Source organism: Latilactobacillus parasakei, from assembly GCF_049674265.1.
Classification (GTDB): domain Bacteria; phylum Bacillota; class Bacilli; order Lactobacillales; family Lactobacillaceae; genus Latilactobacillus; species Latilactobacillus sakei.
In genome coordinates this window covers 804,964-1,035,649 of the sequence record NZ_CP186861.1, presented here as the reverse complement: position 1 = coordinate 1,035,649, position 230,686 = coordinate 804,964, and the positions used below count along the sequence as shown (strand labels likewise).

Genomic DNA, 230,686 nt, shown 5'->3' with positions numbered 1-230,686 from the left:
TAGCGAACTCAGATGAAAACAACCAAAAGGAAGTTCAAGTATTGAACACCTTATTGGCCAAACAAGTGGATGGTTTAATCTACATGGGTCACAGTATCTCAGATGCAATCCGCGCTGAATTCGCCCGTTCTAAGACACCAATCGTGTTAGCTGGTTCAATCGACCCAGACGAACAAGTTGGGAGTGTTAATATTGACTACGTTGCAGCCGTTAAGGACGCAACTTTGAAGTTAATTAAGAACGGTAACGAAAAAGTGGCCTTCATCTGTGGTAACTTAGATTTCCCAATCAACAGCAAATATCGTTTACGTGGCTATAAAGATGCCTTGAACGAAGCTGGTATTCCTTATGACGAAAGCTTAATTTTCGAAACAGAATACAGTTACAGTGCTGGTGAAGCCTTATTCGGTAAGGTTCAAGCAACTGGCGCAACTGCTGCCGTTGTCAGTGATGATGAATTAGCCGTAGGTGTTTTAAACGCTGCTGTTGATGCAGGTGTTAATATCCCAACTGACTTTGAAATTGTGACAAGCAATAACACGAAGTTAACGGAAATGGTTCGTCCTAAGATGACATCAATCTCACAACCTTTATATGATATGGGTGCTGTTGGGATGCGTCTCTTAACGAAGATGATGAATAAAGAAGAAATCGATGATAAGACAATCCTATTGCCATATAGCATTGTTGATCGTCAATCAACTAAATAAAACAAAAATAAGCGGTGATTACAGATTATGTAATCACCGCTTATTTTTTACTCTGATTGATTAGTTTTTGTTTCACCGTACGTAATCGTACCGTAGCCGTTATTGTAACCCATATAATGATTCCAGAAGGTTTCGTAATTGCTGCTTGTGCCACCAATTCCGAATTCGTATTGCGTTGCTTCTGGTGTCCAATTATTGTAAAGCGAAGTGACCTTACCACTGTCAACGGTTCGCGTATTACCATTAATGGAAACAATACCTGGTAGTTGACCAGTTGCTTTAACAACTTTGCTACTTGTAACGGTACTTGGTTTTTCATGATCTTCTTCAAGTTTCATGATACTTGGATCATTTTGATAGACGCTATTGGCTAACTTAGCCCAATAGTTTTGATTAATCGTGCTAGAGCTATCGGTTAAGTTACGACCAGTACTGTCATAACCCATCCAAGAAGCAAGGGTTATCCCTGGTGTGCTACCGATAAACCAAACATCACGGTTATCATTATTAGTCCCGGTTTTACCAACCAGATTATTAGTGTTGAAATAGAGTTGATCGCTCAATTGTGTTGCGGTCCCATCTGTATCCGTTAAAACACCTGATAACATTTGGTTCATGATGTAACTTGTGGCTTTCGAGAAGACACGGGTTTTCTTAGTGTGATGTTTATAAATAATATTACCAGCAGGATCAGTAATCTTATCAATCACGTAAGCATCAACGTGTTGGCCTTCATCGGCAAATGTTGTAAAGGCACTTGCTTGGGCAAGTACGCTAATCCCATCCTTGGTCCCCCCTAAAGCAAGTCCTAATTGACTATACTCATCATCAGAAAGATGAATGCCCATCTTATCCATATAGGTTGCAGGGTTGGTTGTTTTCCGTAACTGGTTGTATAAGTTAACGGTTGGAATATTAAGGGATTGGGCTAAAGCCTTATCCGCAGGGATGAATTTGTTCTGAATGGTGTTACCGTAATCGGTTGGCGCATACGTTTTGAAGTTGGTCTTAAAGTCAGCCAACATCGTTTTAGAACCAATCAGTTTTTGATCAATCGCTGGGCCGTAAACTAAGAGTGGTTTAATCGTTGAACCTGGTGATCGTTTAGTTAACATGTAGTTTGTTTGTTTGAGGGAGAAGTCGCGACCCCCAACAAATGAAATCACTTTACCAGTCTGATTATCGAGTAGGACACTCCCGTTTTGAACAGGTGTGTCGCCGACTGATTGAAGACCAGTAATTGGATCTGTCGTCGCATCTTGATAGGTCGGTCCAAAAGAACTGCCTTCTTGTTTGACGATTTCTTGCATTGAATCATAGATATCTTTGTCAATCGTACTATGGATTTGATAACCCTTAGTACTTAGGAGTTCAGTTGCTTTTGTTTCATATTGTTTATAAAGCGTTGGACTACTATTAAGTTTCTTGGTCGAAACGTTAGCTTCATTAGCGAGTTGTTTCGTCATGATGTCAGTTGCTTGTGATTCCAAAAGGTTATAAACGTAACCATAACGCTTAGAAGTTGATTCAGGTTCTGCTTTGGCTTGGAATTCACTCGTTAAATCGACTTTCTTAGCAGCTTTGTATTCTGCTTTTGTAATACGGTTATCACGATACATCCGGAATAAAACGGTATTCTTACGATCCAGTCCGTATTTCAAGTATTCAGGATCTTTCAAGGTACCATCTTGATCATACGGCGTATAGACAGAAGGGCTCTGTGGAAGGCCAGCAATATAAGCGGCTTCGGCTAAAGATAAGTTCTTAGCATCTTTACCGAATAATCCTTGAGCGGCTTCTTGTACACCAGCAACGTTTTGGCCTTTATTATTTCGACCGAGGGTTGCAATATTGAGGTAGTCTTGTAAGATTTCCTTTTTCGTGAAGTATTTATCGACACGTAAAGCAAGTAAGACTTCAGTCGCTTTCCGTTTGAAGGTTACTTGAGACGTTAAGACCTGCATCTTAATCAACTGTTGCGTTAAAGTCGAACCACCGGTTTGAGAACCAAAGCCGGTTAAATCGGAGATGACAGCTCGTAAGAGGGCCTTTGGAACGACCCCTTGATGTTTATAGAAATCTTCATCTTCGGTTGCGACAATCGCATCGGTTAAATAAGGCGACATCTCATTGATGCTGACGGGTGTCCGCGAGAGGTCAGTCTTAATTGCGCCGAATTTTGTGTTCTTGGCAAAGTAAAGACCGGCCGCTTGATCAGTATTATCAAGTTGTTGTTTCAGTACTTGATAGCTTGGGACCGGTTCATCCTTCATCAATGCGGCAAAGTAGCCGGCACCAATCCCAAGTCCTAAGGCAAACATAATCAAACCGATTGAAATGCCGTAGAGGATTAAACTTTTAAGTGCTTCTAAAAAGACATTGAGCTTAAAAGTGAGGGGTTTGGCACTAAATTGATCGACAAATGTTCGATTTTGGTCTTTGTCTTGATGTTTAAACCAATTATTAAGCCAAGGCATTGAATGTGATAATTTCGTTTTAATCTTGGAAAATAGCGTATTGACTTTGCGACGCCCTTTAGAGATGAGGGCTGATGCGTGCTTTTGCCGTTGGCTGGAACGCTGCTTTGAATCTTTCAAATAATAACGCCACCTTTTTTCTCATACTGTCCAATATTATATAATAGTTTTTCTGAATATTATACCTGTATTTAAATTTGTAAGGTAAATGAAAAATATGAAATCGCCAGACCAATCTATAATTGATAGCTAATTAGCGCGGTAGTGGAAACGCTAACTGGTAGGTATACCAATATTTAGACACAGAATTAAATTTAAAATGCTTGCAAATGAAAGGGGCCTGCTTTATAATTGGACTATACCAATGGTTCTTTGAATTCTAAATTATGAGGAGACTATCACGATGAAAATTATTAAAGTAAAAGATCAAGTAGAAGGCGGCCAAAAAGGCTTTGAAATCTTCAAAGAAGGTTTAGCAAACGATGCGAAAGTGTTCGGTTTAGCAACTGGTAGTTCACCAATTAAATTCTATGAAACAGTTGTTGCCAGTGACTTAGACTTCACAAACTGTACATCAGTTAACTTGGATGAATATGTTGGCTTATCAGCTGATAACAGCCAAAGTTACCACTACTTCATGAAAGAAAACTTATTTAATAAGAAACCATTTGCAAAATCATACTTACCAAACGGTTTAGCAAGTGATATTCCTGCTGAATTAAAACGTTATGACCAAGTAATTGCTGATAACCCAGTAGACATCCAAATTCTTGGTATCGGTCAAAATGGTCACATCGGTTTTAACGAACCAGGTGCTGCCTTTGACAGCAACACACAAGAAGTGCAATTAACAGAATCAACCATCAAAGCAAACGCTCGTTTCTTCGAAAACGAAGCAGACGTGCCAACAAAAGCAATTTCAATGGGTATTGGCTCAATCTTAAAAGCTAAGAAGATCGTCTTGTTCGCATACGGCGAATCAAAAGCTGAAGCCATCAAAGGCACAGTAGAAGGCCCACAAACAACAGACGTCCCAGCAAGTGCTTTACAACTACACGACGACGTAACAATCATCGTGGACGAAGCAGCAGCAAGCTTGTTAAGTAAATAAGAGTGCGACAGCAGGCGGTTATGCTCTGAGGATTAGTGGTATATCGTGAATGAGCGGCAAAGCCGATCGTTTGCGATATGTAACTAACCGGAAGAGTATGCCTGATGGAGCACGTTTCCAAAAAAATAAGCCCCCACATCGCGATTTGGATGTGAGGGCTTATTTTAATTGTATTATTTCAACGTTGCCATCACTTTTGCCATTGCGGCTTGTTGATAGGCCATCGCTGCTTTTTTAGCAACTGCTTGTTGTTGCGTTGCAGTCATTGCTGGATTAGCTTGCATAGCTGCCATCACAGCTTGCTTGCCGGCGTTAGTGGCACCTGCTTTAAGTTGTGCTTGTTGACTCTTCAAAGTTTTAGCGAGTTGTTTAGCTTGCGCATCACTTAAAACGAGCCAGCCTTTAGCAACTTTGAAGGTATTGTGGCGACTCACGAATTCATGGTCGTTACCAGAAATACCAAACCAGAATTTAGCCGTATCATTTTTATAAACACGGTATTTGGTAGTGGTTACTAGGGCAGCCTTATCAGCATTCTTTTGAACATTGTTGGTTGTCTTTTCAGTTTGGGTTGCTTTAGGTTTACTTTGGTGGACGTCAGTCCGATAGAGGTAAACTTTTTCAGTCCCATTACCAAGTGGGTGATAGAGCAACATTGACATGCCCTTATCCGCACTTGAAACAAGGGTTTGCGTCTTAGTTTCGGTCACAGTTTTCATGCCATAATGATTGTGATCATTTTGAACGATGAAAAAGAGTGATGCGATAAACGTAAGACCGAAAATGGTCATTAAAATTGGGCGCCACATTTTTTGACCGAAGATTGAAGCAAAGAATAACGCAAGTGTACTAATAATGAGTGTAATGACGATCATGCTTTGGCACCTCCGTTAATAGTTGATTTCTTAGAGGAGAGGAAGAATGTGATAATGAACCCAATCACACAGAAAATCACGGCGACGATAAAGGCGGCGTGGTAGCCTGAAAGGGTTGCATTAATCATTTTATCGCGGAAGGCCAATGGCAAGGTTTTAACCATGTGCGTGCTTGGCATATTATTTTTGGTAACACTTGAAAGCACACTGATTAAGATGGCTGTCCCGATTGAGCTAGCAACTTGCCGGAAAGTATTATTAACAGCTGTCCCATGACTGATTAAGTTCATTGGTAAAGCATTCATCCCAGAAGTTGTAACGGGCATCATGACCATTGAAATCCCAAACATCCGAACGGCATATAAAACGACGATGTAGATGATTGGTGTCTTAGCAGTTAAGAAGATAAATGGTGCAGTAGCAGCCATTAATAAGAACATCCCGGTCATGGCCAAACGTTTTGCGCCGTACTTATCAAAAATACGACCCGTAATTGGCATCATAATCCCCATCATGAGGGAACCAGCTAATAAGGTTAAGCCAGAATGGAAGGCAGATTCGCCACGAATATTTTGAATATATAATGGTAAGACCATTTCGGCACCGACCATCGCCATGTTTGTCACACCACTTAAAATAGCGGCAATTGTGAAAATAGGTGATTTGAAAACGCGTAGTTCCAAGAATGGATTTTCCATTGTGAGTTGACGCCAAACAAAGAGGGCAATTACGATGACGCCGACTGCCAAGGTAGCGAGGACAAGCGTGTCGCCCCAACCTTTATCTCCAACTTCAGAGAAGCCATAGAGTAAACTACCAAAGCCGACGGTTGATAAAATAATAGAAGGAATATCGATTTTAGGTTTCGAAAGTTGGATAACGCTCTTCATTTGGAAGCTCGCTAGCACTAAGACGAGTAGGACGATTGGAATAATCATTCCGAATAAGACCCGCCAGTTGTATGAATCAATAATCCAACCTGAAAGAGTAGGTCCTAAGGCAGGTGCAAGACCGATAACGATCCCGGCCATCCCCATGGCTGTGCCCCGGTTTTCAGGTGGGAAAATCGTGAGCATAATGGTTTGCAAGATGGGCATTGAAATCCCAACGCCGGCGGCTTGAATCAGACGGCCAATTAATAAAGTTGCAAATGAGCTCGTTGGTGCGATGTAACAAATAATGGTCCCAAGTAAAAAGACAGTCATTGCTGACATGTAGAGGACTTTTGAGTTGAATCGGTTAATTAACCAAGCACTAATGGGGATCATGATCCCGTTGACTAGTAAGAAACCGGTTGTGAGCCATTGAACGGCTGAAGTGGACACGTCAAATGCTTTCATTAATGTGGGGAAAGCAGTTGATAAAATCGTCTGGTTTAAGACAGTACAGAAAGTACCAATCAATAAGACCAAGACTAAGACTGTCCGGTTGTATGGTTTCCCATGAATATCTAATGGTCTAGAGTCTGACAAGATAAAAATCTCCTTTACGTTTTGTTGATGCGATTTATTAGTCTAGTCCCATTTTTTATCTTTGTCAAGTAAGTTGACAAAGGTGTCATTCGACTTGACAAGTTTTATAGATAATCTATAATGAAATTTATTAATAGGAACGGAGTGGGGACTTGCAAAAAGACCTTTTTTTAAAGTTGATAGATACGGATCGATTAATTTTTGGGATTAGTGAAGTTTGTAAGATGGCAGGGGTGACGCCGCGTCAACTCCGCTACTGGGAACAAAAGGGCTATATCAAGGCCCGCGAAGCAGATGGTAATAAGGCCCGCGAGTATGATGCCCATACAATGATTAAGGCTATTTTCATCAAGCATTTCTTAGATGAAGGCTACACGTTGAGCGTGGCAGTCCAAAAAATCCAAAAACACATGACAAACATGAAAGTTGTCCGCTCAATTATTCGGGAACATTTCGAAGGTATCGAAGAACTGGATGGTGAAATGGCCGTGAACCTCGGGTATTTCGATGATACAAAACAACAAATTTTATATGCGATTGTCAAAGAAGGCCATTCAACCTTTAAATTAGTGGATGCCCCTACAAAAGAATAAGAAGCAAAAGTGATTGTTAGGACGTGGTTATTTAGCCCCTAACGATCACTTTTTTTATTCACAGTTGCAGGGTGCTTAACTTAAAACGACTTATTGTGTCGGGGACTTTGTTTATAATGAGCTTATCAATTTAAGCATAGGAGCTGATTGCTGATGGAAAAACGACAATATTTGCAGTTTATTAATGAAGGATACGGCTTTGAATTTTATTTGAACCTAGTCGGTTTTGTCGCGGATTTTAATGGCAGTTATCCAACTGAACGGGAATTTAAAACAATCCTTGAAGAAAATGGTGTGGCTTATACGGCGATTAGACGGCATAAACTCAAACAAATGTATCCTGAGATGGTTGCGAAGCAACATCAGGGACATGAAGACGCTAAGCAATATCAATTTGATTTGGATCATCAGGAATTAGGTGTTCAGCGAGTGTATTATGCTTATAGCCAACCTGAATTGGTTGATGAACAGGGAGCAACATGTCTGACGCTGACAACGCCAACTTTTGTCACTCGGCAACCACGGTATCGCCTTTTCGATAACAGCGGTCAGTATTATCTTTTTGATGTGCCCCAAGATCAATTTGAGCAACAGTTAAATGTACTGCCTACAGAGGTGCTCGATTTTGAACAACCGCATGTTACTGGGATTTTAATGTTGATCGAGCAGGTCAAACAATTGGGGTATACGGTAGTGGGCTATCATCTAAGTCACATAGAATCTTATCCGGTCGTTGAACCGGCGCTCCTCACGGCGCTCATCAACCATCAGCAAGAGATGCATCAAATCACTTTTGAGCCAATCAACGACTTGTTGAACATTAAAACGGATTATCATAGTTTGCTGTGTTACGACGATCAGTTGAAAATACCAGTTTTCAATAAGGAATCGAGTCAACTATTTGAGCGGGATGACGAACTGTATTTCAAAATTCGGGATGCAACGGGGCAAGTCGTCTTTGACCGTTTAACGTTGGATATCCTCGGCACGATTTTATTTTGTGTGGGTCAACAGTTACCACTCGAACAGATTCAAGCCGCTTTTTTAACGAATTCAAAAGCGTCATTTAAAGCAGGGGAGGATTTCTTTATGTATGATCGATTGGCCTGCTCGGCTGAAGTGCCAATTGAAACCCTAACCGATATTAAAAAGGTAGCCCTCTGCTCAGTGGATACAACGCAAACGATTAGTGAATATTGGCGGTGGTCGCCGCGGGATTTAATGCGTTATGGTAAGGCTATTATGCCGGAGGACTTTGGCCAACCAGCCCCGGCGGCAGCTATGATGCAGGCATTTAATCAACAATTGACTAGGGCGTTGGGTCGGGTTTCGAAGCAATCAGCTTTGCGGGTTCGAAAAGTCGTGCGCCAATTTTTAGTACTAGAAGATGTTGTTAATGTTGATTTAGCACTTGAAGACAGTCAATCGGAAGTGGCGTTGAGCGCGGCACAAAAGATTTATGCTACTCAAATGAAGACGGTGGCAGAAACACGCTATGATTTGTTAGTTGATGGTCAATGTATCTTGCAAGAAGTTCCATTAGATGAATTATTACCGACTATTATGGAATTTGCTACTGAATAACAGCATAAAAAAAGAGACGACCAATGTTGGTCGTCTCTTTTTAGTTTATTTAAGTTAGTTTTAACGTGTTAAACGATAAATTGCGTCTGCATAGATAGCAATAGCGTTCATGATATCTTCGATATGCATGTATTCATTTGCTTGATGCATAACATTTTCGCGTTCTTCTGGTAAAGCACCGAAAGCAACACCACGTTCTAAGATCCGACCGTATGTGCCACCACCGATAACTTGTTCGTGACCTTTAAGACCTGTTTGATCTTCAAAGACTTGTAATAAAGTTGCCACTAATTCGTCATCACCAGGAACATAGTGAGGGCCTTGTGCATGGCCTTCGATTGTCACGTCGGCAACATCACTAAGTGTCTTAGCAAGGCCTTCGCGTGTGCTTTCATCAGTTACACCTTTAGGGTAGCGAACGTTCAAGAGAACAGATGCAACACCGTCTTGTGTGTAGTTGAAGACAGCAGGACAAGCTGTTAAATCACCCATCACATCGTCTGTATGGTTGATGTTTAAGAGGTGACCACGTGAGTCTTCGTGCATTAAACGCGCGATTGTACCGATGTAGTTGCCGCCTTTAGCATCTAATGCAAAGTCAGCTAAGAATGTTGCCAAGTGAGTTGCAGCATTTACACCAGCTTTAGGTTCTTGGGCATGTGAGCCTTTACCGATTAAGTCGATTACTGTTTGGTCACCATCAGTTGTGATTGTACCTTGTAGTTTATGTTCAGCTACATAAGCATCAAACTTAGCTTGGAAATCAGCTGGCATTGTACCAGTTAAGATTGCCTTAGCAGTTTGAGGAACCATGTTAGCACGTAAACCAGACTTGAAGCTTACCAATGTCATTTCGCCATCAGCGCCATCAACCGGTTTGAAAGTGATCATGTATGACACAATCCCTTTTTCACCATTGATGATTGGGAAGTTAGCATCTGGTGAGATAGCAAAATCAGGTTTTGGTTCAACTTCTAGGTAACGGTTGATACCAACCCATTCACTTTCTTCGTCAGTCCCGAAAATGAAGTGAACTTTTTTGTTCAATTTAATATCGTTGTCTTTTAATAATTTAAGTGCATAGTATGCTGCAATTGATGGGCCTTTGTCATCTGAAGAACCACGGGCATAAATCTTGCCGTCTTTGATAACTGGTTCAAAAGGATTTGTTTCCCAACCGTCACCGGCAGGAACCACGTCAACGTGACCTAAGATACCAAAAATTTCGTCACCACTACCAAATTCAATCCGGCCAGCAACGTTTTCGATGTTTTTAGTTGTAAAACCGTCACGATCAGCAATTGCTAACATTTGTAGCAAAGCATCACGAGGGCCAGGGCCAAGCGGTGCATCGTCTTCTTTATGTTCAACGTCACGCGCGCTATTAATCTTGAGTAAACTTGTTAAGTCGGTAAGCATTTGATCCTTATACTTTGCCGCTTCTTGTTGCCAATTCAATGTCATTGCAGTCCCAGCTTTCTTTGTTAAATTTTAACCAAGGTGCGGTTAATCTAAAATTAGGATAACCTCATTCTAGCATATTTGCTCACAATTAAAAAGCGCTTCCTACTAAAAAAGAACGGCCGTTGACAATTACTTTTAACGGTCGTTCTTTTATTAATGTATCTATTATGTGAAACTAATCTCAAATGTGAATTAGTTCGATTTTCTCATAATACGTAAGGCGTTTAAAATGGCAATCAGGGTTACGCCAACGTCTGCAAAAACGGCTTCCCACATGGTTGCAATGCCAAATGCGCCTAGTAATAAGAAGATTGCTTTAACGATGAGCGCAAAAGCAATGTTTTGCCAGACGATTTTGCGGGTGAAACGGGCAATATCGATGGCAGTTGCTAACTTAGTGGGTTCATCGGACATCAAAACGATATCGGCCGCTTCAATTGCAGCGTCGGAACCTAAACCACCCATCGCAACACCGACATCGGCCCGAGCAAGAACGGGGGTATCATTAATCCCGTCACCAACGAAGGCCACTTTGCCGTTTTGCGCACGGTCATCAGTCAGGCTGGCTAAAGTAGCCACCTTGTCTTGGGGGAGTAGTTCGCTTTGATAACGATCAATTCCCAATGATTGGCTGACTTGTTTAGCGATTGCGTCGTTATCACCAGTTAGCATCATCGTTTGGCGGATGCCGACTTTTTTCAGTTGTGCAATCGCTGTGGCAGCATCTTTTTTAAGCTGATCTGAAATAACGAGGTAACCAAGATAATCAGTGCCATAAGCAATGTGCACCGCAGTACCAACTTCAGTAGGGGTGAGTGGTATTAAGCCTTGTTCCTTGAGCCAGCTAGCTTTACCCACTTTTAGGGGTTGGTCGTCCAGGGTTGCACTGACACCGTGACCAGCAACTTCCGTGACCGCACTTAGTGTTTGATTGAGTGGTGCTTGATTAGCAGCAATGATAGATTGTGCAATCGGATGTGTTGAGTGTTGTTCTGCTAAAGCGGCTAGTGCGAGTAAACGTTCTGGTTGATGATCGACAGCGTGAATTGCTGTAACGGTAAAACTGCCTTGGGTTAACGTCCCGGTTTTATCGAAAACAACCGTCCGCACATCGTTTAAAGCTTCGAGGTAATTGCTCCCTTTGACCAGAATGCCATTTTTAGAAGCAGTCCCAATGCCGGCAAAAAAGCCGAGCGGAATTGAAATCACTAACGCACATGGACAAGAAATTACTAAGAAGATGAGTGCCCGGTAGAGCCAATCTGAGAAGGGGTGTGCTAAAAAGAGTGGTGGCACAACTGCTAATAATACGGCAAAGCCTACCACGATTGGGGTATAGACTTTCGCGAAGCGGGTGATGAAGTTTTCAGTCGGCGCTTTTTGGCTGCTGGCATTTTCAACCAGGTCTAAAATCTTAGCGACCGTCGAGTCAGCGTAAGGTTTTGTGACTTGAAGGGTCAAAAGACCGGATTGATTAATGCTGCCACTCAAGAGGGTGTCGCCAACGTTAAATGAACGAGGCACCGATTCACCGGTGACCGCAGCGGTATCGACAAAACTATTACCCGCAATGACGGTCCCATCTAGGGGTACTTTTTCACCAGGTTTAATTAAAATGGTTGCCCCAACTGGCACGGCTTCAGGCGCGACTTGTTGGAGGCCTTGACTAGTTTGGAGATTGGCAAAAGTCGGTTTAATCGCAACTAAACTGGCAATTGAATCCCGTGAGCGATTGATCGCTAAACTTTGGAAATATTCACCGACTTGGTAGAACAGCATTACGCCAACTGCTTCGGCATATTCGCCAATCCCAAAGGCCCCAATGGTGGCAACGGTCATTAGAAAGTTTTCGTCGAACCATTGGCCGTGAAGGATATTTCGGACGGCTGTCCAGATAATATCGTAACCGATGAGGACAAAAGCAACTAGCAATAGGCCGATTAATAATGGTTGACTAAGTGGTAAGACGTAGCTCCCTAATAATAAGAGTCCACTGATGATAATTCGAATCAAGTTTAGATTAAATTTGAATTTCTTAGGGGGCGTTTGACCGTCAGTTGGTAATGATTTTTGAATGGTGACATCTGGTTCAATTGTCGTTAACAATTGTTGGAGCTCCAATTCAAATGCGGTGGCGGCCTGATCACCGGTTAATTCATAACTCAGTTTTTGCGTCGCAAAGTTAACTGCGCAATCTTGGACTTGCGGCAATTTTTGAACGTTTGTTTCGATTTTGGTAGCGCAGGCGGCACAATCGATACCTGCTAATTGAATTTGTGTCATTGATGAGTCCTCCTTATTGGTTAATGAACCGTCAATTCGGATCTAAATCGTTATATTTACGAATTAGATATACATATGAGCATATATTCATATGTTACCTATAAGATAACACCGTCACCTATAAAATGCAACCCGGTTAGTTTATAGTAATTCAGACCAAAAAGAGGCTACAGCAAAAATTAATTTGCTGCAGCCTCTTTTAATAATTAGTGTTCGTTAACGTGCGCGATGACTTGTGAGAAGATGTTAATCACATGGTTGTCGGCAAGTGAGTAGTAAACTTCTTTGCCTTCTTTGCGACTCTTAACGAGCTTTGCTTGTTTGAGTACCCGTAGTTGATGCGAGATAGAAGATTGTGACATCTCTAAAACGCTGACGATATCGTAAACCCGTAATTCTGATTGGAAGAGAGCGTATAGAATTTTAGCGCGGGTCTTATCGCCGAGAATTTTAAAAAGTGTTGAGATATGATCGAGCGTGTCTTCTTTCGGAAGTGTTTTTTGCACGGAGCGAATCAGTTGATCGTGGTCGATTGTCATAATAGCCTGCCTTGTTAGAATTTAGTGTTAAAAAAGGAATGTTTTAATAGTAGGTTTGTGGGGCGGAGTTGTTTGGGCAATTGCCGGTAATAAACTAAAGCAACGGTTGGTAAGTCGGTATTAGTGTCCAATTGAATCAGTGCTTGGCGACTTTTGAACCAACCAGATGTTGTTTGGAGCCAAACTTGATTGCCGACATAGCGAACGGCTAATATTTTGTGTCGACTATTAGCTAGCAGCTGACCGGTTGTCTGGGTCGGATGTAAGGGACTGTTCCAAGTCGCAACAGTCATCGGATTGGGTTTGATCTGCGCTGTTTTGCCTACCAATAAGGAAGCTGCTTGTGCGGTTTGGCCAACATTAATCGCGTCGCTTAATACAAACCGGTTAGTGCCAATCCGATAATAGGTCTGATCGGCAACCGTGACGGTTTGGGTTACGTTGTAGCGATGACCAGCCTTAGCAGGTGCTTTAGTGGGCACTTGTTCGTAGGGATTTTCAACGGTCGGTAAGTCGTGAACGCTGTTGACCTGACCAGTCGTTTCTAAGGATTCAATCTGGGATTGATCTTGAGCGGCTTGGTAATGACGACCTAACGCGGGATAATTAGTGACCACACCATCCACGTCAAGGTTAACGAGCCAGTTCCAAGTGGCCTGATTTTCGGCCATTTCATTCCAGACGTAAACTTTTTGGTGGAGGTAATGCAATTGTTTGATAATTGTCGGCGTCACTAATTCGGAAGAAATGTTAATCCCATCCGCATATTTGAAGCTTTCAAATGAAATCCGCTTAAGACTGCCCACGATAAAAATGCGGGGAATCTCGGGCATTAGTTTTTGCATATTGATTAAGCTCGGTAACGAGAAGGAATGGACCATGATCCGCTTTTGCAAGTGATATTTCTGAATGAGCGCGACTAATTTGGCTTCCATATCCTGCGGGTTACCCTTTTTGGTTTTCTTGGTTTCAATTAAGAATTTTGCATTGGGGTTATTCTGATAGTGTTGAAATAATTGTTCGACGCTGTGGACCGGCTCGCCATTACTCATCTTAAGTGTACTTAATTTGGCAAACGTATTTTGAGAAACGATGGTGTCGACACCGGTGACACGCTTTAGATTACGGTCGTGCGAGATGACTAAGACGCCATCTTGGGACTCATGTAAATCGAGTTCGACGTAGTTGGCCCCTTGTGAAAAGGCCATATCAATACTCTGGAATGTTTCTTCCGGGGCATTAATGGGATCACCGCGATGACCAACAACTGTAAAGCCAGATAATAAGAGAAAGTAAAAGCAGCAAAAGAGCACGATGCCCAGTTGTGATTTGGACTTTAACAAAGTTAACGGCCTCCTAATTAAATTTAAAACTACTAATTAAGATACCATTATTTTTCTAAAAAACCTATCATCGAACAAGAACCAGTTTATAAATTAATCGAATTATTACTAAATAATAATTGACAACGCTTACATTGAGCGGTATATTATGTCTGTAAGGTACTTATGCAATTACCTTTTTATCAATTCTCTTTCTCTCTTATGCCAACCACTGTCTACGGATAGTGGTTTTTTTGCGTACATATTGGTAAAATGAACGTAACTGAAATCGGATAAGAATAGGGAGTTACACTATGGCAGAGAAACAACAAGTGTTTGATATTATTGAAGAAATTACACGCTTAGACGGTTCGACGTACTATGAGTTAGGCAATATTTTTATGAATGGTCGGGCAGAACTTGCTGCCAATCACGGGTTAATTAAGGGTGTGCGGATTTTGCAATTAAACATTCCCCATTCTAATGCCGTTCAAACTTACGAAGACTATATTAATGAGACTTATACGATGCCCGCTGTTGATTTTACAGAATGGGAAGAATGGGCGAAAACACCGGGGCCTGTCGAAGAGGCTTTTAAAGAAGTCTTAAAAGCAAATCATATTGGCTAGGTGGTTGATAAAATGATTTATTTTACAGCGGATACCCATTTCTATCATAAAGAATTACTCGGGATGAATGACTTTGCGCCACGACCGTTTGCGGATGTGGCCACCATGAATGAAACGATTGTGACTAATTGGAACCAGCGTGTTCAATCGGAGGATCAGGTTTACCTATTAGGAGACGTTGCATTAGTCCCGAATAAACCGAGTGCTTTTGCGCATGTTAATGCTTTGCTCGGCGCATTGAATGGTCAGATTATTCTGGTGAAGGGCAATCATGACAACCGCGCCTTCTTTAAATATTTGAAGAAGCACGATCCAGGGACAGAGGCACACCCGCATTACCAATTTGTCGATGTCGGGGCGCTAATTAAGATTAATCATCGGCAGTATTTCTTAACCCATTATCCGCTGTTACTCGGTAAAGTTAGCCAAACGGTTAACTTGCATGGCCACATTCACCACAATATGTTGCCAATTGCTGAGAATATCAACGTGGGGATTGACGCACCAGAACGTGAATTATTGAAAGCACCGCTACCATTTGGGACGCCTTTATCAGTAGCGGAGATTGAGGCAATCTTGACGGCAAAACAAAAGGCGTTAACGCAATTAAAATAAGAGGATGACAAAATGGAAACTATTCACATCTTACACACGAACGACTTACACTCGCATTTTGAAAATTGGCCTCGAATGCGCCGCTTCTTGTTAGCCCACCAAGCGGCCTATCGGCAAAAAGGTGAAACGGTCTTAACGTTTGATATCGGGGATGCAATGGATCGCAGTCACCCCTTAACTGAAGCAACAGATGGTCAGATTAATACGGCACTATTGAATCAAATTGGTTATGATGGTGTGACAATTGGTAATAATGAAGGCATTGGCAATAGTCATGCACAGTTGGAACATCTATACGATCATGCGAATTTCCCCGTATTGTTAGCAAATCTCTATGAACAATCCACAAACACCCTCGCTAAATTTGCGCAACCGTACCGCATTATCACAACTGATCAAGGGACGCGGATTGCGGTTGTCGGATTAACGGCGCCATTCTTTTTGACATATCGACCTAATGGTTGGGATCCTGTCACAATTAGTGAAGAAATGCCACAATTACTGGCGCAAATTGAGGGACAGTACGATGTCTTAGTATTACTATCACATCTGGGCTTAACCACAGATCAATGGTTGGCAGAACACTATCCTGAAATCGACGTTATCTGCGGCGCTCACACGCATCATCTTCTAAAAGACGGCTTGATGGTGAATCAAACGCTATTGACAGCTGCTGAAAAGTACGGTCATTATATTGGCGATATCACGTTAACGCTCGATGAGAACCATCATCCGGTTGACCGGAAGGCCCGTACTGTCTTGACGGCCGATTTACCAGAAGAAGCGGCGAATGAAGCTGAAATTGCGGGTTATTTAGCGCAAGGACATGCCCAATTGGCTGCTCAAGTGGTGGCTGACTTGCCAGAAGTACTGCCGATTGCTACCATTGGAGAGTCACCGATGATGACGGCCGGGTTAAAAGCGATTGAAGCGGCAACGCAAACAGAAGCCGCTGTTTTGAACACCGGCCTATTTTTAGGCGGGCTCGAAGCAGGTTTGGTCACCAAAGATGACCTGCAGAGTCAATTACCGCATCCGATGCATTTGATTAAAGTCACTTTAAAGGGCTACGATTTATGGCGGTTGGTTTTAGAAATGGAGAAAAATAGGTTATTCTTACGTAAGTTCCCGATTAAAGGGATGAGTTTCCGTGGTAAAATCTTTGGAGACATCGTTTATGATGGGATTACAGTGGATATGACATTGCGCCGCGTCTTTTGGCATGGCCAGGAGATTGATCCTGAAGCTAGCTATACGTTGACGACAGTTGATCATTACCTCTTTATTCCGTTTTTCCCAACCATTGAAATTGTCGGGGAGACTGAAATTATGTTCCCTGATTTTCTGAGAAATGCAGTTGCTACCTATTTAACACAAAAATATCCCGTTTAAGGGAAGAGGAGGTTCGCCGTGGCGGATACAAAAACAAAACCGAAGATTGCCAAGAAGGTAACTCGGGCGCTTGAAAAAGAGATGATTGCAGCGGCTAAACAACCGGAAGTACCACAGCACGTCGTTGTTAAGAGTGAAACCATGATTGATATCGATAAGTGTGCCTATGAAGTGGTCGCCAATTATCGCGATGGTTTTGATGCTGAAAAGCTAAACGAACGCTATAACGAGGTTCTTGCGAAGTACGATTATATTGTGGCGGACTGGGGTTTTGAACAACTACGCCTTAAGGGATTCTACAAATCAACTAATCGACGGGCCAATAAGGATCAATTAATTGATACACTCCAAGACTACCTATATGAATATTGTAATTTTGGTTGTGCCTATTTTGTCTTAGAACGACAAGGTAAACCACAGATTCGCAATGAAAATCGCCGTAGTAATCGCCGGCGAGGACCACAGAAACAACGCCGGCAAAAGCAAGGCTTCACGGAACGTAAAGTAACACCTAATCAAAAAGTGACTAAAGAACAGCCGCAAAAAGCGGTCACGGAGAATAAAAAATCCGTTAATAAGCGCCACTTTAAGATTCGACCATTAGAGAGTAATTCCCCAAAGGAAACTGGAAAGTGAGTAACTAAATGACAAAAACAAACTACGCAGGCTATTTAATCGATTTAGACGGGACAGTTTATCGCGGTAGCGAACAGATGCCAGAAGCACGTGATTTTATTGAACGGCTCCAAGCTAAGAACATCCCTTTTATGTTTTTAACGAATAACACCACTAAATCACCCGCAGCGGTGATCAAAAATTTAGCAGATAACCATGATATTCATGCAACCGAAGACCAAGTTTACACCCCATCATTGGCAACGGCGCGTTATTTGTTAAACCTAAATGGCGGTCAAGCAAATGGCAAGACAGTGTATGTCATCGGCGAAATTGGTTTGAAACAAGCTTTATTAGATGCTGGTTTTAGAACTAACGAATATGATCCAGACTACGTGGTGGTTGGCTTAGACTACGATGTCACTTACCACAAATTTGAATTGGCAACGCTCGCGATTAAACGCGGCGCTCTTTTTATTGGGACGAATGCCGATACCAATTTACCTAATGAACGTGGCTTAGTGCCTGGTGCAGGTTCAGTGATTGCCTTAGTTGAACGCGCAACACAACAATCAGCGCTTTATATCGGTAAACCAGAAAAAATCATTATGGAAATGGCACTCGAACAATTTGGGTTAACCAAGGACCAAGTGGTAATGGTCGGCGATAACTATAATACAGACATCAAAGCGGGCTTAAATGCTGAAATGGCAACCTTATTAGTTTATACGGGCGTTTCAACACCGGCTGATTTGGCAAAAGTCACGGCGCAACCAACGCATATTATTAATAGTTTAGCCGAATGGGAAGTTTAAGCGGCGTTAAAAAAACGGGTAACTGGCTAGTTTTTTATCTCAGTATCGTTAGTGGAAGCATTCTAGCGGCGATTGCCATCGGTTGGTTGAGTTATGACTTGGTAAGCCGGCAGCTTCATTTAGCGGCGCAAATGCAGATGAGCCAAGCGACGTTAATGCACGAGTTTAACCGCTTGATGCGTTATTTGGTTTTGCCGGGGGGACAATCGCTAGTGTTGCCACATTTCAAGATGTCAGCAAATGGCTTGGCGCATTTTAAGGAAGTTAAACACCTCTTCTTATTAACGGCGGTCATTTTCCTGGTGACGATTGTGCCGGCACTGAGAGGCTGGCGGCGTGATTTTAAGTCGGGGAGGCAATGGCGCTATATTCGCCCGATGCAAGTCGCGCTGGTTATGCCGATTGTAATTGGGTTGATTGCCAGTGTTAGCTTTGATCGCTTTTTCGTGTTATTTCATGAATTACTATTTCGCAACCTCGACTGGCAGTTTGACCCGCTGTTAGATCCCATTATTCTAGTGTTACCCGAGCAGTATTTTATGCTGTGCTTTATCTGCTTTTTTGTCATCCTCGAAGGTCTTTTTCTGATTATTTTGTGGCGGGCAAAGAAGTCATTGAAAATTTGTTAAGAAGCTCTAATGATGCTTGTTTTAGGATTAATATTCGGTATGCTAGAAAAGTGAGTACCGACAAATGAAAATATAGGAGTATCAACATGACGCAGTTAATTGATTTTGTGTTACATATCGACGCGCATCTGGTCAATATTGTCAATCAGTTTGGCAATTGGACGTATGTGATTTTGTTTGCGATTATTTTTGTAGAAACCGGGGCAGTCATCTTACCGTTTCTACCGGGGGATTCATTATTATTTGCCGCAGCTGCTTTAGCGGCTCGAACAGATAATGATTTGAATATCTGGGTATTTGCCGCATTATTCTTAGTTGCCGCAATTGCGGGCGATTCTTTAAACGAACAAATTGGTAAAAGAGTCGGGATGGCTGCAACTAAGAGCCGTTTCTTCGGGAAGTTTATCAATACTGAAAAGATTGAAGAGGCCCAGGTCTTCTTTAACAAGTACGGTGGCAAGACGATTACCATTGGCCGTTTCATGCCAATTATTAGAACCTTCGTCCCATTTGTCGCCGGTGGTAGTCAAATGTCATTTGGCAAGTTCTTCCGGTATGATGTTATCGGGAGTGTCTTGTGGGTAGTCCTTTGTTGTGGGGCCGGCTACTTCTTCGGAAACATCGCAGTCGTGAAGGAACATTTCTCATTGGTCGTTTTAGGCATTATTGCCGTTTCATTAATTCCAATGGTCATCACCGCGGTTAAGAGTCAATTAAAGAGCCGAAAAGCTAAATCATAATAAAAAAAGCGCACTGCCTGATTCTCGTTTGAGATCAGACGGTGCGCTTTTAAATTACATAATAGAAGTACTGTGAAGTGGTTGGCGCTTTTCAGGGTAGAGTTTGGTTAAAAGTTCGGTCACGGCAACTGGTGCTTCACCAAAGCCACTCGCAATTAACTTCACCTTACCAGGATAGGTAGCAATATCACCAATCGCATAGACGTTTGGTAAGTTGGTTGCCATTTGTTGGTTAACGCTGACTTGGTGATGATTGAGTGTTAAGCCCCAATCACGGAGAATCCGTGTATCGGAGATAAAACCGTAGTTGACGAGTAATTTATCGACAACTAGTTGTTCTTGATCGGTTGATTTCATTTTATTGAGTGAAAGGGCGAGTTGATGATCAACCTCTGTGAGACCGTCAATTAAAAATGGGGTCTTAATTTGAATAGAAGAGTTCATCAAAGCATCGACACTGCTTTCCAGACCCCGGAACTGATCACGACGGTGGATGATATAGACTTGTTTGGCGACTTTTTCGAGCATGAGGGCCCAATCAATCGCAGAATCGCCACCACCAGCAACGGCTACGGTTTGATCTTTAAACTGTGCCATTTCTTTAGCGAAGTAGTGGATATAGTTATTTTCCCATTCAGGTTGATAATCAACGGCTAGTTTTCGGGGCGTAAAGGCACCATTCCCGACGGCAATAAGCACACCGCGCGTGTGCGTTGTTCCTTTAGATGTTTCTAGGATGTAAGTACCGTCTTCTTGGGGTAATATCGCCTTAACAGATGTTTCTAGTTGGGTTGTCGGTTCAAAGACGGCTAATTGTTCAGCCAAGTTAGCGGTGAGCTGAGCACCAGTAATGCCTTTGAAACCGGCCACATCGAAGATTTCTTTTTCAGGATAGAGCGTTGCGACTTGGCCGCCTAGTTCGGGGAGGCTCTCGATGATTTGCACATCGGCTTTACGCATGCCTGCGTAGTAAGCAGCAAACATGCCAACGGGACCGCCACCGATTACGGTAATATCAAAAAGATGGTTAGGATCAAGCATAGGATAACTTCCTTCTATAGTAGACTTCTGAAATAGTATACTAGAAAAAAATTAGGAAAGCATGTTAAAAAGAAATAATAATAGTAATTTCTAGATTAATTCGCTATTATATACTGTGAATTAAAAACATTTAGGAGGTCTATCATGACATTTCCACAATTAGATTTAGAAAACTTTGCAGGACCAACAGCAACTTTTGATACCAACCATGGTGAATTCACTGTTGCGCTATTCCCAGAACAAGCGCCTAAGACGGTTGAAAACTTCATCGGCTTAGCTGAAAAAGATTACTATGACGGTATCGTCTTCCACCGAGTAATTAACGACTTCATGATTCAAGGTGGCGATCCTACAGGTACAGGTATGGGTGGCGAAAGTTTATGGGGCCAAGCCTTTGGCGATGAATTTAGCCAAGAACTTTTCAACTTGAACGGTGCGCTATCAATGGCTAATGCTGGACCTAATACAAATGGTAGCCAATTCTTTATCGTGACTAATGAACACATCAACCCAAGCATGATGTCTCAAATGCCAGGTGCTGGCTATCCTGAAGAAGTGATCGCAGCTTACGAAAAGGGTGGCACACCTTGGTTAGATCACAAACATACTGTCTTTGGACAAGTTTTAAGTGGCATGGACGTTGTTAATGAAATTAATGCTGTTGAAACAGGGATGCAAGACAAACCTGTTGATCCAGTGGTTATCAACCACATTTCAATCAAAAACTAAAAATGATACCCAGTTGATTTGTAAACTGGGTATTTTTTATTGGATTTTAATAAAGATAGGGTAGGTTGTTTCAGATGGCTTGCCTTTTACCAAGGACAAGGATTAGAATAGATAGGATAATTAAAGTTGGAGGACAATATGGTTTATCGAATTGGACAAAAAGTGACAGGCACCGTAACAGGGATTCAACCGTATGGTGTCTTTGTGGCATTAGATGAATCAGTTCAAGGCTTGATTCATATCTCGGAGTGCGGTCATGGTTTTGTGAAGGCACTAGACGAGCAATTTACAGTAGGACAGCAATTAGATGTATTAGTGTTAGATGTTGATGAATACACGCATAAGATTAGTTTGTCATTACGTGCACTTCATAAGGCACAGGATCTACTACCGCAACGAGCAAAGAAACATTATTGGACTAACCGTCGGATTCAAACGGGTTTTGCACCGATTGCGGAGCGATTACCGGGATGGACTAAAGCAGCAATTGAAGAATTAAACCAAAGGGGTAAATAGATGAGTGCTAAAGTAGCAGGAACAATCATGTACAAGACAAAGCAAGGTCAATATGATTTTTTAGTACAAAAACAAGCTGATACTGACTATAAAATGTTATCTACACATAAAGATTCAGATCAAACACCATTAGCTGCAGTTTTAAATGCCATTAAAGCGACGATTAAAATTGATGTTAATGAGCTAAGATTGATTAATTTAGCCAATATTAACCTTGAAGGTGAGAATGTTTCGTTTTTTGTCTTCCAATGGAGTGAACATCCGGCCGAATTCTATGACGAACAATTGCAAATAATTGCGAAATCGGGTTATCGGTTCGCAAACCCTAGTGAAATCACGGAATTGCTTGATAAATTGGAAGTAACAGGCGTTCCGCACCTAAATTAATTCGGACAATCACTGCATATCTATTCAAAAATGTCCGTTTTTATAACTTTTTACATTTTTATTCAAAAAAATGTAAATAAATGCTTGACGATATATCGGAATGTTGGTATAGTAGTCTATGTTGTCAGCGAGGCAATTGATAATCATCAAAAACAACGTCATCGAATTTAAAAGTTTTGAATATTTATTCAAAAAATATTTAAAAAAAGTTCTTGACAAGTTAGTACGAAAGATGATATATTAATTAAGCTGTTTCAACGCAGTAGATCTTTGAAAACTGAACAAAGTTTTGATAAACCAAATGTGTAGGGTCGCCCTTCGGGGCACAACATATTTGCGAAGTCAATTTCGCTAGCAAATAAATTAAGTAACAAAACAAGAGCTACAAACTTTTAATCGAGAGTTTGATCCTGGCTCAGGACGAACGCTGGCGGCGTGCCTAATACATGCAAGTCGAACGCACTCTCGTTTAGATTGAAGGAGCTTGCTCCTGATTGATAAACATTTGAGTGAGTGGCGGACGGGTGAGTAACACGTGGGTAACCTGCCCTAAAGTGGGGGATAACATTTGGAAACAGATGCTAATACCGCATAAAACCTAACACCGCATGGTGTAGGGTTGAAAGATGGTTTCGGCTATCACTTTAGGATGGACCCGCGGTGCATTAGTTAGTTGGTGAGGTAAAGGCTCACCAAGACCGTGATGCATAGCCGACCTGAGAGGGTAATCGGCCACACTGGGACTGAGACACGGCCCAGACTCCTACGGGAGGCAGCAGTAGGGAATCTTCCACAATGGACGAAAGTCTGATGGAGCAACGCCGCGTGAGTGAAGAAGGTTTTCGGATCGTAAAACTCTGTTGTTGGAGAAGAATGTATCTGATAGTAACTGATCAGGTAGTGACGGTATCCAACCAGAAAGCCACGGCTAACTACGTGCCAGCAGCCGCGGTAATACGTAGGTGGCAAGCGTTGTCCGGATTTATTGGGCGTAAAGCGAGCGCAGGCGGTTTCTTAAGTCTGATGTGAAAGCCTTCGGCTCAACCGAAGAAGTGCATCGGAAACTGGGAAACTTGAGTGCAGAAGAGGACAGTGGAACTCCATGTGTAGCGGTGAAATGCGTAGATATATGGAAGAACACCAGTGGCGAAGGCGGCTGTCTGGTCTGTAACTGACGCTGAGGCTCGAAAGCATGGGTAGCAAACAGGATTAGATACCCTGGTAGTCCATGCCGTAAACGATGAGTGCTAGGTGTTGGAGGGTTTCCGCCCTTCAGTGCCGCAGCTAACGCATTAAGCACTCCGCCTGGGGAGTACGACCGCAAGGTTGAAACTCAAAGGAATTGACGGGGGCCCGCACAAGCGGTGGAGCATGTGGTTTAATTCGAAGCAACGCGAAGAACCTTACCAGGTCTTGACATCCTTTGACCACTCTAGAGATAGAGCTTTCCCTTCGGGGACAAAGTGACAGGTGGTGCATGGTTGTCGTCAGCTCGTGTCGTGAGATGTTGGGTTAAGTCCCGCAACGAGCGCAACCCTTATTACTAGTTGCCAGCATTAAGTTGGGCACTCTAGTGAGACTGCCGGTGACAAACCGGAGGAAGGTGGGGACGACGTCAAATCATCATGCCCCTTATGACCTGGGCTACACACGTGCTACAATGGATGGTACAACGAGTTGCGAGACCGCGAGGTTTAGCTAATCTCTTAAAACCATTCTCAGTTCGGATTGTAGGCTGCAACTCGCCTACATGAAGCCGGAATCGCTAGTAATCGCGGATCAGCATGCCGCGGTGAATACGTTCCCGGGCCTTGTACACACCGCCCGTCACACCATGAGAGTTTGTAACACCCAAAGCCGGTGAGGTAACCCTTCGGGGAGCCAGCCGTCTAAGGTGGGACAGATGATTAGGGTGAAGTCGTAACAAGGTAGCCGTAGGAGAACCTGCGGCTGGATCACCTCCTTTCTAAGGAATAATACGGAAAACCTTGTACATTTGCGAAATCAAAACTTTGTTTAGTTTTGAGAGGTCTACTCTCATCATTAAGGACGTTTTTGGGCCTATAGCTCAGCTGGTTAGAGCGCACGCCTGATAAGCGTGAGGTCGATGGTTCGAGTCCATTTAGGCCCATTGTACCAATTTAATAGTTTCATTATGGGGGATTAGCTCAGCTGGGAGAGCGCCTGCTTTGCACGCAGGAGGTCATCGGTTCGATCCCGTTATCCTCCATTGATGACAATAGTCATCGTAACTTTGTTCTTTGAAAACTGGATAATAAGTAATATATTAGTTTTAAAAGCCGAGAAAAACATTGCGTTTTAAAGAGTTTTTTAATAATAGAAATATGAATTAGTTCATATCGCTAAACTCAAATAATAACCCTTTACCGTAGGTAAAGATAGGTTAAGTTATAAAGGGCGCATGGTGGATGCCTTGGCACTAGGAGCCGATGAAGGACGGTACTAACACCGATATGCTTCGGGGAGCTGTAAGTAAGCTTTGATCCGGAGATTTCCGAATGGGGGAACCCAATACTTTTAATCGAGTATTATCATTAAGTGAATACATAGCTTAATGAAGGTAGACGAGGGGAACTGAAACATCTAAGTACCTTCAGGAAGAGAAAGAAAAATCGATTCCCTAAGTAGCGGCGAGCGAACGGGGAAGAGCCCAAACCAAGAAGCTTGCTTCTTGGGGTTGTAGGACAGAACTTTGGAGTTACCAAGTTAAGTTGTAATCGAATCAGCTGGGAAGCTGAGTCAAAGAGTGTGATAACCACGTAGATTAAACAACTTAACCTCCGTTCTGGATCCTGAGTACGGCGGAACACGTGAAATTCCGTCGGAATCCGGGAGGACCATCTCCCAAGGCTAAATACTCCCTAGTGACCGATAGTGAACCAGTACCGTGAGGGAAAGGTGAAAAGCACCCCGGAAGGGGAGTGAAATAGATCCTGAAACCATGTGCCTACAATTAGTCAAAGCTCGTTAATGAGTGATGGCGTGCCTTTTGTAGAATGAACCGGCGAGTTACGTTTATATGCGAGGTTAAAGTGAAAAGCTGGAGCCGTAGCGAAAGCGAGTCTGAAATGGGCGAGTGAGTATATAGATGTAGACCCGAAACCAAGTGACCTACCCATGTCCAGGTTGAAGGTGTGGTAAAACACACTGGAGGACCGAACCCACGTCAGTTGAAAATGGCGGGGATGAGGTGTGGGTAGCGGTGAAATTCCAATCGAACTTGGAGATAGCTGGTTCTCTCCGAAATAGCTTTAGGGCTAGCCTCGGAATATTGGATCATGGAGGTAGAGCACTGTTTGGACTAGGGGCCCGTCATGGGTTACTGAATTCAGATAAACTCCGAATACCATTGATTTAGTTCCGGGAGTCAGACTGCGAGTGATAAGATCCGTAGTCGAAAGGGAAACAGCCCAGATCACCAGTTAAGGTCCCAAAATTTATGTTAAGTGGAAAAGGATGTGGCGGTGCACAGACAACTAGGATGTTGGCTCAGAAGCAGCCACCATTTAAAGAGTGCGTAATAGCTCACTAGTCGAGTGCCGCTGCGCCGAAAATGTACCGGGGCTAAACATAATACCGAAACTGTGGGTGGACACGTAAGTGTCCGCGGTAGGAGAGCGTTCTAAGGGCGATGAAGCTAGATCGTAAGGACTAGTGGAGCGCTTAGAAGTGAGAATGCCGGCATGAGTAGCGAAAGATCAGTGAGAATCTGATCCACCGTATGACTAAGGTTTCCTGGGGAAGGCTCGTCCTCCCAGGGTTAGTCGGGACCTAAGGCGAGGCCGAGAGGCGTAGTCGATGGATAACAGGTTGATATTCCTGTACTAGTTTATTTTGTTTGAATGATGGAGGGACGCAGGAAGCTAAGGAATGCACACGACTGGAAATGTGTGTCCAAGCAACAAGTCTTGAGTTGAGTGAAATGCTTGATTCTTTAAGGACAAGTTGTGATGGGGAGCGAAATTAAGTAGCGAAGTTCCTGATGTTACACTGCCAAGAAAAGCTTCTAGTGAGAAATAAACTACCCGTACCGTAAACCGACACAGGTGGTCGAGGAGAATATCCTAAGGTGAGCGAGTGAACTCTCGTTAAGGAACTCGGCAAAATGACCCCGTAACTTCGGGAGAAGGGGTGCTGACCGTCAGGTCAGCCGCAGTGAATAGGCCCAAACAACTGTTTATCAAAAACACAGGTCTCTGCAAAATCGTAAGATGACGTATAGGGGCTGACGCCTGCCCGGTGCTGGAAGGTTAAGAGGATGAGTTAGCGCAAGCGAAGCCCAGAATTGAAGCCCCAGTAAACGGCGGCCGTAACTATAACGGTCCTAAGGTAGCGAAATTCCTTGTCGGGTAAGTTCCGACCCGCACGAAAGGCGTAATGATTTGGGCACTGTCTCAACGAGAGACTCGGTGAAATTATAATACCCGTGAAGATGCGGGTTACCCGCGACAGGACGGAAAGACCCCATGGAGCTTTACTGTAGCTTGATATTGAGTGTTTGTACAGTTTGTACAGGATAGGTAGGAGCCGTAGAAATCGGAACGCTAGTTTCGATTGAGGCGTTGGTGGGATACTACCCTAACTGTATGACCACTCTAACCCGCGCCACTTAGCGTGGCGGGAGACAGTGTCAGGTGGGCAGTTTGACTGGGGCGGTCGCCTCCTAAAGTGTAACGGAGGCGCTCAAAGGTTCTCTCAGAATGGTTGGAAATCATTCGTAGAGTGTAAAGGTATAAGAGAGCTTGACTGTGAGATTGACAAATCGAGCAGGGACGAAAGTCGGACTTAGTGATCCGGTGGTTCCGTATGGAAGGGCCATCGCTCAACGGATAAAAGCTACCCTGGGGATAACAGGCTTATCTCCCCCAAGAGTCCACATCGACGGGGAGGTTTGGCACCTCGATGTCGGCTCATCGCATCCTGGGGCTGTAGTCGGTCCCAAGGGTTGGGCTGTTCGCCCATTAAAGCGGTACGCGAGCTGGGTTCAGAACGTCGTGAGACAGTTCGGTCCCTATCCGTCGCGGGCGCAGGAAATTTGAGAGGAGCTGTCCTTAGTACGAGAGGACCGGGATGGACATACCTCTGGTGTACCAGTTGTGCCGCCAGGCGCATCGCTGGGTAGCTATGTATGGCAGGGATAAACGCTGAAAGCATCTAAGTGTGAAGCCCCCCTCGAGATGAGATTTCCCATTCCTTTATGGAAGTAAGACCCCTGAAAGATGATCAGGTAGATAGGCTAGGAGTGGAAGTACAGCGATGTATGGAGCGGACTAGTACTAATCGGTCGAGGACTTAACCAAAGGTGCAATGTTTGGCTTTTGAAATGAAAATATTACTTATTATGCAGTTTTGAGAGAACGAAGTTCTTCTCAGTGCGAAAGCACAAAATAGTGTGGTGGCGATAGCAAGAAGGATACACCTGTTCCCATGTCGAACACAGTAGTTAAGCTTCTTAGCGCCGATAGTAGTTGGTGGGAAACTACCTGCGAGGATAGGACGTTGCCACGCTATATTTAATGGAGGTTTAGCTCAGTTGGGAGAGCGTCTGCCTTACAAGCAGAGGGTCACAGGTTCGAGCCCTGTAACCTCCATTGAGTCGTTAGCTCAGTTGGTAGAGCATCTGACTTTTAATCAGAGGGTCGACAGTTCGAGCCTGTCACGACTCATCGGCCAAGTTACACGCCAAAATGCGGGTGTGGCGGAATTGGCAGACGCGCTAGATTTAGGTTCTAGTGTCTATATAGACGTGGGGGTTCAAGTCCCTTCACCCGCATTCAATTGAATATTCAATGAAAGTTATCTTATTATGCCGACTTAGCTCAGTTGGTAGAGCATCTGATTTGTAATCAGAGGGTCGGGCGTTCGAATCGTCTAGTCGGCATTAAGATGCGGAAGTAGTTCAGTGGTAGAACATCACCTTGCCATGGTGGGGGTCGCGGGTTCGAATCCCGTCTTCCGCTTTCATTATGATTAAGCCGGGGTGGCGGAACTGGCAGACGCACGGGACTTAAAATCCCGCGGTAGGTGACTACCGTACCGGTTCGATTCCGGTCCTCGGCATCATAATGAAAAATGCACCCATAGCGCAACTGGATAGAGTGTCTGACTACGAATCAGAAGGTTGTAGGTTCGACTCCTACTGGGTGCATATAACGGGAAATAGCTCAGCTTGGTAGAGCACCTGGTTTGGGACCAGGGGGTCGCAGGTTCGAATCCTGTTTTCCCGATTGTAACGTAAGTTACATGTTATAAATTTAAGTTTTTTGGCGGTGTAGCTCAGCTGGCTAGAGCGTCCGGTTCATACCCGGGAGGTCGGGGGTTCGATCCCCTTCGCCGCTATTTTCAAAAAACTTGGACCTTTAGCTCAGTTGGTTAGAGCAGACGGCTCATAACCGCCCGGTCGTAGGTTCGAGTCCTACAAGGTCCATCGTTTGGTGAGATTTTGTAGGTGGTTATAATATTTTTATATTATCGCGGGATGGAGCAGTCTGGTAGCTCGTCGGGCTCATAACCCGAAGGTCGTAGGTTCAAACCCTACTCCCGCAATTGGTCGCATGGTCTAGCTGGTTAGGACGCCTGCCTGTCACGCAGGAGATCACGGGTTCGAGTCCCGTTGTGACCGTTTAAATGGCTCAGTAGCTCAGTTGGTAGAGCAATGGATTGAAGCTCCATGTGTCGGCAGTTCGATTCTGTCCTGCGCCATATCATGAATATGCGGGTGTAGTTTAGTGGTAAAACCACAGCCTTCCAAGCTGTTGTCGCGAGTCCGATTCTCGTCACCCGCTTTTCATGGGCCTATAGCTCAGCTGGTTAGAGCGCACGCCTGATAAGCGTGAGGTCGATGGTTCGAGTCCATTTAGGCCCATTATCTAAATATTTGGAGAAGTACTCAAGTGGCTGAAGAGGCGCCCCTGCTAAGGGTGTAGGTCGGGAAACTGGCGCGAGGGTTCAAATCCCTCCTTCTCCGTTTTGTATGGCCCGTTGGTCAAGTGGTTAAGACACCGCCCTTTCACGGCGGTATCATGGGTTCAAATCCCGTACGGGTCATTGTAACATTGTTACATTTATAGTTTTTATGGAGAATTACCCAAGTCTGGCTGAAGGGAACGGTCTTGAAAACCGTCAGGTGGGTTCTGCCCACGCGAGAGTTCGAATCTCTCATTCTCCTTTATATTATCGCGGGATGGAGCAGTCTGGTAGCTCGTCGGGCTCATAACCCGAAGGTCGTAGGTTCAAACCCTACTCCCGCAATTTGGTCGCATGGTCTAGCTGGTTAGGACGCCTGCCTGTCACGCAGGAGATCACGGGTTCGAGTCCCGTTGTGACCGTTTCAAAATGGCTCAGTAGCTCAGTTGGTAGAGCAATGGATTGAAGCTCCATGTGTCGGCAGTTCGATTCTGTCCTGCGCCATTTTTGGAGGAGTAGCGAAGTGGCTAAACGCGGCGGACTGTAAATCCGCTCCTTCGGGTTCGGTGGTTCGAATCCACTCTCCTCCATATTTATAGGGATATAGTTTAAAGGTAGAACTACGGTCTCCAAAACCGTCAGTGTGGGTTCAATTCCTACTATCCCTGTTTATATTATATGTTGCATAAACATTGCGACTATGGTATAATTATTCATGTTAATAATGGCGGTATTGGTGAAGTGGTTAACACATCGGTTTGTGGATCCGACACACGTGGGTTCGATTCCCACATACCGCCTTTTATTATTGGGCTATGGCCAAGCGGTAAGGCAACAGGTTTTGATCCTGTCATGCGTTGGTTCGAATCCAGCTAGCCCAATTTCAAGGACAGGATTTGTTCTTTTATGGCGGTATAGCCAAGTGGTAAGGCAGAGGTCTGCAAAACCTTTATCACCGGTTCAAATCCGGTTACCGCCTTTGCGTTTAGGCGCTAACCTTAAACGTTCTGTAAGATGCCGGTGTGGCGGAATTGGCAGACGCGCGGGATTCAAAATCCCGTTTCCTCACGGAAGTATCGGTTCGACCCCGATCACCGGTATAATGGATTATTATACAGAATTATAGATAATGAGAAAGCCTTAGAAATAAGGCTTTTTTGTTGCTTAGAATTATAGAGAAACATACAGAATTATAGAGTGTTGTCCTTTTGTTGTCCTTTTTTTAAACAGAACAGGTGGTTTTTTACGGTATTATATAAAAAGGACAACAACAAATGCCTTTCTAGCATGTGTTTATAAGCTGTTTTAAGGGTTTTACGGGGTCTAACCAATACCAGACAATAATTTCTTGGTACGACTGATTTCATCACGTTCTAAGCGTTCCAGTATATGAGTGTACACGTTTAGTGTTGTTGAAACTGAACTATGACCAGCACGCTTAGAAACATATTGTATGTTGACCTCGTTAGCAAGCAGGTAAGAAATATGGGTGTGACGTAGTCCGTGGAAGTTCATGTCACTATTAATACCAATGTCTTTAAATATTTTGCGCAGCTCTTTATTAACAGCATTGCTTGTTGGTGGGGTAGTGCTATTATTTTTAGCAAACAAAAGTTCTTGCTTTCGTAGCTCATGCGTTAACACACGTTTCTTTAAAATTTGAAGATAGTGATCATCGATATCAATCTTTCTAATTGATTGAGGATTCTTAGTTGGAGCAAAACCGCCATCTCTATAATTGTATGTTTTATTAATGTTGATGATACCTGTTTTTAAATCAACGTCTTCAATTGTTAGCCCGGCTATTTCAGAAAGACGTGCTCCTGTATAACAAGCGAATTGAATCATAGCCCGAGAAACATTAAGTTCATTATTAGTTGAGTTTAAATATTTAATTAACTTAAAGAAATCAGCTTCTTGTAAATACTTAAGAGCATCTGGTTTACCTTTGGCGCCAGATAGAGTGGGACGTAAAGCAAAGTCACGATCAATATAACTTTCTTCAACTGCATATTTAACAGCTGCATGCATGTGGACATGGACTTTCTCTGTTGATGATTTTGCATGATTAGTACCATACCAGTTAATGAATTCTTGATAAGACGTCCGATCAATATTCTTTAAGCTAGTGCGTTGCCAGTATTTTGAGATAACAGAATAACTATTCAGCCATTTATCAGCGGTAACAGGCCTTAAGGATGGTTTTTTAAAGAGTTCAAACCATTTCATCCAAAAATCTACAAATGGTAAATCGGCGTTCTTAACAGCACCGTTCTTATTAAACTTATCTTTCTGTGCCTGTAACCAACTAGTAGCATCTCTTTTCTTAATGAATGTTTTACTACCACCGTATTTTGAATTGCCATCTTCATCACGGTAATAAAATTTAGCGCGATATTTCCTTCCTTTTTCAATTTCGACGACTGGCATCTTATAATTCCTCCTTTTTGGCGTAAAAAAATAGCATGAAATAAACATGCTAATTTGTTACACTATTATTAGCATATGTTATCTGTAATGTATGTGAGTTAGCGTATCCCATAACTTTTCGACGAGTGGGGATGCGCTTTTTTATTTGAACAGTGATTCCAATAAATCGTATTTTAACTTGTATTTGTCTTCTTTGCTTGTATAGATTAAGTTTGAAAATAAGTAGAAGATGAAAAAACTTAGAATTATACCTACGACAAGGAGAGAGAGTTTCTCTTTAATATCATTATTTGTCCCTGATATTAAAAATGTCAACACAATTGGTATCAGTGTAAAATACTCTTTAGCTGTTTCTTTGATCAGTGGGTTAATGTCCTCATTGATTTTTATTGATTTGATTCTTAATTTTAGTATTAATTGTTGTCCAGATGAAAGTTGACTTATCTTTTCATAAATATTTTCGTATGCTTTATATCCGATATTTTTCCCATTATATTTAATTATTGTAACGTTATATTTTGATATGAATGGTTTTAAAGTAACGGAGTGAATTAGAGTATTTAAATTTTCAGTATTTAAAATAAAATCATTACTTAATAACAGCGAAATTAGATAATCTATTTCATAATTCTTTGCTAAAGTGTTTCTAGTTATATAGGCTATAATTTTTTGAAACATGATCAGATGCCTAGAACTTGTTTCTTCTTAGCATCAAATTCATCTTGTGTTAGAACACCTTCATCGACTAAGACCTTTAACCCGCGTAGTTGTTCAATTAGGTCTGGTTCTGATTTAGTTGCTGTTTGTGCAACTGGTTGTTGATTGACTTGTGTTAATGCAGCAGTTGCCTTTTTAACAGCTTCAACCATTTTTGGAGCCGTATCTTTATTAACTTGATCAATTTTCGTTGTGATTGCACCGTTAACGATAGAAATCTTACCAAACATAAGTCCCTTAGAATAAGAAACACCGTTGATCATTGTTAATGGGATTTCAGTTGACTTAATACCAAAAACAAGACCTTTATCAACAAACAAAACTCGGGTGTTAGTGCAGACCATTAAAACGGTGTTACCATCAACAAAACCGCTTGTTGCGTATTGAATTACTTCATCATCAGAAAGCATATCAGGCAAAGCCTTAATTTCTTTCTTTGTCCCAAAAATATCTGTTACTCCTGCATCTGTTAATTGTTGTTGAATTGTTTCTAAGTCCATATTAAAACACTCCTCAAAATAGTATAAATTACACTGTCGGGTGTCACTCTTTTGGGTGGCGCTTTTTTATTTGCTCCTAATTGCGTTAATTAAGCCGCCAATTATTGCAAAGGGGAGACCGATTATCCAAATTGCTGCTGCTATTAGATATTTTACATAAGCACCAAAGAGCCAGCTGATTAGAAATAGAATGAATAGAATTGCTAATAACATACTTATCATAGTAAATATCTCCTAAATTACTGATTTTTATCTAGCAATTTGTTTATATAGTTGAAAGCTTTTTCTTGATTTTTTGGTGATAATTTTATCATTAGAATTAAAGTGTTAGTTATGGTATCGCTAATCTTGAAATCTGGTGCCAAAATATCAGGCGATATATTTAGACCCTTACAAATTTTGATAACGTTATCTACCCGTGCATTTCCAACACCCTTTTCAAGTATTGTACGGACTGTTGTGTATGGTACTCCTATTTGCTCAGAAAAAACTTTAATATTGGGGTACTTGCTTTCTATTAAAGTCTTAAGAAATTCTTCTCTGTTCATTGGATTCCCTCCTGATAGATAAATACTAACATACGGTTTTCCGCATGTAAATATAATTACAGAAAATAATACGGATTTTCGTATTGACAAAATACGGACTACCGTATAATATGTGTTTTGTAAGCAGTGCTTATTATTTTTTAACATAAAGTACGGAATACCGTACATCGGAGGGATAAATATGCTAACAAATTTAGAAAAAGTAAGAAAAGAAAAAGAAGTCACCTTAAATCAAATTGGCAGACTTTTGGGTGTTCGGTACCAGACTGTATCAGAAAAAATTAAAGGTAGTACAACATTTGGATTTGATGAAGCGTTACTCGTGAAAGATACCTTTTTTCCAGAATATGATCTAATTTATTTATTTTCTACTAACCCAGATTCAGTTAATAACTAAAGGAGGTTTCAGGGATGAAAAAATTAATCAGAGTTTTGTGGGCTATACAAAAAGAACTCCATACAATCGCGAGTTGTATGGAGCCAACCAATAGGTTTATTGGATTTGATAAAAGTGGAAAAGCAATATATTCTAATCGCGATTAAGCTTGTTAAGAATATTTTCGTAACTTTTTTCGTAAACGTCGAATATTGATAATTTACTTGATGGATTAACTCGATTGTTAATGATGTCTTCGATTTGTTCCACTTGCGTGTTTTCACTTAGCGCTGCCAAGTAAACTTTTGTCAATTCAATGCTTAAGTCGTGTGCTCTAGTTTCGTTATTCATAAAATTCACCACCTTTCGAGCTAATTATAGCAGATGAGATGGGGTGTGAAAGGAGGTGATTGGGGTGAAGATAGAAATAACAAATTTGGATGAGCTAAAAGATGAGTTAAAAAAAGCCGCTCAGTTATGTGAGGAACTGAGTGGCAGTTTGAAAAATATTAAACAGTTTGAGTTGAAGCTTAAAACCCGAGTTGATTAACAAAATATTCATTTGCAGCAGCTTGTTGCATTTCTTCCCAACTATCGAAATTCGTTGATTTCTTTACAAATTCATTTAGTTTATCTAAAGGATAGTCTTGAAATTCTTCCTGAGACTTTATGTTCAAAGTATCAAAGAAATCGGACATGGAATTTATAGATGTGTTGTCATGCATAAACTGATCCGTAAATAACTCATCGAAAGAAACTGAGGAGTTATTTAGGGACTCAGCTTTCTTTAGCTGGTCATCCAACATTTTCTGAATATCATCAAAACCATTTGACATTATTATCACCACCTTTTGAGCTAATTATAGCAGATGTGATGGGGATGAAAGGAAGTTTTAGGAATGAAAAAATTAATCAGAGTTTTGTGGGCTATACAAAAAGAACTCCATAGTATTTCAGAGTGTATGAAGATTGGAACTAAATATGAATCTAAAGAAATGCCTACTACGGTTTATAAAAACGATGGTATTGCAAAGGTAATTAGTCCAGTCATTGATGAAAGCATGAGGTCAAAGGAGCTTGTATGCATTAAGGTGCGCCATTGTGATAGAGGATTTATAGAAGAAATCCCGTTAGAAAAAATGGAGCAATTTATTATTGATAATTTAGATGATGACTCAGAAATAACTATTCAAAGAATTGATTAGAGGGGTAAGTGTAATGGAACAAATATATAGACCTGAATTGGTCGGCAAGACATGGACTATTCAGGATTTAAGAAAAGAACTTGGCGGGATTGATTACGCTTTTGTTAAAGATCATGTGCTTGACCCTAATCGTGTTGAACTTGATGTGATGAATGGTGGGTTTATTCAATGGTCATCTGGTAAGGGCTCACCATGGCGGATTCAAGCAAATCCGATGGCGGTGTGGATTGAAAAAAATTGGTCAAAAATCATGACTGGTGGCTGGTAGAGAGGAGATTTTATAAATGAAAAAATTTTATTTAGCAGTTAGCTCTTTTGGGCTTGGGTTGTTATTTCCAGATGATATGAAGTTTAGCATCGTTATTTTCTTATTGGGGATGGTAGTAGCAAGTATTTATTTTGAAAGAGATATATTTTTTGGCTTCAAGAAGGAGGTTAAACCAGATGAGCAATCAGATGATTGAACAGATGACGTTGCCACTAAGTAACGATTTACAAACCATCGAATTAGAAATTAACCAGTACCAGCAAAGTGCGGGACATGCTGTTTTTCAAATTGGACGCCGCTTGAATTGGGTTAAGGAACACGATTTAACGCATGGTGAGTTTAGCAGCTGGTTACAAACAATGAAGTTTGATCATGACATGGCTAACAGATTTATGCGGGTTGCTCGTGAATTGAATGAGTCTGAGGCTTATCAGCAATTAGGCTATTCAGCGCTTTATCAGATTGCTAGTTTACCGGAATCAGAACGGGACAAACCACATCAGATTGATGGTGCAACTAAAACACCCGATGAAATGACGGTTGCGGAACTTAAGATGTTACGCCAGAAACTGAAACGGTCTGAGGAGCACGCCGAACAGTTGCAAGACCAGATAGACCATCAAGAGCCTGTGTATCCAGAAGATTATGGAGAGCTACAAGAGATTGCTACCAGCGCTAGACAACGCGAAAAGAATCTACAAGAAGTAATCGAAAATATGCGGGATGAGATGGCCGCGCTTGAAGCTGATTCCAATGAGTATCAGGACTTACAGAAACAGATTAATAAATTAACGGCTACCGCTAATAAAGAGGAAGCCAAGTTAATTGCAATGAAGGATTTTGCTCAGCTTGATAGTGGGATTGACCAACTGCTGGACCAACTAGCACCGTTACTTTATAGCACGGACTTTTCACAGTTTGAGGCCAATGATCCAGCTGTGAGTCATATTAGGCGTTTGGTTAGTCGGGTTCATGATTGGACGGCCGAGATGGAAAGTCTGATGCCGCAATTAGAGGATGAATATATTAAAGGGAATGTAATCAATGTCAACTGAAATTATCATACCGAGTGAAACGTTACCGCCAGCTAAGCGACAATCGTTGTTTATGGAACAAGTCCAACAGCAAATGGAACTACAAGATAACAGGATTAGGGTTCTGGAAGATGAGCAACCGTTATATCCGTTCCAGAATAAACTGTTGAATAAGAAAAGGCGGTCTAAAGTAATTGAGATTTTAGGCGGTAAAAAAGCGACTGCTTATCGAACTAAGCCAGTCGCTCGGAAAGTTTTTAAATTAATTGCTGAGGAATATAAGCAGCGGTTTAAAGTGGATATTTTTGCTGAGACGAATAGGAAGGATTACCACAAGGCGATTGCTTTCTATGATCAGTGGATGCCGAATTTTGACTTTAGCGATGAAATCAGACGATTAAATAAAGGAGTTAAATAATGAGTAAATTTGAAATGATGCATCCCCAAGAACTTAAGTTTTACGTTAATGGTCTCTATGCTGAACAGATTGCTTACAACATGCGTAAACGTATTTTTAGCCGATTTAATTTGCAACCTGATATTGAGATTGGCGGATTTAGCGATGATGATAAACGCCCCATTAAAGTGCGATTATTTGCAACATCACAATTGTTAATTGATATTTCAGAGTTTATTAAAAAAAGTTTTGATTTTGGTATTTCAGAATAAAAAGAAAAAAGCCTTACCGATTGGCAAGACTTTCCACAGAAATAAAGAAATATAATTCTCCGCAAATGAATTATACTTCTTTCTCTGTGGATAAGTCAATGAGCCAGTTTGAAGGCTTTTAATATGCTCCAAGCCTACGATTCTTAGTCCTTGCTAGTAAGGCGTTAAGCGGGCTTGTATCAGGTATTAACTTAGCAACCATAGATTAGAGGTAAGAAGATATGCGCAGTTATACACGAGAGAAAAAGATTTGGTGTGGGGATAAGTATTTAGAAGTCGATGTAATCCCTAGAACGTTCAACGCGGATCAATATACGAAAAGAGGGACTCGTTCAAAACGTAAGCGAGTATCTGAACCCAAGCAAAAGAATCTTAATCAAAAGAATGCTAGACGCTATTTGGTACAACTCATTAACGCCAATTTTGAAAATGGGGACTATTTCTTAACACTCACTTATCAGGAGCCAATGAAACCCAATTCAATTGATGCAGCTCTTAAAGAAGTCAGTAATTATATTCGTCGTGTAAAACGTGTGTATAAGAAATTCGGCCATGAGTTGCAATACATTCTTGTAACTGAGGGTGGGGATGAGTCGGCAAGAATTAATCATCATATTGTGTTAAGGCGTGTTGATGAAGTTTCACGGGATGATATTGAAGAACTGTGGGCTAAAGGTCGTGGTCGTAATAAACAACAGATAGGGTATGCAAACTGTAATACGATTCGTGCCAACAATAATGGCGTGACGGGGATTGCTAATTATTTGAGTAAAGATCCAAAAGGCAGAAAGCGCTGGTCGTCATCGAAAAACTTAATCAGACCCATTTCACGGACTAATGATCATAAGTATTCACAACGCCGCTTGGAAAAATTGGCAAAGCTACCAGACCAAGGACAAGCGTATTTTGAACAGGTATACAAAGGCTACCAGATTACTGAGATTGAGATTAACTATTTCGAAATGACTGGCTGGCATGCTTATTTAAAAATGTGGAGGTTATAACATGAATGAACGTTTATTAACAGATTACGGATTTGACCGCGTGGGCATTACACAATTTAAGTTTATCCAGAGAGTTGGGGCTTTAGATAGAGCGCCCATTTTCCTGTTGATTCTCGCTGATGTTAAATCTGAGGATATTGAAGTGTCGTTTAGAACTAAGAATGATATTCAACCCAAGTTCAAGAAGAAAGCGGGTGTTTATGTCATCCCATTTGAACAAGAAGCTAACCGGATTTTAAGACAATTAAGCACTGCTATTGGTGAATGGCAAGTTACTAGCAAGCTAAATACCTATTGTGAAAATTACGTTTTGAGTTAGGGATGAAGGTAAATGCTTATCAGGCTTTATAAGAGTGATTGTTTTGATTACGTTTTAACGGAATCAACCAAACACGATGGTGTCTATCAAGTCACCTGTTTTGATGCGCAAGGGCCATTATCTGATCATGAGTTTAAATTTTTGGCCAATGCTGAAAAGTATATTCGTCGTGTTTATAATGCAAAACCTTGTGTTAAAGAAGAATTGAGATTTATAAATTAGGAGGAATTTAGATGTTATTAAAAGAATTCAGTAAGGCTATTGGTAGTGCTTTAAGAACGGTAGCTAACGGTTTTTCAAAGATTAGCGAGGAAATTAAACAGCGACCAGAATATGAACCGAGCGAGGGACTCCAATCGGGGTTAGCTGGTTATCTTAAATATCTGGCGAGACATCAGGCTTACTTGAATCGTCATAAAGGTGAGACCACTTGTCATCGCTGGCATAAGGATAATAAAAAATGGAGATGAGTCGGTGGATAACTTAATTAAGATTTTAAAAGCGCAACGAGTATTTGTTACCAATTCACATCAACTTGCCAATGCATTAAGTGTTAAGGATGAAGATGCGGCTCATTTACTCGCGACAGAACTTTATACGCTTAAGCGGGATGAGTTTACCGATTTTGTTGGATTGGTTGTCGAGCGTGATAAGAATGCATTATGGCGGATTACATTTACTAAGCGTGATATTGTTCGGCATTATTTTGGAGATAAAAAGAATCAGGCTAAGGTAACCGATGCATCCCAGACATCGTATATCGATTTTGCTAAGGGAATGAATTTTGTTAGGGATAACGAGATTGATAAAGTCATTGAAGTTATCCCCAAGATGTTCACAAACTCAAACACGCAAGAATTTGTGGCATGGGTTTTAGAGTTTGGTGCAGCGGAAACGATGACTGTATTAAACATGTCACGACGCAAATTCAATGTAAAACTGAGAGGCGTAGAACGTTATTGCAGGAAGAAGCGCCAGAGGTTTGTTGGTGTTGCTAAGAGTCGAGAGGAGCAAGAGATGATAGAAAAGAAGAAAGTATTATTCGAGATTATTAAGTTAATGGAAGGGGATGCCTACAGTGATATTGCAATGTCTCAGGCTATTGCGAATTTACATAGGCAAGGTAATCCAACAATTGAACAACTACTGGGGACTAAGGGAATTAATTCACCGTTGAAACTTATTAACCAGTTCGGGCAACCTAATGTATTAAGACAGAGCTATATTTTCATCAACGAAGCCTATAAGCAATACAACAAAATTAGCAAAAAGTTGGTTGAGGCATGAGAGTTCATAGATGTTATCAGATAGGTTGCCGTGAGCTAGTACCGCTTAATCACCGGTACTGTGACCAGCATTACAAACAGCATCATCAGGATTATATAGCCAAGAAATCTAACCTAAGTGAGAACGAACAATTAAGACGTTCACGGGATTCAAAGCGGTACGACCAGCAAGGACGTAATCCGGAACGTACCGCATTCTATCACAGCTCACGGTGGATTAAAGTTGCTGATTTCGTTCGTTCAAGGGATATGTATTCAGACCAAGTGACAGGGAAAGTGGTTGATGATGGCGCATCTATTGTTGATCATATTGTGCCAATGCGTTTGTGTGCATTACCTGAGGATAAGTTAGACACTAGCAACTTATGGTTACTCTCACGACGGACACATAACATTAAGACTAAGCTAGAGCAGTCAATGGATGATAACAAACTAAAACACTTAGACCGCGAGTGGTGGACTAAGGTGCTAAGGGAGCGATTATAATGCGAATTATCAAACAAGATTTGTTGAGCGAAGAATATCTGCAAGACTCTATTGGTGACGAGATAACAGAATTAATCAATGAGAAGTTAATCGAAAACGTAATAGAAAGCGCAGAACGGAGAATGAATTTTGAAAAAACGTTGGTGAATCAAATTTTATCCCCGCCCCACCAAGGCCGTAAGAAGACCGTATAGCAATGAAGGCGTGCTGTGAATAAATTGCAGAAATAAAAACTTTTTTTATAGGGGGGATAGAATGGCAGGCAGAAAGCCAAAATTAACAACAGATAAAAATGACAGGAAAGACCAACGCAATCGAACTGCTGAGTTGATTGAAAATCAAAGTGGTTTTAGGCAGTTGCAAAAATCCCCACCTAAGTACCTAGAAGGTAAAGCCGCTTGGATGTATAAAACAATTTATAGTGAGTTGGAGCACAGTGGACAACTTGAAGTGATTAAGCAGCTAGATTTAAATTTAGTATCTGTTTTTTGCATTAACTATGAATTGCTGAGGACGGCCTATGATGACGTTAGGGAGAATGGACAAACAAAAATGGCTTTTAAAACCGTTGTTAATCCTGTAACTGGGGATGTTATTGCACATGATTTTACAGGATTTAAGCAGAATCCTAATGTGAAAATAATTGATATGGCGACAAAAAATATTAAAGCCTTATCAATTGAATTGGGGTTTAGCCCGACAAGTCGCGCTACCCTGATGAAAGTTATTAAACCCGATAAAGAAGGGGCATCTATGGAAGAAATAGCAAAGATGTTTGGAGGAAAACAAAGTGAAGGTTAGCGATTTTAGTATTCGTAAATACATTTATTTGAAAGATAGGTATAAAGATGCGGGAACCAAGTATTGTTTTGATATACTAACTGAAAAAATCATAGCAGGTAAGTTGATTAAGTTAGCTTGTTTGCGTCACTTAAATGATTTAATTCGCTCAGAAAAAAATACTGATGATTTCCCATTTTTTTATTCAGTAGATATTGCACAAGGAATCATTAATTTTGCTGAGGTTGTCCCAGATGTGACTACCAATAAGCCTCTTACTTTAGCCTCGTTTCAGAAGTTTATTTATGTAATGGAGATGGCTTGGCGCAAACGTGGAACCAACGGAATGCGCTTTAAGCGTAGTTATATATCAATGTCACGGACAAACAGTAAGACTCAAATTGCTAGTACGTTAGCAGATTATAATTTCTTATTAGGGACACCAGCTTATTCTAGAGAAATTGTAATTAGTTCCAATACAACTTCTCAAATTGAGCAATTATATAATTATGTTTCGTTAACGTTAGATTATCTTTTAAACTCGCGCTATTTCGGTGCTTGGAAAAATGAGGTTATTATTAATAGTGAACGGGCATATATGCCTAAAACAAAAACACGTTTATTCAAACTATCGGCCGATAGTAAACGTGGTGGGGATAGTAGTCATCCGACGTTGGCAATTTTTGACGAATACCATTTACAGACAACAACGGATTTTGTGGATTCATTGAGTTCTGGGAATGTTCAGAACTCGGATGCAACTCTAATTATCATTTCAACAGCGGGTAATAATCCTAATGTACCAATGTTCAAAGATTATAAGGCATACACAAAAATGATAGTTAATGATGATGATCGTAAGTTAGATGATGTTTTATTTCTTTGTTGGGAACAAGATAATGATGATGAAGTATGGGAACCAGATACTTGGATAAAATCTAATCCATTATTAGAAGTTGAAGCAATTCACGATAAATTAATGGATGGATTACTATCAGAGCGAGATAGCCAGGCATCACAAGGTAGCTTATCTAAATTTTTAACTAAGAATATGAATCGGTGGCAAAATTCTAAAGATGGCGCCTATCTTGATTTAAGTATTATCCAGAAATCAATTATCAAGCACGGTGATTTTAATATTGATCATCGGGATGTTTATATTGGATTTGACGCAAGTTTAGCATCGGATGATAATGCCATAGCGTTTGCGTTTCCGTATATGGATGGAGAGCGACAGAAGTGGCATTTATACCAGCACTCATTTATTCCTACCAAAGTTGCTGGTGGTATTCAAGCTAAGGTGGAACAAGATGGACTAGACTACGTTTCTTTTGAAGAACAAGGTTGGTGTGACATCACTAAAGATAGATTTGGGATGATTAATCAAGATGAAGTCTATGAATGGTTGCTAACTTTTGTTGAAAAACATGATTTAAACGTTAAAGCGATGCTCTATGATGCATGGGGTACTGGCCGCTTTATTAGGCGACTAGATGAAAATAGAGAAAATTGGTTATTGATTCCTGTTAGACAAGGGACACACAGTCTTTCAGAACCAACTAAATTCTTACGGGATATGTTTACGGCTGAAAATGTGACTATGTTTGATGATGGATTGATGCAAGCAGCATTTACAAATGCTGTTTTGAAATCTGATAATAATGGGATTCAAGTGGATAAAAATAAAGCAACCCAAAAAATTGATATTGTTGATGCAATGATAGATGCAGTGTATGAAGGGATGAATTATTTTGATGATTGGTCTAATGCGCCGGAGGAGAAAACAAAGTCTCCATTTGGCAATATGAGTAGTGATGAAATTAATGATTATTTCAAAAAAGATTTTAGCTTCTAAAAACTCACCACTCAAAACGATATAGGTAGTGAGAAAGTCAATTCAATTAGAATTGGCTTTTTAATTTAACTAAAAAGGGGTGATTGTATGTTAAAAGCAAAATTAACAAAGCTGTTAAGTGCGATTGTGACTAATATGGTATTTGTTGTTTTGATCCCGTCATTAGCAGCTATTGATTATGGTGTATTTCAATTTAATGAAGGGCTGGGATTTATTGTCCTTGGTATTATCGGCGTGATATTTGCTTGGCTAATCGCCCCTGATGAGGTGGTGAGCTAATGAATCCATTTAATGCGCTGGGTAAGTTGAATCAGACACGTTCCAGAATATTACCGAGTACATCAAGTCCAGTGATGATAAGTGGCGGTCGTATTATTGCTAATTCAACGCTAGGCGCGGCTACCGTGCTTAATAATTCGGATTTGTTTGCAGTTATTAATTTAATTAGTAGTGACGTTTCAGGTAGTCTGTTTACAACTGGAAATGAGAAGAATCTAACAGTTCTAAATAACCCAAGTGATTTGATTAACCCGTTTAATTTCTGGCAATCTGTCTATGCACAGCTTTTAATCCATGGGAATGCATATGTGATTAATTGGGGCGATAGATTAGAGTTGGTGCCTAGTCAAAATGTGACTGTGGTACTGGAAGATAACGCGGCAGGATTAACTTATAAAATATGGTTTACAGATGAACGACCAGATCAACCTTTTAGAAGTGACCAAATATTTCATTTTAGGTTAATGCCAATAGGTGAGGATGATAATAATCAATATATCGGAGTTAGCCCGCTACGTAGCCTTTTAAATGAGATTAATATTCAAGAGTTTAGCAATAAATTGACCTTATCAACACTTAAGAATGCAATCAACCCCGGCATTACTTTAACTATTCCGGAAGGGATTATAGATAAAGATGCTAAAGATACTATTAGAACAGAGTTCGAGAATCAGAACTCTGGAGAAAATAGCGGTCGAGCGATTGTTCTTGATCAAGGGATTGAATTAAAAACAATCCAGATTAATTCTGATGTTGCTAATTTCTTAAAAAACTTTGATTTTGGTAAAACACAAATTGCCAAGGCGTTTGGTATTCCGGAATCGTATTTAAACGGTCAAGGCGACCAGCAATCCAGTTTGGAAATGTCAAAAAGTTTATATGCTAATTCCTTACAGCGTTATATTAAACCGATTGAATCAGAGTTATCGGCTAAATTAGGTGATGATATTAAACTGGATATTAGGGATGCAGTTGATGCGACTAAAGAACAATTTACGAATATTTTAATTAAGTTAGCAACTAGTAAGGGTTCCGATTTATCGGCTTCGGCCACTTTGGACATATTAAAGGAAAATGGGGTGATTTAATGAATAATACAAATATGCGTACTGTAACCGGTAATATTCGGGCGTTACCGCAAGATGATAACCAGTCTATGATTGTGGAGGGCTATGCGGCAATATTCAATGAGCCATCGCAACCGATGCCTTTTATTGAATACATTGAACCTAATGCGCTGCAAGGTGCAGATTTAAGCAATGTATTGGCGCTATATGATCATGAATTTGGCAATATCCTAGGTAGAACAGACTCAGATACATTGACGTTAAAAGTTGATGATAAGGGCCTGTTTTTTAGTTGCCAGCTACCCGATACACAACTTGGTCATGATACTTATCAAAATGTGGCGAATGGCAACATTAAAGGTTGCTCATTTCGGTTTGATATTGATGACGATATTTATTCTCTTGATGATAACGGTAATCAGATTCATACGATTAAGAAAATTAGTAATGTGACTGAAATCAGTTTAACCACGTTACCGGCATATACAGAAACAAGCGTTCAGGTAAAACGCTCGCTAGACTTACTAAAAGGAGAGAACAACATGAATAATGATGAAGAAGCAAAGAAACAATTTGAATTGTTTAAAGAATGGTTGGCTAAACAACAATCATCTGATGAAGGTGGAACTGATAACGGGACGGATAATCCAGATCCCAGTGGGAAAGATACAAGTAAAAAAGATAAGAAACCGACTCCACCAACACCACCGGCGCAACCCGCTGGAAATGCTCGTGATGGTGATGAAGGTGATGAACCTGAAATTCGGGAAGATCCAACGAAAGAAAAGGGGGCGCAACGTAGTATGGCGCATGTAATTCAACAAGGAAACTCAAGTAAACAACCACGAAAAGATGAAACAGTACGTTCGTTTGAAGATTATGTCCGTTCTCGTGGTGAAAAGCGTGATGGAGTAACAACGATTGGCAATCAAGCGGTTATCCCAACTCAAATTTTACAACCATTAAAAGAAAAAATTTCGCCTAATCTATTGAAGAATTATGTTAATCGTCAAACGGTATCTGCGCCCAAGGGGACGTTGCCGGTTATTAAAAAGGCTAGTGCGGGGTTAACAACCAAAGCAGAACTAGAAGCCAATCCTGATATGGAAATGGGAATTATTGGGGTCGATTATTCGGTTGAAACGTATGCAGGCGCAATCCCCATTTCTCAAGAAATGATGGATGATTCTGCGGTTGATATTGGTGGTATCGTTGGGCAACACGCGCAAGATTTATCAGATATTACTGAACAACGAAAAATCGGGGCAGCTTTAACAACTGCCACAAAAGTTCTAACTGTTAAAAATGCAGATGATTTGAAAACGGCATTTAATAAAATGGTTCCATCAGGTTACGACAAAATTTGGGTGATGTCTCTATCATTCTATGATTATGTAGATAAATTAAAAGATAAAAATGGTCGATACTTATTCCAAGATTCATTAAGTTCTCCATCAGGAAAAGCGTTGAGTGGTAAAGATGTTTTACCCGTTGATGATGATATTTTAGGTAAGGAAGGCGAAGCTCATGGTTTCGTTGGGGATCTTTATTCGTTCGTTCTCGATGCAGTAAAGAAAGAAACGTCAGTTAAATGGCAAGATAATGACTTATGGGCACAAAAATTGGCCGTATATTTAAGAATGAACGTAAAAAAAGCAATTGATGAAGCTGGCGTTTTCTTAACTTGGGATGCCACACCAGAAACTGGCGGGGAAGAAACGGGAAAAGTCTCAAGTGAAAAAGCGGATTTGAAAGACACTACGGTCAAAAAAGGCGAAGTGGATAACGAAGATGAAGTGAAGGAAAACAAAAAAGGTAGCAACTAATTAGATAATCAGTCGCCTGGTTAAATAAACAGTAGCGTTATGTGGCGGCCGTTAAGGAGGATAATATGACCGAGGTAAAATTATCTGATGAACTCAATATTGATCAGCAAAGTGAAGATGTTACAACGATTAATGAGCTAGTAAGTGATGCTGAGTTAATTATTCAGAATTCGGTTGATCATACTATCGCGTTGGAACAATATCGTAAGAATGTCATTTTCAATCGCGCTGCTAAGACTCTAGCCACTCAACTGTATTATGACCGTGAGCTATCGGATGGGATGTCAAAGGGATTACAGATGATGATCAATCATTTAAAAGGGATGAAGCTTGATGCAAAAACAAGTTAGATATTCACCATCTGATTTTAATAAGGTTTTTTGGTTTGGTGCGTTTGAATCTAAGGTTAACCCTAATACTGGTGTAAGTATTCCAGCGTTCGTTGAAAAAGAAAAAATGCATTATAAAGCGCAGCGTAAAACGGTCACGCAACGTTATGCGCTGATCGGTAGCGATTTAGAAAATACAAGTATCATTGTTATTCGACATTCTAAATTATCTGATACGTATCAGTATTTAAGAATTGGGAACAAGACCTATAAAATTATTGATTATTCAATTGACGATTCTAATCATTATATGACCTATGATTTTTTAACGATTAAGGAATCTAAGGGGGTTAATTGATGACTGGATTAGATGATGTTTTAAATGGTTGGTTGAAAGATGTTGAATCTGCACAGAAATTATCAATTGCAGAACAAGCCAAAATAACAAAAGCTGGGGCGGATGTGCTGCAAAAGAAAATAGCGGATGAAACAAAAAGTAAGCATTATTCAAAGAAAAAACGTCCTGTTAATGGTCATATGGCCGATAGTGTCATTGTGCTTAACACTGACATTGACGGTGCGAAAACGGGCGTTAGTACCGTCGGTTTTGATAAGTACCATGCTGGGAATGCAAGGCGCTTAAATGACGGCACAAAACGGATTAAAGCTGATCACTTTATTGATAATGCGCGGGATTCAGCGACAGATGCGGTGATGGATGCAGAGTCTAAAACTTATCGAGAAATATTAAAACAGAAAGGACTAACGTGATGTTATCTGTTTTAGCAGTTAAGAAAATTCTAAATGATAGTGAATTAAAGCTTGATGGTATTTTTACGGAAAACTTACCAGAGGAGCGGATTGACCGAGACGACTTAACGGATGTGTTAATTAGTCGTGTACGGAATTCACCAACGAGTTTTGGGAATAACGATTTTAATCAGATTGATAATATGGTCTCAGTTCAGATTTTTTATAGTAAAAACTTTGATGAGAATATTGAAAATTTTGAAATTAAAATCATGAAGTTAATGCTGGCTAACGACTGGTATGTCAATGATAATAAATCACCTTATACAGACCCTGACACTAAACAAGTGATTAAGGTCTTTTTATTTAGTAAAACTGAGGATATTTAGAGGAGGAATAGAATATGGCAATTGTAGGTTTAACGATGGTACGGATTGCGCAGGTTGACCCGTTGACACAAGCAATCGTGTCTAAAGAAAACAGTGTTTTAGGCACAGATGTACTGGAAATTGACGAAAAGTTCTTTGGTACTAAAACGGCTAATATTACAGGAATTGAAGGATCATTAACTAAAGTATTTGGAAATAATACGCAACAGGATGTTATGGTTGGTGGTGCCTCTCCTGCAATCGCACTAGATATTAATAACTTAGGGTTTAAAATTAGCCAAGGATTAATTGGTAGATTACCGGATGGAAAAGGTGGTTTTGTATCTGATGGGTCAAAACCGCATTTTGCCGTGTCTGTTGAATCGGAAACTTTGGATAGAAAAGAATCTGTATTCTTCAATTTTGGAAATGGCGTATTTACAGCACCGACACAAAATGTTGGTACGGATACTGAAAATCAAACTCGTGAAGATGATAATTTAACTTTTACCGCTCTTACAACTAAAGCGTTTGGCAAAGAAGCTTATAAAACTTATTACACTGGTGAAGAAGGTTTTGATATGGCCCACATGTATGAAGAGACATTTGGTGGTTATAAATTAGAAACTGGATCAGTAACACCACCAGAACAAGGAGGAGATGGTAAATAATGGTTAAAATCAATGTTAATAAGGAACTGGGTATTAAAGTACCTTTTGATGTTAAACGTTCTAATAAGAGGGTTGAAGAGGCTTATACATTTCAATTGGAAGCTGCTCGCTTTGAAAAGGGTGTGGAAGAATTCAATGAAAAAATGCAAACTATGAGTAAGACGGAATCAGATAAAGAATCAGATGATGATTCGGACAATCAGGATGAAAAAATGGCGGAGGAACTTTTAAAGAATTTTGAAGTTCAGCGTGATTACGTTAGAAAAGTCCAAGAGTATATTACTGATACATTGAAGTTAACTAAAAAGCAAAAAGAGACACTTGGTGATATGGAAGTTGGTGAAACTAACATGTTAGCGGCCAAGATTTGTGCAATTATTATGGGAGCTGAACGAAGCGATATCGAGGATGATACAGCCCCGGAAGAATAAGCCCCGCTCAGCGAGTGTTTGAACTTGAAAATATAATCGAAGACTTGCATACCGTTGAAAAAGGGGTATTGATGAATTTGCATTGGGATTTAGATCAATATGATGATGCTGAGTTTGATCGTATGAATACCGTATTCGGTGCAAAAGATAAAAAAGATAGAGTGGTTGACCCACTTAGTCTTATCGGTAAAGGGTAGCTACCAACTTGGGTAGTTACCCTTTTTTTATTGAAAAGGGGGAATTATAATGGCCAAAAAAGTTAGTGCGGTCATGGCTACTCAAGTTGCTTTAGATACACTTAGTTCGGTTAATTCTATGAAAGACTTAACCAGTGCCGTTAAAGTGGCCACCGGCGCCTGGAAGTCACAAGAGACACTGCTAAAATCCACTGGGGAATACTTAAAAGCTAGCGAGGCCCGCTACAACGGATTAGGAGAGGCTATCAGCCGTCAAAAAGATAAGGTTGAAGCGTTAAAGGCTAAACAATCAGGATTGAATGTGGAGACCAAAGAGGGTGCTCAGACCTACCTTAAATATCAACAAGATATCGATAAAGCGACTACTCAACTAAATGCAATGACAACTCAGCAGCAACGCGCCAAACAGTCAATGGATTTACAAAAAAGTGGCATCATCAGTCTTAATCAAGAACTTAAAAATGGTGATTCGGTTACAAAGTCATATGTTGAGCGCTTAAAGGCGGAAGGTAAAGAGACTGAAGCAGTTAAGGCTAAACAGACCGGATTGCGTGAGTCGCTATCTAAACAGCAAGAATTGTATAAAAAACAAGTCGAAGTATTGGAACAGGTTGCCACTAGGTCTGGTAAGACCAGCGATGAGTATCAAAAACAGCAGGTGCGGGTTAATGAGTTAGGTACTAAAATTGCACACACTAAAACCGAGATGAAAGAGCTTGATACTCAATTAGGCAAAAAGCCCACGTTTGGACTTAGTGCCATTAAAAATCAGTTAGGGTCTGTTAATGATAAAGCTGAAAAAACGAGTCACTTATTCGCTAAGTTAGTGGGAGTTCACTTAGTTGCCGATGGGATAACGAATGGCTTGGCGTCTATTCAAGCGCATCTACATGATGTTATTGAAGAAGGTTCTGAGTACGTAAAAAAGCAACAAGAAATGGGTGCCACTTGGAATACATTAACGGGGTCTGCTGAAAAAGGTAATGCAATGGTTGCGATGGGTAACAAATTATCCGTTGCATTTGGTAACAACATTGAGGTTGTTGATGAATTAAATCAGCAATTCTATCACGTTTTGAACAATCAACCGGCAACTGAAAAGCTAACTGCTAGCGTATTAACCATGGGTGATGCCGTGGGTATGAGTTCTGAAAATCTTAAAAATTTGGGACTTAATTTCACCCATATGATGAGTTCAACGCTGCTGCAAGTTGGGGATTTTAACCATATTACTGATGCCTTACCAATGTATGGTGAGGAATTACTTAAGTATGAACAAAAAGTTCAAAAAAATAGTAAGTTGACGATGAAAACGTTACGTGATCAGATGTCAGCTGGTAAAATCAGCGCTAAAGATGCACAGGCTGTCATGGAGGAACTTGGGGATAAGTATAAAGATGCCTCTGAAAATCTGATGAAGACGATTCCCGGGATGGAACGGGTTATTACGTCACGTATGCCCGCAATTATTGGTGCAATTGAAAAACCGATTATGGGAATGAAAAACCCAGTGCTGGGTGCAATTTCGAAGTGGGTTTCTGATAGTAATACTGAAAAAGAATTCGGAAAAGTCGGTGATGCTGCAACTAAAGGGCTACAGACGATTACCAAGGCGTTCACTAAAGTTTTTGATATTAAGGACGGCACCAAGTTCATGGACGATGGTGTTAATAGCTTAGCTGATGGTATTACTCGTGCTAGTGAATCAATCGCCAAACATGCACCAGACATTGTGTCATTCTTTAAATCGACAAAAGAGGCTGGTGGGACTAGTTTTACAATTTTTGTCCAAACTTTACAAGATTTAGAACCCGTCCTTAAAATTGTTGGTGGATTTGCCAAGGAAAATCCTAAATTGTTTGCTGAAATGGCGGCCGGAATGTTAATTGCTAATAAAGCGACGCAAGGACTTAATTTAGCGTTTAGCGGACTTGGTACTGTCTTTAAATTATCGAGTGGCATTTTCAGCACCATTAAATTTCCGTTTGATCAGATTAGCAAGATGAGTAAAGAGGGGACTAAGGCTAATAAAGTATTAGGTGGTATGAAAACAACTTTTTCAACTTTAGGTTCTGTCTTTAAAACAGTTGGTTCAGGAATCGGAGCCGCTACTAAATTTGCATTCTCTAGTGTCGTTAATCAAGCTAAGTTAATGGGGAGAGGTTTGGCGGCAGTTGGTAAAGCCGGAGGTAAGGCTCTGAAATTTACGGCCAAACTGGGTTGGTCAGCGGTTAAAGGTGGTTCTAAACTTTTAGGTAAAACACTATTGGGGACTGCTAAAATCGGGGCTAAGGCGCTTAAATTCACTGCTAAGTTAACATGGAAAGCCGTTAAGTCTGGTTCTAAGCTGCTAGGAAAAGCCTTAGTGACAACTGGAAAAGCCGGAATGAAGGCGCTCAAGTTTACGGCTAAAATTAGTGTTAAGGCCGCTCAACTGGCTCTTAAAGGTTTGCTTAAATCAGCGCAATTAACGGGTAAGGGCCTTAAACTAGCTTTCTCATTTGCAAAAGCTAATCCGTTTTTTGCAATCACTGCTGCGATTGTTGCGGTAGTTGCTGGTCTTGTAGCGTTGTACAAACATAATAAAAAATTCCGAGATTTCGTAAATGGAATTGTTAAATCAGCAACATCAATGGCCAAGAATGTTGCAAAATGGTTTACTACCATGTGGAAAGACTCAGTTAAAATTTTTAACAACATGTTTAAATTCATTAAGCCTATTTTTAGCAACGGTTTTAATGTCATTCAAAATTATGGCAAGGTTTTTAAGGATCTATTCTCAGGCAATTGGAAGAATTTAGACAAGGATGTCCGTGGGGTTATTAACTCGCTTATTAAGTTTTGGAAGTCGGCTTTTACAGGGGTCTTTAATTTTGTTAATAAGTTAACTGGTGGCCGCTTAGGCGATATGGTTAATACTTTTAAATCTTATTTTGGGAAACTTGGTGGGATTGTCTCCGGTGCAATTAATGGTGTTAAAAAAGGTGCCGTTGGGATTGCACGTGGTGTTATTACGCCAGTTAATAAGATGTTAGAAGGCCTTAAGACAGGGCTTAACTGGGTGCTCTCTAAAGTTGGTGCTGGGACGATTAAAGCCAGTTGGAGCGTTCCTTTACCGGCTTATGCCAAAGGGACGCGTGGCGCTCATCCGGGCGGTTTGGCGCTAGTCAACGACTCACCAACTTCTAAATATCGCGAAATGTATCACTTGCCAAATGGCCAGTTTGGGATATTCCCTAAAAAGCGGAATATGATTGTGCCGTTACCAAAGGGCGCTGAGGTGTTAGATGGTGATTCAAGTCATCAATTAGCCTCAATGATGGGACTTCCAATGTATAAAAACGGTATTGGCTCATTCTTTAGCGGTATGTGGGATAAGGCGAAAGATATTGCTGAAGAAGCAGAAAATATCATTGCTCATCCTATTAAATTTATGGAATCGGTATTTACTAAGTTTGTAGGTAATTCAAGTAAAGGATTTGCGGGGGATATTATTACTGGATTCCCCAAAAACGTTGCAAGTGGTGCTGTGAACTGGGTTAAAAAGTTATTTGACGGATTGGGCGGAAGCGCCGACAATCCGGGTGGCGCTGGTGTTAATCGCTGGAAGAGCACTATTAAAAAAGCTGCTAGAAAGATGAAAATTAACCTTTCTAGCGCTGGAATGAGTGCTGTTTTAAAAAGAATTGCACAGGAATCAAATGGTAATCCAACTATTTCAAACAACTGGGATTCAAATGCCAAAGCCGGAACGCCATCTAAGGGATTACTTCAATACATCCAACCAACTTTAAGTGCCTGGGTACCTAAAGGGGTTAAACCTGATTTAGGTAGTGGCTATGCACAATTAGTGGCGCTGTTTAATGATTCTAACTGGTTACGGGATATTTCTGTATCTGGTGGTTGGGGACCAACTGGTCATAAGCGAATGGCTAATGGCGGTTTGATTACTAGAAATCAAATGATTGAGGTCGCAGAACAGAATAAACCGGAGATGGTTATTCCGCTAGATTCAATGAAGCGCAGTCGTAGCTGGCAACTAGTTGGCGAGGTTGTTAGTCGTCTTGTCGCTGATGATCCATCTATGGGTAAAAAATCAACCACTCACGACGATAAAGGTAATGAAGAACTCAAACAGTTAAACGCTAAGTTTGACATGTTACTTCAAATGTTTTCTAAATTATTGGGATTAACGGCTGAACAAATTGAAGCAATTAAAGCCGGTGCCTTTAATAAAAATGAACAGTATAAGCAACAAGCGCTTGATCAGATTCTAAGAGATACGCAATCAATATAAAACGAGGTGATTAAATGGACTGGCAACCAGCAACACAACCAAAATTATTAATTAAATGGGGGTCAGCCCCTGAGATTGATATTTCCGAGCAGATTCAGGGGCTAACTTTCTTAGGAGATGATAATAATCCAGAAATAACCAATAACTATCAAACGAACGTGCCAACGGACGGTTCATTGTTAATGAGTCAAAGTTATGATAAAAGCGTGATTAACGCTAATTTCTGGTTACATTTTGGCGATTATTATGATTTAAAATTAGCGAAACACGATATATACCGCATTTTTAATCAAAAGGGGTATTTCAGGATTAGAACTGATGCTGAAATGGGAATTGTTAAATTTGCGACTGCTGCTAAGTTTGAAATTAAACCAATTGAAGATGGCGCACACGATGCGCTTTTTACAATCCCGTTTGAGAATCCAAGCGGCTATAAATACTCTTTAGCTCGTTCAGATAATTTATATAATTATGATAGTGAGTTATGGCAAGTGGGGATGAATTTGCCAAATGGCGAAGATTTAAATTATCAGTTTAAAAATAATCGCTTTAAGGTATATAATGCATCGGATATTCCGATTGATCCTTACTTTCAGAAGCATGATTTAAAAATCATTAGTCATTTTAGCGGTAGCAGTTTGAAAATTACCAACTTAACCAACGGTAGTAGCTGGCAATATCAAAAGCCCGCAACTGCTAGTGATTCGATTATTTTAGATGGTGTCAGAACAACATTGAATGGCCAACCCGCCAGCGTTAATACTGATTTTGGTAATTTAACGCTTGAGGTTGGGTGGAATGATATTGCGGTTGAGGGTGCGACTGCGATGGATATTACTTTTAGCTTTCCTTTTATCTATCTTGAATAAGGTACTAGTTAAAGGCTTGCACAGCACCCTGAAGGAGCCTTTAAATTGCATATTATGGAATACATTTGAATCAGATTGGGAATTGAACGCGACTTATCAACTTCAATTCACTTGCTATGATGATCGGTCAGTTAGTTATTCACTAATTGATTCAGAAAGCAGCATATTTTTTGAGGGACAAGAATATATTGTTAAGCAGTGTTTGCCGGATTTCAGTGGTGGTATTGAGATAAAGCAAGTTGTTGCGATTCACGTCTATAACGAAGTTCAACGGGTTAGACAGTATAAGGTTAAGACAGGAACGCTTACCTACTCGGTTAGTGACGTTCTGTCTTTTTATTTATCGGATAATGCTATGGGGTTTAGTTATTCAGTGATTGGAAACTTTGCTAAAGCACAGTTAACTGATTTGGGTAACGAGAGCGGTAAGGACATGTTATCTAAAATTATCAGCACATGGCCGGAAGCGGTGATATTTCCAGATAATAAAAAGATTAACGTCTATTCACTAGCGGCGTTCACTAAGAACTACGGCGCTAGGATTGATTATTTACGGGATACCACTGAAATTAAATTAACTTATGATTCGACCAGTATCGTTAATCAAGTAAAGGTATTCGGTAAAACAAAAGATTCCGATAATGAAAACTCAGACGTAGAGGAATATTATTTCCCGCCGCATTTTGTAACGAATCAAGAATCGGTTAATAAGTGGGGACTCCATCAAGGTGAGGATATTTCAGATGAACGGTTTACGGATTCGGCCGCTATTGATAAATACGCATTAACGCAATTAACACCGGAACCGTCTCTAACGATTGATGCTACTTATAGCGCGTCGGATAAGCCAATCGCTGGGGAACAACGTCGTCTAGAGATTCGCAAGACTGGTTATGTGACTAATGTCCAAGTAATGGCCTATGTCTGGTATCCATTTGATAAAACGCAGCCAACGCAATTAACACTAAATAATACAGCTAAGACAATTCTTGATTATCAGAAAAACACTAATAATCAATTAAATAAGGCCATCGCTGATCAAAAAAAATTAAGCAATGGTATTTTAGCAGCTAAACAAACCGCATCCAAAGCGTTTAATTCACGTTTAACCGGGCTGCCGGTAGTTAACCCTAAGTGTATACAACGGGATGCGACACTACCAGCATTCACATTGATGGTTCCGGATGATAACGCCGAGATGGGTTTAGCGAAGGGCCAAACGTTCCATGTTACAACCAGAGTGGATTTAGTCGAGGGTTTAGATCAGTTTATAAATTTTAAACCTTTTGATAAATCTTTGGGGGCTTTTGGCGACTCAATAACTTTTGGAGCAACCATAACCCGCCCTTATCACTATTGGGTTGGAAAGAAATTAAATTATAACAATGTGAATAACTATGGTGTTTCAGGTACGCGGATTGCTAAACCAGATGTTAACGGTGAATCAATGTGCACGAGATATGAAAAGTTACCAGATGATTTAAGCGCAGTTGTTTGCTTATTTGGAACAAATGATTTTGGTGTGAGTGACGGTGTGCCGCTAGGTTCTTTTGGCTCGAAAGATTTAACCACATTCTATGGCGCAGCTGGGCAATTAATTAAAGGGCTAAGCTTAAAGTTTATTGGAAAACCGCTATTAATTGTCACGCCCTTACCACGTGCGGGACAAAATATTAAAAATAAGGCTGGCTACGTATTGGGTGATTATGTAAAAGCCTTGATTGAAGTGTGTCAATTCTACACCGTTAATTGCTTAAATTTATACGATTCTATCGGTATTAATCCCGATTCTGATCCTAGCGTGATAACAGATTGGACTCGAGATAGTGATGGCTTGCATCCTAATGAGAAATACCACGAATTGTTAGGTAAGAGAATTGGCAATGAAATGTTAATGATGGTTTAAGCAGGAAGGAGATTTTTAAATGAAAACACCTAAATTTTTAAGTGATCTATGGGATGAACCCAGCCCATTTCAAAATCGGGAAGCTAGAAATCAAAAACAACATAATTGGGAAGCTTTGCGAAGATTCGCTAAATCAGTAGGGAATTTCTTGGTAGTTGCGGTTAATTCAGTAAATGATGCTGTAAAAAATGCAGATGATCGAATGACTGATATTGAGGATAGCTTTAATAGTCAAATATCTGGTAGCACAAGTCTTGATGAAGTGATTGCTGGGAGAAAGCCAAAAGGGAAGGCAGCCTATAAAACAATCGGTCTACGGATGGATGATATGATTACCATTGAAGATGGCACTATTATGACGAATGAATCCATAGATATTGGCGGTAAATTAGACCCTGTTATTAAAGAACAACTAGATGAATTCATATTAACCTTACCTAGAGAAGGGTTTAAAGTTTTAATGGTAACTGACTCACATTATGAAGATCTTTATGATGAAAGCAGCCCGTTTAGCTACCCATATGCCTATGACGCGTTGACTCATCTAAACGCTGTTAATTATCTAAGCCAGTACGTCGATGTGATCATTGCTGGTGGCGATAATGCCAATGGCTTAAATCAAGATGTTAATCATTCGATTGCTGACCAAGCACAGTACTGTGCCAAGATTTTACAAACTGAAACTGACGCAGATAAGTTTATCCTGTTGGGTAATCACGACGACGCTTCTACAGGAATTCGACTGGAAAAAATCACACCAGACAAGATTATTAAAGAGGCTGATTTTAAAAAGCTGTTTAGAACGGGTGAGTTAATTAATGACGAAAACCGTGAGGGCGATAGTCTCTATTTTTATAAGGATTATCCAGATTCAAAAATCCGTTTAATCGGTCTTAATGGTCTAGATGTGCCAGAGAGTAAGACTAATGATGACGGAACCTTAAAGTTTACCCGTTATCTTGATTATTCTTATAGTCAAAAGCAGATTGATTGGCTAGTAAATGAAGCCTTGTCAAGTGTCCCAGAAGAGTTTCAAATTGTTGTCACGACTCATATTCCACTAGTTTACGACTTTACACCTAGCACTGAGACTACTTGGGCTAATGGGAATATCCTAGAAGGGTTGCTCAATGCAGTCGCAACTGGTGGACGTTATACCGGCAAATCAGAAGATGGTATTCCTAGCGAGTTACAGGTGATTGTGGCAGCCGATTTTACAACGCAGGGGCCACGGAAAGTGGCTGGATTATGGGCCGGTCATGTTCACACTGAAAAAATAACTGAACGAGATAACTTCACGCAATGTTTGTTTATAAACGATTGTAATACTAACCCAGATAATATCGGAACGATTCAAGCTTTAGGAATAACGATTGCGACAGTTGATCCATCGGCTTCAAAGGTAACCTTATCTGGAATTGGTCGAGCAACAAGCCGTGAATATGATTATTAAGGAGGAAAAACATGAAATTAAAGCAAACCATCAATTTACTTGCGCGGTCAGTTGCCGCGTTAGACGCTAAGTCTGGCTTATTGGTTAGTCGGCAAAATCCAGGCCTTGCAAGCCCTGAGATGAAGCGCCAACTAGAATCGTTGTTTGACCATCGGATAGAACTTAATGATAAAAATACAGATGTCAATAATCTTCCGCCCGGAAATTACGTTGGTGGATCTAATCTTGTTAATGCACCAATTACGCAAATGGGAAATGAGTTTTTTATTGACGTTTCAGTTGCGAAAAATGGCGATCGTATTATGTATGCAACTAACGTTCCAACTGGTTCGAGTTGGAAAAAGGTCATCGCTCATGGAGACACTAGCGGGCTTTATTATCCGCGTAACTGGACGAAAGTTACTACTGAAACAGTTCTGTGGAGCGGAATGGGTGACGTTGCTGTCGGGCAGACTCTTAAACTGATTGATAAGTGGAGCTTCTACGACGGATTAATTATCACTTACAACTTGAACGGCGCAATCGGTAGCGTACGGATGCAAGTGCCACGTTCGGATTTTCCAACTGGTGTTCCGTCACAAATGTATTTCGTTGGATTGAATGTTTCAAATACATTATCCGAGAATGCCGTTAACGTCGATATTGCGGAAGGTTATCTCGAAAAAGTAGATGAGTCAAATCTTAAGTTAGGCAGTTTTAATCACATTATCGCAAATCTAGCCAAAGGAACGGCTCAATATAATGTGGGACAAGGTTCTTTCCAGATTAACAATATTTTGGGGGTAAGATAAATGAAGCTAGTAGTTACAAACAAAGGTGAAATAATTAGTTACATCACTATTGGCGATTTAGATGGTTCAATTGAATATAAAGGTACCATCCCAGATGACTTTGAAGAAAATTTCAAGCCATCTTTTTATTTACTGCAAAATGATGCAATTGTTTTAAATCAAAATTACGTTGAACCAAAGCCGACTATACCTAGTGGCCCCACGGCTGAGCAAGTTATGATCAATCAGCTGGGTTTAAAATACGCTGAGTTATCAGCTAAGGTGGATAAACTGGAAGGTGGTGGCAGCAATGGTTGATTACGAGTTTGTCAAACAAATGCACGATTGGGGTTGCGACATCAGCGGCTACCTAGCAATGGGTGCAATCACGCAAGCCGAATACGATGCGATTACAGGTGATTTAAATGAATCTGTTTAGAGGCCTGAAATACGCATTGCCAATAGCAGTCCTGCTCTGGATTGCTATTTTCGTTATCTTCAAATTATTATTTTAGGAAGTGTCAAAATGAATAGTTTAAAAGGATTAGGGCAGCTCCTTATGTGGTTGTTAACAATACCATCTGCTTATTGGGGGGCCAAGACTGCCACAACAGAGCTGGTTAAGCATCGTAATATGCGTTTAGCAAGTCTTGAAAATCGCATGAACGCCAATGATAATGCGGTACAAGCCGTACTTCATGATTCACTTTACAAGCAATGCACCAAAGTCATATATCGGGGAACAGTGACTATTAGCGAGCTAGATAACATTGAGCATTTATTTCGTGGGTATAGCGGTGTTGGTGGTAACGGTACCGGTGAAGCCCTGTATAACAAGGTTAAAAATTTAAAATTAATTGATGATAAGGAGCTGATTGAGCATTGAATTGGCAAGTGAGATTTAAAAACCCACATTTTTGGTTTCAAATTATAATAGCAATCACGATGCCAGTTGGTGCGTATTTTGGAATTAAGGCCCAAGACGTAACCAGCTGGCATATTTTATGGGCAACATTGGGCAAGGCAATTGCCAATCCGTATGTGCTATTAACGGTAGGAGTTAGTGTTTATAACGCGATCATTAATCCAACAACTAAAGGAGTAAGAGATTATGACAAAATTAAATAAATTAGTAGTCGCCACAATGGCGGCTTTTTTATTTGCACAGGCATCAACTGGGTTAGCGCAGGCCGCTAAGGGTGACCAAGGGCCTGATTGGTCAAAATACCAAGGATATTCCGGCAAGCTAGGGTATGCAAACGATAAATTTGTTCTGATTCAACCCGGTGGGACTTATGGGGGTACGTATATTGATCAATTGACGTATCAAAGTCAGGTTAACGTGGCTAAAGCAAATGGCTTAAAAGTACACCATTACTTATGGTACGGGGTTGGTGGGAGTTCAGAACTAGGCGTTAAAGCCGTTGATAGATATATGCCTCGAATTCAATCGAATGCGCCTAAAGGTTCAATTGTTGCATTAGATTATGAAGATGGCGCGAGTGGGAACGTTAAAGCCAATACGGATGCAGTTTTAGCAGGGATGGATAGAGTTGCAAGTTATGGTTATACGCCAATGTATTATAGTTATAAGCCATTTACTTTAGCGCATATTGATTACCGGCGAATTATACAACGGTATCCCAATAGTTTATGCATTGCCGCTTATCCTAATTACTCAGTAACTCCTAAGCCTAATTATGCTGTTTTTCCATCAATGGACGGGATCGGTATTTGGCAATTCACTTCAACATATACTGCTGGTGGACTAGATGGCAACGTGGATTTAACCGGTATTACCGACAACGGTTACTCGAAACAACCATCTAAGCCAGTGACACCACCATCAAACAATAATCAAGTTGCCAATCAAGACTACGCCCAAAATGGCACGTTTACAACTAACACAACCGTTAATGTACGTTCAGGCATTGCTAATAATTCGCCAGTCGTCGCAACTTATGCGCCAGGAGAATCATTGAACTATAACCACATTTACATCGTCAACGGCGTGGTTAAGGGCCGCTACACCAGCTATTCAGGCCAAACACGTTATGCTTCAATGGGGTATATTCCGGGTGAAAGTTTCGGAAAACGTTCAACTATTAGTGATAATCACACGTATACCATTAAAAATGGGGATTCATTTTGGAGTATTGCTAATATGTTAGGAATTAATATGTATTCACTAGCAGCTAAAAACGGTAAGAACATCAATTCAACGATTTATTCTGGACAGATTATTTTGTACTAAGCGAAAAGCCCTTCACATTTTAGTGAAGGGCTTTTTTACAAGAATTAATCGAATATGTTACGATTAATATATATAATAATGAACGGAGATTTAAAATGAAGCATAAGAATAAATTGAAATACAGTAATAATATGACACGAGTGGCTAAGGATGTATTTGCTGTTTATGATAGATTGGAAAAGGCATTCGATGTGGCTAATATTTCTAAGAGTAATACTTGTCAATATTGGGCTATACTGGGGAAGTCAGAGTTGGATCATCAATATGAAACATCTATTATGAAAGGATCATTGACAGCTGAAAATAAAAAAACAGGCGAAAAAGTTCAATTTGAGACGCAAGGTGAAGAACATTACGTTAACCTTATTTATAACGAAAAAACTAGTGAGTATTATTTGATAGATTTCGGTTCGCAATATTATCAAACGATTAACGGAGTGGTGAGTCTTAGTAGAACACCAATTGTATTTAGGCTTGATAAAAGCCAGAATGAGCCTAGAATTTTTAAGATGGAAGACGACAATATAAAATATAGATTTTACATTGAAGAATACGTAGACGAAGCTATTTTGACTGACACTTGCTATTATGAGTTAAATAAATTGAAAAACTGCTTAAAAAGCAAACATTAAATATAGTATATTTCTATTGTTGACCTTTTGTTGTCCTTTATAATAGGAAGAAACTTGATGTATCAATGGTATTCTGTGATTTAATATTCCGATCACCGGTATAATGAATTATTATACAAGTTTTAAAAGCCCTAGGTATAGGGCTTTTTTGTTGTCTAAAAATAAGTTATTGTCGTGTGTGAAAGCGGTGTGATACGATAGGCATATATTAAGTACATCAAAGGGTGATTATGATGAAGAAGTGGGGCTTTTTACTTAGTGGTGGTTTTTTACTGGTTATTATCTTAGGGATATTACTGATTAATCAGCGTTCAAATCAGGCACGACAGCAAGCTAATCGTGTCCGGGACAACGCACCAACCTTTTACTTGCATGGGTATGGTGGTTCTGGTCGTTCTAGTGATAGCATGATTGCAGCTGCAGAGGAGCGCGGCAGAGCCACTAAAGTGTTAACCGCAATTGTCAGTAGAACGGGCAAAGTTGAACTAGAGGGACATTGGACGGATAGAACAACCCGGCCGATTATCCAGGTCGTTTATAAGAATAATCGCAATGCCAATTATCGGCAAAATGGTGAATGGTTTAAACGGGTATTGATTGCGGTCAACCGACAACATCATTTTAAACAGTTCAACGTTGTCGCCCACTCAATGGGTAATTTAACGTTAGCTTTCTACTTAGCGAATAATGCTCAGAATAAAAAGCTGCCGCAGTTAGCCAAATTTGTTTCAATCGCAGGGCATTATGCTGGTATTATCGGGATGGATGATCGTGCTAATCAAAATCATTTAGCTAAAGATGGTCGCCCGCAGCAGATTAATGCGACTTATCGGCAATTAATGGGTTTGAGACATAGATTACCAAAAAATCAGGTTCAATTCTTAAATGTTTATGGGGACCTATCTGATGGCAGTGATTCTGACGGCCGCGTTAGCAATGTCTCTTCACAATCGTTACGGTATTTAGTGGCGCCAAGGGCTAAATCATATCATGAGGTTGAATTTAAGGGATCTAAAGCACAACATAGTCAGCTACATGAAAACGAGGCTGTTAATAAAGCGGTAATTGATTTTCTATGGTAAATAAAAACAGCAACATCAACTTCATTATGAGTTGGTGTTGCTGTTTTGTTGTTCTAGGCGGTATTCTTTAGCAGCCGTCGTTAGAGTCCCTAATAAGGCTTGTTGAGTGGCTGAAAAGAGTTGCGTCTTGCGATAAGCTAATGAGATATAAAAGGTTGGTTGCGGTTGATCAAGTAGATCTAAAACAACAAGATCATCAGCTGGTGTGATGGCCGTCTCAGTTAAAAAGCCAACTCCGACATTTTCATGGACCATACTTTTGAGGATGCTGACGTCATTGGTTTGATAAATAATGTCAGGGTTCATTTGGTTCATTGTCGAAAGTGTATCAAAGACGACAGGGTGGACGAACCCTTCCGCTAACATAATGAAGTTTTCATTAGCTAAATCACGAAAGGCAACCTTTTTAGCGGTTGCTAGTGGTGATTTGGGGCTGACAACGATTTTAAAGTGATGTTGCTCGATAATCTCAGCCGTTAGCGCATCATTTTCTAGTGGCGTTGCTGAGCCAAGCAGGGCAGCATCCAGGCGACCGGCCTCTAAACTGGCCAATAATTCGGTAGAACCACCATCAACCGTCGCAAAATGTTGAATACTCCCAGCCTTGACTAATTTCTGCGCTAATTTAGAGAAGTAGTAGGTACCGATAATCGGCGGTAGCCCAAAACGAAGCTCAGTCGCAGAGAGATTTTGCATATCAGTAGTTGTTAATTGAATTTCATTTAGAATGTTGACGGCGTGTCGATTAAGTTGTTCACCGCTATCCGTAATAATAATTGATTGATGGGACTGGTCCCGGCGGATTAGTTTAGTATCGAATTCTTCTTCTAAGCGCTTGACCGCATAGGTGATTGTTGGTTGGCTGACACCAAATTGATCGGCAACTGCTGTAAAATTTTTTAATTTAATTAAAGCGACAAAATATTCTAAATCTTTAATCTTCATAGAAACTCCTATTTAATGCGATTTGAAAAGCTCATATAAATCTATTTTATCATAGTTGTAAGTTTTGACTATCAAATATTACTCGCGTTACACTGGGTTCATCGATAAAACGTAAAGGAGATTTTTAATATGAAAGCACAACAAATTTTAAATGATCCATTTTTAAATAAAGGCACAGCATTCACTGCTGAAGAACGTGCACAATTTGGTTTAACGGGGATGTTACCACCTCACGTTCAAACAATTGATGATCAAGTTAAACAAGCTTATGCACAATATCAATCAAAAGCAAACATGCTTGAACAACGTATTTTCTTAATGTCAATTTTTAACGAAAATCGCGTTTTATTCTACAAGTTATTCAGCCAACACGTTGCTGAATTCATGCCAGTTGTTTACGATCCAACGATCGCTGACACAATCGAAAATTACAGTGCTTTATATGTTAACCCACAACACGCTGCCTTCTTATCAATCGATGATCCTGATTCAATGAAGACAACATTGGCAAATGCTGCTGATGGTCGCGAAATTAAATTAATCGTTGTGACTGATGGCGAAGGTATTTTAGGGATTGGTGACTGGGGGACACAAGGTGTCGATATCTCAGTTGGTAAATTAATGGTTTATACAGCTGCTGCAGGGATTGATCCTAGCCAAGTATTGCCAGTTGTTTTAGATGCTGGTACAAACCGTGAAAGCTTATTAAATGATGAATTATACTTAGGGAACCGCCATGAACGTGTTCGCGGCGATCGTTACTACGATTTCGTTGATCAATTCGTTCAAACAGCTGAAGAATTATTCCCTAACATGTACCTTCACTTTGAAGATTTTGGCCGTAGCAATGCTGCTAACATCTTGAACAAGTACAAAGATCAAATTGTTACTTTCAATGATGATATCCAAGGTACAGGGATTATCACATTAGCTGGTATCATGGGTGCATTAAATATCTCTGGCGGCAAGATGACAGACCAAGTTTACATGAGCTTTGGTGCTGGTACTGCCGGTGCTGGTATTACACACCGGATCTTCGAAGAAATGTTACAAGAAGGTTTAACTGAAGAACAAGCACGTAGCCGTTTCTACATGGTTGACAAGCAAGGTCTATTGTTCGATGATGATCCAGAATTAACACCAGAACAAAAACCATTTGCTCGCAAACGTAGTGAATTCGCTAATGCTGATGAATTAACAACATTAGAAGCTGCTATGAAAGCAATCCACCCAACAATCTTGGTTGGTACTTCAACACAACCTGGTACATTTACAGAATCAATCGTGAAGGAAATGGCCGCTCACACAGAACGTCCAATTATCTTCCCATTATCAAACCCAACTAAATTAGCTGAAGCAACTGCTGAAGACTTAATTAAATGGACTGACGGTAAAGCTTTAGTTGCTACTGGTATTCCTGCCGCACCTGTTGAATACAACGGTGTCACATACGAAATCGGTCAAGCAAACAACGCCTTAGTATACCCAGGTCTTGGTTTAGGGACAATCGCTTCAACTGCTAAAGTCTTAAATGACGAAATGATCAGTAAGGCAGCTCACTCATTGGGTGGGATTGTTGACCCAACAGAAGCCGGCGCAGCCGTATTGCCTCCTGTTACAAAATTAGATATCTTCTCACAAACTGTTGCGACAGCTGTTGCACAAAGCGCTGTTGACCAAGGTTTGAACAAAGAAGAAATTACTGACGTGCAAAAAGCCGTTGCAGACATGAAATGGGAACCAGAATACAAAGCACTATAATTTAAATATTAATTTGGTAGGAGAGTGAAAGAGTTGGCAGCATTTCTAACATCATTATCAAGTGTCGTCGAAATCGTCTTAGTCATTGCTTTGGGGTTTTGGCTACGGAGTTCTAAAAAGTTCGATGATAACTTTAAAGGTACAATTTCGTTTTTAATCATGAACGTTGCTTTACCATTATCAATTTTCGTTTCAGTTTTAGATAACTTAACACGTGAAAAGTTGGTCGGTTTATCTGGCGGCTTAATCTACGTTTTAATTAGTTTCGCCCTAGGTTACTTAGTTGCTTGGTTATTAACAAAGGCTTTCCGGATTCGTCCAGGTCGTCGTGGGACATTTATCAATATGTTCGTTAATGCCAATACAATCTTCATTGGTTTACCATTGAACTTGGCACTATTCGGTGACAAGAGTTTACCTTACTTCTTGATCTACTATGTTGCTAACACTGTTTCAACATGGGCAATCGGTGTCTTCTTCATCTCAAATGATGATCCTACAAAAGAAAAAGGCGCTGCTAAAGGCAAATTTAACTGGCGTAAATTATTACCTTCTCCATTAATCGGTTTCTTAGCCGCATTAATTTATCTTTTAACTGGTTTACCATTACCAGAACTTGTTGATAAGACATTCTCAATGGTCGGTGGGATCGTTACACCAATGTCATTGATTTACATTGGGATTATCTTAGCTGATGCTGGTTTGAAATCAATCCATTTCGACCGCGATACAATCTTAGCCCTATTAGGTCGCTTCGTTGTCGCACCAGCAATCATGATTGCTATCATGATGTTCTTCAAGAATACAACTTCAATTCCATCAATTGAACAAAGCACATTAATTATTCAAGCCGCAACACCAGGTTTGGCTGTCTTACCAATCTTAGTCGGTCAATCACACGGGGACGTTGAATATGCAACAAACGTCGTAACAACAAGTACTGTCTTGTTCGTCGTCGTTGTGCCTATCTTAATGCAAATCGTTCAATTCATCTAGTTTCATAATAAGAGCGTTAGATATTCCGAGTATCTAATGCTCTTTTTTTGTGCGTAAATGTGTAATAATACACAATCTTGGTTGATAAACTGGGTTATCTGGACTACAATGAAAGCGTAGTCAATAAACAAGAGAGGTTGATTAATATGTCAGAAAAGATTTATACGAAACAAGCGCCAGAACCATTAGGACCATACAGCCAAGCAATTGCAACGGATAAGATTGTCTTTATGTCAGGTCAACTGGGATTAAAAGACGGCAAACTTGCACCTGATTTAGCAGGGCAAACGAAACAAGCCATTATGAACTTACAAAGTGTTTTAAAAGAAGCTGGCTTAACCTTAGAAAATATCGTTAAAACCAACTGTTTCTTAACCAACTTAGATGACTTTAATGAATTTAATCAAGTTTATGCAGAATTTTTCGGCGACATTGCACCTGCTAGAAGTGCTGTTCAAGTCGGCAAACTACCAGCTGGTGGGATTGTTGAAATTGAAGCCATCGCTGTTCGATAATATTTGATTGGGAGTTGGATCAATGAATAAAGTAGCCATTATCGGTATTGGTCATGTTGGGAGTACAGTTGCCTATACGCTTGTTTCCCGGCGCATTTGTAGTGAATTAGTTTTATTTGACCAAAAGCCAAAATTAGCAGAAGCGGAACGAAACGATTTAGAAGCCGGTCAAGTTGATCATACAGGATTTGTTAAGATTACAGCTAATGATGAAAGTCAATTAGCCACTTGTGACTTAGTCATTTTCTCAGCTGGTGACATTAGTATCCTTGAACATAGTGCTGATCGGTTTGATGAATTAACTTATACGAAAACAGCAGTCGCACAATGGGCACCAAAATTAAAGGCCGCTAATTTCAAAGGAATCTTATTGAACATCACTAATCCATGTGATGTAATTACCCAATATCTACAAGCTTTAACTGGCTTTCCTAAGGAACGGGTGTTAGGAACTGGGACGACTTTGGATACAGCCCGGATGCAAGTTGCAGTCGGCCATTATTTGAACGTTGCGCCTAATAGTGTGCACGGCTATGTGCTAGGTGAACATGGTAATTCACAATTTGTCGCTTGGTCTGGGGTGCATGTTGGTGGGCAACCACTAGCAACCCAATTATCACCAGAACAATTGGCACAATTTGAAGTTGACGCTCGCCAAGGTGCTTGGGAAATCCTCAGCGGCAAGGGCTATACGTCTTATGGGATTGCTAATCAAGCAGCGCACTGTGCTGCAGCTATCTTACAAAATACGCGCCAAGTCTTACCCGTTTCTAACTTTGATGAAACTGTACAATGCTATGTTGGCCATCCAGCTATGGTTGGTGCCGCAGGTGTCTTACAGGATTATCCAAGTCAGTTAACGACAGCAGAACAACAAAAATGGCAAACATCGATTGATACGATCAAACACATGTATGCCGCTATCTAAATGAAAAGACGTCATCCAAATTAATGGATGGCGTCTTTTTTGTTTAAAATAGTTGTCCCAAGAGGAACATCATGAGCGGCACCATCAACAAAGCCCCGAGCGTTGTCTCGGTCACCATGACAGCGGCAAAATCAGCGTCTGTATTATAAAGTCGTGCGACAACTGGTGCATTTGTCATAACGGGCATACAGGATTGCAGAATGAAGACTTGTTTCATGAGGGGTGGCATGTGACTTGGATAGACTAACGCAGTCATTAATAAAGGCGCAAAGATGAACCGGCCGGCTAAGACACCGAGTTGATCTTTGCCAAAGCGAATATTTTTGAGTCCGGCATTATAAATTGAAATCCCAATGAAGAGCATGGATAGTGGGATGGTCAGGTTGCCTAGATAAGTGAAGGACTGTGTTAAGAAACTGGGTAAGTGCCAATCTAATAAGACCAGGATAACGCCGATAATAAAACCGATTAGTGGCGCCGAGAAAACCTTCTGTAAAACAGTTTTAAGGGATAAACCCTCTTGATTGGCACCATCTCGTTGAATTAAGTAAACGCCAAGTGTCCAAAAAATGGTGGTATTAGCCATGTAATAGACTAAGACAAAGGGCAGACTGCGCTGACCAAAGAGGGCCAGGTTAATTGGTAAGCCTACAAAAACCGTATTGGAGTTGAAGAACATGGATTCAAACAAGCCACGCCGACTGGCATCGACTTTAATGAGGCGTGCGACAATAATTGAAATCCCAAATAAGAGTAACATGGAGAGCACTGGAAAACGGAGGTTGGGAAGTAAGGTGGCTAACTGATCGTGTGAAAAGTCTTTCGTGATTGAAATGATCATATAAGGTGGTAGGGCAACTTGTGTGACAAGTTTAGCGATAAGCGCTGTGCTATCCTCATTAAACCAATGACGTGCGGCTAAGGCATAGCCAACTGCAATCATGATAATGATAATAAAAACACCGGCACTACTATTAACTAAGGTTTGCATAATAAGCTTCTTTCTATCTGAAAATCATTCTACTATGTAGTATAAAACGATTGGGGATGACTTAAAAGTGGCGTTAGTTGGGTGGTATTTGGTCAATAGGCTAAATAGTTCGTGTTTTAATATGTACATTGAATAAAGGATGGTAATTATCAGTTAAATCACGTATAATCAATAGAAATAAATCGGAATAGGGGCGAAAATATTGATTTCAACTGAAACAACATTAGCAGGAATTCATTTTGATAATTGTTTAATGAATGCAGCAGGCGTTTATTGTTATGACGCAGACGAACTAAATCAGATTCAAAAATCTGCAGCAGGCACTTTTGTAACGAAGAGTGCTACCGTGGCCCCAAGAGCGGGTAATCCAGAACCACGCTATCTATCAACACCGTGGGGGAGCATTAACTCGATGGGACTTCCTAATAAGGGTTTATCTTACTATCTCGACTATGTTTCTCAACAACAGGCCCTCTTTCCTGAAAAACGGTATTTTCAATCAATTACTGGTTTCAATGTTGATGAAGACGAAGTGCTTTTGAAACAAATTACAGATTCTGATTTTAATGGCTTAGTGGAATTAAACCTTTCTTGTCCTAATGTGCCGGGTAAACCACAAACGGGTTATGATTTTGAAACAGTTGAACAAATTTTAACGCGGGTCTTTGAAGTGTATGACGGACCGTTAGGCGTCAAATTACCCCCTTATTTTGATATTGTTCATTTTGATCAAATGGCGGCTATTTTAAACCAATTCCCATTGGCATTCATTAATTCTGTCAACAGCATCGGTAATGGCCTCACGATTGACGCTGCTACCGAACGGGTCAGCATTAAACCTAAGCATGGTTTTGGCGGTATTGGTGGTGATTATATTAAGCCAACAGCCCTCGCGAATGTCCACGCCTTTTACCAACGGTTGAAACCCGAGATCCAAATTATCGGCACTGGCGGTGTTAAGTCTGGTCAAGATGTTTTTGAACATCTATTATGTGGCGCTAGCATGGTTCAAGTCGGGACGGCACTTCACAAAGAAGGCCCACAGATCTTTGAACGCTTAACGGTAGAACTACAAACAATCATGCAACAAAAAGGGTATAATAAAATAGCTGATTTTAAAGGCAAATTAAAATATTTAGATTAAAGAGAGTGATTAGCAAGATGCAATATAAACATTTATTTTTCGACATGGACAATACCTTATTTGACTTCGATGCGGATGAAGATCAAGCATTGGAACGCCTATTTAAGGCACAAGATATTGACTTAACGAGTGATATTAAAACGACTTATCAAACGTTCAACCAAGGTTTATGGCGCCAATATGAACAAGGGGAATTAACCCGGGAAATATTATTGAACACCCGGTTTGCGACTTTTTTCAAAAAGCAGTTTAATAAAGTGGTCGATGGGCAGCAATTATCAAGTCAATATTTAGATAATTTGGCGTTAGGACATGATTTAATGCCACAATCAGAAGAATTATTAGTTGGGTTACAAGCACAACACGCCAAATTATATATCACAACGAATGGTGTGGCGCGTACGCAATACCAACGACTACAAGACTCAGGGTTAGCCCATTATTTCGATGCTATTTTCGTATCGGAAGAATTAGGTTATCAAAAACCAGACCCAGCTTATTTTCAAACTGTTTTCCAGAAACTAGACACTGTCCCAATGACTCAGTCATTGATCGTAGGGGATTCATTGACCTCCGACGTTCAAGGGGGCCAAAATGTCGGGGTGGCAACTGCTTGGTACAACCCAACAGGTCAAATTAATCATGATCAGGCCTTACAGCCAACACATGAGATTAAACAATTAACAGAACTATTGACGCTTTAAGCGTGACAATCAAAGCGCCAACCGATAGAGTGCGTTAAAAGATGGAGTGACAAGGGATGAAGAAACAACGTTATTTTAGAATGAGTTTGGGCTGGCGGATTTTAATCGGAATTGCATTGGGATTAGTTGCCGGTGGTATTTTCTACCAAAACAAAGCTGCAATTACAGTGATGCAAGCGATAGGGACGTTGTTTATTAATTTAATTAAGATGATTGTATTGCCAATCGTCGTTTCTTGCTTGGTAGTTGGAATCGCCAAAATGGGCGATATCAAAAAGTTAGGTCGAATTGGTGGCAAGACGCTTTTGTATTTTGAAATGATGACCACCATTGCGATTGCGTTGGGCTTGACGGTCGGTAATTTGACGAAGCCAGGGGCCTTAATCAACATTCATAGTTTGAGTCAAGGGTCAATTGGTCAATATACAGCTGCTGCTAAATCAGCTAGCAATCATGGTTTGGGCGATATTATTATGAATATTGTACCGACTAACATTTTTAAGGCCCTTAGTGAAGGGGATATGATTCCAATTATCTTCTTTACAGTCTTGTTTGGATTAGGACTTGCAACATTTGGCAAACGCAGTGAACCGCTCATTAACGCTTTTGAAATGATTTCAGAAGTGATGTTTAAATTGACTAACTGGATTATGCAATTAGCACCAATCGGGGTTTTTGCCTTAATCGGTGTGACGATTGCCCAATTTGGTTTCGATGCATTGAAGCCGTTGGTTTATTTCCTAGTCATTTGCTACTTAACGATGATTTTCTTCGTTGTGGTTGTGGCGGGGCTAGTGGCACGAATCTGGCACATTAATATTTTGGAATTATTGAAAGTCTTCAAAGAAGAATTAGTGCTATCTTTTTCAACAGCTAGTTCAGAAGCTGCATTACCTAAAGTAATGGAAAAAATTCAAGATTACGGTGTCAGTCAGGGAATTGCTTCTTTTGTCATTCCAACCGGTTATACGTTTAACCTTGATGGTTCCGCAATCTATCAATCATTAGCAGCGCTCTTTTTGGCGCAAGCGTATCACATCCATCTCAGTCTGATGCAACAATTAACATTATTAGTGGTCTTGATGATTACGTCTAAAGGGATGGCCGGTGTACCTGGGGCTTCATTTGTGGTATTACTCGCAACCATTACAACCATTGGGGTACCAGCTGCTGGTGTGGCTTTCATTGCTGGGATTGATCGATTAGTCGACATGGGGCGGACTGCCGTCAACGTCATGGGGAATTCATTAGCAGCCGTGATTATCGCTAAATCTGAAAACGAATTTGACGAAACAAAACGAACAAAATATTTAGCGCAATTAGGGCTAAAAAATAACAAGGCTTGATAGTAGTCAGCCGAGAAAAAAAGGACTAGGATAGAAATTGTCTCCTAGTCCTTTTGCTATGTCTGGGTATAGACCGGTCTGGAAATGGTTTAATTTAATGTGACATCTTTAAATCAGCTACTATGAAATGTTGTTGTCGTTAAATACTAGAGAGCAATGTATATTTATGAAAACGGATAACAGCGGGATTATCTAGACCAATTTCACAGATAACGTAAAAATGATTAGACAGATTAGAGATTTGTGGTAAAATAAACGAGTAAAGCGTTTTAAAAAGAAAAACGTTTTGGTGTGATAATAGATTGATAGGGATTAATGCCATAATATTTCATTATAATTGTTAGCGTTTTTATCAGTGTGTTATTACAACTATTTTATAAGGAGGTTTTTGTGAATGGTTGGAATCGTTATTGCAAGTCACGGGGAGTTTGCTAAAGGTATCATGCAATCTGGCTCAATGATTTTTGGCGAACAAGAAAAAGTACAAGCTGTTACTTTTATGCCTAATGAAGGACCGGATGATTTGAAAGCGCATTTAGAAGCTGCCGTTGCAACGTTTGACGCAGATGATGAAGTCTTGTTCTTAGTCGATCTTTGGGGAGGTTCACCATTTAATCAGGCAAATGGCTTGTTCGAAGCTCATAAAGATAAATGGGCAATCGTTACTGGTTTGAACTTACCAATGTTGATTGAAGCATACGCATCACGTTTATCTATGACATCTGCTCATGAAATCGCAGCACATATTATTGATGAAGCTAAGGCGGGTGTTCGGGTTAAACCTGAAGACTTAGAACCAAAAGAAGCACCAAAGGCAGAAGTAAAACAAGCTGCTAATACAGGTACTCCTGGTAAGTTCAAATATGTCTTGGCACGTATTGATTCACGTCTATTACATGGTCAAGTGGCAACCACTTGGTCTAAGACAACTAACCCAACACGGATTATTGTTGTTTCAGACAACGTTGCTAAAGATGAATTACGGACAAACTTAATTAAACAAGCTGCTCCTGGCGGCATTAAAGCGCATGTTGTGCCAATCGATCAAATGATCAAGTTGGCAAAAGATGATCAACATTTCGGCAAGGAACGTGCTTTATTATTATTCGAATCACCACAAGATGCACTTAGAGCCGTTGAAGGCGGTGTGCCATTAGAAACAATTAACGTTGGTTCAATGGCTCATTCAACTGGTAAAGTGCAACCTAATACTGTTTTGGCCTTTGACCAAGATGATATCGATACATTTGAAAAACTAAAGGCAAAAGGCATCAAGTTTGATGTTCGTAAAGTGCCTAGTGATTCAAACGGTAATATGGATAGCATCCTTAAAAAAGCACAATCAGAATTAGACAAACAAAACAATAAATAATTAACTATCAGAAGAAAACGGAGGATTAATAATCATGGATTTGAATTTCATTCAAGTGATTTTGGTCATTTTTGTTGCATTTCTAGCTGGTGTGGAAGGTATCTTAGATCAATTCCATTTCCATCAACCAGTCATTGCTTGTACATTAATCGGCCTTGTAACCGGTAACTTATTACCATGTCTTATCTTAGGCGGGACATTACAAATGATCGCCTTAGGTTGGGCTAACGTTGGTGCCGCTGTTGCACCCGATGCTGCTTTAGCATCAATCGCATCTGCAATTATTTTAGTACTTGGTGGTCAAGGCAAAGCCGGCGTTACATCAGCTATCGCTATTGCTGTACCTCTTGCCGTAGCTGGTTTATTATTAACAATCATCGTACGGACATTAGCAACAGGTATCGTGCACATCATGGATGCTGCTGCTAAAGAAGGTAACTTCCGTAAGATCGAAATGTGGCAATACATCGCTATTATCATGCAAGGTGTTCGTATCGCTATTCCTGCAGGCTTAATCTTAGCAATCGGTGCTGGCCCTGTTAAAGAAATGTTGACAGCAATGCCAGTATGGTTAACAGATGGTTTAGCAATCGGTGGTGGGATGGTTGTTGCTGTTGGTTACGCAATGGTTATCAACATGATGGCAACAAAAGAAGTATGGCCATTCTTCGCAATTGGTTTCGTACTTGCAACTATCTCTCAATTGACACTTATCGGACTTGGCGCAATCGGTATTTCACTTGCCCTTATCTACTTAGCCCTTTCAAAACAAGGCTCAGGTAATAACGGCGGTGGCTCAAATACTGGTGATCCGCTAGGCGATATCATTGACAACTACTAAGAAGGAGGCTGACAAAAAATGGCAGAACAACTAAAATTAACTAAAAAAGACCGTATCTCTGTTTGGTTACGTTCAACTTTCCTTCAAGGTTCTTGGAATTATGAACGTATGCAAAATGGTGGTTGGGCTTATACATTAATCCCAGCACTTAAGAAATTATATAAAACTAAAGAAGATCGTTCAGCAGCACTAGTTCGTCACATGGAATTCTTCAATACTCATCCTTATGTTGCTGCACCAATTCTTGGGGTTACTTTAGCCCTTGAAGAAGAACGTGCTAATGGTGCCCCAATTGATGATGTTACAATCCAAGGGGTTAAGGTTGGTATGATGGGACCTTTAGCTGGTATCGGCGATCCCGTGTTCTGGTTTACTGTTAAACCAATTATCGGTGCTTTAGCTGCTTCACTTGCTATGAGTGGTAACATTCTTGGCCCAATCATTTATTTCGTTGCATGGAATGCCATCCGTATGGCATTTACATGGTACACACAAGAATTTGGCTACCGTGCTGGTTCTAAGATTACTGAAGATTTATCTGGTGGTATTTTACAAGATATTACTAAGGGTGCTTCAATCCTTGGGATGTTTATCTTGGGATCACTGGTTAATAGATGGGTATCAGTTAAGTTCACACCAACTGTCTCATCTGTTAAATTAGATAAGGGTGCTTTCATCGACTGGGATAAATTACCAAGTGGTGCTAAAGGCATTCAATCTGCATTACAACAACAAGCACAAGGCTTGTCATTGACAGACCATAAAGTAACAACTTTACAAGATAACTTAGATAGTTTGATTCCTGGTTTAGCTGCATTAGGTTTAACATTATTCTGTATGTGGTTACTTAAGAAGAAAGTATCACCAATCGTTATTATTCTTGGCTTATTCGTAGTCGGAATTGTCTTCCATCTATTACACTTAATGTAATAATTAAAGAGTGCGTAAGCAGGCGTTTATATTTTGAGGATTAACTGGATTTGACGAATTGGGGCTGTAAGCACTGGTTCGGCAAATTTGGTTAACCGTAGAAATATGCCTGCTGAAGCACGTTTAAAAAAGAGTGCGTTCAAGCTTGGTCAACTTTTGAGCATTAGCATAGGGAAGCGAATGAGCGACGCAGTCGATTATTTGATTTACGACGCTAAGCACAGAAAGTTAGCTTGAAAAGCACGTTTCAAAAAACAAAGGAAGGGCTAGGGCAAATTTACTTTGTCCTAGCCCTTCCTTTTTATAAAAGCGTATAATGAAAGTAAGCTTTTTGGAAATGGAGTCGATATAATGGTTCAATCAATTAATACAAAAGTCGAATTAGTGATTAATGCGACCTCTTTTACCGCGTTAACAGATTACGGCAAAATCATGATTGGCGATAAAGGTTTTGAATTTTTCAATGATCGCGATGCCCGTCAGTTTATTCAAATTCCGTGGGCAGAAGTTGATTACGTGATTGCCTCGGTCATGTTCAAGGGGAAATGGATTCCTCGCTATGCAATTCAAACCAAGAAAAACGGGACCTATACTTTTGCCTCAAAGGAACCTAAGAAAGTGTTACGCGCTATCAGAGAGCACGTACCGGCTGAAAGATTAGTGCAATCACTCGGTGTGTGGGATGTGATCAAGCGCGTCTTTAAACGTAAAGCCAACTAAATCGTTATTAAAAGTAGACCTTTGCTGGATTGTTATTTAGCGGAGGTCTATTTGTTTGCCAACAATTGTAAAATTGCGACTCCTTCTAGGGCGTGCTAAAATACCTTATAAGGTTAATTTATGTCCGAAAAATCAGGATAGAAGAGGAGATTCAAATGGGATTCGATAAAGCAATTATCGCGTTAAAAGCAGGTAAAAAAGTAGTACGGACAGGTTGGGGTGGCCCCGAATTATTTATCGTTCAAGTCAGTGGTGATACCTATCAAGGTGAAACAATTAGTCCATACCTATTGATTAAAACAACGGAAGAACCAGCTTATTCAATGTTCCAACCAACTTCTTGTGATGTATTAGCTGAAGATTGGCAGTTAGTTGATTAATGAGTCATTTTGCGGATTTAAAACAAAAGACGGTTTTAGTCACGGGTGCGGCTTCCGGCATCGGCCAAGCACAGATGCTGGCCTTTTTAGCGGAAGGTGCAACAGTCATCGCATTAGATAAAGCGCCCATTGCAAAGGTGGCAGACGGTTTAAAAACGGTTCAAGTCGATGTTCGGGATGCTTCCCAATTAACAGCGACACTAAAAAGCTTGTTAGCGACAGTGCAGGCATTTGATGTTGTCTGTAATACAGCGGGCATATTAGATCAATATGCGCCGACGCTTGAAACCAGTGAGGCTGATTGGGATAATCTGATGACGGTCAATTTAAAAAGCCAATTTTTAGTGACTAACGCAGTTTTACCAAGTATGTTGGCCAACCATAAAGGCGTTTTTGTGAATATGGCTTCAATTGCCGGATTAGTAGCTGGTGGTGGCGGTGCGGCCTATACGGCTTCTAAGCACGCGATTATCGGGTATACTAAGCAGCTGGATTACGATTACGCGAGCCAAGGCATTCGGGCAAATTGCATCGCACCAGGGGCGATAGAAACACCGATGAACGCTGCCGATTTTGCGGGTGCGGGTGAAATGGCCAAGGAAGTGGCGCGTCAAACACCAGCTGGTCGCTGGGCACAACCGGCAGAGGTGGCTCAATTAAGTTTGTATTTAGCAAGTCAAGCATCCGATTACATCCACGGAACCGTGGTGCCAATCGACGGAGGCTGGCTTGAAAAATAGTAACATCACAGATATTAACAGGCGAGAAGTGCTTGTAGTACATGCTTTAATGGCATAGAGGAGAGAGAAAAGTTATGCAACAGATTATATTATTATTGGCGGTGGGGATCTTAGCCGGTATTTTAGGTGCGATTCTCGGCATTGGTGGTGGGATTATCCTGACACCTGTTTTAACACTCGCAATTGGGTTAGATATCAAATATGCAATCGGGGCTAGTATTGTTGCCGTGATTGCCACTAGTTCTGGTGCCACAATTGCTTATTTAAAAGACGATATGTTGAATTTACGGGTGGCAATGTTTCTAGAAATTGCGACAACCGTGGGGGCAATTATCGGGGCGCTATTAACTGGCGTCGTACCGACGGGCTTTTTATTCATTTTGTTCGGGAGCTTCCTATTATTTTCAACTTACAATATGATTCAAAAACTGCGTGGTAAAAAGGCGGAAGAACACGTTGGTGCAGCTAACGATCAGTGGGCTGAAAAGTTGAATTTAAATGGTACTTATTACGATAAGGCCAATCAAAAACAAGTTGATTACCAAGTTGAAAAAGTACCTGGCGGCTTTGCGATGATGTTTGGTGCGGGGATTGCTTCTGGCCTCTTGGGAATTGGTAGTGGGGTCTTCAAAGTCACTGCGATGGATACCATTATGAAGATGCCGCTAAAACCATCTAGTGCAACAAGTAATCTAATGATGGGTGTGACGGCGGCCGCTTCAGCAACGGTTTACTTCTTTAGTGGCGCGATCCTACCAGAAATTGCTGCACCGTTAGCGCTTGGTATTTTAGCAGGCGCAACAGTTGGTTCAAGAGTGATGCAACATTTGCAACCGAAGTTTATTCGGATGATTTTTATTCCGATTTTACTGTATATGGGCTTACAAATGGTGCTTAAAGGATTCGGGGTGCACATCTAATGACAGATCGAAAAAAAGAAATGGCGCAAATTGAATTAGTAATTGGTAAAATTTTACGTGTTGGTGTTTTGGTATCAGCGACCGTTCTAATTATCGGGATGCTTTTATTCTTAATGCATGGTGGTACAGGTTACGGTGAACACCAATTTCCAACGACCTTTGCTACAATCTTCCAAGGAATGGCTGAATTGAAAGCCGGCGCGGTCATCATGTTTGGCTTATTCTGTTTGATTTTAACGCCCGTTTTACGGGTAGTAGTGTCAATCTATGCCTTTGCAAAAGAAGAGGATTATCTATACGTCTGGATTACGGTCATTGTTTTGGTGATTTTAATCATTGGGATGACGATTGGCTTTATCAAATAAAAAACAAAACATAAAAGGCCCGTGGCAAGCATTACGTTTGCCACGGGCCTTATTTTGTTATTGGTCTTCTAAACCTAAAATGCGCTTTTTCTTTTCTTCAAATTCGTCGTCGGTCATTAGGCCGTCTTCTTTCATCTTGAGATAGGCCATGATGAGTTCACCCTTTTTAACGAAACTTAAATCTTCTTCAGCCGGTTTTTCGATATAATCGTTCATCAGTTGATAGAGCTTTTGCAAGTCATCGTTATCAGCAGTTTCAAAGCTAATAATGACTTTTTCGAGGGCGTGGTTGGGTTTTTGATAGAGAATTTGAAGATGGCCCTGGCGATAAGTGGCTTCAAAAAAGCGAACGGATTTTAATTTTTTAAAGGCAATCTCGCGATCGTCTTTGTCATTTTTCTTTAAGAGTCCTGGGTAGTGAAGTGTGAGAATTTGATCATCATAAGTGATTTCAAGTTTACGTGGCTTCTTAATGCGATAAGTCTGCATATGACTGCTCCTTTTAATAAAACTTAAGTAAAAGCAAGGACGTTCTTAACATACAACGTCTAAACTTACCCCTATCATAGTAGATATTGGGCGTAAATAGCAAGTCTTGCCTTTTATCAAAAAACGAGGTGGTTAAGATGCAATTTTTCACTGGTGTTCGCAATGGCTTATTACTCGCGTTACCCATCTGGGGCGTGTTAATCTTAATAGTAAGCCACTGGTGATATGATAAGGCACCAAAATGACCGGGCGGTTGTTTTGCGTGTCTTTTTTAGATAATTCAGTCTTTTTTAGGTCTTAAGTCGGTTTTTATGCTAGTATGAATAGATTACAATTAAGAACATTGATTGCATATGATTTAATTAATTACTATAATGGTATCAAATGTCCAAAGATAAGGAGGAGGAAACCAATTGAATATTGGGATATTTACAGACACCTACTTTCCACAAGTCAGCGGTGTGGCAACCTCCATTAAAACATTAAAAGAGGGGCTCGAGAAAAAGGGGCACTCTGTTTACATATTTACAACAACTGATCCCCATGTTGATAAAGAAACGATTGAACCGAACATTTTCCGCTTTGCTAGTGTACCGTTTGTATCATTTACGGACCGACGGATTGCTGTTCGGGGCCTTTTTCATGCCTATCAGGTTGCTAAAGAATTAGATTTAGATATCGTCCATACCCAAACGGAATTTTCGATGGGCTATATCGGCAAATTTGTCGCTAAGAATTTGAAGATTCCGTGTTTACACACGTATCACACGATGTACGAGGATTATTTACATTACGTGTTAAACGGGAAGCTCTTGCGTCCGTATCACGTTAAACAGATGAGTAAGGCCTTTTTATATCACATGTCGGGGATTGTCGCACCGTCTGAACGGGTGTCACAGACATTGAATCGTTACCAAGTTAAAGCACCGATTCGGATTATTCCAACTGGTGTTGATATTAGCCGGTACGAAAAGCAAGTAACCCTGGATGTGCGGGAGTCGTTAGGTTTAACGAAGGACCAACCCGTATTATTATCATTAAGTCGGGTTGCTTACGAAAAACGAATCGACATTATTATCGATGCCCTACCACGCTTGGTAGCGGAGAAACCAGATTTAATGTTGGTCATTGTGGGGGAAGGGCCCGCGCGTGAAGACTTGGAAGCGCAAGTTGCTAGATTAGGGATGAGCGAACACGTTATTTTTACCGGTATGATTGATAACGATGATGTTTCTAATTACTACCACATGGCAGATTTATTTGTTTCAGCGAGTGATTCCGAATCACAAGGGCTAACGTATATTGAAGCAATGGCCGCTGAAGTCAAAATTGTCGTGATGGCCAGTCCTTATGCCAGTGAATTATTGACGGATCCGTCAATTGGCACGACCTTTACTACTGAAGATGAAATGTTGCATCAAATCCTGAATTACTTGAACCATCCTGGGGCCTTTGATGACCCTGCACCTCGGCAAAATAAATTACACGCCATCTCAGCAGATTACTTTGCAGAACAGATGGTCCAATTTTATAAGCAATCACAAGTGTTATACGATGAACTGAAACTAGATCAAGATGAATTGTTAGAACTAGAAGATATGGATACTAAAAAATAAATGACATAATTGAAGAAACTGTTGATCGCAATCAGCAGTTTTTTATTGGTCAATTATCATTAGAAAAAGGGTCGGTTATGAGTCGAACAAATAAAATTGTGTTTGCAGTCATGTTAGCGATTGGCTGTGGCATATTCGCTTATGAAAGTCGTACGTTACAGTTCAATCAATTAGTGGCAGATATTAGTCGGTTAAAAGTTGGCTGGTTGCTGGTCGCACTTTCATGTATGTTAATTTCTTGGTTCTTTGAAGCGTTAGTACTGCGCGTCTTTTTAAAAGGGCGGACGACGGATTTTTCATTATTTAATGCCTTGCGGATTCCATTGATTGCGCAGCTCTTTAACGCGATTACGCCATTTTCTTCAGGTGGGCAACCAGCGCAATTGGTGGCTTTGATGCAATCACGGGTGGAAGCTGGCCAGGCGAGTTCCGTTTTATTAATGAAGTTTATCGTCTATCAGTTCATGGTATTGGTCAACTTTCTATTAAGTATGCTTATCGGGTTTTCACAAGTTTCCAAGCATTTTGGCACGCTGGCAATTTTAATTAACTTTGGTTTAATCGTTCACGTCGTTGTTTTGGCAGTTTTACTATTGGTGATGTACTACAACAAATTCACGAAGCAATTGGTGCATTGGTTGTTAATTCCGGTCAGCTGGTTTGTATCGAAAAAACGAATGATTGAATGGCGGAGCGTGTTACTTACTAAAATCGATACGTTTTATGCTGAGAGTCTCCATCTCAAAAAAGAAAAGAAAAAACTCATCAAAGGCTGCTTATTAACGCTATGCCAACTCTTTTTCTATTATAGTGTGCCGTATTTTGTGTTATTAGCGTTGGGCAGTCCAAATGTGAATTACTTAGAAGTAATGGTTTTACACGTGATGATCGTCATGATTGTATCGCTGTTCCCTGTACCAGGTGGTTCTGGGGGTGCAGAATACAGTTTCAAGACTTTATTTGCCACCTTTACGCTCAGTTCGAGTAAACTAGTGTTAGCCATGTTGTTATGGCGACTTTTCACTTATTATCTAGGAATGTTTATGGGGATTGGCGCTTTAGCGGTCAAACCTAAGTTAAGTGCTAAAAAATAGGAGGTTATTAACATGCAACCAACAATCGGCTTTATCGGTATCGGTATCGGTGTAATGGGGAGCAGTATGGTTAAAAATCTATTGAAAGCAAACTACTCAGTTGTCGTTTACAATCGAACGAAACAAAAGGCTGATGAAGTTGTCAGCTTAGGCGCAAAATGGGCGGACACACCAGCAGCTGTTACGACACAAAGTGATGTTGTCTTATCAATGGTTGGTTATCCACAAGATGTGGAAGCAATCTATTACGGTGATGATGGTATTTTTAGCGCGGTCACACCGGATAAAATTGTTGTCGATATGACAACTAGCACGCCAACTTTGGCACAAAAAATTGCGGCCACAGCTAGTGAATTAGGCTTACAAGCGTTAGATGCCCCCGTTTCAGGTGGCGATATCGGTGCTCAAAATGGGACGCTAACGGTGATGGTCGGTGGTAATCAAGCCGCTTATGAACAGGTTAAGCCCGTTTTTGAAGCCGTTGGACAAACTGTGCAACGGTTTGGTGAAGCCGGTAAGGGCCAGCATACTAAGATGGCTAATCAAATTATGATTGCCGGTACAATGACCGGGATGACTGAAATGTTGGTTTACGCTCAGGCGGCCGGCTTAGATTTACCAGCCGTCTTAAAAACCGTCAACGGCGGGAGCGCTCAAAATTGGAGCCTCGCAAACTATGGTCCTCGGATTCTAGCAGGCGATTATACACCTGGCTTTTTTGCAAAACATTTCTTGAAGGATTTGAAGATTGCCTTAGAGGAATCTGAGAAAATGGGGCTCAATTTACCGGCCACACGTCAAGCTAAGAAATTATACGCAAGATTAGTGAATGAAGCGGGCCTTGGCGATGATGGGACACAAGCCTTGATTAAATTATGGACAGATTCTATAAAATAATTGCATATAAACGGTGCAGTCGGGGCCTTTTTCTGATAAACTGGTAGATAGTTATTAAAGGAGGATTCGCCATGCAATCATCACAGTTAGTTGCGATTATCAAACGTCTGGTAGCAATGCAAGAAGATCAAAGCGCTGAGGTTCAAGAAAGACGTTTTGAAAAGGAAGGCGATTTAAAAGCGACTGTTAGCTATGATCCACAAGCACAAGCCTTTGAACTTGAAGACAGTAGCACACATCAACAATTCCAATTTGACAATATTGATTTAGTCGCAATGGAACTATACGATTTATTAGCAGACTAGTTAATTAACCATTGAGTATCGAATTACTTGGTGGTTTTTTTGCTACTTAGGGCGGTTAGCGCTTTATCTAACGGCCATTGAGATTCTTAAAAATGGGTTAATATTTGAAACTGCATTCGGTTTCATATTGATTTTTAATACTGACATGTGTAAACTAACTGTCAGATTGTCAATAGCTTTTAACGAAGCTAAATGACCTTTAACGGAGGCTATTGTATCGATGAAACAGATTGGTCATAAAATTCAAGCCGGGTTGAGTACGCGCTGGGGCTTTTTCCTATTCGCGGTAGCTTTATTCTGGCTTAAAACGATTTATGCGTATCAAACGAAATTTAATTTGGGTGTCAAAGGTGGTATGCAAGCCTTCTTAATGACGATTAACCCCATTCCAACAACCTTATTGTTATTTGGGATTGCGCTATTTATGAATGGCCGCAAATCATACATAACGTTGATGATTATTGATTTATTAACGTCAGTCTGGTTGTTCTCGAATATTCTCTATTACCGAGAATTTTCTGACTTTTTAACCTTTAACTTAATGAAGGGCTCAGGTGCTGTTTCTAATAATCTGGGTAAGAGTATTGCCGGCATTATTGAATATTCCGATTTCTTAGTTTTTGCGGACGTGCTGTTGTTATTAATCTTATTGGCGACTAAACTAATTAAGATTGATCGGCGTGTTTTCATGAAACGGAATGCTTTTGCGATTACTGGTTTGTCGGTCGTATTATTCGGCGCTAACCTGGGGATGGCCGAAGCGGATCGTTCAGGATTATTAACTCGGACATTTGATAATAACTATATTGTTAAATACTTAGGGATGAATGCCTACACGGTTTACGATGGTGTTAAGACCACTAAGAATAACGCGATTAAGGCTAACGCTGATAGTAGTAATATGAGTGGCGTCTTGAAATACTTGAAGGAAAATCGCGTGTCACCCAATGTTGAATACACAGGGGTTGCTAAAGGTAAGAACGTCTTTGTCATTCATTTGGAAAGTTTCCAACAATTCTTGATTGACTACAAGTGGGATGGTCAAGAAGTCACACCGAATATCAATAAGCTCTATCATGATCAAAATACATTGAGCTTTGATAACTTCTTTAACCAAGTTGGGCAAGGGAAGACTGCTGATGCCGAATTAATGCTTGAAAATTCATTATTTGGTTTGCCTGAAGGGGCCGCAATGGTTACACAGGGGACAACCAATACTTTCCAAGCAGCACCAGCGATTTTAAACCAACAAGGCTACACAACCGCCTCATTCCATGGGGATGTCCCAAGTTTTTGGAACCGGGATAACACCTACAAGTCATGGGGCTATGATTATTTCTTTAGCTCACAGTACTTTAAAGAAGGTAAGGACTACAATGTTGGCTACGGTTTGAAGGATAAGATCTTCATGCAAGATTCAGCCCGCTACATTGAACAATTACCACAACCATTCTATGCAAAATTAATTACAGTTACGAACCACTATCCATACTTATTGGATAAGAAGAACCAATCGATTGCTAAAACTGATACTGGTGATGATACTGTTGATGGCTATGTTCAAACAGCTAAGTATTTAGATCAAGCACTAGGCGAATTTATGACCTGGTTACAAAAGGCAGGCTTGGATAAGAATAGTATGTTGGTCTTATACGGGGATCATTACGGTATTTCTGGTAATCATAAGAAGGCCGTTGCCAAGTTATTGAAGAAGGATGAATTTACCGACTTTGATAACGCTCAGTTCCAACGGGTACCATTTATGGTCCACATGCCAGGCTTAAAAGGTGGCGTTAACCATACATATGGTGGCGAAATCGATGTCTTACCAACCTTATTAAACCTCTTAGGCGTTAAGAATACGGATACAATCCAATTTGGATCCGATCTCCTAGCGGCTAACCGTAATCAAACCGTGGTCTTTAGAAATGGGGATTACGTGGCACCAGATTACACGAAGGTCGGCAGTACTTACTACGATACAAAGACGGGTAAGGAATTGACTAAGATGACCAAAGCGCAAAAACTCCGAGTCTTAGCGCTTAGTGAACACGTTACAAAGGAACTTTCATTGTCTGATAAGGTGATTACCGGGGATTTACTTCGTTTCTATACGCCAACAGGCTTTGAAGCAACTGATAAAACGAAGTTGAGCTATAAGGTCAGTGATGCTAAAGCACAACTGAAAGCAGATAAAACTAAAACGAGTGTTATTCAAAAGAACAATGGTAAATCGACGATGAATCTCTATCAAACAGATGCACCTGAGTTGAAATAAGTTTAAAAAGCCAACGTGATTAATCACGTTGGCTTTTTTACTGTCTTTTTCAATCATTTTACTTGTCAGCGTCGTTAAAAAAAGGTACGATTACATCAATCAATATACATGATAATGATTATCAATTAAGAAAGGAGTTTATCTGATATGAGTCAAACAATTGTTGAACAGACACTTCGGAAGTTGAAAGCAAATAATGTTCGAATTACGCCGCAAAGACAAGCCGTGTTAGAATTTATGATTGGTACGCACATGCATCCAACCGCTGATGATGTTTACCAAGCATTAGCAGGGCGGTTTCCTAATATGAGTGTTGCGACGATTTATAATAACTTGCGGTTATTTACAGAACTGGGTGTCATAGAAGAAATGACTTACGGGGATGCTTCGAGTCATTTTGATTTTGCACAGACTAAACATTACCACGCAATCTGTGATCGTTGTGGAAAAGTGGTTGATATTTTTTACCCAGGACTAGAAGATGTTGAAATAGTTGCCCAGAACTTAACGGGATTTATGGTGACGGGTCACCGGATGGAAGTTCATGGTATCTGCCCGGAATGTCAGTTAGCCAATCGCTAATTAAGTGAATTTAGTGAATATTTAGAAAAAAGTAAAAAAGTTGTATTTTTTTACTTGACGATGATTATAGATGTTGGTATAGTAGTCTATGTTGTCAGCGAGATAAAAGATATTCATCCGATAACGAGTGATTTATATTAAGAACTTTGAATATTTATTCAAAAAATATTTATAAAAAGTGCTTGACAATCCACTATGAAAGATGATATATTAATTAAGTTGTTTCAACACAGTAGATCTTTGAAAACTGAACAAAGTTTTGATAAACCAAATGTGTAGGGTCGCCCTTCGGGGCACAACATATTTGCGAAGTCAATTTCGCTAGCAAATAAATTAAGTAACAAAACAAGAGCTACAAACTTTTAATCGAGAGTTTGATCCTGGCTCAGGACGAACGCTGGCGGCGTGCCTAATACATGCAAGTCGAACGCACTCTCGTTTAGATTGAAGGAGCTTGCTCCTGATTGATAAACATTTGAGTGAGTGGCGGACGGGTGAGTAACACGTGGGTAACCTGCCCTAAAGTGGGGGATAACATTTGGAAACAGATGCTAATACCGCATAAAACCTAACACCGCATGGTGTAGGGTTGAAAGATGGTTTCGGCTATCACTTTAGGATGGACCCGCGGTGCATTAGTTAGTTGGTGAGGTAAAGGCTCACCAAGACCGTGATGCATAGCCGACCTGAGAGGGTAATCGGCCACACTGGGACTGAGACACGGCCCAGACTCCTACGGGAGGCAGCAGTAGGGAATCTTCCACAATGGACGAAAGTCTGATGGAGCAACGCCGCGTGAGTGAAGAAGGTTTTCGGATCGTAAAACTCTGTTGTTGGAGAAGAATGTATCTGATAGTAACTGATCAGGTAGTGACGGTATCCAACCAGAAAGCCACGGCTAACTACGTGCCAGCAGCCGCGGTAATACGTAGGTGGCAAGCGTTGTCCGGATTTATTGGGCGTAAAGCGAGCGCAGGCGGTTTCTTAAGTCTGATGTGAAAGCCTTCGGCTCAACCGAAGAAGTGCATCGGAAACTGGGAAACTTGAGTGCAGAAGAGGACAGTGGAACTCCATGTGTAGCGGTGAAATGCGTAGATATATGGAAGAACACCAGTGGCGAAGGCGGCTGTCTGGTCTGTAACTGACGCTGAGGCTCGAAAGCATGGGTAGCAAACAGGATTAGATACCCTGGTAGTCCATGCCGTAAACGATGAGTGCTAGGTGTTGGAGGGTTTCCGCCCTTCAGTGCCGCAGCTAACGCATTAAGCACTCCGCCTGGGGAGTACGACCGCAAGGTTGAAACTCAAAGGAATTGACGGGGGCCCGCACAAGCGGTGGAGCATGTGGTTTAATTCGAAGCAACGCGAAGAACCTTACCAGGTCTTGACATCCTTTGACCACTCTAGAGATAGAGCTTTCCCTTCGGGGACAAAGTGACAGGTGGTGCATGGTTGTCGTCAGCTCGTGTCGTGAGATGTTGGGTTAAGTCCCGCAACGAGCGCAACCCTTATTACTAGTTGCCAGCATTAAGTTGGGCACTCTAGTGAGACTGCCGGTGACAAACCGGAGGAAGGTGGGGACGACGTCAAATCATCATGCCCCTTATGACCTGGGCTACACACGTGCTACAATGGATGGTACAACGAGTTGCGAGACCGCGAGGTTTAGCTAATCTCTTAAAACCATTCTCAGTTCGGATTGTAGGCTGCAACTCGCCTACATGAAGCCGGAATCGCTAGTAATCGCGGATCAGCATGCCGCGGTGAATACGTTCCCGGGCCTTGTACACACCGCCCGTCACACCATGAGAGTTTGTAACACCCAAAGCCGGTGAGGTAACCCTTCGGGGAGCCAGCCGTCTAAGGTGGGACAGATGATTAGGGTGAAGTCGTAACAAGGTAGCCGTAGGAGAACCTGCGGCTGGATCACCTCCTTTCTAAGGAATAATACGGAAAACCTTGTACATTTGCGAAATCAAAACTTTGTTTAGTTTTGAGAGGTCTACTCTCAAACTTTGTTCTTTGAAAACTGGATAATAAGTAATATATTAGTTTTAAAAGCCGAGAAAAACATTGCGTTTTAAAGAGTTTTTTAATAATAGAAATATGAATTAGTTCATATCGCTAAACTCAAATAATAACCCTTTACCGTAGGTAAAGATAGGTTAAGTTATAAAGGGCGCATGGTGGATGCCTTGGCACTAGGAGCCGATGAAGGACGGTACTAACACCGATATGCTTCGGGGAGCTGTAAGTAAGCTTTGATCCGGAGATTTCCGAATGGGGGAACCCAATACTTTTAATCGAGTATTATCATTAAGTGAATACATAGCTTAATGAAGGTAGACGAGGGGAACTGAAACATCTAAGTACCTTCAGGAAGAGAAAGAAAAATCGATTCCCTAAGTAGCGGCGAGCGAACGGGGAAGAGCCCAAACCAAGAAGCTTGCTTCTTGGGGTTGTAGGACAGAACTTTGGAGTTACCAAGTTAAGTTGTAATCGAATCAGCTGGGAAGCTGAGTCAAAGAGTGTGATAACCACGTAGATTAAACAACTTAACCTCCGTTCTGGATCCTGAGTACGGCGGAACACGTGAAATTCCGTCGGAATCCGGGAGGACCATCTCCCAAGGCTAAATACTCCCTAGTGACCGATAGTGAACCAGTACCGTGAGGGAAAGGTGAAAAGCACCCCGGAAGGGGAGTGAAATAGATCCTGAAACCATGTGCCTACAATTAGTCAAAGCTCGTTAATGAGTGATGGCGTGCCTTTTGTAGAATGAACCGGCGAGTTACGTTTATATGCGAGGTTAAAGTGAAAAGCTGGAGCCGTAGCGAAAGCGAGTCTGAAATGGGCGAGTGAGTATATAGATGTAGACCCGAAACCAAGTGACCTACCCATGTCCAGGTTGAAGGTGTGGTAAAACACACTGGAGGACCGAACCCACGTCAGTTGAAAATGGCGGGGATGAGGTGTGGGTAGCGGTGAAATTCCAATCGAACTTGGAGATAGCTGGTTCTCTCCGAAATAGCTTTAGGGCTAGCCTCGGAATATTGGATCATGGAGGTAGAGCACTGTTTGGACTAGGGGCCCGTCATGGGTTACTGAATTCAGATAAACTCCGAATACCATTGATTTAGTTCCGGGAGTCAGACTGCGAGTGATAAGATCCGTAGTCGAAAGGGAAACAGCCCAGATCACCAGTTAAGGTCCCAAAATTTATGTTAAGTGGAAAAGGATGTGGCGGTGCACAGACAACTAGGATGTTGGCTCAGAAGCAGCCACCATTTAAAGAGTGCGTAATAGCTCACTAGTCGAGTGCCGCTGCGCCGAAAATGTACCGGGGCTAAACATAATACCGAAACTGTGGGTGGACACGTAAGTGTCCGCGGTAGGAGAGCGTTCTAAGGGCGATGAAGCTAGATCGTAAGGACTAGTGGAGCGCTTAGAAGTGAGAATGCCGGCATGAGTAGCGAAAGATCAGTGAGAATCTGATCCACCGTATGACTAAGGTTTCCTGGGGAAGGCTCGTCCTCCCAGGGTTAGTCGGGACCTAAGGCGAGGCCGAGAGGCGTAGTCGATGGATAACAGGTTGATATTCCTGTACTAGTTTATTTTGTTTGAATGATGGAGGGACGCAGGAAGCTAAGGAATGCACACGACTGGAAATGTGTGTCCAAGCAATAAGTCTTGAGTTGAGTGAAATGCTTGATTCTTTAAGGACAAGTTGTGATGGGGAGCGAAATTAAGTAGCGAAGTTCCTGATGTTACACTGCCAAGAAAAGCTTCTAGTGAGAAATAAACTACCCGTACCGTAAACCGACACAGGTGGTCGAGGAGAATATCCTAAGGTGAGCGAGTGAACTCTCGTTAAGGAACTCGGCAAAATGACCCCGTAACTTCGGGAGAAGGGGTGCTGACCGTCAGGTCAGCCGCAGTGAATAGGCCCAAACAACTGTTTATCAAAAACACAGGTCTCTGCAAAATCGTAAGATGACGTATAGGGGCTGACGCCTGCCCGGTGCTGGAAGGTTAAGAGGATGAGTTAGCGCAAGCGAAGCCCAGAATTGAAGCCCCAGTAAACGGCGGCCGTAACTATAACGGTCCTAAGGTAGCGAAATTCCTTGTCGGGTAAGTTCCGACCCGCACGAAAGGCGTAATGATTTGGGCACTGTCTCAACGAGAGACTCGGTGAAATTATAATACCCGTGAAGATGCGGGTTACCCGCGACAGGACGGAAAGACCCCATGGAGCTTTACTGTAGCTTGATATTGAGTGTTTGTACAGTTTGTACAGGATAGGTAGGAGCCGTAGAAATCGGAACGCTAGTTTCGATTGAGGCGTTGGTGGGATACTACCCTAACTGTATGACCACTCTAACCCGCGCCACTTAGCGTGGCGGGAGACAGTGTCAGGTGGGCAGTTTGACTGGGGCGGTCGCCTCCTAAAGTGTAACGGAGGCGCTCAAAGGTTCTCTCAGAATGGTTGGAAATCATTCGTAGAGTGTAAAGGTATAAGAGAGCTTGACTGTGAGATTGACAAATCGAGCAGGGACGAAAGTCGGACTTAGTGATCCGGTGGTTCCGTATGGAAGGGCCATCGCTCAACGGATAAAAGCTACCCTGGGGATAACAGGCTTATCTCCCCCAAGAGTCCACATCGACGGGGAGGTTTGGCACCTCGATGTCGGCTCATCGCATCCTGGGGCTGTAGTCGGTCCCAAGGGTTGGGCTGTTCGCCCATTAAAGCGGTACGCGAGCTGGGTTCAGAACGTCGTGAGACAGTTCGGTCCCTATCCGTCGCGGGCGCAGGAAATTTGAGAGGAGCTGTCCTTAGTACGAGAGGACCGGGATGGACATACCTCTGGTGTACCAGTTGTGCCGCCAGGCGCATCGCTGGGTAGCTATGTATGGCAGGGATAAACGCTGAAAGCATCTAAGTGTGAAGCCCCCCTCGAGATGAGATTTCCCATTCCTTTATGGAAGTAAGACCCCTGAAAGATGATCAGGTAGATAGGCTAGGAGTGGAAGTACAGCGATGTATGGAGCGGACTAGTACTAATCGGTCGAGGACTTAACCAAAGGTGCAATGTTTGGCTTTTGAAATGAAAATATTACTTATTATGCAGTTTTGAGAGAACGAAGTTCTTCTCAGTGCGAAAGCACAAAATAGTGTGGTGGCGATAGCAAGAAGGATACACCTGTTCCCATGTCGAACACAGTAGTTAAGCTTCTTAGCGCCGATAGTAGTTGGTGGGAAACTACCTGCGAGGATAGGACGTTGCCACGCTTGATTCCGGTTTAGCTCAGTTGGTAGAGCGCATGACTGTTAATCATGATGTCGTCAGTTCGAGCCTGACAACCGGAGTAAATCATTTTGGAGAGTTGTCCGAGCGGCCGAAGGAGCATGATTGGAAATCATGTAAATGGGTATGACCTGTTTCGAGGGTTCGAATCCCTCACTCTCCGTTATATAATGATAGTATGGCCCGTTGGTCAAGTGGTTAAGACACCGCCCTTTCACGGCGGTATCATGGGTTCAAATCCCGTACGGGTCATTTTTGGAGGTTTAGCTCAGTTGGGAGAGCGTCTGCCTTACAAGCAGAGGGTCACAGGTTCGAGCCCTGTAACCTCCATTTTTATTTTAAGGTCGCATGGTCTAGCTGGTTAGGACGCCTGCCTGTCACGCAGGAGATCACGGGTTCGAGTCCCGTTGTGACCGTCAAAAAGACGGTTAAAAGCATCAGTCGTTATAAACGACCGATGCTTTTTTTGTGCGTTTAAAAAGATAAATCAGGCTATAAAAAAACAGCCAAGCTAGGCTGTTTTTAAGGACTTATAGAAATAAACCAGTAATAAAAATGAGATAATAAAGCTCATGTAAATAAGTATTATTTTTAATGAAACCCAGTTGCGTTGCTAGCAACAATAGTTGAGCAATAATAAAAGGCAATAATTGCCAGCCTACGATGATTTTAGTCGCGATGATCAAAAGAACGGTGATTAACCAGAGGCAGTCACCAACAACGGTGAGCATCTTATTAGTCGGGATCAGTTCAAAAAGGAAAATTAACCCTAAGAAGAGGCCAATCTTGACGAGCAATGCTTCAGGTAAGAAATGAATGCCATTGAAAATCAAAGTTGCCAGGAAAAAGTAAGGCGCTAATAAAAACTGACAAACTAGTCTCAACCAATGATTGTTGAATTGCTTCGGAAAGATAAACGGAACAAGCACCAATAAACTGGTAATTGCTAGTAAAGTGCCGGCCCAAATCAATGAGTGGCGACCAATAATTAAGCTAATGATGAGCGCAATTAGCAGGCCGCCAGCGGCTAATGAGCGCTTTAGCTTACTAGTTGTTGAAAGAACTAGCGGAATGGTTAATAATGCGCCTAAAAGCGCAGTTAACATGAAGTATAAATCAAGATGCTTGGGAAAAGGGTGAATCGCTAATCCCACAATTAAGCCCAGGTTTAAGTAGTTAAATAAGATTAACCGAGCAGGTGGATTATTAGCAGGTAGTTTTTTTTGTCTAAGATAGAACATAGCAACACCTTTTTCATATAATATGCCTTTCATCTTAACTTTTTTTGAAAAGAAGGTCAATGGCTTTTGAAATATGTCGTGATTTATGCTAAGGTAGTAGAGTTATAAGAAGTTCCCGATAGGATTCACACACCGTGAAGAGGCCTTGTAACCGACACATATATAGGGGGAAACATAGAAATGCAAGAAAGACATTTATTTACTTCGGAATCCGTTTCTGAAGGCCATCCAGATAAGATTGCGGATCAAATTAGTGATGCCATCTTAGATGCGATGTTAGAACAAGATCCACAAGCACGTGTTGCGTGTGAGACAACCGTTACAACCGGATTAGTATTAGTCGTGGGTGAAATTTCAACGACGGCTTACGTTGATATCCAAAAGGTTGTCAGAGAAACAATCAAGAAGATTGGTTATCGTGATGGCCAATACGGTTTTGATGGTGACAATTGTGCCGTGATTGTAGCACTTGATGAACAATCACCAGATATTGCACAAGGTGTCGATGATTCGCTTGAATCACGTGAGAAGGATGAAGATCCGCTTGATAAGATTGGTGCAGGGGATCAGGGGTTAATGTTTGGCTTTGCTGTCGATCAAACACCTGAATTAATGCCATTACCAATCGCTTTATCACATCGCTTGATGCGTAAGGTCGCTGAACTACGTAAGAGTGGTCAGTTAACTTATCTACGACCAGACGCAAAAGCACAAGTCACTGTTGAATATGATGAAAACGAACAACCAAAACGTGTTGATACCGTCGTCATTAGTACACAACACGATGAGGATGTTACTTTAGAAACCATTCAAAAGGACATGCTAGAACAAGTTATTAAAACTGTCATTCCTGCTGAATATTTGGATGATAAGACAAAATACTTCATTAATCCAACTGGTCGCTTCGTCATTGGTGGGCCACAAGGGGATTCCGGTTTAACTGGTCGGAAGATTATTGTGGATACTTATGGCGGTTATGCCCGTCACGGTGGCGGTGCATTTTCTGGTAAGGACGCAACTAAGGTTGACCGTTCTGCTAGTTACGCAGCCCGTTATATTGCTAAGAACATTGTTGCTGCTGGTTTAGCACGTAAATGTGAAGTGCAACTAGCCTACGCAATTGGTGTAGCACAACCGGTATCCGTTTCAGTAAATACTTTTGAAACTGGTACAGTGAGTGAAGAAGCAATTCAAACTGCAATTCGTGAGAACTTTGACTTACGACCTGCTGGGATTATTAAAATGCTAGATTTACAAAGACCTATTTATGAGCAGACAGCTGCTTATGGGCACTTTGGGCGTACAGATGTTGATCTTTCTTGGGAACGATTAGATAAAGTTGATGCTTTAAAAGCAAGCATTGCTAAACTAAATCACTAAGAAGTCAATCGAGTAAAAGAGGCGGCCTTTCCTTAACTTATTTAAGCTAAGAAAGGTCTCTTTTTATGCCTAGAATTAAGAGGAGAATGGTGTAATGGAGAAGAGAAAAACAAATGTATTATTAGTAACAATCGCGCTGTTTGTCGCGACATTTATGACAGCAATTGAAGGGACAATCGTCTCAACGGCAATGCCAACGATTATTAGTAACTTACATGGTATGCGCTTGATGAATTGGGTTTTCTCAATTTATTTATTAACGAATGCGATGATGACGCCCATCTATGGGAAGATGGCTGATCGGATTGGCCGGAAACCAATTTTTATTTTTGGGTTAGTGTTATTCGTCATCGGTTCATCTTTATGTGGGTTATCAAATCATATGGAAACGTTAATCATTTCCCGGGCAATACAAGGGTTAGGGGCTGGTGCAATTATGCCAGTATCTTTCACCATCATTGCTGATATCTATCCGATTGAAAAACGGGCAAAAGTCCTCGGTTTTAATGGTTCTGCATGGGGGATTGCCTCAATTATTGCGCCCCTTTTAGGTGGTTTTATCGTTGATAAATTAACGTGGCATTGGATTTTCTTCATCAATGTTCCAATCGGGTTAATTACCATTGGCTTAATTTGGTATTTCCTACAAGAAGAAAAACGAACGAGCAATCAACCAATCGACTACTGGGGTAGCTTCTGGCTGATGATGGCACTTTTAGGCCTCTTATACGGCTTCCAATTAATGGGCGAAACACACTTGTCATGGGGCTTATTAGTACCAGCGCTCGTGATTGCCGTCGTTGCTTTTATTTTATTCGTACGCGTTGAAAAGAAGGCGCAAGATCCTATTATCTCATTATCATTATTTAAAAACCGGACCTTCGTTGTTCAAAATGCGGTTGCCGCTTTAGTCAGTGGCTTCTTGATTGGTTTTGAAGTTTATATGCCAATGTGGATGCAAGGTATTCTGGGATTGAAGGCTTCAATGGGGGGCTTCGTGGTGACACCAAGTTCAATCATGTGGATCTTCGCTTCATTGTGGGCAGGCCAGTTATTAGTGAAACATGCACCACAACGAATTTTAATGGGAAGTTTAGCAATTCTACTTGGTGGCAGTATTGTCTTAGCACTCGTTCCACAAACAACACCATTTTGGTTCTTCTTAATGGTCGCCGCTTGTTTAGGGATTGGCTTTGGAATGATCATTACAACGACCACCGTTACGTCACAGAGTGTTGCGGGTTCAGATAAAGTAGGGGTCGCAACTTCATTTAATACGCTGAGCCGAACATTGGGGCAAACGCTAATGGTGTCAGTCTACGGGATTATTTTAAACCGTCAATTGGCTAAAGGTATTAGTGGTGATTCGCGCTTGAATCAAAATATGCTTAACGAATTAATTAATCCGGAAACGGCTGCTAAATTACCACAAAACTTATTACCAGATTTACGGCATATTCTATATAATGGCTTGCATTATATCTACTTTGCTTCAATCGTCTTAATTTTAGTTGCAATGTGGATTAATTTATCAGATCGTCGTCAGAAATAATAAAAAAAGATTGGCCAACAGGCCAATCTTTTTTTGTTATCTGAATAGCACACAAACGCCTTCTGGGGTCTCTAATCCTTTTTGACAAGGGGTTAATAAGCCAGTTTGAGCGTCGCGGTGATAGAGCGTACCATTATCGCTATTTTGATTAACGGCAAAGAGAAATTGATTGTTAGCGGAGAGGTTGAAGTCACGAGGGAATTCACCATCCGTTGACATTTGTTGAATCGTTGTGAGTTGTTGACCATCTGCGCTAATACGGTAGACTACGATAGAATTATAGCCGCGATTTGAGGCGTATAGGAATTGGCCGTCTTGTGAAATACGGATTGCCGCACCACCATTAGCCTCGTGCCAATCATCTGGCAACATTGAATAAGTTTCAACGGCTGTAAATTCACCGGTATTGGCATCATAGTTGAGAACAGTGATTTCACTTGAAAGTTCGCCTAAAAGATAAGCAACTTGGTGATTAGGATGAAAAACGAGGTGTCGAGTTCCAAAACCAGGTTCACTATGGTAAGTTGCTGTTTTAGTTAAGTCGCCATTGTCAGCAATTGTATAAGTTGTTAGTTCATCGGTGCCCAAATCACAGACAGCTAACCGATTATCTGGTGTGAGGTCGGTATAATGAACGTGGGCGCTTGCTTGTTCTGGACGAGGGCCATGACCAGTGTGTTGGACTGTGTTGGCTAATACGAGATGGCCATCATTTTGAATGGTATAAACAAGAATTTCGCCTTTATGGTAATTAGCAGCGTAGACCAATTGGCGCGCCTCATCGACAGCCACGTATGCTGGTGGTGCACCGGCAGCTAAGACGGCGTTTAAATAAACCGGTGTTGTGCCAGAAATATCATAAGCAGCAATGCCACCTTGATCGCCTTCTTTAACCACGGTATATAAAATTTGTTGTTTGGAAATAGCCAAATATGAGGCGTTATCTAAAGTGATATAAGGTTTAATATCAGTGATTGTTGCGGTTTCAGGTGAGAGCGTACCACGATAAATGCCCTTACCAATTCGACGGGTATAACCCCCAATTAAAACTTCTTCAGTCATAAAATAGACTCCCTTCATCAAATACTATTTGAGTATAGCATATTCATGCGAAAACGGTTTAATTAATCACCCAAAAGACGTTTGAAAACGTTAAGTTTAAGTAGAATATGCTACAATGGGAGTATCTTAAATACGAGGAGATTCAGTGATGATAATGCAAGCAGAGATCGTGGCAATCGGGGCCCAAGCAATTGATGCCGCCGAACCACTGGTTATTTTATTCAACGAACAAGCAACACCAGCGATTAAGGCAGTCGCCCTCATTCAACGTTTTACGACGGCTAATCAATCTGAACGACTTACGATGACAACCCAGTCGGTGGTTGTGATTGATGGACAACACTATCAAGTCACTTATGTTGGGGCACTTGTTAATGAAAATCTCAATAATATTGGGCATGTTGCGTTGATCTTTGATTCAGCACCAGAAGAAGATCAACTACAAAGTGGCCTTTACTTAACACCTAAAGATGCTAGTTTGCAAGGCAAACCCGATTTTAAAGTGGGGACGCTAATCCAGTATCAAGAAACTATGTAGGAAATAGGTGGGCACGTGGCTGATCGTAAACAAACGAAGGAACAATCTTGGTTTTTTAAGTGGTTTTTAAATAAAAAATTACCAGTAATTCTATTAAATGTTTTTCTAGTGCTACTGATTATTTTATTGGCAACTAAATTAGCATGGTTATTGGAGCCGATTCAGCAATTGATGTTGATTGTTGGCTTACCGATTATTATCGCGGCGGTTCTTTATTATCTGATTAATCCGCTAATCGATTGGTTAGAGCATCGTTGGCATCTTAACCGGGTTTTATCGATTACCTTAATTTTTATCGTAATTGTGGCGTTATTGGCTTGGGGAGTGGCAACGATTATTCCGATTATCCAATCACAAACGACGAGTTTAATTAAGCAATGGCCATCGTATTGGGCGAATATTCAAAAGCAGACGATGAGTTGGTTTAATGATCCTAGTTTTAAGTCGTTGCAAAAACAATTAGACGCTATTAATACGGATATGTTAAGTAACGTCTCTGGCAAAGTGAATAAGATGTTAACATCGACTGTGACTCATATCGGGACAGCCGTCGGGGTCGTGACAAACATTGTAATCGCAATTGTGACGATGCCATTTATTCTCTTTTTCATGTTAAAAGACGGTCATCGTTTAAAAGGCTACCTTGTTAAATTTTTCCCCGTTAGAATCCGGGAAACCACCAGTCAGGTCTTGGAAGAAATTAACGGGCAAGTGAGTCAATATATTCGGGGCCAGTTAACGGTTGCCTTCTGGGTAGCAGTGATGTTTACGATTGGTTATTGGATTGTTGGAATGAAATACGGATTGACGTTAGGTATTTTAGCGGGATTATTAAACTTGATTCCATACTTGGGATCATTCTTGGCGTTGGTGCCATCGGTCGTTATTGCGGCTTTTATTTCACCAATTCTACTAATCAAAGTCTTGTTGGTCTTTGCCGTTGAGCAAACTTTAGAAGGGCGAGTGGTCTCGCCATTGGTCCTTGGTAGCAAGATGTCGATGTATCCGGTCACGACGATTATCGTCTTATTGGCCTCCGGTAAGTTGTTCGGATTGGTTGGCGTCATTGTCGGTATTCCAGTTTACGCGATTATTAAAATCCTGGTGACACACTTATTTGAATGGTTTAAAAAGGTATCAGGATTATACGAATAAAGAAGTATGCTAATGGTAATTAAAAAGGTGTGGACAAATTAATTTTTGTCCACGCCTTTTTTAAACGTGTTTTTTGAAACTGGCTTTTACGCTTAGTGTCACTCGCCAACTCGTTTCAAACGCACTCTCTTTTTAATGATTGATTGTTAGTTTCATATAGTGATGCGGGATGTTTGCTTCCATTTCACCTTCGCTAATCACTTCAAAGCCAAGTTTCTCATAGAAACCAATGGCATGATCTTGTGCAAATAAGATGATGTAGGGCGTTTTTGTACGCTTGGCATCTTCGATAATTGCCTCAATTAATTTAAAACCAAGGCCCTGACCTCTAAATGACTTAATTGTGGCGACACGTTGAATTCTGAAACCGCCATCTTTTAGTACATGGACACGTGCGGTTACAGCTGGGTCTTGCTCAATGTAACCGACGTAGTGGACAGTATGATCTTCATGTGCATCTATTTCTTGTGTTTCCGGCATATTTTGTTCTCGAACAAACACCGTTCTTCTAATGTAAGTTGCATCACGAAAGATAACACTGTTATCACCAAGTGTATGTTTAATATCCATTTGTTTCACACCCTTTTCTGCTCAATGTCGACGCTGTGAAAGCGACAAAGGTCATTATACAGTTGTTTAGGGGCTGATTCAATAGATAAGGGTAAAGTTTTTAGGTACCTAACTAAAAAAGAATCACCCCGAAAAAGAGTGATCCATCCTTTTGATAATTGGTCTACAACATATCGCCATTAAATATAGAATGACGGACAAGAACATAATCCACTTTTCGTAGTGCTGATAAGCGCTTGCCACCAGCATAAGAAATTGAAGATTGCAGATCTTGACGCATTTCGGTAAGGGTGTCACTAATTGGCCCTTTATAAGGGACTAAAATCCGTTTACCCTCAACATTTTGGTGGGTGCCTTTTTGGAATTCAGAAGCTGAACCAAAATATTCCTTAAATTGTTGGCCATCTTCTTCGACGAGTTCACCAGGGGATTCAGTATGACCGGCAAAGAGGGAGCCAATCATGACCATGTTGGCGCCAAACCGAATTGATTTAGCGATATCACCGTTAGTACGGATACCACCATCTGCAATGATCGGTTTGGTTGCTGCCTTGGCGCACCAGCGAAGGGCACCAAGTTGCCAACCGCCAGTTCCAAAACCAGTTTTGATTTTAGTGATGCAGACTTTACCAGGACCAATGCCGACTTTGGTTGCATCAGCGCCGGCGCGTTCTAAGTCCCGAACCGCTTCAGGAGTGCCGACGTTGCCGGCGATTACGAAACTTTTAGGTAAAACTTTTTTGATGTGCTGAATCATATCAATCACGACTTGTGAATGACCGTGAGCGATATCGATTGTAATGTATTCTGGGATGAGGTTATCTTGTGCGAGTTGATTGATGAAGTCAAATTCATCGTCCTTAACACCAACACTAATTGAAGCGAATAGGTTACGTTCGTGCATCATCTTGATGAATGCAGGGCGTTTTTCAGGTTGGAAACGATGCATAACATAAAAGTAGTGATTTTCGGCAAGCCAAATGGCCAGCGGTTCATCAATAATGGTTTGCATATTAGCAGGGACCACGGGAATTTTAAAAGTCTCTGAACCAAAGCGAACAGTGGTATCAATTTCACTCCGACTCTTGACGATACATTTATTGGGAATAAGTTGAACATCTTCGTAATCAAATACGTCCATGAATAATTCTCCTTAAATACGAACATTTATTTTTATGTGCGACGATTAATTCGTACATAACGTATTCTAACGAGTTTATATTGGAAAGTCAATCAAAAAACACCGAACAATCCAGATAATGGTTTGCTCGGTGTTTTGAAAATAATTTAGAAATAACGTTTCCGCCAGAAGCGAAATCCTAAGAGCCCAGCAATGGTTAAGGAAATCGCAATGGTGACGATCCAACTAATTTTAAAATTGGCTAAAGGTAAGGCAACGTTCATCCCGTAGAAGCTAAAGACTAAGCCGGGGATGGTCAGCATGATTGAATAAGCTGCTAGAAACTTCATGACGTTATTCATGTTATTATTAATAATTGATGAATACGTATCAGCCGTTTCGTTGATGATTGTATTGGAAATCTCGGCCATTTCAATCGCTTGTTGATTTTCGATCTGAATGTCATCTAAGAGGTCAATCTCAGATTCATTAAGCATTAACATGTTAGAGCGCATCAGATTAGCTAGTACCATTTTATCAGTTTTTAACGACATCATGAAATAAACTAATCCGCGTTGAATCCCCATTAAATCATAGAGTTCTTCATTACGTAGTGATTTTTGTAAACGGGTTTCAATACGTTCGCGGGAACGATTGATATCCCGCAGATATTGTAGATAAATGGTCGAAATTCGGTAGAGAATTTGGAGGACACTGCGCCGTTGTTCCTGTGGATTAAAATTTTTGATTTGGTTATCAATAAAGCTCTGTAAGAAATCAACTGGCGTTTTATTGATGGTTAAGATGACAGAATCTGTTACAATAATCCCTAGGGGACTCGTTTTGTAGCGGAATTTGTCAGCTTGCTGATCATCTTTTTCAAGAATCGGCATGTTAAAAATGATTAATGTCGCGTTATAATCTGGATCGTGTTCGGCACGCGCACTTTCGTCGGCATCTAAACTATAATAGATGAAATCGGAAGGAACGTGCAGTTTTTTAGTCAGTAAATCAATTTCTTCTTGCGTGGGATCGGTAATGTTAATCCAACTATTGGGTTGGATTTTAGCATGCTTGGTTAACTTCTTTTTAGCTTCATCGAAGCGATAAGTATCGAGCATGGGTTCACTTCCTTCGTCGGTAACTTGATATGACTAAGTTTACTTGATATTTTTAGAATGTAAAGGATTGAAATAAGGAGAATTTGAATTGAAAAAAATTGATTTAGCGCAACAATTCCTACAAGCCAACTTAAGCGCCTTGCAGTGCCCAATTTGCCAAGGGGCGTTTGCCACTATTAGTGATCACCAATTGGTTTGTGAAGCGGGTCATAGTTTTGACCTAGCTAAAAACGGCACATTATACTTCTTGCCCAAACAAATGAAGTCTGAATATACAAAAGAAATGTTAAGCCATCGCCGGGCCTTTTTACAAGCCGGCTTCTTTAAACCCTTCTTAGATGAAATTGCCAAGCAACTCACGGCCAACAGTCGGATTCTCGATGTTGGTTGCGGGGAGGGCACACCTGTTTACCAACTTGCTCAACAGGTGCCTGCCCAATATATCGGCTTTGATATTTCTAAACCGGCGATTCAACTGGCTAGTGATTACAATCAGGAAGGTTGGTTTTGTGTCGCTGATTTAGCGCGAATGCCGTTTGCTGATCAGAGTTTGGACACAGTCTTGAACATCTTTTCGCCATCGCAATACCAAGAATTTAAGCGGGTGCTCAAACCGGACGGCCAACTCATTAAAGTCATTCCTAATGCCGGTTATTTGCACGAGCTACGAGAATTATTATATCAGGGTCAGGAAAAGGAAAGCTACGATCATGGTCCAGTATTGGACTTATTCGAACAACATTTTCCCGGTTACCAAGAAATTCAGGTTCAACAAAAGATGACCTTAACACCCGAAACATTAGCGGATTTAGTCGAGATGACACCTTTAACCTGGACGGCAACGGAGGAACAACTACAAGCGATTACGTTGGCAGCTTTACCAGAGATATCATTGGATGTCACGGTTTTGGTGGGAAAACAATGAGAAATTAAAGTAATTTTAAGAAATCTGATTGCAAGTCAGAAATAAGGGCGTTATAATAACCACAAGGAATTTTTTCCCTAACTTTTATCAGAATTCTTTTTGATAAAAGCTAGTGATGAAATGACACTAACGTAGTTTCTCGCCGTGAATAACCGAGGGACTACGTTTTTTTATATGGAAAGCACCAGTAGAGCTTTACCATTAAATCGTGTATAATTAAGCTACTGAATCTTTATTGAAGGAAGTTAGATTGTGACTAATCATATTGTTTTATACGAACCACTTATTCCAGCTAATACTGGTAACATTGCCCGGACATGTGCCGGGACGGATACTGTTTTAGATTTAATCGAACCATTGGGCTTTGAAACTGACGACAAACATTTAAAACGGGCTGGTCTAGATTATTGGGACCAAGTGAAGATTAATTACCATAAGAACTTGGATGCCTTTTTAGAAACGGTTCCGGATCGTAAGCATCTTTATTTGATCACGAAGTTTGCCAAGCAAGCTTATTCTGATCAAGATGTGACGGATACAAGCGTCGATCATTACTTTATGTTTGGTAAAGAAACAACTGGCCTCCCAGAAACGTTTATGCGTGAAAATGAAGATCAGTGTCTCCGCATTCCAATGTCAGATCACATTCGGGCTTTGAATTTATCCAACTGTGCAGCATTGGTCATTTTTGAAGCATTACGGCAACAAGATTTTCCAGGGTTAGAAAAGAGTCATTTGTACGATCACGATAAATTAAAATAGGAGTGTTTCTAATGCAAACTAAAAAAGATCCCATTAGCGTTGATGCTTTTCATTTTGACCGTGTGTCACCGGACGCCGAACCACAACAAAATATCCAAGTGAGCTTAGTGAAAATTGATGCTGACGATGAATATTTACAAGAAGCTGATTTAAAAGCCGGTAACATCTATCAAATCGTTACACCATTCCAAGTTATTCCGCAAGGAAGTGGCTTTGCCGTTTCTGGTCAAATTTCACGGGTTGTTCAGTTGCTAGATTTCTTTGGCACACCAGATGAAATTGAACAAAAGGAAATGATGAAATTATCACGACCATTAATCGAATACATTGAAACCTTGACGTATCAAGTGACCGCTGTTGCTTTGAACGAAGGGATTCAACTTCAATTTACAGCACATGAAACACCAGAAGAAGCATAATGATTAAATAAGAGAAGCTAAGGGGAACTTCGGTTGACCTGGGCTTCTTTTTTTGTTTGAATAAAGCCTAAAAGATGGGTTAACCTGAACAGAAGTTCGTGTATAATAAGGATTAGATATGTAAGGTAAGGAGATTTTATGGCAACTCAAACGAAAAAGCGTAAGAAAAAAACGACGACTAAGAAGAAAAAAACACAACAACCTGATTACACGATTAATTTTGTCGGCTTTTTGTTTATTTTAATTAGTCTTTTCTCCGGGCTGAAATTAGGATTTATCGGCGCACTATTTGCGAATGTCTTCCGCTTATTCGTTGGTGACACATTCGTCCTGGGCGCAATCTTATTTGCAATGCTCGGTATTTACCTCTTAATTTATGGCAAACAACCACCCTTGTGGCAACAAAAGACGGCGGGCTTTAGTTTAGCCTATGCTGGTATCTTAATCTGGCTATCGGCGTTCATCTTGCACCAACAAGCGATTAATAACCATTTTGTTGCGGCGACTTGGCGTCTATTATTTGAAGATTTCCAAAAAATGGCAGTCACGACAGAGGTCGGCGGGGGCCTGATTGGGGCCGTGATTTATAGCGGTTCGCACTTTCTATTTGCACAGATGGGCACCTATATCATTGCTGTGTTAATAACAATCATGGGGCTCTTTATTTTTATGGATATTCCTTTTAGTGTAGTTGTTAAAAGTACTCAGCACTTTGTCCATGGCTTATTTCAAGTCGGGCGCTACACTAAATCAGGTTTGGTGAAGGCCACTGAAAAAGGGCGCGATCAAGTCAGCGCACTCAAAGAACAAACGCAAAATGCGTTGTCTGCAGTTGATGAAAAAACATCACCAACCAAAACCGCTAAAAAGACTGTCCCAGAACCGACCGGCGAGCCTGAGAAAACAGGGGTTGTGGTGAACGAACCAGCAACCTTTAAGATTAACGGACCTAAGGATTTACCAAAACCGATTGCAACGCACCAAGCAACTAACGCGGCAGAAGCAACTGAGGAAACACCAACAGAACAAGTGCCAGATGTTGCCGAGTTAACGCATGCCGTAGTAATTGATGAGGATTATGAAATGCCAACCCCTGAATTGTTGACGCAGATCCCACCATCAGATCAGAGTGCGGAATACGAAGCGATTGAAAAAAATCAACAGGTCTTAAAACAAACCTTTGATTCGTTTGGTGTGGATGTCACGGTTAAGAGTGCTAGTCTGGGCCCGGCCGTTACGAAGTATGAAATCCAGCCGGCTGTCGGCGTTAAGGTATCGAAGATTGTCAATTTAGCCGATGATTTAGCGTTAGCCCTGGCGGCTAAAGACATTCGAATTGAAGCACCGATTCCAGGTAAACCATATGTCGGGATTGAAGTCCCTAATACAACTGTCTCAACAGTTTCCTTCAGAGAGATGATCGAACAAGAGCCACCACATCCAGGCAAACCGTTGGCAGTGCCATTAGGGAAAGATATTTCCGGTAAAGTGATTATGTCGGATTTAGCGAAGATGCCGCATCTTTTGATTGCCGGTTCAACCGGTAGTGGGAAATCGGTAGCGATTAACGGGATCATCACCAGTATTTTGATGAGCGCGCAACCCCATGAAGTTAAGTTGATGTTGATTGATCCGAAGATGGTTGAATTAAATGTCTATAATGGGATTCCACATCTCTTGATTCCGGTGGTGACCAACGCTAAGAAAGCGGCCAACGCGTTGAATAAAGTCGTTAAAGAAATGGAACGACGCTATCAACTTTTTGCGGATACTGGTCAGCGGAATATGACCGAATATAACCAGTATATTCAAGGTCATAATGAAGATGGCGAAATCAAGGGCGCGGCCTTACCATACATTGTCGTGATCGTTGATGAATTATCTGATTTGATGATGGTTGCTAGTAACGAAGTTGAAAGTGCGATTATCCGCTTAGCACAAATGGCCCGGGCAGCTGGGATTCACATGATTGTTGCCACACAACGGCCATCTGTCGATGTTATTACTGGTTTAATCAAGGCTAATATTCCATCACGAATCGCGTTTGCGGTTTCTAGTGGGATTGACTCACGGACCATCTTAGATGGTAGTGGGGCTGAAAAGCTCCTGGGTCGTGGGGACATGTTGTACCTACCAATCGGGATGAGTAAACCACTCCGAGTTCAAGGCGCCTTTATCTCCAGTCAAGACGTTGAAAGTATCGTTTCCTTCATCAAAGCGCAAAAGACGGCTGAATACGATGAAGAGATGATTCCAACGGCGGCTGATGAACACCAAGAAACGGCAGATCCAGAAGATGAATATTATCAAGAAGCGGTTGAATTAGTGGTTAAGCAACAAACCGCGAGTGTTTCGATGGTTCAACGTCGTTTTAGAGTCGGTTATAATCGGGCAGCCCGGCTGATCGATGAAATGGAAAGTCGCGGGATTATCGGGCCTTCTGAAGGTAGTAAACCCCGCAAGGTCCTTTTGCAAGAGGTTCCAAGCGAACAACCACCAACTGAATAATGAGCAAAAGCGGTATTAGAATCAGTAGTAGGATTCTAATACCGTTTTTTCAAAGAAAAACCAGAGTTGTTAAAACGGTGGTGCTTTTGAGTTTAACCTACTTTTTTGGTATGATAGTGTCTGTTACATTATTCTTAAAAAGACTTAAGTTGAAAGCAAGCCATTTTAACTGTTAAAACAGTGAGGAGCAGCAAGTATGAATCAAAAAGTAATGGATGGCGTTTATTTAAATATCTTACAAACACAACAATTCAAAACTATTCGCTTTTCTGTGCAATTAGTGGCACCAGCGACTAAAGAAACCCTAACAAAGCGGTCATTACTAGCCAGTGTTTTATCTGCTAGTAGCCAAGCCTATCGTGATCAGGTTGCAATTGCCAATCAACTCCAAGCAATGTACGGGGCCGGTTTCAATATGAATGCTTATCGGCAAGGTAATTTAGCGATTTTTAGTATTTCAATGCGGATTGTCAGTCCCCAATATTTACGGGATACAATCGACTTACAACAACAAGCAATTGCCTTTATTGGCGAATTACTTTTAAAACCAGATATTGTTGATCAAGCCTTTAGCGCGATTACTTTTGATCGGGAAAAAGAAAACTTGCAACGCTATATCGATAGTGTTGCCGATGACAAACAAACTTATGCTGCACTCAAACTACGGGAACTCTACTTTACAGATCAAACGCAACAAACCCCTAATTATGGGGATGCCGATGTTTTAAAAACAGTCACAGCGACTGATTTATACACTTATTATCAACAGATGATTGCAAATGACCGAATTCAAATGACGGTTGTGGGCAACGTGGACGAAGAAAAATTAGCGCTTGATTTAGCACAATTATCACTAGTACCACGGGTTGAAACACTACCTGGGATTTTTTATCAACAAGATGCTAGTGATGCGGTGCGTGAATTGACGGAAGAACAAGCGGTTCAACAAGGTAAGTTAAATATGGCTTATCAATTGCCAACTTACTTCTATCAAAAAGATTATTACGCGGCCTTAGTGATGAACGCGTTGTTTGGCGGCACACCGCTATCCTTACTCTTTACAAATGTCCGTGAAAAGGCGAGTTTGGCCTATTATGCTTCTAGCAACATCGATGCGTTCCGAGGGGCTGTCATGGTTCAAACCGGAATTGAAAGCCATCAAAAAGAACGTGTATTAGCCATTATCGAAGCGCAACGCCAAAGTATTATCGCAGGTGATTTCACGCAAGCGATGTTTGAACAAACTAAACTAGCCTTAATTAATCAATTTAAATCCAGTCTTGATAGCCCAGGTTATTTGGGTCAACAACAATTCAATCAAATCTTTGTACCTGAAACGGAATTAGATGCGGATCGATTTGCGACAGCCATTTTGGCCGTCTCTAAACAAGCGGTCCAAGAACAAGCCGCTAAGATGCAACTGCAAGCAATCTACTTCTTGAAAGGGGTCGATACAAATGAAGCTTAGACAAAATCCCCGCTTGGGCGAAACCCTCTACGAAGACACCCTTGAAAATGGCTTAACGGTCAAGCTCTATCCTAAGAGTGGTTACCATAAGACCTATGCTATTTTAACAACAGACTACGGCGCAATCGATACAACTTTTGTGCCAGCAGGCCAAACGGATTATGTGACGGTTCCTGATGGGATTGCGCATTTCCTAGAGCATAAGTTATTTGAAAAGGCGGATTATGATGCCTTTGAAAAATTTGGGCAATATGGTGCCAGTTCAAATGCGTACACGAGTTTTACACGGACCAGCTATCTCTTTTCGACAACCAGTCACTTGAAGGAAAACTTGGATATCTTGCTTGATTTTGTGCAAGAACCCTATTTCACGACTGCAACGGTCGATAAAGAAAAAGGCATTATTGGTCAAGAGATTCAGATGTACAACGATGAACCAGATTGGCGTTTATTTTATACGGTGCTTGGCAACCTTTATCCACAACATCCAGTGCGAACGGATATTGCTGGGACAGTCGAAAGTATTGCGCAAATTACACCTGAAGAATTGTATCAAGCGCACCAAACATTCTATCAACCAAGCAATATGAATTTATTTATCGTTGGTCAGATTGATGACCCTGAAGAGGTCTTGTCATGGGTCAGCGCTAATCAGGACGCGAAAGAATTTGCACAACCCAGCGATATTAATCGATCATTACCGGAAGAAGAAGCTGACGGCAGTGATATTATTCCGTACCGTTCATTAGAAATGCCGGTGACCCGCAGTAAGAGTATGGTCGGCATCAAAGGGTTAACCGATTTTGGCACTGGCCAAGAAGCACTAGAAATAAAAATTAAGATGAACTTGTTATTAGAGTTACTCTTTGGCGATTCATCAACGCAAGTCCAAAAATTATATGAACAAGGGCTTTTGGATGATAGCTTTGGCTATGAATATGCTATTCAACGCTCATTTAACTTCATCACGCTTGGTGGCGACACTGATGATGCACAAGGCTTATCAGATGCGTTGATCAATATTTTAGAACACTATCAGGAAAGTCCTGATTTTTCAGAAGCCAATTTAGCGTTGGTTAAAAGAGCCGCAATCGGCGAATATTTACAAGCCTTTAATTCGTTAGAAGCAATCGCCAATCAATACAGTGACGCCTTTTTTGATGAAGTAAGTCCGTTTGATGTGTTAGGTTTAATTGAACAAGTGTCGCTAGCGGATTTGGCACAGGTTGCTGCCGAATTCTTCAAAATTGAAATTATGACGGTTTGCCATATCCTACCAGAGGTGGCGCAATAATGAGTCGTTCAGCTTTAATTATTGGCGCTTCGGGCGATATTGGCACCACCATCGCCGAACGCTTAGCAGCGGACGGTTGGTCGCTTTATTTGCACTACAACCAAAATCAAGAGCGCATTCATAAACTACAACAGCAACTCAGTCAACAGTATGCGCACCAAGACTTTTTTGCGCTTCAGTTGGATTTAACGACTGGTACCACTGCGGTCGACCAGTTAAAAAAGCAATTATTTCAAGTGGATGCGGTTATTTTTGCCGCTGGGATGACGACTTACGGCTTATTGCCAGAGGTGTCTGCCGAACAGATCGATGCGTTGTGGCAAGTGCACGTGAAGACACCAATGTTAATTTTACAAGCTTTACAGTCTAAATTAACCCAGAGTGATTTGGGCCGAATCGTTTTTATTGGCTCTATTTACGGCGGTCGGGGTAGCGCGATGGAAGTACCCTACAGCACGGTCAAAGGCGCCCAATCGGCGTTTGCCAATGCTTATGCACAAGAGGTAGGCTCATTAGGCATCACGGTCAACGTGATTGCCCCTGGTGCGGTAGCCACGAAAATGAATCAACAGTTTACAGCAGACGAACAAGCGGCGATTGCCGCTGAGATTCCAACTGGGCGTTTTGCGACGCCGACACAGATTGCTTATTGGGTCCAGACTTTGTTAGCACCAGAAGCCAATTATTTAACGGGACAGACAATTTATGTTGACGGCGGTTGGCTAAAATAAAGAAATCTTAATACAATATCATTGTGGCAATATGCTATAATGACGAGTAATGATAATGGGATAATAGTGGGTGGAATTCAGATGAATGAAATTGGTCAAAAATTACGTGAAGCACGTATTGAAAAAGGTTATACATTAGATGATTTACAACAAATTACGAAAATTCAAAAGCGCTATTTAAGTTCAATCGAAGAGGGCGATTTCGATGCACTCCCAGGCACTTTTTATGTGCGTGCGTTTATTAAGCAATATGCACAAACGGTGGGTGTTGATAGTGAAGCTTTATTAGCTGAATATCAAGATAAGTTGCCTAACGCAAAACCAGAAGAATACGTTGAAAAATCGGTTGAAAATCAAACTCGTCTAACACGCGAAACAACCGACTCTAAATGGTCAAAATGGCGGGGCTTAGCACCACAAATCGCCGTTGTTGCTGTCGTCGTTGTGATTGTAGGGATTGTCTACGGGATTACGCTAAGTAACCGGGGCAAAAACCGGGAAACGTTAACTGAAACTAGTTCATCTGTCACAGTTTCAGGTGACCAATCAACAACCAAAAAAGCAAGTTCAGACGATAATCAACAAAAGACACAAGAAAGTAAGGCCAAAGAAGCTTCTAAAGCAAGCGAACAATCTAAAAAAGAAGCTGACAAAAAAGCCAAAGAAACAAAATTATCAGCTTCAATGACAAGTATGAGTGGTTCACAACAAGCCTTCACTATTAAGAACTTGCCTAACAAGGCTAATACGTTGACGTTCTCAGCTGAAAACGCAACGGCTTGGGTCGGGTTAATCGTTAATGGTTCAACCATTTGGCAAGGTTCTGTTACACCAGGAACTGATCAAACAACGCAATTACCAGCTGGGGTAACCCAATTCTCAGTTAAAACTGGGAACGGGCCTGCAACGAAGATGAAGATTAACGACACAGCTGTTAATTTAAATCCTAATAATGAAACAGTTCAGGTTCGAACAGTGAACTTTACAGCAACACTTGCAAAATAATAAAGAGATGTGAGAGGTCTATCCGATGAATTTACCAAATAAATTGACGATGTTTAGAATTATTTTAATTCCTATTTTTACAATCCTATTAGCGTTTAACGTACCGGCAGTTGAGGTACTCGTTGCTGGGACGGCCATTCCGGTCAGTGAATTGATTGCAACAGTGATCTTTATTGTTGCATCATTGACGGATTTGTTGGATGGAAAAATTGCACGTTCACAACATTTGGTGACTAACTTTGGCAAGTTTGCTGATCCACTAGCGGACAAGTTATTGGTAATGACAGCCTTCATCTTCCTTGTTGAACTCGGTGCAGCACCTGCTTGGGTTGTTGCAATTATTATTTGGCGTGAATTAGCAGTGACTGGTCTTCGATTACTCTTGAGCCAAGGCGGCGAAGTCATGGCTGCTGCCATGCCTGGTAAGATTAAGACGACAACTCAAATGTTGGCGATTATCTTATTATTCTTGCATAATGTGTTCTTTGCGAATATCGGCTTACCAATGGCTGATATCATGTTATATGTTTGCTTATTCTTCACGATTTATTCAGGGACAGAATACTTCATCAAAAATCGTGGTATTTTTAAGGATTCATTTTCTAAATAATCAGCAAAACTGGTCCGCTTTAGCGACCAGTTTTTTTATTGGCAAAATCCCCGCGAATTACGTATTATAGATTGACCGAATAAATATTAAGAACGTTTGTTCGATTTTAACTTGCTTTTATTTAACGAAATCTGTAAACTAAGAGAGTAATGAAATGTACTCTTTTAAGGAGGGTCACTTAATTGGCTAAAGATGAAAGACAAGCAGCACTTGATGCTGCCCTAAAGAAGATTGAAAAGAATTTTGGTAAAGGTTCAATTATGCGAATGGGTGAAAAGGTTGATACACAAGTCTCAACAGTTTCATCTGGTTCATTGGCATTGGACGAAGCGCTCGGAGTAGGTGGTTATCCTCGCGGCCGGATCGTTGAAATTTACGGTCCTGAAAGTTCAGGTAAAACAACTGTTGCGTTACACGCTGTTGCCGAAGTGCAAAAGCAAGGTGGAACGGCTGCTTATATCGATGCTGAAAATGCGATGGATCCTAAGTATGCAACAGCTCTTGGCGTTAACATCGATGACTTACTCTTATCACAACCCGATACTGGTGAACAAGGCTTAGAAATTGCTGATGCCTTGGTATCAAGTGGGGCCGTTGATATTTTAGTTGTCGATTCAGTTGCTGCCTTGGTACCACGTGCTGAAATCGAAGGCGAAATGGGTGATGCCCACGTTGGCTTACAAGCCCGTTTGATGTCACAAGCCTTACGTAAATTATCAGGAACGATTAATAAGACGAAGACGATTGCGTTATTCATTAACCAAATTCGTGAAAAAGTCGGCGTGATGTTTGGTAACCCCGAAGTCACACCAGGTGGTCGTGCTTTGAAATTCTATTCAACTGTTCGGCTTGAAGTCCGTCGTGCTGAAACCATCAAGAATGGGACAGATATGATTGGGAACCGGGCCCGAATCAAAGTTGTTAAGAATAAGGTGGCCCCACCATTTAAGGTCGCTGAAGTTGATATCATGTACGGTCAAGGGATTTCCAGAACCGGTGAATTAGTTGATATGGCGGTTGAAAAAGACATTATCAATAAGAGTGGTTCTTGGTACTCTTATGGGTCAGAACGAATTGGTCAAGGGCGTGAAAATGCTAAAAATTATTTGGCTGATCATGAAGATGTCGAAGATGAAGTTCGTTTGAAGGTTAGAGCAGCTTATGGTATTTCAGATGTACCAGAAGAAGATCTTCCAACAACTGAAGATGAACAAATAAATATTTTACCAGATGATTCAACAGAAGAATAAAGCATGACTAGCAAGAGCCAGGCCAAAACTTAGTTTTGTACTGGCTCTTGTTTTAGGTATAACCGAATAATTAAGGTTAAGGATTGGTAAATTAAGAATTATAGGGCCTACTACCGAATGGGATTGCTAAGAAGTGTAGTGACATTCGCAATTGGACCGACGGCTGTTTGACAATGTCTAAGGGCCTAACACAATAAGCGGTGGATTAACCGAATAAACGAGTGGCAATCGGGCCGGTAAACGGTTGCAATGCTGATACTTTAAGTTGACAGGCGGTTTACTAAACTATAAAATAACTATGTGTTGAAAAATTAAACATAATTACATCTTTAAAAATTTGCAACGTGCTTGCAATTTAAAATTTTTGATGATGCGGAGGTGAAAAAATGAACTTAGATTTGCTATTAATCCTTACCGCAGTCATCATGTTAATCCTCGGTTTTGCCGTTGGTGCAATTTTGCAAAAGAAGGCCCACGAACGTGAAATTGATGGTGCAAATAAGACTGCTAAGGGAATAATCGAATTAGCTGAAAAAGAAGCGGCAACGCGGAAAAAAGAAATTCTTTTGGAAGCCAAGGACGAAAATCATCAATATCGCTCTGAAATTGAAAATGAATTGAAGGATCGACGTGGTGAAGTTCAAAAACAAGAGAATCGATTAATCCAGCGCGAAGAAACGATGGACCGAAAAGATGCGACGCTCGATAAAAAAGAACGGACATTGGAAGAACATGAAAATCGTTTAGCTGAACAGGCGCAACAATTAAAAGAAAAGCAAGCAGAAGTCGAAGCGTTAGTTGAACAACAACGAACGAAGTTACAAGAGATCGCTGAGCTTTCTCATGATGATGCGCAAAAGATCATTTTGGACGAAACGAAACGGAACTTGGATCACGAACGGGCTGTTTTAATTAAGGAAAGCGAAGAATCTGCTAAGGAACATGCTGATCGGACAGCTAAAACATTAGTTGCTGAAGCAATTCAACGTAGTGCAGCAGATATGGTTGCTGAAACAACAGTGACTGTTGTGACGCTTCCTAATGACGATATGAAGGGTCGGATTATCGGTCGTGAGGGTCGGAATATTCGCACCCTCGAAACGTTAACTGGGATTGACTTAATTATCGATGATACACCAGAAGCAGTTGTGCTAAGTGGTTTTGATCCAATTAGACGTGAAATCGCACGAATGACCTTAGAGAAGTTAATTCAAGATGGTCGGATTCATCCAGCTCGTATTGAAGAAATGGTGGATAAATCACGTAAAGAAATGGACGAACAAATTCGCCAAATCGGTGAACAAGCCATTTTTGATGTCGGGATTCATACGATGCATCCAGACCTCATTAAGATTTTAGGCCGTTTACACTTTAGAACAAGTTATGGTCAAAACGTCTTGAATCATTCGATTGAAGTCGCTAAATTAACGGGGATTTTAGCTGCTGAATTAGGCGAAGATGTCACACTCGCAAAACGTGCTGGCTTATTACATGATATCGGTAAAGCATTGGATCATGAAGTTGATGGCTCACACGTTGAAATTGGTGTTGAACTTGCAACGCGTTATAAGGAACCGGCAACGGTAATTAACGCAATTGGCTCACATCATGGTGATATTGAAGCAACATCAATTATCTCAGTTCTGGTAGCTGCATCTGATGCAATTTCAGCTGCTCGTCCAGGGGCGCGTTCTGAATCACTTGAAAACTATATTCATCGTCTTGAGAAACTTGAAAGTATTACGAACAGTTTCAAGGGTGTTGACCATAGTTTTGCAATCCAAGCCGGCCGAGAAGTCCGCGTGATTGTTAAACCAGAACAAGTCACAGATGATCAAGCAACTGTCTTAGCGCGTGATGTTAAGAACCAGATTGAAGATCAACTCGAATATCCTGGTCATATTAAGGTGACGGTTATCCGAGAAACAAGAACAGTTGAGTATGCTAAGTAATTTTTAGTCAGTATATTCTTGGGGGTGGGCAATTAAATTTGTCGCACCCTCTTTTTTTGAATTTCATTAAGAAATCAAGTCCTGGTTGTGTTTATGGGCTGGGATTTGTATAATAAAGTGAATGTTAGAGAAAGTAGGCGAATCAAATGATGCCCATGTTTAGAATCATCGTTGGGTTGTTTGCGACCATGCTCGTTTCGGCCGCAATCACACCGCTCGTTAGACGCTTAGCTTTTGTCTTAGGCGCGGTTGATAAACCCAATGCTCGCCGAGTGAATAAGAAAGCAATGCCCTCAATGGGTGGTCTGGCGATTTTTATTGCCTTTAATGTAGGCACTTTTATTTTATTGCGCGGACAGTTTCCAACGCATGAACTATTTAGTATCTTTTTAGCAGAATGTATCATCATCATCACTGGGATGATTGATGATATCAAGGAATTAAGTCCAAAAGAAAAAATGCTAGGGATTTTAATCGCTGCCTTAGTGATTTACTTTTTAGCGGGTGTGCGGATGAATATCTTAACTATTCCGCTTGTTGGGACCTTTAAATTGGGCTGGTTAAGTTTTCCAATCACAATTTTCTGGATCTTAGCGATTACCAATGCGGTGAACTTAATTGATGGCTTGGACGGTTTAGCGACCGGGGTCTCAATCATCGCCCTATTCACGATGGGCGTGATTGCCTATTTCTTTCTATCGATTACCAATGTGAGTGTTTCAATCATGATTTTCTGTTTAGTCGCTGCGTTAATTGGCTTCTTGCCGCATAATTTCCATCCCGCCAAGATTTTCTTGGGGGATACCGGGGCCTTGTTCATAGGGTTCATGATTGCGGTCTTATCCTTGAAGGGCTTGAAAAATGTGACCTTTATTACGTTATTGATTCCAGTTATTATTTTAGGGGTCCCAATTACGGATACGGTTTACGCGATGTTACGGCGGATCTTAAACCGCAAACCAATTTCACAAGCGGATAAACATCATTTACATCACCGTTTGATGCAATTAGGCTTATCACATCGGCAAACCGTATTGGTTATTTACGGTTTAGCGTTAGTTTTCTCACTCATTTCGTTACTATACCCATTATCAACATTGTGGGGGAGCTTAGCCTTAACAATCGCAGTCTTAATTGGCCTTGAATTGTTTGTTGAATCAATTGGGTTAGTTGGTGAAAATCGCCAACCGCTATTACATTTACTAAAACGATTATTAAAACCTAAAGATGAAGAAAAGGATTAGCCACTGGCTAATCCTTTTTTTGATGGTTATTTTTGATAACGCAAGTCGTGAATGGCTTGGGCGCTGATGGGGACTTCGTTAAATTGCTGTTGGCCAAACGTCAAGGTGAGCTGGCCATTGAGTAATTCTGTCATCTGGGTTTCAAAAGCTGGCACTTCTTCGGTGGGTAACCAGACTGTTAGTTGGATGTTGGTTGTGTATTGAATATCCTGAGCAATCAGATCTAGTTGTGCTAAGCGATTTTGGAGGGAGTCAAACTGCGGATAATCAATGGTTAAATGACAGGCAGTTTGTTCGATTCCTTGAACGATACCAAGATGCTCAAGAGCAGCGGAAGTCACGTGGCTATAAGCACGAATCAAGCCACCAGTTCCTAGTTTAGTCCCACCGAAATACCGCGTAACGACAACACAGAGGTTTGTAAGTTGCATTTGACGCAAGACTTCCAGTATAGGAACGCCTGCAGTACCGCTGGGTTCACCATCATCGCTTTGTTTTTGAATATTAGCGGGTTGTCCCAGTTGATAGGCGAAGCAATTATGATTTGCTTTCGCATGCGTTTTACGGACTTGATCGATGAAGTCTTGGGCAGCGGCTTCATCGTTAACTCGAGCGATTTGGCAAATAAAACGGGACTTTTTAATTTCGAGTTCAAACTGCCCGTCTGCTTGAACGGTTAAATAACTTTCCATAGAGGCCACCTCAAAAAAATAGATTCCGATTGCGTATGTTAGTCCTAAAGGGGTCAATCAAATGGAACAACAAATAATCGCCTGTGGTCGTCAGTTTACTGCGGCCCAGTTAGCCGATACGCAAAATAATAATTATAGTTTACCACAGATTGAGCAGCGACCCGCGTTTTTACGGGTCAAGCATCGCTTGATTTGTCAACGTTGCCAGCAAGTGGTGCCACCGCAAAACTGTTTACCAGACGGTCGCCATTATTGTGCGCAGTGTTTGTTATTTGGTCGCTTGGTAGAGGGCGATTTGTTATACACAATTCCTGAGGATCATTTATTCAAAGCCGTCATACCGAAGTTAACGTGGGAGGGACAACTAACGCCATATCAGGAACAAGCCGCCCAAGCGGTGGTTGAGGTTATCCAAGCCCAAAAACGGCACGTATTAACGGCTGTGACCGGCGCCGGGAAGACCGAGATGCTTTTTCAAGGGATTTTAGCTGCGCTCCAAAAAGGACAGCGAGTATGTCTGGCGGCCCCTAGAGTCGCAGTCTGTCTAGAACTTTATCCGCGACTGCAAGCCGCTTTTGCGACGACAAGTATCATGTTGATGTACGGTGAGCAAACAGAGCCCTACCGCTATACCCAATTAGTGATCTGCACGACGCATCAATTGCTGAAGTTTTACCACGCATTTGATACGGTAATCGTTGATGAAGTGGATGCTTTTCCTTTTGTTGATAACCCGGTTTTAGCTACGGCAGTTGAACAAGCTTGCAAGCCTCAGTGTGCGTTATTATATTTAACGGCCACGCCGACACCGGCCATTAAACGAGCGATTGCTGCTAAACAAATGACGGTCAGTGAACTTCCACTTCGTTTTCATGGGTACTTATTACCAGAGCCACAATGCCATATCACGTTTAATTGGCGGGCCCAGTTAAAAAAAGGTCGTTTACCTAAGCGGCTTGAGCGTGATTGTCAGACTTGTTTAAAAACGCAACAGGTGTTGCTATTTATACCGCAAGTCAGGTTATTAAAACCAGTTGCCAACCGACTATCAATTTTATTACCGGCAGTCAGAATTGAAACGGTGCATGCAAACGATCCGGATCAGATCAAAAAGATTGCGGCGTTTAGAGCACAGCAAATCCAATTAATGGTGACGACCACCATTTTGGAACGGGGGGTCACATTTAAAAACGTTGCGGTTTTGGTCTTGGGAGCAGAGCACCTGGTGTTTAATGAATCAGTTTTAGTGCAGATTGCCGGGCGAGCGGGACGGCATAAAGATTATGCCCACAATCCGGTTCATTTTTATTATCAGGATTACACGCGTGCGATTAAGGGGGCTTGTCGACAAATTAAAGCCCAAAATCAGAGGGGACGGCGATTACAATCAACTGTTTAATGTGCCAGAATGTCATTATCGAAAAGCCGAGCATTAAGCAACTGCTGCAATTAAAACCACTACTTAAGCCACACATCTGCCAAGTTTGTTTACAGCAATTTGAACGCATCAGTGGCAATCGTTGCTCGGATTGTAGTCGGCCGCTACCGAAGGGTATTTTATGTTCTGATTGTCAGCAATGGCGCCAACTTTATCCCCAGCAGCATTTCAAAACTCAGGCGCTCTTTACTTATAACCGAGCGATGCAGTTGTATTTTCAACGTTATAAGGGCCAAGGAGATTATCAAATACGACTGTTATTTGAACGGGAGATTCGAACACGATTTCCAGTAAAACCGCATGTGATTTACATGCCGATTCCCGCTGATGAGCAACATCTACAAGATCGCGGTTTCAATCCGGTCCAGGGATTATTCGAGAATTGCTTTCCGCTAATGCCGCTTTTGAAAAAGCAGCCAACAGAGAAAGGCCAAGCACAAAAAAATCGTGTAGAACGCCTGGCAAGTCCCCAATTTTTTGAATTAATACCACAAAAATTACCTGCTAAGGTGCAATCGATAATAATCTTGGATGATATTTATACGACGGGCCGAACGGTGTGGCATGCACAACAATGTCTGCATGCTAAATACCCCCGGCTTGCAATTAATGCGATTACTTTAGCTAGATAGTAATCGTTTTATTTGTCTATTGGCCGCAATTTATATATAATGAACTTAGTAACAAAGCCCCAATAATTTATCGATTATTGGGTGACAAATAACCAATGGGGTTATTTGTGAAAGGGGAGAAATCATATGCTAAGTTTTAATGTCCGTGGAGAAAATATTGAAGTCACAGAAGCAATTCGGAGTTACGTTGAGAAAAAAATCAGCAAACTCGAAAAATATTTTGATGAGTCAGCTACCGCAACTGCACACGTTAACTTGAAAGTCTATCCTGATAAAACAGCGAAGGTCGAAGTGACTATTCCGCTCCCTTATTTGGTTCTTAGAGCCGAAGAAACATCACCAGACATGTACGGTAGTGTTGATCTGGTAACTGATAAACTAGAACGTCAAATCCGTAAATACAAAACAAAAATTAATCGTAAATCACGCGAACGTGGTATCAAGGGTGTTGAATTAGTGGTTTCTTCTGAAGAAACTTTACCAGAAGAACCAATGCAAGTTGTTAGAACTAAACGTGTTTCATTAAAACCAATGGACAGCGAAGAAGCTATCTTACAAATGAACATGTTAGGTCATGAATTCTTTATCTTTGAGGATTCAGAAACAAATGGCACAAGCATTGTTTACAAACGCCAAGACGGTCGTTATGGTTTGATCGAAACAGATGAATAACAATTTTAAATAGACATCGTGAAGAGTTCGAAACAAACAAAATAGTGTTTGTTTCGGGCTCTTTATTTATTTTCAGAATAAGACTATAGGTAATAGGGTTAATTTTATGGCCAATCGCACGTATTTGTTTAAGCAGTAGGTTTTAATTGACTGTAATAAATGTTAGAATAAGTTGTTAGTGGTCCAGTAATTCTAAAATTTAATTAAAATCATAGTGATCAGAATTTCCAGAGGAGAATTATAATAAATGGCAAATTTTCTAAAATCATGGGTAGAAAGCGATAAACGTGAAGTTGCACGAATGGGCAAAATTGCCGATAAAGTGCAATCTTATGAAGATGAATACAGTAATTTATCAGACGAAGCGTTACAAGCGAAGACACCTGAATTCAAAACAAGATTAGCAAATGGCGAAACATTAGACGATATTTTACCGGAAGCATTCGCGGTCGCTCGAGAAGGCGCTAAACGTGTGCTTGGTTTATTCCCGTTCCGAGTTCAAATTATTGGTGGGATTACATTACACGAAGGCAATATCGCTGAAATGAAAACTGGTGAAGGTAAAACGTTAACCGCTACAATGCCCGTTTATTTGAACGCGCTTGCGGGCCAAGGGGTCCACGTTGTTACCGTCAATGAATACCTTTCAAGTCGTGATGCGACTGAAATGGGTGAATTGTATAATTGGTTAGGTCTTTCAGTTGGGTTGAACTTAAATGCGAAGACCCCTGAAGAAAAACGGGATGCTTACAACTCTGATATTACGTATTCAACCAATAGTGAACTTGGTTTTGATTACTTACGTGATAACATGGTTGTTTACAAAGAAGAAATGGTACAACGTCCATTGAACTTTGCAATTGTCGATGAAGTGGATTCAATCTTAATTGATGAAGCTCGGACACCTTTGATTATTTCTGGACAAGCAGAAAAATCAACGGCACTTTATATCCGTGCGGACCGCTTTGTGAAAACCTTAAAAGAAGATACAGATTATAAAATCGATTGGCCTACAAAAACAATTAGTTTAACAGAAGCCGGTATCGGTAAAGCTGAAGCTAACTTTGGCCTTGATAACTTATATGATATTGAAAATACAGCATTGACCCATCATTTGGATGAATCATTACGGGCTAACTTCATCATGTTGAAGGATATCGATTATGTGGTCCAAGATGGTGAAGTCTTGATCGTTGATCAATTTACCGGCCGTGTGATGGATGGTCGTCGTTATTCAGATGGTTTACATCAAGCGATTGAAGCCAAAGAAGGCGTTGAAATCCAAGATGAAACCAAAACAATGGCTAACATTACGTACCAAAATTACTTCAGAATGTATAACAAACTTTCAGGGATGACTGGGACGGCTAAGACCGAAGAAGAAGAATTCCGTGAAATTTACAATATGGAAGTTATTTCAATTCCAACGAACCGCCCAATCGCACGTAACGACAAATCAGATGTCTTATATCCAACGCTTGAAAGTAAATTCCACGCTGTTGTAAAAGACATCAAATCACGTTACGAAAAAGGCCAACCAACATTAGTTGGGACAGTTGCGGTTGAATCTTCAGAATTATTATCACGTTTGTTAGACGAAAACAACGTACCACATGCTGTCTTGAATGCGAAAAACCATTTCAAAGAAGCTGAAATCATCATGAATGCTGGCCAACGGGGCGCTGTTACAATCGCTACTAATATGGCTGGTCGTGGGACTGATATTAAATTAGGACCTGGTGTTACAGATTTAGGTGGCTTAGCTGTTATTGGGACTGAACGTCATGAATCACGACGGATTGATAACCAACTTCGAGGCCGTGCTGGTCGTCAAGGTGATCCTGGTGAAACACAATTCTACATGTCATTGGAAGATGACTTGATGAAACGTTTTGGTTCAGAACGAATCAAAGCATTCCTAGACCGGATGAAGATTTCAGACGATGATGCTGTCATCCAAAGTAAGATGATTACTCGCCAAGTTGAAGCCGCACAAAAACGGGTTGAAGGGAATAACTACGATACACGTAAACAAACCCTTCAATACGATGATGTCATGCGTGAACAACGTGAAGTGATCTATAAACAACGGATGCAAGTCATCATGGCAGAAGACAACTTAAAAGAAGTGATTATGCCAATGATTTCAAGAACGGTTAAACGAATCGTTCAATTGCACACACAAGGTGATACAGCAGATTGGAACCTTGAAGCAATTCATGATTTTGCAACGACTTCAATGGTCAGTGAAGAACAATTAACGATTGAGAAGTTACAAGGTAAGTCAGCTGAAGAAATCGAAGCATTATTGATGACTTTTGCAGAAAAGAATTATGCGACAAAACAAAAACAATTATCTGATGAAAATCAAATGCTTGAATTTGAAAAAGTTGTTATTCTCCGTGTTGTTGATGAACGTTGGACAGACCACATCGATGCGATGGATCAACTTAGAAATTCAATCGGATTACGGGGCTACGGTCAAATGAATCCATTGGTTGAATATCAAGAAGAAGGCTACAGAATGTTTGAAGAAATGATTAGTGATATCGATTACGATACAACTCGACTCTTCATGAAGGCGGAAATTCGTCAAAATATTCGACGCTAATTAACGAATGGCTGAGGCAATTGACTTAGCCATTTTTTAATGGCATGAAATCAAAAAGAGGTTAATCAAATGGAATTAAGTGAAGCAAGACATTTATTAAACGAAATTGAGAGTAAAATAACGCAGTTCAGGGGGTCTCTTTGACTTAGAAGGCCTGCAAGAAAGCATCGCGCAAAATGAAGCGCAGATGGCAGATCCTGATTTTTGGAATGACCAACAATCAGCGCAACAATTAATTGATCAAAATAATGTGTTAAAAGAAAAATATGATTCTTTTAACCAATTACAGGCGCAGTTTGAAGAATTGAGTGTCACTTTAGAGTTATTACAAGAAGAACCTGATGATGAGCTACAGGCGAGCTTTGAAGCCGATTTAGAGCAGATTCAAAGTCAGATGCGCCAATATGAACTGGGGCAATTGTTATCAGGTGAATACGACAGCAATAACGCGATTGTCGAATTACACCCAGGGGCTGGCGGAACAGAATCCCAAGACTGGGGGGCCATGTTATTACGGATGTATCTACGTTGGGCAGATGCGCACGGTTTTACCGTAGAAACAGAGGACTATCAAGCAGGTGAAGAAGCCGGCATTAAAAGTGTCACTTTGATGATCAAGGGCCATAATGCCTACGGATTATTGCGCTCTGAAAAAGGGGTCCATCGCTTAGTTCGTATTTCACCATTTGATTCAGCCGGTCGGCGTCATACATCATTTTGTTCGGTCGATGTGATGCCTGAATTAGACGGTTCGATTGATATCGAAGTGCGCACAGAAGACTTGCGGGTTGACGTTTTCCGTTCAAGTGGGGCTGGTGGGCAACATATCAATAAAACCTCTTCAGCGGTCCGCTTAACCCATTTACCAACGGGGATTGTGGTTAGCTCACAAGCACAACGGTCACAATTGCAAAATAGAGAAACCGCGATGAATATGTTGAAGGCTAAGTTGTATCAAAAAGAACAAGAAGAACAAGCTAAAAAAGCAGCTGCCATCAAAGGGGAGCAACTCGAAATTGGCTGGGGTTCTCAAATTAGATCGTATGTTTTCCATCCCTATACGATGGTTAAAGATCACCGGACTAATTACGAAACAGGTAACGGTCAAGCTGTCATGGACGGCGATTTAGATCCATTTATGTATGCTTACTTGCAATGGCAATTGAGCCAAAAAAATCCGAATTAAGCTTGGCGGAGGGATTCGTTAGAGTTTACTAATTTTGATGCCGAATAAGTAAGATGGCATGCTATAATAAAATACGACTAGTGTTTTTTGTAGATTACATGATGAACAATTAAAAAGGAGTGTTACCTCAGTGATTCGAATGACGAATGTGTCCAAAGAATATCCAAATGGTGTCACAGCAATCAAGGATTTATCCGTAACGATTGATGCTGGCGAATTTGCCTATATTGTTGGACCAAGTGGTGCTGGTAAATCAACATTTATTAAGATGTTATATCATCAATTAAAGGCCACCAGTGGTGAAATTGAAGTGGCTGGTTTTGACTTAGTGAATATGAAAGATCGGGAAGTCCCTTATTTACGCCGTAAAGTCGGTGTGGTTTTCCAAGATTTCAAATTATTACCACGGTTGACAGTTTTTGAAAATGTCGCTTACGCAATGGAAGTCATTGAAGCTGAACCCGAAGTCATCCAAAAACGGGTACTTGAAGTGCTTGAATTAGTGGGCCTAAAGGCTAAAAATGATCGTTTTCCTAACGAATTATCTGGTGGGGAACAACAACGGGTCGCTGTTGCACGGGCCATCGTTAACTATCCAGAGGTCCTCATTGCTGATGAACCAACTGGGAACTTAGATCCAGAAACTTCTGAAGGCATCATGGATATTTTAGAAGCCATCAACAATAAAGAAACAATTGTTTTAATGGCGACTCATAACAGACAAATGGTTAACGAACGGACGCATCGTGTCTTAGCGATTGAAGATGGTCGTTTGGTCCGGGATGAAAAAGAAGGTGAGTATGGCTATGAAGATTAGAACGTTGAAGCGCCATTTAAATGATAGTTTTAAGAGTTTAAAGCGTAATGGCTGGATGTCAGTGGCTGCTGTCAGTGCCGTTACCGTTACATTACTATTGGTCGGCGTTGTTTTTGCGATGATTTTTAATTTTAATAAAATTTCAAATGATATCGAAAATGACGTGCACGTCCGGGTAATGGTCGAACGTGGTACAACCAATGATCAAAAAGATCAGTTAGAAAAGAAACTTAAAAAAATGGCGTCTGTCAAAAAAGTCACTTATTCAAGTCGGAAAAAAGAATTGAATAAAGTGGTTGGTAGTTATGGCCAATCATTCAAGATGTTTACCGGCGACGATAACCCACTTTATGACGTTTACATGGTCAGCACAACAAACCCTAATAAAACGATTGGGGTTGCCAAAAAAGCTAAGAAATTAGCTCATGTTTACGATGCTACTTATGGTGGTAATAATGCTAAGAAACTCTTTAGCGTGATGAAGAATATCCGTAAATGGGGCTTAGGTTTTGCAGCGTTGCTCTTATTCGTAGCTGTCTTCTTAATCTCAAATACAATTCGGATTACGATTTTATCACGACGTGACGAAATCGGGATTATGCGCTTAGTTGGGGCAACCAACGCCTATATTCGTTGGCCATTCCTCTTTGAAGGGGCTTGGACTGGGTTATTAGGGGTAATTGTTCCGGTTATCGTAATCGATTTTGGCTATGTCTGGGTTTATAACCATATGGCCCTCAGCATGGCTTCTGCCGGTTACTCACTTTTACGACCTGGCATGTTCTTATTCCAACTCGATTTAACAATGGCTATTTTAGGGATTGTTATCGGGGCCTTGGGATCAGTTGTTTCAATGCGTCGTTTCTTAAAAATCTAAAAGTAATCATAATGATTTATAAAAAGGGATCTCAGCTTTTTAGCCGAGGTTCCTTTTTTAGCGCTTTTAAGGGCTAGGCAGTTAACGGGGCAAAATGCTATACTTATGGGGAAAGTTCAGCGGGCTGTTTAGCAGGTGTGATTAGCATCTGTTTTAGGTTGGCAGGATTGAATAGGTTGGAGGGTTTATTTAATGGAGATGTTCGTTAATATGTTGCTTACCTTTTTCACGACACCATTGTTATGGGTGGCGATTGTGTTTGCTTTTTGGTTAGCGCTGCATCGTATAAAACATGAACGACAGACATTTAGAATTGCTGTCAATCCTAAGTGGCCAGAGTTAAAACTATTTTGGTGGCATGGGTTATTAGCGGGCTTAGCGCTCAGTTGTTGTACCTTGTTGTTGGGCGTCACGATTAATTTAAATTGGTGGTTAGTCTATCAAATTGTCGCGGTAGTGGCCTTATTATTAATGCCGATTGGCTTTGCTGGAAACGTCCTCATTTTATTGAGTGCTTTATTGTACTTAATCAGTACGCTGATTTGGCCGCAATACCAGATTTTAGCTGGGAACAGCCTATTAGCAGAACTATTAATTGTCGCGGGATTAGTCACGATTCTAACAGGCTTTTTACAAAAATGGGATGCCACTAAGGTGGTGACGCCACACGTCATCACGAGTAGCCGAGGCCGGATGACAGCGATGTTTACGAGTCGTCAAATTTATTTAGTACCTGTTTTCTTTTTAATCCCAGGCACGCATCAGTTGCCTGATTGGGGCTTTTGGCCAGTCTTACGTATTGGGCAGCAATCATTTAACATCGTCATCTTACCGTTAATTCTCGGTTTTTCAGTTAAAGCGATTAAAGAATTGATGTCAGCGTTAGTGGCACGTGATTTGCGGACCCAAATAACGTTTGGCGGTGTGATTGTGGTGGCTGGAATCATTAGCTTTATATTCCCAAGCATCATATTGAGCACGTTAAGTGTTGCGTTAATTATCTGTTTTATCTTACAATGGCGATTGAGACAACAAAGCCGGGCGAATAAGCAACATTTTACAAAACCGTATGCCGGCATTCGTATTTTGGGGGTTCTCGAACAAACACCAGCCGCTAAGATGGGGTTAGAAGCTGGGGATGTGATTGTAGAATGTAATGGCCGAGCAATTTCAAACAATGAAAATTTTTATCAGGCGATTCAAAGTCATTCGACTTATTGTCATTTGAAAGTTCAAGATCTTCAGGGTGAATATCGCATTACGGAAAGTGCTGTTTTTGCCGATGCACCCCACGAATTAGGTGTTATTTTATTTCCAGAGAATTGATTAGAGAAGGATGACATTGATGAAAACGATTCTAGTGGTAGACGATGAACCAGCAATCTTGACATTGTTGAGATATAATCTAGAGCAAGAACATTTCAAGGTAATGACGGCAACGGATGGTGCTCAAGCGCTAACGATGGCCTTACAACAAAAATTCGATTTTATTATTTTGGATTTGATGTTACCAAAACTAGATGGGATTGCGGTAACTAAAAAGATTCGGGAAGCTAAATTGAAAACGCCGATTATGATTTTAACGGCTAAGGACAATGAAACGGATAAGATTGTCGGCCTTGAAGTTGGCGCAGACGATTACGTGACGAAACCCTTTAGTCCCCGCGAAATTATCGCCCGAATTCGAGCGATTGAACGCCGGACAGCCCAACCAGTTGAACAACCCGTTGAACAAGTGTCTGAGACGATTGTGGTCGGTGATTTAAGTGTGGACGAAACCGAAGTAATCGCTAAAAAAGGTGATCACAAGTTGCACTTAACACCGAAGGAATTTGAATTATTAGTGTACTTTATGCACCGTCTTAATAAGGTGCAAAGTCGCGAAAAATTATTAAATGCCGTTTGGGGCTTTGACTACCCAGCTGAAACCCGGATGGTTGACATTCAAGTGAGTCATTTGCGCGAAAAAATTGAAGATGATCCGCGCCATCCTGTTTATCTGAAAACAGTTCGTGGTTTTGGGTATCAGTTGGAGGACCCCGCACATGACCAAGCATGATCAAGTGAGATTTTATAAGCTAGCCACTATTTTAGTGGCTATTTACATAGCCTTTATTTTACTCATTAATTTAGTGATTTACCGTCAGCAAAATGCAACGCTCAAAGAACGAAGTGCCGATTACGCCTTAATCGTGAAGGACGCTAGTTTCAAGCGGCAAAAATGGCTACAACAAAATAAATTACAAGTCGTCACGCCACAGTCGTCACACCACACCAAGTTGGAACGGTCAGTGGCTGATGTTTTAAATCGTGATCATACCACGCGCAATTTTAGTGTTAGGCAAAAGATCAATGGGCGTTGGTATTTAGTTGCGGTCCATCAATCGAGTCAGCCAACGTTTGTCTTATTGATGCCACAACAACGCTTCTGGCATACTTGGCCGGAAATCGCCCTGACAGTGACTGTTTTGTATTTACTATTTAGTCTGATTATTCTTTTACAATTCAAGCGTCAACGGAGTCATTTTTATGAGCATTTGAAGATTTTGGTGGCTAATATTCATCATATTCGCTACGAAGAAACGCCAGAACCAATTATTTTCCAAAAGGACGCGTCATTATACGTCCTCGCACACGAAGTGAACCAATTAAACAAGGATATGCGTCACATGCGGCAAAAGATTGCCATCCAACAAGGCAGTTTTGATCGGTTGATTGATCATTTACCGGTCGGAGTAATGGTGATTAATGAAAACCGGCAAGTCGTGCTGCATAACGAGGCAATGGGCCAGTTATTGGAGACAACGATCGAAACCCAAAAGCATCCGTATATCGATGATATTAAGACCTATGAATTAACGCGGATGATTGAACATACTTTCCGGTATCGACGGAGTCATCACCAAGAAATTCAGCTCATTCAAAATCGGGAACGGTTTGTGGATGCCAATGTGGTGCAGTTAAATACTGTGAAGTCTAAATTCCAGGCGTTAGTGATTTTGTATGATTTAACCGATATTCGCCGGGTTGAACAGATGCAGCTCGATTTTGTTAGCAACGTCAGTCATGAATTGAAGACGCCGGTCACGGCAATTACAGGTTTTGCTGAAACACTGTTAGCGGGAGCCAAGGATGATCCGGAAACCTTGCAGCAGTTCTTGAAGATTATTTACGAAGAAAGCACGCGCCTGACAGCCTTAATTCAGGATATTTTGGCATTATCACACTTGGATCGCCAAGACCAAACACAGGCCCAAGACATTGCGCTAAAAGCGATGGTTGTAGCTAACCTAGAATTGATGCAACAAAAGATCCAGCAAAAAGAAATTCATGTTTCCGTCAATATTCCGGAGACATTAACGTTTAAGACGCAAAAGATGAAGTTAAACCAAGTCTTAAAGAATTTAATCGCCAATGGGATTACTTACAACAAACAAGCAGGATCGCTGGTCATTACCGCTCAGGCCGATCAACAGCAGTTGACCATTCAGGTTGTTGATTCCGGTCTTGGTATTCCAAGTGATTTACAAGAACGGATTTTCGAACGATTCTATCGCGTTGATCAAGCCCGGGCCACACATAAGAGTGGGACTGGGTTAGGCTTAGCGATTGCTAAGGAAATTACCGAAAGTATCGGTGGTCAATTGACGGTTGAAAGCCAGCTAGGAGTCGGTAGTCAGTTTACTTTAACCTTTCCCTTAGCGTGATTTACAAAATATTTACATTCAATAGTGTTAGATTTTACAATTCTTTTCTATAATTAATCAAAGGGTTTAAATGGAATTCGTGGAGGATTAGCATGCGTAAACGTAGTGTTATTGGCTTATTAGTCACATTCGTTGTATTACTATTAACTGGTTGTCAATCTAAACAAAATGGACAGTCAGTCACGGCAGTTGGGTCATCGGCCTTACAGCCATTGATTGAAGCGTTAGCCGAACAATACAGTGCCCAACATTCAGGTCAATTTATTAACGTTCAAGGTGGCGGTTCTGGGACTGGGTTAAGCCAGATTCAAGAAGGTGCCGTTCAAATGGGTAATTCTGATTTATTTGCAGAAGAAAAAGCCGGCATTAAAGCGGACAAATTAGTCGATCATAAGGTGGCAGTTGTTGGTATTACACCAGTCATCAATAAAAAAATTGGCGTTAAGAATTTATCGCTGACGCAGTTGGCTAAAATCTTTAGCGGCGAAATTACGAACTGGCAGCAAGTCGGCGGTCCTGATCAAGAAGTGGTCTTGGTTAACCGGGCACAAGGTAGTGGGACGCGTTCAACCTTTGAACAATGGGTAATGGGTAATCGCAAAACAAAACCAGCGCAAGAACAAGATTCAACCGGGATGGTCCGTTCAATCGTGGCCAATACACCCGGGGCGATTAGTTATCTAGCCTTTTCTTACGTGGATAGCACGGTTGCAACGCTTAAACTGGATGGTGTTGCACCAGATGATCAAAACGTTATGAATAATACTTGGCCAATCTGGTCATACGAACATGTTTACACTAAAGGTCAACCAACGGGACTAACCAAAGAATTCTTGGCCTATGTTTTATCGGATAAGATTCAAAACAAACAAGTTAGCAAAATGGGTTACATCCCAGTCGCACAAATGCAAGTTGAACGGTCGTTAGACGGCACAATTACGAAGGTTAAGTAGGTGGCAAAAATGGATCCAATTAAGGCAAGTTTACTGAAAAAATCACGGGCGGCGAAAACCGAAAGCCGTGGAAAATTAATCAGTTTATTGTGTATCAGTTTAATCGTTTTTATCGTTCTGGCTATTTTTTACTTTGTGGCCTCTAAAGGACTCGCAACCTTCTTTAAGGATAAGGTCAGCCTATGGCGCTTTTTAACCCAAAGTGATTGGAATCCAAGTCTTAAGGATAGTCATGGTCGACCAGAAGTTGGGGCGCTCCCAATGATTATGGGCTCGTTTGGCGTGACGTTCTTGGCAGCCTTATTGGCAACACCATTTGCCATTGGTGCTGGGATCTTCATGACAGAAATTTCACCTAAACGGGGGGAAAAGATTTTACAACCCGTTATGGAATTACTGGTTGGGATTCCATCTGTTGTGTATGGTTTTATCGGGTTATCAGTAGTTGTCCCAACAATGCGCCATATCTTTGGCGGCAGTGGTTTTGGGATTTTAGCCGGAACCTGTGTGTTGTTCATCATGATTTTACCAACGGTGACTTCAATGACCGTTGATGCTTTGAAGAGTGTGCCACGGCACTATCGGGAAGCGTCATTGGCATTAGGTGCCACACGTTGGCAAACAACTTGGAAAGTCGTCCTAAGATCGGCAACACCTGGGATTTTAACCGGGGTTGTCTTCGGGATGGCACGGGCGTTTGGTGAAGCACTTGCCGTTCAGATGGTTATCGGGAATGCGGCCTTAATGCCACATAACTTGATTTCGCCCGCCTCAACATTAACCAGTGTCTTGACAATGGGAATCGGGAACACCGTTATGGGCTCACTTGCCAATAACGCCTTATGGTCATTGGCACTGCTCTTATTATTAATGTCACTATTATTTAACTTATTAGTTCGTTTAATTGGTCGGAAGGGAGCAATGGGTCGCTAATGGATGCAAAAAAATGGGATAAAGTTGCAACCGGCGTTTTAACACTAATCGCTGGCTTAATTGTTTTATTATTGGCAAGTTTACTAGGTTATATCTTAATTCGCGGGTTACCGCACGTGACTTGGCAATTTTTGACGAACCCAGCGTCAACCTTTACAAAAGGTGGCGGGATTGGCGTTCAACTCTTTAATTCATTCTACCTATTGGTAATTGCGATGGTGATTTCCGTGCCACTTTCAATTGGTGCTGGGATTTACCTCGCTGAATACGCCCCTAAAAACTGGGTCACAAACGTCGTCCGGACGGCAATTGAAGTTTTAAGCTCTTTACCATCAGTCGTGGTTGGTTTGTTTGGTTTCTTAGTCTTCGTTATTCAATTTAAATTAGGCTTCTCAATTTTAGCGGGGGCTTTGGCCCTAACCGTCTTTAACTTACCATTATTAACACGAAACGTTGAAGATGCTTTGAAATCAATCCACTTTACACAACGTGAAGCTGGTCTTGCGCTTGGTTTATCACGTTATGAAACGGTTAAACACGTCATTATTCCAGAAGCGTTACCCAATATTATTACGGGGATGATTTTAGGAGCCGGCCGGATTTTCGGTGAAGCCGCTGCTTTAATTTACACAGCAGGTCAAAGTGCGCCGTCATTAGATTTCACGAACTGGAATCCAACGTATATCGCAAGTCCTTTGAATCCAATGCGTCCAGCCGAAACATTGGCTGTGCATATTTGGAAAATTAATTCTGAAGGCATTATGCCGGATGCGACAGCTGTATCAGCTGGGGCATCGGCCGTCTTGATTATCGCTGTCCTATTATTCAACTGGTTAGCACGGGTAATCGGCAAGCGCGTTTACCGCAAAATGACAGCAGCATAGGAGAAGTTTATGGCAGATTATGATTTAACAAAAACACATATCAAAAAATTAGCAGAACCTAAACATGAAATTGCGTTGTCAACTGAAGATTTAAACGTCTACTATGGTGACAAACGTGCGATGCACGATGCGTCATTACAATTTGAACGTTATCGGATTACGGCGTTAATCGGGGCTTCTGGCTCAGGTAAATCAACGTATCTCCGGAGTTTAAACCGGATGAATGATAATATTGCTAATACTCGTGTGACCGGGAAGATTATGTATCGGGATGTTGATATCAATAGTGATGAAGTTGACGTTTATAAGATGCGCGAACATATTGGGATGGTTTTCCAACGTCCTAATCCGTTTGCTAAATCTATTTACGACAACATTACATTTGCTTTGAAACAACACGGTCAAAAAGATAAAAAGTACCTAGATGAAATCGTCGAAACAACGCTTAAACAAGCTGCTCTTTGGGATCAAGTAAAAGATTCTTTGAATAAGAGTGCCTTGGCCTTATCAGGTGGGCAACAACAACGGCTTTGTATCGCACGCGCAATCGCGATGAAACCTGATATTCTCTTGATGGATGAACCGGCTTCGGCTTTGGATCCCATCTCAACAAACACCGTTGAAGAAACATTAATTCGCTTGAAAGAACAATATACAATTGTCATTGTGACGCACAATATGCAACAAGCAGCGCGGATTAGTGATTACACAGCCTTTTTCCATTCAGGGCACGCGCTCGAATTTGATGAAACCCGGAAGATGTTTACCCGTCCTAAGATTAAAGCGGCAGAAGATTATGTGTCTGGTCATTTCGGCTAGCATACAAGGAGGTTTGCCAGTTGGCGAATAAAATTATTGAATCCTCAGATGTTCATTTGTTCTATGGTAAAAATGAGGCCTTAAAAGGCATTAATATGGATTTTGCAGAAAATGAAATTACGGCGTTAATTGGGCCTTCTGGTTGTGGTAAGTCAACGTATCTGCGGTGTTTAAACCGGATGAACGATTTGATTGATTCCGCAACGGTGACGGGCAAGTTTTTACTTAATGGTCAGGATATTTATGCGCCTGAGATGGATACCGTTAAATTACGGAAGGAAGTAGGGATGGTTTTCCAACAACCTAATCCATTCCCATTTTCAATTTACGATAATGTTGTCTACGGGTTACGTTTATCAGGCGTGAAGGATCACCGCGTTTTGGACGAAGCAGTTGAAACCAGTTTGAAACAAGCTGCCGTTTGGGATGACGTAAAAGATAAACTCCACGAAAGTGCTTTGTCACTTTCAGGTGGGCAGCAACAACGGGTCTGCATCGCCCGGGTACTTGCTGTTAAGCCTAAAGTCATCTTAATGGACGAACCAACATCTGCACTGGACCCAATTTCGAGTACAAAAATCGAAAATATGTTGCTAGAATTGCGCCAACAGTATACCATTATAATGGTGACGCATAATATGCATCAGGCTTCTCGTATTTCGGATAAGACAGCATTCTTTTTACAAGGTGAATTAATTGAATATGCACCAACGAAGAAAATCTTCTTAAACCCAACCGAAAAAGAAACGGAAGATTATATCAGTGGCCGCTTTGGCTAAGAAAGAAGGGAATAGCATGCGTAGACTTTTTGAAGATGAATTGAATGAACTACACGTTCGTTTTTCTGAAATGGGCATGATGGTCAATGAAGCCATCTATAAATCTGTTAAAGCCTTCATTAATCACGATAAGCAATTGGCAAGAGAAGTGATTGCAGATGATCATAAGATTAATGAACGGGAAACGGATTTGGAACGTAAGAGTTTTGAATTAATTGCACTTCAACAACCCGTATCGACTGATTTACGAATTATCGTAACCATCATGAAGGCTAGTTCTGATTTGGAACGAATGGGCGATCACGCGGTTTCAATCGCTAAATCAACGATTCGTGTGAAGGGCAATACCCGTGTACCGGATATCGAAAAAGATATTGCGGATATGGCCGACAAAGTAAAACAAATGGTAGAAGAAGTCTTGGATGCCTACGTTAAAGAAGATCGGCGCCGAGCAATTACGATTGCTGAAGAAGATACAGCGATTAACGCTTATTCGGAAAACATTTACGATGACTGTGTTAAAGAAATGCAACGGGATTCAGAAACAGTTGTTGGCAGCATGGATTACATGCTTGTTGCCAGTTATTTGGAACGAATTGGTGATTACGTTACAAACATCTGTGAATGGATTGTTTACTTAAGAACCGGTAAAGTCGTCGAATTAAATTCAAACGACAAAGAAGACGAATTTTAAAAGAGTGTTTTATCAGCCGGTTGTATTCTGAGAATCAGCATAGAATAGCGAATGATTGCTGGAAGCAATCATTTGGTATTCGTAGCTAACCGGAAGAATATGGCTGATAAAACACGTTTAAGAAGAGAGTTCGTTTAAGTTTGCTCAGTTTCTGAGCATTAACACAGCTCCGTAAATAACTGATGCAATCGGTTGTTTGAGGAGCAGGGTTAAGCGCAGGAAACTAGACTTAAAAAGCACGTTTGAACTAATAATATTCGCCAATCAAAAAGGGGCGGTAGACAAAAGCGATTTTGTCCCACCCCTTTTTAATGTTTGATAAAGAGGAGTCGTAACAATGCAAAAACAAATTTACCTAGCGGGTGGCTGGTTCACCCCTAAACAAGCAGACATGGTCGCACGCGCCCACAAAGCGTTGGCAGCTAACCCAACAGTTGGGTATATCCATAGTCCACAAGAACATCAATACAAAGATGTTACTGAAGATAATGATCCTAACGGTTTATTCGGTGGTTACGAATGGGCTAACCAAACTTATCAAAACGACATCACTGCAATGGACTTAGCCGATATGGCCGTTGTTTTATGGGATATGGCTGATGAAGATACCGGGACTGCTTTTGAAGTCGGTTATCTTAACGCAAGCCACACGCCAATTGTGTTTGTTTGTGAAGATGACTTGCAAGAAAATCCGATTAACTTAATGTTAGCTAAAGGCATCAGCAAGTGTGTGACGGATATTAATGAATTAGAAACCTTAGATTTCCAATTTGTAGCAGGCGAACCTTACCCAGGTAAAATCATTTAACCTCGTATTTTCAAATTGAAAAAAGCCCGTCTGAATTATGATAATTCGGACGGGCTTTTTTAATGGCCTTCTTATAATTGCCCCCGTTAAATAGCGGTTTGTTAATCTGGTTAAAAAGAACAATTCATTTCATTGTAAACGATTACATTGCGTGCTATGTTTTACTTATCAAATGGACAGGAGTGATTGGATGACTAAAACGTTAGAAGCATTCTTGCACGAAGGGCTAGCATCATTGAAGGAACAGGGGTTGTATAACACAATCGATGTTCTAGAAGCGCACAATGGGCCAGTGATTAAAATTAACGGTCGCGAACTGATTAATCTAGCGTCTAATAATTATTTAGGCTTTGCTAATCGCGATGAATTAAAAGCAGCGGATCAGGCTGCCACGCAAAAGTGGGGTGTTGGGGCTGGTGCAGTGCGGCCAATTAACGGGACGCTCCAGATTCATCAAGACTTAGAAGCTAAGATTGCCGAATTTAAGGGAACAGAAGCGGCAATCGCGTTTCAATCTGGTTTTAACTGTAATATGGGCGCGATTTCAGCCGTGATGACTAAAAATGATGCGATTCTTTCGGACGAATTAAATCACGCATCAATTATCGATGGCTGTCGCTTGTCAGGCGCGAAGATCATTCGTATCAAACATCAAGATATGGCAGATTTAGAAGAAAAAGCAAAGGCGGCAACTGAAAGTGGTCTTTACGAAAAAGTGATGTACATTACCGATGGCGTCTTTTCAATGGACGGTGATGTGGCTAATTTACCCGAAGCCGTTAAAATTGCTGAGAAGTATCAACTCATTACTTATGTTGATGATGCGCACGGCTCTGGTGTGATGGGGCATGGGAAAGGAACTGTTAAACATTTTGGCTTACAAGACAAGATTGATTTCCAAATGGGGACGCTCTCCAAAGCAATCGGCGTTGTCGGTGGTTATGTTGCGGGGACCCAGGCATTAATTGATTGGTTGAAGGTTCGTGGTCGCCCATTCCTGTTTTCAACCTCATTAACACCTGGCGCAGCGGCTGCTTGTATTACAGCGCTAGATTTAATCATGGCGCACCCCGAATATGTGGATCAGTTGTGGGAGAATGCCGATTACTTCAAGGCTAAATTAAAGGCGGTTGGCTTTAAAGTCGCAAAATCGGAAACGCCAATTACACCGGTAATTTTAGGCGATGAACAATTAACCCAAAAATTCTCGCAAGCATTGGTTGCAAATGGTGTCTATGCCAAACCAATCGTCTTTCCAACCGTACCATTAGGAACGGGGCGGATTCGTAACATGCCAAGTGCTACGCACACTAAAGCAATGTTAGATGAGGCAGTGACGGTGTATGAAAAAGTGGGTCGTGAACTAGGGATTATCTAAATTCAAAGGAGGAACTAACATGCATAAAGTGATGGTAACGGGTTGTTTAGGACAAATCGGATCAGAATTAGTGGCTCAATTGAGAGCACAAAACGGTGTCGATAGTGTGATTGCAACGGATATTCGCCGACCAGACCATAACGAAACGGTTGAAAGTGGCCCGTTTGAAGTGTTAGATGTGACGGACTATGATCGAATGCTTAAAATTGCGACAGATTATCAAGTCGACACACTCATTCATCTAGCTGCATTATTGTCAGCAGTGGCTGAAGAACGGCCACAATTTGCTTGGCAGTTAAATATGACCGGCCTCGTCAATGCATTGGAGGTTGCCCGTGAATTAGATTTGAAATTCTTTACACCAAGTTCAATTGGGGCATTTGGCCCTAGCACGCCTAAAGATAATACACCACAAGATACGATTCAACGACCAACAACAATGTATGGCGTGACTAAAGTGTCTGGGGAATTGCTCTGTGATTACTACCATACTAAATACGGCGTTGATACACGGGGCGTTCGCTTCCCAGGCTTGATTTCTTATAAGACGTTGCCAGGCGGTGGCACGACCGATTATGCGGTCGATATCTACTATGAGGCTTTACGCAATGGCCATTATGAATCATTCATTAAAGAAGGCACTTATATGGATATGATGTATATGCCAGATGCTATCGGAGCCATTATTAAATTGATGAATGCTGATCCAGAACGCTTGATTCATCGAAACGCTTTTAACATTACGGCAATGTCTTTTGAACCAGAACAAATTAAAGCTGCGATTCAAAAAGAACTGACAGACTTTGAAATGACTTACGCTGTTGATCCAGCGCGCCAAGCGATTGCGGACTCATGGCCTAACCAAATTGACGCGAGTTGCGCCAAAGCGGAATGGGATTTTGAACCCCAATATGATTTAGAAGCAATGACTAAGGATATGCTGGCGCAATTAAAAACTAGAATCTAATTGTAGTAAAGGACCGGGCCCCAATCGCCCGGTCTTTTTTATGTCCCAACTGAGTATCGCTCGGAGTACCTAAATAAAAATCAACCTTTGGACCTATGACATTTCCAATTAAAATGGGCATAATAGAACCATAGTCAAGTGTGACAGATATAGAGGTCATCATTTAAACCAATGGAGGTCATAACAATGAATGAACGTCAAAGAATTTTAGACTTAGTGAACCAAGGTGTATTAACATCTTCAGAAGCCTTAATCTTATTAGAAAATTTAGCTAAAAACAATCAAAATACAACTAAAATGTCAGCAGAACCTGAAGTCCCTGATATTGATGATAACGAACAAGAATCGGCACCAGAAACTGATCAACGCGCGATCGTTGAAGAACGCGCCAGAGAATTAACAATTGCGCTATCAGGTGTTAACCGTCAATTACAAGACTTGAAGCAAAAAATTCAAGCTGATCAAGAACAAGTAACTGTGCTTGATACGATGGAAGATTTAGATAGCCTGACAAGTGAAAAGGCGGCTGAACGTCAAGCACTCAAGGCAGCTGTTTTACAAAACCAAGCTCAAATTGATGACTTGGAAGAACAACGGCAAACCTTAACGGAAGAATTAAATCAAATTGAAAAACAACGTCGGCAGATGGCGAAGAATCAATGGTCTGAAAAGCTAGGCCTTTCAGATGATTGGAAAGAAAATGCCAGCGAAACTTTCGATGAAATTAGCGGTCGTTTAGGCGAAGCAAGCCTACATCTTGGTAAATTCATGAAGGAAACTGCTAAAAATGTGATGGATAATGTTGACTGGAAAGAAGTTAACTTCAAGGTGCCAGGTTTGGCAACCGAAAAATTCACGCATGAATTTATTTACTCAGATGTGACACCAGAAATGATTAACGTCAAAGTAGCCAACGGGAACGTCGATTTCAAGATTTGGGATCAACCCGAAATTAAAGTTGTGGCTCAAGTCAAACTTTACGGTAAGATGGGTGAACCAACAGCTCGCGAAGCTTTTGAAGCCCGTAGCAATATCAATGTCACCGATGCTGATTTGGTTTTCCAAGTGCCTAACAAACGCATTCAAGCGGACTTAACATTCTACTTACCTGCTAATAATTACTTACAAACTAACGTTAAGTTATTAAACGGCGATATTGCATTAGATGGATTCACAGGGCGTGATTTATACCTTAAAACGACAAATGGTCAATTAACATTGAACAGTACGAATGTCGCAATGTTAGAAGCAGAAAACGTCAATGGCGGGATTACGGTTAATGACGGGCACTATGAAGATATTCTAGGAACAACCGTCAACGGCAATATCGTGATGAAAGCCCAAGTGCTAAATAGTAGTGTTTCAACTGTTAACGGTGACATCAAAGTTTCTTTCAACGATAATCAGTTACAACATTTGAAAGCTAAGTCGGTTAATGGTACGGTTAAGTTAGCCTTACCACAAACGATTGGCTTTACACTTGAAGCTCGGACACGTTTTGGGATGATCAAAAATCGTTTAGCCAATACGCAAACGGTTGATCAACACCAAAGCACAGGCAGCCAAATGTTACAATTAGCACGAAACGAAGATATGCAAGCAGCCCAATTAACATTAGGCACGACAACTGGTAATATCTTATTAAAAGACAAAGAAAACTAAAAAATAATGAATGGTGGTTTCTGAATAATGGCACAAAAGAGATTATATAAATCAAGAGATAACCGGATGATTTCCGGTGTAATGGGTGGGATAGCAGAATACTTCAATGTTGACGCGACATTGGTTCGAGTGCTCTACTGTTTGTTCTCAATCTTCTCAGCAGCTTTCCCAGGGATTGTCGTCTATATCATCTTGGCCCTTGTTATTCCGGAACGGCCAAGTCAAACGCGTCGCGATTCTCATGATGAATGGAGTGAATATTAATGCCTTTTCTATTAATACTAGTCCCAATTTTGGCGATTATTCTCGCCATTACGGTAATGGGCGTCTTGATTGGCTCAGTGATGATTCTCTTCAAGTTCGCTATTCCGTTACTAGTGATTTGGCTCATTTACCGCTTAATTGTCGGTCATAATAAACCACGTCACCATTACCACGAACAACAACATCAAGCCTATTACAGCCAACCGAGCGATTCTCGGGGGCGTAAGGAAGCACGTGATGTGAAGGTCGATGATGACAACTGGAGTGATTTTTAATGCGCTATTGGACACGCGTTTTAGTGAATACAATCTTATTTATCGCAATTTCGGGCTTACTACCAGGACTGTTTCATGTTGATGGGATTTTAGTCGCCTTAGTGGCAAGTATTGTTTTATCAATTTTAAACGTGCTAGTAAAACCTATTTTGCATATTCTCTCATTTCCAATTACGTTTTTAACACTCGGCCTTTTCAGCTTAGTGATTAACGGGATTATGTTGGAATTAACGTCAATCTTCGTCAGTTCAGGGAGCACTTTCCCGAACGTTACGTTTGGCTTTTCAGGATTAGGCGCGGCGATTGTCGTGGCGTTCATCCTATCAATTGCCAATACAATCATTGGCAATCAATTTAGCAGAGAGCGTTATTAATAATAAAGCCTGCATCAGAATTTTGATGACAGGCTTTATTTTTAGATTAATTTAAGAAAACGCCTACATTAATGTTGAAAAATGTCTCTAAAAGCAATATGATAGTACGTATAAGAGTAGAAGAAGGACGGTATATCATGGCGGATAGTGTTTCAATGGAAAGATTAGTGACGGACCTTAAGTTACAAGTGTACTCAGGGGAAGCTCATTTAAAAGAGAAAACAGTGACGTTGAGTGATATCTCTCGTCCAGGACTCGAATTAACCGGTTATTTTAATTATTACCCATACGAACGAATTCAATTATTTGGGATGACGGAAGTTTCCTTTACGCAAAATATGACGGCGGAAGAACGCCTAATGATTATGCGCCGGATGGCTTCTGAAAATACGCCTTGTTTCTTAATTTCGCGTAGTTTAGAACCACCTAAGGAAATGTTACAAGCAGCTGAAGAATCTGGTATTCCAGTGTTAGGATCAAACCTATCAACAACCCGTCTTTCAAGTTTAGTGACGGATTATTTAGATGGTCAATTGGCCGAACGGCGCTCGATGCATGGCGTGCTTGTCGATATCTATGGCTTAGGGGTGCTTATCACAGGCGATTCTGGTGTTGGGAAGAGTGAAACCGCACTTGAATTGGTTAAACGGGGCCATCGTTTAATTGCGGATGATCGAGTTGATGTTTACCAACAAGATGAACGGACGGTTGTTGGTGAAGCACCAATGATTTTACGGCACCTACTTGAAATTCGGGGGATTGGCATTATTGATGTCATGAACCTCTTTGGGGCCGGTGCTGTACGGGCTGATACATCAATTTCATTGATTGTTCATTTACAAAACTGGTCACAAGATAAGAAGTACGATCGTCTTGGTTCCGATACAGAAGAACAAATGATTTTCGATGTGCCAGTACCTAAGATCACCGTACCAGTTAAGGTTGGACGTAACTTGGCTATCATCATTGAAGTTGCAGCGATGAACTTTAGAGCTAAATCAATGGGCTATGATGCAACGAAGACTTTCGAAGCGAACTTAGGCAAGTTAATCGAATCTAACTCTGACGACGAAAACTAATTTAAACGTTAAAAGTACCTTAATATAGTAGGTCATCTGACTAGATTGAGCTATACTGTTATAAAGACAGGATAGTACTCAGTCTAGTTTTTTTAATTGAATATGAGGAGCGATTATCGTGAACCTAATATTAGGTGTTTTAAATCCGATAGCCCTACAATTAGGGCCGTTGGCGATTCATTGGTATGGCGTGATTATTGCTAGTGGTGTCGTATTGGCCGTTGTGTTGGCCTTGCGAGAAGCTAAGCGTCGCAATGTCAGTGAAGATGATATTTTGAATTTAATTTTATGGGCCTTACCGTTTGCCTTGATTGGGGCGCGGCTTTATTATGTGATTTTTGAATGGTCCTATTACCAAGCCAATCCAAGTGAAATTATTAAAATTTGGCACGGTGGGATTGCGATTTATGGTGGTTTAATTGCCGCAACAATTGTGTTCATCATCTATTGTCGCAAGCATTTCTTGTCGCCGTGGTTAGTTTTGGACATCGCGGCACCAACGGTCATGATTGCCCAAGCAATTGGTCGCTGGGGGAATTTTATGAACCAAGAGGCCTTTGGGGCTAAGACGACGTTGCACTTCTTACAGACGCTTCATTTGCCCAATTGGGTAACCGAACAGATGTTGATTGATGGGGCTTATCGCCAACCAACTTTCTTATATGAATCGACTTGGAATGTCTTAGGGTTTATAATCATTATGAGTGTCCGTCATCGTCAAGGTTGGTTTAAACAAGGTGAGATTTTATTGAGCTATGTTGCTTGGTACGCCTTTGGCCGCTTTTTCGTTGAAGGGATGCGGACCGATAGTTTATTTATCGGACCATTACGTGTGTCACAGATTCTATCACTCGTGTTGTTCTTTGGTGCGATTGGACTATGGATTTGGCGGCGTAAACAACAGACGTTACCCGACTATTTAGAAGGTAATACACTGCGTTCAGCAGTTAAATAAAAGGAGAATTAGGATTAATGACAGTTAATGTTGCAGTTTTAGGTGCCGGTTCATGGGGCACAATTTTAGCCAACTTATTAGTAGAAAATGGCCACCACGTTGAATTATGGGGGAATGATCCTGAGAAAGTAGCAGAGATTAACGAACAACACACTAACAAGCATTATTTACCCGAATTCAAGATTGATCCACGCTTACACGCAACTTTAGATTTAAACGAAGCGTTTGAAGCAGTGGACGTTGTTTTATTCGTTATTCCAACGCAAGTGATTCGTCTAGTGGCAGAACAAATCGTACCAGTGCTAGAAGCCAAAGGGGTTAAACCCGTGATTGTCACAGCTTCTAAAGGGTTGGAACAAGGGAGTCATAAACGAATTTCAGAAGTTTTAACTGAAACTATTCCGGCAGATGTTAGAAATGGCATCGTGGTCTTATCAGGTCCTAGTCATGCTGAAGACGTTGCAATGAAGGATATTACAACTTTAACGGCTGCTTCAACTGATTTAGTGCAAGCCCAATGGATTCAAGAAATCTTCATGAACGATTACTTCCGCCTTTACACGAATACGGATGTCATCGGTGTTGAAATGGGTGCGGCTTTGAAAAACGTAATTGCTTTAGGCGCAGGTGCACTACACGGCTTGGGTTATGGCGATAACACGAAGGCTGCTTTAATGACACGGGGCCTAGCCGAAATTTCTCGTTTAGGGGTTGCCATGGGTGCTAACCCACTAACGTTCATCGGTTTATCTGGTGTCGGCGATCTCATCGTTACTGGGACCAGTGTGCATTCACGGAACTGGCGAACAGGGAATGCTCTAGGCGAAGGTCAAAAGCTAGATGATGTTCTAGAAAATATGGGCATGGTTGTTGAAGGGGTCGCAACATGTAAGGCCGCTTATGAATTAGCACAACAACGCTCAGTTGATATGCCAATTACCAACGCAATTTACAACGTCCTTTATCGTGGTTGTGACATTCGCACCGAAATTGGCAATTTAATGCAACGTTCTGGTAAACCAGAAATCGATTTTAAATAGACCAATTAAATTATTTGATAAAAACGCCATCATTTTAAACGGGTATCGCATCCGCAAAACGAATATGTTATGATGACATAAGTTGATAAAATGACTAAAGGAGAACCGATTACTTTATGGGCGATTTGGTATCTGTAAGACCAACTTGTGAATTTTATTTTGACAGAGGGATGCAAGCATTTGAGCGATTTCATTATGAAAAAGCGCTCACGTGCTTGCAACGCTCTAAGTCATTGGCAAAAACGAAGGATGATTACATCTTTGTGGTTTGCCAATTAGCAATTTGTTTAGAATCGGTCGGTAATTACCGCGGTGCTGTGATTGCATTGGAAGAAATTCCAAGCGTCAATTACCAGACACATCCGGAATTACAGTATTTTTTAGCAACGGCGTACGCTTTTTTAGGGCAGATGCAAGAGAGCTATCAATTGGCAAAAGCCTATCTACAAAGTGATGACTCAGATTTTGAAGCTGAGGCAACCGAACTATTACAAGAATTGAAACAAATTAAAGGTTAATTAGCATTACAGAAAGTTCGCCGACTGTTCAAACAGTTTGGTGGACTTTTTTTTTAATAACGGGTAAGATACACTCTATTAGAAGTAACTTGATAAAAGTAAGGAGATTATGCGAAATGGCTAAAAGTTATGATGTAATTGTAATCGGTGCTGGCCCCGGCGGGATGACGGCGGCGCTTTATGCATCACGTTCGAACCTATCTGTTTTAATGTTGGACCGAGGAATTTATGGTGGTCAAATGAACAATACAGCAGAGGTCGAAAACTATCCTGGCTTTAAGTCAATTTTGGGCCCAGAATTGGGCGAAAAAATGTATGCGAGTGCCACACAGTTTGGTGCTGAATACGGTTATGGCACCGTTAATAGTATCGAAGACAAAGGTGAGTTTAAGTTAGTCCACACGGATGAAGGCGACTTCCAAGCACGGGCCGTGATTATTGCAACGGGTTCTGAACATAAGAAAATCGGGATTCCTGGCGAAGATGAATACGGTGGCCGAGGTGTTTCATACTGTGCCGTCTGTGATGGTGCGTTCTTCAAGAACAAGGAAGTCGTTGTCATCGGTGGCGGTGATTCAGCGATTGAAGAAGGCCTTTATTTAACACAATTAGCTAGCAAAGTAACCGTTATTCACCGTCGTGATCAACTACGTGCGCAAAAGATTTTACAAGATCGCGCATTTGCTAACGATAAGATGGCTTTTGTCTGGAATGCACAAGTTAAAACAATTGAAGGCGACGATAAAAAAGTAGCTGCTGTCACTTATGTTGATAAGGAAAGTGGCGAAACTAAAGAAGTCCCAGCAAGTGGTGTCTTCATCTACGTCGGTATTGATCCAATGACAAGTGCTTTCAAAGACCTAGGTATTTTAACGGAAGCCGGTTGGGTTAAAACAGACGACCACATGGCAACTAGTGTCCCCGGGATTTTTGCAATCGGTGATGTTCGTGAAAAGGACTTACGTCAAATCACAACAGCAGTCGGTGACGGCGGCATAGCTGGCCAAGAAGTCTTCAAATATATTCAAAGTATTTAAAGAACGTTTAAATGAGCTATACCAATGAAAGCGCCGGTCCATAAAAAATGGATTGGCGCTTTTTTTAAGTTTCTTAACACTTGAGGCCCTATGGGAAAGCGGTTGATTATGCTATAATTAGTGGGAGATTTTATAACAAATGTGGGGGTTACAAAATGAGCTGGCAAGATAATTATGCAATTTGGAATAATCAAACAAAAATGGACTTACCTTTAAGAGAAGCTTTAGACAATATGGCAAACGATGAAGAAGCGCTTGAAAAAGCCTTCAGTGTGCCAATGGAATTCGGGACAGCTGGTATGCGTGGTCTCTTAGGCCCTGGGATTAACTGCATGAATATTTATACAGTTCGTCAAGCAACAGAAGGCCTTGCCCAATTCATGGAAACTTTACCAGAAGCAACTAAAAAACGTGGGGTTGCGATTAGTTTTGACTCACGTTACCAATCAGAAACTTTTGCACACGAAGCAGCACGCGTTTTAGGCCAACATCAAATTCCAACATTCGTTTTTGATGCTTTGCGTCCAACACCTGAATTATCATTTACGGTCCGTCACCTACATACTTATGCAGGAATCATGATTACCGCTAGCCACAATCCTAAGCAATACAACGGCTACAAGATTTACGGCGAAGATGGCGCGCAAATGCCACCTAAGGAATCTGATATGATTACAAGCTATATCCGTCAGGTATCAGACCTATTTGCAATTGAAGTTGCTGACGAAATGGCCTTACGCGAAGCCGGCATCATGGCTTTAATTGGTGAAAATGTCGATCAAGCTTACTTAGCAGAAGTTAAAAAAGTAACGATCAACCAAGAATTGGTGGATACTGTTGGTAAAACAATGTCATTAATTTACACACCACTTCATGGGACTGGGAAAGTCCTTGGCGAACGCGCTTTACGTCAAGCAGGCTTCGAACAATTCACAATGGTGGCTGAACAAGCCGTTGCTGATCCAGAATTTGCAACAACACCATTCCCTAACCCAGAATTCCCGCAAACTTTTGATATGGCGATTGAACTTGGAAAAGCACAAAAAGCAGATCTTTTAATTGCGACTGATCCAGATGCCGATCGTCTTGGGGCCGCCGTACGCCAACCAGACGGTAGCTACCAATTAATGACAGGGAACCAAATCGCATCTGTTTTACTTCGCTATATTTTACAAGCAAGTAAAGATGCAGGCACATTGCCAGCAAACGCTGCTGCGGTTAAATCAATCGTTTCAACAGAATTAGCAACAAAGATTGCTGCTAGTTATAATGTTAAAATGATTGACGTCTTAACAGGCTTCAAGTTTATTGCAGAACAAATCCAACATTTTGAAGATACAAACGAAAATACCTTCATGTTTGGTTTTGAAGAAAGTTACGGTTACTTAGTTAAACCATTTGTCCGTGATAAGGATGCCATCCAAACGCTGGTCCTATTAGCTGAAGTTGCAGCTTATTACAAATCAAACGGTAAGACGTTGTACGACGGTATTCAAGAACTATACGCTGAATATGGCTACTATGCTGAACAAACGACAGCGATTGATTTTGAAGGTGTCAACGGCCCACAACAAATGGCTGACTTAATGGTTAAATGTCGTGAAGAAAGTCCTGTTGATTTTGCCGGCATCAAAGTCGCTTCAGCAGAAGACTTCCAAACACAAACGCAAACATTTGCTGATGGTCACACTGAACCAATCAATTTACCAACATCAAACGTTTTGAAATATCACTTAGAAGATGGCACATGGATTGCTATTCGGCCAAGTGGTACAGAACCTAAGGTTAAATTCTATGTTGGGACTTGTGCGGATGATGAAGCAACGGCTGATTTGAAATTAGCTAACTTTGAAAAAGCAATTCAAGCCCTTGTTAAATAACAAAATCCTCATAAAAAGGGTTACTATTTTACATTGACGTGAAATTTATCTATAATGAGTGCAACAAATAGGCGGACTATATCGTTAGTCGGTCTATTTTTGTAAGAATGGAGGCTTTTTTCGAATGGGTATGCATCAGTATTTGCAAGGGTTAAATAATTTGGAGACACTAAACCGGGCACCAGGATTATTTAAGTATCAGGAACATTCCGTCGCAGCGCATTCATTTAAAGTTTGCGAGATTGCGCAGTTACTAGGCGATATCGAAGAAGAAAACGGCCAACCAATCAATTGGCAAGTCTTATACGAACGGGCGTTGAACCATGATTATACGGAGCGGTTTATTGGGGACATCAAAACACCGGTTAAATACGCGACTCATGAGTTACGGACGATGTTAGCCAATGTTGAAAGTTCTTTAACGGATAACTTCATCAATAATGAAATTCCCGGTTTTTTACAAGAACGCTATAAACGGCGCTTGAGTGAAGGTAAGGATGAAACCTTGGAAGGTCAATTATTGGCAGTTGCTGATAAGATTGATTTGCTTTATGAATCATTTGGCGAGATTGAAAAGGGAAATCCAGAAAACGCCTTTTTGGAAATTTTTGCAGAAAGCTTAAAAACGATTATGCAATATCAAAATCTGGCAAGCGCACAATATTTCATCCGAAAAATGCTGCCAGACCTATTGAGTGAGGATTTTGCCGACCGCGGTAAGCTCACACAACTGGTGCGTCAAACGTTGTCAAACTAGGCTAGTTCACTAGTGTGGCGAAAATATGTTCGGTATGTTAGAATGGTAATTGATAAAAAAGAGGGTATCTGTTCAGTGGCTTAAGCACCACGTGCGGATAATCACTGACAACTTATAAATGCGTCATTTAAGAAGGTGTCTGGTACAAAACCCCGTTTTGTATCAGGCGCTTCTTTTATCGCAATAAAACGGCACTGGAGGCAATTCATGATTGATAGACAGAACGATAACCTATTTGACTTAGTCGCACCATATGAACCTGCTGGCGATCAACCTGCTGCAATTGAAACCTTAACGAAGAATTTTGAAGCGGGTGCTAAGGCGCAGGTTTTGATGGGCGCTACTGGGACCGGGAAAACTTTTACAATGTCCAACGTGATTAAGAATCTCAACAAACCAACGTTGATTATTTCACATAATAAGACATTGGCCGGTCAACTATACGCAGAATTTAAGCAGTTTTTCCCTAATAATGCGGTTGAATATTTCGTGAGTTATTATGATTATTATCAACCAGAAGCTTACGTGCCTTCCAGTGATACGTATATCGAAAAAGATTCGAGTATTAATGATGAAATCGATAAACTACGGCATTCAGCGACTAGCTCGTTATTAGAACGGAACGATGTGATTGTTGTGGCCTCTGTTTCTTGTATCTTTGGGTTAGGGGATCCGCGCGAATACCAAAATCACGTCTTGTCATTGCGACCAGGGATGGAAGTTGAACGCAATGATTTGTTACGTCAGTTAGTTGATATTCAATTTGAACGCAATGATATTGATTTTCAACGGGGGCGTTTTAGAGTGCGCGGTGATGTGGTTGAAATTTTCCCAGCTTCTCGTGATGATCATGCGCTACGCGTTGAATTTTTTGGCGATGAAATTGATCGAATTGTCGAAGTGGATGCCTTAACAGGTGAAGTGATTGGCGAACGATCACACGTTGCCATTTTCCCCGCAACGCATTTTATGACGAATGATGAAAAAATGGAAAAAGCGATTGAAAGTATTAAAGCTGAATTGGCTGAACGGCTGGCTGTTCTAAAGGGTGAAGGTAAGTTACTAGAAGCACAACGCCTTGAACAACGGACAAACTATGATCTTGAAATGATGCAAGAGATGGGATATTGTTCCGGGATTGAAAATTACTCACGTCATATGGAAGATCGCCAAGCCGGCGAACCGCCTTATACGTTGTTAGATTTCTTCCCTAAAGATTCAATCATGATGATTGATGAATCCCATGTGACCATGCCCCAAATTCGGGGGATGTACAATGGCGATCGTGCGCGGAAACAAATGTTGATTGACTATGGTTTCCGGTTACCAAGTGCGTTAGATAACCGGCCATTAACGTTGCCAGAATTCGAAGAGCACGTGAATGAGATTATGTATGTGTCGGCCACACCAGGGCCTTACGAAGCGGAACAAACTGATATCCAAGTGGATCAGATTATTCGACCAACCGGCCTGTTAGATCCCAATATTGAAGTGCGGCCAATCATGGGTCAGATTGACGATTTAGTCGGTGAGATCAATGACCGCATCGAAAAGAACGAGCGGGTCTTCATTACAACTTTAACCAAGAAAATGTCGGAAGATTTAACCGACTACCTCAAGGAACTGGGGATTAAAGTTCGGTACTTGCATAGTGATATTAAGACGTTGGAACGAACGGAAATTATCCGTGATTTACGACTGGGTAAGTTCGATGTCTTAATTGGGATTAACTTATTACGGGAAGGGATCGATGTCCCTGAAGTGTCCTTAGTGGCGATTTTAGATGCGGATAAGGAAGGCTTCTTACGTAGCGAACGGTCCTTAATCCAAACCATTGGCCGGGCATCTCGTAATGAAAATGGACAGGTCTTGTTGTACGCCGATAAGATTACGGATTCAATGCGCCACGCGATTGATGAAACCAAACGTCGACGGACAATTCAAGAAGACTACAATGCAGCTCATAACATCACACCGAAGACGATTATTAAACCAATTAGAGATGCGATTTCAATGGTACAATCAGTTGAACATCCAGAAGAAATTAAGATGACCAATGAGATTGACCTAGAGAACATGTCGAAGGCTGAAAAACTAGAAATGGTTGAACGACTATCCGAACAGATGCGCTTAGCAGCTAAGAAACTTGATTTCGAACAGGCGGCGACATTACGGGATACCATTTTAGAATTAAAAAGTGAAATAGATTAGAGGTCCAGTATGGCAAATGATAAGATAGTAATTCACGGCGCACGCGCCCATAATTTAAAAGATATCGACGTTACGATTCCAAGAGATAAGTTAGTGGTCATCACCGGGTTATCTGGTTCTGGGAAGAGTTCTTTAGCGTTTGATACGTTATATGCAGAAGGACAACGACGGTATGTTGAGAGTTTATCAGCATATGCCCGCCAGTTCTTAGGACAAATGGATAAACCGGATGTTGATTCAATTGACGGGTTAAGTCCAGCGATTTCGATTGACCAAAAGACGACCTCTAAAAACCCACGTTCAACAGTTGGGACAGTCACTGAAATCAATGACTATCTCCGCTTATTGTGGGCTCGAGTTGGTCAACCCATCTGTCCGAACGATGGCACTGAAATCAGTAGCCAATCCGTAGAACAAATGGTTGACCGGGTATTGGCCTTACCAGAACGGACTAAACTTCAAATTATGTCACCAATTGTTCGTGGCAAAAAAGGGCAACACAAAAAAATCTTCGAGAAGATTCAGCGTGAAGGCTACGTTCGTGTCCAAGTGGATGGCGAAGTAATGGACGTTAGCACGGATTTAGAATTAGATAAGAATAAGAAACATGATATCAATATTGTTGTTGATCGAATCGTCGTTAAAGACGGGGTTCGGTCACGGTTATTTGATTCGTTTGAAGCGGCTTTGAGACTATCTGACGGTTATGCGACAGCTGATGTGATTGACGGCGAACAACTCTTGTTCTCTGAACATTATGCGTGTCCAATCTGTGGCTTTACGGTTGGGGCATTAGAACCACGGCTATTCTCATTTAACGCGCCATTTGGGGCTTGTCCTGAATGTGACGGTCTAGGTTTAAAACTAGAAGTTGATACGGACCTCGTTGTTCCGGATACAAGCAAAACATTGCGTGAAGGGGCAATTGCGCCTTGGAATCCAATCAGTTCGCAATACTACCCACAAATGTTAGAACAAGCTTGCACGGCCTTTAAAATTGATATGGACCGTCCTTTCAGTAAGTTGACACCTCGTCAAAAAGATATCATCTTAAACGGCTCACAAGGCAAAGAATTTCATTTCCATTATGAAAATGATTTTGGTGGCGTTCGCGATGTTGAAGTGCCTTTTGAAGGGGTCCTCAGCAATATTGATCGGCGTTATCGTGAAACGAATAGTGATTTCACGCGGACGCAAATGCGCACTTATATGACGGAATTAACGTGTCAAACGTGTCACGGTAAGCGACTAAATCGTCAAGCCTTGGCAGTTAAAGTCGGTGGCCAAGATATCGCCGAAGTTTCAGACAATGCAATCAAGGATGGCCTCCCATTCTTTGACAATCTTGAACTTTCTGAAAAAGATCAAGTGATTGCGAAACCCATTTTGAAAGAAGTTCATGATCGCCTGACTTTCTTGATTAATGTCGGCTTAGATTATTTGACGTTGAGTCGTTCTGCCGGCACACTTTCCGGTGGGGAAGCGCAACGAATTCGTTTGGCCACGCAAATTGGGTCGAACTTATCTGGCGTGCTTTATATCTTAGACGAACCTTCAATTGGGCTGCATCAACGCGACAATGACCGGTTAATCGGTTCTTTGAAGAAAATGCGTGATTTAGGGAATACCTTAATCGTGGTTGAACATGATGAAGATACGATGCGAGCAGCCGATTATCTGATTGATATTGGCCCAGGTGCTGGGGATCTCGGCGGAGAAGTGATGGCCGCTGGGACACCAACAGAAGTCGAACAAAATCCTAATTCCTTAACGGGCCGTTATTTAGCGGGGCAGGATTATATTCCGGTACCATTAAAACGACGCCAAGGAAATGGCAAAAAAGTGCGGGTAACTGGCGCTGCTGAAAATAATTTAAAAGATTTAACGGTTGATTTCCCATTAGGTGAATTTGTTGCCGTGACCGGTGTTTCTGGATCGGGTAAATCAACATTAGTGAATACGATTTTGAAGAAGGCCCTTGCGCAAAAGATGAATCGTAATTCAGCTAAACCGGGTCAATATAAGACCATCACGGGTTATCAAAATCTTGAGAAGTTGATTAATATCGACCAAAGTCCAATTGGCCGGACACCGCGGAGTAATCCAGCCACTTATACCGGTGTCTTCGATAATGTCCGTGATTTATTCGCCCAAACCAATGAAGCGAAGTTACGAGGCTACAAGAAGGGGCGCTTTAGTTTTAATGTGAAGGGCGGTCGCTGTGAAGCATGCAAGGGTGACGGGATTATCAAGATCGAAATGAATTTCTTACCGGATGTCTATGTCCCTTGTGAAATTTGTCATGGTAGTCGTTATAATTCAGAAACGTTAGAAGTGGTTTATAAAGGCAAGAACATTGCTGAAATCTTGGATATGACCGTTTCTGAAGCAACTGAATTCTTCGAAAATATTCCTAAGATTGCCCGTAAGTTACAAACAATCGTCGATGTTGGTTTAGGTTACGTGACATTAGGCCAGTCAGCAACAACCTTATCTGGTGGGGAAGCCCAACGGATGAAATTGGCTTCTGAATTGCAAAAACAATCAACGGGTAAGAATTTGTACATCTTAGACGAACCAACAACTGGTTTGCATACGGATGATATTAAGCGGTTGTTAGGGGTCTTAGAACGGTTGGTTGATGAAGGCAACACTGTTTTAGTCATTGAACATAATCTAGATGTGATTAAAACGGCAGACCACATTATTGATTTAGGACCAGAAGGTGGCGACAAAGGTGGCACCATTGTTGCCACCGGTACACCTGAAACATTAGTGAACGTCACAGAAAGTTATACGGGACGTTACTTAAAACCGATTTTAGAACGCGATACAGCGCGCACATTAGCGGCACAAGAATAGTCATGAAGCTGAGTCTTTTTAAGGCTCAGCTTTTTTGATGGGCTTCTTTTTGATGAAAGTTATTGAGCATTGGTCCCAAAAAAAGTATGATAGATTTATTAGATAGGAAGAGGTGGTAAGATGTTTAGAAGAAATGATTGGCGATTTGATTGGTCAGAATTAATGACCGGGATTATTTTCCTAATTGGGGCGTACTTCTTGTTAAATAAGCCAAAAGCAACCTTATCCGGCTTAGTCATCATTGTGGCGGTGGCTGCGATTATTCGGGGGATTGCTAAAATTAGTGTTTACGGACAATTAAGACAAGATACTGGTATTCGGGCAACAGTGATGTTGATCAATGCCATTTTAGATATTGTGATCGGGCTATTATTCATCTTTAATATTCCAGCCGGTATCTTTACAATGAGTTATATGTTTGCAATCTGGTTCTTGCTAGATGCAATTGTTGGTTTATTAAATGTAAGTCATTTGAAACAATTTAATATGGGCTTATATATTTTATCGATTATTTTAAATGTCTTAGGATTGGTTATTGGCTTGTTATTATTAATGCATCCGGTAGTTGCAGCCGTAACAATGACCACCTTATTAGGATTTTACTTCGTAGTGATCGGGATTAATGCGATTGTCATCGCGATTGCTCGTCGGTTATAAAAATGAAAAGTCTAGAACAACATTCAGTTGTTTTAGACTTTTTTTATGTTTATGGTCGAGTTTACTTTCAATGACACACCAGGAATGCTACAATGGAATAACCGATAATTCGAGGAGTGGGGACTAATGACAGATACATTGAATTTAGTAGTAATTACTGGGATGAGTGGTGCGGGTAAAACCGTCGCAATGCAGAGTTTCGAAGATTTAGGTTATTTCTGTGTTGATAACATGCCACCTTCATTATTACCCAAATTTTGGGAATTAGTGAAGGAATCCGGTAAGGTAACGAAGATCGCGTTAGTGATCGATTTACGCTCACGCGCCTTTTATGATGGGATTATCGAAATGCTTTCAGGCCTTGATAATACTCAATTTGTCACAACTAAGATATTATTCTTAGATGCTTCTGATGAAGAACTTGTTTCCCGCTACAAAGAAACGCGTCGTTCGCACCCACTTGCGCGTAACGGCCGTTTGATGGATGGGATTCACAAGGAACGTGAACTATTAACTGAAATTAGAAACCAATCTCAGATGGTGGTTAATACGTCAATGTTATCGCCTCGCGAATTACGGGAACAGATTTTCCGGGTCTTTAAGACCTCTGATAATCCGTCATTTCATATCGAAGTGATGTCATTTGGCTTTAAATATGGCTTGCCAATCGATGCTGATATCGTAATGGATGTGCGTTTCTTGCCTAATCCATACTATGTTGCAGAATTCAAAGCGTTAAACGGGTTGGATAAACCAGTTAGAGATTACGTTATGGAACAACCCGCAACGGAACAATTTTATCAACAGTTGACAGCACTATTAAAAAGTATCATGCCAGGTTATCTTAAAGAAGGTAAAACAAGTGTTACGATTGCAATCGGCTGTACCGGTGGACAACATCGCTCAGTTGCACTAGCACAACGTCTAGCGGATGATTTAGCCGTTGACTATCCTGTTGATGTGACACATCGTGATATGAAGAAACGAAAGGAATCGGTGAACCGCTCATGACAGCTACTAATCGCATTATCCGGGTGATTAAAGGTCGTCGTCCCAAGGTGGTTGTGATTGGTGGTGGGACGGGACTCCCCGTTATTCTAAAAAGTTTACGTGAACAAAATGCGGATGCGACTGCTATTGTGACGGTCGCAGACGACGGTGGTTCATCTGGTGTTATCAGAGATTATATTAACGTTGTGCCACCTGGTGATATTCGGAACGTTTTGGTGGCTTTATCAGATTTACCACAGTTGACGCTCGACATTTTTCAATATCGATTTAAATCACATGATGCCTTCTTTTCAGGACACGCGATTGGTAATTTAATCATTGCGGCGCTGTCTGAAATGGAATCTGGCATCTTTGATGCGGTTCAACGGCTTTCAGAAATGATGGCTGTTGATGGGCATGTTTACCCGGCCGCCAATGTGGCCTTAACGCTAAATGCGGCCTTTCAAGATGGCACACAACTGGCAGGCGAATCTGAAATTACCGCAGCACGCAAGCAAATTAAGCGCGTTTGGGTGACGAAGACTGATCCTGATGATCAAGAGGAACCAACCGCAGTTCAAGAGGTTGTCGAAGCGATTATGGCCGCCGATGTGGTGGTCCTTGGACCAGGAAGCTTATTTACCAGTATTTTACCCAATTTAATGATTAAAAATCTTGGTGAGGCAGTTAAACAAACCAAAGCTGAGATTATTTACATTTGTAATATCATGACTCAAAAAGGCGAGACCGAACGCTTCACTGATGCTGACCATGTCCGAGTTCTGAATGAACATCTAGGGCAACATGTGGTGGACACAGTCCTTGTCAATACTGGTCAAGTGCCAGCTAATTATTTGGATCATCAAAAATATGATGAAATTTTATGGCCGGTCGAACATGATTTTGATGGGCTGAGACAACTAGGCTGCCGAGTGATTTCCGATAACTTTTTAAAACTCGACAATCACGGTGTCTTCCATAATGGTCAAAAGGTCGCAAGTGAAATTATGAATCTTGCCTTTCAGGTTAATACAACTAAGCGAGGTGAATAAGGATGGCTTCATACGCAAGTGAAGTAAAAAAAGAGCTAACGCAACTCGAAGTACATCCGGAACATGCACGGGCTGAATTGGCCGCTTTAATCAGAATGAATGGCTCATTAAGTTTGATGAACCATCAATTTGTTTTGAACGTGCAGACAGAAAATCCGGCGATTGCTCGCCGGATTTACAGTTTATTAAAGCAAAACTATCAGGTTGAATCAGAATTGTTGGTTCGCCGCAAAATGAAATTAAAGAAAAACAATCAATACATTGTGCGACTCAAATATGATACGAATACTGTTTTGAACGATTTGAACATTGTCGCTGAAGATGGGTTTACCATTCATACGCGAGTTTCAGAAGATATCATTGATGAAGATCAACGCGTACGTTCATATCTAAGAGGGGCCTTTCTAGCCGGTGGCTCAGTCAATAATCCGGAAACTAGTCGGTACCACTTAGAGATTTATTCACTCTACGAAGAACACAATCAAGATATTGTGCGGATGATGAATACATTTGGGCTAAACGCTAAAACGACGGTTCGCCGCAGTGGTTACATCACTTATTTGAAAGAAGCAGAAAAAATTGCCGATTTCTTACAGGTGATTGGTGCCACGAATGCGATGTTGAAGTTTGAAGACATTCGAATTGTCCGTGACATGCGTAATTCGGTGAACCGTTTGGTTAACTGCGAAACAGCCAATTTAAATAAAACGATTGATGCGGCTGCGAAACAGATTGAAAATATCGAGTATTTAAGGGATTCAGTAGGACTAGATAATTTACCTGCGAAATTGCGGGAAATTGCATTATTACGGTTGGAATTTCCGGACATTACTTTGAAAGAACTTGGTGAAAAGATGCCGAGTGGGGCAATCTCAAAATCAGGGATTAACCATCGTTTAAGAAAATTAAATCAATTGGCTGAAGGTTACCAACAGAAAGTCATTTAAAAGAAACGCTCGTTAATAAATACACAAGATTTGACTTTTACAATTAAATTGTGTACACTATAAACTAACGGGTTTCCGGGGAGGAAAACATATGATTAAACCAGTATTATTAGATGAGCAATTATGCTTTTCGATTTATCGCGCACAGAAAGCTTACAACCATTTTTACGGAAAGGTCTTAAAACCTTATGGCTTAACTTATCCACAATTCATCGCAATGTTAGCATTGTGGGAACATGGGACAATGTCAGTTAAGGAATTAGGTCACCATTTAGAATTAGATAGTGGGACATTAACACCACTATTGAAACGCCTAGAAGCAGATGGTTGGGTTGATCGTAAGCGCGCATCTGACGATGAACGTCGCGTTGATGTTTCATTAACAGATCAAGCAGAATCACAAAAACTTGAAATCTACGAACGTGTCGGTAATTGTACCAACTACCTAGATTTCACAAGCGACAAATATCATGACTTACGTCAAAGCATGAACGAAGTCGAAAAACATTTAAATGCCATTCAATCAGACACTGATCGATTTGCTTAAAGCAAATCATGATGAGTGCAAAAATTAAGCGATCGAAGTTCTTGTTTTAAAGAACTTTGATCGCTTTTTTATATTAAAAAGCGCGTCCTTTAGTAAATCAAAGGCGCGCTTTGCTTATTGAGCTTGTAAAATGGTATCGAGTTCTTCTGGTGTTATCGATTCATCAAAGATATGTTCACCAGTGATGATTGTTGGGACGAATTTGATATTGGCTGCTTGAGCTTCGTCAACAATGGCCGCTAACTGTACGGTATTATCAAGTGGGCTTAGTTTAAGGTTAGCCTGCATGTATTTATCGAATTCAGAATCCGATAAATCAGGGCGCCACGTTTTTTGATGAGTGTAGAGAAAATGGATGGCGTTTAAAGCAACAGCGGGTTGGTCGAAGGGGAGGTAAGTATGAGCGAGGTTACCGATTAACAGATCGTCTTTATCCTTGTTATAAGGTTTGATGATTCGTCGTACTTGACCAGCTTCGACGGCCTTAGTGAGCTGTTCCTCCGATTTGAGGAACCATTTGCGACAATAGGGGCAAGCTAAATTCAAAAATTCAACAAGTGTGACGGGTGCTTCAGGGTGGCCAATGACAATCCCACCTTCAGTTGTCACTTGATCACTTTTAATAACACTAATATCCATAATAAAACCTCCTCTGTATTAAACTAAGTATAGCAAATACGCAGCAAAAAAGGACACCACAAGGATTAAACTTGAGGTGTCCTTTTGAATTAATGTCCAGAATGAAAACGTGCTTCCTCAAACTGTCTTTTCCGGTTAAACTAAAAATGGCAATCATGGTTGAAAAACACCATAATTGCTATTTTTTGTTAAACCTCAAAGTCAAAGCGTTTGAGTCAGCACTCTATTTCGGTTGGTTAACCATAATGTCGTCAATCAAACCGTAATCTTTTGCTTCTTGGGCTGTCATGTAGTTATCACGATCAGTGTCTGCTTGTAATTTTTCGAAGCTTTGACCAGAATTGTCTGCCAAGATTTGGTTCAAACGTTTCCGAGTCTTCAAAATTTCGCGAGCAGCGATTTCAATTTCAGTTTGTTGGCCTTGTGCACCGCCTAAAGGTTGGTGAATCAAGACTGTTGAGTTAGGCAATGCAAAACGTTTGCCTTTTGTCCCAGCTGAAAGTAAAACGCTGGCCATTGAAGCAGCCATCCCCATAGCGATTGTTTGAACATCAGATTTAATGAAGTTCATTGTATCCATGATTGCCAAACCGGCTGTCACAGAACCACCAGGTGAGTTGATGTAGATTGAAATATCCTTATCTGAATCTTGCGCATCCAAGAATAGTAATTGCGCAATGATTGTGTTAGCCATTTGGTCGTTCACTTCACCAGATAACATGATGATCCGGTCTTTTAGTAAACGAGAGTAAATATCGTAGGCACGTTCGCCACGAGATGTTTGTTCGATAACTGTCGGTACTAACATTGAATTGCCTCCTTATATAAAGCTGAGAAGATGGGCTTAACCAAAGTAATTGGTCAATCTTCCCAATAATCTATAAACCAAATTTTACAGCAAAGGTCAACTATGGTCAAATGGTAAGTCCTAAATACTGATTAATTATGTAGGGTGCAATTTAATCCAAAATATGTTATACTATTTATTAGTTAATCAGCACGTATGACTGTAGTATCAAGTATTGTTTGAAGACTTTAATCAACTGGAGTAACCCTGGAGTTACAAGTAGTGTAAAGAGGCGGCTTACGCTGTTTAAACGAGAAAATATTTAGAAACACAAGAATTGAGACATAATTGCATTAACCCAAAAATAAAACCGGCATATGAACATGCCTTAACCGCTAGCGATTTAGTACTAGCGAGCGGCGCCAATTAGTGACTGGCGCCCCGACATTATGTCAGAATTTAATATGCGAAATTAATTAGAAGGCCACCTAGAAATAGGTGGCCTTCGTCAATTCTATTAAAAAAGATTAAATTACCTTGAAGGTGGTTTAATCTTTTTTTAGTGGGCATAAATAATGTCATTGGTATATTGATAATTGCTATAAAAAATGGGCAATGGTTCTAAAATAAGAGGGCTAATCCGCTGCTGTTACGACTACTGGTTAATACCAGTTAATTCGCAATCGGTCCATACACTAAAATAACCTACAAATGCTGATATTTAGGGGATTAACAAAATGTTATTAATGTGAAAATGGCACAAAATAATTTGACAAAGTAAGCGTTATCATTTACATTAAAGCCAACTGGTAGTGATGAGTTACTGCTAGGTAATGTTTATTATTTTCACTGCAATTATTTGATTTGGAGGGTGATATATATGTCAATTACGGCTGTCAGAATTGATGGACGACTCGTTCATGGACAAGTGGCCAATCTTTGGACACCATCTTTGGGCGTCACACGTATTATGGTTGTTGATAACCAAGTTGTGGATAGCGCTGTTGAGAAGGCGGGGTTAAGAATGGCCACGCCTGCTGGGACCAAGCTTAGTGTTTTATCGGTTGATACAGCAGCTGATCATATCTTAGCAGGACGTTATGATTCACAGAAATTATTTTTAGTTGTTAAGAAACCTGAAACGTTGTTAGCATTAGTTGAAAAGGGTGTTGTGTTACCCGAGATTAACGTCGGTAACATGTCACAAACTGATGAAACAAAGCACATTAATAAATCTATTAATGTGACAGATCATGATATTGATGTTTTTAAAGAACTTAGCGCTAAAGGGATTCGTATTACTAATCGGATGGTTCCCGGGGATAAGGTTAATGATTTTATGGCACTTATTAAAGAATTATAAAAATCTGTTTAAGAAGGAGACATTATCATGGGTATTCAATGGTGGCAAATATTACTACTAACGTTATATGCTGGTTATCAAATTTGTGATGAATTAACGATTAATTCTAGTGCAGGTTCAGCTGTTTTTGCCGGTTTTATCTCAGGCGTAATCATGGGAGACATGAAAACTGGATTAATGATTGGTGGAGCGATGCAATTAACGGTTTTGGGTGTCGGTACGTTTGGTGGTTCTTCCAGAATCGATGCAAACTCGGGAACTGTTTTGGCAACAGCTTTTTCAATCGGATTAGGAATGAATCAAAATCAAGCAATCTCAGCGATTGCTGTACCAGTAGCAGCATTGTTAATTCAAACTGATATTATTGCGCGTTTTGCGAACACATTCTTTGCGCATCGAATTGATAAATTAATTGAAAATCATAATTATCGAGCAATTGAGAGGAATTATCTATATGGTGCAATTCCTTGGGCATTATCAAGAGCATTACCAGTATTCTTAGCATTGACTTTTGGTGGGGGCTTAGTCAATTCAGTTGTGAGCTATATGAATAGTCAATTAAGTTGGTTAGCAACCGGTCTTGAAACGGCTGGTGCAGTTCTACCGGCTGTTGGGTTTGCGATTCTCTTAAGATATTTACCAGTTAAGAAACACTATCCATACTTGATTATTGGCTTTATTTTAACAGCGATTTTTGCAACGATTTACGCTGCAGTTGGGGCCTTAGGTGGTGCTGTAACAGGTGTTGCAAAAGATTTCACTTACAATTTTGCAGGCTTACCAATGTTAGGGATTGCGTTAATCGGCTTTGGTTTTGCTGCAATTGAATACAAACGTGGTATGGATAAGCATGAGGCAACTGCTGCAGTAATGCCTAATGACACTAAACAAGCGGCTGAATTGGATGATAAGGGGGAAATTGAAGATGACGAACTCTAATTATAAATTAACGAAACAAGATTTTAAGCAGATCAACCGTCGTAATTTGTTTACCTTCCAATTAGGTTGGAATTACGAGAGAATGCAGAATACGAGTTATTTATATTTAATGTTACCGCAACTACGTAAAATATATGGCGATAATACTGATGAGTTAAAACAAGTCATGAAGAATGAAACGCAATTCTTTAATACCAGTAATTTCTTTAATACGATTATTACGGGGACTGATTTGGCAATTCAGGAAAAAGAGGGTGTTAAGTCAATTGAAACTGTCTCTGGGTTAAAAGTTGGGTTAATGGGCTCGTTTGCCGCTATTGGAGATTCGATTTTTGCATCCTTGATCCCTGCTATTTTTGGGGCGATTGCCGCTAATATGGCAATTGCTGGTAATCCAACAGGCGTTTTTCTCTGGATTGCCGTTAATATAGGGGTTATGTACTTCCGTTGGCGTCAACTCGAGTTTGCTTATAAAGAAGGTGTTAATTTAGTAACGCGAATGCAAGCTAAATTATCGGCATTAACAGATGCTGCGACTCTTTTGGGCGTTTTCATGGTTGGGGCCTTGGTTGCAACTATGATTAATATTAAGATTGGGACAGTTATTCACCTTGGTGATCTAAGTGTTGTTTTACAGGATAAAATTGATATGATTTTGCCTAAATTAGTACCAGCAGCGATTGTTGGACTTGTATATTGGGTTCTTGGTCGTAAAAATATGACGGCAACTCGGGCAATTTTCATCGTATTATTCGTATCCATTGCGCTTTCGGCACTTGGTGTTATTGCGAAAGGTTAATCTAACAATGCCCTCTCTACACATACGACTTGTAGTGGGGGTTTTTATATTAACAATAAAATGAATGGAGCAAGATATTATGAGCACATTAGTATTGACGAGTCACGGACGTTTTTGTGAAGAATTAAAAAAGAGTGTCGAATTAATTTTTGGACCACAAGATGATATTCGAACATTAGCCCTTCTCCCTGAAGAAGGTGAGGATGATTATATTCGTAAATTTACAGCACTTCAAACTGAAACAAACGGCGATAAATTAATTGTGCTAGCTGATTTAATGGGTGGGACACCTGCCAATCAGGTTTCTAAGCTTGTAATGCAGGGCGCGGATATTGACTTATATACTGGGATGAATATGCCAATGTGCATTAGTTATCTCAATGCACAAATGACAGGTCAGCCACTTAATTTAGTGGCAGACGCAACTGCAGGCGTTAAATTCTTAAACGAGATGTTGCCTAAGAATTAATAGCTAACTGAGGGAGGATCGAAGTATGGCGCTTAAGTTATTAGCGATTGACTTAGATGGCACTACTTTAAATTCACAAGGTGAAATTTCTGATGTTAACAAGACGCATTTGCAACAAGTTGTCGCTAGTGGTGTCCAATTGGTGGTTGCGACGGGTCGTAGTGTTCATTCGGCAAGTTCATTTTTAGAACAGATGGGTGTTGAGGAAGCCTATATTGTGTCGTTAAATGGTGCCGCCGTTTTTAAATGGGGAGATTTAACACCGTTGATGACTATTAAGATGCCAACTGCATTGGTTGAACAAGTGGTTGTTAGTGGCGATTTACAGCAGGTAAATACTTATTTTAGTACTGTTTTGAATTCTTATATTCTCGTACGTGATGAGTCGTTGTTGACAATGTTCGCTAAAAATAGTGAGCTGACCACAGTTGAAACACTAGCCGACTTGGGTGATGATCAATCACAAGTTTCTAAGATGCTATATTGTACGAAAAATCCAGCAATCCTAGCAGAACTCGTTACCAAAACGAAAGATTTACCGGTGACCGCGGTTAAACCGGATGAGATGTGTCTGGAAATAACAGCGCAAGCCACAAGTAAAGCTAAGGGATTACAGTTTTTAGGAGAAATCCTAAATATTTTACCAGAGGAAATGGCCGCAATTGGTGACAGTGAGAATGATTTTGAAATGCTCAAATTCGTCGGTCACGGGATTGTGATGGCTAATGGGATGCCGCATATTAAGACGATTGCGGATTATATCACTTTGAGCAACGATCAAGACGGGCTAGCACATGCGATTCGTTATCTATTAGAGTAACCTCTGTGGTATCTACCAATGTATAATGATTAATCAAATGACATTGACTTTAGTGTAATAATGGAGTAGATTGATGTGTGTGGTAGATACCAGTTATCGAGGAGGCACTCAAGTGGTTACACATAAGAATAACCAGCCGCTATATAATCAATTAGTGGATACTTTAAAAATTAAAATTGAGAACGAAATGAACGTAAATGATCGATTACCTTCTGAACGTGAATTATCAAGTCAGTATGGGTTAAGTCGCACGACCGTTAGATTTGCATTAAATGAACTGGAATTAATGGGCTATGTCCACCGTCAACATGGTAAAGGGACATTTGTTTCAAACGTGATTAAAGGGCAGACTGATTTAGGCGGAACCTATAGCTTTACAGAACAAATGAAATCTTTAGGTAAGGTTCCTGAGACGAAGATTTTGAGTTTAAAAACAATGAAGGCTAATCAGTTTGTAGCTGAAGGGTTAGGAATCGCGGTTGATGATGAGATTATTAAAATGAAACGATTGCGTTCAGCCGATAATGAACCGATGATGTTGGAACGGACATACCTGCCGCTCAGCAAATTTCCGGATTTAACATTAGAAATGCTACAAACAACGCCATTGTACGACCTTTTCATGAAGCGGTATAACCAGACTGTGAAGGTTGCAGATGAAATTTTATCTGTTGGGATTATGACGGCTAAAGATGCACAGCCACTTAAGTTCTACGAGGGTGCACCAGTTTTGAAGCTCAAACGGACAACTTATAATAATAAAAATGAAATTGTCGAATATACACTCAGTGTGGCGCGCGGTGATAAATTTACATATCACCTTCGGCATCAACGATAATTTTTTTAAAGAAGGAGCGATTAATTATGTTTAAAGAAAATGAAAGCGCATTATCGAAAGCGGGTGCTAGTATTACAACTCGCGAAATCAGACAACAACCAACGCTATGGCAAGAGGCTTTTGACAACTTCAAGTCCCAAGCAGAAAAAATTAAAGGCTTTCTTGCAGCAATAACGCCACAAAATGACTTACCAATTCGAGTTATTTTTACGGGTGCAGGAACATCAGCTTATGTTGGTGACACAGTAAGGCCCTATCTAAATCAAGCAGGGGATACAGACCGCTACCAATTTGAAAGTATTCCAACTACTGATATTGTTGCGGCGCCGTATGATTATTTAAAACCTGATGTAACAACGATTTTAGTCTCATTTGCGAGAAGTGGTAACAGTCCTGAAAGTGTCGCAACAGTTGAAATTGCTAAGCAAGTGATTAAAGACTTATATGAAATCACGATTACTTGCGCACCGGATGGTCAATTAGCAGTTGCTTCTAAGAATGATGCTCGCAATCTATTGTTGATGATGCCAGCAGGTGCTAATGATCAAGGCTTTGCAATGACCGGTTCCTACAGTTGTATGTCACTTACGGCTATGTTGGTCTTTGATCAAACACCAATTGACAAAAAAGCCCATTATGTCGCAAAAATAATTGCGATGGGCCAAGAAGTGATTGAACGGGAAGCTGAAATTCAAGCCGTAGTCGATTTAGACTTTAACCGGATTGTTTATCTAGGATCTGGGAGCTTATCTGGCCTAACACGTGAAGCGCAATTGAAAGTGCTTGAATTAACAGCTGGTAAGTTAACAACGATGTTTGATTCATCAATGGGCTTCCGACATGGGCCTAAATCATTTGTTAACGAAAAAACATTGGTTTTTGTTTTCGTCAATAACCAGCCTTACACGAGACAATACGATGTCGATATCTTGGAAGAAATCAATGGTGATCAAATTGCCGCTAAGACGTTGGCAATCGATGTGCAAGGGAAACAAAATTTCTCAGGTGATCGGTTCACTTTCGAAAACGGTTGCGCTCATTTACCTGAAGGCTACCTAGCATTAGCAGATGTGATGTTTGCCCAAACCGTTTCATTGTTAAGTTCGATTAAGGTTGGCAATACACCTGATACACCATCACCAAGTGGGACGGTTAATCGCGTGGTTAAAGGGGTTACGATTCACGATTACGAATAAGTTGGTATTAAATATAATGATTAGCTTGGGGGCTTTAAAGTGGCAACATATTATATTCATGCAGATAAATTCTTTTTGAAGAACAAAGTTGAAAATGGTGGCTATTTAGCCATTGTTGATGGTCGTTTTGGAACATATCAAACAGAAAAACCAGACGGTGAGATTAAGGATTACAGTGGCAAGTGGATTGCACCGGGACTCGTAGATACCCATATTCATGGCTTAAAAGGGCATGATGTAATGGATAATGACTTTGAGGGTGTTAAAGCAGTGTCAGACGGGCTTTTAGAATGTGGAGTAACGTCTTTCTTACCTACAACCCTAACAGCAGCACCTGAAACGTTGAATGATGTGATTGCAGATATTGGAGATCATTATACGGAAGCTTCAGGGGCGAAGATTCAAGGCGTTTTCTTTGAAGGCCCATTCTTTACTGAAGAACATAAGGGCGCTCAAAATCCAAAGTACTTCTCTGATCCCAGTCTTGAAATCTTCAATCATTGGCAAGAGTTAGCACATGGGATGATCAAAAAAATTGCGATTGCACCTGAACGAAATGGTGCTAAGGAATTTACAGCTGCTTTGAAACAACAAGGCGTTAAAGTTGCGTTGGCACATAGTAGTGCAACCTATGAAGAGGCCAAGGAAGTTGTTGAAGCAGGTGCTTCAATCTTCGTTCATACCTATAATGGCATGAGCCCGCTAAATCATCGTGAACCCGGGATGGTTGGGGCCGCTATGACGCTTAAAGACGTGTTTGCTGAATTAATTTGTGATGGGCATCATGTTCATCCGCAAGCCGCTCAAGCACTGATCAGTGTGCGAGGGACAGATCAAACCGCATTAATTACCGATTGTATGCGTGCTGGTGCAATGCCAGAAGGCCCATCAATGTTGGGCGAGTTCCCTGTAATGGTTAAAGATGGGGCGGCTCGCTTGGAATCTGGTAGTTTAGCAGGGAGTGTTTTAATGCTCAAGCAAGCGGTTAAACATGTCGTGGATTGGAATATTGCCACACCCGCTGAAGCTATTAAGATGGCTAGTCAAGTACCTGCCCAAAGTGTTGGGATTGATGATTTATGTGGGAGCATCGCACCAAACCGCGCTGCAGATTTCATTGTTTTTGATCATGATTTAAATCTTGTTGAAACTTATTTAGATGGTATTTCACGTTACCAAAAATAGTTAATTAATATTAAAGGAGATTTATACCTATGCTAAAACTAACACCTGCCAAAAAAGAAGCTTTGAAACGATTATCAACAAAGGATGGCATCATCAGTGCGCTCGCTATCGATCAACGCGGTTCATTGAAAAAGATGATTGCTAGTGATGTCCAGGGCGATCCAGAAAAAGAAATTGTTAACTTTAAAGTTGCTGTTTCCGAAGAACTCACACCGTTTGCTTCATCAATTCTTTTAGATCCAGAATATGGCTTACCAGCTGCTAAAGCTCGGGATGACGATGCAGGTCTCTTATTGGCTTATGAAAAGACGGGGTATGACGCAACGACACCAGGGCGTTTACCTGATATTTTGGAGGATTGGTCAGTTCGTCGGATTAAAGAAAATGGTGCAGATGCGGTTAAGTTCCTTCTCTATTACGATACGGATGAAGATGATCATATTAATCACTTGAAACATGTTTTCATCGAACGTTTAGGAAGCGAATGTGTGGCAGAGGATATTCCATTTTTCCTTGAATTAGTGGCTTATGATGCGAATAATGATGATGTTAATGGTGCGGCTTATGCCAAAGTTAAACCACACAAAGTTATCGAAATGATGAAGGAATTCTCAAAAGAACAATATCACGTGGACGTTTTAAAGGTTGAAGTGCCTGTTAATATGAAATATGTAGAGGGCTTTGGCGATGGTGAAGTCGTTTATACGAAAGCGGAAGCGGCGACATTCTTTAAAGAACAGGCAGAAGCAACCGACTTACCATTTATCTTCCTAAGTGCAGGTGTGACAGCTAAATTATTCCAAGATACATTAGTTTTTGCTAAGGAGTCTGGGTCAACCTTCAATGGTGTATTGTGTGGCCGAGCAACATGGAAAAACGGCGTCAAACCATTTGCTGCAGACGGTGAACAAGCTGGTCGCCAGTGGTTACAAACACAAGGTAAGCAAAATATTGATGAATTAAATGCAGTTCTAGTTAAGACCGCAACACCATGGTTAGGCAAAGTAACTGACTAATTAAAAAAACTAAAGAGGGGCTGACTTTACGAAGTCGAGCCCTTTTTATTTAAGGAGTAATGATTATGATTTTAACAGTCACTTTAAATCCAGCGGTTGATATTTCTTATCCGCTTGATACCTTAGTTATCGATGATGTGAATCGGGTGACACAAGTTAGCAAAACAGCCGGTGGTAAAGGATTAAACGTTTCAAGAGTCCTCCACCTAATGGCTCAAGAATTATTAGCGAGTGGGATTGTTGGCGGCCATATTGGTAACTTTATCAAACAAAAATTAGATGAAGATCATATTCAACATCGCTTCTTTGAAATTAATCAGGAATCACGGAATGCCATCGCTATTTTGCATGATGATGGTCAACAAACTGAAATTCTAGAAGCCGGTCCTACGATTTCACAAGATGATGCGCAAGCTTTCTTAGCCTTTTATAGCGCTTTATTACCACAGGTTAATACAGTGACCTTATCAGGTAGTTTACCAGGTGGGTTATCAAATGATTACTATGCCAAATTAGTTACATTGGCGCGTGATACGGGGGTAAATGCCATTTTGGATACGTCTGGGGCTTCATTGGCGGCTAGTTTGGCAGCACCAGTGAAACCAACTTTAATTAAGCCCAATGAAACAGAAATCGCCCAATTATTAGGTTACACAGTTGATGTTAATCATTTAGAAACGTTAAAACATAGCTTACAGTCACCAGTTTTTGAAGGAGTCGAGTGGCTTGTTGTTTCGATGGGTGCCGCGGGTGCATTTGCGAAACATAACGATCGGTTTTATCGTGTGACAATTCCTAAAATCCACGTTGAGAATCCGGTGGGTTCTGGGGATGCGACGCTCGCAGGATTGGCAATGGGGATTGATGTGAACGCCTCAGATGAAATTATTCTTAAAACCGGGATGACTACCGGTATGTTGAACACAATGGAAAAACAAACAGGCTTTGTTAATCCCGAATTATTTGAGACTTATTTGGAGCAGGTAGAGGTTGAAGAGGTTTAAAAACTAAGATTGTCCAAAGTTATGAACGTCATGACTTTGGACTTTTTTATACGTTTAATTAGGATACTATTTTTCAAAAAAATTGGAAAAGGTTACCCTTTTAAAGTATTGTGTCAGCTCATACAATAAACATATATAAGTAAGCGCTTACTTTGAGCGGAAGGAGGTCACTATGCGATTGTATCAAATCGTAAAACTATTCCTTGATTATTCACAATTTATGACTTTAGAAAGTTTAGCGACAACTTTAAAAGTAAGTACCAGAACAATCAGAACAGATATCGACGAATTAATGAGAGATGCTGGTGAACATGGCTTTGAAATATTGGAGCGTCCAAAAAAAGGATACTACTTAGTGATTCATAATTCAGAACGATTTCAGCAGTACTTTGATACTTTAAAAAAGATTGACTTTAAGACGCCTGAACGCCGACGCAATATGCTGTACATGAACTTACTATTTCAGAACAATTATCAGACGATTGCCAATTTGAGTGAATTACTTCAAGTGAGCAAATCCCAAATAAAGATTGATTTAAAAAGATTAATACAAGAAAAAAGCATAGCCAATCAATTAGAACGAAGGGCACACTATGGTATTCGGCTAACAGTTAGTTTCGAGAAACGATTAGCAATGATGATTGAGCAGTGCTATGCAGCCGATATTGATTTTTTGACACTATATCATCAATTTCTTGATGCTGGTGTGGAAGAACAGTTAATTCATTTTGTTAATGCTTTGTTAGCAAATAGACAGTTACAGTATCGAGATGAGCAATTAACTTTGATATATCAAAAATATTTTATCAGCTACGCTTTTATTGCGTTTAATAATCAGCTGTTATCACCAGCTGATTTTTCAGAAGCAGTATTTAGAGAACTTTTGACAATCTCAGAATTTAAACCATGTGCGGATTATCTGGCGCAATTAATAACGGATCAATCAAAAGGATTGGATGTTCCACCAGTTGACCGCGTCGAAATCGAGCATGAAATTGAGCTGTTTTTTCGTAAAATAGATGACTTATACCAAACGAATATGTCGGAAGATCAGGAATTTATGCGATTGATTACCCTTCATATTCAGGCTTTAATTAGCCGCCAACCTTTTCAAGAGGGATGTCATCAAGCGTTAACAGTTGAAATGAGTCAACGTTATGCCCAGGAATTTGATTTCTCATTAAAATTGGCAGATATGTTAGAAGAAGCCTTTAATATCCAGATTACTGCGGTCGAAGTAGGCTTGATCTGTACGCATCTAGCGGTTCATTTTGAACGGCATAAATATCGACAAATAAATAATTATCGGAAAATTGCAATTGTTTGTTCAAGTGGTGGTGGGAGTGCACATCTCATTAAACTTCAATTAAGTTATCTCTTCACAGATGCTACGATTCAGACTTTTGCTTTGAATGCTGAAGAAAAAATTAGCATTTTTATGCCGGATATTATTTTCTCAATTAAACCGTTACGTGTGAGTTATCAGGTGCCAGTGGTTTTAATTAATGAATTAGGTCTTGATTTAACGCCCAATACGATTCTAGAGGCAATTGCTCAACAAAGTAGTGATGTTGCTCAAAATGATAAACAAGCTTTTCTTTCACTATTTAATAAACACTATTTTAGATGTGAACGTCAGTTATCTTACACACAGTTATTAACTAAGATGGCAATTCAACTTGAAGAGTCAGACATTGTCGAATCGGGCTTTAAGCAAAGTGTCTTGGAAAGAGAAAATTTACTGAGTACATTGTATGGCGAACGATTGGCAATACCACATCCACTCGAATTACTTGCTAAGCAGAATCAAATCTCAGTAGCGCTTTTTCAACCAACACCTGATGAACCGGTTAAAATTATTTTTCTCTTAGCAATCCAAGGGCAACAAGTTAATTTAATTAGGATGATTACCGAAAAGATTTTTCAATTACTAGGTAAGGAACAAACACTTCGAGAACTATCAGAAACTAGCAGTTTTGAAGAATTCTATGTCGTTTTAAAAAATAGTTTATAAAAAAGGGGTAGTAATAATGGTGAACATCACAATTGAAACACTAGAAAAGTTATCCAATGCAGATGGGATCGCTTCTTGTGAACAAGAAGTTAGAGATGTCATTAAAGCCAATATTAGCAAGCATGTTGATGATATTAGTTATGACGGTTTGGGAAGTCTCATCGCAACTAAAAAGGGACAACCCGGTGGGCCGAAGATTATGATTTGTGTCCATATGGATGAGGTTGGCTTCATTGTTAGAAGCATTAGTGCAGGCGGCTTAATTCAATTAATGGTTGTCGGTGGCGTTAAACTAAACGCACAACAGTTTCAGAAGTTACGTGTAACAACGCAAACTGGCGCTAAAATTAGTGGAATTGTTTGTGGCGAATACGATAAAACAGCCGCTTCTAAGCTTTACTTGGATGTTGGGGCTACTAGTGCTGAGGATATTACCCAGTTAGGGATTCAAATTGGTGATATGGTCACTTACGCAACACCTTTTGAATCATTTGGGTTAACTGACATCTATGCTGGCAAGGCACTTGACGATCGATTAGGCTGTTTCATTATGACGGAAATTGCTAAGCGTTTAGCTGATGAATCGTTGGAAAGTACGATTCAATATGCTGCAACGAGTAGTGAAGAAGTTGGTATTCGGGGTGCAAAGACGGCAGTTTATACAGGTAATCCAGATGTCGTTTTTGTAATTGATGTCGCTTGTTTTCCAGATGAATACGTTCGAGATCATACTAATAATCGGCAAATCGGCAAAGGAATGATGTTAACGCATTTTGATCGCACGCTTGCCCCTAATCGTCAATTAATTAAGATGGTCAAAGAAACCGCTCAACGTCACCAATGGCCACTTCAATTGGATATGTTTAACAGCGGTGGTACTGACGGTGGAGAAGCTCACAAGGTTAACGAAGGAAAACCAACCGTAGTCACCTGTTTACCTTGCCGCTATGGTCATTGTGCATATTCAATGATTGATATGAAAGATATCGAAGACTGTATTTCAATTTATGTTGATTTATTAAAAAATTTCCATCAAAAAGATTTAAAAAACTTACTCACATTTTAAGGAGCATACAGATGGCACAAAAAGAGATTGATATCATGACAATTATTTCGACAGCTGGGGATAGTAAGGCTAAGGCATTTATGGCTTTGAAAAAAGTGCGGGATAAGGATTTTGTAGGGGCCCGTGCACTTATTGCAGAAGCGCGTCAGATTGGCACAGCTGCGCATAATATTCAAACAGATTTAATTACAGCAGAATTAGACCCTGATCAAGAGAGTCCAGAAATGGGGCTTTTGATGGTTCACGCGCAAGATCACTTTATGACGTCACAATTAGCTTGTGACTTAATCGAATCGTTAATCGATGTATTTGAAGGAGGAAAATAAAATGAGAATTTTACTTTGTTGTGCAGGCGGTTTTTCAACGAATATGTTAATGCAAAATATGAAAAAGGTTGTTCATGAAAGTCAAAAGTTAAACGATGACGATTTTGCATTCACGGCGATTCCAGCAGATAACTTGGAAAGCGAGATTGATAACTGGGATATTGTATTAGTTGGACCACAAATCACACATAAAATTGATTTTATCCAATCGTTAACCGAACCACGTCAAATCCCGTATGCCATTATTGATAAAGATGTTTATGGGCAAATGGATGGTGCAACAGTGATGAAATTAGCGTTGGTTACTTATAACAAATATCAAGCTAGCCACTAGTATAAATTAGATCGAAGGGAGAAATAGCGATGTTTTCAAAATTCGAAAGTATTATGAATCGGTTTTTCATGCCACTGGCGCATAAGGTCGATAATCAACCGCATTTGAGTGCAATTAAAGCGGGGATGGTGGCAATGACCCCCTTTACTATTTTAGGAAGCTTCTTTGCCATTATTCCGGCGTTGCCGAATATGATTGGCCTGAAGAACCCAATCAGTCAATTTATTCTAGGCAATGCTGAGCTGCTCAATCTACCTGTTAAATTATCAATTGGTTTGATTGGATTGTACGCTTGTATGTGTATCGCTTATCAACTCGGCAATCATTATAAGTTGTACATTCCGGGCTGTGTAACGTTGTCGACGTTCTCATTTTTATTTATCGCTGCATCGTTTACGAAAGATGGTGCATTAGAATTTACCAATTTAGGCGCTAAAGGATTATTCGCTGGGATGATTGCGAGCATCTGTTCAGTTGAACTTTATCACTTCTGTAAAGCCAAAAATTTGACTGTTAGAATGCCAGAAGGGGTACCGGATTTTGTTTCTAAATCCTTCGAATTAATTCCAACAACGATTATTGTCGGTGGGACCTTTATTTTTGCGCGATTCCTCTCATTAGAATTAACAGGTCAACTACCACCAGATTTATTAACGAAACTATTAGCACCACTAGTTGGGAGCATGGATAATCCATGGGCGGTATTAGGATTAAACTTTGCGATTTGTACGATTTTCTTCTTTGGGATTCATTCTTCTGTTTTCGGGCCTATTACGCGACCAATCATGGTAACGTTTATTGCCGAAAATATTGCTGCAATGCAAGCTGGTAAGGAATTACCACATTTCTATACAGCAGGTGTTTCAAGTGCTTTCTTCGGGTTTACAGGTGCTGGAATTACAATGGGCTGTGTTGTCGCTTGTATGATTTCAAAAAGTAAACGATATCGTAAAATTGGCCAAGTAGCACTTTTCCCATCATTGTTTGGGATTAACGAACCCATTTTATTTGGCGCACCGATTATTTTAAATCCAATTATGTTCATTCCGTTCGTTTTTGGAGGCGCCATCATCGGAACGTTGCCGATGTTCTTCATGAGTTGGGGGTGGATTGCGAAACCAGTTTTTGATCCACCATATGTTGGTGTTTTCTTAGAAGGCTTTTTGACCAACGGTGATTGGCGGTCAATTGTCGCTAATTTATTACAATTTGTATTAGCAGTTGCAATTTATATCCCATTTTTCAAAGTCATGGAAAAAGCTGAATTACAAGCAGAAAATAAATCAGTTGAAGCAAATAAAGACATTTTCAATGCGGATGACAAAGAAGTGCTTGATGGATTAGATCTTGATTTCTAGAAGGAGGGCTTCAAAATGACAGTACAAGTTGAAAAAGTGCAGCGCCTTCTGGATGAAATGAACTTGCAAGCTTTGATTATTAAAAGTAAAGCGAATAAGACCTATTTAGAATCGTTAACAGGTAGCGGTGTTTGGTTACTGATAACCAAGCAAACTAAGTATGCCTTTATGGATGGGCGCTACGTTGCTGAAGCACAACAAAAAATGAGTGATTTTCAAATAGAAATAGTCTTCCAAGGGACGTATTTACAGGCGATTATTGAAAAATTAACGGCTTTACAAATTGATAATATTGGCTTTGAGGATCTCGCATTTTCAATTCAAGAGTATCAACTGCTACAAGCAGATGAGCATCATTTCGAGCCTCTTGGTAGCCATTTGGCAGTTATCAGAGCGATTAAAACCGATGCTGAATTAGTCAAAATGAAGGCGGCTTGCCAGCTGACAGATACTGCTTTTGCGCAATTGTTACTGCATATTAAAGCCGGTGTGAGCGAAAAATGGTTATTAGGGCAACTTTATGCGATTATTTTTGACTTAGGTGCTGACGGTATGGCGTTTGAGCCCATCATTGCGTCTGGGACTAGAGGTGCAATGCCACATGGCCGGGCAACTGATAAATTGATTCAAGAGGGTGAACTGGTCACAATCGATTTTGGAATTATCCTAGCAGGCTATCAATCTGATATGACCAGAACGGTGGCTATTGGTCAACCAAGTGTTGCAATGAAGCGTGTTTATGAAACCGTCAAGGCTGCGCAACAATTGGGAATCGATAGTCTACAGGTTGGAACAGTGGCTGCTGATAATCATAACATCGTGGCTGATTTTATTACGGATCGGGGTTATGGTGACTATTTTAATCATGGTTTAGGTCATGGCATGGGAATAGGGGATGGTGAACTGCCAGTGCTGAATACTAAAAGTCGGGATCAATTACAAGTGGGCATGGTGATGTCGTGTGAACCAGGTATTTATATACCTGATTTAGGTGGTGTTCGGATTGAAGATGACGTGGTTATCACCAAAGATGGGCCTGTTGTTTTAAACGAAACGACCAAGACACTGTTGGTACTTTAAAAATTAATGAATAAGGTGTGGCGTAAATGATAAAATATGATTTCGATAAGTGTGCAGATCGACAAATCGATCACGCGCGCAAATGGGACCGCAAAATTGTTCAGGGGAAATTTCCGAAGGTTAGAACTGATTTCATTCCCGTTTGGATCGCAGATATGGATTTTCAAGCAGCCCCTGAAATTCGGGAAGCCCTGGCAAAAGTCGCGCTAAATGGCGCATACGGTTACACATATGCAACCGATGAATGGTATGACGCTGTTTTAAATTGGCAAAAAAGACGGCATCATAATCAACTAGAGCGTGATTGGTTAACATTGGGTTATGGAACTGTCCCTAATATGCATTATTTATACCAAGCCTTTTTGGCACCAAATGAAAAAGTCTTGATGAATACGCCGGTTTACGGGCCATTCGCTTATGCGGCTGAACATAATGGCTATCAAATTGTAAAAAATAAGCTTAAATTAGAAAATAAACGGTATACGATTGATTTTGAATTATTGGCAAAACAGTTAGAGGATGATAAAACTAAGATTTATCTACTCTGTTCACCACATAATCCAAGTGGTCGAATCTGGCAACTGTCTGAAATACAGCGGATTGCACAGTTATGTCTTGAAAACGACGTCTTATTAGTTGTTGATGAAGTCCATTCTGAACATATTATTAACGGGCAATTCTACTCGGCCTTTCAATTGCCTAAACAATATTGGGACCAATTAATTGTTTTAACCTCTCCCAATAAAGGATTCAACTTAGGCGGTTTAAAACTATCTTATTCAATTATTCCTAACGCAAAATTGCGGGAAAGATTGCGCCAACAATATGCTAAAAATTCAATTACTTCACCTAATGTTTTTGGACAGACAGCAATGATTGCAGCTTATAATCAAGGGGAAGAATGGCTGAATCAATGTGAGGCATATATTAAGCAGAATTATGTAGATGTTCAAACCATGTTAGCTGAATCTTTTAATGGTTGGGAAATGTGTGATATGGATTCGTCCTATCTACCATGGGTCAATATCGCCAATACGCCTTTTACAATGCATGAAATTGTTGAAATGATGGCCAATGAAGCCGGTGTTATTTTGGGTGATGGTGATGATTACGTTGCGAATGGTGACACTTTTATTCGTTTAAATCTAGGCGCACCTAATGCGTTGATTAAAGAATCAATGACTAGAATGGCAGAAGTTTGGCAAGCACATACAAAATAAAAATAACGATCCAAAATCATAATAAGATTTTGGACCGTTATTGTTGTTTAAGCATCATATTCCGCCAAGTCATAGTCTTGGATTGCCTTTTTGATTTTGGTTGCGTAGTTGGGGTCAGTGGCATAACCAGCCTTTTGTAAGAGATCGGCTTGTTCCGTGTAATTAGTGAGGTTGGCGAGTGTTGTGTAAGTACCGACACTCAGGAAATCACTGTGATCTTGAATGGCGATTTCAAGAGAGGGGTAAACCTTGAAATAATCTTTAATGGTTGTTCGTTGATTATTTTCGTATTCATCGGTGTTCATTAGGATTTGCTGGCCCTCATACTGACCTTTCACCCCAAAGAGATTATTGGCTTTGGTTGCTAAATCGCTGCGTCCCCAGTCAGATTCGATAATGGCTTGCGCGATAATAATACTGGGTAAAACCTGATGCTTTTTTTGATAGACCAATTTAGCATTTTGACCGATTTTTTTAATGAAGCGACTTTGTCGTTGCTGTTCTTCTTGAGTAGTTTCCCAAGTTCGAGTGGGTGCTTGACTGCTTTGATGTAGGCCGCAGCCGGTCAGTAGCACTAACAGGGTACCGCAAATTAGTAATAGCCGTATTTTAGACGTGATTGTTGCCAATGAATTGCCTCCCAATTGATAGTAAAGTTCAGCTTAACAAATAATACGGTAAAAGAATTAAAATACCCCCGAATTTTAGTGTGATTTAGTTAAGTTTAAACAAATTTAAGAATAATCAGTTGGATGTCAGTTTAGAATTTACGTTGTTCGCGCAATGCGGTACACTAAAGTTAGTTCCAAAAAAGCGTTCACAAAGTTTAGGAGGGGTTGTAAAATGACACACAAAATGATTTTAGATTTAGATACTGGGATTGATGATGCACTGGCGATTGCCTATGCATTAGGCTCACCAGAAGTTGAATTAATTGGTATTACCTCAGAATATGGCAATGTTTTGACGGAAAGAAGCGTCGTCAATAGTCAACAAATCTTACATTTATTGGGCCATCCAGAAATTCCTGTTTATTTGGGCGCTGGTCATTCTACGACGACGAACAACTTTAGCGTGTTACCAATTAGTGCGGAAATCCACGGGCAAGATGGGGTCGGCGAAATCCACTTAACACAGCCCCATCCAGATGCGGCTAGTCAATCAGCTGTTGATTTTATACTGGCTGCTTGTCAACAATATGGGTCTGATCTCAGCATTGTGGCGACTGGTCCAATGACGAATTTAGCATTAGCAATTCAAAAGGATTTACCAACGCTTCAAAAAGTGGGACAAATTGTTATCATGGGTGGCGCGCTCACAGTTTGTGGGAATGTTTCACCTTATGCGGAAGCAAACATTAGCCAAGATCCAGAAGCAGCCGATTTACTTTTCAAGAGTGGGTTACCAGTCACGATGGTCGGTTTAGATGTGACCCTCAGAACACTCTTCACTAAGAAAGATACACAAGAGTGGCGGGCACTTGCAACGGATGCGGCCAAAGCCTATGCCAATATGGTTGATTATTATATTAAGGCGTATGAAGTAACATCACCTCATTTACATGGTTGTGCCTTACATGATCCATTAGCAGTCGCAGTCGCCATTGATCCAAGTCTTGTGACAACCTTCCCATTAAACTTAAAAACAGAGGTTGAAGGGCCTTCACGCGGTCGGACAATCGGAGACAATGCGCGCTTGGATGATCCGAAAACGAGAACGGCTGTCTGCGTCCAAGTCGATACCCCTCGTTTTTTGAACGCGTTTAAAACGCGGATTGGACAACTATTAAAAGTGGCCCAATAATTAACAAGCAAAAAAATAGGATTATTAAATTGAAGGTCGTATATTAGCGTTAAAGTAAGCGCCTGTGGCTAAGAAGTCACGGGGGCTTTTTTGTGTTTATTTTTAATTCTAATAAAAATGATAAGCATATAATTATCTTTTTGTATTTTGCGGATGTTAAGTTAAGACTATACGAAAGGAGTGTTGCCATATGAAAAAGGTTAGTCATAAGAAATTGCTTAGGCGGACATTATATGTCTGTAGTGGTACATTATTATTACTAAATAGTGGTGTTGGGGTGGCGAGTGTCTTTGTCATTAATCAAAATCGGGCGCAAGCGAGTCAGGTGAATCCACGGGCCGGCTTAGCTGATATCTCGATTTTACAAAATGCGAGTTTGACCTCGACAACGGGGACGCAAATGACCCCTAATGCAGAGGGAAACTTTGATCTATCGTTAAACTACACAGGACAAGGTGTCGCCACAGTAGGTGTTGCGGATAAAAAGGTTTTAGTTTACGCTTTACCCGCTTCACTTCAAGGTAAAGTCGTTGGTGGTAGTACAGTTGATATTCAAGCTGATCTTTTACCAATCACACCTGGTGATATCCCAGGCGTTAAGCCGTTATTTGATGCGTTGGGCTTAGCGATTACTGCATTGGATAAAGCATTAAAAATTCCAGCGGTGGTTGCGGCCTTTGATGATCTGAAGGAACTTCAAAGTTTAGGTAGTTATCAAGAAACGGTGGCGGGGACTGTCTCTGCCGATGGTAAAACCATTTCGGTCGACTTCACACAAGGCTTTGGTCACTATGTCCATCAAGCATATGCAGCTTTATTCCATAGCCTACGGGATGCGATTGCAGCCGTTCATTCGGACAATATATTAATTGAGGCTTTAGTGAAAGCGCTTCAAAAAGCGAGCACCGAACTTTTTGAAGTGATCGATGCGATTGCCGGTGGTACGTCAACAATTTTAGATAATGCTTTGAATGGTAATTTATTAGGCTCAGCTAGTGGTACCTTGCATACGACTGTTAGTGATCCGGGTGTGCCAACTGCCACGGTTAAAGCAGCTGCCATTAATAATGCCTTAATTTCAGCAGACATTTTGACGGCCATTGAGCAAGAAGGGGAAGCAGTAACGTTGAATTTTCCAACGACTGCGACTAATCCGATTGAAAATTATGATGTGGCAACACCAACGGTAACCCAACCAGTGGCTGGGCAAACAACAGTCGCTGGGAACGTCATTTTAAAAGAGCCCATTCCAGATGGCACTACTTTTGAAGCAGTTGTAACACTTGATGATGGCACAACTAAGACTGCGGCAGTGCAGGCAGATGGGACGTTTGTCGTGGATACGGGGGCTTTAACAGCCGGTCAAATTTTATCGACAAAAGTGGTGGCAACTAACGGCCAATATACAAAAGAAAGTACAGCAGTTGAATCAACGGTTAGCGATGTTTCAACTGAAAATCCAATCGAAAACTATGATGTGGCAACACCGACAGTTGATCCTGCGACAGCGGGTGATACGAAGTTGGCTGGTCAGGTGACATTAAATCAACCCATTCCAGATGGCACCACCTTTAAGGCTGTCGCAACTTTAGCGGACGGGACAGAAGTTAGTGGTGATGTAGACGTAACGACCGGTAAGTTCAGTATGACGACTGATCCATTAGTCGCCGGTGATTTGAAAGTGAAAGTAGTGGCGACTAATGGGCAGTATACAAAAGCAAGTGCCGATGTGACGGTCACAGTCGCCGATTCATCAACTGAAAATCCAATCGAAAACTATGATGTGGCAACACCGACAGTTGATCCTGCGACAGCAGGCGATACGTCATTAGACGGCCAAGTGACATTGGCACAACCAATCCCAGATGGCACAACCTTTAAGGCCGTCGCGACTTTAGCGGACGGAACGGAAGTCAGTGGTGATGTAGACACAACGACCGGTAAATTTAGTATCGGCACCGATCCATTGGTAGCCGGAGATGTGACAGTGAAAATCGTGGCAACAAACGGTCAATTCACAAAACCAAGTGCCAACGTAACGGTCACGGTTGCTGATGCACCGATTGAAAATCCAATTGCCAATTATGATGTGGCAACCCCAACAGTTGATCCTGCGACAGCGGGTGATACGACATTAGGTGGACAAGTCACATTAAACCAACCAATCCCAGCCGGTACGACGTTTAAAGCCGTCGCAACTTTAGCGAACGGAACGGAAGTTAGTGGTGATGTGGACACAACGACCGGTAAATTTAGTATTGGGACTGATCCATTAATTGCGGGCGATGTAACGGTAAAAATCGTGGCAACAAACGGTCAGTTTACAAAACCAAGTGCGAATGTAACGGTGACGGTTGCTGATGCACCAATTGAAGATCCAATCGCCAATTATGATGTGGCAACACCAACGGTTGAAAAATCTTTTGCTGGTGATACGAGCGTTAAGGGCCATGTTGACTTGAAGACGCCAATTCCAGATAATACCAATTTTGAAGCAACTGTAACGCTTCCTGGTGGTCGTCAAGTTAAGGCGGAAGTGCAAGCAAATGGCGACTTTACGGTTAATACAGAAGATCCGCTAGTTGCAGGTAGTCAATTAGCTATCCATATTACAGCCATTAATGGTCAATTTACAAAAGAAGGGGCCGCAGTCAACTCAACAGTGGCCGATGCCCTACCAACCGATCCATTAGTTAATTATCAAGTGACAACACCAACCTTGGATTCAGCAACCGCTGGTCAAACCAAGGTGAGCGGTCACGTGAACTTACAGGTCCCAATCCCAGATGGGACAACGTTCAAAGCTGAAGTACAATTACCTGATGGTGGGACCGTTGCAGCTGATGTACAGGCTAACGGCGATTTTGAAGTCCCAACGCGTGCGTTAGTTGCGGGTGAAAATCTATCCGTGAAAGTAATCGCACAAAATGGGATCTATCAAAAAGAAAGTACACCAGCCTCATTATTGGTGAGTGAAGTTGTGCCAACCGATCCACTTGAAAATTATACGGTGGCCACACCGGATGTTAATCCGATGACAACCGATGATACACAATTAACAGGGAAAGTAACGCTAACCGATATACCAGCTGGCACCACTTTTGAAGCTGTGGTGACAATGGCGGATGGTAGTACCAAACGCGCCAATGTTAGCCCGGATGGCCAATTTATAATTGAAACTGGTCAATTAGCGGCTGATGATGTTTTATCGGTTAAAATCACTGCTAAAAATAGTGGTTATACCAAGGATAGTGCTTCAGTCGACGTGACGGTTACCCAAGCACCGGATACGAATCCATTAGCCAATTATACGGTTGCTCAACCAGTTGTAGACGCTGCTTCTGCAGGTGATACGACAGTTACTGGGAAGGTTGATCTGACAACGAACCCAGCACCAGCCGGCACGACTTTTGAAGCAACAGTCATGTTACCAGATGGGACGCTTAAAACCGCTGAAGTAGCTGCTGACGGGACTTTTACAGTCACAACGGGTGAATTAAAGGCTGATGATATATTAGAAATTCATGTCACTGCCCACAATAGTGGTTATCAAAAAGAGAGTAATCCAGTTCAATTAACCGTTGATGCGGCAGTCGAAACGAATCCGCTTGAAAACTATACGGTTAATGCACCAGTCGTAGCGCCATTAACTGAAGGCGATACGGCAGTTAAAGGTCAGGTTAACCTAGGAATTCCGATTCCAAATGGGACGACTTTTGAAGCGATTGTAACACTTGCAGACGGGACCACTAAAGCTGTCGCAATTGGTGCGGATGGTAAATTTACCGTACCAACGGAGGCCTTAGTTGCCGATGAGACGGTCGCTGTAAAGGTGGTCGCAACTAATGGTACATTTACTAAGGATAGTAGTGTCGTTTACCAAAAAGTTAGTCAAAAATTACCAACGGATCCAATTGCGGATTACGAAGTTGGGACACCAACAGTTGACCCGGTAACGGCTGATCAAACGCGTGTCACTGGTCAAGTTGTGCTTGCAGAACCGATTCCAGAAGGCACAAGTTTTGAAGCAACAGTTACCTTAGCTGACGGTACGCAAAAAACAGCCGCAGTTGATGAAAATGGTCATTTTACAATCGTGACCGGTAACTTAACTGAGGGTGATCAATTAACGGTTAAGGTAACCGCTAAGAATAGTATTTATACTAAAGATAGTGCGTTAGTAACGGTTAATGTTGGTCCAGCAGTTGAACAAAATCCACTCGCTGATTACGATGTTAATATGCCAGTATTGAATCCGGCTAAAGTGGGTGACACACATGTCAGTGGTTCTGTGACATTGAAACAACCAGTGCCGGCAGGAACAACTTTTGAAGCGAGCGTGACATTACAAGATGGCACAACGACAACCGCAACAATCTTGCCATCTGGTGAATTTACAGTCGGTACAAAACTGTTGACAGCCGGTGAAATACTATCAGCTAAAGTAACTGCGATTAACGGAAACTTCAAGAAAGACAGTCAGACAGTCAGTTTGACGGTTGATACAGGCTTACCAACTAATCCGATTGAAAATTACGACGTGGCAACACCGATGATGCAACCGGCAGTTGAAGGCGACAAGTCAATCAAGGGGCAAGTCACATTAGTTCAACCAATTCCAAATGGGACGAGCTTTAAAGCAGTAATTACATTACCAGACGGAACAACGAAAGAGACAACCATCAATAGTAGTGGTCAGTTCGAATTAACGACCGATGCATTAGTGGCGGGTCAAACCTATACCGCTAAAGTAGTCGCAACAAATGGTGCGAATATGAAGGAAAGTCAATCCGCTTCCGTCACTGTTTCTGAAAAAGAAGAAACAGATCCATTAGTTGATTACAATGTGGCAACACCAACGATTAATCAAGGAATTGCGGGTGAAACCCAAGTTAGTGGTCAAGTTCAACTTGATCCAGATTGGCCAGAAGGCACAACCTTTGAAGCGGTGATTGTTTTACCGAACGGTCGGACACGCGCTGTGAGACTTGATTCTGGCGCAGTGGCACCGGATGGTAAATTTACAATTAATACAACGGCGCTAACGGCTGATCAAAAAGTCTTGGTTAAAATTGTTGCTAAAAATGGGACTTTCACGAAGGACAGTGCAAACGCTGAAATGATCGTTAAGGCAGCACCAATTACAGATCCATTAGAAAATTACGATGTGGCAACCCCAAGTGTTGATCCAGTTAAAGCTGGCGATACAAAAGTGACAGGTAAAGTTGAATTGACCAAACCAATCCCAGAAGGCACAACTTTTGAAGCTGTTGTGACGTTGCCAAATGGTGATAAACAAACAGTTACAGTAGATGAAAATGGCAACTTTGATATCCCAATCGACGCGGTTAAAGAAGGCGACAAATTAACAGTCGAAGTGATTGCGCATAATGGCGATCATGAAAAGGGGAGCGATAAAGTTAATGTGACAGTCGAAGCCGGTAATCCAGGCGAAACGAATCCACTCGAAAACTACGTTGTTGCTAAACCAAGTGTTGATCCAGTTAAAGCTGGCGATACAAAAGTGACTGGTAAAGTTGAATTAGTAACGCCAATCCCAGAAGGCACAACTTTTGAAGCTGTTGTGACATTGCCAAATGGTGATAAACAAACAGTCACAATTGACGAGACTGGTAACTTTAATATCCCAATCGACGCAGTTAAAGAAGGCGACAAATTAACGGTCGAAGTGATTGCGCATAATGGTGATCATGAAAAAGGTAGCGATAAGGTTAACGTGACGGTCGAAGCTGGCAATCCAGGTGAAACGAACCCACTTGAAAACTACGTTGTTGCTAAACCAAGTGTTGATCCAGTTAAAGCTGGCGATACAAAAGTGACAGGTAAAGTTGAATTAACCAAACCAATTCCAGACGGGACAACTTTTGAAGCTGTTGTAACATTGCCAAATGGCGATAAACAAACAGTCACAGTAGATGAAAATGGTAACTTTAATATCCCAATCGACGCAGTTAAAGAAGGCGACAAATTAACGGTCGAAGTGATTGCGCATAATGGTGATCATGAAAAGGTTAGCGATAAGGTTAACGTGACGGTCGAAGCTGGCAATCCAGGCGAAACAAACCCACTTGAAGATTATTCAGTAGCAACGCCAACGATTAAACAAGGTGTTGCTGGTGAAACACAAGTTAGCGGGACGGTTCAACTAGATCCGGATTGGCCAGAGGGCACAACCTTTGATGCTGTGATTGTCTTGCCAAATGGCCGTACGCGCACAGTTCGTCTCGATTCTGGGACAGTTGGACCAGAAGGACAGTTCATTATCAATACTGCTCAATTGACAGCAAATCAAAAAGTGCAAGTTAAGATTACAGCTAAAAATGGCACATTTACAAAAGATAGTGCGCTTGCTGAAATGGTTGTTAAAGCAGCACCAATCACTGATCCATTAGAAGACTATGTCGTTGCGACACCAAGCGTTGAACCCGTTAAAGCTGGTGATACGAAGGTGACAGGTAAGGTTGTATTAACGCAACCAATTCCAGAAAATACAACTTTTGAAGCTGTTGTCACAATGCCAAATGGTAAGAAAGAAACAGTACCAGTTGATAAAGATGGTAACTTTGTCGTACCAATCGATGCTGCTAAGGCAGGCGATAAATTAACAGTTGAAGTGATTGCCTACAATGGTAACTATCAAAAGGGTAGCGATAAAGTTAATGTGACCGTTGAAGCTGGTAATCCAGGCGAAACCAATCCACTTGAAAACTACGTCGTTGCGAAACCAAGTGTTGACCCAGTAAAAGCGGGCGATACGAAGGTGACTGGTAAAGTGGTACTAACCAAACCAATTCCTAAAGGAACGACTTTCGAAGCCGTTGTGACATTGCCAAGCGGTAAACAAGTGAAAGTAACAGTTGATTCAAACGGCAACTTCACATTACCAATTGACGCAGTTAAAGAAGGCGACAAATTAACAGTCGAAGTGATTGCGCATAATGGCGATCATGAAAAAGGTAGCGATAAAGTTAACGTGACCGTTGAAGCCGGTAATCCAGGTGAAACGAACCCACTAGAAAACTATGTCGTTGTGAAACCAAGTGTTGATCCAGTTAAAGCTGGTGATACGCAAGTGACTGGTAAAGTCACTATCAATAAGCCATTCCCTGAAGGTACAACGTTTGAAGCAAGCGTGACAATGCCTGATGGTTCCGTTAAATACGGTATGGTTGATATCAACGGCAATTTCATCGTTAAAACAGGACAATTAAAAGCCGGTCAAAGATTGATCGTCACGATTATTGCTCACAATGGTGACTTTGAAAAAGATGGTCAACCAGTTACAGTTCGAGTAGCCGATAATAACCAGGATGGCTCTGGCAACGGCAATGGCGGAACTGGTAATAATACTGGCAACGGTGGCAACACGAATGGTAATTCAAACGGTAGTCATAATCCGGGCAACAATAATGCCGGTAATGGTGGCCAAACGAATAATGGTGGTAATGGGCAACTAGGGAATTCAAACAACGTCAATAATTTGACGAATAACGGATCGAATAGTGGTCAAAATAACCATCATATGTTAAATGTGGGTGTGAGCGATACAACTGGTAGTCAAAATGCTAACAGTAAAGCTGGCGATTTACCACAAACAGACGCCAATAAGACTGGTGTCTGGGCAGCGGTTGGGGCATTCTTAATCGCAATGGTGGCACTATTTAAGAGCTTATTACCAATCAAACGTGATAAATAATAAGTTATCTGAATAACGCCACAAAAAAAGGGTGATCATAATGATCACCCTTTTTGCATTTTCTTGGAAGGAAAATCGAGCTAGCGGGGATTGAACCCGCATTGATCATCATTTAGTGTTTCTAACTTGATTTTTCTTGGGAGGAATTTCAAGTGATGATCAGTTCTACCGATTAAACTATAACTCATTGGTGGAGCGAATTAGACGATTACTTTAGGGAGGAATGTCTAATGAAATTCATGTTCGTCAGATGATTCTTGGGAGGAATTTATCTGATGTATAAAGAATACCAATTGAATGTGAATGAATTGTGAAAATTCACGGATGAAACTAAGTAGAATTTGATACTTTCATATGACGGCCTTCGATGCGCCATATTGGTGGTGCAAATTAGACGATTACTTTAGGGAGGAATGTCTAATGAAATTCACGTTTGTCAGATGATTCTTGGGAGGAATTTATCTGATGTATAAAGAATACCAATTGAATGTGAACGAAGTATGAAGATTCACAGATGAAATTAAGACGAATTGACGGCTTTTATGGGAAAGCAAAAATGCGAGGTAAAAAGTCGCTGAGTAGCGGCCCTTTACCTCGCATCTTTGGTTGGCCAGCTATTGGGAGATAGCGGCCTTGCAATTGAAGTTCTTGGGAGGAATTTCAATTGATTACTTATTATTAGGATGGTTCTGGGAGAAAATCGACATAGGGAGGTATGCCGATTCGGGTTAATCAGATGATTCTTGGGAGGCGTTCATCTGATATATATAGAATAACAATTAAATATGAACAAAGTATGAATATTTAATTGCGATTGTTAGATAAATATGACTATCTTTTTGTAAGTGCTTTTATTTGTAAAAAAGGTTAGCAGTCGCTACACCTTAGATAGTGATAAATTTAGGAGGCGTTTTAAATGGAAAAGGTATTAATATTAGGGGCGCATGGCAAGATTGCACAATTGACACGAGCACAATTGCTAGCTAAAACGGATGCGCAATTAGTGTTATTTCTAAGAAAAGCGAACCGACTAACAATCCAAGATCAACAACGCGAACAGTTGGTTGAAGGCGATGCTAGCCAGCAAGCTGATTTAGTTCAAGCAATGAAGGGTGTCACAGTCGTCTACGCAAATTTAGCGGGCGCTAATATTGAAGCACAGGCTAAAGCCGTTGTATCTGCTATGAAAATAGCGGGGGTTAAACGCTTAATTTGGATCTCAACACTCGGCATCTATGACGAAGTTCCCGGGGCATACGGTCAGTGGAACCATCAAATGTTAGATGATGGTTATTTGCCAACATACGCAGCCGCCGCCAAAGTAATTGAAACGTCAGGGTTAGCCTTTACAATTATTCGCCCAGCTTGGTTATCTGATAAGGACGAAATCGATTATGAAATCACACATCGCACGGATGCTTTCAAGGGTACCGAAGTTTCCAGAAAAAGCGTCGCTGCAGAAGTTGTCCGTTTGATTCAAAACCCAATTGAAGCAGTTGGTGATTCATTGGGCTTAAATAAACCCAATACGGATGGTGACAAACCAGAATGGTACCGCTAAAAAAAGAAGGTCATAGCGACCTTCTTTTTTGTGTTCGATTTTCTTTTGACTGCGGTTAAGGTATGATAGACCAATCATAATCAAATTGAGGTGGCTTTAATGAACGAACCACAAAATCATTATACAAATGGCGTCCTGATGACCTTAGCGGTGATGGGCACAAAATGGAAACCATTAATTTTATGTCATTTAGTGGATGGTCCCCAGAGACCGGCTGACTTAAAAAGAGCGGTTCAAGGAATCTCATCAAAAGTGCTGACGGATCAACTGCGAGAACTAGAGCGCGATGGGATTATTACACGGACCATTTTTAATGAAGTACCACCGCATGTTGAGTATGCCATTTCTGAATATGGGCAATCATTGGTGCCCATTCTAGGCGTGATGGCTAACTGGGGTGAAGCCCGGATCGATTTTCTAAAGCAAAGCGGTGTAGCAGTCGATTTGACTTACACAGATCATGAAAAATATGAGCTTTAATGTAAAGATAAACTGTTAAAATTTTTTTGAAATCGTCTTGATTAATTTAAGCTGTCATACCACAAAACTTACTTTAAAGTGCCTTAGTTAGTCGAAAGTGCGTAATTGTTTATTCTGACAAGCCGCCTATACTAACCTTATCAACTAAAAGTGAGGGATAAAAATGACAATTCAAAATAAAGTCGTCGTGATTACCGGCGCGTCAAGTGGGATTGGTAAAGAAACAGCTACGTTATTAGCAGCTAAGGGGGCCAAGTTGGTCTTAGCGGCTCGTCGTGAAAGTATGTTGGTACCATTGGCTGCATCGTTGACCGCCAAATACGATACGGAGATTATTTATCAAAAAACAGATGTGACGCAATTAGCAGATGTGAAAGCATTGATTGATTTTACAATCACTAAATTTGGACGCATCGATGTGTTGTTTAACAATGCCGGGTTAATGCCCGTTTCAATGTTGCGCGACGGTAAAGTCGATGAGTGGGAAGCAATGATTGATATTAATCTGAAGGGTGCCTTATACGGTATTAAATACGCACTACCAATCATGGAACAACAAAAGAGTGGCCATATTATCACAACTGATTCGGTTGCGGGCCATTTTACAGGTGAAGGTTCGTCTGTTTATTCAGCCACTAAATATGCGATGCGGGCTGTGATGGAAGGCTTACGAGTTGAAGAAGTTGGTAAAGGCATCAAATCAACGTTGATTTCACCAGGGCATGCGCAAACGGAATTGGCCGCTAAAATTAGTGATCCGAAATTAAGAGAAGCGGTTCTCAAGAGTGAATCAGAAACTGGCTTGAGTGCCAATGATGTTGCTAACGCCGTAGTTTATGCCATTGAGACACCAGCCAACGTGGGAATCAATGAAGTCATTCTACGGTCGATTGATCAGAGAGATTATTAGTCAAAAAAAGCCGTGCATTAGCACGGCTTTTTTACTGTTCTTTAAGATAGGTAAACATGTCACCGATAATTTCTTTAGCATTAGAATCTGTATAAACTGATAGTTTAAGGTCAATTTCACCCAAGCCTTCAAGTAATGCTTGTTGCTTTTTAACGACCGCGGCTCTATGATTCAGCAGAAGTGTCTTGCGAGCTTCAATTGATTCTGGTCCAATCATGCAGTAGTCAATATATTGCTTGATGTCAGCAATTTTCATCTGCGTATTTTTTAAGCAACAGATTGTATGAATGAGAGACATGTCGGCATCGGTAAAGGCTCGGTAGCCGCTACTATCTCTTTTGACAAAGGGTAATAGACCTTGTTTATCATAATAGCGAATCGTATAGATTGAGAGGCCGGTTATTTGAGAAACTTGTTTAATTGAGTATGTCATAATATTTTTCAATTCTTTCTTGCACTAGAGTATGGTCTATTGTTTATACTTTAAAGAAATCAAAGGAGATAGTCAATTATGAAAACTGCATTAGTAACGGGTTCAGATAAAGGATTAGGATTTGAATTGGTCAAGAATTTAAGCCAAAATGGTTGGCAAGTGATTTTAGGCGTCCGCAATTTAGAGCGTGGCAACCAGGCAATTAGTCAGTTAACATCATTAGGACTAACTAATCTGAGCCTCGTGCAACTGGATTTAATGGACGAGGCCAGTATTAAAGCAGCCGCTGTTGAAATTAAGCAAAACCATGCACAACTATCATTACTAATTAACAATGCGGGTATTCCCGGCAAGGAATACGTGGGTTATGAGACACCAATTGAGGATCTAAAAGCAACAATGCAAGTCAACTTCTTTGGCACCTATCTACTGATTAACCAATTAACGGGATTGCTGCATCAAAATCAGGGCACAATCGTCAACATTACGGTGCCAACTAACGCCAATCATCTTTGGAACCCACTCGCCTATAAAACAAGTAAGGGCGCTCAAAATGTGATGACGACTTCGCTGGGGATTTCGTTTGAACAACAAGCGCAAAACATATTAATTTATGCGATCCATCCAGGTATTATGTCGACGGACTTAAATAATAACGTCACGGGACCTTTCGTGCATTCTGCTGAAGTGGTTGGCAAAAAAATTATTCAAACGATTTTAAATAAAAAACACCGTTCCGGCGACTATGTTGAAATCTATCATCAGATTCCAGATAATGCGTTAGTTCGCATGCTAGCAAAGCGGTTTGGGCCACAAGATTAGGGATGATTCCTGATTAAAAAAAGATTGTATTCTAAATCGAAGATATCTATAATGAAGCCTATTCTGTTAGAAGAGGTTACAAAATGTCATTGATTGGAATTTTAATTGTAATTTATTTTTGCTATGGCCAGTTTAAAGCAGAACGGCCAAGACGTTTCCGCTATCTTTTACTACCACTCTACGCGTTATTGATGTTTGTCACGACTTTTAAGCTGAACGCTACGAACTTGTTGTTGGCTGCCGTTATTATCTTATTGGGAATTGCGATTGGCACTTTTCAAGGACGGTTTGCGCAACTGTCTTTAGAGAACGTTCAAGGCCAAACGAAAGTTAGCATTAGAGGTGGTTGGCCGTTTCTATTAGGCTGGGGATTAATCTTGGGAATTCAAATTTTGTTAAGTATTTTTTTGGCACACCACCAAATGGATACAGCAGAGCTCTCCCGAGAAGTTTTGCACAGTGCGCTAGAAGAATTATTACCATTTAGAAGAATTTACGCCTTTGACTGGTGGATTCTATGGGCCTTGTCGGGATGTAGTAGTTTAGCTTATACCGGGATGTTGGCTTATCGATCACCAGATTTTCGGCAGGCAATCCGGCGAAGAGCGCATCGGAAAAGCAGATAAAAATTCAAAAAAGCGAGATGCCTAAGCATCTCGCTTTTATTTTGGATTAGATTTGGTAATCAGGGTCGATAATTAAGACAGGTTTAATTGTTTCACCCTTAATTGATGCTTCATTAGCGAGATTGATATCTTCGAAGCGATAGAATTTTTCAGTCTTATCAAATGGGAACATCCCTTGACGGTAGAATTCAATTAAACGCGGAATGTCGATTTGTGGGATTGAATCACCCATGTTGACGCCAACGACTGATTTATCGTTAACGCATAAATCGTTCCAAGTATCGAGATCGATGTGGTTAGGGGTAACAGCGATTGTTGCTGAAACACCACCTTGGCAAAGGGCTTTGATTGAGTCTTCCATGACTGGCGTAATCCCAGTGGTATCGACACAGAAGTTCACACCGCGGCCGTTAGTGAGCGCTTGGATTGCTGCGACAACATCATCTGTTTGACGGCTATTAATCGTATCAGTGGCGCCAAGTTCTTTAGCGAGTGCTAAGCGTTCGTCGATAATATCGACTGCGATGACTTTTGTACAGCCAGAAATTTTACCGGCCATCATTGCGGCTAAACCAACGGCCCCTGTACCGAAGACGGCAATTGTATCACCGGGTTTTGGTTTTAAAGTATTTAAAACAGTACCACTACCAGTAACGTAGCCACAACCAAGAGGTCCGAGTTCACGTAAGTCTAAATCATCAGGGACTTTAACGGCATTTCTTTCACGAACGACAGTTGTTGTGGTGAATGATGATTGATCAAACATATCAGCAACATGGTGTTCGTTTTCAGTAAAGTGTGAACTACCATCTGGACGTACACCAGAAAGGTTATTTTCAGCATAATTTAAGCATTGGGTTGGCATCCCTTTAAGACAGTTTTCACAAATGCCACAAGCATAAAATGACAGAACGACATGATCGCCAACTTTTAAACTTTGGACGTTTGAGCCAACTTTTTCAACAATCCCGGAACCTTCATGACCAAGCACAATTGGATAACCAATGATGGCATCGCCTTTGCGGAGTGCTTCATCAGAATGACAAATGCCACTTGCGACCATGTGGACTTGCACATCATCTGGATGAAGTGGGGCTAATTCGATATTATCTTTAATGACAAATGGTGCACCTTGTTGTTCAACAACTGCTGCTTTAATTTTCATGAGAATACCCTCTTATTTAAATATTTAATTCACAAATAATTATAACATTTTTGGAATCGTTTACAATATCAAATTAAGGCTATCAAGTAAAAAGGCTGAATAACTGAACCTTAAAGCCATCCGTGTTGTTCACGGTCCCAATCTTTTTTAAAGTACCGCTGACATAGGGATTACCAGTAATAAAATAACGGTAAGGCAGTTGACCACTGGCCGCTTCAGTATTAACGCCGATGCGAGGCGCCGTTGTAATGTGACGTGGGTGTTGCCGATTTGCAAGATCAATTGTTAACGGTGCGCTGGCCACATTTTTAAAAGTCAGTCGTTTATCATGAATTCCTAAGGCGCCCATTAATTTGCCGGGGCCGTTAGTGAGGTTAACACCAGGTTTGTTCGGCCGATTGCGTTGCATCTGCGCCAAACCATGAGTGGGTTCGATGGCGCGAATTAAAACGCCTTGTGGTTGATCCACAGCTTGCGTCACAATATCAAATAGGAAGAAACCGCGTAATTGGTAGATATAAATCGTACCGGGTTCGTGATAAAGGGGCTCACTAAACGGCGTGCGCCGCCCATTATAAGCGTGTGCCGCAGTATCTTGAGCACCCACGTAGGCTTCGGTTTCAACGATTAAACCACCGAGGGTCCCTTGGTGGCTCGTGTATAACAGGTGAGTCCCCAGTAAATCACGGGCAATCTCGGTTGTGGGACGATTGGTAAAAAAAGACATTGGTGCTGGTTGTATGCTTGTCATCTTAAAACCTCCAAACAAATTTATTTTAACACGGTGCTACGAAGATGTGACATTTGTCATATCAAAGTCATGACAAATGGGTCTAAGCGTGCGGGAGAGACTTCGCTATACTTGGTTTATTCAAACGAGGTGACTAAGATGATTGATATTCAACAATTAAAAATGCAATTCGATTCCCAAGTTGTTTTAGCAGGACTTGATTTAACTGTTCAACCGGGTGAAATTATCGGCTTGGTCGGTGCTAATGGGGCAGGCAAATCAACGTTAATTAACCTAATGTTGGGACGATTAACACCGACGCAAGGTCAGATTCGAATTTTGGGCGAACAACCAAATGAAAAACACCACTTGAATCAAGTCGGCGCCATGACCCAAGGGGATGTGCCGCTAGCACGTTTAAAAGTGATCGAAGAACTGGCATTAGTGCGCAGTTATTATCAAACACCACTACCGATTGAAACGTTGTTAACACTTGCGGACTTAACGGAACACGCCCAAAAATTAGTGTCCCAGTTGTCAGGTGGTCAATTACGACGTTTATCGTTTGCCCTCGCTATGGCGGGCAATCCACAACTTCTCTTTTTAGATGAGCCGACGGTTGGCATGGATGTCGGTAGTCGGCAGAAATTTTGGCAGCAGATTGATTGTTTGAAAAAACAAGGGAAAACGATTATTTTAACGTCCCATTATTTAGAGGAAATTGAGCACATTGCGACCCGGATTTTAATTCTTAAGGCGGGCCAATTTCAATACGATGGTGACTTTGCGACATTACAACGGCAATTTAAGGATGCGCAAGTTAGCTTTACGACGACCGAACCTCTAGATAGTTTTACACAGTGGTCGGCTGTTACCAGTGCAAGTCAAGATGGCGCAAAAGTGACATTACAAGTTAGTGATAGTGATCAGATATTAGCACAGTTGGCGCCGTTATTGCTCACAAAGGTCCACGATATTCGAATTCAAGCGAGTTCGTTAGCCGATATCTATCGCGAAATAATGGGGGAATAATAGATGAAGACAGTGATGACACAAACAAAAATGGATTTTAAGCGGGCTTATCTAAGAAATCCTAGATTTGCCTTTTTCTCTTTATTAATGCCAATTGGTTTTTATCTCTTGTTTACAAAAGTGATGAATCAAGGTCTAGTGAGTGCAAGTTTCAATTTACAGTACATGGTTAGCATGACGACGTATAGTTTAATTCTCAGCAATGTTTTTACGTTATCGACGCTGCTTTATAATGATATGAGGGAAGGCTTGTTAGCGTTGATTGATCTGTCACCAACTAGCAAAGCGACCTATTACACGGCAAAGTTGCTTAATCTAGGCGTTATCAACGGCTTAACCATTATCGTTATTTTTGTGGTCGCAGCACTTAGCAATCAGCTTCAATTAGCATGGACAACATGGCTATTAACAGCGGGGTGGTTGTGGTTAGCAAGTTTGCCACTTTGTTTGCTGGGTATTAGCATTTCGTTTTTAAATGATGATAATCAAATTCAGTTGGCGGCGAATTTACTCGCATTTCCACTTGCGATTTTAAGTGGTCTTTGGTGGCCGTTAGCGATGATGCCTAAACAGGTACAAGTCATTGGCCGGCACTTACCGGTTTATCCAATCAATCAAATCGCGCAGTCAATCGTTTTAAAAAAGACGGTTCACTTCGCAGATTATGGCGTAACGCTTGGTTGGACTGTGATATTAGTTGGGCTTGTCGTATACTTAAATCATTATCAAAAGGGAGCACGTCATTAATGTCTTTTTTTAAACGTTACATTGCAATGCCCCAACAATACGGCCTTTTTCCGTATGTTTGGTTACTCTTTTTACTTTTCCCAATCGCCTATGCGTTTCCGTTTAAAACATTGCGGCAACAGGTCATTATAGGTTTGGTGCTTATTTTTGTGATCGCGTACCGCAATAGTTATGTTGCCACTACGTATCGACCGTTCTGGTTGTTGCTCCAAATGGTGGTGAGTGCGATTCTTGCGGTGATTGTTCAAGCGCTTTATCTCAGTATTTATACGGCCTGGGTGTTTGGCTCGATTCCGATGCGCCGACGTAGTTTCTGGGGTTATTACGGGGCCTATATGCTGTCAATCTTGGTGCCCACTCTTTTTCTTTACTATTATTATGGTGGTCAGATGGGGCGTGATGATTGGGTTGGCTTAGCCGTCTATGGCTTATTCTGCATTTTATCCCCATTTGCGGCAGATTCAATTCAACGTTATAATCGCAAAAATCGGCAGTTAATGCAGACCAATCAACGATTGACGGAAATCATTAAACAAAATGAGCGCCAGCGAATTGCCCGTGATTTGCATGATAACTTAGGACAATCGTTTTCGATGATTACTTTAAAAGCGGAATATGCGCGTAAGTTATTGGCTAAAAAACCGGATGCGGTGCCTGAACAATTATTGGCAATTGAACAAGCGTCCCGTCAGAATTTAAAAATGGTGCGTGAAATTGTGGCTGGCTTACGGCAAACGACAATTGCCGAAGAATTGATTAATCAAGAGCGTAATCTTAGCGTAGCGGGTATCATCTTATTAACCAAGGATGAAAATCAAATTGAAGGCTTGCCACAATCAAACCAACAAGTATTGGCACAATGCTTGCACGAAGCAGTGACTAATATTATTCGTTACAGTCACGCCACGGAGTGTTACGTGACGTTTGCGCAATCGGCAACGACTTTTCAGATGACGATTCAAGATAACGGCCGAGGCTTGAAAAAGGCTGACCAGTTTAAAAGTCATGGAATCTCAGGGATGCGTGAACGCTTGGAAGTGATTCAGGGTGAACTGACCGTTGATGGTCGCCACGGAACCACGTTAACGCTGACAATGCCAATCGCCACGGAGGCAAAAAATGATTAAACTTTATTTAGCAGAAGATCAACAACTTTTAAACACCGCACTAGCTGGTATTTTAGAGCTAGAAGATGACCTAACAATGATCGGGACCGCTACAAATGGCCAAGTCGCCTTGGAACAGATTGCAACCTTACAACCGGATGTCGCTTTATTGGATATCGAGATGCCGGGGTTAACGGGACTTGAAATCGCTCGACGATTACATGAACAACAGCCACAGGTTAAGGTCATTATTTTAACGACCTTTGCTCAGACTAGTTATTTTAAACAGGCGATTAGCGCTGAAGTTGCCGGTTATCTCTTAAAAGACGGCCCTAGTGATGATTTAATCGTTGCGATTCACTCGGTGATGGCCGGTAGAACAGTCTACGCCCCAGAATTAGTGGTCGGTTTAACCAATCAACCGCAAAATCCACTTTCACAACGGGAAACCGATGTTTTGCAGGCGGTGGCCAACGGTTTGAGCAATAAAGAAGTCGCGAGTCAACTCTTCTTATCGGATGGGACCGTCCGTAATTATATGTCGACGATTCTCAGCAAATTAGCCGCCAGCAATCGGATTGAAGCAATCCAAATTGCGCGCCATAATGGCTGGTTATAACGATCAGACTTTAAAATTGCATCACAGTCGTTAATTGACTATGCTTGCAAGCATAAAGGAGGCGTTAATATGAGTTTAGAAAATCTGCATAAATGGGCATTTTTCTATTTTTCACCCGCATTTTCCCCTGAACAAAATACCGTTATTAATCGCAATCAGGCTGGGACCTGTGAAATGATTACGGTCGGTTTTGATCCAAGCGCTAAAACGGATGGCTCGGTGATTGAATTAGCCCTACAATTGAAGGCAGAAGGGGTTCAGTTTATCGAACTTTGTGGTGGTTTTGGGCCAACTTGGACGACTAAAATTAATGAAGCATTGAACTACGAAATACCGGTGGGCGCGGTTATGTATGGCCCTGAATTCCGCCAACCATTATTTGAAATCATGCAATAAAACGTTACCAAGTAGAGATTTATCTGAAAATAGCAGATAAGTCTCTTTTTTAAGCCTTTTTTATTAACTTTCTGTGTGCAGTTCGGTATAATTCACTTATAAATTGTAAGAAGGAGGGATACGATGTTAAAGAAGCGACGAACATTCATAATCGGATTGGGGGCTGCACTATTATGTAGTCTGTTCTTAATCCTCAATGTTGCTAATGTGCAGGCCAAACAAGTTTTACAGTTAGGCGCCCAGGCGCCGCTTGATACGATCGATATCTCGACTTCAACGGGTTACGGTCAAACTGGTAATATTTTCGAAAGTTTATACCGACTCGGCAAAAAAGGTAAAATTGAAGCTGGCTTAGCAAAGAGTAGTCAAGTTTCAGATGACGGTTTAACGTGGACTTTTAAAATTAGAAAAGCACAATTTAGTAATGGTGATCCAATTCGGGCCCAAGATTTTGTTTATTCTTGGCAACGGACGATTAAACCAACGACTAAATCGCCTTACACGAACCTATTTAGCAATATCAAAAACGCTCCAGCGATTGCGGATGGCAAATTAGATCCGAAGCAATTAGGGGTCAAGGCTTTGGATAAACATACGCTACAAGTGACGTTAACCAAACCGGTTGCCTACATGAAGACCTTGATGGCTTATCCATTATTTGCGCCACAAGATCAAAAGGTGATTGAAAAGTACGGCAAGAAATACGCGACAAAATCAAAATACATGGTTTACTCGGGACCATTTACGCTTAAAGGCTGGTCCGGAACGAGTGAAGAATGGCAGTTCAAGAAAAATCAACGCTATTGGGATCATAAGAAAGTGAAATTAAGTGCGGTTAAATTTACGGTGTTGGAAAATACCAGCACGGCGTTATATCTCTATCAAGACGGGCGCTTGGATTTAACCCAACTCGATAATCAACAAGTTGAAAATTATAGTAGTAATCGCGATTTCAAGCGTTATCCGTATGCGCAAACTTACTTCTTAAAATATAATTTCAACAGTGACAATCAACAGGTCAAACACATTTTGAATAATCAAGATGCGCGTCTGGCACTATCCTTGGCGATTAATCGGAAGACAATGAACAACCGCCTCTATGGCTTTAAAACAAATCCGGTCACGGGCTTTGTCGCCTCTGGGTTGGCCAACTCACCCGTTAAAAAGGTCGATTTCGCCAAATCACAAGCGGTGCCACATACGGTTGATTACGAACCAAAACTGGCCAAAGAATATTGGCAAAAGGCGCTAAAAGCAACCGGGATGAAAAAAGTGACACTCTCATTAACAGTTGATAGTGATGATCCGAATACATCTTATGTCAGCCAGTATTTAAAAGGACAGTTGGAAGAAATTTTACCAGGCTTCCAGCTCAACTTAAGAACGGTGCCTAGCCAAGTTGCAAGCAGTCGCGATCATGAGGGCGACTACGACATCCTATTATCCGCTTGGGGGGCCGATTTCAAAGATCCAATTTCATTCTTAGAAATCATGCTACCAGGGGCGGCCAATAATACCGGTGGCTTCAAGAATGCGGATTACCAAAAAAACGTTGATTTAGCGACAAATCAAGATGCTAATGATCCAAGTCAACGGTGGGCTGATATGGTTGAGGCGGCACAAGTCTTGAACCGCACACAAAGCCTGACACCGCTATACCAAAACGAAACCGGCTATCTCCAAAATCCGAAGGTCAAAGGGATTATCCATAATACCGCGGGGACGCAGTGGAGTTATAAGACCGCGTATATTAAGGGGCAATAAGCCACCAAACAGATTATTATTGTTTCAAGTGGCGCTATGCTAAAGTAAGGGTATCCAATTCAGAAAGAGGGTATTTTAAATGGCAAAGCAATATGAAACAACGATGATTAATGAAGGCGGCCGAAACGGATTCGTTTACGACCCAGAAAAATCAACGAAGTATGTGATTAAAGCGCCTGGTACAGATAAAACTGGTAAGAGTACCAACCCGGAACAACTTTTCGCTGCCGGCTACAGTTCATGTTTTAACAGTGCCTTAGAACTTGTTTTGAGTCAGAATCAGATTAAAGCTGAAACGACGGTTAAAGCAACGGTTTCACTTTATAATGATGGCCCCGCAGATTTCTATATCGGGGTTGAACTTGTCGGTCATATTGAAGGCCTCTCACCAGAAGACACGAAGCGCTATCTAGAAAAAGCCCACGAAGTTTGCCCATATTCTAAGGCAACACGTGGTAATATCGATGTTAAAATTGATGTCATGTAAGTTAATTTTAGATAGAAAAAAACGGGTCAACAGGATGCTAACTGTTGGCTCGTTTTTTGTATGTATGTCCAGAAATAGGTCATCAGACATCAATTATGATGTCTGATGACCTATTTTAATGTTTATTAAGCATATTTAATTATTATTTAGGTAGGTATAAAATGCTGATTTATAGCGATTCTCTGTATTAATTAACCGGATAAACTGGAACCGTAACTCTTGAATTATGAACTTTAAGATAAATTAAGTTTATACCATTGTCTAATTTTGCGCAAGTTATTTTTAGGAATTATTATAAACGTTAATGCTGTAAGTGATTGTGCAATGGAAATAATTTTCGGAAGGGATTATTTTTATTGAATAATCATTTTTTTATAATAAAATCATAATTCAAGAGTTATGAACGATTAAGTTTAAGCCGTTGGAGGTAGTGATATGCAATTTTTCAGTAAATTATTTGAATTAAAAAAAGAGATTGAACAGTTCTATAAGACTGAATTAGATCAATTTGATATTACGGATACTCAGTTCTTTCTATTAACGTATATCGATAGTGTTGAGCTTGCGAGCCCCACGAAGCTATCGGCAAGCTTTAATATCAGTACACCAGCAATTTCACGATTATGCCGGGAATTAGAGAATAAACGCTTAATTGAACGTTTCAGAGATAGTGGTGTCCAAGCTGATTATCGCTTAGTTTTTATTCGTTTAACACCGGCAGGAACCGCTAAGTTAAATAAAGTCAATGCAGCATTAACCGAATTGATTAATGTACCTGAAGAACCAGCAATGGTTGATCAATTAGATGCAAGTCGTGAAATAATTGGGACATTATTCCGAGGATAAGTATTTAAATCAAGGTATTATATGGACGAGAAATTGAATGCTTTTATAAATAACTCTAATTGAAAGGACGATAATGTCAGTGATGATGACCATTAAGAATATTAGTTATCTTTCTACCTAATATTTTAATTGGTTTTAGTATCAGCGTTTTAATAATTTGCGTGGTTAACCAGGTTTATCTATATAATCATTTAAATTTATTGGCGCTTCAAGCAGAGATTAAAGCTAATCAGCAACAAGTGTCAGTGTTAAAACGAGTTTCAATAAACTACGAATTAAGACACTTTGATTTAACAGCTTATAAAGAAGGTCTATGGCAACGACAATTTGAATATCAGATTAGTACAGCGGCTTTGGAATTAAATCAGGGCGTTGATTTGGACCAAGTTAATTGGTTAGAACACGTTAAAGTTTTTGACGAAAACGATGGTGATTTAAGTCATCAAGTGACGGTCTTTTATGGTGAAGTTCAAACGAATGAAATTGGTGAGTATTCAGTTTATTACATGGTGCGTAATCAGCATCAAAAACAAATAACCAAATAAGTTAAAGTATGGGTTCACTAGTCAGTCTCTTGGGTAATTATTTTTTTGAAGGGGATAAGGAAGGTTACTGAATGAAACAACAAGCCAATCTATGGCGACCAGATGGTTAATGATAGTCGAGTATTGAGCGTATCAGAAATTCAATAGGAAATTAGAATAAGAATGGAGAAATTACAGATGAAAAAGGCAATTAAAGGGTTACTAATGATGATGATGGTTAGTTTTGTAGCCGTTAGTTTAGCAGCGTGTGGTGGTAGCAAATCAAAAAAAGATTCAAGTAGTGATAAAGCAAGAACAACAAATGTTTCTAAGAGTAAGAAAGTTAAGCATATTAAGAAGGACACTAATGCAGCAACAGTGACAGTTAAAGGTACAAAAAAATAGGCGACGAAATGTTAATGAATAATGAGTTAAAATTGAGGGAGGATTAGACAGATGAAAAATCCACGAAGATGGATGAATAGTATTGCAGCAGGTTTATTGATGTTGCAGGTGATTTCAAACACTACTGTTACTTTGGCGCAAACAGTACTGAATAATGACTCATCGCAAGCCCGTGTTGTTTCGGATCTTTATTTCCAAGATTCGACTGGCAATAAAGTAACTAATATCAAGGCTGGTGAAAGTAGTGCAACGGTGTATGTAAAAGATAACAATGCCAGCGATACACAAGCGACAATTGATTTACCAGAAGGGGTCAAACTTGATGCACAACAAACGAAGCAATTAAATCAAGGGACTCAAGCTAAAGTTAACTATGATGCACAAAAACAACAAGTTATAGTTGATTATTCAGCAGCCAAACAGGCAGCTGATGAAGTGACTAAACAACAAGAAGTAGTTAGTCAGACAAAGAGTGCTCTAACAAGTGCGCAAAATCAAGCGAAGACTGAATCAGAGAAGGCTTCAAAAGAGAGCGTTCAAATAAAGCATGCAACGTTTGATCAACAAGTAATACAGAAAAAAGCTGAAGTCCAAAAAGCGTTAGCGGCTCTAAACAACGCTCAAGCAAAGGCTGAAACAACACCTAAGCTAGCCGGATTAGCTTTCAAAAATGAGTCAAAAAGTGATCGAATATTAAAAGCACAAACAACTCGAAATAATATAATTGTAACTTCTGCTAATCTTATTATTAGAGGCTCAGAAGCTTCAAGTCAGAGTGTTAAACAAAGTAGTAGCTCAGAAGAATCTGAAAAAACTGATGCCAATCGGCAAAAACAAGTTAAAGCAACTTCGAATATCGATTTTGATATGGATACTGCTAGTAGTACAATCGAACATTCAATTAGCTATAATTTAAGTGCAAATGGCTCAGGGTGGCCTACAGATGCAGCACATACTAAACAAATGAAGTTTACTGGAAATGTAAAAAAAGATGATACGATCGTTATTACAATGCCTAAGGGTGTTACAGTTGCGACGTATGATAAACCTACGGGATTTACAGTAACGACTAAGAATGTCAATGGCAATATGGAAATAACTTATAAAGCGGCGGGAGACATGGTTGTTGAAAGTAATATCTCCTATTTTATGACGCAACAGGGGGATAACAAACAATTCGCCCCTGGGAAAACGACGTTACCCGTTAATGTGGTTGTAAACTCAAATAAACTGGCTGATGGTTCAATTATTGTGAATAATCCAATTAATAGTTCAGCAGAATCTTTAGTTCACAACACAGCTGTCTCTAATAATGTATTTACCGCGGATGGTGAATCAATTTATAACTTCGTATTAGGGGTTAAGACGACACCTGATTTTACTGCCTCGAGTACTCAAATAACGCAAGCAGTCCATGCGAAAATGTCGGGTAGAATTGCTGTTCCATCAGGCTTTGTTTTAGTTGGAGCTAGTGTTGCTAACTACCAAGATACTAAATATAATCTGGCAGAAGACGGTAGTAAGGTACCCTCAATACCAGCCGGATTATCACAACCTGGTGGAGCTGGTACGGATATTATAGTTTCTGATATTGTTGGTGGTGGGTATGGTGGTTATAATTCAGCATATCTATATATGTATGGCTACTTTAAAACTGGAACACCGGAAGGAAAATATCAGTTCTTACCTAGTCTTACCTTAACACCAAGTTATTTCGATGGTTCTGAAGGAAATATCACTGTTACAAGTGGTAAGACTGATGATATTACGATTGGTGATGGTAATCCTGGAACGATGGAAGCAGGTTACAGTGGTACTTTAGAGGCACACAATGGTGATCAAGTCGATCCAAATCATGAGGGGTTCTATTCGAAGCAAATTAGTACAGATAACGGAATAACGGGATTTGTGAGTGGTAAAGTTGATAAAACAACTATCAACAATGTAGCAGCATTGCCAACGATAACGGTCGATTTTGTGGATGACACAGTTAATCAAATCAATAATTTGAAAGACTATACATTGACCTTGCCAGCAAAATGGACTGGTAATTTGACGGATATCACCTTTTCAACTTATAGACGGGGGATGCTTGTCGATTCGGGAAATGAAAGTGATAATGGTCCCTTTAAAGTAACGTTAGACGATGGGACTGTTTATGATAACATTGCAACGTTAAAAGCACCTGATATTCGAATTGACGCAGCATTAAAGGCTGGAGCACATATTAGTAGTGTCTCAGGGCAAGCAAGTATTTTACCAGGGAATAATTTAACGGCACAATTGAAAAATGCGGTACTTGATGATGGTGCGTATAACGATCATGATAAGATACCTATAAAACTTGATGTACACAGTGAAACTTCCAATACCGATATAAGTGCAACAGGGACTCTATATTATTTTGATAAAGATGTTAAATCAACATCACAGTTTAGCATTGGAAGTGCTATGGGTGGAGATATCTCTGGAACCTATTCACAAGGCGATACTTTTAAAACTGGCGGATGGTCAACTTTAAAGCAAGAAACATCTATGTCAGGTGATACAGACGGGAAAATAATAATTCCTGGTGGTCAAAAACCGGGTTCTAAAGTTAAGATCAAATTACCAACGATAATTGTTAGCAGTGTTGATGGTGGGCTGATTGATTTAGACGGCTCCCAAATTAATGATTGGGGTTGGAATCATGACGGTAAGCGATATAAGCCGGTCATTACTTATCTTGGGTTAGATAGTACAACTGGCGAATATTTAACGAAGTTAGATTTTTCAAATGAAACAGTTGAGATTCCAGCTAATACTAATCCAGCTGTTGCCTTCTTCTATCCGGATGCATTACCGTGGAAGGTTAGTGATGTTGCGCCACCAGCAAATGGAACCACATCTCATTCGATATTACAAACCATTGATAATAATAAGGATGCCTTACATCCATTGTACGGTGGCAAGGTATATAATGGGTCAATTGGACAGCAATGGACAATAACCGCCCCATTACAAGCTGTTGGTAAAGCTGGTATTTCTGGTAGTCGAACAGGGATTACTAGTTATTTCACAACTATGACTGGTAAAGCAGGGTTTGATAGAGGCCTTAGAAGCGATGACGCAGACGATGATAATACCGGTAATATTATGTTAGGTATTTCAAATGGGTCAAATTATACCTATAGTAATAGTGAAGCTATCGTGAATTTACCGAATGTAGATCACGACGCGTTTACGTTGGAATTAACAGGGCCTGTTGATAATTTACAAGGCACAGGAACCGAAGCATTGTATTCAACAGTCGTCCATGATTTACCTGCTAGTGAATCTAATACGTCAGTTGACTTAACAACAAGTGATTGGAAGACCGCAAGTGATATTAGTGATTGGTCAACGGTCAAGTCAATAGCGTTAAAATCAGATTCAGTAGCATCCAAAGAAGTTATGGCAGGCTATTTCCCAGTTAAAGTCTCAGATATTAAAGACAGAATGATAGCTGATGAAGTTACGATGCCAAGCTATATCTACGGGGAGAGTGCAACTTTAGGTAGTAATTTAAGTACTAATATACCTTTAAGCGCTCAGATTTATGGTATTCCTCAGGCAAAAGTAAGATATGAAGAAACAACTGATAATAGTACGTCAAATGGAACAACATTAGCGCCAGAAGATATTTTAACCGGGGTGGACACTAATGGTACTACTCCAGCATTTGGTAAGTATACATCTAATAAAAAAGATATTGCTGACTATACGTATGTTGGTTTATCGAGTGACTCGGCAGCAGCTGAAGGAACGTTAAAAGATGATACTGAAGATGTTATTTATCTTTATAAGTTAACACCAGGTTCAGTTATTTTAACCAAAGTTAGTTCTGAAAATGGTGATAAGTTAAGTGGTGCTGTATTTAAAGTTGTTAATAGCGCAGGAGAAGTGATTAAAGATAATTTAACCACTGATGCTGACGGTAAGATCTCAGTAGAAGATTTAGCACCGGGTGAATATAAATTTATTGAAACAAGTGCGCCTGATGGTTTCTATTTAAATAGTAATGAGATTCCATTTACAATCGAAAAAGGTCAAACTAAGCCACTTGAAGTTGAGGTGAAGGATGATCCGAAACCAAAACCAAAGATTGTCAAAGAAGCCAGTGTAACTGATGCTAAAGTTGGTGACAGCTATGAATATACATTGACAGTTTCAAATGGCGAAAAAGCTGGGGTTTGGAAGAATGTTGTGACAACTGATAAGTTGGATGACAACCTTAATATAGATGAAAGTAACTTACCAAGTGGGGTCACTTATGATAACGATACACGTACAATTACCTGGAAAGTTGGCGATTTAAAAGCTAGCGAGTCTAAGAACATTAAGTTCAAAGTAACCGTTAATAATCAACCAGCCAACGGTGTGGTACCAAATACGGCCGAAGCGAAAGGTCAAGATAAAGACGGTAAAGATATCAATGTTGATGATAATGTCGATGTCAATACTGACTATCAACTAGGAGATTTAGATGCTGTTAAGAGTGTCAAAGATAAAGACGGTAAGGATATCAATGGACAAGATGTCAAAGTAGGCGACACAATTCATTACGACATTACAGTAAGTAATACAGTACCAAATTCAATTATCAACAATGTTCATGTGAAAGATGAAATCCCTGTGGGATTAGACTATGTCGCAGGTTCATTAACCGTTGATGGAACGGCCGCAGCTGATAGTAATGTCGCTTCAAATATTCTAAACATTGATTTAGGAACAATGAAGGGCGAAAATACAGCGACCGGTGCCAAAGCTGACAAGAAAGTCGTTGGTTTTGATGTGAAAGTTACAGAAGAAGCCAGTGGTAGTTTGAAGAATATCGCCGTCGTTAATGGCGACGATCCAAACCATCCAACCCCAGTTCCACCAGTTGAAAATAATGCGAAACCAGAACCAAAAATTGTCAAGGAAGCCAGTGTAACTGATACCAAAGTTGGTGACAGTTACGAATACACATTGACAGTTTCAAACGGCGAAAAAGCCGGGATCTGGAAGAACGTTGTGACAACTGATAAGTTGGATGACAACCTTAATATAGACGAAAGTAGTTTACCAAGTGGGGTCACTTATGACAGTGCCACACGAACAATTACTTGGAAAGTTGGCGATTTAAAAGCTAACGCAAGTAAGAATGTTAAATTTAAAGTAACCGTCAATAATAAACCAGCCAACGGCGTGGTACCAAATACGGCCGAAGCTAAGGGTCAAGATAAAGACGGAAAAGAATACAAAGTCGATGATGATGTTGATGTCAATGTAGATTATCAACCCGGAGATTTCACAGCCGTTAAGAGTGTCAAAGATAAAGACGGTAAGGATATCAATGGACAAGATGTCAAAGTAGGCGACACAATTCATTACGATATTACTGTAAGTAACACAGTGGCAAACTCAATCATTAATAACGTACACGTGCATGATGAAATCCCAGCGGGATTAGCTTATACAGTAGGTTCGTTAACGATTGATGGGACTAAACAAGCTGATACCAACGTTGTTTCTGGAGTGTTAGATGTTGATCTCGGAACAATGAAGGGTGAAAATACAGCGACCGGTGCCAAAGCTGACAAGAAAGTCGTTGGTTTTGATGTGAAAGTTACAGAAGAAGCCAGTGGTAGTTTGAAGAATATCGCCGTCGTTAATGGCGACGATCCAAACCATCCAACCCCAGTTCCACCAGTTGAAAATAATGCGAAACCAGAACCAAAAATTGTCAAGGAAGCCAGTGTAACTGATACCAAAGTTGGTGACAGTTACGAATACACATTGACAGTTTCAAACGGCGAAAAAGCCGGGATCTGGAAGAACGTTGTGACAACTGATAAGTTGGATGACAACCTTAATATAGACGAAAGTAGTTTACCAAGTGGGGTCACTTATGACAGTGCCACACGAACAATTACTTGGAAAGTTGGCGATTTAAAAGCTAACGCAAGTAAGAATGTTAAATTTAAAGTAACCGTCAATAATAAACCAGCCAACGGCGTGGTACCAAATACGGCCGAAGCTAAGGGTCAAGATAAAGACGGAAAAGAATACAAAGTCGATGATGATGTTGATGTCAATGTAGATTATCAACCCGGAGATTTCACAGCCGTTAAGAGTGTCAAAGATAAAGACGGTAAGGATATCAATGGACAAGATGTCAAAGTAGGCGACACAATTCATTACGATATTACTGTAAGTAACACAGTGGCAAACTCAATCATTAATAACGTACACGTGCATGATGAAATCCCAGCGGGATTAGCTTATACAGTAGGTTCGTTAACGATTGATGGGACTAAACAAGCTGATATCAACGTTGTTTCTGGAGTGTTAGATGTTGATCTCGGAACAATGAAGGGCGAAAATACAGCGACCGGCGCCAAAGCTGACAAGAAAGTCGTTGGCTTTGATGTGAAAGTTACAGAAGAAGCCAGTGGTAGTTTGAAGAATATCGCTGTCGTTAATGGCGATGATCCAAACCATCCAACACCAGTTCCACCAGTTGAAAATAACGCGAAACCAGAACCAAAAATTGTCAAGGAAGCCAGTGTAACTGATACCAAGGTTGGTGACAGTTACGAATACACATTGACAGTCTCAAACGGTGAAAAAGCCGGGATCTGGAAGAATGTTGTGACAACTGATAAGTTGGATGACAACCTTAATATAGACAAAAGTAGTTTATCAAGTGGGGTAACTTATGACAGTGCCACACGCACAATTACTTGGAAAGTTGGCGATTTAAAAGCTAACGCAAGTAAGAACGTTAAATTTAAAGTAACCGTTAATAATAAACCGGCCAACGGCGTGGTACCAAACACGGCTGAAGCCAAGGGTCAAGATAAAGACGGAAAAGAATACGATGTAGATGATGATACAACCGTTAATGTTGACTATCAATCAGGTGATTTCGATGCCGTCAAGAGTGTCAAAGATAAAGATGGTAAGGATATCAACGGACAAGATGTCAAAGTAGGCGACACAATTCATTACGACATTACGGTAAGTAATACAGTACCAAATTCAATTATCAACAATGTTCATGTGAAAGATGAAATCCCTGTGGGATTAGATTATGTCGCAGGTTCATTAACCGTTGATGGAACGGCCGCAGCTGATAGTAATGTCGCTTCAAATATTCTAAATATTGATTTAGGAACAATGAAGGGTGAAAATACAGCGACCGGCGCCAAAGCTGACAAGAAAGTCGTTGGCTTTGATGTGAAAGTTACAGAAGAAGCCAGTGGTAGTTTGAAGAATATCGCTGTCGTTAATGGCGATGATCCAAACCATCCAACACCAGTTCCACCAGTTGAAAATAACGCGAAACCAGAACCAAAAATTGTCAAAGAAGCCAGCGTAACTGATACCAAAGTTGGTGACAGTTACGAATACACATTGACAGTCTCAAACGGTGAAAAAGCCGGGATCTGGAAGAATGTTGTGACAACTGATAAGTTGGATGACAACCTTAATATAGACAAAAGTAGTTTATCAAGTGGGGTAACTTATGACAGTGCCACACGCACAATTACTTGGAAAGTTGGCGATTTAAAAGCTAACGCAAGTAAGAACGTTAAATTTAAAGTAACCGTTAATAATAAACCGGCCAACGGCGTGGTACCAAACACGGCTGAAGCCAAGGGTCAAGATAAAGACGGAAAAGAATACGATGTAGATGATGATACAACCGTTAATGTTGACTATCAATCAGGTGATTTCGATGCCGTCAAGAGTGTCAAAGATAAAGATGGTAAGGATATCAACGGACAAGATGTCAAAGTAGGCGACACAATTCATTACGACATTACGGTAAGTAATACAGTACCAAATTCAATTATCAACAATGTTCATGTGAAAGATGAAATCCCTGTGGGATTAGATTATGTCGCAGGTTCATTAACCGTTGATGGAACGGCCGCAGCTGATAGTAATGTCGCTTCAAATATTCTAAATATTGATTTAGGAACAATGAAGGGTGAAAATACAGCGACTGGTGTCAAAGCTGATAAGAAAGTCGTTGGCTTTGATGTGAAAGTTACAGAAGAAGCCAGTGGTAGTTTGAAGAATATCGCTGTCGTTAATGGCGATGATCCAAACCATCCAACACCAGTTCCACCAGTTGAAAATAACGCGAAACCAGAACCAAAAATTGTCAAAGAAGCCAGCGTAACTGATACCAAAGTTGGTGACAGTTACGAATACACATTGACAGTCTCAAACGGTGAAAAAGCCGGGATCTGGAAGAATGTTGTGACAACTGATAAGTTGGATGACAACCTTAATATAGACGAAAGTAGTTTATCAAGTGGGGTAACTTATGACAGTGCCACACGCACAATTACTTGGAAAGTTGGCGATTTAAAAGCTAACGCAAGTAAGAACGTTAAATTTAAAGTAACCGTTAATAATAAACCGGCCAACGGCGTGGTACCAAACACGGCTGAAGCCAAGGGTCAAGATAAAGACGGAAAAGAATACGATGTAGATGATGATACAACCGTTAATGTTGACTATCAATCAGGTGATTTCGATGCCGTCAAGAGTGTCAAAGATAAAGATGGTAAGGATATCAACGGACAAGATGTCAAAGTAGGCGACACAATTCATTACGACATTACGGTAAGTAATACAGTACCAAATTCAATTATCAACAATGTTCATGTGAAAGATGAAATCCCTGTGGGATTAGATTATGTCGCAGGTTCATTAACCGTTGATGGAACGGCCGCAGCTGATAGTAATGTCGCTTCAAATATTCTAAATATTGATTTAGGAACAATGAAGGGTGAAAATACAGCGACTGGTGTCAAAGCTGATAAGAAAGTCGTTGGCTTTGATGTGAAAGTTACAGAAGAAGCCAGTGGTAGTTTGAAGAATATCGCTGTCGTTAATGGCGATGATCCAAACCATCCAACACCAGTTCCACCAGTTGAAAATAACGCGAAACCAAAACCAAAATTAGTTAAAGGTGCTGACGTTCAATCAGCAAGCTTAGGTGAGAGTTTCAATTATATATTGACAGTTTCTAATGGTGAAAAAGCAGGTGTTTGGTATAACGGTGTTGTGAAAGATACATTGGATGAAAACTTGACATTGGACGAAAGTAGTTTACCCAAAGATGTGAAATATGACGCAACAAGTCGGACAATCACTTGGAATACGGGCGACTTAAAGGCTAATAAAGTTAAGAAACTTAAATTCAAAGTAACTGTTAATAACATCCCGGAAGGTAAAGAAATACCAAATATAGCGCATGGTATTGGGACTGATAATGATGGTAAAGAGTACGCTGTCGATGGTGAACATACTGTACCAGTTGATTATGTACCAGGTGACTTTGATGCCGTTAAGAGTGTCAAAGATAAAGATGGTAAGGACATCAATGGACAAGATGTCAAAGTCGGTGACACAATTCATTATGATATTACGGTAAGTAATACGGTACCAAATTCAATCATTAATAGTGTACACGTGCATGATGAAATTCCAATGGGCTTAAACTATGTTGAAGGTTCGTTGAAGGTTAATGAAAAAGCTGTCGATGATGCTTATATCGCTTCAAATATCTTAGATATTGATCTCGGAACAATGAAAGGCGAAGATACAGCAAACGGTGTCAAAGCCGACAAGAAAGTTGTTGGTTTTGATGTGACAGTGACTGAGGATGCCAGTGGAGATTTGAAGAATGTGGCCGTCGTTAACGGCGATAGTCCAAATAATCCCAAACCGACACCACCAGTTGATAACCAAGATAATCCAGAACCAAAATTAGTGAAGGAAGCGAGTCTAGCGAACGCTAAAGTTGATGATAGTTATGACTATACATTGACGGTTTCAAATGCTGAAAAGGCTGGTGTTTGGAAAGGCGCGGTTGTTACTGATAAGCTCGATAAGAGTATCGAATTGTCACAATCCAACTTACCAGAAGGTGTTAAATATAATTCCGATACACGTACACTGACATGGAAAGTTGGTAACTTATCAGGGGGCGCAAGTGCGCAAATTAGTTTCAAAGTGAAGGTTGTGTCGTTAACAACTGATGGACAAGTAATTAATATTGCTAAAGGTAATGGTACAGATAAAGATGGTAATCAATTTACTGTTAGTGATGAAGCTGATGTGACGATTGATAGCAATGTAGCTCCAACGCCAGATGCACCAAATCCATCTGTTACACCAGCTACACCAAATAATAATTACAGTTGGAACAAGTTTGTAAAGAACTTGCCACAGACTGGGCAAGCTGCAATGAAAGTGGCACCTTATTTAGGTATTCTGTTACTAATAATTGCGTTAGGCTTGGCTTGGTACAAGTACAATAAAAGAAAATCATAAACTATGAATTAAAAAGTAGAGTATGAAGGGTGGGAATAAATAGAGTAGGGGGACTAGAGGGTTAAACCTCTGTTACCCTATTTTATTTTGGAGGGATAGCTAATGAGCAGTATTAAAAGCATTAAATCTATGAGGATTTACGTATTAATTGGTATCACGATATTGGTAACCTTATTATGTCAAGCATTTGTTTTAACAAATAAATTAGTTGATGGTCCTTCAATGAAACCCAATTATATATCTGGAAAATATGTGTTAGTTTCAAAGTTAAGTACTGTTCGGCATGAATCCGTTATTGTTTTTAAAGCACCTGATAAAGCAAACGAACACTATATAAAACGTGTTGTTGGTGTACCTGGTGATCAGGTTGAGATGAATGATGATCAACTCTATGTTAATCATCATTTAGTTCCTGAACCGTATTTGAAAAAAAGTCGGTATCAATGGTATCAGGAACGGTTAGATGAAGTCAGTTTTACAAATGACTTTGGACCAATCACTTTGAAGAAAGATGAATATTATGTATTAGGTGATAACCGGCCAATATCAAATGATAGTCGCAGTTTTGGACCGATTAGTGGTACTACTATTGAAGGTGTTGTTAAGTGGCAATATTAAATGCAGAAGGAAGTATGTTATGGAAAACTTTAGTACTTTGAAAATACAAGTAACTCAATTTGTGTATGAGGGTATTGCAGATAAAAAAATTACTAATTTTCAAAATGAAATGATACCAAGTAACTTTGATATCAAAATTTTAGACACCAATAGTGGCCAACAAGGCGGTGTTAAAATAGCGGTAGAAACTAGTGTGGACTTCCGTGAGCCGACTTATCAAATTAAAAGTACAGTAATTGGGGAATTTAATATCGATAGTGAGTATTTAGAAATTATTGGTAAAGAGTCTCAAAATAAATTAAATAAGATGCGTATGAATCAACTCGTAACTGCCCTCTACAATACCTTGATGGAACGAGTCAGAATATACAGTGGCTTATTTTCATTAGAAACTAACGTAGAAGCTAAAATTCCACCTTTAGCAGTTATTGAAGATGGCATTCAACTTAACCAATAATTAGTATTTGATCTAAGATTATTAAATATTTGGGGGATAATTATGATACCGAGAAAAAAACGAATTGAAGCTCAAAAAGGTGCGAGAAATCCTCATGAATAATGTTAAGCAGAATCACCCAAAAAAACGTAAGCATACTATCTGGATTAATCTGATGATTATTATCTTATTACTATTGGGAACAGCACTAGTTTTCAATAAGCAAATTGAAAGTTTCTGGTTGCAATGGACTGGGCAACAAAAGGTTACCACGATTACTCGATCAGAAGTTGTTAAAGCGCAAAAGATAAAAGGTCAGTATGATTCAGATGCGGTTAAGGCGCTCAGTCTAGATGCGATGTTGGCTGCTCAAAAGGCGAAGAATCAATATGCGATTGGGGTTATATCGATTCCGGCGGTTGGGATTAAATTACCGATCTATAAAGGAATGACTAATATCACATTAGCAATTGGTGCAGGTACTATGAAATCAAACCAAAGAATGGGGAAAGCCAATTACGCGTTAGCGGGACATCATATGGCTAATCCGCAGATATTATTTTCACCACTTTCAAATATTGAAAATGGCGATAAGATTTACTTAACTAATCTCAAAAAAGTTTATACCTATCAGGTAAGACAACACCGGATTGTTTCGGAGACTCAGGGGGATATTATTAATAATCACCCTAAAAAAACAGAAATTACATTAATAACATGTGCGAGTGGGACCCCAGGGGAAACACGGCGTATCGCTGTTACTGGTGATTATCAGAAACAGCAAAAATTAACGAAATCAGTTTATCAACACTATTTTAATTAAATAAATTCTAAAGAATATACGAATAATTAGGAGTGCTATAACTATGCCATTAAAAACTAGCAAGATTACTACCAGTGTTTTACTATCAGGAGTGTTATTATCTTCAGGGACCACAACCGTATTCGCTGCGGAAAATACAGCTAATAATACACAATCTGAGCAATCAAAAACAATCCAGCAGGTAACTGCTAAACCAACTAGCACGCGCGGTTATGTTGTTGAAAATACAACGACGGTTGACTTGAGTAAAGCATCAGGATCAAATTATAAAGTGGCATTACCAGATGGGTTTACCTTTAATTTATCGATGAGTAAAGATGGCGTGAGTGCCCAAGGCTCAATCTTTGATGCAACGGGTTCAAACTTTAACAATAATCAAATTTTATTAGGTGATGGTAACTACATTCAAGCCAGTACAACTATGCAATATTTTGTAAAAGTGGGCTCAACGTGGCATCTACGAGCATTGAAGTTTGTTAATAGTAAGGCAACTGCCGGTGTAAAAGATTTTTATTTCGATACGACAACGCTTGATCAATCAGCTTTAGCAGACAAGTATGATTCAATTAAACAAACGATCGCTCCAGGAGTCGACGTTAAAATTAACGCAACGGCTTCAAAAGATGTTGTTGAAATGGCAACCATTCAATATATGATTACTGCCGAAGGTACAAACGTCCCAGATTTCAATTATGAAGGCGTTAATGAACATCAGGGCTATGTCACAAGTCCCGCTTATTCGAATACTAAGGAAACGACATTTACTTTCTCATATTTCAATGAACAAGGTCAAATGATGACTGCTGTTTTACATTTCCAAAAAAATGATGTTAAACCAGCAGCACAACCGGTCACAGTTAATTACGTTGATGCGAACGGTCAAAAATTAGCGGACAGTGATACTTTAAAAGGTAACGTGGGTGCGAGCTATCAAACAGCCGCTAAAACAATTGCCGGTTATCATGTTGTAACAACACCAGCTAATGCCAAGGGTACTTTTACCGATAAGGCGCAAACAGTCACTTATACGTATGCTAAGGACGCTGTGGCACCTGAGGTTAAAGCTGTAACCGTCAATTACGTTGACGAAAAGGGTCAAAAATTAGCAGCTAGTGAAACACTGACGGGTGAATTAGGCTCAGCTTACAAAACAACCGCTAAAACTGTTGCGGGGTACCATTTAAGTCAAACACCAAGCAACGCTAACGGAACTTTTACCGATAAGGACCAAACAGTGATTTACACGTATGTCAAAGATGCAGTGTTACCGACAGCTAAAGCTGTGACGGTTAAGTACGTGGATGCTGACGGTCAAGAAATTGCCAAGTCGGATATTTTAACTGGTCAGTTGAATAGCGCTTATCAAACCAATGCGAAAATGATTGCGGGTTATCAATTAGTGAAGACACCGGCTAATGCCAAGGGTCAATATACAACGTCAGCACAAACCGTTGTTTATGAATATCAAAAAGAGACAACCACGACGGTGCCAACAACTAATGTTAAAATGACGGCGCGTTATGTAGACGAACAAGGTCATGAATTAGTTAAATCAATTACTAAGACTGGCCAACAAGGTGATCATTATAAAGCGAGTGCCGCAGCTATCAAAGGTTATCAACTAATCGCGATGCCTAAGAATGCAGCTGGTATTTTGGGAAAAGATGATATCACCATTAAGTTCGTTTATCGTAAGGTAACAACCAATCATCAATCGCCAAATCAAAATCAGCAAGCTAAACCTAATAATGATAAGCACCAAGTTACGAATCCTAATAATCATTCAAAAGGGCAAATCACAACTACTAAGCCCCAACCACAACCGGTTAAGAAACAATTACCAAAAACAGGGGTTGCTAATTCAGTACTACTTTCAGTGATGGGAATGGTATTAGCACTTAGTGCAGTTGTACTTGGTTTCTATCGGAAACTGAGAAAGAGTCATTAATTGTAAGAAATAAAGAAACAAGCACTTAGAACTTAATCTAAGTGCTTGTTTTTATTGTGTCTTTTTATGTAACGAACTCTTCAAATTAACGCCAACAATGCACAGTACCAAGCCAATGATGATTGTACTATAACCAGATTGTTGACTGGCGATGATTGTCAGTATCAGCATAATGAGGCCCGCGAGTAGTAGAGCGTTCTGACCGATTGAGATGGTGGCTTTGTGATAAGCCACTGAACAGAGCGCTGCAATACCAATCGTGAGGGCGGCAATTAATAGAATCGCTTGCCAATGAGGTTCCCATAAACTGAAAAGTGCAACGAGTAAACTACAAGTACCCACGAGGCCTGCTAGCGAATAATAATAAGCATCAAGGGGATTGAATTTGTGCATGAATAAAAACCTGCCTTATATCAATAGTGATTTAAGTATCACATGGTATAAGCCGTTCTTTCAATTGAGTGGGCAGAATTTTACTATTTTATAAACAAATCAGGCGCCTTTTTTTACTAGATTGCTTCAGGTATACTAAATAAAAATCGTTATGTGGGGTAACTAAGATGACTCAGAAAAAGAAATGGCCGGTATGGCTCAAAGTCATGATGTGGATTGGGATAATTGGTGGTGGCTTTTTCGTGATGATTATGTTGAACCTAGCTTATTCAAAAGGGCTGACCGCAATTGCCCAGAGACTAGGTGTGCCTTATGGCTATTACCACCATATGCATCATGAGCGGCACCACTATGGAGAACAATATATGGCCAATGATTTCGACGAGGTGGGATTAATCTTAGCCATTTTAACGGTCTTAGGTGGCGTATACTTATGCTTCAGTTTACTGGAAGATCAGGAGAAAAAACATAAGAAACGCGCAACCAAACAACATAATAAGCGACTTAATAAAGTAAAGAAACGTCACTAGTGGGCGTTTCTTTTTTTGATGCGCTCAAAAGAACATCTTATCGCAGTATTCAGACCACTTATCTAGAAGTGGAAGACAGACCAGCCACTTTGCCAGTAAACTAAGGTGATTGATAAGGAGGTTGCAGCGATGACATTACTGACAGCAACAGGGATTACAAAAAAATTTGGCACTAAAACTGCCGTTAAGCAAATTGATTTAACGGTTCAAACCGGACAGCTAGTGGCTTTCTTAGGCCCCAATGGCGCGGGTAAATCAACCACGATTAATTTATTAACGGGTACGATTGCACCGACTGCCGGGACAATTGAGATGGCAGGTCTCAAGCCGGATAATCGTCAATATCAAAAGCAGATTGGCGTTGTTTTTCAAAAAAGCGTTTTGGATAATCAGTTGACGGTTTGGCAAAATCTCAAGAGTCGTGCTGATATGTATCAAGGCGTTACTTTAACACCTGAAAGAGAATTGATTACCGCTTTTAGTTTAACGTCGATTCTTAAGCAAACTTACGGGACACTGTCGGGCGGTCAGCGCCGGCGAGTTGATATTGCCCGGGCGTTGATTCATCAACCTAAACTACTTTTTTTGGATGAACCGTCTACTGGCTTGGACATTCAGACGAGAACCGTTATCTGGCAGACGCTAAACAAATTACGTCAGCAACAGGGCTTAACGATTATTCTGACGACACATTATTTAGAAGAGGCGGCTGAAGCTGATTTTGTCTATGTTATCGATCATGGTCAAATTATTGCAGCTGATACGGTTGAGCAACTGCAAGCAACTTATGCACAAAGTCAGTTGATGATTGAAACCGATTATCCGGAAGTTGTTTTGGCCCAATTAGCACCAGAATGGCGTGTCTTACAAACAATCATCTTGGACGAACCAACTAACGTAACGGCTTGGATAAAAAGCCTGTGGCCATTTTTATAGAATTCATGAATGGGCTGAAGGTACAAGGAAAAACAATCCTATTAGCGTCACACAATGATTATGAAATGAAGAATCTAGCAGACACAATAACAGAGATCAGTGATGGTCAGATTGTCGTTAATGCATAGAATCGGTGGTAATGTTGCTAATAAGGTCATCAAACTTATATTTGAGGATTATACATCAGGCTGGGGACCGACATAGTTTACCACCCAGCAATTTTGTGGAATTATTTTTTTCGACCAAACCGTTGCTGATTAAACCATGATGCAGAAGAATAAATGTCACACTGAAGGGCTCCAATAAGTTAGATTTCAATGTCTAACATTATTGGAGCCCTTCAGTCATTGTGTGTTCTTCTTTTTTGAGATTTCTATAATATCACCTGTTTGAAATCTGAAAATAATTCAAAGAGGCTACTTGTATAAAATAGCCCTTGTTCTAATCTTTTATAAATGCATTTTCAGGAAAGTTTTTCCCTCTTTATTCTCTATTTCCTTTTTAATACCTAAGAATTCATTTTCAAATTGTGTTTGCTCTAGCAATTCTATGGAAATAAACTGCCAAAATGCAGCAAAATCCTCCATATTGAAATCCGCTAAAATTTTCCACTCTTTGTCGTTTAGTTTATAAACGCTTGTTACGTCTCTGTTATTATAGATGTAATCATATAAAGCTATCCAGGTTATATCCGCTTTTTTGACCGTATCTAATGATTTGAAATGATCCTGGTCACTAATTTCATTAGCAGCCCCCAAATAAGAGTATATAAAGAACAATTTTTGTGAACTGGAATAATTATATTTTTCAAAATAATTATTCCAGAGATCAAGCTTCGAATGACTATCATTTACTCTCCAAATTTTTTGAGATATTATTTTCTGAAGTAAATCTGAATATCTAGGAGTTTTTATAATCTGCATCGCTGTTTCGAGTAGGCTATTAAAGGTTTCTGATTTCATGTCATCGATTTCAGAGAAGATGAGATCTGCCTTGTCAGAACCGTAATCGCTGTTCATTAATATATCTTCTCTGGATGTTTGATTAGTAGCAATATCTTCTAATAATTTATATTTGTCATCGTTATTTATTTTTGCATATATATAATAAATGGTATTATTTTGGATATAATTTCTGGGGAAATTCCTGTTTGATATTTCTGTTGAATCAGTTGTCATTTTTACGAGAAATGACGTAAGTCTATATGAACAATTGGTTGGAATAACTTGTTTTTCTGACTCGGGGGAGTCTGATACAAATTTTTTCCCGTCTAATAATTCTCGATATAGTTTAGTATGAAATAGATAGATATAGATGATGATTAGTTGTTGCTCAACTTGGACATGACCCTTTTTGTTGTGCGTATAGAATTCCTTATCAACCAAATCTATGAATCGTTTACGATCACGTAAATTCCTTTCTTCAGAGACGGCTATAGCCTTTAAATTTGATAAAGATCTTACATTCAGATCTTTCATTAGGTAAGTAATCAATTTGTCCCAAATTGCTATTGGTTGGAGATCGAGGGGCAACTCAATTCGTTCATCTACAATTTTTTGTAGAAAATTACCGTCATTACGACTAATTATATTTATATCGCCCGTAAAAACAATCGTAATTCTATTTTGCAGAATATTAAATATTTTATAGGCTTCTAGCTGCCTGTCTTCGCTGACCCTATCGAAGTCATCAAATATGAGTACTTGATTTATTGCATTATGCATTACTCGTACACCAGGACTAGTGAACTCAAGGTAATGTAGATAATATTCATTTTTAAGATTAAATAAATAAGCTATTCGAAACAATGTTAAGAAAAAACTATCGGTAGTTAATTTCATGAACTTCGCGACTGCGACAAACAGAGAAACTATAGTTATCAAAGTCCAGAATCCACCTGATTGAATAGATTTTGATAAACCAATATTAACGACATCTGTAGCAAGTATTGAAATTATAATGGACATAATCATGATTAATAGTGACAAATAGTAAATCCATGGATGCATTATAACAAATATTTCTTTTATAATAGATCTATTGTTTGTTATGCGCCATAGGTTAATTACTTTAATATCTAGTTCCTTGTCTTTTTCTTTAATTTTTTCTAAGAAGGTTGTTTTTCCCGATCCCCAAGAACCATTTAAAAAATATGTTTTTTTTAACTTAAGGTATTTCCCAAATCGCTGCTCTGAAAATTTAGTATCAATTTTATTTTCAAACATTAGTGATTTCTCCTTTTTAAAACTGGTTACTAAATGTAATTATACCATTCTACAAAATATGCCTACACAGCATGAAGCAATCAAAAAGGGGCTACTTGTGTAAAATAACCCCTATAACACACTTAATTTTTAGTTATTTATTGTAAAAGCTACAGGAATGAAATCGATACGATTTTCAAGAGTTAACTTTGTAAGTAGGTAGTCCCCGTTATTTATATTGTTGAGCTTTGCCCCGTAATTATTTATTAATGAAAAAACACTGCTCTGATATTGGCCTAAAAACGAACTGTTGTTAGGATCTGTTGCGTACTCAATTGAATATAAAAAATGAAGTTTCAAGTTTTCGTTTTCATATACTTTTAAAAAGTCGAATATCGAATAGAAATATGACCAGTCAGCCTTACTCAAAGAATGGCCCATAAAGTATATGTCTTGAATATTTGGATTGAATAAACCTGTTCTTGATGCAGCAGGGTATCTTCGATTAAGTTCAAGAAGTTGGTTGGTCTTGGTAAACCTATTTAGCTGATAAGAATCAAAGCTATCTAATAAACTTTGATCGAAACCAAAAATAAGTGGTACTGCATTCCCATTAAAATTATTTATGCTGTCTTTTGCATCAGGATAGCGTCCATGTATATTAATTTCATTAACGGGATTAGCCAACATACCGTCTGATGTAAAAGTTATAGGTCTTTGAGAGTCGGTGTAATTAAAATTAAGAATTATATCTGATTGGTACAATTTTAATAGTTTATTTTTTTTATTAACTTCCCAAAATGCTTTCTTCTTAGCATAAACTTCTTTCTGAATGGAAAAGTCAGCAGATTTATTAGTTTCTAAATAAGAGAGATAATTTGCGAAGTTCAGATCAAATTGAATAAGCTCTTTAAAAAGAAATTCCATAGTTTCCTCGAGTTCTGGAAGGATACCGTTTGAATTCGGATATGTTGGATATCCATTTTTAAGCAAAAGTGTCTTTATAAATTCCACGTCTGATGTTGTTAACATTCTTTCTGAAGGTGGAATGTTGAACATGTTGTGAATTCCAGAAGCAACTTCGAATATCAGTGATTCAATATCAACCCATTTTGTCAGTTTATTATTTTGTTTTTCATTGTTAGTGTCTCTTATTTCATAATAGTTTTTTAGAAATAGAACCGTCCAAAAATCTAGTGTTGTTTCATCATTTAGTCTTTCGTCAGGAGTAAAATAGTAATTAACTTTATATTTTGATTTACTTTTAGTTATTATTGGAAGATTAGTTATTAAGGAATAAAGATTTATGCCTAATCCTTTAATTTGTTGATCTTTGTATCTAAGATAATCATCTATTTTTGTTGAAGCACCACACATTAGATCAAAGCCATTACCTAGAATGAACAGATTCATTATTTTCCCGCTTTCAATAAGTTACTTATAAACTCTTTGTACTCTTATGAAATTATATCATAAGAGTGCCAGTTGCAAATGTGAACTCACGTTTGTGTAGTGAAATAAAAAAAGGGGATATGACGATGATTTTAGAGGTCCCAATTTGGTTAAAAAATTCGGACAGATATTACATTTTGCTTCGAGATGGTAGCTTACAGTTGCGACAAGTGCTAATGAATGAGTCAACTATTCTGGTAGATAGCTGTAATTACTTTTATCAAAAAACGACCTTATAAAAATTTGTCTGTCTCATTTCCCATCAATGACAATGATTGAGTTTCAGAATGTCCAGAAAGAACTAGATCACCAATTAGCAGCAATTAGAGGTGGTACTTCAGATGTACGATTATTCTAAAGAAGCGCGACGTATCATCTTTATGATCGATTCAAAAAGTTTCTACGCTAGCGTTGAATCGGTTAAGATAGATCTCAATCTATTGCGATCTATCTTAGTTGTTATGTCTACCACCAAAAATACTAACGGTGTCCTTGTGCTTACTGCCTCACCGATGGAAAAAAAGATATTCGGAATAAGCAATGTAATGCGTACCAGAGACGTTCCAAAGGACAAACGTATAATTGTTGTGCCACCGCGCATGAACCTTTACATCAAGTATAATTTGCGATAGTCTCAGGGAGTGAACCGAAAAATCCAACTGAAGGTGAAAGAAGAATTGGGCATTTATTTAACGGTGGGAATTAGTGACAATCCACTTTTGGCTAAGTCTTATGGTAATAGCCAGGTATTGTCGCGTGATTATCGAAATCAAGCCGAAATAGAAATTGTTATTCGAGGAATAGCTGAACAAGTCACGGCGCGAATACGTGCGCATCATAAAGCGGCCCTAAGCATTGGTTATTCATTTAGATCCAAAGAAGAGACGTGCAAATCTAGTTTTGGACACAGCATGAAGATTGATACAATCAATGATAATGGGTTATTGGCTGCTCACGCGATTACTCTTTTTCGGAATAAGTGGGAAGGAGAGACTGTCCGTAATATTTCAATTAGCTGTGCCGATCTGGTCAATGACAATGTAGTGCAGCTTGATCTCTTTGATACAAAACAAACGTCTTTAAAAAAAGAGAGCTTGATCGAACCGTAGATAGTATCCGGCAAAAGTATGGCTTCACCTCGTTAGTAAAACTTTCGAGCGTTGCTGAAGGCGGAACCGCAATTGAACATGCCGTCCTGGTTGGTGGACACAATGGAGGCAATTCTTATGAGTAAAAAGTACGAGTTTGATCCAAACGGGGTCACTCAGTTTTTGAATCAGTACCAGAATCGCGGTATGATGAAGCGGTAAGGGTTCTACTTGAGTGATTACACGGCCAGTTTGCAAAAAGTAGACCGTAAGGGTCAACTGAAGCCATTAAACAGATCGTTAATACCGCTGTTGTGAAGAAACTACCCGTCAGAATTGAACGAAATGTGCAAGATAAAGACGGGTACCTGGCACCTTTTATTGAAGGCCAAATTGACGGATACTACCTGGATAAGTTAGTGCTGGGTGAAGCGTTCATTTCAATTGACGAAATCTACGCTATCAAAATTTTCGTATAGAGGGTTATTCCAGACCCACAAGTAATCAAAAAGAAGTTTTCCCGTCTCTCTTATTCTTGTTTTTATCGCCCCCGAAAATATCTGCCAACAATTTTACTGATAACATTTCATACAGAACCTCTATCGTGATTTTCAACAAGGAAAAGTAGTAAACGCTTGACTAAGCTAGTTTCTATCATGTGGAATCCGTAGAGATACTAGAAAAACGACTAATAAGATACTGTATAACCATTTTGCATTTGGGAAAATAAATTTAATAGCAAAGATTAATAAACCAAGTATAGTTTTAAAAATTTTAGTTTTCATCAGAGCGTTCATCATTCTCTATTGGAATTCTGGGTCCCAAAACATTCAGACGCGATAAATGTGTTTTGAAAATTCAGTGTAGGCACATCATTGCTAGTAATGGTTAGCATTGTGTCTTCAAGCTCAAATATTTATATAAAATAATAGGAGCTTTTTTCAGAGTGGATCAGTTAATAGCCAACCTGTTTTGATACTAAAATTCGTTGGTATGATCCGTTCTCGTCTTTCACACGTACCTTATAACGTACTTTAGTCCCCCTTAGGAGTTCGATAAATTTTTGTATGAACCGGTATCTTTAAATTTGATTTGGGTGTAACCTGATATGAAAAGGTAACTCCGGTCGTAGTCACATCATATCCGCCTTTCGTTGGTTAGGTATTCCCCCTTTTTCTTGTTTTCTGGACCAGCATTTAATGAGTAATCGGCTAACGAAAATGGGATACATAAAGAACAAATTAGTAACTGGATTGATGTGCGCCGAATGAATGGAAAACTGGCTAAACGCCGACAAATGAAAAAATAAAAAAAGAAACGCGACTAAAATAACGAATCTTGTGATTCATTGTTTAGTCGCGTTTTTAGTTTAAACTCTAGCGTATTTACGGGCATCAGAATAGTTGAAAAATTCAGCTTTGGCGGTATAGTCGCCACGATAAACACCATTCCAGCCGGCTCTTTGACCATAAGCACCTAGGTCGATTAATAATTGTTCTTCAGATTTATTGAGATGAATTTCACCAAAGCCAACACTATAAATATAATTTGAGAGGCGGTTAACTAACGCTTCAGGATTCTTGGCAGTTTCAAGTGTGAGATAGACCTGACTCAAAACATCGGTAATGTCGAGAAGTGCGTTTGATTTATCTGGATGAGCCATTAGGCTGTTGTAAAGTGTGTGAATATTTTCTTTGACCATTAATTGATTTGTCATGTAAATCCCTCCATGGATTAATATATTTCATACTCGTTATAGTGCTCAGACAATATTTTGTCAATCATGATTAGCCGATAATTTGACCTGACTAGTAAAATTTGAAATGTGCATTACTGTACCGGTAACGTTTAACGTTTGAAATGGGACGTTAATCTTTTTTTTGAATATTGACCTAATAATAAGTCATAATAAACGGATAAGATACTTAGTTGGTCAATTAAAGTATTGATCACTGATTAGGAGGATGCCATTTGAGCTTATTGTTGAAACAAACCCAGGAATACCAAAAAATTCTTTCTTTGGTAATATCAATGATCATTATAGCGGCCGCCTATTTGAGTCATTCACAAGCGGCTTTAGGATTTCTAATCGTTTTTGGTGTTGCTAGTTTAGGGGAGCATTTCTTACTCTATTCATCGAATGTCGAAAACAGTTGGGCAGGGAAAGTAGATTTAATGATTAAAATCGTTGGTCTATTCTATGTCCTATATAAATTTGTTGGGTAGTTAAAAGTTGGAATAAAATCATTTATTCCAACTTTTTTAGTTGTTATCGACTGTTGGCGGATGTTAGTTATTTTTAATAAGATAAGCTTGTGAATTATGTATAATTTGATTAGACTAAGATTAGGAGAAAGTATGATGATGTTTAAAAAACTTTCAGAAAAAATAGGGGTATGGTGAAATTTTCTTCGTGTTAAACGTAGATTTGATTGCCATAAGATAGGTTGTTGGGACAAATGTTATATACGGATGTATGGGTTTCTTTTTTACAAAATTTCGTTGCAATTTTATTGATTTTTTTATTGTATAGATATGTTCAAAGAAAAATAACATTTAAACGCATCGTAATGGACGTGCTAATAACAGTTATTTTTTCAATACTATATCTGTTTATTTCAGATGCATCCTTACTCGTGATGGTATTAATCCGGTTGGGATGGCACTTTCATCAGCAGAAAGAAAATAAGATTAAAACAACAGATAGTGCCGATTTAATTCTGATTATTGTTATTCAGTTATTATTAGTTGCCATAGGGACGATTATTAGTCAGTTTAGCATGTCGATTATCAAACATGATTTTAGTGTCAAAATTTTGAGTAGCAATGCTACTGAAATTACATTATGGGGCATCTTCATTGCCGTTATACTGGATGGTTTATTTTTAATTTTATTGAAAAATAACCGTCCCAAGTTACAACGCTTAAATCAAGAAATTACAGAATTTTCATTGGAAAATCAATACTTCAGATTTACGTTCGGTCTATTTTTAGCGATACAAGTTGTATTGGCAATTGGAAATCTTCAAGGGATAACAGCAACGATATTATTAACCATTATTATCATTTTTGGTGTCCTCATCGGGATGACATTTTGGCAAGTGATGCTTTTTTTGAAGGCTTATTCGATTCGCCAAGAAGCCAACGACCAATTTGTCCGGAATCAACAACTTCAAGATTACCTAGTCAATATCGAACAGCAGTACACCGAATTACGGCGATTTAAGCATGATTATCAAAACATCTTATTATCGTTGGAAAGTTTTGCTGAAAAGGGCGATCAGCAACAATTTAAGGCCTATTATCAAGAACTATTAGCGCAACGGCCAATTCAAAATGAAATCCAAGGGGCAGTCATTGCGCAACTCGATTACTTGAAAAACGAGCCAATTCGAGGATTAGTCATTCAAAAGTTTTTGGCGGCCAAACAGGCTGGTGTTACTTTAAAATTCGAAATGACCGAACCAATCGAATTAGCAACCGCTAATTTATTAACGGTTATTCGGATTATCGGTATTTTATTAGACAATGCCATTGAACAGGCTGTTCAAGAAACAGATAAATTAGTGAGTTGTGCCTTCTTACAATCTGAAGGCTTAATCGAAATCACGATTGAAAATACGGCTAGCCAAGTTAAGGATATCCAAGCATTTTCAGAGTTAGGTTATTCAACTAAAGGTGCTGGTCGGGGGACTGGTTTAGCTAATGTGCAGGATTTGATTGCCAAACAAACCAATTTATTTTTGGAAACGCAGATTGAAAATAGAAAGTTACGACAGACATTGATGATTACGGAGGAAATTTAATTTGTATCCCGTTTATTTATTAGAGGATGATTTACAGCAACAAGCGATTTATCAGCAAATTATCGCGAATACGATTATGATTAACGAATTTGGAATGACTTTAAAATGTACTGCCAGTGACACGGAGACATTGTTGGCAGCAATTAAGGACCAGCAACGAGGTTTATTCTTTTTGGATATGGAAATTGAGGATAACCGCCAAGCCGGTTTAGAAGTGGCAACTAAGATTCGGCAGATGATGCCGTTTGCGCAAATTGTCTTCATTACAACCCACGAGGAACTGACATTATTAACGTTAGAACGAAAAATAGCGCCTTTAGATTACATTCTCAAGGATCAATCAATGGCTGAAATCAAAAGGCAATTGATTGATGATCTATTGTTAGCTGAGAAACAAAACGAGGCGGCAGCGTATCACCGAGAAAATTTATTTAGTTATAAAATCGGTCCCCGTTTTTTCTCATTACCATTAAAGGAAGTTGTTTATTTATATACTGAAAAAGAAAATCCGGGTCATATTAATTTGTTAGCCGTTACCAGAAAGGTTACTTTTCCAGGAAATTTAAATGCGCTGGAAGCCCAATATCCAATGCTCTTTCGCTGTGATAAAAGTTACTTAGTTAACCTATCTAATATTGCCAATTATGACAGTAAAACGCGTAGCTTAAGTTTTATCGATGGCAGTGAAGCAAAGGTCTCGTTTCGTAAATCACGAGAACTAGTAGCTAAATTAAAACAAATGATGTAGCGCATATTAACGTTTAACAGATAAAGTTGAACGTTAATATTTTTTTTGCGCAGAAATGGTAAATTGAAGCATAATAGTTCTATAAATGGCAATTGAACTAGCCTGAAACAGGCCTATTCATAAATTAAGGAGAATATAAAAAATAGTGTTTCTTAAGAAAAGTAACGGGTTAATTATTATTTCAATTTTATTAATAATAGGTGGTATTGGTCTAATAATCATCTTAGGCAATGAAGATCGTTTTAGACTAGCGGATATAATGCTTATTATCGGGATGACCTTGTTTATTAATATTAAGTTCAAGGACCGTCATTAACGTGTTTGATAGACGTTTAAGATAAAAAATTAAACGGTGAAGTAAATATCATTAGAGAAGCATCTGAAGACTTTAGGGAGGGGAAGTTATGAAGAGATTATGCATATTAGTTTATCAAGGGCTGCCATTTCTGATTGATAATTTGGTTATCTTTAATAAGAAGGAACGGAATTTTGTGAAGAAGTTAAACAATAGAATCGATGAACTATCGATGAGCTGGCAAGTAGAACTTGATAGCTCATTTGGAAATATTAGTGATATTGAAGTCAAAGCACCGCAAGCCGTGTTATTAAAAAATGGCTTGCAATATCGTTTTAATACTGGCAGCTTCCCTAAAAAGGATATCTATCAATTGGGAGCTTTAGAATTACAAGAAGGTGATATTGATGCCGTTATTTCTTTTTTGAAGCATTTAGAGAGGTAGTTTGAATTTCTTTGATACACAATTATTTTGTAAGATATCAACTAGATACTTTATTAAAAAAATTAATATTTATATTTAAATGGAGGAGTGCATTAATAATGCGTTTAAAAAAGAATTTCTATAAATCATTAGATCTCTATATTGGTATTTGGGCCTTAATAGCTAGTTTTGCAGTATTCAATGAAACGATGTTTAGTGTTTCTTGGTGGTTGGATATTGTTGGTGTCATAATAGGGATTTCATTAATCGTATCAGGCTTATTTTTAGGCGATAAAGCTTAGTTTTTGCGCCTTCGAAATAGTAATAAGAATACATACTAATACCAAATATTAACGTTTAACCGATAAAGTTGAACGTTAATATTTTTTTTAACACTAAATTAAGAATTCCGCCATAATACTTTCATAAGGGAGTTGGTTATATTGACAATTAGTGATCAAGAACTATTCGATTTAATCGATGCAGCTTACAATGAAGATTTATCAAATCAACCACAAAAATATGAATACAAGGCAGCCTTATTAGCAGGTGCCAAGCGATTAATCGAAGGTGCAGATTCGCTTAGTGTCTGTGTCGATATCTACAATGCTTATCATGAAAATTACATCGTATCGATAAGCTTACCGCGTGCTAATCGCAATTTATATGGTTACATTCATCATAAATTAGAAAAATTAGATCGAAAACGATTACGCGATTTGAATTTAGGCTACGGTTTAATTGCATCTTCAATGATGTTTGGCGGTATGCATTAAGAATAGGAGTTGGGTAATATGAAATGGTATTCAGGTGGTTCAGAACGTAGTGAACAAGCGATTACAATAATTAAGGCGTTATTAACGGATTTACAAGATGCTTCAAAAGGGCCTACTTTACAAACTGTTTTAACGACTTATCAAGCAGAACTTGAAAGTAAAAAAGCAAGCGTGCCCTTGATCTTGAGTCGCTTAAATTTGGCAATTGCCAATGCGCTTCAAGAAGACGGTTTGACTTTATCAGCTGCGCAATCCGAACAGGTCAAAGCACTAACGGCACTCTCTAACATTCGATATGGTTACTAACAGCATTTTTAAGGGGAATTGGAATGACATTTAATCACTTTTTTTATAAAGCAATTGATTTTTATTTCGGGCTCTATCTTTTATTTTCAAGCTGGTCGATTATTAACGAAAGTATCAGCACCATTTCATGGTGGTTTGACTTCTTTTGTATTGTGTTGGGGTTGTGGTTAATGATCGAAAACTTACTCACTAAGAAGGGCTGATGATGTTTGTCGAATTGGAGGAAAAAATAAGTTGGCGAGTGATCAAGGATTGCTGAACATTTTGCGGTTAATTGAAGTCGCCTTGAGTGATCCGCAAGTAGCGGCAGACTACCAATTAGCCGCTCATTTAAATAGGGGCGCAGCGGCTGCTAAAAATGGGTACTTGGATAGTCAATGCCGCAATGACTATCAACAAGCAATCAATTATTTCTTGATGGTTAACGGATTTAAGGTTTCACCGGCCTTGATTCAATTAATGTCGTTGTAAAATATGGTGCACCGATAAATATACGAAATCTAATAAGGGGGTGGGGCAAAAATAAATTTTGTCCCACCCCCTTTAATGATTCGCTAAAAATGCGACGACTGAGCGCGTACTGAGCGTTGATAGTTCTAGTGCGCCAAGTTGGTAGATTTGGTTTTGATCAAAAGCGTGTCGATCAAATTGGTGTTGTAAGCCATTTTTAGAATTAAGGCGTCTGGCTTTTTAGCCTTGATGGCTTGGCTGTCTCCAAAACTTTCATCTAGTGAAACGTGCCAATCCAATTGTTTGGCGGCAAGCGCGGTGTTTAAGTGCATGATAAATTCCTGCTCGTGGTGACTGCTAAAGTTGCTCCCAATAATTAAAGGAAGGGTTGTATAGACTAAAATGGCTTCTTTCATCGTGATATCTCCTTGTTTTATGACTATCATATGCTATTATACAACTATTGATAGCGCTTTATATACAAAAGGAGGTTTTGATAATGTTTGATAAAACGTATTTTGATTTCTTTAAGCATATGAGTTTAACAGGTGATGGCACCAGTTGGTATTTATTGGCGTTGAAGACGCCGTTAGAAGCAGCATCAGTCATTGAACGGCTTCAAGGGCAGTTCGACCAAATTCGTTTATATGGTGAAGGTTATAGTATTCGAAGCAGTTTGGGACAAGCAAAGGTGATTGAACTAATTGAACAATCTTTAAATTTAAAAGTTGAGCAAGACTTCCAATTAGTCAGTCTTTCGCAGTTTAATGCGATTGGACGTTAAATGTCGATAATAATGAGAAGCTGCTAATTACCATATGAAAACGTTCTAATAAACTCGGGATTCCCTTTGACAAGTAGGCCAAAGAGGACTACATTTAAATTGTGAATGATAGTACAAAAGGCACTAATATTCATGTTCAGGATTAATCAATATGGAAGAGGTGGCCATTATGGCAACAAATAATTTAGTTTTGAAGACAGCTGACATTTGTGATATTCGTGATATTGAAGAGGCGCGGGCAACAATCAAACCTTACATCCGGGAAACACCATTAATTCAATCGATGTTTTTAAGCCGGAATGTCGCTAAGGGCAATGTTTATCTGAAATTAGAAAACATGCAATTAACAGGCTCGTTCAAATTTAGAGGTGCCAATAATAAAATTAATCATTTAACTGAAGAACAACGTCAACGTGGGATTGTAACAGCATCAGCTGGTAACCATGCACAAGGGGTCGCATTAACCGCTAAGTTATTGGGAATTGATGCAACAGTTGTTATGCCAGAAGAAGCCCCAATTGCTAAACAAGAAGCAACGGCTGGCTACGGTGCTAACGTTGTCTTACACGGTGCAACGTTTAACGATGCACGTTTATACATGGAACAATTAGCAGAAGAAAAAGGCATGACAATCGTTCATCCTTACGATGATCGTGAAGTCATGGCTGGACAAGGTACAATTGGTCTTGAAATCTTAGATGAAATTTGGAATGTCGACACAGTAATTATCCCTGTTGGTGGGGGCGGCTTAATTTCAGGTGTGGCAACAGCTTTGAAATCTTTTAACCCATCAATTCACATTATCGGGGTTCAATCTGAAAACGTGCATGGGATGGCGGCTTCAATCGATGCTGGCAAAATTACAAGTCACCATGATGATTTCACATTGGCAGATGGTACAGATGTTGCTATTCCAGGAGACTTAACTTACCCAGTTGTTCAAAACCTAGTAGACGAATTTATCTTAGTCACTGAAGACGAAATCGCAATGGCAATGACCGACTTGATGCAACGGACTAAGATTGTCACAGAAGGTGCGGGTGCATTACCAACAGCTGCCTTATTAAGTGGCAAGATTGATCCTAAGTGGCTTGAAGATAAGAACATTGTTGCGATGGTTTCAGGCGGTAATGTTGATTTAACACGGGTTTCAGGGATTATTGAGCACCTCTTCAAACCAGCAGACACAAGCAAGGGTGTTGTTGGTTAGTTCATTCAAAAAAGGTATCGCGAATTTTCGCGATACCTTTTTTGACGTTTATCGGTTAATTATTGACGTTCATTAAAATTGAGAAACAGTTAAAGTCGATTATGGGATACTAATCTTAAATCAAAAAATTAGGTGGTTTGAAATGGTTACTATGAAGCGCGTCTGTTATTTCATTTTGTTAGTTTTATTAACCAGTGTGATCTATGTTGAAGAATTATTAGGGGTTAGCAATCATTATCTAGCCCAGCATGAAATGCGGTTTATCGTGTTTGATTTAATCATGTGGGGGCTTCTATTGGCCTTGTTACTGGTTATTTATCGTCGCTTGTCAAAAGCTAACGGGCCAGAAGTAGCGGTTCCAGTGATTAAGAAGATTGGGATTATACTGCTCATGCTAGCAGCGAGTTACTTATTAAACTGGTTTGATCAATTCTGGAATCCGCTGACGTTACCACAAAATCAGGTGGTGATTGATCAGCGGATGCAGGTAGCACCTTATTTAACAACAATCGGTAATGGCTTGATCGCACCAACAATTGAAGAGCTATTATTTAGAGGGCTCTTTTTCAATTTCTTTTTCCTGAAGAAAACAATGTTTAATGGTTTCTTGAAGGTCATTGTATCAGGGCTGATATTTGGCAGCATGCATGAATTAGCAATTAATTATAATTGGTTGATTTATTGCGCGATGGGCTGGATTCTAGGTGCCACTTATTACTGGACGAAGGATTTGAAATGTTCAATGATTCTGCATGCCTTGATTAATTTGCTTTAGCTAATCGGTTAGCCCGCATTTGGAGCAGTTTTGAAGTTGTTGCCAACGAAATCGTGGTAAGGATAATGAAGAAGGTCATTGGTAATAATGGCGCTGGCATTTGAGCACCTGAAAATTTCAGGATAATCGTGGTGAGCGTCGTGAAAGTCGATAGAATATTCAGGATTAATAATGAAAGTTCATAATGACCATCTTGTTTAGAGAGAATGTGGCCTGAGTATAAAACGCCAACAGCAAGAATAATATATAAGAAGTAAAAGCCCCCAAATAAAACAATGAAGCCACTAGGCGATTCCTTGGCCATTTTGAGAATCGTTTGGTCTGTAAAAACGGTGATAATCGTGGTGAGAATTTGGTAAGCGACATAGAGAGTTACGAGGTAGATCAATGTTGGAATATTGCGCTTTAATTTTTGTTTGAGCAATTACTTAGTCTCCAATCGAAGTTTTTGGTACTGTTAGTTTAGCATGTGAATAACGGTAAACGCTATAAAAAGAATGGCGGCGTAACCGAATTCATTTGTAATAATTATTATCTGCGTTATAATTAGATTGTACGAAATAGATAAGGAGTGATCAGCGTGAAAATTATTGTTGTCGGTTCATCCCATGGTGGGTTCGAAACAGTTCAAGAAAGTTTACTAGATTATCCGGATGCAACAATCCAATGGTACGAACAGGGCGATTTTCTATCGTTCTTATCCTGCGGGATGCAACTCTATTTAGAAGGAACAGTCAAGAATGTTGACGATGTTAGCTATGCAACGCCAGAAGGCATGCGTGCTAAAGGTGTCGATGTTCGTTTACAACAAGCTATTACAGCCATTAACGCTGACCAACATACGGTTCAGGTTAAGGATTTAAAAAATAATACAACTCGTGAAGAAAGTTACGATAAGCTCGTCTTAAGTGTCGGGGCTGTGCCATTTGAACTTCCCGTTGCTGGGCGCGACTTAGCTAACGTTTATGCAATGCGTGGTCGTGATTGGGCAATTAAGCTCAAGGCCAAAACGGTTGATCCAACTGTGAAAAACGTCGTTGTCATTGGTTCAGGCTATATCGGTATTGAAGCTGCTGAAGTCTTTGCCAAAGCTGGTAAAAACGTGACAGTTGTTGACGTCTTACCACGTCTATTGAGTTTATACCTCGATCAAGAATTTACAGATGAATTAACAACTGAAATGCAAGCTCATAATATTTATCCAGCAGTCGGTCAATCTGTTAAGGAATACCGCGGTGCTGACGGTAAAGTTACTAAGGTTGTGACGGATCAAGCCGAATATGATGCCGATTTAGTTATCGAAGCTGCTGGTATTCGTCCAAATACAGCTTGGTTGAAAGATGTGCTTGATTTAGACCGTAGTGGTCGGATTAAGATTAATGAATATCTACAAACGAGTCAACCTGATATCTTTGCGGTGGGGGATGCAACGGTTGTTAAATATGCACCTACTGGCGAAGAAATCCCAATCGCTTTAGCAACGAATGCCCGCCGTCAAGGTCGCTACGCTGCTAAAAACTTGGTCACAGCTGACCAACCAGTGCCAGCTGTTTCCGGTTCGTCAGCCTTAAGTGTTTTCGATTATCACTTTGCTTCAACGGGGATTAAAGAAGGGACTGCTGATAAGTCAGGCGTTAAGACCCAATCCGTCGTTGTTACAGAAACTTATCGTCCGCATTTCGTTCCAGCTGACGAAAACCCAGAAGTTAAATTCAAATTAACATTCGATCCTGAAACAGGCCGGATTTTAGGCGCACAAATCATGTCTAAAGCAGACGTCACAGCTAATATCAACGCTATCTCATTAGCCATCCAAGGCAAGATGACGGTTGACGATTTAGCTTACGCTGACTTCTTCTTCCAACCTGGTTTCGACCGGCCTTGGAACATCATGAACGTTGCCGCTCAAAAGGCACAACGTTTGATGCATTAGTAGTATAAAGATAGATATCGAATAAAAAGACTGTTTAAAATGAATTTTTGATTCATTTCAGACAGTCTTTTTTGTAATATAAAAACTAATTAATAGTAAACGAGAATTGATTTTAGAGACTCTTAATTGCGGCTAGCCTTTCTAAAATTACTTTTAATTTTCGTCTAGCAAGATAGCAAGTAGAGCCGTTTTTCAAAATGATGACACTATTTTTTTTATCAACATAGTCAATATAATTAAGGTTTACTATAAAAGACCTATGACAACGAATAAAGTTTTGAGACAGTCTTTTTTCAATTTCTTTTAAATCTCCATTAAAATGTATTCGTTTATCTAAACTATGAACGATTAGTTTATGTGGACTAACTACTTCAAAAAAGGTAATCTTTTGTTCATCTATAAATAACAGTTTTTCTTCAGAAATAATATTAAATATCTTTTTAGTTGTACGGGTAGTATTAAGTTGAGTTTTAATTGTTTCGAAACAAGCTTTTATAGCGCGCTCTATATCGGCGGGATTATCTTTTAAAATATATTCAAGTGCTGATACTTTATAGTGGAAGGTTTGAAATGCCATCTCAGAATGAGTGGTTATGAATATAATATAACCGTCACTGTCTATTTTTCTGACTTCTTGTGCTAAAGTAAAACCGTTAAGATTAGGATCATTTAAATCTATATCTAGAAAATAAATACCCACTGTCTTGTTTTCTTGAACCGCTTGAAGAACGCTAGCAGGATCATGAGTGGACTTTGCAATGAACATATCAAAGTCTTCAATTATGATATGTTTTTTTATTAGAGTTTCGAGCTTCTCTCTTTGACCAGTGTTATCTTCACAAATATATACGGGAATCAATTGCTAATCTTCTTTCAGTATGATGATTTTTTGGATAAAAAGGCTATTCTCTATGGTGGTTTCCAGAGACATATTTTTTGTACTGTTTATAATGTGTTCAACTTCTGATAAACCCAAACCTCTATTATTTCCCTTGGTACTGTATCCCTTTTTAAATATTGTATCAATATTTACATTTTGAATTAAGTTATTCTTAATTAGTATTGTTAAGTCGGAACTTTCATTAAATATGATAATATCAACGATTTTAATAGTTTCTTCTATGTTTGCTGATGCTTCGATAGCGTTATCTAGTAATATACCAATACATCGATTAAAGTCAAATAGATCAACATTTAACTTGTTAACCGGATTGACGATTTCTATATTTATTGATACTCCGAGTGACTCTGCCTTTGTAATTTTTAAAGAGAGTAGTCCTTTTAGTTCTATTATTTTCATATTTGACAAAGACTTTAATTGAAAACTCTTTTTATTTTGTTCGGAGTTAATATGTTCTATCTCTTTATAATAGTATTTTTTTAGTCCAGGCATATCATCATTTTCAATATAACCAGAAAAACTACCGTAAATATTTATGAAGTCATGTCTAAATTGGCGCTGCGTATTTTCTAATTCTTCAAGTGAATTTAAATATTCTTTTAATTGGCTGTTGATTATTCTTTCGTAATTTAATTTTTCCAATGTATTCTTACGATACAGCCAAGATGTGACAAAGACAGAACAAGTGATTGTAACTATGATCATTAAAAAAGAATT

General features: G+C 40.4%; 217 protein-coding genes, 35 tRNA genes, 6 rRNA genes, 3 pseudogenes and 1 riboswitch (2 of these 262 running past the window's edge). Of the genes and pseudogenes, 223 read left to right on the top strand and 38 right to left on the bottom strand.

What is annotated here, in order from left to right; translation table 11 throughout:
- Positions 1 to 710: the 3' portion of a catabolite control protein A gene (ccpA, locus tag ACPBEH_RS05470; RefSeq protein WP_016264677.1), read on the top strand. It extends 292 nt beyond the left edge of the window; 710 of the gene's 1,002 nt are visible here — the last part of the coding sequence; its start codon lies beyond the left edge, outside the window; the stop codon is at positions 708 to 710.
- 47 nt (positions 711 to 757) lie between these two features.
- Here the strand turns inward: ccpA and ACPBEH_RS05465 are convergent, their stop codons facing one another.
- A complete protein-coding gene (locus ACPBEH_RS05465) occupies positions 758 to 3,307 on the bottom strand; it encodes a transglycosylase domain-containing protein (protein ID WP_424349986.1) in 2,550 nt (849 codons plus the stop codon).
- A gap of 283 nt (positions 3,308 to 3,590) precedes the next feature.
- On the opposite strand from ACPBEH_RS05465, the gene ACPBEH_RS05460 reads away from it, so the two are divergent.
- The gene (locus ACPBEH_RS05460) at positions 3,591 to 4,298 is read left to right on the top strand and encodes a glucosamine-6-phosphate deaminase (protein ID WP_011374126.1); all 708 of its coding nucleotides are present in this window, start codon (positions 3,591 to 3,593) and stop codon (positions 4,296 to 4,298) included.
- A 173-nt stretch (positions 4,299 to 4,471) separates the two neighbouring features.
- Here the strand turns inward: ACPBEH_RS05460 and ACPBEH_RS05455 are convergent, their stop codons facing one another.
- Together ACPBEH_RS05455 and ACPBEH_RS05450 are read right to left on the bottom strand one after the other, a co-directional pair.
- Positions 4,472 to 5,173, bottom strand: coding sequence for a DUF4811 domain-containing protein (locus ACPBEH_RS05455; protein WP_424349985.1), 702 nt, complete (start codon positions 5,171 to 5,173; stop codon positions 4,472 to 4,474).
- Positions 5,170 to 6,645, bottom strand: coding sequence for an MDR family MFS transporter (locus tag ACPBEH_RS05450; RefSeq protein WP_424349984.1), 1,476 nt, complete (start codon positions 6,643 to 6,645; stop codon positions 5,170 to 5,172). The genes ACPBEH_RS05455 and ACPBEH_RS05450 overlap by 4 nt, the downstream gene beginning before the upstream one ends.
- Before the next feature lie 152 nt (positions 6,646 to 6,797).
- Between ACPBEH_RS05450 and ACPBEH_RS05445 the strand changes: the two genes are divergently transcribed.
- Positions 6,798 to 7,238 (top strand): MerR family transcriptional regulator, encoded by a 441-nt coding sequence (locus ACPBEH_RS05445; protein WP_424349983.1) that lies wholly within the window; start codon positions 6,798 to 6,800, stop codon positions 7,236 to 7,238.
- 153 nt (positions 7,239 to 7,391) lie between these two features.
- On the top strand, positions 7,392 to 8,822 hold the full coding sequence (locus ACPBEH_RS05440; protein WP_424349982.1) for a hypothetical protein: 1,431 nt from the start codon (positions 7,392 to 7,394) through the stop codon (positions 8,820 to 8,822).
- 60 nt (positions 8,823 to 8,882) lie between these two features.
- On the opposite strand, the gene pepV is transcribed toward ACPBEH_RS05440, so the two are convergent.
- The 4 genes from pepV to ACPBEH_RS05420 form a co-directional block, all read right to left on the bottom strand.
- Complete coding sequence (gene pepV, locus ACPBEH_RS05435) at positions 8,883 to 10,286, bottom strand: dipeptidase PepV (protein ID WP_424349981.1); 1,404 nt, start codon at positions 10,284 to 10,286, stop codon at positions 8,883 to 8,885.
- A 192-nt stretch (positions 10,287 to 10,478) separates the two neighbouring features.
- Complete coding sequence (locus tag ACPBEH_RS05430) at positions 10,479 to 12,569, bottom strand: heavy metal translocating P-type ATPase (protein ID WP_424349980.1); 2,091 nt, start codon at positions 12,567 to 12,569, stop codon at positions 10,479 to 10,481.
- Positions 12,570 to 12,775: 206 nt separating this feature from the next.
- Positions 12,776 to 13,108 (bottom strand): ArsR/SmtB family transcription factor, encoded by a 333-nt coding sequence (locus tag ACPBEH_RS05425; RefSeq protein ID WP_011374135.1) that lies wholly within the window; start codon positions 13,106 to 13,108, stop codon positions 12,776 to 12,778.
- A 14-nt stretch (positions 13,109 to 13,122) separates the two neighbouring features.
- Positions 13,123 to 14,451, bottom strand: a complete 1,329-nt coding sequence (locus tag ACPBEH_RS05420; RefSeq protein WP_424349979.1) for a glycerophosphodiester phosphodiesterase — start codon at positions 14,449 to 14,451, stop codon at positions 13,123 to 13,125.
- 293 nt (positions 14,452 to 14,744) lie between these two features.
- Here ACPBEH_RS05420 and ACPBEH_RS05415 point away from each other — a divergent pair, with 293 nt between their 5' ends.
- The 7 genes from ACPBEH_RS05415 to ACPBEH_RS05385 all read left to right on the top strand — a co-directional run bounded on the left by ACPBEH_RS05415 (position 14,745) and on the right by ACPBEH_RS05385 (position 19,865).
- Positions 14,745 to 15,059 (top strand): hypothetical protein, encoded by a 315-nt coding sequence (locus ACPBEH_RS05415; RefSeq protein ID WP_424349978.1) that lies wholly within the window; start codon positions 14,745 to 14,747, stop codon positions 15,057 to 15,059.
- Between the two features lie 12 nt (positions 15,060 to 15,071).
- Positions 15,072 to 15,674 carry a metallophosphoesterase gene (locus ACPBEH_RS05410; RefSeq protein WP_424349977.1) on the top strand — a complete coding sequence of 201 codons (603 nt, stop codon included), beginning with the start codon at positions 15,072 to 15,074 and terminating at the stop codon, positions 15,672 to 15,674.
- 12 nt (positions 15,675 to 15,686) lie between these two features.
- Complete coding sequence (locus ACPBEH_RS05405) at positions 15,687 to 17,066, top strand: bifunctional metallophosphatase/5'-nucleotidase (protein ID WP_424349976.1); 1,380 nt, start codon at positions 15,687 to 15,689, stop codon at positions 17,064 to 17,066.
- Positions 17,067 to 17,084: 18 nt separating this feature from the next.
- The gene (locus tag ACPBEH_RS05400) at positions 17,085 to 17,702 is read left to right on the top strand and encodes a YutD family protein (protein WP_011374140.1); all 618 of its coding nucleotides are present in this window, start codon (positions 17,085 to 17,087) and stop codon (positions 17,700 to 17,702) included.
- 8 nt (positions 17,703 to 17,710) lie between these two features.
- Entirely contained in the window at positions 17,711 to 18,496 is a 786-nt protein-coding gene (locus ACPBEH_RS05395; protein WP_011374141.1) for a TIGR01457 family HAD-type hydrolase, read from the top strand.
- Complete coding sequence (locus tag ACPBEH_RS05390) at positions 18,484 to 19,125, top strand: TIGR01906 family membrane protein (RefSeq protein WP_424349975.1); 642 nt, start codon at positions 18,484 to 18,486, stop codon at positions 19,123 to 19,125. The genes ACPBEH_RS05395 and ACPBEH_RS05390 overlap by 13 nt, the downstream gene beginning before the upstream one ends.
- 86 nt (positions 19,126 to 19,211) lie before the next feature.
- Positions 19,212 to 19,865: a VTT domain-containing protein gene (locus ACPBEH_RS05385; RefSeq protein ID WP_011374143.1), complete on the top strand. Its 654-nt coding sequence runs from the start codon at positions 19,212 to 19,214 to the stop codon at positions 19,863 to 19,865.
- Positions 19,866 to 19,919: 54 nt separating this feature from the next.
- Here the strand turns inward: ACPBEH_RS05385 and ACPBEH_RS05380 are convergent, their stop codons facing one another.
- Positions 19,920 to 20,906: an NAD(P)/FAD-dependent oxidoreductase gene (locus ACPBEH_RS05380; protein ID WP_424349974.1), complete on the bottom strand. Its 987-nt coding sequence runs from the start codon at positions 20,904 to 20,906 to the stop codon at positions 19,920 to 19,922.
- A gap of 144 nt (positions 20,907 to 21,050) precedes the next feature.
- On the opposite strand from ACPBEH_RS05380, the gene ACPBEH_RS05375 reads away from it, so the two are divergent.
- From ACPBEH_RS05375 to ACPBEH_RS05205, 35 genes are all read left to right on the top strand, one after another.
- A complete protein-coding gene (locus ACPBEH_RS05375) occupies positions 21,051 to 21,635 on the top strand; it encodes a peptidylprolyl isomerase (RefSeq protein WP_424349973.1) in 585 nt (194 codons plus the stop codon).
- 138 nt (positions 21,636 to 21,773) lie between these two features.
- On the top strand, positions 21,774 to 22,151 hold the full coding sequence (locus tag ACPBEH_RS05370) for a CvfD/Ygs/GSP13 family RNA-binding post-transcriptional regulator (protein WP_011374146.1): 378 nt from the start codon (positions 21,774 to 21,776) through the stop codon (positions 22,149 to 22,151).
- Positions 22,152 to 22,538, top strand: a complete 387-nt coding sequence (locus ACPBEH_RS05365; protein WP_424349972.1) for a hypothetical protein — start codon at positions 22,152 to 22,154, stop codon at positions 22,536 to 22,538.
- 392 nt (positions 22,539 to 22,930) lie between these two features.
- Positions 22,931 to 24,504, top strand: a 16S ribosomal RNA gene (locus ACPBEH_RS05360).
- A 91-nt stretch (positions 24,505 to 24,595) separates the two neighbouring features.
- Positions 24,596 to 24,669 (top strand) — tRNA-Ile (locus ACPBEH_RS05355).
- Between the two features lie 26 nt (positions 24,670 to 24,695).
- Positions 24,696 to 24,768: transfer RNA gene (locus tag ACPBEH_RS05350), tRNA-Ala, on the top strand.
- Positions 24,769 to 24,940: 172 nt separating this feature from the next.
- Positions 24,941 to 27,859 (top strand): 23S ribosomal RNA (locus ACPBEH_RS05345).
- A 91-nt stretch (positions 27,860 to 27,950) separates the two neighbouring features.
- Positions 27,951 to 28,067: ribosomal RNA gene (rrf, locus tag ACPBEH_RS05340) — 5S ribosomal RNA — on the top strand.
- The 16S, 23S and 5S rRNA genes sit together here with 29 tRNA genes alongside, the layout of an rRNA operon.
- 10 nt (positions 28,068 to 28,077) lie before the next feature.
- Positions 28,078 to 28,150: transfer RNA gene (locus ACPBEH_RS05335), tRNA-Val, on the top strand.
- 2 nt (positions 28,151 to 28,152) lie between these two features.
- A tRNA-Lys gene (locus ACPBEH_RS05330) sits at positions 28,153 to 28,225 on the top strand.
- Positions 28,226 to 28,248: 23 nt separating this feature from the next.
- Positions 28,249 to 28,332: transfer RNA gene (locus tag ACPBEH_RS05325), tRNA-Leu, on the top strand.
- Positions 28,333 to 28,367: 35 nt separating this feature from the next.
- Positions 28,368 to 28,440 (top strand) — tRNA-Thr (locus tag ACPBEH_RS05320).
- A 7-nt stretch (positions 28,441 to 28,447) separates the two neighbouring features.
- Positions 28,448 to 28,519: transfer RNA gene (locus tag ACPBEH_RS05315), tRNA-Gly, on the top strand.
- 14 nt (positions 28,520 to 28,533) lie between these two features.
- A tRNA-Leu gene (locus ACPBEH_RS05310) sits at positions 28,534 to 28,619 on the top strand.
- A gap of 14 nt (positions 28,620 to 28,633) precedes the next feature.
- Positions 28,634 to 28,707: transfer RNA gene (locus ACPBEH_RS05305), tRNA-Arg, on the top strand.
- A gap of 5 nt (positions 28,708 to 28,712) precedes the next feature.
- Positions 28,713 to 28,786 (top strand) — tRNA-Pro (locus ACPBEH_RS05300).
- Between the two features lie 38 nt (positions 28,787 to 28,824).
- Positions 28,825 to 28,898, top strand: a tRNA-Met gene (locus ACPBEH_RS05295).
- Between the two features lie 14 nt (positions 28,899 to 28,912).
- Positions 28,913 to 28,986: transfer RNA gene (locus tag ACPBEH_RS05290), tRNA-Ile, on the top strand.
- 45 nt (positions 28,987 to 29,031) lie between these two features.
- A tRNA-Met gene (locus ACPBEH_RS05285) sits at positions 29,032 to 29,105 on the top strand.
- 2 nt (positions 29,106 to 29,107) lie between these two features.
- Positions 29,108 to 29,181 (top strand) — tRNA-Asp (locus tag ACPBEH_RS05280).
- A gap of 7 nt (positions 29,182 to 29,188) precedes the next feature.
- Positions 29,189 to 29,261: transfer RNA gene (locus ACPBEH_RS05275), tRNA-Phe, on the top strand.
- Between the two features lie 12 nt (positions 29,262 to 29,273).
- Positions 29,274 to 29,344: transfer RNA gene (locus ACPBEH_RS05270), tRNA-Gly, on the top strand.
- A 6-nt stretch (positions 29,345 to 29,350) separates the two neighbouring features.
- A tRNA-Ile gene (locus ACPBEH_RS05265) sits at positions 29,351 to 29,424 on the top strand.
- A gap of 14 nt (positions 29,425 to 29,438) precedes the next feature.
- Positions 29,439 to 29,526, top strand: a tRNA-Ser gene (locus ACPBEH_RS05260).
- Positions 29,527 to 29,534: 8 nt separating this feature from the next.
- A tRNA-Glu gene (locus tag ACPBEH_RS05255) sits at positions 29,535 to 29,606 on the top strand.
- A 30-nt stretch (positions 29,607 to 29,636) separates the two neighbouring features.
- A tRNA-Ser gene (locus ACPBEH_RS05250) sits at positions 29,637 to 29,727 on the top strand.
- A 9-nt stretch (positions 29,728 to 29,736) separates the two neighbouring features.
- A tRNA-Met gene (locus tag ACPBEH_RS05245) sits at positions 29,737 to 29,810 on the top strand.
- Positions 29,811 to 29,813: 3 nt separating this feature from the next.
- A tRNA-Asp gene (locus ACPBEH_RS05240) sits at positions 29,814 to 29,887 on the top strand.
- Positions 29,888 to 29,896: 9 nt separating this feature from the next.
- Positions 29,897 to 29,969 (top strand) — tRNA-Phe (locus ACPBEH_RS05235).
- A gap of 5 nt (positions 29,970 to 29,974) precedes the next feature.
- A tRNA-Tyr gene (locus tag ACPBEH_RS05230) sits at positions 29,975 to 30,055 on the top strand.
- 7 nt (positions 30,056 to 30,062) lie between these two features.
- Positions 30,063 to 30,133, top strand: a tRNA-Trp gene (locus ACPBEH_RS05225).
- A 59-nt stretch (positions 30,134 to 30,192) separates the two neighbouring features.
- Positions 30,193 to 30,265, top strand: a tRNA-His gene (locus ACPBEH_RS05220).
- Between the two features lie 9 nt (positions 30,266 to 30,274).
- Positions 30,275 to 30,346, top strand: a tRNA-Gln gene (locus tag ACPBEH_RS05215).
- A 27-nt stretch (positions 30,347 to 30,373) separates the two neighbouring features.
- Positions 30,374 to 30,444: transfer RNA gene (locus ACPBEH_RS05210), tRNA-Cys, on the top strand.
- A 37-nt stretch (positions 30,445 to 30,481) separates the two neighbouring features.
- Positions 30,482 to 30,565: transfer RNA gene (locus ACPBEH_RS05205), tRNA-Leu, on the top strand.
- Between the two features lie 223 nt (positions 30,566 to 30,788).
- Here ACPBEH_RS05205 and ACPBEH_RS05200 read toward each other — a convergent pair.
- The 4 genes from ACPBEH_RS05200 to ACPBEH_RS05185 all read right to left on the bottom strand — a co-directional run bounded on the left by ACPBEH_RS05200 (position 30,789) and on the right by ACPBEH_RS05185 (position 33,660).
- Positions 30,789 to 31,895, bottom strand: a complete 1,107-nt coding sequence (locus tag ACPBEH_RS05200) for a tyrosine-type recombinase/integrase (RefSeq protein WP_424349971.1) — start codon at positions 31,893 to 31,895, stop codon at positions 30,789 to 30,791.
- Positions 31,896 to 32,036: 141 nt separating this feature from the next.
- Positions 32,037 to 32,573 (bottom strand): hypothetical protein, encoded by a 537-nt coding sequence (locus tag ACPBEH_RS05195; RefSeq protein WP_424349970.1) that lies wholly within the window; start codon positions 32,571 to 32,573, stop codon positions 32,037 to 32,039.
- Positions 32,574 to 32,575: 2 nt separating this feature from the next.
- On the bottom strand, positions 32,576 to 33,112 hold the full coding sequence (locus tag ACPBEH_RS05190) for a PH domain-containing protein (protein ID WP_424349969.1): 537 nt from the start codon (positions 33,110 to 33,112) through the stop codon (positions 32,576 to 32,578).
- A gap of 239 nt (positions 33,113 to 33,351) precedes the next feature.
- Positions 33,352 to 33,660, bottom strand: a complete 309-nt coding sequence (locus ACPBEH_RS05185; protein ID WP_424349968.1) for a helix-turn-helix domain-containing protein — start codon at positions 33,658 to 33,660, stop codon at positions 33,352 to 33,354.
- A 181-nt stretch (positions 33,661 to 33,841) separates the two neighbouring features.
- Here ACPBEH_RS05185 and ACPBEH_RS05180 point away from each other — a divergent pair, with 181 nt between their 5' ends.
- Positions 33,842 to 34,057, top strand: a complete 216-nt coding sequence (locus ACPBEH_RS05180; RefSeq protein WP_424349967.1) for a helix-turn-helix domain-containing protein — start codon at positions 33,842 to 33,844, stop codon at positions 34,055 to 34,057.
- A 14-nt stretch (positions 34,058 to 34,071) separates the two neighbouring features.
- Positions 34,072 to 34,203 (top strand): hypothetical protein, encoded by a 132-nt coding sequence (locus ACPBEH_RS05175; RefSeq protein ID WP_424349966.1) that lies wholly within the window; start codon positions 34,072 to 34,074, stop codon positions 34,201 to 34,203.
- On the opposite strand, the gene ACPBEH_RS05170 is transcribed toward ACPBEH_RS05175, so the two are convergent.
- On the bottom strand, positions 34,190 to 34,387 hold the full coding sequence (locus ACPBEH_RS05170) for a hypothetical protein (protein WP_424349965.1): 198 nt from the start codon (positions 34,385 to 34,387) through the stop codon (positions 34,190 to 34,192). The genes ACPBEH_RS05175 and ACPBEH_RS05170 overlap by 14 nt on opposite strands.
- Positions 34,388 to 34,451: 64 nt before the next feature.
- On the opposite strand from ACPBEH_RS05170, the gene ACPBEH_RS05165 reads away from it, so the two are divergent.
- A complete protein-coding gene (locus ACPBEH_RS05165; protein ID WP_424349964.1) occupies positions 34,452 to 34,586 on the top strand; it encodes a hypothetical protein in 135 nt (44 codons plus the stop codon).
- Here ACPBEH_RS05165 and ACPBEH_RS05160 read toward each other — a convergent pair.
- A complete protein-coding gene (locus ACPBEH_RS05160; RefSeq protein ID WP_424349963.1) occupies positions 34,567 to 34,872 on the bottom strand; it encodes a hypothetical protein in 306 nt (101 codons plus the stop codon). The two genes, ACPBEH_RS05165 and ACPBEH_RS05160, sit on opposite strands and share 20 nt — an antisense overlap.
- Positions 34,873 to 34,935: 63 nt before the next feature.
- On the opposite strand from ACPBEH_RS05160, the gene ACPBEH_RS05155 reads away from it, so the two are divergent.
- The 37 genes from ACPBEH_RS05155 (at position 34,936) to ACPBEH_RS04975 (ending at position 62,123) form a co-directional block, all read left to right on the top strand.
- Positions 34,936 to 35,241, top strand: a complete 306-nt coding sequence (locus ACPBEH_RS05155) for a hypothetical protein (RefSeq protein ID WP_424349962.1) — start codon at positions 34,936 to 34,938, stop codon at positions 35,239 to 35,241.
- A gap of 13 nt (positions 35,242 to 35,254) precedes the next feature.
- Positions 35,255 to 35,509 carry a DUF771 domain-containing protein gene (locus tag ACPBEH_RS05150; protein ID WP_424349961.1) on the top strand — a complete coding sequence of 85 codons (255 nt, stop codon included), beginning with the start codon at positions 35,255 to 35,257 and terminating at the stop codon, positions 35,507 to 35,509.
- Positions 35,510 to 35,525: 16 nt separating this feature from the next.
- Positions 35,526 to 35,705, top strand: coding sequence for a hypothetical protein (locus ACPBEH_RS05145; RefSeq protein ID WP_424349960.1), 180 nt, complete (start codon positions 35,526 to 35,528; stop codon positions 35,703 to 35,705).
- The gene (locus ACPBEH_RS05140; RefSeq protein ID WP_424349959.1) at positions 35,686 to 36,564 is read left to right on the top strand and encodes a DUF3102 domain-containing protein; all 879 of its coding nucleotides are present in this window, start codon (positions 35,686 to 35,688) and stop codon (positions 36,562 to 36,564) included. Before ACPBEH_RS05145 ends, ACPBEH_RS05140 begins: the two co-directional genes overlap by 20 nt.
- Entirely contained in the window at positions 36,554 to 36,961 is a 408-nt protein-coding gene (locus ACPBEH_RS05135; RefSeq protein WP_424349958.1) for an ORF6C domain-containing protein, read from the top strand. Before ACPBEH_RS05140 ends, ACPBEH_RS05135 begins: the two co-directional genes overlap by 11 nt.
- Complete coding sequence (locus tag ACPBEH_RS05130) at positions 36,961 to 37,212, top strand: hypothetical protein (RefSeq protein WP_424349957.1); 252 nt, start codon at positions 36,961 to 36,963, stop codon at positions 37,210 to 37,212. Before ACPBEH_RS05135 ends, ACPBEH_RS05130 begins: the two co-directional genes overlap by 1 nt.
- A gap of 221 nt (positions 37,213 to 37,433) precedes the next feature.
- Complete coding sequence (locus ACPBEH_RS05125; RefSeq protein WP_424349956.1) at positions 37,434 to 38,216, top strand: rolling circle replication-associated protein; 783 nt, start codon at positions 37,434 to 37,436, stop codon at positions 38,214 to 38,216.
- Between the two features lies 1 nt (position 38,217).
- Positions 38,218 to 38,535 carry a hypothetical protein gene (locus ACPBEH_RS05120; protein ID WP_424349955.1) on the top strand — a complete coding sequence of 106 codons (318 nt, stop codon included), beginning with the start codon at positions 38,218 to 38,220 and terminating at the stop codon, positions 38,533 to 38,535.
- 12 nt (positions 38,536 to 38,547) lie between these two features.
- On the top strand, positions 38,548 to 38,757 hold the full coding sequence (locus tag ACPBEH_RS05115) for a hypothetical protein (protein ID WP_424349954.1): 210 nt from the start codon (positions 38,548 to 38,550) through the stop codon (positions 38,755 to 38,757).
- An 11-nt stretch (positions 38,758 to 38,768) separates the two neighbouring features.
- Positions 38,769 to 39,005 carry a hypothetical protein gene (locus ACPBEH_RS05110; protein ID WP_424349953.1) on the top strand — a complete coding sequence of 79 codons (237 nt, stop codon included), beginning with the start codon at positions 38,769 to 38,771 and terminating at the stop codon, positions 39,003 to 39,005.
- A gap of 4 nt (positions 39,006 to 39,009) precedes the next feature.
- The gene (locus ACPBEH_RS05105; RefSeq protein ID WP_424349952.1) at positions 39,010 to 39,822 is read left to right on the top strand and encodes a hypothetical protein; all 813 of its coding nucleotides are present in this window, start codon (positions 39,010 to 39,012) and stop codon (positions 39,820 to 39,822) included.
- The gene (locus tag ACPBEH_RS05100) at positions 39,819 to 40,307 is read left to right on the top strand and encodes an HNH endonuclease (RefSeq protein WP_424349951.1); all 489 of its coding nucleotides are present in this window, start codon (positions 39,819 to 39,821) and stop codon (positions 40,305 to 40,307) included. Before ACPBEH_RS05105 ends, ACPBEH_RS05100 begins: the two co-directional genes overlap by 4 nt.
- Positions 40,307 to 40,501 (top strand): hypothetical protein, encoded by a 195-nt coding sequence (locus tag ACPBEH_RS05095; RefSeq protein ID WP_424349950.1) that lies wholly within the window; start codon positions 40,307 to 40,309, stop codon positions 40,499 to 40,501. The genes ACPBEH_RS05100 and ACPBEH_RS05095 overlap by 1 nt, the downstream gene beginning before the upstream one ends.
- A 61-nt stretch (positions 40,502 to 40,562) precedes the next feature.
- Positions 40,563 to 41,108, top strand: a complete 546-nt coding sequence (locus ACPBEH_RS05090; protein ID WP_424349949.1) for a phage terminase small subunit P27 family — start codon at positions 40,563 to 40,565, stop codon at positions 41,106 to 41,108.
- Positions 41,098 to 42,942, top strand: coding sequence for a terminase large subunit (locus tag ACPBEH_RS05085; RefSeq protein WP_424349948.1), 1,845 nt, complete (start codon positions 41,098 to 41,100; stop codon positions 42,940 to 42,942). Before ACPBEH_RS05090 ends, ACPBEH_RS05085 begins: the two co-directional genes overlap by 11 nt.
- An 87-nt stretch (positions 42,943 to 43,029) precedes the next feature.
- On the top strand, positions 43,030 to 43,221 hold the full coding sequence (locus tag ACPBEH_RS05080; protein WP_424349947.1) for a hypothetical protein: 192 nt from the start codon (positions 43,030 to 43,032) through the stop codon (positions 43,219 to 43,221).
- On the top strand, positions 43,221 to 44,309 hold the full coding sequence (locus ACPBEH_RS05075; protein ID WP_424349946.1) for a phage portal protein: 1,089 nt from the start codon (positions 43,221 to 43,223) through the stop codon (positions 44,307 to 44,309). Before ACPBEH_RS05080 ends, ACPBEH_RS05075 begins: the two co-directional genes overlap by 1 nt.
- Positions 44,309 to 46,114 carry a phage major capsid protein gene (locus ACPBEH_RS05070; RefSeq protein ID WP_424349945.1) on the top strand — a complete coding sequence of 602 codons (1,806 nt, stop codon included), beginning with the start codon at positions 44,309 to 44,311 and terminating at the stop codon, positions 46,112 to 46,114. Before ACPBEH_RS05075 ends, ACPBEH_RS05070 begins: the two co-directional genes overlap by 1 nt.
- 65 nt (positions 46,115 to 46,179) lie before the next feature.
- Positions 46,180 to 46,464 (top strand): head-tail connector protein, encoded by a 285-nt coding sequence (locus ACPBEH_RS05065; protein ID WP_424349944.1) that lies wholly within the window; start codon positions 46,180 to 46,182, stop codon positions 46,462 to 46,464.
- Complete coding sequence (locus ACPBEH_RS05060; RefSeq protein WP_424349943.1) at positions 46,448 to 46,801, top strand: phage head closure protein; 354 nt, start codon at positions 46,448 to 46,450, stop codon at positions 46,799 to 46,801. The genes ACPBEH_RS05065 and ACPBEH_RS05060 overlap by 17 nt, the downstream gene beginning before the upstream one ends.
- Positions 46,801 to 47,214, top strand: coding sequence for a phage tail protein (locus tag ACPBEH_RS05055; protein WP_424349942.1), 414 nt, complete (start codon positions 46,801 to 46,803; stop codon positions 47,212 to 47,214). Before ACPBEH_RS05060 ends, ACPBEH_RS05055 begins: the two co-directional genes overlap by 1 nt.
- Entirely contained in the window at positions 47,214 to 47,582 is a 369-nt protein-coding gene (locus tag ACPBEH_RS05050) for a DUF806 family protein (protein ID WP_424349941.1), read from the top strand. Before ACPBEH_RS05055 ends, ACPBEH_RS05050 begins: the two co-directional genes overlap by 1 nt.
- Positions 47,583 to 47,596: 14 nt before the next feature.
- Complete coding sequence (locus tag ACPBEH_RS05045; RefSeq protein ID WP_424349940.1) at positions 47,597 to 48,232, top strand: phage tail protein; 636 nt, start codon at positions 47,597 to 47,599, stop codon at positions 48,230 to 48,232.
- Positions 48,232 to 48,663: a phage tail tube assembly chaperone gene (locus tag ACPBEH_RS05040; protein ID WP_424349939.1), complete on the top strand. Its 432-nt coding sequence runs from the start codon at positions 48,232 to 48,234 to the stop codon at positions 48,661 to 48,663. The genes ACPBEH_RS05045 and ACPBEH_RS05040 overlap by 1 nt, the downstream gene beginning before the upstream one ends.
- 14 nt (positions 48,664 to 48,677) lie before the next feature.
- Positions 48,678 to 48,860, top strand: a complete 183-nt coding sequence (locus tag ACPBEH_RS05035) for a hypothetical protein (protein WP_424349938.1) — start codon at positions 48,678 to 48,680, stop codon at positions 48,858 to 48,860.
- Positions 48,861 to 48,909: 49 nt separating this feature from the next.
- A complete protein-coding gene (locus ACPBEH_RS05030) occupies positions 48,910 to 53,157 on the top strand; it encodes a tape measure protein (protein WP_424349937.1) in 4,248 nt (1,415 codons plus the stop codon).
- Between the two features lie 14 nt (positions 53,158 to 53,171).
- Positions 53,172 to 54,026, top strand: coding sequence for a phage tail domain-containing protein (locus ACPBEH_RS05025; RefSeq protein WP_424349936.1), 855 nt, complete (start codon positions 53,172 to 53,174; stop codon positions 54,024 to 54,026).
- Complete coding sequence (locus ACPBEH_RS05020) at positions 53,956 to 55,932, top strand: phage tail protein (protein ID WP_424349935.1); 1,977 nt, start codon at positions 53,956 to 53,958, stop codon at positions 55,930 to 55,932. Before ACPBEH_RS05025 ends, ACPBEH_RS05020 begins: the two co-directional genes overlap by 71 nt.
- Before the next feature lie 19 nt (positions 55,933 to 55,951).
- A complete protein-coding gene (locus ACPBEH_RS05015) occupies positions 55,952 to 57,385 on the top strand; it encodes a metallophosphoesterase family protein (protein ID WP_424349934.1) in 1,434 nt (477 codons plus the stop codon).
- Between the two features lie 11 nt (positions 57,386 to 57,396).
- On the top strand, positions 57,397 to 58,176 hold the full coding sequence (locus ACPBEH_RS05010; protein WP_424349933.1) for a hypothetical protein: 780 nt from the start codon (positions 57,397 to 57,399) through the stop codon (positions 58,174 to 58,176).
- Positions 58,177 to 58,473, top strand: a complete 297-nt coding sequence (locus ACPBEH_RS05005) for a DUF2977 domain-containing protein (protein ID WP_424349932.1) — start codon at positions 58,177 to 58,179, stop codon at positions 58,471 to 58,473.
- On the top strand, positions 58,466 to 58,594 hold the full coding sequence (locus tag ACPBEH_RS05000) for an XkdX family protein (RefSeq protein ID WP_424349931.1): 129 nt from the start codon (positions 58,466 to 58,468) through the stop codon (positions 58,592 to 58,594). The genes ACPBEH_RS05005 and ACPBEH_RS05000 overlap by 8 nt, the downstream gene beginning before the upstream one ends.
- 87 nt (positions 58,595 to 58,681) lie before the next feature.
- Positions 58,682 to 59,041: a hypothetical protein gene (locus ACPBEH_RS04995; protein ID WP_081303861.1), complete on the top strand. Its 360-nt coding sequence runs from the start codon at positions 58,682 to 58,684 to the stop codon at positions 59,039 to 59,041.
- Positions 59,038 to 59,283: a phage holin gene (locus tag ACPBEH_RS04990; protein WP_424349930.1), complete on the top strand. Its 246-nt coding sequence runs from the start codon at positions 59,038 to 59,040 to the stop codon at positions 59,281 to 59,283. The genes ACPBEH_RS04995 and ACPBEH_RS04990 overlap by 4 nt, the downstream gene beginning before the upstream one ends.
- Positions 59,267 to 60,409: a GH25 family lysozyme gene (locus ACPBEH_RS04985; protein WP_424349929.1), complete on the top strand. Its 1,143-nt coding sequence runs from the start codon at positions 59,267 to 59,269 to the stop codon at positions 60,407 to 60,409. The genes ACPBEH_RS04990 and ACPBEH_RS04985 overlap by 17 nt, the downstream gene beginning before the upstream one ends.
- Before the next feature lie 95 nt (positions 60,410 to 60,504).
- Positions 60,505 to 61,041 carry a hypothetical protein gene (locus tag ACPBEH_RS04980; protein WP_424349928.1) on the top strand — a complete coding sequence of 179 codons (537 nt, stop codon included), beginning with the start codon at positions 60,505 to 60,507 and terminating at the stop codon, positions 61,039 to 61,041.
- 230 nt (positions 61,042 to 61,271) lie between these two features.
- The gene (locus ACPBEH_RS04975; protein WP_424349927.1) at positions 61,272 to 62,123 is read left to right on the top strand and encodes an alpha/beta hydrolase; all 852 of its coding nucleotides are present in this window, start codon (positions 61,272 to 61,274) and stop codon (positions 62,121 to 62,123) included.
- Positions 62,124 to 62,147: 24 nt separating this feature from the next.
- Here the strand turns inward: ACPBEH_RS04975 and ACPBEH_RS04970 are convergent, their stop codons facing one another.
- Positions 62,148 to 63,068: a LysR substrate-binding domain-containing protein gene (locus tag ACPBEH_RS04970; protein WP_424349926.1), complete on the bottom strand. Its 921-nt coding sequence runs from the start codon at positions 63,066 to 63,068 to the stop codon at positions 62,148 to 62,150.
- Between the two features lie 129 nt (positions 63,069 to 63,197).
- Between ACPBEH_RS04970 and ACPBEH_RS04965 the strand changes: the two genes are divergently transcribed.
- From ACPBEH_RS04965 to ACPBEH_RS04950, 4 genes are all read left to right on the top strand, one after another.
- A complete protein-coding gene (locus ACPBEH_RS04965; RefSeq protein ID WP_016264693.1) occupies positions 63,198 to 64,829 on the top strand; it encodes a malolactic enzyme in 1,632 nt (543 codons plus the stop codon).
- 33 nt (positions 64,830 to 64,862) lie between these two features.
- Positions 64,863 to 65,825 (top strand): AEC family transporter, encoded by a 963-nt coding sequence (locus ACPBEH_RS04960; protein WP_076631941.1) that lies wholly within the window; start codon positions 64,863 to 64,865, stop codon positions 65,823 to 65,825.
- Between the two features lie 146 nt (positions 65,826 to 65,971).
- Positions 65,972 to 66,340 (top strand): RidA family protein, encoded by a 369-nt coding sequence (locus ACPBEH_RS04955; RefSeq protein ID WP_424349925.1) that lies wholly within the window; start codon positions 65,972 to 65,974, stop codon positions 66,338 to 66,340.
- Between the two features lie 22 nt (positions 66,341 to 66,362).
- Complete coding sequence (locus tag ACPBEH_RS04950; RefSeq protein WP_424349924.1) at positions 66,363 to 67,268, top strand: L-lactate dehydrogenase; 906 nt, start codon at positions 66,363 to 66,365, stop codon at positions 67,266 to 67,268.
- 43 nt (positions 67,269 to 67,311) lie between these two features.
- Here ACPBEH_RS04950 and ACPBEH_RS04945 read toward each other — a convergent pair whose 3' ends face one another.
- Entirely contained in the window at positions 67,312 to 68,259 is a 948-nt protein-coding gene (locus tag ACPBEH_RS04945; RefSeq protein WP_424349923.1) for an AEC family transporter, read from the bottom strand.
- 202 nt (positions 68,260 to 68,461) lie between these two features.
- Between ACPBEH_RS04945 and ACPBEH_RS04940 the strand changes: the two genes are divergently transcribed.
- The 11 genes from ACPBEH_RS04940 (at position 68,462) to ACPBEH_RS04890 (ending at position 77,721) form a co-directional block, all read left to right on the top strand.
- On the top strand, positions 68,462 to 69,403 hold the full coding sequence (locus tag ACPBEH_RS04940) for a dihydroorotate oxidase (RefSeq protein ID WP_424349922.1): 942 nt from the start codon (positions 68,462 to 68,464) through the stop codon (positions 69,401 to 69,403).
- A gap of 17 nt (positions 69,404 to 69,420) precedes the next feature.
- Entirely contained in the window at positions 69,421 to 70,107 is a 687-nt protein-coding gene (locus ACPBEH_RS04935; protein WP_424349921.1) for a YjjG family noncanonical pyrimidine nucleotidase, read from the top strand.
- 56 nt (positions 70,108 to 70,163) lie between these two features.
- A complete protein-coding gene (locus ACPBEH_RS04930; protein ID WP_424349920.1) occupies positions 70,164 to 71,453 on the top strand; it encodes a dicarboxylate/amino acid:cation symporter in 1,290 nt (429 codons plus the stop codon).
- 394 nt (positions 71,454 to 71,847) lie between these two features.
- A complete protein-coding gene (locus ACPBEH_RS04925; protein ID WP_424349919.1) occupies positions 71,848 to 72,825 on the top strand; it encodes a mannose/fructose/sorbose PTS transporter subunit IIA in 978 nt (325 codons plus the stop codon).
- Positions 72,826 to 72,859: 34 nt separating this feature from the next.
- Positions 72,860 to 73,666 carry a PTS mannose/fructose/sorbose transporter subunit IIC gene (locus ACPBEH_RS04920; protein WP_011374159.1) on the top strand — a complete coding sequence of 269 codons (807 nt, stop codon included), beginning with the start codon at positions 72,860 to 72,862 and terminating at the stop codon, positions 73,664 to 73,666.
- Between the two features lie 18 nt (positions 73,667 to 73,684).
- A complete protein-coding gene (locus ACPBEH_RS04915) occupies positions 73,685 to 74,596 on the top strand; it encodes a PTS system mannose/fructose/sorbose family transporter subunit IID (RefSeq protein WP_424349918.1) in 912 nt (303 codons plus the stop codon).
- A gap of 351 nt (positions 74,597 to 74,947) precedes the next feature.
- The gene (locus tag ACPBEH_RS04910) at positions 74,948 to 75,316 is read left to right on the top strand and encodes a DUF956 family protein (protein WP_424349917.1); all 369 of its coding nucleotides are present in this window, start codon (positions 74,948 to 74,950) and stop codon (positions 75,314 to 75,316) included.
- Positions 75,317 to 75,471: 155 nt separating this feature from the next.
- A complete protein-coding gene (locus tag ACPBEH_RS04905) occupies positions 75,472 to 75,696 on the top strand; it encodes a DUF2829 domain-containing protein (RefSeq protein ID WP_011374162.1) in 225 nt (74 codons plus the stop codon).
- A complete protein-coding gene (locus tag ACPBEH_RS04900; RefSeq protein WP_424349916.1) occupies positions 75,696 to 76,436 on the top strand; it encodes a 3-oxoacyl-ACP reductase in 741 nt (246 codons plus the stop codon). Before ACPBEH_RS04905 ends, ACPBEH_RS04900 begins: the two co-directional genes overlap by 1 nt.
- Before the next feature lie 74 nt (positions 76,437 to 76,510).
- Positions 76,511 to 77,356: a sulfite exporter TauE/SafE family protein gene (locus tag ACPBEH_RS04895; protein WP_424349915.1), complete on the top strand. Its 846-nt coding sequence runs from the start codon at positions 76,511 to 76,513 to the stop codon at positions 77,354 to 77,356.
- A complete protein-coding gene (locus ACPBEH_RS04890) occupies positions 77,356 to 77,721 on the top strand; it encodes a DUF1634 domain-containing protein (RefSeq protein WP_112207120.1) in 366 nt (121 codons plus the stop codon). The genes ACPBEH_RS04895 and ACPBEH_RS04890 overlap by 1 nt, the downstream gene beginning before the upstream one ends.
- A 57-nt stretch (positions 77,722 to 77,778) precedes the next feature.
- On the opposite strand, the gene ACPBEH_RS04885 is transcribed toward ACPBEH_RS04890, so the two are convergent.
- A complete protein-coding gene (locus tag ACPBEH_RS04885) occupies positions 77,779 to 78,210 on the bottom strand; it encodes a hypothetical protein (RefSeq protein ID WP_424349914.1) in 432 nt (143 codons plus the stop codon).
- 413 nt (positions 78,211 to 78,623) lie between these two features.
- On the opposite strand from ACPBEH_RS04885, the gene ACPBEH_RS04880 reads away from it, so the two are divergent.
- The 14 genes from ACPBEH_RS04880 (at position 78,624) to ACPBEH_RS04815 (ending at position 90,703) form a co-directional block, all read left to right on the top strand.
- The gene (locus tag ACPBEH_RS04880; RefSeq protein ID WP_424349913.1) at positions 78,624 to 79,826 is read left to right on the top strand and encodes a glycosyltransferase family 4 protein; all 1,203 of its coding nucleotides are present in this window, start codon (positions 78,624 to 78,626) and stop codon (positions 79,824 to 79,826) included.
- A gap of 77 nt (positions 79,827 to 79,903) precedes the next feature.
- Entirely contained in the window at positions 79,904 to 80,920 is a 1,017-nt protein-coding gene (locus ACPBEH_RS04875) for a lysylphosphatidylglycerol synthase transmembrane domain-containing protein (RefSeq protein WP_424349912.1), read from the top strand.
- Between the two features lie 12 nt (positions 80,921 to 80,932).
- Entirely contained in the window at positions 80,933 to 81,817 is an 885-nt protein-coding gene (locus tag ACPBEH_RS04870) for an NAD(P)-dependent oxidoreductase (RefSeq protein ID WP_424349911.1), read from the top strand.
- Positions 81,818 to 81,888: 71 nt separating this feature from the next.
- The gene (locus tag ACPBEH_RS04865; RefSeq protein ID WP_011374173.1) at positions 81,889 to 82,122 is read left to right on the top strand and encodes a YkuJ family protein; all 234 of its coding nucleotides are present in this window, start codon (positions 81,889 to 81,891) and stop codon (positions 82,120 to 82,122) included.
- Positions 82,123 to 82,342: 220 nt separating this feature from the next.
- Complete coding sequence (locus tag ACPBEH_RS04860) at positions 82,343 to 84,400, top strand: LTA synthase family protein (RefSeq protein WP_424349910.1); 2,058 nt, start codon at positions 82,343 to 82,345, stop codon at positions 84,398 to 84,400.
- 147 nt (positions 84,401 to 84,547) lie between these two features.
- Positions 84,548 to 84,982 carry a Fur family transcriptional regulator gene (locus tag ACPBEH_RS04855; RefSeq protein ID WP_424349909.1) on the top strand — a complete coding sequence of 145 codons (435 nt, stop codon included), beginning with the start codon at positions 84,548 to 84,550 and terminating at the stop codon, positions 84,980 to 84,982.
- A 362-nt stretch (positions 84,983 to 85,344) separates the two neighbouring features.
- Positions 85,345 to 86,918, top strand: a 16S ribosomal RNA gene (locus ACPBEH_RS04850).
- A 226-nt stretch (positions 86,919 to 87,144) separates the two neighbouring features.
- Positions 87,145 to 90,063, top strand: a 23S ribosomal RNA gene (locus ACPBEH_RS04845).
- A gap of 91 nt (positions 90,064 to 90,154) precedes the next feature.
- Positions 90,155 to 90,271, top strand: a 5S ribosomal RNA gene (gene rrf, locus ACPBEH_RS04840).
- A gap of 5 nt (positions 90,272 to 90,276) precedes the next feature.
- A tRNA-Asn gene (locus ACPBEH_RS04835) sits at positions 90,277 to 90,349 on the top strand.
- Positions 90,350 to 90,360: 11 nt separating this feature from the next.
- Positions 90,361 to 90,450: transfer RNA gene (locus ACPBEH_RS04830), tRNA-Ser, on the top strand.
- 17 nt (positions 90,451 to 90,467) lie between these two features.
- A tRNA-Glu gene (locus ACPBEH_RS04825) sits at positions 90,468 to 90,539 on the top strand.
- A 5-nt stretch (positions 90,540 to 90,544) separates the two neighbouring features.
- Positions 90,545 to 90,617: transfer RNA gene (locus ACPBEH_RS04820), tRNA-Val, on the top strand.
- A gap of 12 nt (positions 90,618 to 90,629) precedes the next feature.
- A tRNA-Asp gene (locus ACPBEH_RS04815) sits at positions 90,630 to 90,703 on the top strand.
- 114 nt (positions 90,704 to 90,817) lie between these two features.
- Here the strand turns inward: ACPBEH_RS04815 and ACPBEH_RS04810 are convergent.
- Complete coding sequence (locus ACPBEH_RS04810) at positions 90,818 to 91,561, bottom strand: hypothetical protein (protein WP_424349908.1); 744 nt, start codon at positions 91,559 to 91,561, stop codon at positions 90,818 to 90,820.
- A gap of 64 nt (positions 91,562 to 91,625) precedes the next feature.
- A riboswitch (SMK box riboswitch) is annotated at positions 91,626 to 91,711 on the top strand.
- On the opposite strand from ACPBEH_RS04810, the gene metK reads away from it, so the two are divergent.
- Together metK and ACPBEH_RS04800 are read left to right on the top strand one after the other, a co-directional pair.
- Positions 91,709 to 92,908 (top strand): methionine adenosyltransferase, encoded by a 1,200-nt coding sequence (gene metK / locus ACPBEH_RS04805; protein ID WP_035146430.1) that lies wholly within the window; start codon positions 91,709 to 91,711, stop codon positions 92,906 to 92,908. Its footprint overlaps the riboswitch before it by 3 nt.
- A 94-nt stretch (positions 92,909 to 93,002) precedes the next feature.
- The gene (locus ACPBEH_RS04800) at positions 93,003 to 94,460 is read left to right on the top strand and encodes an MDR family MFS transporter (RefSeq protein WP_424349907.1); all 1,458 of its coding nucleotides are present in this window, start codon (positions 93,003 to 93,005) and stop codon (positions 94,458 to 94,460) included.
- Positions 94,461 to 94,496: 36 nt separating this feature from the next.
- On the opposite strand, the gene ACPBEH_RS04795 is transcribed toward ACPBEH_RS04800, so the two are convergent.
- Positions 94,497 to 95,522, bottom strand: a complete 1,026-nt coding sequence (locus ACPBEH_RS04795; protein WP_424349906.1) for a lactonase family protein — start codon at positions 95,520 to 95,522, stop codon at positions 94,497 to 94,499.
- A 148-nt stretch (positions 95,523 to 95,670) separates the two neighbouring features.
- Between ACPBEH_RS04795 and ACPBEH_RS04790 the strand changes: the two genes are divergently transcribed.
- On the top strand, positions 95,671 to 96,060 hold the full coding sequence (locus ACPBEH_RS04790) for a PTS glucitol/sorbitol transporter subunit IIA (RefSeq protein WP_424349905.1): 390 nt from the start codon (positions 95,671 to 95,673) through the stop codon (positions 96,058 to 96,060).
- 15 nt (positions 96,061 to 96,075) lie between these two features.
- Positions 96,076 to 97,215: an AI-2E family transporter gene (locus ACPBEH_RS04785; RefSeq protein ID WP_424349904.1), complete on the top strand. Its 1,140-nt coding sequence runs from the start codon at positions 96,076 to 96,078 to the stop codon at positions 97,213 to 97,215.
- A gap of 132 nt (positions 97,216 to 97,347) precedes the next feature.
- On the opposite strand, the gene ACPBEH_RS04780 is transcribed toward ACPBEH_RS04785, so the two are convergent.
- The 3 genes from ACPBEH_RS04780 to ACPBEH_RS04770 all read right to left on the bottom strand — a co-directional run bounded on the left by ACPBEH_RS04780 (position 97,348) and on the right by ACPBEH_RS04770 (position 100,026).
- Positions 97,348 to 97,785 (bottom strand): GNAT family N-acetyltransferase, encoded by a 438-nt coding sequence (locus ACPBEH_RS04780; protein WP_011374184.1) that lies wholly within the window; start codon positions 97,783 to 97,785, stop codon positions 97,348 to 97,350.
- Positions 97,786 to 97,948: 163 nt separating this feature from the next.
- Positions 97,949 to 98,926 carry a GMP reductase gene (locus tag ACPBEH_RS04775; protein ID WP_424349903.1) on the bottom strand — a complete coding sequence of 326 codons (978 nt, stop codon included), beginning with the start codon at positions 98,924 to 98,926 and terminating at the stop codon, positions 97,949 to 97,951.
- Between the two features lie 146 nt (positions 98,927 to 99,072).
- On the bottom strand, positions 99,073 to 100,026 hold the full coding sequence (locus ACPBEH_RS04770; protein WP_424349902.1) for a magnesium transporter CorA family protein: 954 nt from the start codon (positions 100,024 to 100,026) through the stop codon (positions 99,073 to 99,075).
- 88 nt (positions 100,027 to 100,114) lie between these two features.
- On the opposite strand from ACPBEH_RS04770, the gene ACPBEH_RS04765 reads away from it, so the two are divergent.
- The 12 genes from ACPBEH_RS04765 (at position 100,115) to ACPBEH_RS04710 (ending at position 114,194) form a co-directional block, all read left to right on the top strand.
- A complete protein-coding gene (locus tag ACPBEH_RS04765; RefSeq protein WP_424349901.1) occupies positions 100,115 to 100,951 on the top strand; it encodes a methyltransferase domain-containing protein in 837 nt (278 codons plus the stop codon).
- Between the two features lie 252 nt (positions 100,952 to 101,203).
- Complete coding sequence (gene trmL, locus ACPBEH_RS04760) at positions 101,204 to 101,713, top strand: tRNA (uridine(34)/cytosine(34)/5-carboxymethylaminomethyluridine(34)-2'-O)-methyltransferase TrmL (protein ID WP_011374188.1); 510 nt, start codon at positions 101,204 to 101,206, stop codon at positions 101,711 to 101,713.
- An 11-nt stretch (positions 101,714 to 101,724) separates the two neighbouring features.
- On the top strand, positions 101,725 to 102,132 hold the full coding sequence (locus tag ACPBEH_RS04755) for a DUF1149 family protein (RefSeq protein ID WP_056948858.1): 408 nt from the start codon (positions 101,725 to 101,727) through the stop codon (positions 102,130 to 102,132).
- A 138-nt stretch (positions 102,133 to 102,270) separates the two neighbouring features.
- On the top strand, positions 102,271 to 104,640 hold the full coding sequence (locus tag ACPBEH_RS04750) for a DNA translocase FtsK (protein WP_424349900.1): 2,370 nt from the start codon (positions 102,271 to 102,273) through the stop codon (positions 104,638 to 104,640).
- Positions 104,641 to 104,836: 196 nt separating this feature from the next.
- A complete protein-coding gene (yfmF, locus tag ACPBEH_RS04745) occupies positions 104,837 to 106,108 on the top strand; it encodes an EF-P 5-aminopentanol modification-associated protein YfmF (RefSeq protein WP_424349899.1) in 1,272 nt (423 codons plus the stop codon).
- On the top strand, positions 106,098 to 107,402 hold the full coding sequence (yfmH, locus tag ACPBEH_RS04740; RefSeq protein ID WP_424349898.1) for an EF-P 5-aminopentanol modification-associated protein YfmH: 1,305 nt from the start codon (positions 106,098 to 106,100) through the stop codon (positions 107,400 to 107,402). The genes yfmF and yfmH overlap by 11 nt, the downstream gene beginning before the upstream one ends.
- On the top strand, positions 107,402 to 108,133 hold the full coding sequence (ymfI, locus tag ACPBEH_RS04735) for an elongation factor P 5-aminopentanone reductase (RefSeq protein WP_424349897.1): 732 nt from the start codon (positions 107,402 to 107,404) through the stop codon (positions 108,131 to 108,133). The genes yfmH and ymfI overlap by 1 nt, the downstream gene beginning before the upstream one ends.
- An 81-nt stretch (positions 108,134 to 108,214) precedes the next feature.
- Complete coding sequence (locus ACPBEH_RS04730; protein ID WP_424349896.1) at positions 108,215 to 109,138, top strand: RodZ domain-containing protein; 924 nt, start codon at positions 108,215 to 108,217, stop codon at positions 109,136 to 109,138.
- A gap of 25 nt (positions 109,139 to 109,163) precedes the next feature.
- A complete protein-coding gene (gene pgsA / locus ACPBEH_RS04725; RefSeq protein WP_424349895.1) occupies positions 109,164 to 109,748 on the top strand; it encodes a CDP-diacylglycerol--glycerol-3-phosphate 3-phosphatidyltransferase in 585 nt (194 codons plus the stop codon).
- A 182-nt stretch (positions 109,749 to 109,930) separates the two neighbouring features.
- Positions 109,931 to 110,998 (top strand): recombinase RecA, encoded by a 1,068-nt coding sequence (gene recA, locus ACPBEH_RS04720; RefSeq protein WP_011374196.1) that lies wholly within the window; start codon positions 109,931 to 109,933, stop codon positions 110,996 to 110,998.
- Positions 110,999 to 111,384: 386 nt separating this feature from the next.
- On the top strand, positions 111,385 to 112,950 hold the full coding sequence (gene rny / locus ACPBEH_RS04715; protein WP_424349894.1) for a ribonuclease Y: 1,566 nt from the start codon (positions 111,385 to 111,387) through the stop codon (positions 112,948 to 112,950).
- A gap of 155 nt (positions 112,951 to 113,105) precedes the next feature.
- Positions 113,106 to 114,194, top strand: a complete 1,089-nt coding sequence (locus tag ACPBEH_RS04710; protein ID WP_424350053.1) for a glycosyltransferase family 4 protein — start codon at positions 113,106 to 113,108, stop codon at positions 114,192 to 114,194.
- Between the two features lie 26 nt (positions 114,195 to 114,220).
- On the opposite strand, the gene ACPBEH_RS04705 is transcribed toward ACPBEH_RS04710, so the two are convergent.
- Positions 114,221 to 114,886 carry a YigZ family protein gene (locus ACPBEH_RS04705; protein WP_424349893.1) on the bottom strand — a complete coding sequence of 222 codons (666 nt, stop codon included), beginning with the start codon at positions 114,884 to 114,886 and terminating at the stop codon, positions 114,221 to 114,223.
- Positions 114,887 to 114,947: 61 nt separating this feature from the next.
- On the opposite strand from ACPBEH_RS04705, the gene ACPBEH_RS04700 reads away from it, so the two are divergent.
- The 37 genes from ACPBEH_RS04700 to ACPBEH_RS04520 all read left to right on the top strand — a co-directional run bounded on the left by ACPBEH_RS04700 (position 114,948) and on the right by ACPBEH_RS04520 (position 154,148).
- Positions 114,948 to 116,285, top strand: a complete 1,338-nt coding sequence (locus tag ACPBEH_RS04700) for a DEAD/DEAH box helicase (RefSeq protein ID WP_424349892.1) — start codon at positions 114,948 to 114,950, stop codon at positions 116,283 to 116,285.
- Positions 116,285 to 116,956: a ComF family protein gene (locus tag ACPBEH_RS04695; RefSeq protein WP_424349891.1), complete on the top strand. Its 672-nt coding sequence runs from the start codon at positions 116,285 to 116,287 to the stop codon at positions 116,954 to 116,956. Before ACPBEH_RS04700 ends, ACPBEH_RS04695 begins: the two co-directional genes overlap by 1 nt.
- Before the next feature lie 126 nt (positions 116,957 to 117,082).
- Positions 117,083 to 117,628 carry a ribosome hibernation-promoting factor, HPF/YfiA family gene (hpf, locus tag ACPBEH_RS04690; protein ID WP_011374202.1) on the top strand — a complete coding sequence of 182 codons (546 nt, stop codon included), beginning with the start codon at positions 117,083 to 117,085 and terminating at the stop codon, positions 117,626 to 117,628.
- A gap of 247 nt (positions 117,629 to 117,875) precedes the next feature.
- Complete coding sequence (gene secA / locus ACPBEH_RS04685) at positions 117,876 to 120,239, top strand: preprotein translocase subunit SecA (RefSeq protein WP_424349890.1); 2,364 nt, start codon at positions 117,876 to 117,878, stop codon at positions 120,237 to 120,239.
- 69 nt (positions 120,240 to 120,308) lie between these two features.
- Positions 120,309 to 121,425 (top strand): peptide chain release factor 2 gene (prfB, locus tag ACPBEH_RS04680; protein WP_424349889.1). Its coding sequence is split into 2 segments (ribosomal slippage): positions 120,309 to 120,380 and positions 120,382 to 121,425, totalling 1,116 coding nucleotides; the frame shifts between segments, so codons are not numbered across the junction.
- 130 nt (positions 121,426 to 121,555) lie between these two features.
- Positions 121,556 to 122,242: a cell division ATP-binding protein FtsE gene (gene ftsE, locus ACPBEH_RS04675; RefSeq protein WP_011374205.1), complete on the top strand. Its 687-nt coding sequence runs from the start codon at positions 121,556 to 121,558 to the stop codon at positions 122,240 to 122,242.
- The gene (ftsX, locus tag ACPBEH_RS04670) at positions 122,232 to 123,119 is read left to right on the top strand and encodes a permease-like cell division protein FtsX (RefSeq protein ID WP_424349888.1); all 888 of its coding nucleotides are present in this window, start codon (positions 122,232 to 122,234) and stop codon (positions 123,117 to 123,119) included. The genes ftsE and ftsX overlap by 11 nt, the downstream gene beginning before the upstream one ends.
- A gap of 192 nt (positions 123,120 to 123,311) precedes the next feature.
- The gene (locus tag ACPBEH_RS04665; RefSeq protein ID WP_424349887.1) at positions 123,312 to 124,445 is read left to right on the top strand and encodes a PDZ domain-containing protein; all 1,134 of its coding nucleotides are present in this window, start codon (positions 123,312 to 123,314) and stop codon (positions 124,443 to 124,445) included.
- A 19-nt stretch (positions 124,446 to 124,464) separates the two neighbouring features.
- On the top strand, positions 124,465 to 125,178 hold the full coding sequence (locus ACPBEH_RS04660; RefSeq protein WP_424349886.1) for a response regulator transcription factor: 714 nt from the start codon (positions 124,465 to 124,467) through the stop codon (positions 125,176 to 125,178).
- Positions 125,165 to 126,826: a two-component system histidine kinase PnpS gene (pnpS, locus tag ACPBEH_RS04655; protein WP_424349885.1), complete on the top strand. Its 1,662-nt coding sequence runs from the start codon at positions 125,165 to 125,167 to the stop codon at positions 126,824 to 126,826. The genes ACPBEH_RS04660 and pnpS overlap by 14 nt, the downstream gene beginning before the upstream one ends.
- 92 nt (positions 126,827 to 126,918) lie before the next feature.
- The gene (locus ACPBEH_RS04650; protein WP_424349884.1) at positions 126,919 to 127,779 is read left to right on the top strand and encodes a phosphate ABC transporter substrate-binding protein PstS family protein; all 861 of its coding nucleotides are present in this window, start codon (positions 126,919 to 126,921) and stop codon (positions 127,777 to 127,779) included.
- A gap of 9 nt (positions 127,780 to 127,788) precedes the next feature.
- Positions 127,789 to 128,712 carry a phosphate ABC transporter permease subunit PstC gene (gene pstC, locus ACPBEH_RS04645; RefSeq protein ID WP_424349883.1) on the top strand — a complete coding sequence of 308 codons (924 nt, stop codon included), beginning with the start codon at positions 127,789 to 127,791 and terminating at the stop codon, positions 128,710 to 128,712.
- Positions 128,712 to 129,596: a phosphate ABC transporter permease PstA gene (pstA, locus tag ACPBEH_RS04640; RefSeq protein ID WP_016264731.1), complete on the top strand. Its 885-nt coding sequence runs from the start codon at positions 128,712 to 128,714 to the stop codon at positions 129,594 to 129,596. Before pstC ends, pstA begins: the two co-directional genes overlap by 1 nt.
- Positions 129,597 to 129,605: 9 nt before the next feature.
- The gene (pstB, locus tag ACPBEH_RS04635; protein WP_011374213.1) at positions 129,606 to 130,415 is read left to right on the top strand and encodes a phosphate ABC transporter ATP-binding protein PstB; all 810 of its coding nucleotides are present in this window, start codon (positions 129,606 to 129,608) and stop codon (positions 130,413 to 130,415) included.
- A gap of 20 nt (positions 130,416 to 130,435) precedes the next feature.
- The gene (gene pstB, locus ACPBEH_RS04630) at positions 130,436 to 131,194 is read left to right on the top strand and encodes a phosphate ABC transporter ATP-binding protein PstB (RefSeq protein WP_011374214.1); all 759 of its coding nucleotides are present in this window, start codon (positions 130,436 to 130,438) and stop codon (positions 131,192 to 131,194) included.
- A 16-nt stretch (positions 131,195 to 131,210) separates the two neighbouring features.
- A complete protein-coding gene (gene phoU / locus ACPBEH_RS04625) occupies positions 131,211 to 131,888 on the top strand; it encodes a phosphate signaling complex protein PhoU (RefSeq protein ID WP_424349882.1) in 678 nt (225 codons plus the stop codon).
- Positions 131,889 to 132,225: 337 nt separating this feature from the next.
- Complete coding sequence (locus tag ACPBEH_RS04620; protein WP_011374216.1) at positions 132,226 to 132,696, top strand: nucleoside 2-deoxyribosyltransferase; 471 nt, start codon at positions 132,226 to 132,228, stop codon at positions 132,694 to 132,696.
- Positions 132,697 to 132,886: 190 nt separating this feature from the next.
- Positions 132,887 to 134,074 carry a glycine C-acetyltransferase gene (locus ACPBEH_RS04615; RefSeq protein ID WP_424349881.1) on the top strand — a complete coding sequence of 396 codons (1,188 nt, stop codon included), beginning with the start codon at positions 132,887 to 132,889 and terminating at the stop codon, positions 134,072 to 134,074.
- Between the two features lie 19 nt (positions 134,075 to 134,093).
- Positions 134,094 to 135,041 carry an L-threonine 3-dehydrogenase gene (locus ACPBEH_RS04610; protein ID WP_424349880.1) on the top strand — a complete coding sequence of 316 codons (948 nt, stop codon included), beginning with the start codon at positions 134,094 to 134,096 and terminating at the stop codon, positions 135,039 to 135,041.
- Positions 135,042 to 135,227: 186 nt separating this feature from the next.
- Positions 135,228 to 136,703 carry a daptomycin-sensing surface protein LiaX gene (gene liaX / locus ACPBEH_RS04605; protein ID WP_424349879.1) on the top strand — a complete coding sequence of 492 codons (1,476 nt, stop codon included), beginning with the start codon at positions 135,228 to 135,230 and terminating at the stop codon, positions 136,701 to 136,703.
- A 27-nt stretch (positions 136,704 to 136,730) separates the two neighbouring features.
- Positions 136,731 to 136,967 (top strand): PspC domain-containing protein, encoded by a 237-nt coding sequence (locus ACPBEH_RS04600; protein WP_016264736.1) that lies wholly within the window; start codon positions 136,731 to 136,733, stop codon positions 136,965 to 136,967.
- A complete protein-coding gene (locus tag ACPBEH_RS04595) occupies positions 136,967 to 137,242 on the top strand; it encodes a hypothetical protein (RefSeq protein WP_094365652.1) in 276 nt (91 codons plus the stop codon). Before ACPBEH_RS04600 ends, ACPBEH_RS04595 begins: the two co-directional genes overlap by 1 nt.
- The gene (locus ACPBEH_RS04590; protein ID WP_025016320.1) at positions 137,242 to 137,616 is read left to right on the top strand and encodes a phage holin family protein; all 375 of its coding nucleotides are present in this window, start codon (positions 137,242 to 137,244) and stop codon (positions 137,614 to 137,616) included. The genes ACPBEH_RS04595 and ACPBEH_RS04590 overlap by 1 nt, the downstream gene beginning before the upstream one ends.
- Positions 137,617 to 137,753: 137 nt before the next feature.
- Positions 137,754 to 138,695, top strand: coding sequence for an HPr(Ser) kinase/phosphatase (hprK, locus tag ACPBEH_RS04585; protein WP_016264738.1), 942 nt, complete (start codon positions 137,754 to 137,756; stop codon positions 138,693 to 138,695).
- Positions 138,696 to 138,822: 127 nt separating this feature from the next.
- On the top strand, positions 138,823 to 139,650 hold the full coding sequence (lgt, locus tag ACPBEH_RS04580) for a prolipoprotein diacylglyceryl transferase (protein ID WP_035144643.1): 828 nt from the start codon (positions 138,823 to 138,825) through the stop codon (positions 139,648 to 139,650).
- Between the two features lie 17 nt (positions 139,651 to 139,667).
- Positions 139,668 to 140,690 carry an NAD(P)H-dependent glycerol-3-phosphate dehydrogenase gene (locus tag ACPBEH_RS04575; protein WP_016264740.1) on the top strand — a complete coding sequence of 341 codons (1,023 nt, stop codon included), beginning with the start codon at positions 139,668 to 139,670 and terminating at the stop codon, positions 140,688 to 140,690.
- 170 nt (positions 140,691 to 140,860) lie between these two features.
- Positions 140,861 to 141,208, top strand: coding sequence for a hypothetical protein (locus tag ACPBEH_RS04570; RefSeq protein ID WP_229295513.1), 348 nt, complete (start codon positions 140,861 to 140,863; stop codon positions 141,206 to 141,208).
- A 116-nt stretch (positions 141,209 to 141,324) separates the two neighbouring features.
- Complete coding sequence (trxB, locus tag ACPBEH_RS04565) at positions 141,325 to 142,245, top strand: thioredoxin-disulfide reductase (protein ID WP_016264742.1); 921 nt, start codon at positions 141,325 to 141,327, stop codon at positions 142,243 to 142,245.
- Positions 142,246 to 142,400: 155 nt separating this feature from the next.
- Positions 142,401 to 144,125 (top strand): phospho-sugar mutase, encoded by a 1,725-nt coding sequence (locus ACPBEH_RS04560; protein WP_112217603.1) that lies wholly within the window; start codon positions 142,401 to 142,403, stop codon positions 144,123 to 144,125.
- A gap of 124 nt (positions 144,126 to 144,249) precedes the next feature.
- Positions 144,250 to 144,882 (top strand): YfbR-like 5'-deoxynucleotidase, encoded by a 633-nt coding sequence (locus ACPBEH_RS04555; RefSeq protein WP_016264744.1) that lies wholly within the window; start codon positions 144,250 to 144,252, stop codon positions 144,880 to 144,882.
- 207 nt (positions 144,883 to 145,089) lie between these two features.
- Entirely contained in the window at positions 145,090 to 147,093 is a 2,004-nt protein-coding gene (gene uvrB / locus ACPBEH_RS04550) for an excinuclease ABC subunit UvrB (protein WP_424349878.1), read from the top strand.
- Between the two features lie 9 nt (positions 147,094 to 147,102).
- Positions 147,103 to 149,955 (top strand): excinuclease ABC subunit UvrA, encoded by a 2,853-nt coding sequence (gene uvrA / locus ACPBEH_RS04545; protein ID WP_424349877.1) that lies wholly within the window; start codon positions 147,103 to 147,105, stop codon positions 149,953 to 149,955.
- A 120-nt stretch (positions 149,956 to 150,075) separates the two neighbouring features.
- Complete coding sequence (locus ACPBEH_RS04540; protein WP_424349876.1) at positions 150,076 to 150,612, top strand: DUF308 domain-containing protein; 537 nt, start codon at positions 150,076 to 150,078, stop codon at positions 150,610 to 150,612.
- 126 nt (positions 150,613 to 150,738) lie between these two features.
- Positions 150,739 to 151,623: an RNase adapter RapZ gene (gene rapZ, locus ACPBEH_RS04535; RefSeq protein WP_076632190.1), complete on the top strand. Its 885-nt coding sequence runs from the start codon at positions 150,739 to 150,741 to the stop codon at positions 151,621 to 151,623.
- Entirely contained in the window at positions 151,620 to 152,654 is a 1,035-nt protein-coding gene (locus ACPBEH_RS04530) for a gluconeogenesis factor YvcK family protein (protein WP_099960180.1), read from the top strand. Before rapZ ends, ACPBEH_RS04530 begins: the two co-directional genes overlap by 4 nt.
- Positions 152,655 to 152,656: 2 nt before the next feature.
- Positions 152,657 to 153,601 carry a DNA-binding protein WhiA gene (whiA, locus tag ACPBEH_RS04525; RefSeq protein WP_094365657.1) on the top strand — a complete coding sequence of 315 codons (945 nt, stop codon included), beginning with the start codon at positions 152,657 to 152,659 and terminating at the stop codon, positions 153,599 to 153,601.
- 91 nt (positions 153,602 to 153,692) lie between these two features.
- The gene (locus ACPBEH_RS04520) at positions 153,693 to 154,148 is read left to right on the top strand and encodes a MarR family winged helix-turn-helix transcriptional regulator (RefSeq protein WP_035146456.1); all 456 of its coding nucleotides are present in this window, start codon (positions 153,693 to 153,695) and stop codon (positions 154,146 to 154,148) included.
- Between the two features lie 114 nt (positions 154,149 to 154,262).
- Here ACPBEH_RS04520 and ACPBEH_RS04515 read toward each other — a convergent pair whose 3' ends face one another.
- Together ACPBEH_RS04515 and clpP are read right to left on the bottom strand one after the other, a co-directional pair.
- Positions 154,263 to 154,787, bottom strand: coding sequence for a DsbA family protein (locus ACPBEH_RS04515; protein ID WP_424349875.1), 525 nt, complete (start codon positions 154,785 to 154,787; stop codon positions 154,263 to 154,265).
- 223 nt (positions 154,788 to 155,010) lie between these two features.
- Positions 155,011 to 155,595, bottom strand: a complete 585-nt coding sequence (gene clpP, locus ACPBEH_RS04510; RefSeq protein ID WP_025016311.1) for an ATP-dependent Clp endopeptidase proteolytic subunit ClpP — start codon at positions 155,593 to 155,595, stop codon at positions 155,011 to 155,013.
- Positions 155,596 to 156,454: 859 nt separating this feature from the next.
- On the opposite strand from clpP, the gene ACPBEH_RS04505 reads away from it, so the two are divergent.
- From ACPBEH_RS04505 to ACPBEH_RS04425, 17 genes are all read left to right on the top strand, one after another.
- Entirely contained in the window at positions 156,455 to 156,937 is a 483-nt protein-coding gene (locus ACPBEH_RS04505) for a PTS system mannose/fructose/N-acetylgalactosamine-transporter subunit IIB (RefSeq protein ID WP_280103152.1), read from the top strand.
- Positions 156,938 to 156,964: 27 nt separating this feature from the next.
- On the top strand, positions 156,965 to 157,876 hold the full coding sequence (locus ACPBEH_RS04500) for a PTS mannose/fructose/sorbose/N-acetylgalactosamine transporter subunit IIC (protein WP_280103153.1): 912 nt from the start codon (positions 156,965 to 156,967) through the stop codon (positions 157,874 to 157,876).
- A complete protein-coding gene (locus tag ACPBEH_RS04495) occupies positions 157,863 to 158,675 on the top strand; it encodes a PTS system mannose/fructose/sorbose family transporter subunit IID (RefSeq protein ID WP_280103154.1) in 813 nt (270 codons plus the stop codon). Before ACPBEH_RS04500 ends, ACPBEH_RS04495 begins: the two co-directional genes overlap by 14 nt.
- 79 nt (positions 158,676 to 158,754) lie before the next feature.
- Positions 158,755 to 159,144: a PTS sugar transporter subunit IIA gene (locus tag ACPBEH_RS04490; protein WP_424349874.1), complete on the top strand. Its 390-nt coding sequence runs from the start codon at positions 158,755 to 158,757 to the stop codon at positions 159,142 to 159,144.
- A 25-nt stretch (positions 159,145 to 159,169) separates the two neighbouring features.
- A complete protein-coding gene (locus ACPBEH_RS04485; protein WP_424349873.1) occupies positions 159,170 to 159,964 on the top strand; it encodes a Cof-type HAD-IIB family hydrolase in 795 nt (264 codons plus the stop codon).
- A 73-nt stretch (positions 159,965 to 160,037) separates the two neighbouring features.
- On the top strand, positions 160,038 to 160,802 hold the full coding sequence (locus ACPBEH_RS04480; RefSeq protein WP_424349872.1) for a GntR family transcriptional regulator: 765 nt from the start codon (positions 160,038 to 160,040) through the stop codon (positions 160,800 to 160,802).
- A 26-nt stretch (positions 160,803 to 160,828) separates the two neighbouring features.
- Positions 160,829 to 161,998, top strand: coding sequence for an SIS domain-containing protein (locus ACPBEH_RS04475; protein WP_424349871.1), 1,170 nt, complete (start codon positions 160,829 to 160,831; stop codon positions 161,996 to 161,998).
- Positions 161,999 to 162,037: 39 nt separating this feature from the next.
- Positions 162,038 to 163,183: an N-acetylglucosamine-6-phosphate deacetylase gene (gene nagA / locus ACPBEH_RS04470; protein WP_424349870.1), complete on the top strand. Its 1,146-nt coding sequence runs from the start codon at positions 162,038 to 162,040 to the stop codon at positions 163,181 to 163,183.
- Between the two features lie 29 nt (positions 163,184 to 163,212).
- The gene (lacD, locus tag ACPBEH_RS04465) at positions 163,213 to 164,199 is read left to right on the top strand and encodes a tagatose-bisphosphate aldolase (protein ID WP_424349869.1); all 987 of its coding nucleotides are present in this window, start codon (positions 163,213 to 163,215) and stop codon (positions 164,197 to 164,199) included.
- Positions 164,200 to 164,264: 65 nt separating this feature from the next.
- Positions 164,265 to 165,203, top strand: coding sequence for a tagatose-6-phosphate kinase (gene lacC / locus ACPBEH_RS04460; protein WP_424349868.1), 939 nt, complete (start codon positions 164,265 to 164,267; stop codon positions 165,201 to 165,203).
- Positions 165,204 to 165,375: 172 nt separating this feature from the next.
- A complete protein-coding gene (locus tag ACPBEH_RS04455) occupies positions 165,376 to 167,217 on the top strand; it encodes a BglG family transcription antiterminator (protein WP_424349867.1) in 1,842 nt (613 codons plus the stop codon).
- A 16-nt stretch (positions 167,218 to 167,233) separates the two neighbouring features.
- On the top strand, positions 167,234 to 168,283 hold the full coding sequence (gene ypdE, locus ACPBEH_RS04450) for an aminopeptidase (RefSeq protein WP_424349866.1): 1,050 nt from the start codon (positions 167,234 to 167,236) through the stop codon (positions 168,281 to 168,283).
- Positions 168,284 to 168,294: 11 nt separating this feature from the next.
- The gene (locus ACPBEH_RS04445; RefSeq protein ID WP_280103164.1) at positions 168,295 to 168,609 is read left to right on the top strand and encodes a PTS lactose/cellobiose transporter subunit IIA; all 315 of its coding nucleotides are present in this window, start codon (positions 168,295 to 168,297) and stop codon (positions 168,607 to 168,609) included.
- A 1-nt stretch (position 168,610) separates the two neighbouring features.
- A complete protein-coding gene (locus ACPBEH_RS04440; protein WP_280103165.1) occupies positions 168,611 to 168,943 on the top strand; it encodes a PTS sugar transporter subunit IIB in 333 nt (110 codons plus the stop codon).
- A gap of 29 nt (positions 168,944 to 168,972) precedes the next feature.
- Positions 168,973 to 170,301, top strand: coding sequence for a PTS sugar transporter subunit IIC (locus ACPBEH_RS04435; protein ID WP_424349865.1), 1,329 nt, complete (start codon positions 168,973 to 168,975; stop codon positions 170,299 to 170,301).
- Positions 170,302 to 170,316: 15 nt separating this feature from the next.
- Positions 170,317 to 171,381, top strand: a complete 1,065-nt coding sequence (locus ACPBEH_RS04430) for a M24 family metallopeptidase (RefSeq protein ID WP_424349864.1) — start codon at positions 170,317 to 170,319, stop codon at positions 171,379 to 171,381.
- A 26-nt stretch (positions 171,382 to 171,407) separates the two neighbouring features.
- A complete protein-coding gene (locus ACPBEH_RS04425) occupies positions 171,408 to 172,601 on the top strand; it encodes a MalY/PatB family protein (RefSeq protein WP_424349863.1) in 1,194 nt (397 codons plus the stop codon).
- Between the two features lie 47 nt (positions 172,602 to 172,648).
- Here the strand turns inward: ACPBEH_RS04425 and ACPBEH_RS04420 are convergent, their stop codons facing one another.
- Complete coding sequence (locus ACPBEH_RS04420; protein WP_424349862.1) at positions 172,649 to 173,230, bottom strand: glycoside hydrolase family 73 protein; 582 nt, start codon at positions 173,228 to 173,230, stop codon at positions 172,649 to 172,651.
- A 214-nt stretch (positions 173,231 to 173,444) separates the two neighbouring features.
- On the opposite strand from ACPBEH_RS04420, the gene ACPBEH_RS04415 reads away from it, so the two are divergent.
- On the top strand, positions 173,445 to 174,404 hold the full coding sequence (locus ACPBEH_RS04415) for a nucleoside hydrolase (protein WP_424349861.1): 960 nt from the start codon (positions 173,445 to 173,447) through the stop codon (positions 174,402 to 174,404).
- 190 nt (positions 174,405 to 174,594) lie between these two features.
- A complete protein-coding gene (locus tag ACPBEH_RS04410; RefSeq protein WP_424349860.1) occupies positions 174,595 to 182,121 on the top strand; it encodes an adhesive domain-containing protein in 7,527 nt (2,508 codons plus the stop codon).
- 75 nt (positions 182,122 to 182,196) lie between these two features.
- Here ACPBEH_RS04410 and ACPBEH_RS04405 read toward each other — a convergent pair.
- Positions 182,197 to 182,308: transfer RNA gene (locus ACPBEH_RS04405), tRNA-OTHER, on the bottom strand.
- Between the two features lie 729 nt (positions 182,309 to 183,037).
- Between ACPBEH_RS04405 and ACPBEH_RS04400 the strand changes: the two genes are divergently transcribed.
- From ACPBEH_RS04400 to ACPBEH_RS04390, 3 genes are all read left to right on the top strand, one after another.
- Positions 183,038 to 183,682, top strand: coding sequence for an NAD(P)H-binding protein (locus ACPBEH_RS04400; protein WP_424349859.1), 645 nt, complete (start codon positions 183,038 to 183,040; stop codon positions 183,680 to 183,682).
- Positions 183,683 to 183,781: 99 nt separating this feature from the next.
- Positions 183,782 to 184,162, top strand: coding sequence for a winged helix-turn-helix transcriptional regulator (locus tag ACPBEH_RS04395; protein ID WP_025016307.1), 381 nt, complete (start codon positions 183,782 to 183,784; stop codon positions 184,160 to 184,162).
- A gap of 163 nt (positions 184,163 to 184,325) precedes the next feature.
- Entirely contained in the window at positions 184,326 to 185,072 is a 747-nt protein-coding gene (locus ACPBEH_RS04390; RefSeq protein WP_424349858.1) for an SDR family oxidoreductase, read from the top strand.
- A 31-nt stretch (positions 185,073 to 185,103) separates the two neighbouring features.
- Here the strand turns inward: ACPBEH_RS04390 and ACPBEH_RS04385 are convergent, their stop codons facing one another.
- The gene (locus tag ACPBEH_RS04385) at positions 185,104 to 185,505 is read right to left on the bottom strand and encodes a MerR family transcriptional regulator (protein WP_424349857.1); all 402 of its coding nucleotides are present in this window, start codon (positions 185,503 to 185,505) and stop codon (positions 185,104 to 185,106) included.
- A gap of 78 nt (positions 185,506 to 185,583) precedes the next feature.
- On the opposite strand from ACPBEH_RS04385, the gene ACPBEH_RS04380 reads away from it, so the two are divergent.
- Together ACPBEH_RS04380 and ACPBEH_RS04375 are read left to right on the top strand one after the other, a co-directional pair.
- Positions 185,584 to 186,327, top strand: coding sequence for an SDR family NAD(P)-dependent oxidoreductase (locus ACPBEH_RS04380; protein WP_424349856.1), 744 nt, complete (start codon positions 185,584 to 185,586; stop codon positions 186,325 to 186,327).
- An 83-nt stretch (positions 186,328 to 186,410) separates the two neighbouring features.
- Positions 186,411 to 186,953, top strand: coding sequence for a hypothetical protein (locus ACPBEH_RS04375; protein ID WP_424349855.1), 543 nt, complete (start codon positions 186,411 to 186,413; stop codon positions 186,951 to 186,953).
- Positions 186,954 to 186,999: 46 nt separating this feature from the next.
- Here ACPBEH_RS04375 and ACPBEH_RS04370 read toward each other — a convergent pair whose 3' ends face one another.
- Both ACPBEH_RS04370 and ACPBEH_RS04365 read right to left on the bottom strand, forming a co-directional pair.
- Positions 187,000 to 188,118 carry an NAD(P)-dependent alcohol dehydrogenase gene (locus ACPBEH_RS04370; protein ID WP_104963575.1) on the bottom strand — a complete coding sequence of 373 codons (1,119 nt, stop codon included), beginning with the start codon at positions 188,116 to 188,118 and terminating at the stop codon, positions 187,000 to 187,002.
- Between the two features lie 110 nt (positions 188,119 to 188,228).
- Positions 188,229 to 188,869: pseudogene (locus ACPBEH_RS04365) on the bottom strand (DNA-3-methyladenine glycosylase).
- A 138-nt stretch (positions 188,870 to 189,007) separates the two neighbouring features.
- Between ACPBEH_RS04365 and ACPBEH_RS04360 the strand changes: the two are divergent.
- From ACPBEH_RS04360 to ACPBEH_RS04290, 15 genes are all read left to right on the top strand, one after another.
- On the top strand, positions 189,008 to 189,880 hold the full coding sequence (locus tag ACPBEH_RS04360; protein ID WP_424349854.1) for an ABC transporter ATP-binding protein: 873 nt from the start codon (positions 189,008 to 189,010) through the stop codon (positions 189,878 to 189,880).
- 3 nt (positions 189,881 to 189,883) lie between these two features.
- Positions 189,884 to 190,627: an ABC transporter permease gene (locus ACPBEH_RS04355; protein ID WP_424349853.1), complete on the top strand. Its 744-nt coding sequence runs from the start codon at positions 189,884 to 189,886 to the stop codon at positions 190,625 to 190,627.
- Entirely contained in the window at positions 190,627 to 191,754 is a 1,128-nt protein-coding gene (locus ACPBEH_RS04350; RefSeq protein ID WP_424349852.1) for a sensor histidine kinase, read from the top strand. Before ACPBEH_RS04355 ends, ACPBEH_RS04350 begins: the two co-directional genes overlap by 1 nt.
- On the top strand, positions 191,747 to 192,352 hold the full coding sequence (locus ACPBEH_RS04345) for a response regulator transcription factor (RefSeq protein ID WP_112206574.1): 606 nt from the start codon (positions 191,747 to 191,749) through the stop codon (positions 192,350 to 192,352). Before ACPBEH_RS04350 ends, ACPBEH_RS04345 begins: the two co-directional genes overlap by 8 nt.
- A 69-nt stretch (positions 192,353 to 192,421) precedes the next feature.
- A complete protein-coding gene (locus ACPBEH_RS04340) occupies positions 192,422 to 192,748 on the top strand; it encodes a DUF6506 family protein (RefSeq protein WP_025015936.1) in 327 nt (108 codons plus the stop codon).
- 123 nt (positions 192,749 to 192,871) lie between these two features.
- Entirely contained in the window at positions 192,872 to 194,512 is a 1,641-nt protein-coding gene (locus ACPBEH_RS04335; RefSeq protein WP_424349851.1) for a peptide ABC transporter substrate-binding protein, read from the top strand.
- Between the two features lie 79 nt (positions 194,513 to 194,591).
- Positions 194,592 to 194,999 (top strand): organic hydroperoxide resistance protein, encoded by a 408-nt coding sequence (locus tag ACPBEH_RS04330; RefSeq protein WP_424349850.1) that lies wholly within the window; start codon positions 194,592 to 194,594, stop codon positions 194,997 to 194,999.
- Positions 195,000 to 195,434: 435 nt separating this feature from the next.
- Positions 195,435 to 195,845, top strand: a complete 411-nt coding sequence (locus tag ACPBEH_RS04325) for a MarR family winged helix-turn-helix transcriptional regulator (protein WP_424349849.1) — start codon at positions 195,435 to 195,437, stop codon at positions 195,843 to 195,845.
- 200 nt (positions 195,846 to 196,045) lie between these two features.
- Positions 196,046 to 196,390: a hypothetical protein gene (locus ACPBEH_RS04320; protein WP_424349848.1), complete on the top strand. Its 345-nt coding sequence runs from the start codon at positions 196,046 to 196,048 to the stop codon at positions 196,388 to 196,390.
- Positions 196,391 to 196,567: 177 nt separating this feature from the next.
- On the top strand, positions 196,568 to 196,774 hold the full coding sequence (locus ACPBEH_RS04315; protein ID WP_424349847.1) for a hypothetical protein: 207 nt from the start codon (positions 196,568 to 196,570) through the stop codon (positions 196,772 to 196,774).
- Between the two features lie 51 nt (positions 196,775 to 196,825).
- Positions 196,826 to 207,133, top strand: coding sequence for an isopeptide-forming domain-containing fimbrial protein (locus ACPBEH_RS04310; protein ID WP_424349846.1), 10,308 nt, complete (start codon positions 196,826 to 196,828; stop codon positions 207,131 to 207,133).
- 102 nt (positions 207,134 to 207,235) lie between these two features.
- Positions 207,236 to 207,751 (top strand): signal peptidase I, encoded by a 516-nt coding sequence (gene lepB / locus ACPBEH_RS04305; protein WP_424349845.1) that lies wholly within the window; start codon positions 207,236 to 207,238, stop codon positions 207,749 to 207,751.
- A gap of 19 nt (positions 207,752 to 207,770) precedes the next feature.
- Positions 207,771 to 208,208, top strand: a complete 438-nt coding sequence (locus ACPBEH_RS04300; RefSeq protein ID WP_424349844.1) for a hypothetical protein — start codon at positions 207,771 to 207,773, stop codon at positions 208,206 to 208,208.
- 94 nt (positions 208,209 to 208,302) lie between these two features.
- Positions 208,303 to 209,010 (top strand): class A sortase, encoded by a 708-nt coding sequence (locus ACPBEH_RS04295; protein WP_424349843.1) that lies wholly within the window; start codon positions 208,303 to 208,305, stop codon positions 209,008 to 209,010.
- 43 nt (positions 209,011 to 209,053) lie between these two features.
- Positions 209,054 to 210,958, top strand: a complete 1,905-nt coding sequence (locus tag ACPBEH_RS04290) for a MucBP domain-containing protein (RefSeq protein ID WP_424349842.1) — start codon at positions 209,054 to 209,056, stop codon at positions 210,956 to 210,958.
- Positions 210,959 to 211,009: 51 nt separating this feature from the next.
- On the opposite strand, the gene ACPBEH_RS04285 is transcribed toward ACPBEH_RS04290, so the two are convergent.
- Positions 211,010 to 211,351: a hypothetical protein gene (locus tag ACPBEH_RS04285; RefSeq protein WP_424349841.1), complete on the bottom strand. Its 342-nt coding sequence runs from the start codon at positions 211,349 to 211,351 to the stop codon at positions 211,010 to 211,012.
- 167 nt (positions 211,352 to 211,518) lie between these two features.
- Between ACPBEH_RS04285 and ACPBEH_RS04280 the strand changes: the two genes are divergently transcribed.
- Both ACPBEH_RS04280 and ACPBEH_RS04275 read left to right on the top strand, forming a co-directional pair.
- Positions 211,519 to 211,881 (top strand): hypothetical protein, encoded by a 363-nt coding sequence (locus tag ACPBEH_RS04280; protein ID WP_424349840.1) that lies wholly within the window; start codon positions 211,519 to 211,521, stop codon positions 211,879 to 211,881.
- Positions 211,882 to 212,010: 129 nt separating this feature from the next.
- Positions 212,011 to 212,697: pseudogene (locus ACPBEH_RS04275) on the top strand (ABC transporter ATP-binding protein); the annotation flags it as partial.
- A 569-nt stretch (positions 212,698 to 213,266) separates the two neighbouring features.
- On the opposite strand, the gene ACPBEH_RS04270 reads toward ACPBEH_RS04275, so the two are convergent.
- Entirely contained in the window at positions 213,267 to 215,042 is a 1,776-nt protein-coding gene (locus ACPBEH_RS04270; RefSeq protein ID WP_424349839.1) for a P-loop NTPase fold protein, read from the bottom strand.
- A 129-nt stretch (positions 215,043 to 215,171) separates the two neighbouring features.
- Positions 215,172 to 216,434, bottom strand: a complete 1,263-nt coding sequence (locus ACPBEH_RS04265) for an AbiH family protein (protein WP_424349838.1) — start codon at positions 216,432 to 216,434, stop codon at positions 215,172 to 215,174.
- Positions 216,435 to 216,814: 380 nt separating this feature from the next.
- On the opposite strand from ACPBEH_RS04265, the pseudogene ACPBEH_RS04260 reads away from it, so the two are divergent.
- A pseudogene (locus tag ACPBEH_RS04260) lies at positions 216,815 to 217,707 on the top strand (hypothetical protein).
- Positions 217,708 to 218,930: 1,223 nt separating this feature from the next.
- On the opposite strand, the gene ACPBEH_RS04255 reads toward ACPBEH_RS04260, so the two are convergent.
- Positions 218,931 to 219,278: a bacteriocin immunity protein gene (locus tag ACPBEH_RS04255; RefSeq protein ID WP_424349837.1), complete on the bottom strand. Its 348-nt coding sequence runs from the start codon at positions 219,276 to 219,278 to the stop codon at positions 218,931 to 218,933.
- A gap of 254 nt (positions 219,279 to 219,532) precedes the next feature.
- Between ACPBEH_RS04255 and ACPBEH_RS04250 the strand changes: the two genes are divergently transcribed.
- The 9 genes from ACPBEH_RS04250 (at position 219,533) to ACPBEH_RS04210 (ending at position 224,387) form a co-directional block, all read left to right on the top strand.
- Positions 219,533 to 219,787 (top strand): hypothetical protein, encoded by a 255-nt coding sequence (locus tag ACPBEH_RS04250; RefSeq protein ID WP_094365682.1) that lies wholly within the window; start codon positions 219,533 to 219,535, stop codon positions 219,785 to 219,787.
- Positions 219,788 to 220,200: 413 nt separating this feature from the next.
- The gene (locus ACPBEH_RS04245) at positions 220,201 to 221,367 is read left to right on the top strand and encodes a sensor histidine kinase (protein WP_424350052.1); all 1,167 of its coding nucleotides are present in this window, start codon (positions 220,201 to 220,203) and stop codon (positions 221,365 to 221,367) included.
- A 1-nt stretch (position 221,368) separates the two neighbouring features.
- Positions 221,369 to 222,115 (top strand): LytTR family transcriptional regulator DNA-binding domain-containing protein, encoded by a 747-nt coding sequence (locus ACPBEH_RS04240; protein ID WP_424349836.1) that lies wholly within the window; start codon positions 221,369 to 221,371, stop codon positions 222,113 to 222,115.
- Between the two features lie 404 nt (positions 222,116 to 222,519).
- Complete coding sequence (locus tag ACPBEH_RS04235) at positions 222,520 to 222,855, top strand: hypothetical protein (protein ID WP_424349835.1); 336 nt, start codon at positions 222,520 to 222,522, stop codon at positions 222,853 to 222,855.
- Between the two features lie 98 nt (positions 222,856 to 222,953).
- Positions 222,954 to 223,136 carry a hypothetical protein gene (locus ACPBEH_RS04230; RefSeq protein WP_011374274.1) on the top strand — a complete coding sequence of 61 codons (183 nt, stop codon included), beginning with the start codon at positions 222,954 to 222,956 and terminating at the stop codon, positions 223,134 to 223,136.
- A gap of 141 nt (positions 223,137 to 223,277) precedes the next feature.
- Positions 223,278 to 223,610 carry a bacteriocin immunity protein gene (locus ACPBEH_RS04225; protein ID WP_424349834.1) on the top strand — a complete coding sequence of 111 codons (333 nt, stop codon included), beginning with the start codon at positions 223,278 to 223,280 and terminating at the stop codon, positions 223,608 to 223,610.
- Positions 223,611 to 223,628: 18 nt separating this feature from the next.
- Entirely contained in the window at positions 223,629 to 223,916 is a 288-nt protein-coding gene (locus ACPBEH_RS04220) for a bacteriocin immunity protein (protein WP_424349833.1), read from the top strand.
- Between the two features lie 23 nt (positions 223,917 to 223,939).
- Positions 223,940 to 224,119, top strand: coding sequence for a hypothetical protein (locus ACPBEH_RS04215; protein ID WP_424349832.1), 180 nt, complete (start codon positions 223,940 to 223,942; stop codon positions 224,117 to 224,119).
- A 31-nt stretch (positions 224,120 to 224,150) separates the two neighbouring features.
- A complete protein-coding gene (locus ACPBEH_RS04210) occupies positions 224,151 to 224,387 on the top strand; it encodes a hypothetical protein (RefSeq protein WP_424349831.1) in 237 nt (78 codons plus the stop codon).
- Between the two features lie 125 nt (positions 224,388 to 224,512).
- Here ACPBEH_RS04210 and ACPBEH_RS04205 read toward each other — a convergent pair whose 3' ends face one another.
- Entirely contained in the window at positions 224,513 to 224,782 is a 270-nt protein-coding gene (locus ACPBEH_RS04205; protein ID WP_424349830.1) for a hypothetical protein, read from the bottom strand.
- Between the two features lie 83 nt (positions 224,783 to 224,865).
- Here ACPBEH_RS04205 and ACPBEH_RS04200 point away from each other — a divergent pair, with 83 nt between their 5' ends.
- The 3 genes from ACPBEH_RS04200 to ACPBEH_RS04190 all read left to right on the top strand — a co-directional run bounded on the left by ACPBEH_RS04200 (position 224,866) and on the right by ACPBEH_RS04190 (position 227,135).
- Positions 224,866 to 225,150, top strand: coding sequence for a hypothetical protein (locus ACPBEH_RS04200; protein WP_011374280.1), 285 nt, complete (start codon positions 224,866 to 224,868; stop codon positions 225,148 to 225,150).
- A 169-nt stretch (positions 225,151 to 225,319) separates the two neighbouring features.
- Positions 225,320 to 226,360 carry a bifunctional threonine ammonia-lyase/L-serine ammonia-lyase TdcB gene (gene tdcB / locus ACPBEH_RS04195; protein ID WP_011374281.1) on the top strand — a complete coding sequence of 347 codons (1,041 nt, stop codon included), beginning with the start codon at positions 225,320 to 225,322 and terminating at the stop codon, positions 226,358 to 226,360.
- A gap of 142 nt (positions 226,361 to 226,502) precedes the next feature.
- Complete coding sequence (locus tag ACPBEH_RS04190; protein ID WP_424349829.1) at positions 226,503 to 227,135, top strand: CPBP family intramembrane glutamic endopeptidase; 633 nt, start codon at positions 226,503 to 226,505, stop codon at positions 227,133 to 227,135.
- Here ACPBEH_RS04190 and ACPBEH_RS04185 read toward each other — a convergent pair.
- Positions 227,122 to 227,559, bottom strand: a complete 438-nt coding sequence (locus ACPBEH_RS04185; RefSeq protein ID WP_251950893.1) for a hypothetical protein — start codon at positions 227,557 to 227,559, stop codon at positions 227,122 to 227,124. The two genes, ACPBEH_RS04190 and ACPBEH_RS04185, sit on opposite strands and share 14 nt — an antisense overlap.
- A 156-nt stretch (positions 227,560 to 227,715) precedes the next feature.
- Here ACPBEH_RS04185 and ACPBEH_RS04180 point away from each other — a divergent pair, with 156 nt between their 5' ends.
- Positions 227,716 to 229,068, top strand: coding sequence for an FAD-dependent oxidoreductase (locus tag ACPBEH_RS04180; RefSeq protein ID WP_011374284.1), 1,353 nt, complete (start codon positions 227,716 to 227,718; stop codon positions 229,066 to 229,068).
- Between the two features lie 112 nt (positions 229,069 to 229,180).
- Here ACPBEH_RS04180 and ACPBEH_RS04175 read toward each other — a convergent pair whose 3' ends face one another.
- Complete coding sequence (locus tag ACPBEH_RS04175; protein ID WP_424349828.1) at positions 229,181 to 229,927, bottom strand: LytR/AlgR family response regulator transcription factor; 747 nt, start codon at positions 229,925 to 229,927, stop codon at positions 229,181 to 229,183.
- Positions 229,928 to 229,930: 3 nt separating this feature from the next.
- A protein-coding gene (locus ACPBEH_RS04170) for a sensor histidine kinase (RefSeq protein ID WP_424349827.1) crosses the window boundary here: on the bottom strand, positions 229,931 to 230,686 show its 3' portion. Its footprint extends 573 nt past the window's final position; only the last 756 of its 1,329 coding nucleotides appear in the window; its start codon lies beyond the right edge, outside the window — the gene reads right to left on this strand; its stop codon occupies positions 229,931 to 229,933.

Excerpts from the sequence above, each read along its gene's own strand:
- ACPBEH_RS05460 (WP_011374126.1), top strand. The coding sequence starts at position 3,591 with ATGAAAATTATTAAAGTAAAAGATCAAGTAGAAGGCGGCCAAAAAGGC.
- ACPBEH_RS05455 (WP_424349985.1), bottom strand. The coding sequence starts at position 5,173 with ATGATCGTCATTACACTCATTATTAGTACACTTGCGTTATTCTTTGCT.
- ACPBEH_RS05440 (WP_424349982.1), top strand. The coding sequence starts at position 7,392 with ATGGAAAAACGACAATATTTGCAGTTTATTAATGAAGGATACGGCTTT.
- pepV (WP_424349981.1), bottom strand. The coding sequence starts at position 10,286 with ATGACATTGAATTGGCAACAAGAAGCGGCAAAGTATAAGGATCAAATG.
- ACPBEH_RS05430 (WP_424349980.1), bottom strand. The coding sequence starts at position 12,569 with ATGACACAAATTCAATTAGCAGGTATCGATTGTGCCGCCTGCGCTACC.
- ACPBEH_RS05425 (WP_011374135.1), bottom strand. The coding sequence starts at position 13,108 with ATGACAATCGACCACGATCAACTGATTCGCTCCGTGCAAAAAACACTT.
- ACPBEH_RS05415 (WP_424349978.1), top strand. The coding sequence starts at position 14,745 with ATGGCAGAGAAACAACAAGTGTTTGATATTATTGAAGAAATTACACGC.
- ACPBEH_RS05410 (WP_424349977.1), top strand. The coding sequence starts at position 15,072 with ATGATTTATTTTACAGCGGATACCCATTTCTATCATAAAGAATTACTC.
- ACPBEH_RS05405 (WP_424349976.1), top strand. The coding sequence starts at position 15,687 with ATGGAAACTATTCACATCTTACACACGAACGACTTACACTCGCATTTT.
- ACPBEH_RS05395 (WP_011374141.1), top strand. The coding sequence starts at position 17,711 with ATGACAAAAACAAACTACGCAGGCTATTTAATCGATTTAGACGGGACA.
- ACPBEH_RS05390 (WP_424349975.1), top strand. The coding sequence starts at position 18,484 with ATGGGAAGTTTAAGCGGCGTTAAAAAAACGGGTAACTGGCTAGTTTTT.
- ACPBEH_RS05385 (WP_011374143.1), top strand. The coding sequence starts at position 19,212 with ATGACGCAGTTAATTGATTTTGTGTTACATATCGACGCGCATCTGGTC.
- ACPBEH_RS05380 (WP_424349974.1), bottom strand. The coding sequence starts at position 20,906 with ATGCTTGATCCTAACCATCTTTTTGATATTACCGTAATCGGTGGCGGT.
- ACPBEH_RS05375 (WP_424349973.1), top strand. The coding sequence starts at position 21,051 with ATGACATTTCCACAATTAGATTTAGAAAACTTTGCAGGACCAACAGCA.
- ACPBEH_RS05370 (WP_011374146.1), top strand. The coding sequence starts at position 21,774 with ATGGTTTATCGAATTGGACAAAAAGTGACAGGCACCGTAACAGGGATT.
- ACPBEH_RS05365 (WP_424349972.1), top strand. The coding sequence starts at position 22,152 with ATGAGTGCTAAAGTAGCAGGAACAATCATGTACAAGACAAAGCAAGGT.
- ACPBEH_RS05200 (WP_424349971.1), bottom strand. The coding sequence starts at position 31,895 with ATGCCAGTCGTCGAAATTGAAAAAGGAAGGAAATATCGCGCTAAATTT.
- ACPBEH_RS05195 (WP_424349970.1), bottom strand. The coding sequence starts at position 32,573 with ATGTTTCAAAAAATTATAGCCTATATAACTAGAAACACTTTAGCAAAG.
- ACPBEH_RS05190 (WP_424349969.1), bottom strand. The coding sequence starts at position 33,112 with ATGGACTTAGAAACAATTCAACAACAATTAACAGATGCAGGAGTAACA.
- ACPBEH_RS05185 (WP_424349968.1), bottom strand. The coding sequence starts at position 33,660 with ATGAACAGAGAAGAATTTCTTAAGACTTTAATAGAAAGCAAGTACCCC.
- ACPBEH_RS05180 (WP_424349967.1), top strand. The coding sequence starts at position 33,842 with ATGCTAACAAATTTAGAAAAAGTAAGAAAAGAAAAAGAAGTCACCTTA.
- ACPBEH_RS05175 (WP_424349966.1), top strand. The coding sequence starts at position 34,072 with ATGAAAAAATTAATCAGAGTTTTGTGGGCTATACAAAAAGAACTCCAT.
- ACPBEH_RS05170 (WP_424349965.1), bottom strand. The coding sequence starts at position 34,387 with ATGAATAACGAAACTAGAGCACACGACTTAAGCATTGAATTGACAAAA.
- ACPBEH_RS05160 (WP_424349963.1), bottom strand. The coding sequence starts at position 34,872 with ATGTCAAATGGTTTTGATGATATTCAGAAAATGTTGGATGACCAGCTA.
- ACPBEH_RS05155 (WP_424349962.1), top strand. The coding sequence starts at position 34,936 with ATGAAAAAATTAATCAGAGTTTTGTGGGCTATACAAAAAGAACTCCAT.
- ACPBEH_RS05150 (WP_424349961.1), top strand. The coding sequence starts at position 35,255 with ATGGAACAAATATATAGACCTGAATTGGTCGGCAAGACATGGACTATT.
- ACPBEH_RS05145 (WP_424349960.1), top strand. The coding sequence starts at position 35,526 with ATGAAAAAATTTTATTTAGCAGTTAGCTCTTTTGGGCTTGGGTTGTTA.
- ACPBEH_RS05140 (WP_424349959.1), top strand. The coding sequence starts at position 35,686 with ATGAGCAATCAGATGATTGAACAGATGACGTTGCCACTAAGTAACGAT.
- ACPBEH_RS05135 (WP_424349958.1), top strand. The coding sequence starts at position 36,554 with ATGTCAACTGAAATTATCATACCGAGTGAAACGTTACCGCCAGCTAAG.
- ACPBEH_RS05130 (WP_424349957.1), top strand. The coding sequence starts at position 36,961 with ATGAGTAAATTTGAAATGATGCATCCCCAAGAACTTAAGTTTTACGTT.
- ACPBEH_RS05125 (WP_424349956.1), top strand. The coding sequence starts at position 37,434 with ATGCGCAGTTATACACGAGAGAAAAAGATTTGGTGTGGGGATAAGTAT.
- ACPBEH_RS05120 (WP_424349955.1), top strand. The coding sequence starts at position 38,218 with ATGAATGAACGTTTATTAACAGATTACGGATTTGACCGCGTGGGCATT.
- ACPBEH_RS05115 (WP_424349954.1), top strand. The coding sequence starts at position 38,548 with ATGCTTATCAGGCTTTATAAGAGTGATTGTTTTGATTACGTTTTAACG.
- ACPBEH_RS05110 (WP_424349953.1), top strand. The coding sequence starts at position 38,769 with ATGTTATTAAAAGAATTCAGTAAGGCTATTGGTAGTGCTTTAAGAACG.
- ACPBEH_RS05100 (WP_424349951.1), top strand. The coding sequence starts at position 39,819 with ATGAGAGTTCATAGATGTTATCAGATAGGTTGCCGTGAGCTAGTACCG.
- ACPBEH_RS05095 (WP_424349950.1), top strand. The coding sequence starts at position 40,307 with ATGCGAATTATCAAACAAGATTTGTTGAGCGAAGAATATCTGCAAGAC.
- ACPBEH_RS05090 (WP_424349949.1), top strand. The coding sequence starts at position 40,563 with ATGGCAGGCAGAAAGCCAAAATTAACAACAGATAAAAATGACAGGAAA.
- ACPBEH_RS05080 (WP_424349947.1), top strand. The coding sequence starts at position 43,030 with ATGTTAAAAGCAAAATTAACAAAGCTGTTAAGTGCGATTGTGACTAAT.
- ACPBEH_RS05075 (WP_424349946.1), top strand. The coding sequence starts at position 43,221 with ATGAATCCATTTAATGCGCTGGGTAAGTTGAATCAGACACGTTCCAGA.
- ACPBEH_RS05070 (WP_424349945.1), top strand. The coding sequence starts at position 44,309 with ATGAATAATACAAATATGCGTACTGTAACCGGTAATATTCGGGCGTTA.
- ACPBEH_RS05065 (WP_424349944.1), top strand. The coding sequence starts at position 46,180 with ATGACCGAGGTAAAATTATCTGATGAACTCAATATTGATCAGCAAAGT.
- ACPBEH_RS05060 (WP_424349943.1), top strand. The coding sequence starts at position 46,448 with ATGCAAAAACAAGTTAGATATTCACCATCTGATTTTAATAAGGTTTTT.
- ACPBEH_RS05055 (WP_424349942.1), top strand. The coding sequence starts at position 46,801 with ATGACTGGATTAGATGATGTTTTAAATGGTTGGTTGAAAGATGTTGAA.
- ACPBEH_RS05050 (WP_424349941.1), top strand. The coding sequence starts at position 47,214 with ATGTTATCTGTTTTAGCAGTTAAGAAAATTCTAAATGATAGTGAATTA.
- ACPBEH_RS05045 (WP_424349940.1), top strand. The coding sequence starts at position 47,597 with ATGGCAATTGTAGGTTTAACGATGGTACGGATTGCGCAGGTTGACCCG.
- ACPBEH_RS05040 (WP_424349939.1), top strand. The coding sequence starts at position 48,232 with ATGGTTAAAATCAATGTTAATAAGGAACTGGGTATTAAAGTACCTTTT.
- ACPBEH_RS05030 (WP_424349937.1), top strand. The coding sequence starts at position 48,910 with ATGGCCAAAAAAGTTAGTGCGGTCATGGCTACTCAAGTTGCTTTAGAT.
- ACPBEH_RS05025 (WP_424349936.1), top strand. The coding sequence starts at position 53,172 with ATGGACTGGCAACCAGCAACACAACCAAAATTATTAATTAAATGGGGG.
- ACPBEH_RS05020 (WP_424349935.1), top strand. The coding sequence starts at position 53,956 with ATGATATTGCGGTTGAGGGTGCGACTGCGATGGATATTACTTTTAGCT.
- ACPBEH_RS05015 (WP_424349934.1), top strand. The coding sequence starts at position 55,952 with ATGAAAACACCTAAATTTTTAAGTGATCTATGGGATGAACCCAGCCCA.
- ACPBEH_RS05010 (WP_424349933.1), top strand. The coding sequence starts at position 57,397 with ATGAAATTAAAGCAAACCATCAATTTACTTGCGCGGTCAGTTGCCGCG.
- ACPBEH_RS05005 (WP_424349932.1), top strand. The coding sequence starts at position 58,177 with ATGAAGCTAGTAGTTACAAACAAAGGTGAAATAATTAGTTACATCACT.
- ACPBEH_RS05000 (WP_424349931.1), top strand. The coding sequence starts at position 58,466 with ATGGTTGATTACGAGTTTGTCAAACAAATGCACGATTGGGGTTGCGAC.
- ACPBEH_RS04995 (WP_081303861.1), top strand. The coding sequence starts at position 58,682 with ATGAATAGTTTAAAAGGATTAGGGCAGCTCCTTATGTGGTTGTTAACA.
- ACPBEH_RS04985 (WP_424349929.1), top strand. The coding sequence starts at position 59,267 with ATGACAAAATTAAATAAATTAGTAGTCGCCACAATGGCGGCTTTTTTA.
- ACPBEH_RS04980 (WP_424349928.1), top strand. The coding sequence starts at position 60,505 with ATGAAGCATAAGAATAAATTGAAATACAGTAATAATATGACACGAGTG.
- ACPBEH_RS04975 (WP_424349927.1), top strand. The coding sequence starts at position 61,272 with ATGATGAAGAAGTGGGGCTTTTTACTTAGTGGTGGTTTTTTACTGGTT.
- ACPBEH_RS04970 (WP_424349926.1), bottom strand. The coding sequence starts at position 63,068 with ATGAAGATTAAAGATTTAGAATATTTTGTCGCTTTAATTAAATTAAAA.
- ACPBEH_RS04965 (WP_016264693.1), top strand. The coding sequence starts at position 63,198 with ATGAAAGCACAACAAATTTTAAATGATCCATTTTTAAATAAAGGCACA.
- ACPBEH_RS04955 (WP_424349925.1), top strand. The coding sequence starts at position 65,972 with ATGTCAGAAAAGATTTATACGAAACAAGCGCCAGAACCATTAGGACCA.
- ACPBEH_RS04950 (WP_424349924.1), top strand. The coding sequence starts at position 66,363 with ATGAATAAAGTAGCCATTATCGGTATTGGTCATGTTGGGAGTACAGTT.
- ACPBEH_RS04945 (WP_424349923.1), bottom strand. The coding sequence starts at position 68,259 with ATGCAAACCTTAGTTAATAGTAGTGCCGGTGTTTTTATTATCATTATC.
- ACPBEH_RS04935 (WP_424349921.1), top strand. The coding sequence starts at position 69,421 with ATGCAATATAAACATTTATTTTTCGACATGGACAATACCTTATTTGAC.
- ACPBEH_RS04930 (WP_424349920.1), top strand. The coding sequence starts at position 70,164 with ATGAAGAAACAACGTTATTTTAGAATGAGTTTGGGCTGGCGGATTTTA.
- ACPBEH_RS04925 (WP_424349919.1), top strand. The coding sequence starts at position 71,848 with ATGGTTGGAATCGTTATTGCAAGTCACGGGGAGTTTGCTAAAGGTATC.
- ACPBEH_RS04920 (WP_011374159.1), top strand. The coding sequence starts at position 72,860 with ATGGATTTGAATTTCATTCAAGTGATTTTGGTCATTTTTGTTGCATTT.
- ACPBEH_RS04915 (WP_424349918.1), top strand. The coding sequence starts at position 73,685 with ATGGCAGAACAACTAAAATTAACTAAAAAAGACCGTATCTCTGTTTGG.
- ACPBEH_RS04910 (WP_424349917.1), top strand. The coding sequence starts at position 74,948 with ATGGTTCAATCAATTAATACAAAAGTCGAATTAGTGATTAATGCGACC.
- ACPBEH_RS04905 (WP_011374162.1), top strand. The coding sequence starts at position 75,472 with ATGGGATTCGATAAAGCAATTATCGCGTTAAAAGCAGGTAAAAAAGTA.
- ACPBEH_RS04900 (WP_424349916.1), top strand. The coding sequence starts at position 75,696 with ATGAGTCATTTTGCGGATTTAAAACAAAAGACGGTTTTAGTCACGGGT.
- ACPBEH_RS04895 (WP_424349915.1), top strand. The coding sequence starts at position 76,511 with ATGCAACAGATTATATTATTATTGGCGGTGGGGATCTTAGCCGGTATT.
- ACPBEH_RS04890 (WP_112207120.1), top strand. The coding sequence starts at position 77,356 with ATGACAGATCGAAAAAAAGAAATGGCGCAAATTGAATTAGTAATTGGT.
- ACPBEH_RS04885 (WP_424349914.1), bottom strand. The coding sequence starts at position 78,210 with ATGCAGACTTATCGCATTAAGAAGCCACGTAAACTTGAAATCACTTAT.
- ACPBEH_RS04875 (WP_424349912.1), top strand. The coding sequence starts at position 79,904 with ATGAGTCGAACAAATAAAATTGTGTTTGCAGTCATGTTAGCGATTGGC.
- ACPBEH_RS04870 (WP_424349911.1), top strand. The coding sequence starts at position 80,933 with ATGCAACCAACAATCGGCTTTATCGGTATCGGTATCGGTGTAATGGGG.
- ACPBEH_RS04865 (WP_011374173.1), top strand. The coding sequence starts at position 81,889 with ATGCAATCATCACAGTTAGTTGCGATTATCAAACGTCTGGTAGCAATG.
- ACPBEH_RS04860 (WP_424349910.1), top strand. The coding sequence starts at position 82,343 with ATGAAACAGATTGGTCATAAAATTCAAGCCGGGTTGAGTACGCGCTGG.
- ACPBEH_RS04855 (WP_424349909.1), top strand. The coding sequence starts at position 84,548 with ATGAGTCAAACAATTGTTGAACAGACACTTCGGAAGTTGAAAGCAAAT.
- ACPBEH_RS04810 (WP_424349908.1), bottom strand. The coding sequence starts at position 91,561 with ATGAAAGGCATATTATATGAAAAAGGTGTTGCTATGTTCTATCTTAGA.
- metK (WP_035146430.1), top strand. The coding sequence starts at position 91,709 with ATGCAAGAAAGACATTTATTTACTTCGGAATCCGTTTCTGAAGGCCAT.
- ACPBEH_RS04800 (WP_424349907.1), top strand. The coding sequence starts at position 93,003 with ATGGAGAAGAGAAAAACAAATGTATTATTAGTAACAATCGCGCTGTTT.
- ACPBEH_RS04795 (WP_424349906.1), bottom strand. The coding sequence starts at position 95,522 with ATGACTGAAGAAGTTTTAATTGGGGGTTATACCCGTCGAATTGGTAAG.
- ACPBEH_RS04790 (WP_424349905.1), top strand. The coding sequence starts at position 95,671 with ATGATAATGCAAGCAGAGATCGTGGCAATCGGGGCCCAAGCAATTGAT.
- ACPBEH_RS04780 (WP_011374184.1), bottom strand. The coding sequence starts at position 97,785 with ATGGATATTAAACATACACTTGGTGATAACAGTGTTATCTTTCGTGAT.
- ACPBEH_RS04775 (WP_424349903.1), bottom strand. The coding sequence starts at position 98,926 with ATGGACGTATTTGATTACGAAGATGTTCAACTTATTCCCAATAAATGT.
- ACPBEH_RS04770 (WP_424349902.1), bottom strand. The coding sequence starts at position 100,026 with ATGCTCGATACTTATCGCTTCGATGAAGCTAAAAAGAAGTTAACCAAG.
- ACPBEH_RS04755 (WP_056948858.1), top strand. The coding sequence starts at position 101,725 with ATGCAAACTAAAAAAGATCCCATTAGCGTTGATGCTTTTCATTTTGAC.
- ACPBEH_RS04750 (WP_424349900.1), top strand. The coding sequence starts at position 102,271 with ATGGCAACTCAAACGAAAAAGCGTAAGAAAAAAACGACGACTAAGAAG.
- yfmF (WP_424349899.1), top strand. The coding sequence starts at position 104,837 with ATGAATCAAAAAGTAATGGATGGCGTTTATTTAAATATCTTACAAACA.
- yfmH (WP_424349898.1), top strand. The coding sequence starts at position 106,098 with ATGAAGCTTAGACAAAATCCCCGCTTGGGCGAAACCCTCTACGAAGAC.
- ymfI (WP_424349897.1), top strand. The coding sequence starts at position 107,402 with ATGAGTCGTTCAGCTTTAATTATTGGCGCTTCGGGCGATATTGGCACC.
- ACPBEH_RS04730 (WP_424349896.1), top strand. The coding sequence starts at position 108,215 with ATGAATGAAATTGGTCAAAAATTACGTGAAGCACGTATTGAAAAAGGT.
- pgsA (WP_424349895.1), top strand. The coding sequence starts at position 109,164 with ATGAATTTACCAAATAAATTGACGATGTTTAGAATTATTTTAATTCCT.
- rny (WP_424349894.1), top strand. The coding sequence starts at position 111,385 with ATGAACTTAGATTTGCTATTAATCCTTACCGCAGTCATCATGTTAATC.
- ACPBEH_RS04710 (WP_424350053.1), top strand. The coding sequence starts at position 113,106 with ATGTTTAGAATCATCGTTGGGTTGTTTGCGACCATGCTCGTTTCGGCC.
- ACPBEH_RS04705 (WP_424349893.1), bottom strand. The coding sequence starts at position 114,886 with ATGGAAAGTTATTTAACCGTTCAAGCAGACGGGCAGTTTGAACTCGAA.
- ACPBEH_RS04700 (WP_424349892.1), top strand. The coding sequence starts at position 114,948 with ATGGAACAACAAATAATCGCCTGTGGTCGTCAGTTTACTGCGGCCCAG.
- ACPBEH_RS04695 (WP_424349891.1), top strand. The coding sequence starts at position 116,285 with ATGTGCCAGAATGTCATTATCGAAAAGCCGAGCATTAAGCAACTGCTG.
- hpf (WP_011374202.1), top strand. The coding sequence starts at position 117,083 with ATGCTAAGTTTTAATGTCCGTGGAGAAAATATTGAAGTCACAGAAGCA.
- secA (WP_424349890.1), top strand. The coding sequence starts at position 117,876 with ATGGCAAATTTTCTAAAATCATGGGTAGAAAGCGATAAACGTGAAGTT.
- ftsX (WP_424349888.1), top strand. The coding sequence starts at position 122,232 with ATGAAGATTAGAACGTTGAAGCGCCATTTAAATGATAGTTTTAAGAGT.
- ACPBEH_RS04665 (WP_424349887.1), top strand. The coding sequence starts at position 123,312 with ATGGAGATGTTCGTTAATATGTTGCTTACCTTTTTCACGACACCATTG.
- ACPBEH_RS04660 (WP_424349886.1), top strand. The coding sequence starts at position 124,465 with ATGAAAACGATTCTAGTGGTAGACGATGAACCAGCAATCTTGACATTG.
- pnpS (WP_424349885.1), top strand. The coding sequence starts at position 125,165 with ATGACCAAGCATGATCAAGTGAGATTTTATAAGCTAGCCACTATTTTA.
- ACPBEH_RS04650 (WP_424349884.1), top strand. The coding sequence starts at position 126,919 with ATGCGTAAACGTAGTGTTATTGGCTTATTAGTCACATTCGTTGTATTA.
- pstC (WP_424349883.1), top strand. The coding sequence starts at position 127,789 with ATGGATCCAATTAAGGCAAGTTTACTGAAAAAATCACGGGCGGCGAAA.
- pstA (WP_016264731.1), top strand. The coding sequence starts at position 128,712 with ATGGATGCAAAAAAATGGGATAAAGTTGCAACCGGCGTTTTAACACTA.
- pstB (WP_011374213.1), top strand. The coding sequence starts at position 129,606 with ATGGCAGATTATGATTTAACAAAAACACATATCAAAAAATTAGCAGAA.
- phoU (WP_424349882.1), top strand. The coding sequence starts at position 131,211 with ATGCGTAGACTTTTTGAAGATGAATTGAATGAACTACACGTTCGTTTT.
- ACPBEH_RS04620 (WP_011374216.1), top strand. The coding sequence starts at position 132,226 with ATGCAAAAACAAATTTACCTAGCGGGTGGCTGGTTCACCCCTAAACAA.
- ACPBEH_RS04615 (WP_424349881.1), top strand. The coding sequence starts at position 132,887 with ATGACTAAAACGTTAGAAGCATTCTTGCACGAAGGGCTAGCATCATTG.
- ACPBEH_RS04610 (WP_424349880.1), top strand. The coding sequence starts at position 134,094 with ATGCATAAAGTGATGGTAACGGGTTGTTTAGGACAAATCGGATCAGAA.
- liaX (WP_424349879.1), top strand. The coding sequence starts at position 135,228 with ATGAATGAACGTCAAAGAATTTTAGACTTAGTGAACCAAGGTGTATTA.
- ACPBEH_RS04600 (WP_016264736.1), top strand. The coding sequence starts at position 136,731 with ATGGCACAAAAGAGATTATATAAATCAAGAGATAACCGGATGATTTCC.
- ACPBEH_RS04595 (WP_094365652.1), top strand. The coding sequence starts at position 136,967 with ATGCCTTTTCTATTAATACTAGTCCCAATTTTGGCGATTATTCTCGCC.
- ACPBEH_RS04590 (WP_025016320.1), top strand. The coding sequence starts at position 137,242 with ATGCGCTATTGGACACGCGTTTTAGTGAATACAATCTTATTTATCGCA.
- hprK (WP_016264738.1), top strand. The coding sequence starts at position 137,754 with ATGGCGGATAGTGTTTCAATGGAAAGATTAGTGACGGACCTTAAGTTA.
- ACPBEH_RS04575 (WP_016264740.1), top strand. The coding sequence starts at position 139,668 with ATGACAGTTAATGTTGCAGTTTTAGGTGCCGGTTCATGGGGCACAATT.
- ACPBEH_RS04570 (WP_229295513.1), top strand. The coding sequence starts at position 140,861 with ATGCAAGCATTTGAGCGATTTCATTATGAAAAAGCGCTCACGTGCTTG.
- trxB (WP_016264742.1), top strand. The coding sequence starts at position 141,325 with ATGGCTAAAAGTTATGATGTAATTGTAATCGGTGCTGGCCCCGGCGGG.
- ACPBEH_RS04560 (WP_112217603.1), top strand. The coding sequence starts at position 142,401 with ATGAGCTGGCAAGATAATTATGCAATTTGGAATAATCAAACAAAAATG.
- ACPBEH_RS04555 (WP_016264744.1), top strand. The coding sequence starts at position 144,250 with ATGGGTATGCATCAGTATTTGCAAGGGTTAAATAATTTGGAGACACTA.
- uvrB (WP_424349878.1), top strand. The coding sequence starts at position 145,090 with ATGATTGATAGACAGAACGATAACCTATTTGACTTAGTCGCACCATAT.
- uvrA (WP_424349877.1), top strand. The coding sequence starts at position 147,103 with ATGGCAAATGATAAGATAGTAATTCACGGCGCACGCGCCCATAATTTA.
- ACPBEH_RS04540 (WP_424349876.1), top strand. The coding sequence starts at position 150,076 with ATGTTTAGAAGAAATGATTGGCGATTTGATTGGTCAGAATTAATGACC.
- rapZ (WP_076632190.1), top strand. The coding sequence starts at position 150,739 with ATGACAGATACATTGAATTTAGTAGTAATTACTGGGATGAGTGGTGCG.
- ACPBEH_RS04530 (WP_099960180.1), top strand. The coding sequence starts at position 151,620 with ATGACAGCTACTAATCGCATTATCCGGGTGATTAAAGGTCGTCGTCCC.
- whiA (WP_094365657.1), top strand. The coding sequence starts at position 152,657 with ATGGCTTCATACGCAAGTGAAGTAAAAAAAGAGCTAACGCAACTCGAA.
- ACPBEH_RS04520 (WP_035146456.1), top strand. The coding sequence starts at position 153,693 with ATGATTAAACCAGTATTATTAGATGAGCAATTATGCTTTTCGATTTAT.
- ACPBEH_RS04515 (WP_424349875.1), bottom strand. The coding sequence starts at position 154,787 with ATGGATATTAGTGTTATTAAAAGTGATCAAGTGACAACTGAAGGTGGG.
- clpP (WP_025016311.1), bottom strand. The coding sequence starts at position 155,595 with ATGTTAGTACCGACAGTTATCGAACAAACATCTCGTGGCGAACGTGCC.
- ACPBEH_RS04505 (WP_280103152.1), top strand. The coding sequence starts at position 156,455 with ATGTCAATTACGGCTGTCAGAATTGATGGACGACTCGTTCATGGACAA.
- ACPBEH_RS04500 (WP_280103153.1), top strand. The coding sequence starts at position 156,965 with ATGGGTATTCAATGGTGGCAAATATTACTACTAACGTTATATGCTGGT.
- ACPBEH_RS04495 (WP_280103154.1), top strand. The coding sequence starts at position 157,863 with ATGACGAACTCTAATTATAAATTAACGAAACAAGATTTTAAGCAGATC.
- ACPBEH_RS04490 (WP_424349874.1), top strand. The coding sequence starts at position 158,755 with ATGAGCACATTAGTATTGACGAGTCACGGACGTTTTTGTGAAGAATTA.
- ACPBEH_RS04485 (WP_424349873.1), top strand. The coding sequence starts at position 159,170 with ATGGCGCTTAAGTTATTAGCGATTGACTTAGATGGCACTACTTTAAAT.
- ACPBEH_RS04480 (WP_424349872.1), top strand. The coding sequence starts at position 160,038 with ATGTGTGTGGTAGATACCAGTTATCGAGGAGGCACTCAAGTGGTTACA.
- ACPBEH_RS04475 (WP_424349871.1), top strand. The coding sequence starts at position 160,829 with ATGTTTAAAGAAAATGAAAGCGCATTATCGAAAGCGGGTGCTAGTATT.
- lacD (WP_424349869.1), top strand. The coding sequence starts at position 163,213 with ATGCTAAAACTAACACCTGCCAAAAAAGAAGCTTTGAAACGATTATCA.
- lacC (WP_424349868.1), top strand. The coding sequence starts at position 164,265 with ATGATTTTAACAGTCACTTTAAATCCAGCGGTTGATATTTCTTATCCG.
- ACPBEH_RS04455 (WP_424349867.1), top strand. The coding sequence starts at position 165,376 with ATGCGATTGTATCAAATCGTAAAACTATTCCTTGATTATTCACAATTT.
- ypdE (WP_424349866.1), top strand. The coding sequence starts at position 167,234 with ATGGTGAACATCACAATTGAAACACTAGAAAAGTTATCCAATGCAGAT.
- ACPBEH_RS04445 (WP_280103164.1), top strand. The coding sequence starts at position 168,295 with ATGGCACAAAAAGAGATTGATATCATGACAATTATTTCGACAGCTGGG.
- ACPBEH_RS04440 (WP_280103165.1), top strand. The coding sequence starts at position 168,611 with ATGAGAATTTTACTTTGTTGTGCAGGCGGTTTTTCAACGAATATGTTA.
- ACPBEH_RS04435 (WP_424349865.1), top strand. The coding sequence starts at position 168,973 with ATGTTTTCAAAATTCGAAAGTATTATGAATCGGTTTTTCATGCCACTG.
- ACPBEH_RS04430 (WP_424349864.1), top strand. The coding sequence starts at position 170,317 with ATGACAGTACAAGTTGAAAAAGTGCAGCGCCTTCTGGATGAAATGAAC.
- ACPBEH_RS04425 (WP_424349863.1), top strand. The coding sequence starts at position 171,408 with ATGATAAAATATGATTTCGATAAGTGTGCAGATCGACAAATCGATCAC.
- ACPBEH_RS04415 (WP_424349861.1), top strand. The coding sequence starts at position 173,445 with ATGACACACAAAATGATTTTAGATTTAGATACTGGGATTGATGATGCA.
- ACPBEH_RS04410 (WP_424349860.1), top strand. The coding sequence starts at position 174,595 with ATGAAAAAGGTTAGTCATAAGAAATTGCTTAGGCGGACATTATATGTC.
- ACPBEH_RS04400 (WP_424349859.1), top strand. The coding sequence starts at position 183,038 with ATGGAAAAGGTATTAATATTAGGGGCGCATGGCAAGATTGCACAATTG.
- ACPBEH_RS04395 (WP_025016307.1), top strand. The coding sequence starts at position 183,782 with ATGAACGAACCACAAAATCATTATACAAATGGCGTCCTGATGACCTTA.
- ACPBEH_RS04390 (WP_424349858.1), top strand. The coding sequence starts at position 184,326 with ATGACAATTCAAAATAAAGTCGTCGTGATTACCGGCGCGTCAAGTGGG.
- ACPBEH_RS04385 (WP_424349857.1), bottom strand. The coding sequence starts at position 185,505 with ATGACATACTCAATTAAACAAGTTTCTCAAATAACCGGCCTCTCAATC.
- ACPBEH_RS04380 (WP_424349856.1), top strand. The coding sequence starts at position 185,584 with ATGAAAACTGCATTAGTAACGGGTTCAGATAAAGGATTAGGATTTGAA.
- ACPBEH_RS04375 (WP_424349855.1), top strand. The coding sequence starts at position 186,411 with ATGTCATTGATTGGAATTTTAATTGTAATTTATTTTTGCTATGGCCAG.
- ACPBEH_RS04370 (WP_104963575.1), bottom strand. The coding sequence starts at position 188,118 with ATGAAAATTAAAGCAGCAGTTGTTGAACAACAAGGTGCACCATTTGTC.
- ACPBEH_RS04360 (WP_424349854.1), top strand. The coding sequence starts at position 189,008 with ATGATTGATATTCAACAATTAAAAATGCAATTCGATTCCCAAGTTGTT.
- ACPBEH_RS04355 (WP_424349853.1), top strand. The coding sequence starts at position 189,884 with ATGAAGACAGTGATGACACAAACAAAAATGGATTTTAAGCGGGCTTAT.
- ACPBEH_RS04350 (WP_424349852.1), top strand. The coding sequence starts at position 190,627 with ATGTCTTTTTTTAAACGTTACATTGCAATGCCCCAACAATACGGCCTT.
- ACPBEH_RS04345 (WP_112206574.1), top strand. The coding sequence starts at position 191,747 with ATGATTAAACTTTATTTAGCAGAAGATCAACAACTTTTAAACACCGCA.
- ACPBEH_RS04340 (WP_025015936.1), top strand. The coding sequence starts at position 192,422 with ATGAGTTTAGAAAATCTGCATAAATGGGCATTTTTCTATTTTTCACCC.
- ACPBEH_RS04335 (WP_424349851.1), top strand. The coding sequence starts at position 192,872 with ATGTTAAAGAAGCGACGAACATTCATAATCGGATTGGGGGCTGCACTA.
- ACPBEH_RS04330 (WP_424349850.1), top strand. The coding sequence starts at position 194,592 with ATGGCAAAGCAATATGAAACAACGATGATTAATGAAGGCGGCCGAAAC.
- ACPBEH_RS04325 (WP_424349849.1), top strand. The coding sequence starts at position 195,435 with ATGCAATTTTTCAGTAAATTATTTGAATTAAAAAAAGAGATTGAACAG.
- ACPBEH_RS04315 (WP_424349847.1), top strand. The coding sequence starts at position 196,568 with ATGAAAAAGGCAATTAAAGGGTTACTAATGATGATGATGGTTAGTTTT.
- ACPBEH_RS04310 (WP_424349846.1), top strand. The coding sequence starts at position 196,826 with ATGAAAAATCCACGAAGATGGATGAATAGTATTGCAGCAGGTTTATTG.
- lepB (WP_424349845.1), top strand. The coding sequence starts at position 207,236 with ATGAGCAGTATTAAAAGCATTAAATCTATGAGGATTTACGTATTAATT.
- ACPBEH_RS04300 (WP_424349844.1), top strand. The coding sequence starts at position 207,771 with ATGGAAAACTTTAGTACTTTGAAAATACAAGTAACTCAATTTGTGTAT.
- ACPBEH_RS04295 (WP_424349843.1), top strand. The coding sequence starts at position 208,303 with ATGAATAATGTTAAGCAGAATCACCCAAAAAAACGTAAGCATACTATC.
- ACPBEH_RS04290 (WP_424349842.1), top strand. The coding sequence starts at position 209,054 with ATGCCATTAAAAACTAGCAAGATTACTACCAGTGTTTTACTATCAGGA.
- ACPBEH_RS04285 (WP_424349841.1), bottom strand. The coding sequence starts at position 211,351 with ATGCACAAATTCAATCCCCTTGATGCTTATTATTATTCGCTAGCAGGC.
- ACPBEH_RS04280 (WP_424349840.1), top strand. The coding sequence starts at position 211,519 with ATGACTCAGAAAAAGAAATGGCCGGTATGGCTCAAAGTCATGATGTGG.
- ACPBEH_RS04270 (WP_424349839.1), bottom strand. The coding sequence starts at position 215,042 with ATGTTTGAAAATAAAATTGATACTAAATTTTCAGAGCAGCGATTTGGG.
- ACPBEH_RS04265 (WP_424349838.1), bottom strand. The coding sequence starts at position 216,434 with ATGAATCTGTTCATTCTAGGTAATGGCTTTGATCTAATGTGTGGTGCT.
- ACPBEH_RS04255 (WP_424349837.1), bottom strand. The coding sequence starts at position 219,278 with ATGACAAATCAATTAATGGTCAAAGAAAATATTCACACACTTTACAAC.
- ACPBEH_RS04245 (WP_424350052.1), top strand. The coding sequence starts at position 220,201 with ATGGTATTAATCCGGTTGGGATGGCACTTTCATCAGCAGAAAGAAAAT.
- ACPBEH_RS04235 (WP_424349835.1), top strand. The coding sequence starts at position 222,520 with ATGAAGAGATTATGCATATTAGTTTATCAAGGGCTGCCATTTCTGATT.
- ACPBEH_RS04230 (WP_011374274.1), top strand. The coding sequence starts at position 222,954 with ATGCGTTTAAAAAAGAATTTCTATAAATCATTAGATCTCTATATTGGT.
- ACPBEH_RS04220 (WP_424349833.1), top strand. The coding sequence starts at position 223,629 with ATGAAATGGTATTCAGGTGGTTCAGAACGTAGTGAACAAGCGATTACA.
- ACPBEH_RS04215 (WP_424349832.1), top strand. The coding sequence starts at position 223,940 with ATGACATTTAATCACTTTTTTTATAAAGCAATTGATTTTTATTTCGGG.
- ACPBEH_RS04205 (WP_424349830.1), bottom strand. The coding sequence starts at position 224,782 with ATGAAAGAAGCCATTTTAGTCTATACAACCCTTCCTTTAATTATTGGG.
- ACPBEH_RS04200 (WP_011374280.1), top strand. The coding sequence starts at position 224,866 with ATGTTTGATAAAACGTATTTTGATTTCTTTAAGCATATGAGTTTAACA.
- tdcB (WP_011374281.1), top strand. The coding sequence starts at position 225,320 with ATGGCAACAAATAATTTAGTTTTGAAGACAGCTGACATTTGTGATATT.
- ACPBEH_RS04190 (WP_424349829.1), top strand. The coding sequence starts at position 226,503 with ATGGTTACTATGAAGCGCGTCTGTTATTTCATTTTGTTAGTTTTATTA.